Source organism: Halovibrio salipaludis (assembly GCF_002286965.1).
Taxonomy (GTDB): domain Bacteria; phylum Pseudomonadota; class Gammaproteobacteria; order Pseudomonadales; family Oleiphilaceae; genus Halospina; species Halospina salipaludis.
On sequence record NZ_NSKD01000003.1, the window covers coordinates 1 to 230,686 of the forward strand.

A 230,686-nucleotide genomic window follows, 5' to 3' on the forward strand; every position below is an offset into this window, starting at 1 on the left:
GGGGAGTGGGACCTGGTCTGTCTGGCGCTGAATCTCCGGCGTATGAGTTCCCGGATGAGCCTGGCGTAGGCCGGATGAGGGAACGCTGGTGTGGCCCCAGCTCAGGGGCCTATTAGCTGACAAGCTCAGCGCACCCGGCTAAAAATCGGTGTCTTAACCCAACCGACGTTGCTCGAAGCAATTCCGGCTGGACGCTGCCCCGTTCCGACAAAAACGGGGCTCAAAACCTTCTACCGCGCAGACTCCTAGCCCCAACCCCGTGAAAGAGAGGCCAATGGCAGCGATCATGGCCAGATTGGTCCATCCGCGCGGCCAAGGACGACCCAGCCAGGCAGCCAGCACGAGCACCAACGCGCCCGCCAGCGCCGCTCGGGATGCGGCGAAGACCAGCGGCGGAGCTCCCTCCAGTCCGACCTGAATGAGCGGGAAGCAGATCGCCCAGAGAAAGGCGACCAAGACCATCAACAGAGGGTCACGGACACCCATGGCTCAGACCACCCGACGCGCGCAAACCAGGCTTTCCTACGTCTGCCGGATGGCGGCCAGGCGTGGCACGAAACCCGGTACTTCAGCAGCATAGGTCCGCCAGGCAGTGCCAAACTCCTCCTCGGCCTCGCGCTCTTCATACCGTGCGAGCCGCACGTACATATAGCTCAGTACCGGAAACATGGCCAGGGTCAGAAGGGTCGGCCACTGCAGCAGAAACCCGAACATGACGAGTATGAAGCCGAGGTACTGAGGATGGCGCAGACGGGCGTATGGACCACTTGTGGCCAGCTCACCGCAGTGTTGGGCCGTGTAGAGTACCCGCCAGGCCGTCGCAATCAACGAAAAGCCGCCGAGGATAAAGACAAAGCTGAGCAGATGGAACGGCCCGAAGTGCGGGTTTGCTTCCCACCCCAGCAGCATCTCCAGCAGGTGGCCGGCATCGTGGGACAGCCAGTTGACGCCAGGATAGTTGCTCTGCAACCAACCGGAAGCCAGATAGATGGTCAGCGGAAAGCCATACATCTCGGTGAACAGCGCCACCAGAAACGCGGAAAACGCGCCGAAGCTGCGCCAGTCGCGCCTGGTCCTGGGCTTGAAGAAACTGAAGGCGAAGAATATGAAGATAAAGGAGTTCAGCAGTACCAACCCCCAGAGACCATAAGCCGTGCCAGCCTCATGCATGATCAATACTCCCTGTCTGAATCATTATGACGACCATGCCTACCATGGCCGCCATGCATGAAAAGGTGCATGAGCGGGCAGAGCACCAGAATCAGCACCCAGGGCAGAGCGCCTATAATGTGGGCTTGATGCTCTTCCCAGAGCAGGAATAAGGCAATTCCCAGAAACACTGCCAGCACTGGCCAGAAACGTGCCGCTGATGGTTTGACCTGGTCTTGCCCGTGCGGGCTCCCCTCGTGGTGGTGATGGTTCATGGCATCATTCCCATTCCAGTAAACTCGACACTTCCCCGATGACCATGGTGGGCCCTGAAGCTGGCGCCTGATTCCCCTGCCTCCGGCTTAATTGAAGGGGGACGGTCCGACATCCGCTTTAGCATCCCGTCTGGGGAACTCAGCGGCTGAACCAGCGATACAGCGGCACAAACAGGAGCGCCAGGTACCAGCCATACAGGTAGGCCTCAACCAAGCCGATGATAAAGCCGGACAGACTCAGCCATTCAAAGCCGGGTAACAACGGCGCCCACGCCTCGTACATGCGCATGGACTCCGGCGCTATCAGGCCGAAACCCACACAGAGCAGGTAACTGATGGCCAGCAGCAGTGATAGGCTGTTGCCCAGTGGACCAATCCGCAATCCAGTAGTTGCCTGTGGTTGGTTACTCATAATTAACCTCCTTTTCCGTGTTTGGTACGCTTAAACCTGAATAACCGGCGGCAGCCAAAGCCGCACCAGCAGACCGCCCGTGGAAGCTGTTTCGAAGCGCACGTCGCCGCCATAGCGACTCACGAGTTCGCGCACAATTGCCAGCCCCAGACCATGGCCCGGGGTCTGCTCGTCCAGCCGGAGACCACGGGTACCGAGTTCGGGCAGGTTTTCCGGCGCCACGCCCGGCCCATCATCAAGGACGGCCATTTCCAGCCAGTCGTTGGTCTCCGTGAGGCTGACCCGGACCGAGCGGTGCGCCCACTTGGCGGCATTGTCAAGCAGGTTGCCGAGGATCTCGTTGAAATCCTGCTCTTCAATCGGCCAACGCTGTTCCTCATTCAGGAGGGTATCCAGCTCGAACGCGCAGTCCGGATGCAGCCGGCCCAGCATCCAGATCAGGTCCCGCGCCTGCGGTACCGGAAGGGCGCTCTTGCCGGCCTGCGCGCCGGCATAGCGACTGCGCCTCAGCTCCGCCTCCAACTGATGAACCGTGCTTCCTAGCCTCTGGGCAAGCTGCTGGCGCGTTGGTGTATCCAGGGGGCGGTCCGAATCCTCAAGGATGTGCTGGACGGCGGTGATCGGTGTTCTCAGGCTGTGGGAGAGGTTCGCCAGGGCCTCGCGCGAGCGCTTGAGGCGCTGGTCCAGCGTCTCAAGCAACTGGTTGATCTGGGCCACCAGGGGCCGGAATTCTTCCGGTGGCGTGACATCGAGGCGTTCCCGTTGGCCCTGGTGGAGTTCCTCAAGGGCCTGACCGAGATGATCCACGGAGCGCAGCGACTGACGTATGGCAAACCAGATGGCCAGCACCAGCAGAAGCAGTAGAACCGCGAAGACGGCGGCGGTCCACCAATGTAAGGCCTGCCGACTCGCCTGCAGGGCGGACACATCCTCGGCAACCACGATAGTTGCCATACCCTGCTCCAGCGCAACCTGGCTCCGATAGCCCAGAAGCTGCCCCGACCGGCCATCCTGCGCCACGTCGTGGGTGATCAGGCCTGTCTCATCACGCTCAAGCATGGTGCGCAGCGCCGGGCGCCAGCGTTCCGGTTCCGCGGTTTCGCTGCCGCCCATCCGGATCGCAAAGGCATGGTGGAACACCTGCTCGAAGTAGGTCCCAGTGCTGATCACCGGTGATTCCCCATCGCCCTCACTGGCCCTGAGCTGGTGCTCCAGGAATCCCACCTCATCCCGCAGTCGCTGCCCAAGAAACTGATCCGTCATCCGCTGCAGCAACAGTTCGTGGACCACCCAAGCGGCCCCCATGAGCACCACCGCCGCCGGCAACAACAGACTGAGCAAACGGCCCCGGATCGAGCCGCGTGGATCAATCCGGCGCATGGAAGGCATAGCCCTGGCCCCGCCGGGTTACAATGGTGTCCTGCCCGACCCGCTTGCGCAGGCGGCGGATGTAGGCCTCGATGGCGTTTTCCGAGGGGCTGTGGTCCAGGCTGTAGACCTGCTCCAGCAGCTGGTCCTTGGAGAAGATCTGGCCCGGGCGACTCATCAGGCACCGCAGCAGGCGGAATTCCGTACCGGTCAGGGTATGGGTCTCGCCATCGGGGGCGGTCAGCGACTGGCGGTATTCATCCAGAGCGAAGCCACCCACAACCAGACGCGAGTCCACCCGCCCTTCGCTGCGGCGGATCAGGGCGTGCAGGCGCGCCACCAGCTCCTCCACCTGGAATGGCTTGGCAAGGTAATCGTCGGCACCGGCTTTCAGGCCGCTGACCTTGTCCTGCCATTCATCCCGTGCCGTCAGGATCATTACCGGCCAGGCAACGCCCTGCCGGCGCCAGTCCCGCAGCAGTTCCAGGCCATTGCCGTCCGGCAGCCCCAGGTCCAGGACCACCACGCGGTAATCCTCCCGGGCCGCCAGGTGCCGGGCGCCGCTGGCAGTACCAATGGCGTCCACGGAAAAGCCCGCCGCCTCGAGCTGGCGGCTCAGGCTGTCACACAGCAGTGCATCGTCCTCGACCAATAGCAGTCGCATGGGCTATCCCTCAGAACCACCAGCGGACCCCGGCCACAACCGCTGAATTTTCGGTGTCTTCCCCTTCAGCGCGGGTCAGGTCGGCGGTATCTCCATAATCCTTCTGCCAACGTACACCCACATAGGGTGCGATCTCACGCCGAAACTCGTAGCGTAGCCGCAGGCCGAGGGTCAGGCCGTTAATGCCCTCACCCACCCCGAATTCGGGCACCTCGGAAAACGCATAGCTGGTCTCGCCACGACCCTGAAGGATCAGCCGCTGGGTGAACAACCAGTCGTACTCGCCCTCGAATTCAGCGACCGTATCACCATCCTCGCTCACGCGCAGGTTGGCATCCACCTCAAACCAGTAGGGGGCCAGCCCCTGCACACCGACCAGCGCCGAGGCCCTGTCACGATCCGGGCCGGGACCGAAGGTGGTCTGGTAGCCCAGTCCCGCCTTGGCATCCCAGTAGGCACCGATACGATTGGCGTACTGGACGTCGAGGCTCTCCACCTCGCCGCCATCACCATCCCCGAGCTCGGCTTCGCCTTCAGACTGAACCAGCAGTCGGTGCCGATCCGTTCCGAACCAGGCGCTGCCTTCCCAGGCAAAGGCTTCCTCATCCTCATAATCCTGGTATTCAAACCGATCCATAAGAAGCTGGGCGTAAGGCTCATCGTCGTGCACGGGCAGGTCCCAGCCCGATTCGGCGAAGGGTCCCGTTCCCTGTGCCACAAGGCCGGAACTGGCCAACGCAGTACCCAATGCGACGCTCAGCCCAGCAACCTGTTTCGCAGTCATGCGCATCATTGTATTCCTCGCTGTTTCCCGACTCATTGCACCGATACCACGCGGAACATGCCCGCCTTCATGTGATAGAGCAGGTGGCAGTGAAACGCCCAGTCGCCCTGATGCTCGGGCGTGATCTGCGCGGAGATCATTTCCCCTGGCTTGACCAGCAGGGTGTGCTTGCGGGGCCGGTAGCCGTCGTTACCGGTTTCCAGTTCCATCCACATGCCATGGAGGTGGATCGGGTGATCCATCATGGTGTCGTTGACCAGGATCAGCCGCAGCCGCTCGCCATGACGGAACTCGACAGGGCCATCCACCTCCGAGAATTTCTGGCCGTCAAAGGACCACATGTAGCGCTCCATATTCCCGGTCAGATGCAGCTCTACATCACGTTGGGGTTCGCGTTCATCCGGCCATGCATGCAGGCCCCGAAGCTGAGCGTAGGTCAGGACCCGGTGATCCACGTGTTCGAGGCCCACGCCGGGGTCATCGAGTCTCGGCCTCGGGTTCATCGCCACCATGGCGGCGCCTGCGCCGTGATTGTCCGGACCGTGCGAGATCTGGCGGTTCGCCACCGGGGGGTTATCCCCATCTCCCTGCATCGCCCCGTCCATGCTGCCACCGCCATCGTGCATGCCGTTCATCCCCTCCATGGAACCATGGTCCATGCCACCATCACTGCCATGACCCGCCATGCCCATGGCTGCCATGCCGCGCTCGGTGCGCGGATAGAGTTCCGGCACGGACGCTTCCATACCTTCACGCACGGCCAGGGTGCCACGGGTGAAGCCGGAGCGGTCCTGGGACTGGGCAAACAGGGTGTAGGCCTCGTCCTGTGGCTCCACGATGACATCGTAGGTCTCGGCCACCCCGATGCGGAACTCATCGGTCTCAACCGGCTCAACCTTCTGACCGTCGGCCTCGACCACGGTCATCGCCAGCCCCGGAATGCGAACATCGAAGATGGACATGGCCGAAGCATTGATCACGCGCAGACGTACTTTTTCGCCCGGCTCAAAAAGACCAGTCCAGTTGTCATCGGGCGACATGCCATTCATCAGGTAGGTGTACTCGGCACCGGTCACATCAAGAATGTCCCTGGGGGTCATGCGCATGCGACCCCACATGCCGGCCTTCTCCCAGGCGGCACTCCAGCCCATGCTGGCAACATCCTCGAAAAAGTCAGAAACCGTGCGTTTGTTGTAGTTGTAATACCCCTCGGCCACCTTGAGGTTACGCATGACCTCGGCTGGATCATTGAAGGTCCAGTCGGAAAGAACGATCGCGTATTCACGGTCATACTCGAACGGCTCGGGCTCCGCCGGATCCACGATCAGCGGGCCGTAATGACCCAGCTGTTCCTGGAGACCGGAATGGCTGTGGTACCAGTAGGTCCCACTCTGGCGCACTGGATAGCGGTATTCGAAGGTTTCTCCCGGCGCAATCCCAGGGAAACTGACGCCCGGAACACCGTCCATTTCAAACGGCAGAAGGATGCCGTGCCAGTGAATGGATGTGGGCTCATCAAGCTTGTTGGTCACCCGAAGCACGGCTTCACGGCCCTCGCGAAGGCGGATCAACGGGGCGGGCAGTGAGCCATTGATCGTGATCGGCTGGTTACTCGCGCGCCCATCGATCGTCAGGGGCGTCCGGTCAATGGTCAGTTCGTAGATGTCCGAGTTGCCCTCGGTCCTGCGGGTGAGTTGCTGGTTACCGGTCATGCCGAAGGCATAGCCGGGCAGCAGGGTGCCGAGCCCGACCATCAGGCCCATGGAAGACCCGGCCCTGATTATGTCCCGGCGCGAAAGTGAGCGCCGGCCGCTATGATGATTGTTCATATTCAAACTTCCTCACTCGCCTTATTCTGATCCAGGCTGACGATACTCGAGTGGGGAGCATTGCACACAAAGCTGACACAGAACTGACGCAGCCGCTCGATTATTGTCAGTGTCAGTTCAGTTTCATCCATTAAAGTCTTTGACATACATGGGCCGCGACGGAAAACCCACAACGGCGGGTTCTTCCGTTTTCTAGTTTTCACATCGCAGACTGGACCAGGACAGAAGGTATGAGTTCGAATCACGCCGGACACGCAGGCCATATGCCTTCCAGTGGCTTCGGCATGGCTGTTTCAGCCTGGCTCACTGGCATCTATTTCGTCATTGAAATGGGCATTGGGCTATGGACCGGTTCCATTGCCGTCATTTCGGACGCCTTCCATACCTTTTCCGCTGTGGGTGGTGTACTGGTGGCTATTCTGGCCGCGCGCCTGGCGCGCCGTCCGGCTGACGAGGACCGGAGTTTCGGGTGGTACCGCGCGGAGATCATCGGAGCACTGGTCAACGGCGGCTTCCTGCTGGGCATGGCCCTGATCGTGATCGTCATGGGGGCGTTCCGCCTGGCCGAACCCATTGAGTTGCCGCCAGGCCCCATGCTCTGGGCAGCTGCGGGTGGTCTGGTCACCGAGTTCATCTCACTGGGCCTGATCTGGAAACAGAGCCGCACCGACCTGAACGTCAAGGGCGCACTCTGGCATATCATTCAGACTTTCGTGGGCAGCCTGATCATCATCGTTGCGGCTCTGGTCATTCACTTCACCGGTTTCCTGCTGATTGATCCCATTCTGGGCATGGGCTTCGGGTTTATCCTGCTCTGGGCCAGCTGGGGCATTCTCCGTGACGCCATGCACCTGCTCATGGAAGGTACCCCCACGGATATCAGCCTCACCGAAGTGGTTCGCGCACTGGAGGAGCTGGATGGCGTAGCCAACGCCCATCATGCGCATGCGTGGGCGCTGACCAGCGGGCGTTACGTATTTTCGAGCCACTTGCGAACCAGCAAGGAGGCAGATCCACAAGCAGTGCTCAAGGAAGCCCACGACATGCTTAAGACCCAGTTCGGATTCTTTTTCGTTACACTTCAAGTGGAAAACATATGCCTGGATGAGTCAGGCGCCGAGGCTATTGATGTAACCCGCACCAGCAATCATGGGCACCACTGATGCGGACTCTGCTCCTTCTCACCCTGATTACCTTTTCCGAGGCAACCATCGGGGTCTTCGTGAAACTCACCGATGGAAGGATTCCCATCCAGACGCTGAACTTCTATGCCCTGGCTTTTGCCGCCGTTTTCCTGATGCTCGCCATGCCCCTGGCGAGCAAAAACCGTCTGCGTTTTCCCAAAAACAACCTGAAAGACACGGCCATTATCGGACTGCTGATCGCGCTTCAGATCAGTGCCTTCAATTTCGCCATGACGGTTGCCCCCATCGCCAATGTGGTCATCTTCTGGAGCATAGCGCCGTTTTTCACCTTCATCTTCTCCTGGCTATTTATCGGCGAGAAGGCGCGCCTGAACTATGTTCTCATATTCGCGCTGGCGATCACGGCCATAGTGATCGCAAAACCCTTGGAAGGAGGATCCATGCTGGGTAACCTCGTGGCGCTGGCCGACGGTGCGGTCTACGCGGCCATGGTCACCTATATGCGCCATGAGGGGAAAACAGAGACGGGCAACGATATCGCCTGGTCCATGCTGGCCGCCGCGATCTTTCTCTCGCCCTTCCCCTTTGTCTTCGGCGCCGGTGATCCAACAGGCATGATCCATTACGAAGCGTTGGGCATGGAGCTGCCGGTCATGCTCTGGGCCCTGTGTCTGGGCGTGGTCTCCACCGGCTTCGCCTATTTCGGTATCTCAATCGTGCTGAAAACCCTGAATGCCAATGTGTACGCCCTGGTGGACATCATCGTCTCGCCCGTGGTGGCATCTACCCTGGGCTACCTGATCTTCGGTGAGATCCCTGCCGCGAGCATGATCTACGGCGGTGCTTTGCTATTGGGCTCAGGATTCTGGCTGACCCGGGAAATGTCCCGGGATACAGGCAAGCGAGCCGTGCATCCATGTCAGTGCGAGTAAGCAGCCGCTTTTATGGGCCCACTGGTTCAAACCGGAATACTGAGATTCCCGACAGTATGACCAATTCCCACGCAGATCGACTCAACCGTGAATGCCACTGCATCACTCTTGACCAGAAAGCCCTCGAACAAAGCTTTCAGGACCAATTCCGGGACACAGACGATGAATCGCCAGTGATCCCCGAGCTCCATCATCTATTTTCAAATACAGCCGTGTTCATCCCAGAAGCTGACGTTTCGACGATGGAGCGAACCGTTCAGGCAATCGAGTCGGCCACCCAACTTCCCGCGTATCAGGAACACGCCCTGTCCTGGGCACCGGCCATCGCACATTTCGACCCGGGCCCAATAGGGGCGTTAATGGGCTATGACTTTCACCTTGGCCCCAACGGCCCGCAGCTGATCGAGATCAATACCAATGCCGGCGGCGCTTTTCTGAACGCTGAACTTGCCCGGGCCCAGCATCAATGCTGCACCCCGGCTCAGCAGAACCCTTCGAGCCATCAACGGCTCGAAGGATTCCAGGACGCGGTGTTCGCCATGTTCGAACACGAATGGCAAAAGCAGCGCGGCGATTCGACAACACCCCGCCGCCTGGCCATTGTGGATGACGCCCCTCAGAACCAGTTTATGTTCCCCGAGTTCCGGATCGCTCAGAGACTACTGTCGGCTCGGGGACTTGAGACCCTGATCGTCGACCCCTCCGAACTTGAGTATGCCAATGGCAAACTGACGGGGGGCGGCAAATCCATTGACATGGTTTACAACCGGTTGGTGGATTTCGCACTGGAAACCCCACCCCATGCAACGTTGAGGCGTGCGTATCTCGACGGTGCGGCAGTAGTTACTCCCAATCCACGGGTGCACGCCCTACTCGCCAACAAACGAAACCTGACCCTGCTGTCAGCCTCGCAAACTCTGCGCGACTGGGGATTGAATGAGGCGGACGTGGAATATCTGGAGCGGGCGGTGCCAAAGACTCGAATGGTCTCGCGAGAAGATGCGACTGAGTTATGGGGTGCTCGACGCGAACTGTTCTTTAAACCCGTTGCCGGGCACGGCAGCAAAGGCGTCTACCGGGGTAGCAAAATCACTCGACGTGTTTTTGAAAGCATTCTTGAGGACGATTACATCGCGCAGCAGCTCGTTCCCGCCGGAGAACGAAGTATCAGAATTGACGATGCAGTAACGACCAGAAAGGTCGACATTCGCCTGTACACCTATGCTGGGAAACGGCTACTTACTGCCGCGCGCCTCTACAAAGGACAGACAACCAACTTTCGTACGCCAGGAGGTGGATTCGCACCCGTCTTTCCGGTGTGAGTACGAAGCAGAAATCCGCAGGGTAGTTGTTAACGAATCTGTCGAGACACCAACCAGACAATCAACGGCGGCAGAATGACCCACTGCAAAAGCGGCAGCAGTCCGGTTCCGATAACCGGAAGTACCGGCATTTGTTCTGCGTAGGCCCAACGCCCGGCAACTACTGTCGCGTGCCATTCAAGGATTATGGTGATCACCACTGCAAACGCCGAGAAGTTGACGACTTGCCAGGGCGAGGGGTGGGTAACCCAACGGCGGCTCCTCGACATGAGAGCGACCCACCAGAAGCTGGCCAGGGCGATCAGCGCATCCCCGACCGTAGCTCGGGAACAGAAAAGAATGGCATCCCAGTGAGCGGCCTGGGGCATAGCCCGGTAGAATGGAACCTGCAGAAATTCCCATGGGTAATTGAGCAGGAAGGCGAACAGGATAATATTTAACTCGGGAGAATAGAGCCACCCACGCCATTTCAGCATATATCGGAACTCCAGGATCCTGTTTCCGGGGATTCAGGGTCTAGTGAATCCCTGCTGTCAGTGACAACTCCATGGCGTGCGTTCCTTATTTTCCCGGATATTGTCATCACTGAAGCGATACCAGCTCTCCTTGAAGCGCGTCCACCTACCCTGGGCAATGTCGGCCCCATGCTTGCGTATAACCGCTTCAATGTCCTCTATGTTCACCTTTCCCGCATCATAGGCGACATTCAGGATGGACTTATCCTCATTCAGCGACACCATATCGACCCCTGTAATCTGGTCGATTGCCTGTCCGATAACCTCCGTTCTTTCATGATCCAGATTGTCCAGCTTGAGGTGTCGGGTAACAAAGCAGCATTCGTTGATGATAGCCCGGTGGGGTTTAGCCATATCACAGCCTCCTGTTGACCCGCCGAGCCACCATTAAGCAACTTGGCGATTTGGGGACTTCCCGTTTCCATCATAATTGCACACCAACCTGAATCAGGGCTGACAATTGCAACACTGGGAAATCAGCTCTGATTCAGTTTCCGGAGTTACAATAGACTGAGCACAAATCCGTTAAACCAGACAAAGACGGACAGACCATGACTGAACAGGACGATCGAACCCCCCAATACGCCTCAGGCAGCCTGACCCTGACCGGTGCCGTGATGCTCGGCACCGGCGTCATGATCGGTGCCGGCATCTTTGCCCTCACGGGCCAGATGGCGGAAATGACCGGCGCCCTTTTTCCCCTTGCTTTCCTGTCCGCCGCACTGATTGTCGCATTCAGTGCCTACTCGTATGTACGCATGTCCAATGCCTACCCTTCGGCGGGCGGTATCGGCATGTACCTGCACAAGGCCTACGGGAGCACCCTGCCAACGGCGTTCAACGCCCTGCTGATGTACTTCTCCATGGTGATCGCCCAGAGCTTCCTAGCCCGGACCTTCGGCAACTACACGCTGCAGCTTTTCGGGGTGGAGGATGGCGCCATCCTGGTCCCGGTTCTGGGTGTGGCGCTACTGCTCACCGCCTTTCTCATCAACCTGTCGGGCAACCAGTTGATTCAGGGCACAGCCTCGTTGATCGGCATCATCAAGCTGGGCGGGATCATCGTGTTCGGGTTCGTGGGGATCTGGGTGGCCGATTCGATCGCGGCCGACTTCACCCGTTCGGAGCCAGAGCCAACACTGGCCGGCTTCCTCGGCGCCACTGCCCTCGGCATCCTGGCGTTCAAGGGCTTCACCACCATCACCAACAGCGGCTCCGAGATCCGGGACCCCCACCGCAACGTGGGGCGAGCCATCGTGATCTCCATCGCCGCCTGCGTGGTGATCTACACCGTGGTCGGCTTTGCCGTGGCCAGCAATCTCTCCATCCCGGCCATCATCGAGACCCGCGACTACTCCCTGGCGGCCGCGGCCCGTCCGGCGCTGGGGGACTACGGCGTCTGGTTCACGGCCGTTCTCGCCATGACCGCCACTGCCGGCGGCATCATCGCCAGTATCTTCGCCGTGTCACGCATGCTGGCCATGCTCACGGAAATGAAGCTTGTACCGCACAGCCATTTCGGCATGCCGGGGGACATCCAGAAGCATACCCTGGTCTACACCGTGGTCCTGGGCCTGATCCTGACTGCCTTCTTTGACCTGAGCCGGATCGCGGCACTGGGCATCATCTTCTACCTGATCATGGACATTGCGATCCATTGGGGCGTGTTCCGTTACCTGCGCCATGAAGTTGCCGCAAGGCCCGGGATCCTGCTCACGGCCATTGTGCTGGATGGGCTGGTGCTGGCCGGTTTCCTCTGGGTCAAGCTGTTTTCGGACCCACTGGTCGTGGGTGTTGCGGGACTGGCGATGGCCGCGATACTGGTGTCGGAGAGCCTGTTCCTGGGCCATCAGTCACCGGATGCGCCAACGCACGGCGACCATGAGCATCATCACCACTGAGCCATTCACTCAAACAGAACAGAGGGATTATTCCATGAACCGATTCCGTTCCTTGAGCATTGCAGCTTTTTTTGTTGCTGCAACACCCATCGGGGCACCGGTGATTGCCGCTGAATCCGAAGCCAATGGGAGTAAGCCCGTGATAACGGTCTATAAAAGCCCCAGTTGCGGCTGCTGCGATGACTGGGTCGACCACATCGAGAACAACGGCTTCAAGGCCCGGGTCGAGGACACAAACCGCATCAATGCCATCAAGCAGGAAAACGGTCTGCCCCGGGAAATGGCCTCCTGTCACACCGCCCTCATCGATGGTTATGTGATTGAAGGGCATGTGCCGGCGGAAGACATCCATGCTTTCCTGGATGCGGAAGAGCGCGCTTTTGGTGAGGACACACTCGGTCTTGCCGTACCCCGGATGCCCCACGGCAGTCCCGGCATGGAAACCGGCCGGCAGGACGATTACAAGGTGTTCGCCTTCACGGCGGATGGCGAGACCGACGTCTTCCAGAGCTATTCCTTCTGAAGACAGAAAGGCATCTACCCCGGATGTGTGCCAATATGGCAACATATCTTGACGCCCTCCGCCGTGTGTGCCATTCTGGCACCATCCAACCACAAGCTGGGTAGACAAGGGTTGGCAACGAACGAATGAGGTGTCGCCATGACAGCGGCAACTGAACGAGAGCAGGAAAAACGGCTGGTTGCCCGTGCCAGCGCCGAGATCCATCAACGGATCGCGGAGGCGGCGGAGTTGCAGGGATCGACGGTTTCCCAGTTCCTTCTGGATGCTGCACTGGAACGTGCCAGTGAGGTCAATGAACGGGCCACACGAATCAGCACGAGCCGCGAAGCCTTCGAGAACATGATGGTGGCACTGGACCAGCCAGCACGCCCCCTGCCCCGTCTGAGGCAGGCGGCACGGCGCTACAGGGAACAGGTGGATGCCTCGAATCAGGAAAGAACAACTGAGCAGGAACCACGATCGCGCGGATTTTGACTGCGGGGTTGAGGAACTCAACACCTTCCTACAGAAGACAGCGCGGCGACAGGACGAACGCCATCTTGTGCGAACGATGGTACTTGTCGATGCCGAGCAGCCTGAACAAATTCTTGCTTACTATTCAACCGCCCCCTGTGAGATTACGCCGCCGACTGGGGTACGGGCCTGGAAAAACTACCCGCACCCCGTCCCTTTCCTGCGGATGACGCGGCTTGCCTCGCACCTGAGCGTCCGGGGCCTGGGCTTCGGTGAGCTGGCGCTGCTCGCCGCAATTGAGGACGCCGCAACCATCTCCCGGGAATTCACCGCCATTGGCGGCCTGGTGGTGGACGCCAAGGACCAGCGTGCCGCCGGCTTTTACGAAAAGTACGGCTTCATAAGAGTCGAGGAAGACGCCCTCCAATTGTTCCTGCCGATCCAGGATTGCGTCTCCCTCATGGACGAGCCACACGAGCGCTAAACCGAATCCCCTTCAGGCAGATCCCGCCGGTGCCAGAGCCAGTACAGCACCGGGATAAGCAGCAGTGACACCAGCGGTGCCGTGATCATGCCGCCCACCATGGGCGCGGCGATGCGCTGCATGGCCTCGGAGCCGGGTTCGCCGCCGAGCAGCAGCGGCGTCAGGCCGAGTACCACGGTGGCGGAGGTCATGGCCTTGGGCCGGACCCGCATAACCGCGCCTTCCATGATCGCCTCCCGCAGCTGGTCCCTGTTTCCGGGGCTGCGCTGATCCACCGCGTCGCCGATATACATCATCATCACCACCGCGAACTCCGCCGCGAGCCCGATCAGCAGTATGAAACCGGCACCGACGGCCACGGAGAGGTCATAGCCAAGGCCGTAGACCAGCCACATGCCCCCGACGGCAGCAAACGGCAATGCGCCCATCAGCATCAGGGTCTCCGGAATGCGCTTGAAGCACAGGTACAGCAGCAGGAAGATCACCACCAGGGTGAACGGCACCATGTAGCTGAGCCGTTCCTGGGCCCGCTCCATGTACTCGTACTGGCCGGACCAGCCGATGGAGTACCCGGCGGGCAGGTCCACCTGCTCACGCACGGCCTCGCGCGCGGCGGCCACGTAGGAGCCCAGGTCCTGGCCACGCACGTCCACGATCACCCAGCCATTACGGCGGGCATTCTCCGAGCGGATCATGGCAGGGCCGTCCTCGATGCGCACATCGGCGAGGGCGCCTATCGGCACCTGGTCCCCCGAGGGCGTGACCAGTGGCAGCGATTCAATGTGCTCGACCGAATCCCGCCACGCTTCAGGGAAGCGCACATTGATGGGATAGCGCTCCAGACCCTCGACCGTCTCCCCGATGGAGACGCCGCCAATCGCCATCCGCACCGTCTCCTGCAGGTCCGCCACGGACATGCCATGGCGCGCCGCCTGCCGGCGGTCGATATCGATCTCCAGGTAGCGGCCCGAGACCGTCCGGTCCGCGCGCGCCGAGGCGGTACCGGGCAACCCTTCCAGCACCGTTTCGATCTCACGCCCGATGGACTGGATGGTATCCAGGTCTTCCCCGGCAATCTTCACACCCACGGGTGAGCGGATGCCGGTGGAGAGCATGTCGATGCGCGTCTTGATGGGCTCGACCCAGACGTTCGAGACACCCGGCAGGTCAACGATTCGATCGAGCTCCTCGATCAGGTCATCACGGGTCATCCCCTCGCGCCATTCGTCTTCCGGCTTGAAACGGACCAGGGTCTCGAACATACCCAGCGGTGCCGGGTCCGTGGCAGTCTGAGCACGACCGGCCTTGCCGAAGACCTGCTCCACCTCGGGCACCTCCCGGATCAGCCGGTTGGTCTGCTGCAGTACCTGCCGTGCCTTGCCCACTGAAACCCCCGGATCCAGGGTGGGCATATACATGAGGTCGCCTTCGTCGATATCCGGCATGAACTCCGTACCCACCTGTGAGCTCGGCCACAACGCCGTCATGCCCAACGCCAGGGCCAGCGCGAGCGTCGCCCAGGGGTGGCGCAGCAGTCCCGTAAGGACCGGCCGGTAGATCGCGATCAACAGCCGGCTTATCGGGTGGGCCGATTCGGGACGGATGCGCCCCCGCACCAGGTACCCCATCAGCACCGGGATCAGGGTAATGCCCAACCCCGCCGACGCGGCCATTGCATAGGTGCCGGTAAACGCCAGCGGATGGAACAGCCGCCCCTCCTGTCCCTCCAGTGCAAACAGCGGAATGAAGCTGACGGTGATGATCAGCAACGCGAAGAACAGGGGGCGGCCGGTCTCACGGGCGGCAATCAGGACCGAGTGCCAGTGCCCTTCGCCGGGGTGGTTTTTCTCCAGCCGTTTGTGCAGGTTCTCCACCATGACGATGGCCGCATCCACCATGGCCCCGATGGTGACGGCAATGCCGCCGAGGGACATGATATTGGCCGTTATGCCCTGCCAGCGCATGATGATCAGCGCCGCCAGGATGCCAATGGGCAGAGCCACGATGGCAACCAGTGCCGAACGCAGGTGCAGCAGGAAGACGGCGCAGACCAGGGCAATGATGAGGAATTCCTGCACCAGCTTGCTGGAGAGGTTGTCCACCGAGTCCTGGATCAGGCCGGAGCGGTCATAGGTCTCGACCACCTCCACCCCTTCGGGCAGGCCGGCCTTGAGCTCCTCGAGCCGTTCCTTGACGTTGGCAATGGTCTGCATGGCGTTCTCGCCATGGCGCATCACGATGAAACCGCCCACAACCTCGCCTTCGCCGTTGAGCTCGGCAATACCACGGCGCGGCGCCGGGCCCAGGCGGATTTCCGCGATGTCCTTCAGCATCAATGGCGTGCCGTCCCCGGAGAGACCCACCGGCACCAGCTTGAGCGACTCCAGGCCGGTCAGGTAGCCCTTCGAGCGAACCATGTATTCGGCCTCGGCCATCTCCACCACGGAACCGCCCGCTTCATCGTTGGCCCGCTGGATGGCGGTGCGCAGCTCACCCATGGTGATGCCGTGGGCACGCAGCTGATCCGGGTCCGGAACGACCTGGTACTGGCGTTCCATGCCCCCCAGCGTGGCCACCTCCGAGACACCATCCACGGATTGCAGCTCGAAGCGCAGGAACCAGTCCTGGAGCGAACGCAGCTCGGAAAGGTCATGGTTGCCGGTCCGGTCCACCAGCGCATACTGGTAGACCCAGCCCACGCCGGTGGCATCCGGCCCGAGCTGGGGCGTGACGCCATCCGGCATCCGGTCCCCGGCCTGGCTGAGCTGCTCCAGCACGCGCGAACGTGCCCAGTAAGGGTCCGTGCCCTCCTCGAACAGCACGTAAAGGAAAGAGTTGCCATACATGGAGATGCCCCGCACATCCCGTGCCCCGGGGACCGACATCAACGTGGTCGATAGCGGAAAGGTGACCTGGTCCTCCACCACCTGCGGCGCCTGGCCCGGATAGGGGGTCTGCACGATCACCTGGATGTCGGAGAGATCCGGTATGGCATCGAGCGGCATCTGGCGGGTTGACCAGATCCCGTACGCCACGAGGACCGCCGTCAGGACCAGGACCATGAGGCGGTTCTCGAGGGACCAGTGGATTATGCGGTCAATCATGGTCGTGCTCCTCGTGGCTGCTCATCCGGTCCAGCTCGGCAACAGAGGAAGACTCCGAATCAATCAGGAACTGGCTGGAGACCACCACGGATTCATGGGGCTCCACGCCTTCCCGGATTACCATGCGATCCCCGACACGGTTGCCGAGGCGGACTTCCCGTACCTGGAACTGCCCCTCTTCCTGGAGAACAACGAGGCGGTCCTGCCTGCCCGTACGGATCACGCTCTCGGCGGGTACATGCACGGCATCGCGGATGGTCTCGGTGTCGAGGGTCACCTGGGCGTACATGCCGGGACGAAGCTCGCCTTCCGGATTATCCAGGGTCAGGCGCGCCCTCTGGACACGGCTACCGGTCTCCAGCTCCGGATAGACAAAGTCCAGCTCCGCCTGCCGCTCCCAGTCCGGCCTGAAAGGGAGTGAGACACGGGCCGAGCGCCCCTCACGGAGCACGCGCATCTGCGGTTCAAAAACGTCAAGCATGACCCAGACCGAGGACAGATCCGCGATTACCATCAGTGTCTGGGCCGAGGTGACATGCATGCCCTCGGAGAAATTCAGTTCCCGGACCACTCCGTCCTGGCGAGCCCGTACCGGAACCAGCCTCATGATCGCGCCTTCACGGGCCACCTGGTTGATATCCGCATCGGCCATGCCCAGTGAGCGCAACCGCTGGCGGGCCGAGCCAACCCCTGAATCGCGCCTCACAGCCTGCAGCAGCTCTTCCTGGGCATTCTGCAGCCGGGGTGAATCGACGCGGAACAGGACCTGGCCTTCCTCGACCGCCTCACCGGTGGTCCGAACCCGCAGGTCCTCCACCCAGCCCTCGGCCCGGACGTGAACGTGCTCAAGCGCGGACTCGTTGTAATCAACAAAGCCCAGGGCGTCGATGCGAGTGGTGAGGTCCCCCTGCTCCACCATGGCAGTGCGCACGCCCAGGTTCTGGGTGACCTGTGGCTTGATGCGAACAGTGCCGGGGCTTTCCTCCATCCCGCTCGTACCTTCCCCTTCCTCATCGGCGTAGACCGGAATGTAATCCATCCCCATGCTGTCCTTGTCCGGGGTATCCGAGGTGATCGAGGAGTCCATGGGATGGCGGTAGTAGAGGATTTCTCCCTTACCGTCACCGCCGTCAGCTCCGGTGGAACCATGCATCCAGAGATAGGTGCCTCCACCACCGGCCGTAACACCGATCAGGAGCGCCAGAATAAAGAGCGATACTTTCATGGGGTGTCCTCCCCGAGCAGATACAGTAATTGGGCCCTGGCCTGCTTGAGCTCGGCGGTGAGGCGCAGTGATTCCAGGCGGGTTTCCAGCGCCAGCAGGCGGGATTCCATCAGGGCGGTGAAGTCGGTGGTGCCGGCGCTGTAGGCCTTTTCGGCGGCCTCGGCATTGGCGCTGGCCACTTCCAGGAGTCGGTCACGGTAACGGGCGTCGCGCTCACGGAGCTGCTCGAGGTCGGCCATGGCGGCGTTGACCTCACGCTCCAGTGCCAGCCGTATTTCGTCCCGTTCCCTGACGGCCGCATCACGCTCGGACTGGCGTGCGGCGAGCCGCCGGTCCTGACGATTACCGGTGAACAGGGGCAGGTCTACCGAGATCATGGCGCCCAGGCGATGGCGATTGGCCACGGCCGTATTCGTGCGCACCCCATAGCCAAGCTGGACGCTCCACTCGGGCTTGTACGCCTCTTCCGCCAACGCAACCGATTGGTCGCCCGCCCGCATCCGCGCGCGGCTCGCCGCCAGGCGCGGGTGATCCGTCAGGTCCTGATCCTTCCAGTCCGGCAGCTCCGGAAAGCCTCCTTCCGGCAGGGGCCGGTAGGCGGCGTCCCCGATCCAGCGCGCCAGCGAGGCCCGGGCACGATCATGACGTTGCCGGGCTTCCAGGATCCGGTCCTCCAGGCGTTCCATTTCCAGCTCCGCCCGCATCACGTCCTGTCGCGAGACCAGACCCGATGCCGAGCTGCGCTCGGTCATGGCCACCAGGTTCTCAAACAGTTCACGGCTGTCCTTCAGAACCCCCAATCGCTGATGCTCCAGCAACAACTGCAGATAGGCACTGCGCGCCTCGCGGATGACTTCCTTCTCCCGATTGCCGGCAAGGGCCTGTTGAGCACTGGCAAGCGCCTGCTGCTTCTGGCTGCGGTAGTGGCGCGTGCTTCCCCGTGGAAACGTCTGGCGCAGGCCCAGCTGCAGCTGGGTCATTTCATCCTCCTGGAAGCCGGGGCGATCCAGGGGAAACTGCATGATTTCGGTCATCAGTTGTGGATCCGGCAACGTGCCCGCGGCCACGGCCTCTTCCTCATGGCCGCGGGCTTCAAGCCGGAATCGTTCAATGCCCGGATCCCGGGCGGCGCGTTGCTCAACCTCCGTAAGAGTGAGCGGTTCGGCCAGGACATGACTGGCCATACCGATCAGCCCGAACAGAAGCCAGGCGCGGCCGATAGATCGTTCTTTCATGGTGTGGTACTCCTCCGAGCGTCAGATCCCCCCGCGTTTCAGCAGGATTGCGGGAGCGACGACAGATAACGGTTAACGCCGACACAGGGGTCCATGCAGAGGCGTCGTTATCGATTACGAGGAGTGGTTTCTGGGAGGGCGAACTTCGGAGTCCAGATCGGGCCGGGAGTGGTAAAAGGGGCGTCCCTGGATTGCAAGGGATACGGGGCCCTCATGAAGGGGAAGCGAAAAAAGCAGGGCACAGCCAACGCAACTGGCACAGTGATCAGCAGCACTGTCCATACCGGAGCAGTCGTCATCAACAGTGTTACCACCGAGCTCTGTCGGAAGGCCTGCGAGATCGTCTTCCATAAGCTGATGCCCATGGGAACCGTCATCCCCCCAATCAGCTACCATAGCCGCACCGGCAACCAACGGGGAAAGGACAACCACGAGAATCAGCAATATGGGCACGACTGCTTTAAAGGAATAAAACATGCGTGTAATCTACACCTTTACATCCAGGCAGGGCAAGAATTCAGAAACATTACCGCAACATTCTCTGATAACAGCCCAATTGGATTTGACCATATACAGCCTTTTTCTTCGCCACTTGGCAACTTGATTCTGGTAAGAATTACATACCAACCTGACTCAGGGCTGACAAACGCAACTGCAATCAGTCAGCCCCGATTCAGCTTCCGGAGTTACGCTGATGGTTTACATGACGTCAGCGTTTATCGATGACACTTATCATGATCATCAGCACCGATCTTAAGGCATACTGGTATTATCAACGAACCACCGAAACAGGAGTTTCCCGGCAATGGAAATCAAAACGTTCAGAGACCTGATCGATTGGACGCGCAACCTGCACCACCAGACGTCAACCTGCCTGGCGCATTGCGCTACAGAACACGAAGAGGAACGGGCCCGCGCCCTGTTGGACTACCTTGCCACCCATGAAGCCGAGTTGGAGAAGACGGTCGAAGGATTCGAAACTGAGGGCGATGCCCGGGCCCTGAAAACCTGGATCTATGACTACCTTTCACACAACCCCATCAAAACCCATCGCACCTGTGATTCGCCCTACACGAAACTGGATTTCAACGGCATTGCCAAGGAAATCTTTGACTTCCACGACCAGATTATCGATCTCTACCAGAATCTCAAGGATCGCGCCGAGATCCCAGAGGCCCGGGACATGGTGGAGAATCTGCTGAACCTGGAGCGTCACGAAGCCATGCGCATCGCCCGGGAAATCGGACGCATGCAGGACGTGTGATAGGCGTGTTTCAGAAGATGGTCCGGGAGGTGGGACTCGAACCCACAAGGCACAAGGCCACTCGATTTTGAGTCGAGCGCGTCTACCAGTTCCGCCACTCCCGGTAAGGCTGGCTCACTGCGCTGGGCAGTGACCGACGGATTATACGCGCGGTCTGTGCCGCGTCAATCACAGTGCATCGAACAGCGACAGACGCGAAATCTGAGCGAATGACTGCTGGGCGGCCTGGAGGGTGAAGTTCTGCTGGGTGAGGCGGCTGATGGCCTCAGCGTAGTCCACGTCCTCGAGATCCGAGAGCGTTTCCTCCGCCAGCAGATCACTGTCCTTGAGGAACTCCTGTGTGGTTTCCACGGTGTTCAGCCGTGTGCCCACGCCGGACTGGATCTCCGTGGCGCGATCCTCCGCGTTCTGCAGGTTGGCCAGTCCCTGGTCAATGGTATCCTCAAGCGCTTCACGCCCTTCCGGGGTGTTGGGGTGAGTCTCCAGCCCCTCGATCATCTTCTCCATGGTGCCGAAGATGCTCTGCTGGTCACCGGTTTCGACCCTGAAGGAATCTCCACCCTCCGGCTCACCGCTCACTTCAAAACGCATACCGTTCACTTCAATGGGACTGCCGCTGGTGTAGTCCTCATCCGTAATGAACTCTTCCCCGGTCTTTTCAGACTTGACCGTGTATTGGGTATCCCCGCCGTTTTCCTCAAACGCCACCACCAGATCGTCCGGGTAGAACGACTCAAACGCCTCCCGGTCCGTCACAACCCCGGTACTGATTCGGCCACTGCCCCCGTTGCCGGAATCCGCCCGCGTATTGAATGTGGGCCGGTCGCTGTCAATCGCCTCAAATGTTTCGCGGCCGTTGTCGTTAACCTTGAGGGTAACGCCGTCATCGATCTGCACCGAGCGCTCACCGGAATCCCCCCGGTATTCAATATTACCGGAGACGTCTTCCCCGAACGGCTTCTCACCGCCCTGGAACCCAGCGAACAGGAACTCCCCCTCCGGACCCTGGGTGTTGGCAATGCTCACCATCTGGTCCTTAACCTGCCGAAGCTCCTGGGCAATGGACTCGCGATCCGACTCACTCAGAGAACCACTGCCAGCCTGGACCATCAACTCGCGGGTACGGGCCAGCGCATCCGTATAGCTGGAAAGCGCCCCGTCCTCCCGTTCCAGGCGGGTCTGCGTCATATCCAGAGTATCCTGGTACTGTTCACTGCGCGCCAGATCATCCTTGAGCTGGACGATCCGGGTGGACGCCACCGGATCATCCGAAGGGCGCAGCACTTCCTTGCCCGTCGCTACCTGCTCCTGGGTACGGGCCTGCTGGGCGTTGAGGTTCTGGAACTGCTGGATCCCCTGATTGAAGATCTGACTTGTGGAGACACGCATGATCACCCTCCCCTAGTTGAAGGTGCCGAGCAGGGTATTGAACAGGTCCCGGGCCACCGAGACCACCTGCGATGAGGCGCTGTAGGCGTTCTGGAACTCGATGAGCCTGCCGGCCTCCTCATCGAGATTGACGCCGGACTGCTCTTCCCACTGCTTCTGGGACTGCTCCTTGAGCGTTCCGGCCGCCTCCTGGTCCACCTGGGCCGTCTGGGTCCGGGATCCGACGTCCTCAACCACGGAACCATAGGCATCGGTGAAGCTGAAATTGCCGTTGTCCAGGTAATTCTTGGCGTTCAGGTCCCCCAGAGCCAGGCCGTTTCGGTTGTCGGAGGTGCCACCCTCATTGGTTTCAAGGCGAAAGCTGTCACCGGCTTCGGGGTTGCCGCTGAGTTCGAACTGAAAACCTTTGTAGGCAGGGTCGCTGCTGGGGGCCCGCTCAAAGAAATTTTCCCCAGATGCTGCTGCATCAGTCGCCGTAAGACGCACACCAGCAGCAAGCGTGGTATCCACATAGCCGCCAACAGTCCTCTGTTGACCATCATTGAGAGTTTGAGATCCAGCAGTCCCTCCACCCTCATAGGGAATCGGTTTCCCAACACCGAGCTGAGCGCCATTAGGCGCGTCGAGCGAGATACGAATATCTTCACCACGTTCCGAGCGCAGCTTCACACTGTTTCCGTCGTTTATGACTGAAAGCCCCAGTGACTGGAAGTCTGAATTTTCCTGCATAGCCTCGTTAAGGCTGTCCGCCGTCAGCGGCCCATCAACATCCAAGCTTACATTTCTTGTGACATCCGAACCATCTGCCAAAGCCACCTCAACTGTCGGGTTGTTCCCCGTATTCCCCGAATCAGAAGGATCTGGAGTCAGCGTTACTTCCGTGTAAGCCGTTGCCTCAACGCCTCTCTGGTTGTTGAGTTTGTCAGCAATTGACTGAGCTGATTCTTTATCACCGTCTTCATTGATAGTGATCGGTGACTGAGTTGATACCACCCCTGTTTCCGGATCGCGGGTCCTTATAGTGATGTCCTGCTCCCCATAAATAGAATCCGGATCAGCGCTAGGGCCATTGGCGGCTGGACCTGAAGCCGTCAAGCTCCGACTACCCGGATCCCCACTGAACACCGTGTTCGTCTTCCCCGGCTCAAACCGCACATTGTTCATAGGCGGATCCAGCGGCTTGGGGTTGGCAGGATCGGAAACGTCCACCACCTCATACCGGTTTTCGGAGAGGAACCGAATCTCCATGGGCGGATCCAGGTTGCCGTTTTCATCCAGCGCGTCCAGTCGCCGCCCCGTATCCGGATCGCGGACATCCAGCATGGTTCCCTGGCTTATCTGGCCGGTGCCCTGGTTGCCGCTGCCCGCCTCAGCCCGGATGGGCGCGGCCAGTGCTATCTCTTCGCCACTGGAAATTGCCCTTTCCATGTCCCGGCCACCGTTATAAGTGGGTCGGATGTTGAATTCGTCGCCCTGCTGGAAGTCACCAGACTCCAGTTCGATCTCGAATCCATCCATAGTGATGGTCGAAGGCTGTGTGCTGCTGATGCTGCCGCTTTTGACCTGCTCGCCAGTGGTCGCGTCACGAATGCGATACTGCTGGTCATCCGGGCCCGTGAATTCCAGCGTGTAGGAACGGGTATCCAGCTTGCTGCTGTCCGTGATGTCCACCCGGGCCTGACGGTTCCCGTTTTCAGCGGTTTCAGCGGACGGCGTGATCCGCCCCCGCGCCAGGGATTCCGAGTTGATGTCGCGGAAAAAGTTGCCGCCCAGGTTGCCGTTCAGGTCCTGACCCAGCTGGTGCTGCTCATTCATGCGCTCGGACAGGCCTATGGCGATCCGGCCGATGCCGTTGAGCGTTGGCTCAAGGATCTCGTCCCGGAACGTCAGGTTGCCGCCCAGGGCGCCCCCCGTAATCTCATGGGTAATGGCCCGATCCCGGCCGACGCCTTCCAACAGCACTTCCCGCCGGCCCGCCTGCTCGGTGCTGCCGGAGAGGCGCAGCGTGGCGCTGGTGCCCTTGCTGACCATGCCCTGCCCCTTGCCAATGCTCACATCGACGGTGCCGTCATTGTTCTCATTGGTCTGGACCTGCACCAGCTCCGAAAGCTGGCGCAGTTTCTCATCCCGCTTATCCAGAAGCTCGTTTGCATCACGCCCACTGGCACGGCCCGGCGACTCGGCAATTTTGACGTTGAGTTCCGCGATGCCATCGGCCAGTGAATTGATCTCGCTCAGATTCGCGGAGATGCGATCATCAACGGTCTGTTCCCGGGAGCGCAACTGACTGTCCACGGACTTGAATCGCGCCACCAGATTATCCGCTTGGTTGAGCGCCTGCTCGCGCAGTGAGCTGGAGGCCGGGCTCTCCGCTGCATCCTGGAGTGTGCCAAAGAACTGGGTCAGGGCCTGGTTGAGACCGGTATTTTCATTACCGAGCAGGTCATCCATACCATTCAGGTTCTCCACCAACGCCGTCTGCTCCGAATGCAGCGTGGTGTCCGAGCGCAGCTGCGTATTGACGAATTCATCGTTAAGGCGCTGGATGTCCGCAATATTCACGCCCTGGCCGATGTAGCCACTGCCAGTGGCCTGGGAAGGGTTGGACTGGAAATCCGCCCGCTGCCGGCTGTAGCCCGGGGTATTGGCGTTGGTGATGTTGTTACTGGTGGTCTCCAGCGCCTTCTGGTTGGACAGGATGCCGGTCAGGCCCGTATTCAGCAGACTCATGGCAGCTTACTCCCCTTCCGTCCCGTCATCGATCACGGCACCCAGCGTGGGGCGCTCCATGATGTTCTGGATCTTGTCGGCATAGCCCGGGTCGGTGGCGTAGCCGGCATCCTGAAGTGCCTGGGCGAAGGCCTGCGGATCATCCGCCTGCTGCAGTACCTTCTGGTAGCGCGGGTTCTCGTTCAGGAAGCTGGCGTAGTCCTCGAAGCTGCTGGCGTAATCCGGATAGGCGCGGAAATCCGCCTTTTCCTTCAGGGGCAGGCCGTCACGGTATTCAGTGGTGGTGATCTCGACCTTATCGCCGTTCCAGCGCTCATCCGCCTTGATGCCGAACAGGTTGCGGCTGGGCTCCTGCTCACCGCCGATCATGTTGCGCCCCCAGCCGGTTTCCAGAGCGGCCTGCGCGATCATCACCTGGGCCGGCACACCGGTTTTCTCACTGACATCACGGGCAATGGGGCTGAGCTCCTGAACGAACTGCTCCGGGCCGTTGAACTGTTCCGGCAGCTCTTTGCCGCCGCCATCAGCTGAGCCAGAGCCGGCATTACCCTCTTCCGGCATCATCTGGCGGACCTCGTCCACACGCTCCGCCAGTTTCGGGTCGGGCGCCGGCAGATCCCGGCTGTATTCCGTGATGCTGGTTCGGGCATCCGGGCGGTCAGCGCCCTGCTCACCCCCACCGAGCTGGCGCACCAGCTGATCCGCGATGCCGATGCTGCGCTCCCGGGTCAGGCTCAGGGTCAGCTGCTTGTCGAACATGTCCTGGTACTGCTCAGTCTCCTGGCTGTTCAGGTAGTTGCCCTCACTGAACACCTCGTTGGCCGAGCGCATGGACTTCATCATCTGCTGCAGGAACAGACTCTCGAACTGTTTGGCAACCTTCTCAAGCGCCTTGTCCCGGTCGGTATCAGCCAACCGCTTGAGATCGCTCATGGCGCTCATGTCGGTGTAGACGTGTGCGTCGCTGGTACCACCTGCAGATGACTGGATCATGGCTTCAACCTCAGATAACGATCAGTTCCGCGCGCAGCGCGCCAGCCTGTTTGAGCGCTTCCAGCACGGCCATGATGTCGCCCGGAGCCGCGCCCACCTGGTTCACGGACTGCACGATCTCGTTCAGCGTGACCGCCGGCCCGAACTTGAACATGCGGGCCTCCTCCTGCTCGATGGCCACATCCGTCTGCGGCACCACCAACGGGTCGCCGTCGCCGAAAAGACCAGGGGCCACGGCCTCCGGGTTCTCGGTAATGGTCACGCTCAGGTTGCCGTGCGTGACCGCCGCCGGGCTGACCTTGACGTTCTCCCCCACCACGATGGTGCCGGTGCGGGAGTTGATCACCACTTTCGCGGACTCTTCCGCCGGGGTGATCTCGATGTTCTCGAGAATCGACAGGAAACTGACGCGCTGCGATGCATCCCGCGGCGCCCGCACCCGAACCGACGAGGCATCCTTCGCGTACGCTGTCTCGGAGCCGAGTTTGTTGTTGATTGCCTCCACAACCCGGCGCGCCGTGGTGAAATCCGGATTGCGGAGATTCAGGGTGATGGTGTCGCCCTCCGAGAAGGCCGTGGGCACCTGACGCTCCACTGTCGCCCCCTGCGGAATACGCCCAACGCTGGGCACATTCACAGAGATGGAGGAACCATCCTGCCCCTCGGCACCAAAGCCACCAACCACCAGGCTGCCCTGGGCCATGGCATAGGTCTGGCCATCCGCGCCCTGGAGGGGGGTCATCAGCAGTGTGCCGCCGCGCAGGCTGTCAGCATCCCCCACGGACGAGACCGTGACATCGATCTCCTGGCCGGGGCTGGCGAAGGGCTGGAGATCCGCCGTGACCATGACGGCCGCCACGTTGTCCGCCCCGGGATCAACGCCCGGGGGAATGGTGATCCCGAACTGATCCATCATGTTGCGCAGGCTCTGGTTCGTGAAGGGCGCGCCATCCCCACTGCCATCAAGCCCGACCACCAGGCCGTAGCCGACCAGCTGGTTATCGCGCACGCCCTTGACCGAGGTCAGGTCCTTGAGCCGGTCGGCCTGCACCGGACCTGCCACCAGCGCAACCAGCACCAATACAGCAGCAATCCGATTCAACATGACACGTCCTCCTGACCGGCTGCTCACAGCGGCCACCATTCACTGTTGAAGAAGCGGGTCAGCCAGCCCATGCGGTTGGCCTGGTCAAAGTCCCCCGTGCCGCCATAGGAGATCCTCGCATCCGCGATCCGGCGGGAATTCACACGGTTATCCGAGCCGATGTCCTGCTGGCGTATCAGCCCGGAGACCCGCACGTATTCCTTGCCCTGGGTCAGCTCCAGCCATTTCTCGCCGCGCACCCGCAGCACACCGTTGGGCATCACCTCCACCACAGTGACCGTGATGCTGCCGCTGATCTGATTGCTCTGGTCCGCCTCGGCCTCACCGTCAAACTGGCGGTCCTGGCTCACATCGGTCCCTACATCAAGACCGTCCTGCCCGAGAACCGACGGGGCCTCGAGATCCGTCTCACTGTCCTTGGTGATACTGGTGTTGGAGGTCTTGGAGGCAGCCGTGCTTTCCTGGAGCTCCACGGTCACCACATCGCCCACATTCAGCGCCTTACTGTCGCTGAACAGGTTATGCCTGCGGGAATTCTGGTAGATGGAGCCGTTGACCGGCTGATCCGCCATCATGGCCTCCGGCTCCACCGGCGCGAACGCCGGGTCACCGGGCTTGGCCCGCTCCCGGGTCATCGCCTGGCAGCCCGCCAGCGTCACCATCAGAATCAGCAGCGCGGCCCTTTTGAGCAGTATGGACGGCTTGGTCATAACGGTTCTCCCCCTACCCGACGCGTTACAGGTTCTGGGTAATGAACTGGAGCATCTGATCCGAAGACGAGACGACCTTGGAGTTCATCTCATAGGCCCGCTGGGTGGTGATCATGTTCACCATTTCCTCAACCACCTCCACGTTGGAGCCCTCCAGCATGCCCTGCTCGATGGTGCCGATGCCGTCAATGCCGGCCTCCCCGATCAGCGGGTCCCCGCTGGCCGCGGTCTCCTGATAGAGGTTGCTGCCTATAGCCTGAAGACCCTGGGGGTTCACGAAGTCCGCCAGCTCGATCTGGCCCAGTTCCTGTGGCTCGGGTTCATTGGCGATCTTGGCACTGACGGTGCCGTCCCGGCCGATGGTGACCGAGGTTGCGTCTTCCGGCACGTTGATATTGGGCTCAAGCGGATTGCCGTTGGGCGTGACGATGTCGCCCTCGGAATTGAGCTGGAATTCACCATTGCGGGTGTAGGCGATCTCACCGTCGGGCCTGAGAACCTGGAAAAAACCCTTGCCATCAATGGCCATATCCAGGGACTGATCCGTGACTTTCATATCCCCCTGGGTATGCTCCTTGCTGGTTGCCGCAACGCGTACACCAGTACCCAGCTGCAGCCCGGAAGGCAATTCCGTGTTCTGGGAAGACAGGCCGCCGGGCTGGCGCTCCGTCTGGTACATCAGATCCTGGAAATTGGCCCGGTCACGCTTGAACCCCGTGGTGTTCACGTTCGAAAGGTTGTTGGAGATGGTGCTCAGCTGTTTGTCCTGAGCGGCGAGGCCGGTCTTGCTGACCCAAAGTGCTGGATGCATTGCTCTGTCCTCCGATCGCGTGGGTGAGGCGCCCTTCCGGGCGGGCGGCATCGGGTTGCCGCTTTTCCGTCACCCATGACGTTTCCATCAGAGGTCTTGCAACAGGCGTGCCACACTTTGGCTGTTTTCGTCCGCGGTCTGCATGGCCTTGACCTGCATCTCGTACTGGCGGGAAAGCTGGAGGTTCTGGATCATGGATTCCACGGGGGAGACGTTGGAGCCTTCAAGGAAGCCGCTGACCACCTGAACATCGCCATCCGGCTGCAGCGGGCCCTGCTGGTCGGCATCGGGTTTGAGACGGAACAGACCGTCATCCCCCTTCTGGATCTGGTCTTCCCCCGGGTCCACGAGCTTGAGCCGGTCCACCTCCACCAGCTGATCACTCGGTGCCCCGGCCGGCACCACTGAGAGGGTTCCGTCGGCACCGATTTCGATCTTGTCCGCCGGTGGCACGGCAACCGGGCCACCGTTGCCCATGACCGGCAGCCCCTCGCCGTTACGCAGGATGCCGTTGGCATCAACCTGAAGGCTTCCGGCACGGGTATAGGCCTCGTCGCCGGGTTCCGGCTCCACCGCCAGCCAGCCGTCGCCCTTGATCGCAACATCCAGGGAGCGGCCGGTCTGCTTCATCGGGCCGTGGCTCAGGTCCGCCCCCGGGTTCTCCGTCATGGCATAGGCCCGGGACGGGTGGTGCTCGCCGTATACCGGCATGCTGCGGGCATTGGCGAAGTCCTGCTTGAACCCGGTGGTATCCGCGTTCGCCAGATTGTTGGCGTTGACCTGCTGCGCGTACATGTTCTGCTTGGCGCCGGTCATGGATAGATAGAGCGAGCGGTCCATGGAACCCTCCTGTGCTCAATTAGCCCCTCAACCCGCGGCCTTACCGCAGGTTGATGATGGTCTGGGTGATCTGGTCCGAAGTCTCAATGGTCTTGGAGTTGGCCTGGAAGTTCCGCTGTGCGGTGATCAGGCCCACCAGCTGCTCGGAGAGATCCACGTTGGATTCCTCAACGGAGCTCGATTGGATTGCCCCCAGAGGACCGGTATTGGGTCGGCTGATCACAGCATCACCAGACTCGAAGGTCTCAACCCAAGCGGTATCACCTACCGGAGCCAACCCCTCATTGTTCCGGAAATTCGCAAGCGCCACCTGACCGATGGCTTCGGATTCACCGTTGCTGAAGCGGGCCTGGATCACACCGTCATCGGTCACATCCAGACCTGTCAGCCGACCAGTGGAAAAGCCATCCTGCTGCAGATCATTAACCGCAAACTCAGCGCCAACCTGGGTGGTATTGCCATAATCAATCACAAAATTGGAGCTTTGTGGCGGTTCTGGAATGGGGGCCTCACCACCCGGGTTAGGTCCCGCAGCACCATTCGGATTACCACCGGCATCCAGCGGCGTCCAGTTATCAATCAGAACCTCGTCCGAAAGGTTGCCGTTCAGACTTCCATCGTCATTGAACCTCAATTCGTATTCAGCCAGCGTTGGATTGCCATCAGAATCATCAGGTCCAACATTCTCACCATCGATCTGGACATAGCTTTTCCAGAGATTTTCAGGGTTGGTCCCTGTTGAGGGCTCTTTGACGAAATACTGTGTCAGTTCATGCCCATTACCGAGGCTGTCGTAGATCGTAGTGGACGTAGAGTGGTTGTAGGTATTCGGGTCGTCAGGGTTGAACGGATTCCTCGTGGTCAGATCGGTACCGTCGAATTCGTTTCCATCTAGGATCTTGGTATCACCAGCTGCGATCTCGTAACCGCGGTCAACCTGGAAGTTGAGCGTACCCCGTGCCGTTGCCTCGGTGTTGGCGCCTGTGGTATCGAGATTCACGGGACCGCTGTTATTTGGTGCATCCAGCTCAGCTTGGAAGTTAGTCCCCTGGATACTGACATTGATGTTGTTCCCCTCGCTCTCTTTGAGCAGAACCTCACCTGAGACGTCAGGATCGACACTGATTCCATCAGGCGCCCCTTCATCCAAGATTTTATCCCGCAAATCATCAAGGTTGTTAACACCATCCATGGTGTATGTCTGAGTCCCAATCGTAATCTCATCAGTCGCAGCAATGTTGGTCAGGTCCGTTATTCTCACCTGGTTTGTCGCATCCACCCTCAGCCCGTCTTCCTGAGTCAAGCGCTGGGCAATAGTCGCAGCTGAGGAGTTTTCCGGTATCTCCTCACCAAGCGTGTAAGTCGATTCATCCGGGCGTGTTATTTCCCAGTAATCGTCACCCTGCGCGTCAAAACTGTCGCTGCCAGCTACGACCTGACTGATATCATCGCCTGCTGCATCAAAATCCCTGAATTCTTCCCGGATAACTTCTTCCCTGGCATCCAGGTTAAGGTTGGCATCCACATCGGTCGTTCGTTTGGGGGCGAGGTTCTCGGTATTGACCTCCAGATCACCCCGCACGTCGCCTACTTCGCCATCCTCATTAGCCTGAAAGCCCTGAACACGTGCACCCTGGTTGTTGGTGATGAAGCCTTCCTGATTGACACCAAACTCACCAGCCCTGGTGAACTGCTGTTCCCCCCCGTTATTGACGACGAAAAAACCCTCACCATTGATCGCCATATCCAGACCATTACTGGTGGCAGTGACGTTGCCCTGCTGAAACAGCTGCCGGGTATTCTGGACCCTGACGCCTTCACCAGTATCCGTGCTGCCCAGATTCAGGAGCCCCGAGGAATAGAGATCCCCGAACTCCGCCCGCGAGCGCTTGAAGCCCGTGGTGCTTGCGTTGGCGATGTTGTTGCCTTTCACGTCCAGATCCGTCTGGGCCGCATTGAGTCCGCTGAGTGCGATATTGAACGCCATGTGACACCTCGCCCACTACTTGTTATCAGTTGATCTGTTTGACCTGGTCCAGCGGCACTGAGCCGCGCCCTGCCAGATTCAGCGTCACGCCCCCGTTCTCCAGGTTGACGCTGTCCACGTTCGCATTGAGCCGGGTGGCCAACTCCTGAGTCTCGCCGTCGTACTGGGCTTCCGCCTGAACCCGGTAATCCCCTGGCTCCATCAGGTCGCCGTTGCCGTTCTCACCGTCCCAGCTGAAATCCACCGTGCCGCTGCCCCGGGGGCCCATGTCCATCTGACGAACCAGTTCACCGGAGGGGTTGTACACGTTGACCCGCAGATTCGAGGTGGCATTGGGCACGTCCACCGCGCCCTTCACCTGGCCCTCAGGACCAAGGTTGGCGATGTTACCCTCCACCTGGACCTGCTGCCCCACCATGGCGGAAGCCTGCAGCGCCTGGGTTGAGCGGAACTGGCCCATGGCATCCTCTACGGAGGTATTGATGCTCTGCATTTCCTCGAGGGACGAGAACTGGGCCAGCTGGGCCACGAAATCCTCGTTCTTCTGCGGGTCAAGCGGGTTCTGGTTCTTCATCTGGGCCATCATGAGATCCATGAACTCATTGCGGCCCATATCCGAGGCTTTCTTGCCGCCCTCGCTCTGACCCTTCTGATTCTCGTTCCGATACTCCTTGAGGATGTCGGAAGCCGAGTTGTTTGAGCCGTTAACGCCGTCCATCATTGCTGCCCCCGCTCCCGTTTACTGACCCTGACCCAGCGTCATCACACGCTGCATCATGCTCTTGGCCGTGTTCATCACCTCAACATTGGTCTGGAAGGAGCGCGACGCCGACATCATGTCCGCCATTTCCTCCACCACGTTGACGTTCGGGTAATACACATAGCCGTTGTCATCCGCCTTGGGATGATCCGGCTGATAACGCTGTTCCAGCTCCACATCGCTTTCCACGATGGCATCCACCTGAACCCCGGCGGATTCCAGCTCATTGCGCGAGAAGCCAGCTTCCTGGGCACCACCGCCCTGGCCCATCATGTCTGCCTGGATGGCGGAGAAGATGGGTTTGCGCGCCCGGTAAACCTCGTCGGTACTGGAGCTGGCCGTCTCGGCGTTCGCCAGGTTGCTGGAGGTTGTGTTCAGCCGGATCGACTGGGCCGACATGGCAGAGCCGGCAATATCAAAGACCTGATTGAGTGACATGGTTTACTGCCCCGCGAGTGCGTCTTTGAGTCCCTTAATACTGCTGTTCAGGAACTGGAAACTGGACTGGAACTCCATGGAGTTGCGCATGTACTTCGACATCTCCGTCTGGGTATCCACGGTATTGCCATCGATCGACGGCTGGATCGGGTTGCGGTACATCAGCTCCGGGCTGCCGCCACCGCCACCCTCGCCGGTCATATGCCCGGAATCCGAGGCTGTCATCGCCATGCCTTCCTGCTGGCCCTGGGCCTCCTGCAAGGCGGCCTGGAAATCAATATCACGTGCCTTGTAGCCGGGCGTATCGGCATTGGCGAGGTTGTTGGCGAGCACTTCGGAGCGCTGGGAGCGCAACCGCATTGCGTCGTCGTGAATGCCGAATGCGTTGTCAAAGCTGATCGTGGTCATGACTGGCCCCTTTTTGCCGGGTAATCGGGCTTTGTCGGTATTAAGCAATAGCGGTGCCAAAGTGCTACACTCCTTTGTATTCAGGCATTAACGCCGCAACGGCAAAAATACGGGTGCAATAGCGGCAAACCTGTGCCAGTGCCGGAAACCGCTGTCTTCGGGGTCAATTGTGAGCCCGGGCGTTTGCTGGTAACGTTCCCTCAACATGGATGCGATCGTTGGACAATGATGAACGTACCCCTCATGCCTTCGAGCCTGACGGCCATGGACCCCAAGCAGAAGCCGAGCGCCATTCCGCCCATGCCGGATTACCATGCGCGGGTACTCGGCTACATGGCCGGTGCGGCCATTCTCGGCACAGGGGTGTTTCTCGATCACTTCCATGACTACCTGATCTGGTTCGTGCCACTGGCCCTGATCTGGCCACACGTTCTCTACTTCCTCTCCCGCGCGATATTCCCCAAACGCACACCACAGATCCGCGAGCGCATACTGCTGCTCGACGGCTTCCTCATCGGCTCCTTAACGGTCTATATCGAGTTCAGCGTCATGCCGTCAATGATGCTGCTGCTGATGATCAGCTTCAGCGGCATCATTGTCGGGGGGCTGAGGGCCTGGGCGCTGAACGTTGCCGCGCTGGCGGTTGGGGTGCTCTCATCACTGCCGGTTGCCGGTGCCAGCTTCGAACCATGGGCTCCGCCCACGCTCACCGTGGTGAGCGGCGTGGTGACCACCCTCTATGTGTGCGTCATGGCCTTCTACACCTATCTCCAGGCGCGCGCGCTGGTGGCGGCCAAGTCCCAGATCCAGTACCAGCGTGAACAGTCCATCGCCCTCTCGCACAAGCTGGCCAAGTACCTGTCGCCCCAGGTGTGGCAGTCCATCTTCACGGGTGAACGCGACGTGCGGCTGGAAACCCAGCGCAAGAAACTGGCGGTTTTCTTCTCCGACATCCAGGGGTTCACCGAGCTTTCCGAGGAGATGGAACCGGAAGGGCTGACGGAGCTGCTCAATACCTACTTCACCGAGATGTCCCAGATCGCGCTGAAGTATGGCGGCACCATCGACAAGTTCGTGGGCGACAGCATCATGATCTTCTTCGGTGACCCCACCAGCCAGGGCGCGAAGAAGGACACACAGGCCTGTGTGTCCATGGCCATCGAGATGCGCAAGCACATGACGGTGCTTCGCCAGAAATGGAAAAGCCAGGGCATCCGCACGCCCCTGGAGATCCGCATGGGCATCAGCACCGGTTTCTGCACCGTGGGCAACTTCGGCGCGGACAACCGCATGGACTACACCATCATTGGCAAGGAAGTGAACCTGGCCAGCCGGCTGGAGGAACTGGCGGATCCCGGCGAGATCCTGGTGTCCTATGAGACCTTCTCACTGATCAAGGACAGCATCCTGTGCCGTGACAAGGGCGAGATCACCGTGAAGGGCTTCGCACGCCCGGTACCCATCTACCAGGTCATCGACCTGCGCCAGGATGTGGGCGACCAGCGCAGCTTCCTCGAACACGAGGGTGACGGCTTCGCCATGTACCTGGACTCGGAAAAGGTCAGCGAGGGTGAGCGCGAGCACATCATCCAGGCGCTGGACCGGGCGGCCCGGCGCCTGCGCGACGAGTAGCGCCTACTGGCGCAGGAGCCTCGGGGCCGGCGCATCCCCCTGGTGGGTCGAGCGCCAGGGGTTGATGTCGAGCCCACCACGGCGGGTATAGAACGCCCCCACACTCAGCCGCTCCGGCGTCAGGGTATTCCTCAGATCCGTGAAGATCCGCTCCACACAGGCCTCGTGGAAGTCCCGTGCCTCGCGATAGCTGATGACATAGCCCAGCAGCGCTTCCGGGCGTATGCGGGCCCCGGTGTAGTGGACCACAAGCGTGGCCCAGTCCGGCTGGCCCGTCACCGGGCAGAGGCTGCGCAGCAGGTGCGAACACAGGGTCTCGGTGACCACATCGCCATCCAGCGAACGCAGTGAGGCCAGAGGCCCATCGTCGGGCATGATCACGCCTTCCACGTTATCAATCAGGTGCGCCCCTTCAGGCCGAGCCACCAGCCCGGCATCCGCGTCCACATCCCCCAGCACCACGGAGACCGCAGCGCCCGCGGCTTCGGACAGATCCCGCTCAATGGTGGTGCGCACCGACTCCACGCCCTCGAACACTGTGCTGTTGAAGGCATTGAGATACAGCTTGAGCGACTTGGATTCAATCAGGTTGGGCGAATCCGCGGGCACCCGGAACTCGGCCGTGGCCACCCGGGGCACCCCATCCGGGCGCAGCCAGCTCAGTTCCCAGGCCTGCCAGCGGTCCTCGCCCTGCCAGGGCCAGCCGTCAGCCAGCCCCAGGGGCTCCCGTGCCTGCGCCCGGGCCACGGGATACAGAAGCGCCGGATCATAGTGCTCCGGGTAGGCGCTGGTCCGGCCCAGTGGTGCATCATCCAGTTCCATGTCGCCTCCTCAGCTGCGGATGCCCTTGCCGCGGTCAAGCAGGCGCAGGCTCACCGTGAACAATACCACCGAGAACACCAACAGCATCCCAATGGCCCAGACCGGTCCAACGTCGGAAGCCCCCAGCACCCCGTAGCGGAAAGCGTTGACCATGTAGAGGATCGGATTGGCCATGGAGAGCCCCTGCCAGAACGGATCCAGCAGGTTGATGGAATAGAACACGCCCCCGAGATAGGTCAGTGGCGTCAGCACAAAGGTCGGCACAATCGAGATGTCATCGAACTTGGTGGCGAACATGGCGTTGATGAACCCGCCCAGAGAGAACACCAGCGACGTGAGCAGCGCCGTGGTAACCACCAGGACCGGGCTGTAGAACTCCAGGGTGGTGAACGCCAGTGACACCAGCATGACCACGAAACCCACGATCAGGCCGCGCGCCATGCCACCGGCCAGGTAGCCAGTCAGGATCACCCAGTTGGGCGTGGGCGAGACCAGCAGTTCCTCAATGCTGCGCTGGAACTTCATGCTGAAGAACGAGGACACCACATTGGCGTAGGAGCTGGTGATCACCGACATCATGATCAGCCCCGGCACAATGAACTCCATGTAGTCGTAGCCTTCCATGGGCCCGATGCGGCTTCCGATCAGGTTGCCGAAGATCACGAAGTACAGGGTCATGGTCACCGCTGGCGGCAGCAGGGTCTGCGGCCAGATGCGGGTGAAGCGCCGCACCTCGCGCACGACGATGGTCATGAAGGCGATCCAGATCTGGTACGGCGTCATGCGCTCTCCTCCTCTTCGGATTCCGGCAGCGAACGCCCCACCAGGCTCATGAACAGCTCCTCCAGCCGGTTGGAACGGTTGCGCATGCTGGTCACCTCCCAGCCCTGCTCACCGAGCTGGCGGAAGACGTCGTTCAGGCCGTCCTCCTTTTCAACCTCGACGACCAGTGCCCCCTCGTCATTGCGGAAGCAGTGATAGCCCTCAAGCTGCGGCAGGGTTCCGGGATCGTTGCGGATATCGAGTATGAAATGCTCCATGCTCAGCTGCTGCAGCAGGGCCTGTTTGGAGGTGTGCTGAAGGATGCGGCCACCGTCGATGATGGCGATGTTGCGGCACAGCGCTTCCGCCTCCTCCAGATAGTGGGTGGTCAGGATGATGGTGACCCCCTCGCGGTTGATGCGCTCAAGAAATCCCCACATGGAACGCCGCAGCTCAATGTCCACGCCCGCCGTGGGTTCGTCCAGGATCAGGACCCGGGGCTCATGCACCAGCGCCCGGGCAATGAGCAGCCGGCGCTTCATGCCCCCGGAGAGCATGCGTGCCGGAGAGTTGCGCTTGTCCCAAAGGCCCAGCTCGCGCAGGTAACGCTCGGCATTGAGCGCCGCCCGGGCCGGCGCCATCCCGTAATAGCCGGCCTGGGTGCGCACGATGTCACCCACTTTCTCGAACTGGTTGAAATTGAACTCCTGGGGGACAAAACCGAGCCATGTCTTGAGACGCGCGGGATCGGTATCCAGGTCAGCATCGAACACCCGCACCTGCCCGGACGTCTTGCGCACCAGAGAGGCAAGCACGCCGAGCGTGGTGGATTTGCCGGCCCCGTTCGGCCCCAGCAGGGCAAAGAAGTCACCGGCTTCGACCTGCATATCAATCCCCTTCAGGGCCTCAAGGCCGCCGGGAAAGGTCTTGCGCAATCCGCGAATATCCAGTGCGTATTCCATAGAGATCTCTTATCGAATCAACGTCGCTGATTATGGGGATCACGTGCCCTGATGCAAGGGCATTGCCCAATCTGCGACCTGTGTCAGATCAGAACCGGCTGCAGCTTCCTACAATGCCGAAACGCAACAGTTCAGGGCCTATGGACGAGCAATGACCACCCAGACCCCGCGATACGCAGCACGGATGATAACCACCCTTCTCACCACGGGATGCCTGCTGGCACTTGCCGGCTGCGGCGGCAGTGATAGCGACGGGAACGGCGACCTGCGCACGGGCACCCTTTTCACCCAGGGCGTCGAGAACCTCCATTATGAAACGCGCAGCCAGTCCGGGACCACCAATGAGGACGGCGAATTCCGCTACCGCCCCGGCGAGACACTGACCTTCCGGGTGGGCAACCTTGTCCTCGCCGAAAACGTGCCCGCCGCCCCCCTCCTCACGCCCGTCGACTTCACGGCGGAGGCCCGCAGGCAGCTGCACAGCGGCGGCACCGATAATGAAAACCTGGAAACCCATCGCGGCATTGAAGAGGATCTGGCGGAAAACAACGCGATCGCCATCAACATCACGCGCCTGCTTTCCGCACTCGCGGAGCAGGACAATCCGGGTTCCTCGGAGGAAACTCTCGAAATCACGCAACGGACCATCGATCAGCTCAACAGCTACCTGGCCGATGACAGCAATCCACGCATTGATTTCAGTGTTTCCACCGAATCGTTCTCAAGGCCGGATAACGTCTCGAATGACAACCGGGACCCCGAGACGGGTGACCTGATCGACCCGTCACCAGCCAACCGCCTGCTGGACAGCATCTGCTTCGAGCCGGAAGGCGACGAGCTCTGTGAAGCCCCGCCCACCCAGTCCGAGATCGACAATGCCAGCGGTGAGCAGCAGGAAGAGCTGTCGGATGAACGATCCAACATCCTCAATGCCCGCCGCACACTCGAGGGGGCCACCACCGGCAACGCCATTGAGTTTCTTTCCCAGGATACGCTGGATTTCAGGAACGACCTGGCGACCGCCTTCTACCTTGATCCCGGCACCCTGACCATCAGCCCCTCAGATGGCCGCATCAGAACAGTGGCCATCAAACGCACCGGTTCATCCGGCTTCTCACTGAAACGGCTGGAGGCGAAAGCGAAGGGTACGGGCTGGGCGGTCCACAGCGTGGACCGCCAGGAAGGCACCGTGGAATTCTACCGGAATACCAGCAGCCCCGCGGAAAGCGGCACGATACTCGTGAACTTCAAGGTGGATTACCCGGGGTTCGACAACTACCGCTGGTTCCGCAAGAACCTGCTGGTGGAAGTCAACTGAACAGCCCCTTGAGACTCCAGCGGGAGCGCTGGCGTGCCGCCGCGCCGGTCACCTCGTACTGCGAGGGATCAATGCCCCCGTAACCGAAGGGTTTGCAGTCCACGATGCGGGCGTTGGCGTCCGCCGCCTCCTCATTCTGTTTGGCCAGATCCACGATGTGGCCCTGCTGGAGGGGCTTCTTATCGGTATCGGTCAGCACCATCACGCTGGGCCAGAGGCGGCGCTTCGGCGTGTGTGACACCACCACGGCCACCTCGCGGGTCGCCAGTTCCACGATGGTGCCCGTCGGGTAGACCCCCACCGCCTGAATGAACTGCTCAACCAGATCTTCCTGGAACTGGCTGTTGCGGCACTCAAAGAGCCTGGAGACAGCCTGGGCCGGCGTCAGCTGGCTGCGCCTGTCCCTGGGCTCAATCAGGGTTTCATAGTAATCAACCAGCCCTACGAGCTTCGCCAGCAGGGGAATATGCTCACCGTTGACCTGCTGCGGGAACCCGGTGCCGTTATGGCGTTCCCGGTGGTAACGGATCACGTTCACCACCACGCGCGGCAGACCGGAAGCCGCCGCAAGGCGGGCCCCGACCTCCGGGTAGCGGCAGTAGGTCTGCCACTGCTCAGCGGTCAGCTCACGCTCGGGCACCTGCATGCCCTCGGGCAGACGCGCCTTACCGATGTGCGAGAGCAACGCGCCCAGCGAAAGCTTGTGCAGCACGTCCGGGTCCAGCCCGAGCTGACGCCCCAGAAGCAGGGCCCAGATGCTGATGTTGAGGGAATGGCGATAGGAGTAATCATCGCGGCTCTGGACGCGGCTGAGCCACAGCAGCGCATCGGGATTACGTGCCACGCTCTCTGCCATCGTGCGGGCAACAGAGGAAACCTCTGCCACGTCGACCTCACTTTCGCCGGCAGCCAGGGTTTCATTGACCTTGTCCAGGGCTTTCTCAACGCCGTCCAGAACCGGCTGAACGTCGCGGATTTCCTTGCGCAGAGGGCGTGTGGTCTCGTAATGATGGGGATTGCGGACCTTGATGGCCGGCAGCTTGATCACCTTGCCATCACTGCTGTCACGCCGGGCCGCGGCCCCCGAGGAGTCGGCGGCCTTACTCTCGCGCTTCTCCGCCACATCCACGTGAACATGGCGGCAGTGCCGGGTCAGCTCATCCAGTTCCTGCTGGTTGCGGATGTAGAACCCCTGGATGGGGAACGGCGTCTCATGCCACGGCCGATCAAGATCCGCAACGAACATGCCGATTTCGAGTTCCTTTACGGAGATCTTTCGCCGCTGTACACCCATGGATTCGTCCTCGACGCCCGGAATGACTTCTTTGTGTTGCTTCTTCTTTTTTGCATTGTTTCAAAATTGAAATAAGAAGCAACGCGCCGACTGTGACGATTCGTTCCGCAAATGCGGCGAAATGTTACAGGACTTTTCCGGGCGGGGATCACTCCTCGTCACAGACACGGTCATCGAGTTCCGGCGGGCGCTGGGTAAGGCTGCCGGTGGGCACAGTGCGCACCCGGAAGATATAGGGCACAGACGAGGCACGCGGATAGTCAACGTTGACCACCTCGTCGCCCATGTCCACACCCGTCTGGCGGGGGGAACAGCTGACGCTGAGTTCAACGCGGTTGCCAAGCTCGCGAACCCGCGTGCTGCCCCCGGCGTCGGTCAGCTGCATGCACACCTGCCCCGCGTCTACCGGGGAGCCGCCGTTCGCGGCATCCAGCCGAGGGTCACCACAGGCCGCAATTGCATCCTCCGAGCAGGTGCCTTCCATTCCGGGGTCGCGCAGTTTCCACTCGCGCCGGCTGCACTGGGTCGTCACGGTCACCGGTGTGGCGCTGTCCTGGCGCCAGTGCCAGGCGGGGTAGCGCGCGGTTTTCCATTTCAGCAGCACACGCCGCTCCTCTCCGGCGGAGTTCTCGGCGGTCATGGCGGAATAATGGGTCCGCTGTGTGGCACAGCCGGAAAGCCCCGTTGCCAGCAGCAGGACCAGCACGGCGCCAGTAGCAGTTCTCAAAGGCTTTCTCCCTGCTCGGTCTGCGTATCCATGAACGCCAGGCCATAGCCATCACTGGCCTCGCGCACCACCCGCATCCGGCGCACGGGCGCGGGTACGGGCAACCCCTGGACCTGGACCTCCACCTCACTGCCAATCCCGGGGAAAGGCTCATTATCCACAAGAACGAAGATACCGCCATCGGACAGATCACGCATTGTGAATACGTGCTCGCCGATATCGCGGTGGCGCACCATGATGCGCACACTCATGCTCGTCCGGATGTAACGCCGCTGCTCAGGCATACTCCCTGTTCCACCCTTGATGCTGTCCGGAGCAAGCATAGCAGCTTCCGCCACGCCTGCAGCCTGAAAGCTAGTAGTTGCGAATCATTTACATTACAATACTGATCCCATCGCCATCATCACTCCAGGGAGAAACGGATGCAAAACAAACTGATTGGTCTCATCGTGCTGGTATTGATCGCCGCCGGTGGTTATCTCGGCATCTCAGCCGTTAACGAGCCCAGCACGCTCACGCTCTATTCCGGTCGGGGTGAGTCCATGGTCCGCCCGATGATCGAGCGCTTTGAATCCCGGACAGGTATCAATGTGGACGTCCGCTATGGCGACACCGCCCAGCTGGCCGTACTGCTGCAGGAGGAAGGCGACCAGACACCGGCCGACGTTTTCTGGGGCCAGGACGCTGGCGCCATGGGCTCGCTGGCGAAGGCGGACCGCCTGGCGACGCTGCCCGAGTCCCTCTATTCGGACCTGCCGCCCATCTTCCGCAGCCGCACCGGTGAATGGGTTGCCGTGACCGGCCGCGCCCGCACCTTCGTGTATTCCCCGGAGCGCGTCAGCGAGAGCGAAAAGCCCGAAAGCGTCTTCGACCTGACCGAGCCACAGTACGAAGGCCGCGTTGGCTGGGCGCCGACCAATGGCTCCTTCCAGTCGTTCGTTACAGCCATGCGCCATGAGCACGGCGACGAGCGGACCCTCGAATGGCTCGAGGCCATGGATGACAATGGCGTGGAAGCCTTCCGCAACAACAGCTCCCAGGTGGAGGGAGTAGCCGACGGCGCGATCGACTTTGGCCTGGTCAACAACTATTATCTGCCGCGCTACAAGGCGAACGATGAGCAATACCCTGCGGAACAGGACTTTTTCGAGTCCGGCGACATCGGTAACCTCGTAAACGTCGCGGGCACCGGCATCATCAAGGGCACGGAGAACCGTGAGCAGGCGGTTGAGTTCATCCGCTTCCTGCTGTCCCCCGAAGCCCAGGAGTACTTCACACAGGAGGTGCACGAGTACCCGGTGCGCAGTGACGTGGAACGCAACCCGCAGCTCAAGCCCCTGGAAGAGCTGGTGAACGCAGCTCCAGAGATCAACCTGGACGAACTCGAGGACCTGGAAGGCACGCTGGACCTGCTCCGCGAAGCGGACCTGATCTGACTCCTCCCGCACCAACGCCGGAGACTCCATGGCCCAGCGCGCCCCACTGCACATTCTGGCTCCCGCACTGCTGGTGGCGGTGGCCATGGTGGTACCGCTGGGCTACCTGGGGTTGCGCGCCTTCCAGGCGGATCCCCAGACCGTCATGGACCTGGTTTTCCGGGAGCGCAACCTCCATCTCCTGATCAACACCCTGAAACTCAGCTTCGGGGTACTGGTGGTTACAACCATCATCGCCCTGCCGCTGGCATGGCTGGTCACACGCACGGACATGGGCCACCGGCGCCTGCTCACCATTCTGGGTGTGGTCCCACTGGCGGTGCCCGGGTATGTGATGGCCTATGCGCTCATCGGTATTGGCGGGCACTACGGCATCACCGCCCAGCTCTTCGACTGGCAGCTGCCACGCATCCAGGGGTACTGGGGGGCTGTGGCAGGCCTGAGTCTCTATACCTTCCCGTACCTGTTCCTGAACCTGCGATCAGCGCTGCTCGGACTGGATGCCAGCCTCGAGGAAAGCGCACGCAGCATGGGTCACTCGGAGACGGCCATCTTCCGGCGCATCATCCTGAGCCAGCTCATGCCGTCACTCATGGCAGGCTGGCTGGTCATTGGGCTCTACGCGCTGGGGGATTTCGGGGTGGTGGCGCTCATGCGCTACGAGGTCTTCAGCTATGCCATTTTCAACCAGTACTCCGGCGCCTTCGACCGCATCTATGCGGCCTGGCTCTCTCTGATGCTGCTGGCCATCGCCTTGGTGTTCGTGATGAGCGAGAGCGTCATCCTGCGCCGCCGGCGACTGGCCAGCACGGGTCGGGGTGTGGAACGCCATGCCCCACCCCACCAGCTGGGGAAATGGCGGATTCCAGCGTGGGTGTTCGTCAGCGTCGTGGTACTGGCCTCGCTGGGTCTGCCCGTGGTGATCCTGGCCTACTGGCTGCTCATGGCGCCGCCGCCGCTGTCCTTCTTCCTGGAAGTACCGCTGGTCTTCGCGCGCTCCGCCGTGGCAGCCATGCCCGCGGCACTGCTGGCCACCGCCATGGCCCTGCCGGTGGCCTATCTGGCCGTGCGCCATCCCTCAAGGATGGCCAACGCCGTGGAGCGTTCCGCCTACATCGGTTATGCCATTCCACCGCTGACGCTGGCCCTGGCACTGGTGTTCCTGGCATTGAACACGGTCACTGTTCTCTACCAGACGCTGGCCCTGCTGATCCTGGGCTGGGCGCTGGCGACAGTGGCGCTGGCCATGGGCCCACTGCGCAGCACCCTGATGCAGATGCGCCCCAGCATGGAAGAAGCCGCCCACTCACTCGGGCATGGCCCCTCCAGCACCTTTTTCAACGTGGTCTTTCCCCACCTCAGGAAAAGCATTCTGGCCGCCCTGGCCCTGGTGTTCCTGTTCTGTATGAAAGAGCTGCCCATCACCTTCCTGCTGGCGCCCACCGGCTACACCACGCTGGCCGTGACTGTATTCAGCCGCACCTCAGAAGGTATGATGGCGGAAGCCGCCCCCTTTGCCGCTGCCATCATGCTGTTCTCCGGGCTTTCCGTTGCCCTGATCCTGAACCGTGAAGGGGACCGACACTGATGCGGGAGTATTCACCCATTCACAGCACCGCCCCTGCCAGCACTCCCCTGCTGAGCACCCGTCACCTTGTCCGCCGTTTCCGCGATGCGGACCGTCCTGCCGTGGACAACGTCTGCTTCGAGCTCTACCGCGGCGAGATCCTGGCGCTGCTGGGGCCTTCCGGTTGCGGTAAGACCACTACCCTGCGCATGATTGCCGGCTTCGAGACCCCTGACAGCGGCAGCGTCCTGCTGGGTGAGCGCGACATCACCAATGTCCCCACCCAGAAGCGGCGCATCGGCATGGTATTCCAGGACTACGCGCTCTTCCCCCACATGACGCTTGCCGAAAACGTCGCCTTCGCCATGACCCACCTGCCCCGCAAACAGCGCCATGCCAGAGCACTGGAATGGCTGGCACTGGTGAACATGGCGGAGCTCGGGGAGCGCTTCCCGGAGGAACTCTCCGGCGGGCAGCAGCAGCGTGTAGCCCTGGTACGAACCCTGGCAGCGGAACCCGAGCTGGTCCTTCTGGACGAGCCCTTCTCCAACCTGGACGCGGGGCTGCGTGAGCGCACCCGCAAGGAAATGCGGGAACTGTTCAAGAAAACGGGCACCACCGTGATCCTGGTCACCCACGACCAGGCCGAGGCCATGACGATGGCGGACCGCATCGGCGTCATGCGCCAGGGGCGGCTGCTCCAGGTGGGCCCGCCCCAGGCGGTCTACCGTGAGCCCGCCGATGCCTTTGTGGCCGAGTTCCTTGGCCATACCAACCTCCTGGAAGGCGAAGCAGCGGGGCTTTCCGCTGCCACCGCCCTGGGCCCCATCTCACTCAACACCCAGGCCCACGGGCCCGTGACCCTCTCGCTCAGGCCCGAGGATCTCGCCCTGGTGCGCTCTGAGGATCCGGACAGCGCCATCATCGTGGACCGGGAATTCCGGGGGCATGACTATTTCTACCTGCTCGCCCGGGGTGACAGCCGATACTGCGCCATCGTCCCCAACCACGATCCGCTGGAAGTCGGTGCCAGGGTCAGACTGCAGACGGCCGGGGAAGCCTCCGTGCTGCCGGACGAGGGGCGCTCCCAGACGCAGCACTGATGCCGCCATCGGGGTTGTGCTGTGGCGCCTGACACGCTATACAGTCAGTCACTGACGCAATATGCCGGAGACCAAGCCGCATGCTGGTGTGCACGAACTGCCGACAGGGGCTTATGGATCCCATCCGGAGCGAGGATGAGCCGGAGTACACCGACCGCTACCAGTGCGGCCACTGTGGCCATACAGCGACCATTCCCTCACTGCTGATCGTCTTCAGCCAGTTCATCTCCGCGGTACTCGGGGGCGGAATCACGTTCTACCTGCTCCAGTACCATGGCGTTCGGGCGTTTGCGCTTCTGGTCTCGGAAGGGAACACCAACCTGCTGCTGCGGGAAGGCGGGCTGGCCCTGGGCGCCCTGACGCTGGTCATCGCCTTTATCTACCTGCTCTACCTTGCGTTCCGCGGCATCAGCAAGCGCATGCGCTACCGCCTGCCGCCGCAGAACGCCCAGTAGGCCGTCAAAGGCCCACGCCCTCGCCGCTCAACAGCCACCGCTTGCGCCGTTCACCTCCGCCGTAGTGTCCGGTTCCGCCGGAAGCCGGCAGTACACGGTGACACGGGACCAGAACGGAAACCGGGTTGGCGCCCACCGCCGCGCCCACTGCCCGGGCGGCCCCGGGCTGGCCAATGTGACGGGCCACTTCGCCATAGGTGAGGCACTGCCCCGGGTCGAGCCGCAACAGATAACGCCAGACCCGTTGCTGGAACGCGGACCCCACCATCTCAAGCGTCGGCATGGAGACCGCCACCCCATGGGGCCAGGCGTGGAGAATGGCGCTGAGGCCGATGAGCCGATCGTCGTCTTCCGGCATCGCGTCGGGTTCCCGGCGCCAGATCCTGACCGCCCGGTTGAAACGGCTTTCCAGATCCGAAGGGCTGTCCACGAACGCTAGCTGGGTCAGCGCATCCTCATGCCACAGTGACCAGACCCGCCCCCAGGGCGAGTCAAGCTCGCCATACTCCAGAGCCCCCACGGGCTCCGGGCGCTGCAGCCAGATGACGTTCATTGATTCCTCTCCCCCATGACCAGGGCGCCGGTGCGGTCCACGTCCTCGGGCCCGAATGTCAGTTCATCGCCTTCCCGCTGGTAACTCAGGCGCCGCAGCAATGCCCGGCCGGAGAAATGCTCAAGGTGAGCCACCACCATGTTGCTGCGGTCCCGGCTGTCGAGCAGCTCGCCCTCGCCGGTGGCATAGACCACCAGTGCCACAACATCATCCCCCCGGAGAATCGCCTCCAAGCTCTCAAAGATCAGCTCAATACGTTCGCTGTCATCCGCCCCGGAAGCGGGATCAATATGCACCCCACGGACCCCGCCGCGGCGGGACAGCACAAACGCCCGTGGGCGGAAACGCTCGCCTTCGGCGGCCAGCTCCGCCTTCACCACCGGCAGTGTCTCCCGCATCAGCCGATTCCAGCTCGGCAGGGGCCGATCATCGGTGACCGGTTCGGGAGCAGCCTGCTGCTCCATCGCCACGTCCGTGGTTGTGCAGCCGGTCGCCAGCAGTGCAGCAGCGACCACAGTGAGCAACAGCAGAATCCTGATCCGCATGAAGGCATCCATCGTCCGAAAACCGCAGGATAACCCATTGCTCCGGAGTCTTCACCCAATACTATATCTAGTACATCGCATGCTACGGTTTCCCGCCCTGAAACGAGCTTTCCGCCGAAATCCCTGCCATGGGCGGATTCTGCCGCACCCACCCCATCCGGGCGCCATGTTCACTTGACACCCGCGAGGCCAAAACCACAATATACGGGCATCAACAACAATAAAAAATCGATATATTGGGGGTTAATCAAAAATGACATCGCATGTCAACAGGCCGGAGGCATTGCCTCCGCCTGCTCTCCTGTTAGGCCCTGCAGCCGGGGCCATGCCCCGTTTCACCCTCTCCGCGGGGTCCGGCTGAGCCACGGGCTGATCAAAACGCAAACACAAGATATGGTGGTTGCATTGCGCAACCGGTATCCAAGTAACAACCAGGGACAACGCCACTCATGAACGCCAAGACTCAGGATCTGACCAACAACATTCCCTTCCAGGAAACCTCGGTCGACATCTGGGCCAGCAAGTACCAGCTCAAGACCAAGGCCGGTGAGCCCGTCGACCGGGAAATCGAGGACACCTATAAGCGCGTCGCGGAGTCCCTGGCCTCCGTGGAGACCGCCAAGAAGCGCAAGGCCGTGCACGAAGACTTCGTCTGGGCCCTGCGCAACGGCGCGATACCGGCCGGGCGCATCACCTCCAATGCGGGCGCGGAAGCGCACAAGCCGGCGACCTCCACCATCAACTGCACCGTCTCCGGCACCGTCTATGACTCCATGGACAACATCCTGGTGAAGAACCACGAAGCGGGCCTGACCCTCAAGGCCGGCTGTGGCATTGGCTATGAGTTCTCCACCCTGCGGCCCAAGGGCGCCTATGTGGCGGGCGCCGGCGCCACCACCTCCGGTCCCCTGTCCTTCATGGATATCTTCGACCGCATGTGCTTCACCGTCTCCTCAGCAGGCGGGCGCCGTGGCGCGCAGATGGCGACCTTCGACGTGCACCACCCGGACATCATCGACTTCATCGAAGCCAAGCGCGAAGACGCGCGCCTGCGCCAGTTCAACCTCTCGCTGCTGATCACCGAAGACTTCATCGAGGCGGTGAAGAACGACGCGGACTGGCAGCTCTCCTTCCCCGTCTCCGAGGAAGAAGCCGAGAAGGAAGGCCTGGACCTGAACGACCCGGAACAGTTCGTCTACCGTGATTTCCCGGTCAAGGACGGCTACGTGACCGACGGCAAGGGCAAGGTCGCCTGCCGCATCTACCGCACGCTCAAGGCGCGTGCGATCTGGGACAAGATCATGTCCTCCACCTACGACTACGCCGAGCCGGGCTTCATCCTGATCGACAAGGTCAACCGGATGAACAACAACTGGTTCTGCGAGAACATCCGCGCCACCAACCCCTGCGGCGAACAGCCCCTGCCGCCCTACGGCAGCTGCCTGCTGGGCTCGATCAACCTGACCCGCTTCGTGGAGTTCCCCTTCACCGAGAAGGCGCGCTTCAACTACGACAAGTACCGCAAGGTCGTGGGCATCTTCACCCGCATGCTGGACAACGTCGTCGAGCTCAACGGCCTGCCGCTGGACAAGCAGCGCCACGAGATCGAATACAAGCGCCGCCACGGCATGGGCATTCTGGGGCTGGGCTCCACGCTCGCCATGCTGCGCATGCCCTACGGCTCCGCGGACTCCGTCGCCTTCACCGAGGAAGTGACCAAGGAAATGGCGCTGGAAGGCTGGCGCGAAGGCCTCCGCCTGGCGGATGAAAAGGGCCCGGCCCCGATCATGAACGACGAGTTCGAAGTGACCGAGGAAATGCTCGAACTGCGCCCCGAGATGCGTGAAGACGGCTACACCGCCGGCGACAAGGTGCCCGGGCGCATCCTGCACGCGCGCTACAGCCGCTACATGCAGAAGATCGGCGAGGCGGAGCCGGAGCTTGTGAAGGAGATCGCCGAGAAAGGCGTGCGCTTCACGCACCACACCTCCATCGCGCCCACGGGCACCATCTCGCTGTCGCTGGCCAACAACGCCAGCAACGGCATCGAGCCCAGCTTCTCGCACCACTACTCGCGCAACGTGATCCGCGAGGGGCGCAAGTCCAAGGAAAAAGTGGACGTGTTCTCCTTCGAACTGCTCGCCTACCGCGAGCTGGTGAACGAGAAGGCCATGCCCGACTCCGAGAACCCGGAAGAGCAGCTGCCGAGCTACTTCACCGTGGCGGATGACGTGAGCCCGAAGCAGCACGTGGACATCCAGGGCGCGGCCCAGAAGTGGGTGGATTCGTCCATCTCCAAGACCGCGAACGTGCCCACGGACTTCGCCTACGAGGACTTCAAGGACATCTACATGTACGCCTACGAGCAGGGGCTGAAGGGCTGCACCACCTTCCGCTTCAACCCCGAGGCCTTCCAGGGCGTGCTGGTTAAGCAGAAGGACCTTGAAGGCACCCAATACGAGTTCACGCTGGAAGATGGCAGTACCGTCCAGGTCAGTGGCGACGAGGAAATCGAATACGACGGCGAATTCCACAACGCCGCCAACCTCTTCGATGCCCTCAAGGAAGGTACCTACGGCAAGTACTGAACCGAATCCAGACTACGGAGACCCGAGAAAATGACCGTCCGAATCGAGAAGAAAATCGTCGACCAGCGCGTTCTCAAGGAAGAGAACGCCGCCAATGAGGCGCAGCAGGCCAGCACCGAGAACCAGCCGCTGGTGATGAACGAGCACATCGAGCGGCCCGAGTTCCTGCTCGGCACCACCTACAAGATCAAGCCGCCGATTGATGATCACGCGATGTACATCACCATCAACGACATCATCCTCAACGAGGGCACGGACCACGAAACCCGCCGCCCCTACGAGGTGTTCATCAACTCCAAGAACATGGAGCACTTCCAGTGGGTGATCGCCCTCACCCGCGTACTCTCCGCCGTGTTCCGCAAGGGCGGCGACGTAACCTTCCTGGTGGAAGAGCTGCGCTCCGTGCATGATCCGAGCGGCGGCTACTTCAAGAAAGGCGGCGTCTTCATGCCCTCACTGGTGGCCGAGATCGGCTACGTGATCGAGAAGCACATGAAGGCGATCGGCCTGATCGAGACCGAGGAGATGAGTGAACTCACCCAGCGGATGATCGCCGAGAAGAAAGCCGCCTTTGAGAGCAACGGCGAACCGGCCACCAACGCCGAGGGCAGCTACCCATCCAACGCCACGGTCTGCGGCAAATGCCACACCAAGGCCATGGTGATGATGGACGGGTGCGAAACCTGCCTTGCCTGCGGCGAAAGTAAATGCGGCTGAGCCGATAAAAAGACCCCCTGCGGTGCGAGCCAGGGGGTCACTGCACATCTTCATTCACAATGAGCATTCCTTCACACTATGGTGAAACCATACTTGTCTCATAGTGACCTATCGCTTGTTTACTCTCCTATTCCCCTAAACATAAAAGCTCGAGGCGATAATCATGGAACAAAAACCGTGGGACCCATTATTTACAAGTAGCGACGCCGACGCTGAGCTAGTATCAGCCGCTCAAAAAAGAGAAATAAAAAACATCCTCAAGTCCTATGTGGGCATGTACGACTCTTTTTCAGAGTTGATTCAAAATTCAATGGACGCAGTAGACAAAAGAGAACTCGAAGAAAACAGTAATTACCAAAAAAAACTATGGCTAACGGTTGACTTACAAGAAAACTCTTTCGCCATCACTGATAACGGCATTGGCTTCAACGAACGGGAGTTCAAGGCATTTCTTGCTCCGAACATCAGCTTCAAAGACGGAGAAAATGCACGAGGCAACAAGGGGGTTGGGGCCACCTACATAGCATATGGATTTAATTTCTTACAATTTGGAACTAAAGGAAACGGCCACAATTTTGTAGGTGAACTAGAGAATGGCAGAGAATGGGTTGAAGACCTTCGAGGTGTAGTAACCCGGCCAGTAGTTAACTTATCTAAAAACTATGACGAATCTTTTTCAGAAATCGACCGTGGCTCGACATTTAAAATATGTTTTGGAGGTAAGTCAACCCGCCCTAAAGATCTTTCATGGTACTCCGCAACAACTCCAGAGCAATGGCTCTACCTCCTTCTAATAAAAACCCCTCTTGGATCAATAAACTCTCCCGATACATCAAGAAAAAACATCAAGTTTAACCTGACAGTTAAAGACAAATATGGCCAGAAAAGGACCCTTGACGACCAAGATGCAGAGTATCTTTTCCCTCACAAAAAAATAAAAGCCAGCTTAAATCTAAAAGACGTCTTCAAGTATCAAGACAGCGTCATAAGAAGCGGAGGAGACCCTTCAAACCTTCCTGCACGATTCAACAAATCTAACGGGATTTACGAGTTCTTCGACACATCCGAAGTTCAGTCCATAAGAGGCGATGAAGATCAGTCGCTAATAAACGAGTACTCCGTTGAAGCATATGGTTACTTTACATATTCAACCTCAGTTTGGGATCAATTCAACGATGATCTAGCAAACCTTAGAAAGGGATACCGAGTATTACGAGGTGGGTTGCAACTTGCAAATAACAACATGCCTCAAGGGGAACTAATTGCTATACCTCTAACGTCTAACATTGGACTACAAAATCAATGCCATATTATTGTTCACTTCAAAGGTGCTGATCTAGATTTAGGAAGAAAAGGCTTTCAACCTGAACTTAAGGAGCTAGGCGAAAAAATAGCAGTTTCGATAGTAAACAGATTTAAGAAATGGAAAAGATTATTAAAATCTGATAGCGGCGCAAAAGAAGAAATCTCAAAAGAAATAGAACTTCATGACTGGATTAAAGAACAAGAAAATCATGAGACCCAAAAACCACTACAAATAACCAACAAAAACTTTTTTCAGCCTATAAATGAAATTTCTATAATTTCAGAACCTCAATCTGAGCAAGATGTCATTGTACTTTTCAACCAATTAATTGCTGGCGGAGTAATAAGAGGCATCCATTTACTTGCTACGAGTCAATCAAAACAATATGATGGGGTTTTCAGGTTTATCGCAAAAGAACCTTTAGACAACCATGTTTTCGAAAAAGAAAAAAACCCTCTAGGCGTCCAAGAGCTTCATTTTGACACGGCATACGCTAGTGCACCCAAGATACTTGAATACAAGTACAACCTAGATGCACTAATACACGAGTTCGAAAGCGAATATAAAAATGAAAAAGATATTCATTTAGCTGTTGCCTGGAAGATGGGAACTGAGTGGCAACGCAACTATGATATTATTTCATTTTTAGATCTAAACAATCTACATCGAAGAGACTTTCACGGGCTTACCCACTCTTTGAATTCAGGAACTACCAAGTTTTATGTCATCATCCTTGAAGAGTTGATACAGTATCTAAACGATATCGAAGCGACTCAGGAGTATCAACGGCATTACTACGGAGATGACTTATTCTAATTCGTGAGGCAATCTCCGGCCCTTCGCGCTGGCGGTAAAAACGGCTGCGCCGTAATTTCCGCCAAGCTCGGGGGTTGGCTTTAGAGCTTATAGGATCATTGAGCTTTCATCGCCTCAAGAACGGCAACGCCATCAAACGGCTCCTGAAAATAAGCCTCACTCTCCAGTGCCTCCCGCATTGATTCAGGCAGAGACTCGTAGCGTTCCCTGAATCGCCAGGGCGACGGCGTATACAGCAAATCTTCCACTGCTTTCAGCCTCTCTGCGGTCTCTTCAGAAAGGTCCAGCCGTTTGAGCATCCCAATGGTATATGAGAGCTCCGTCAGTTCCGGTCGCTCACACTGGCTTTCAAGTTGCTGGGCACGAGCGATCAGGAATACCCTCACCTGCTTGAGTTCATGCTGCCTCAACTGTTCCAACAACTCATCGCCGGGAAAAGCACGTTCCCTGACCTGCTGTTCACACCGCTCGATCGCCTGTTCATAAGCCTCTACCCGCTTTTCAAGATAGGTCCGTGCCTCGGAGGCTGTCGCCGGTGATACTGAAACGGCAGCGCAAATCCATATCGCAGTACGTGTAAACCAACTCATTGCAGCGCTCCTTCGCAGCCGTTTTCGATGTTCTTCCAGAACTGGCGTTGTTTTGGGGACAGCTCGTGCCTGAGAAGCTGCATCCTCGCGACCTTGATGATGGTTTTCCTCACCATGGGCCCAATCGCCTGCATGGATTTGGCAAACCGAACCCAGTCAGTCGACTTGATGTTGAATGCGGCTTCCGCGCTGTTGTTGCCCAGGAAGATGCTCGCCATGACGCCGGCGGGCAGCACAACTTCCAACATCTTCCCGTTTCGCTGAGCCTTTCGGATGGTCTTAAGCGCTTCCCGATCTTTGCTGTCGAGCTTGAGGTTTCTGACGGGAGTACACTCCATGGCGTCTCTCTCCTTCCCTGAGTTGCCTGTCATTTCAGAAGGTTACTGGCTGAGTTTCAGGGGTTCAAGTGATCGATTTCACGTTGGTGTGCAATATCAGCGCGTTCATCAGGAGAAGCCTGGAGGATACCTGTTCCCCGCTGGCGTTCGGCCTCGCTGAGGGCATCGACTGGGTGAGTAGGATCTTGTCGCTGCACATGCCCAACCATCATAATGAATGCTCTGGTGGCCATTCAGCTGCACGAAGCGGGCTACCGGAACCAGCTTAAAATCAATAAGCCAGTAGAAAGGAGGCTACTTAATGGAATTGGATGTCACCTGGCAACGGGTCGTGAAAGTCTGGTGGGCCTATCTGTGGAGGAGTCTCCTCGCGTTGGTTGCCGCCATGGTACTGGGAGCGATCGTCGGGTTCGTGATCGGGCTTGTGTAATGACCCCACGGTTCCGGCGTGCCTTGCAGCCTTTCTACCCCTCCCGGTGCCGATCAATCAGCTCACAGAGCGCATCCAGCCCATCCGTGAGCGCCGCAGGCCCCGGTTGAAGAATCAACGGTGACTTCACTTCGTAAAGCGCGTTGCTGGCAACGGCGGGGATGGCATCCCAGCCCGGTCGCTCCGCCACCTGTTCCGGGCGGAATTTGCGGCCACACCAGGAGCCGATAATGAGGTCCGGCTGGCGCGCCACAACCTCGTTGGGATCTTCGATAATACGCTCCTTGGCACCGGGCTCTGCGGCCCGCTCGGGAAAGACGTCTTCGCCACCGGCGATATGGATGAGCTCCGAGACCCAGCCAATACCCGTAATCATCGGGTCGCCCCACTCTTCGAAGTAAACACGCGGTCGTGGCCCCTGAGCCTGCTTCGCCCGTATCGCCTCCACTCGTGACGCCAGTTCATGGGCGTAGGGTTCGGTCGCATCATGCAGGCCCAGCATGCCGCCGAGGGTGCGGATCATGGAGAGAATGCCGTCAACGGTGCGGTGGTTGAAGATGTGCACGGCGACCCCGGCGCGCACCAGTTCGGCGGCGATATCGGCCTGCATGTCCGAAAACCCCAGCACCAGATCCGGCTCCAGCTCAAGAATCCGCCCAATTTTGGCGGAAGTGAAAGCGGAGACTTTTGGTTTCTCCTGCCGCGCCCGTTCGGGGCGCACGGTAAAGCCGGATATACCGACAATTCGATCCTCGGCACCAATGGCGTAGAGCGTCTCAGTAGTTTCCTCGGTCAGGCAGACAATGCGCTGTGGGTAATCCATAGGCTCACGAACTCCGGGTGTTCACTCGTACTGAATGGTCCTCAACCTACGCTTATCGGGACTTTCTGAACACCCGGATGAGGACAAGGATGGCAAGAACCCAAAACTGGCAACCCCCCTTCAGCTATACGCTTGGAGGAGGTTCAGGTTTACGATAGGCTCATGCGAAGGAGGCTTCATGAAGAAAGGACTTGAACTGACAATCCCCCCACCCCTGATTGCTCTGACAGTCGCTGTGCTGATGTGGGGTATCGCGCAACTCGTTCCCGGCGCGGCCCTGCCATTCCCGCGTTCGGCGACGCTGGCCATTGTGGTGGCAGCGGTTGGTATCGGCATTGCCCTGACCGGTATCCTGCAGTTCTGGCGCGCCAGTACCACGATCAATCCGCATACGCCCCAGAAATCCGCCCAGCTGGTAGAGCACGGGATCTACCGCTTCAGTCGCAACCCGATGTACCTGGGGATTGCTGTCGTGCTGCTGGCCTGGGCCCTGTACCTGACCAATGCCCTGTCGCTGCTTCTTATCCCGGGATTCATCGTCTACATCAACCGGTTCCAGATCCTGCCCGAGGAACGTCACATGCGGGCTCTGTTCGGCCAACCCTTTAACGAGTACGCCGCCCGGGTAAGGCGCTGGATCTGATGTAAAACCTGGTTGCTCGAGAAGGGGCATCGAATGGTCCGCGTTTCCTGGCCGGTGTTCCTGGCCCACATGCTGTTTCTGCTCGCCGCCTGGACGGTATTCATCAAATACCTGTTCCCGCTGGCGTTCGCCCTCGCTGAGGGCACAGACTGGCACGCCTACATCTATTGGGACCTATGGCCCATCGCCCATGGTTGGCTGGGCTGGGCATTGCTGGCGCGCCCGGGCTATACCCGCGCGCTGGCGATTGGTATGGCGGTGGTGGAAATCGTCATCATCGTCACGCTGTTCGCAACCTTCCTGGCCGACCCGGAATGGTCGATCTGGCGGACCAACTGGTTCGTCAACAAGGTCTTTGTCCTGGCCTGCTTTATTCTTGTGCTGTATGCGGCACTGAAACACCCGGAGGGGTTCCGTACATCCCGTTGATGTGGCTGTGGGGGGCCAAAGGAGAACTGTTGTTATGAGGGTTATGTTGCTGGGTGCCACGGGGCTGACCGGTGGCTGGGTGCTGCAGGGCCTGCTGGCCCGGGAGGAAGTATCCCAGGTGGTGGCGCTGGTGCGCCACAAACTGCCGACTGTTTCCGAAAAACTGGTTCAGCACGAAGTCGATTTCGATCGATTGGAGAATCATACCGACCTGTTCGATGTCGACATCATCATCTGCTGCCTGGGCACCACCATCAAACAGGCCGGTTCAAAGGAGCAGTTCCGCAAGGTCGATCTGAGTTATCCCCTGAAAGCGGGGGAACTCGGCCGCGCTCAGGGCGTGAGGGCTTATATTCTGATGTCGGCCATCGGTGCCTCATCGTCGTCGACTATTTTTTACAGCCGGGTAAAGGGCGAACTCGGAGATGCCTTGGAAAACCTCGGCTACCCTCACCTCTCCATCTACCACCCCAGCCTTTTGCTCGGTGACCGCAAGGAGCACCGCACCGCCGAGGCGCTGGGAATACAGGCCATGCCGCTGGTCAACCGTCTACTTCTTGGGCCTCTCGATAAGTACCGGGGGATTGAGGCGAGCACGGTCGCCAGCGCGATGGTCAACGAGGCCTGCGGCCTGGCTTCGGAACCGGTTGGCGAGCATGGGGTCCAGACGCGGGAATACGATGACATTATCCGGCTGGCCGAGTAGCGCGGTCAGGTTCCTCGAACGTGGAGGAAAAAGGATGGCGAGAACCCGACTCCGCACTGCAGCACTTGCTGTGATCGTCCCTTCCGCCCTGGCCGGATGCGCCCCTGGAGCTGACAACGAGCCAGACCACTCGCCGCAGGCCCAGGCTGTGCAGAGCGCCCAGGCCCCGGCGTGGACAGCCGGCATCGTCGATCGGCCACAGCCCGATGCACCTGCCGCGACGCTGGTCGCGGTCCGTACCGGCTCCCACGATGGCTTCGACCGGACCGTTTTCGAGTTTGGTGAGCGGCTCCCGGGGTATCATGTGGAATATATCGACAGCCCGGTGCGGAAGTGCGGCTCCGGCCAGGTCACGCAGATGGCTGGCGACGGCTGGCTTGAGGTCCGGATGTCGCCAGCCAAGACGCATACCAGGGAGGGCCAGTCGACGATTGCGGAACGTGAGCGTACACCGGACCTGCCCGTGCTTTCCGAGCTGGAACTCACGTGCGACTTCGAGGGCGTCGTGACATGGGTCTTCGGCGTCGAATCGCCGAACCGCTATCAGGTCCGCGAGCTGAGTAGTCCACCACGGCTCGTCATCGATATTAAGCACTGAGGGAGAGCAGGCTTATCACTCAAGCATGTCCTCGAAGTGCCTTTGGTGAGGATTACCGATGGGCGATCTCGGCCTGGGTCGGGAAACTTCGACCCTTGAGACGTTCCGTCGTGCCTTCGATGTCATCGACGAGGAGCAGCAGGAAATCGCCCTCCTCCGCCTCGGCGATGGCCTTTGCCACTGCCTCCTGTTCACTCATGATCGTTTCCACCTGAACGGACGAATCGGCATCCGTGGCACCGCTGTGAATGAGCTTCGCCGTCTCGCCGGTCTCACGCCCACGGGCGTCCGTCTCATAGACATAGAGACGATCGCACATACTGGCGAGCTGCCCGCCCAGGGCCCGTAGATCGTCGTCCCGCCGGTTTCCTGGGGCCGTGGCGACACCGATCCGGCGCTTCGTGGCCAGCCCCCTGACCAGCGATTCAAGCGCTTCCAGCGCCGGAACGTTGTGGCCGTAGTCGATCAGGCATTTCACACCATCCGCCTCGAAATAGTTCGTGCGGCCCGGCATCTGCGCCGGTGTCGGATGGAAGGTCAGAAGCCCCGCCCGAACGTCGTCGATCTCGACCCCGTGGCCGATGGCGGCCCCGGCCGCGGCCATCGCGTTCTGTACGTTGAACAGCGCATGGCCCTCGAAGGCGATCGGCACATCGTTGACGTCGACGATGTCGACCGTGACCTGGCCTTTCAGCAGAACGATCTTCCCGTTCTTCACGGACAGCACCATGCGGTGGTCACTGAGGTGCTCGGTCAGCTCCGGATTATCGGGGTCCATGGTGAAGTATATGATTTCACCGCGTGCCCAGTAGGTGCCGTGCTCCATCACCAATGGATCGTCGGCGTTGAGAACGCAGTACCCGCCCTCCTTCTTCACCGAATCGACAACGACGGTCTTGCAGCGGGCGAGTTCATCCAGCGTATGGATATCGCGCTCGCCCAGGTGGTCTGAGGCGATATTCAACAGGACGCCGACATCGCTCTCGTCAAAACCAAGCCCACGACGCATGATGCCGCCACGCGCGACTTCGAGCACGGCATGCTCGACGGTCGGCTCCTGAAGCACGGCCTGCGCTGCCCCGGGACCGGAATAGTCACCACGCAGGATGACATGATTGTCGATCTCGACCGTACCGGTACAGCCCATGCCGACGGAATGCCCTGCCTGGCGGAGAATATGCGTGGTCAGGCGCGTCGTCGTTGTCTTGCCGTTGGTGCCGGTGATCGCGGTTATCGGAATCCGGCCGTTGCTGGTCGGATCCGGGAAGAGCATATCCACCACATGCTCACCCACGGGGCGTGGCGTGCCATGGGTCGGCGCCATGTGCATGCGGAAACCCGGTCCGGCATTGACTTCGACGACACCGGCCGACTGCTGGTCCAACGGCAAGACCAGGTTTTCGGCCAGAAGATCGATGCCGATGATGTCGAGCCCGACAAGCCGGGCAACCCGTTCCATCGTGAACCGCACTTCCGGGTGTACGTCATCGGTCAGATCCGTCGCGGTACCACCCGTTGAGAGATTGGCGGTCGATTTCAGATATGCGACCTCGCCTTCCGGCAGCACGGTATCCAGCGTATAGCCCACCTGCTCGAGCATCCGGTGGGTCTGTTCGTCCACATGGATCTGGGTCAGCAGGTTTTCATGACCCACGCCACGGCGCGGGTCCGAATTCTCGATATCAATGAGTTGCTGGATGGTGTTCGTTCCATCACCCGTCACATGAGCGGGCCGGCGCCGGGCCGCGGCCACAAGCTTGCCGCCGATCACCAGAATCCGGTGGTCCTCGCCCTTGATGTAGCGCTCCACAAGCACGGTTTCGTGCCGCGCATGGGCCGCTTCGTACCCGGACTTCAGGTCGTCGATTGAGGTGATGCCGGTCGTTACGCCGCGTCCATGATTACCGGACAGTGGTTTGGTGACGACCGGCCAGCCGATCCAGTCCGCCGCGCTTTTCGCTTCCTCGAAGGAATAACAGATCTGCCCGCGTGGCACCGGGACTCCGGCGTTGTCCAGTATCTGCTTGGTCCATTGCTTGTCATCCGCGATCGAGTGGCCGATGATCCCGGATGAATCCGTCACCGTCGCCTGGAACCGCCGCTGTTTGACGCCGTGGCCAAGCTGCGTGTAGCTGGTGCCTTCGGTGAGGTTATAGGCTGGAATGCTTCGAGCCTTGGCGGCATTGACGATCGACCCGGTGGAGGGGCCGAGGGCATTGGCGTCGCGAACCTCTTTCAGACGATCGATAGTGGGGCCGAGGTCCACGTCCTCGCCGTCGTAGAGCTTCTGGGCGATCTCGACCGCAGCTTCGCCCGCGGCGAGGCCCGTGGCTTCGTCCCGGTAGCGATAGACGACGTTGTAGATTCCGGGGTCATAGCTGTCGATGGCTTTTCCGTAGCCAACCGAAAAGCCGACCAGATTCTGCAACTCGATCGAAAGATGCTCGACCAGGTGCCCGGCCCAGGTACCAGCCCTGAGCCGCTTCAGGAAGCCCCCCGGTTCCCCGACCGAGCAACGATGATCGTGGATGCTGGGCATCAGCTTCTCAAGCTTGTCAGCTATCCCTGGAACCTTGTCGCTCGGCCGCTCTTCCAGTTCGTCGATAGCGAGCCGCATATAGATGGTTTTATAGCGGCTGTAGTAATTCGGCCCGCGCAGAGCCCGGTGTTCAAGAATTCGCAACCCAATGCTCCAGCCCTTCGGTCCTGAGCTCTTCGGGGCCCAGGACCCGCCGATCCTTCAGGTTAAACCCATAACCATCGACCAGCGCGTGCATGATGACGTTGTGTACGGTGACCGCTTCACCATCCGAAAGCTCGAACACATTCGAGCCTGATATCTGGGAACTGTCCACGATGATGACATGGCCGGGCCCGAAAGCCCGCATGACATCGCCCTCGAACAGGACCGCCGCATCCTCGCCCAGGCCGACGCCCAGGTATTCGGGGTTGGTGGCGCCGACTTCCATCAATCTCGAAAAGCGTCCACGCTCAAGGAAGTGGGTATCAATGATGATGCCATCAACCAGACCGAAGCCGGCGGCCATCTGTACCGCCCCCTTGCGCAGGGAATCGGTGGCCGGTCCGCCATAGACCATCGTCTGGGACTGACAGGCCGCCCCCGCGCTCGTCCCTGCGATCACGGTGCCCGATTGATGCCCCGCACGGATCGTCTCCATAGCGGGCGAAGCGCCGAGAATATTCGTCAGCCGCATCTGGTCGCCGCCGGAGATGAAAACAATGTCCGAGTTCCGGATCATTTCAACGAATTGTTCCGACGCCGCGTCGCTGCGCTCGCGGATCCGGATGTCCAGAACCTCCGACGCGCCCAGGCCCGAAAACACCTCGTGATACTCACCGAATACATCGTCGGGAACGCTGCTCGCCGTCGTGATGACGCCAACCACAGGCGCCTCCTTTTTCGACAACGACAGGACACGGCGCAGTATCTCCGCCTCGGAGGTCTTATCCTCCGCGCCGCCAATTGCGACAAGCGGCCCTCCAGGGGTACTCTTGGCGGGTGTACTCATTGACTGCACTCCAAACCCCAAAATGACGATGTCCGCCGAATTATACATCTATATGTATAGCACACTGGTTGCCGGCGGTGCTTGAATCTCATTGTCGCTGCAGCGCCGACACAGACTGGAAATCGCCCAGTGCCGGGGCTCCCCCCGTGTGTCGAATGCGTAACAGGTAACCTGAACCTTCTGGAGAAGGGACATGATGGGCGGCTTCAGTCTCGCAGTTCACGGCGGCGCAGGCGTTTTGCATCGCGATCAGATGACGCCGGAGCGTGAGGCCGACTATCACGCCGCCCTGGACCGGGTGTTGAGCACCGGTGAAGCCGTTCTCGACGCCGATGGTTCCGCGCTCGACGCCGTGACGCAGGCGGTGTGCGCCCTTGAAAACGAACCGCTTTTCAATGCGGGTCGCGGCGCCGTCTTCACGCGCAATGAGCAGCAGGAAATGGATGCCGCCCTGATGGACGGCCGCAATCGCCAGGCGGGCGCCGTCGCCGGCATTTTCGGGCCGAAGAACCCGGTACTGGCTGCCCGTAGCGTTCTCGAACACACCGATCACGTTCTGATGATTGGCGAGGGCGCGCTTGCCGTCGCGCGCGCCGCCGGGCTTGATTTCGAAGATAAGGATTATTTCTTCACACAGGAACGGTGGGACGCATTGCAGGAAACGCTGAAGATGGAGGCGGAAGGGACGCTCGACGATGATCCCTCCCGCCGTCACGGCACCGTCGGCGCTGTGGCGCGCGATCGGAACGGCCATCTTGCAGCGGCGACCTCCACCGGCGGCATGACGGCGAAGCGGTCCGGTCGCGTCGGCGACAGCCCGGTTATCGGCGCCGGAACCTATGCCGACGACGCCACCTGCGCGGTATCCGCAACCGGCGATGGCGAAGCCTTTTTACGCCTGTGTGCTGCCCATGAGATCGACGCCCGCATGCGGCTCACCGGCGTGTCACTGGAACTCGCCGCCGAGGACGTGATAATGACCGAGCTTACGGCCTTGAACGGGACCGGGGGCATCATCGCGGTGGACCGCAACGGTGCCATCACGACGCCCTTCAACTGCGAGGGCATGTATCGCGGCTGGAGCGTCGAAGGGGACGGTCGAAAAACAGCCATTTACTGAGGTTTCACACCCCGACCCGGCAACGGGAATCTCAGTCAGGCGGTATGCGTTGAAGAGGACCGCTGCAGCCCGTCCGACGTGCGGCCCATGGAGACCTGGTTGCGCCCCTGGACTTTGGCTGTGTAGAGCTTCTCGTCGGCCACGGCAATCGTGTGGTCCAGTGTGACATGCTCGGAGTGGCGGCTGGCGATACCGATGCTGATGGTGCACCGGATCGTCCTGTTCCGGTCGTTGATCCTCAGTCGCTCAATATTGTAGCGGAGACGCTCGGCGACCGTCCGGGCTTCCGCGTCGGTCGTTTCCGGCAACAACAGGATGAATTCCTCACCACCCCAGCGCGCCAGGAGATCGCCATGGCGCCGGGACCGGTCAAGCTCGCCGGCTATTTCCTTCAACACCCTGTCACCGGTGGCATGGCCATACTGGTCATTGATCTCCTTGAAATGATCAATGTCGATCATCGCCACGCAGACGTCCCTCTGTTTGCGGGTGACCAGACTCCAGAATGATTCAGCGACAGGCAGAAAACCCCGCCGGTTATCCAGGCCGGTCAGCAGATCAATCTGGGCTGTACGCTCGGCCGCCACGCGGCCCTTTTCGTTTTTACGAACCAGATCGGCCAGCGCCAGCATCAACAGCATGGCATCCACGACCATGCCGATATCCACGGCGTAGAAGCCAAGCCGGGTGTAGGTGATGGTGCCGGTCACCGTCAGGGCCGTGATCGAGGCGCCAATCGCGGAGGCCAATGTGCCCAGCATGAAATAGCGCGCGGACTCGTTGCCACTCATCCAGCTCGACACGCCCATGTAGAGCATCAGTACGGTGAATACCGGCACAAACAGGAATGCCAGACGCAGCGCCAGGCCCTGTTCGTCCAGCGCAAAACAGACACCAAGGAGCGCGAACGACGCCACACAGAGGATCTGGATGCTTCTGTGGAGCCATGGCCGGTGGCGCCTGGTCCTCAGGAAATTCGTTCCGAATGCCAACCCGGAGCTGGTGAAACACAGCATCAGCAGGGGTGGCGCCCACTGTTGCCACGCCACCGCTTGGGGCCACAGCAGGGCCATGCCGATACCGTTGTAGGAGACCGTCATGGCGATGAAGCTGGCCGTGTAGAGCGAGTAGAACAGATAACGCCGCTGCCGTAGGCTGGCGAACAGCATCAGGTTATAGGCTGAAAGCGCAAACATGACGCCGTAGACGAAGCTGTAGAAAGCCGTCTCTGACTGCTCCCGGCTATGGTTGGTAGCAATACTGGAAAAACCGAAGGGCACCACCATGGGGTCCGCGGTCTCAACCCGCAGCAACAGGCGTGTCTCCCCGGGCGGAAACGGGTAATCGGCACTGGGCAACCGTTCGGGGAGCGAGCGCTCATGCACCGGAACGCGATCACCGCCGACAAAGTGGATTGGTGGCTGGTCTGCTGTCAGGAGAAAGAAATCGACCTGCTCCAGCCAGCCTGTTCGAACAGAGAGACGCCGCATAATGGCGTCATCGGTCGGGTTGAGCACCGTGGCCACCAGCCAGACCGCACCGGAATCAATGCCATTGGCCAGAACGCTGGTTGCAGGGTGCTTCAGGACGGCGGGATCGTCCCCAATCAGGGACTGAACCTCGCTAACGGAGAGTTTGTCTCCTTGTTCAACGAGATAGGCCAGCCGATCAACCATCGCGCTCTGGTAGTCGGCTCGGGCATCAATGAGCGGTATACCCTCCCCGCCTTTCTGAGCTGATTCAGCCAGTGCCCACGCTGTCGGGCCCGGAAGGATCAGAAAGAAAAGGAAGAACCACTGCCATCGCACGTGACGGTCTACCCATTAATGTCTTAACGCTAGACTATAGGCAAACTTGATGCATGTCATGTCCTGCGTCAGCGCCATCGCTACCCCACCGTCAAGGGTCGACTTTGCCCCTCAGAGCCTTGGTTTTGCCTTTCCGCGTCTTACTGTCAACGCGGCGTCGCCGCGCTGACCTGGTCGGTCTGGTGGGCCGGCGGACCTTCTGTTGCTTCACGGCGCCCTGGATCAGCGTCTTCAGGCGCTCCAGCGCATCGTCTTTATTCAGCTCAAGGGTGCGGTGGGACTGTGCCTTGATGATCACCACGCCCTCCTTACTGATGCGCTGGTCGGAGAGCGCCATCAGCCGTTCCTTATAGAACGGCGGCAGGCTGGAGTTGGGGATGTCAAAACGCAGGTGCACCGCCGAGGCAACCTTGTTGACGTTCTGGCCACCCGCCCCCTGGGCACGGATCTGGGTAATTTCGATCTCCCAGTCAGCGATTTCAACGGTGTTCGATATTCTAAGCATAGGCCACCTACGAGGAAACCAAGGACCTTGTGGCATAATGCGTTGACTGGAAGCACAATCAACTCAGACAACCATCATCAGTGGTTGCCACAAAGCCGCTCATTGTAAGCAAAGATGCCCAGAACCAGTACCCATCACAGACATCTGCAGAAACAACTGGCCCGCGCTGAAACCTACGACCAATGGTTCGCCGCCGCGGAAGCCCTGGACGAAGCCGAGGGCCTGCTGGACTGGCGTGAGGGGCCCGGCTCGGATCTTCTGCATGAAAAGCTGATCCGCGAGCACCTCTACGCCATGCGCGTTCACCGCGAAAAAGGCGATGTGGCGGCGCTGAACCGGGTTCTTCAGGAAAGTCTTTACCGGCATCTGGGGGAACTGTCCAACCCCGAGCTCTATACCGTGGCCCGCACGGGCACCACAAAACTGGCCACGGAATTCCTGGATGAAGTGGAAAACGCCATGAACTTCATCTGCGACCACCCCATGCCGGGCGTTTCAGAGGCGCACAAGCTGCAGCTTTTCCAGGAGGCCGAGCGGGTATTCGGGCGGCCGGCACTGCTGCTCAGCGGCGGTGCTGCTTTCGGCATCTATCACATCGGCGTTGCACGTGCCCTCTGGGAACAGGGCCTACTCCCGGAGGTTATTGCCGGGTCGAGCATGGGCGCGATTGTTGCCGGTGGCGTGTGCTCCCGGAATGACCAGGAACTGGAACGGCTTTTCTATGAGCCCGGCTATATCCACCTGGAGGCCTTCCGGTGGCTGGACCCCGGCCAGATCTGGCGACACCGCCATCTCATGGACCCGCAGCAGCTGCTTCACCACATCCGGAGCAATGTCGGCGACATGAGTTTCCGGGAAGCGGCCGAACACAGCGGGCGCACTCTGAATATCTCCGTTTCACCCACCCGCACCCGTCAGAAGCCACGACTTCTCAATGCACTGGCGGCTCCGGACGTACTGGTTTCTTCCGCCGTTCTAGCCTCCTGCGCGGTGCCGGGGATCTATCCGCCGGTAACGCTCCGGGCGCGGGAACCCAACGGCGAGCGCGGCGCGGAAAAGCCCTACATGGGCACCGAGCGCTGGATTGATGGCAGTGTTCACGGGGACCTGCCGCTGATGCGCATGGCGCGTCTGAACAACGTCAATCGCACCATTGTCAGCCAGGCCAACCCCCATGTACTGCCTTTCATCAACCACCATGAGAGCAGTGGCGCCAGGGCCTCGCTCAAGCAGGCGACCACCTCCGTGCTGAAGGCTCAGGTTTCCACATCCCTCCAGGTCAGCCGCAATGTGTGGTCCCGTTCCCTGTTGCGGCCGCTGCTGGATCAGGCCCACTCGGTTGCCACCCAGCCCTACCTGGGCGACATCAATATCCAGTTCCCCGCTCACCCCGGCCTTTACCGCAAGGTGTTGTCCAACCCGGATGAACGGGATCTGGCCATGTACATCCGGATGGGCGAGCGCGCCACCTGGCCACGCATCCCGATGATCCGCGACCAGACCCGGATCAGCCGGATATTCACCGACTGCATAGCGCGGCTTCAGGCAAAGTTGCAGCAACAGTAGATCAGCACTCCCTGCCGGATGCTATGATCGCGCAACCATCCTTCGTTCCAACGGACACACCTTACCAGGACCCCCAATGGCTGATACTGAAAACCAGCGCCTCGCTGTCATGATCGACGCGGACAACGCCCAGGCCTCCCTTTGCGCCGAACTGCTCGCGGAAGTCGCGCGTTTCGGCGTTGCCAGCGTCAAGCGCGCCTACGGCGACTGGACCACGACCAACCTCAAGGGCTGGAAGGAACACCTCCACAAACACGCCATCCAGCCGGTCCAGCAGTTCAGCTACACCACCGGCAAGAATGCCACGGACTCCGCACTGATCATCGATGCCATGGACCTGCTGCACGAGGGCAAGCTGGATGGCTTCTGCCTGATCTCCTCGGACAGTGATTTCACCCGCCTGGCCACACGCATCCGCGAGTCCGGTCTGACGGTCTACGGGTTCGGGGAACGCAAGACGCCGGAGCCCTTCGTTTCCGCCTGCGACAAGTTCATATACACCGAGATCCTGAAGAACCGGACCGATGTGGATGAGCCTCAGCCCGTCGATACCGAGCAGACCAGTGACCTGCGGGATATCCTCATCCCCGCGGTGAACACCGTCTCCAAGGACGACGGCTGGGCGCCGCTTTCCGGAGTGGGCTCATACCTCAACAAGAAGTACCCCTCGTTCGACTCCCGCAACTACGGGTATGAAAAGCTGGGGCAGTTGATGAAATCGCTCGACTACATCACCGTGGATGAAAAGAAACCCCAGCCGGACTCCCCGATCACCCACCTTTTCGTGAAGGTCACCGCCTGAGTGAGCGGGAAGTCTTTGTTGAGCAATCGCTCAAGAGTGACCTTTGGATCAGGTGTGCGCGTCAGGCTACGTGCATCTGCTATTCTGCGCGAAGTGTCCATTAGGTAAGGTAACGCCATGTCCGAGGATCCTCTGAAAGTCCTGTCCGATCTGGCCAGCGAAGCCCATAACCGTATCCAACAGGCGCATGAGCACATCAACCCGGTCGTGGAGGTCCGCCAGGGTATGCGGAACAGTGGTATCCCCGCGGACGTGATGACCATTGACTGTCTGCGCACCCGCCGGCGCATTGTACTGATACTGCACGATGAGCAGCCCGGCACCCTGCTCTTTGAGTTCATAGGCCTTGACGAGGAACCCGGCGGCCCCTTCCGGAGCATCCCCCTGACCGAAGTGGGCGCGGATACATTATTTGACTGGATGCAGGACTACTTCTCTGATTAAGTATCCATTCCCTTCATAACCTTACCGTCTGTAGCGAATTGTATTTCGTAATCAACGCTCTCCGGGATATAGTTTATACTCCCTCTAACTTTTATGGCTTGATGCCAGCCCACTTCCCGGTCGCTGCGGGCAATTGATGATTTGGAAGACCTCAGCCACAACCCTGATTCTGCTCCTGATGGCGGCCACAGCATTTGCCTGGGCCGGGGAGTCCAGAGAGCTGAACCTCAATGCCTCCAACGGCGATCTGGGGCTGGGAGGCCTGAGGCAGTGGAACTTCCATTTAACGATGGATGGGGCACTCGACCCGGCGGATGCGCCGGAAAAGGGTCACGCCCGAGCAGATTCCAGAACCCAACTGAACCTGGATCGCTTCCTTTTCTCTGGCCGGATGGACAACGTCAGCATCCGCTTTGGCCACCACCAGGCGGCCCGGCAGGGCCTTCTCTTCGATGGGGATACGGACTGGGGGCTCTCCGCCACAAGTGACGTTGACCCTCTGAACAGCAACATCTCGGTTTTTGCGGTCAGTACCGGCGAAGCACCCGACACCGCCCGTGAGATCCGGCTCTCCGGCGATGCGCCCTGGTACACCGGGGGTGTCTGGGAATCGACCCTGCCCATTGCCGGCTCCGATACAACCGTCTGGGCCGGCTACGTCACCGGCTCCCGGAGCTCCCTGGCGTACCAGCAGGGCTACTCGGTCGGCATGCAGAGTAGCTGGAACGACGACCGGCTGCGACTGACACTGGAACGGGCAACCAGCCGACGTTCCACGCTTGAACAACGCCGGAACCAGAAAGTCTCCGATACGGCGCACACGGCGGCCCTCCGGTACCGCCCGGAAACGCGCCTGCCCTTTCTGGGCTGGGAATTCGGTGCGGAGGCAGAGCATGTGGGCGACGCCTTCCATACGCCTGGCAACCCGGCCATGACAGGGGCGCACTCCTCAGAGCGGCTATTCCTCAACCTGACCCCCTTTGACAACGGCTCCCTGGGCTACAGCTACCGCCAGCTTGAGGAGCGCTATGGCCCGCACCGGGTCACCAGCCATGGCAATGAACTCTTTGCGGGGCTGACCCTTTCCCCTTGGGGCTGGCTCAGCCTGCAGCCTTACGGTGAGTTCGAGCACCGGGAGTACGGAGATCTGGATATGACAGGCCAACAGAGTCTGTTCCGCCTCACTGCGGACGCCTGGCTGATCCCGGACAAACTTGTGTACCGCAACACCTTCAAGCTGAGCCGCACCCGGGAGCCAGGCGACTCCCTGAAAATCCGGGACAGGCGCCGCCAATACCTGGGCGGCGAACTGCAATGGCAGGCGCTCTCCCCCACCCACAACCGTACGGGCCTGGACGTTAACCTCAGCTTCAGCGCTGATCGCCACGAGTCCCGCTTCAACCGCGGCGACTCCCTGGACGATTATCAGGTATTGCTTTCCATCAGTTCCGGCGGTGAGGGCGGTAGCCGGATCTGGTAGCGGCGGTTATGTTTTGTGATCCATTTAACGGTTGATAGGGTGCCAGGGCATCTTTAAACCACAGGACACAAACACCGATGAAAAAAGCCATTGCCGGCATCATGCTGATGACAGCCGCCGGAGCCGTTACAGCTGACTCAGACCTGCCCGAAGAATATGCCTACCTGGGCATCCACGGAACCCAGTTCTTCCATGACACCAACGGCCAGCGCCAGGACAGCGCCGATCTCGACAGCGCCCTGCTGCCCGGTCTCCAGATCGGCTACCGCTTCCAGTCCGACTGGTCTGTGCAGGCGCTTTACGAAACCGGCGAGCTGGACTGGGAACAGGGTGGCGGCGACGTCGACCTGGACACCGCGCTGATCGAGGGCCGGCGTCACTTCGGCAGCTTTGACCTGGCCGGATTCGAGCCCTACGCCGGAGTTGCCGTGGGGCATCATGAGTTCGGCAGCGACGACACTGAAACCCTCACCGGCATTGGTGTGGGCGTTCAGCGTGCGGTCGCAAGCAATGTGTTCATCGATGTGGGCGCACGCCATGACTTCATCCTTGATAACAGCCGCCAGGATACGCAGGTCTATCTGGGTGTGAACTACGCCTTTGGCACCAGCGGTGACGATCCGGCGCCTGCGCCCCAGCAGGAGCCCGCCGAGCCGCAACAGCCGCAGGATTCAGACAATGATGGCGTCCCCGACAGCCGTGACGACTGCCCTGACACACCCGCCGGCACCCCGGTGAATGACGCGGGCTGCGCCATTGAGCGTGATTCGGACAATGACGGCGTAACCGACCGCAATGACCAGTGCCCGGATACGCAGGAAGGCGCGAAGGTCAATGATCAGGGCTGCCACGAGACCCTTGAGGAAAACGTGCGTAAAACCCTGAACGTGCGCTTCGAAACCGCCAGCGCCAACGTCACCGACGACTCACTGCCGGAGATCCGCGAAGTGGCCGAAACCATGCGTGAGTTCCCCGAAAGTACGCTGGTACTCGAAGGCCACACGGACAGCGTCGGTAACGCCGAGGCCAACCGGGCCCTTTCCCAGCGCCGCGCGGAAGCCGTCAAGCAGATCCTCGTGGAGGAAATGGGCATCGACGCGGAGCGGGTGAGCGCTGAAGGCTACGGTGAATCCCAGCCGGTTGCTGACAACGACACCGCTGAAGGCCGTGCCCGGAATCGCCGTGTGGAATCCGTTCTGGAAGCCAGCCGGGAAGTCCAGCAGTAAGCGGCGTTTCCACCGCATCCCTGGATGACCCCGGGAGCCGGCTCCCGTTCCTGCTCCCTCCTCCTCTTCCCTTCCTTCTGACCATTCTCTTCCACCAGCAGACAACGCCGGGATGACCTCTGGACGGCATGCGTTCGTACGCGTTACACAGAAGGTGCACGGAGCTGCCCTGAAACCCAGAGAAGAAGAGAGGATCACCATGACCCAACCCGTTGTTGCGGATAACAAGCCGATGAAGGTCAGCCTTACGGCTGGCGAGAGTTACATGTTCTGCGCCTGTGGCCGGTCTGACAGCCAGCCATTCTGCGATGGTTCCCACAAGGGCACAGGCATTACGCCCCAGAAGCTCACCCCTGAGGAAAGTGGTGACGCGGCGCTGTGCTGCTGCAAACACACCAGCAACGCGCCCTACTGCGATGGCACCCACAAGCGGTTTGGTGCGGAAGATATAGGCGCCGAAGCGCCCTGACCGGGGGCCCTGAAACAGAAAAGCCGGGTGCGGCTCACGCCACACCCGGCTTTTTCACGTCTCAGCTCAGGCTGGGATGATCATTCCAGATCGAAGCGATCCGCGTTCATCATCTTGTTCCAGGCCTTCACGAAGTCCTTAACGAACTTCTCCTGGTTGTCGTCCTGGGCATAGACCTCTGCGTAGGACCGCAGGATCGAATTGGAACCGAACACCAGGTCAACCCGTGTCGCGGTCCACTTCGCCTTGTCCGTCTTGCGGTCACGGATCTCGTAGAGGTTGTTGCCGGTCGGTACCCAGCTGTACGCCATGTCGGTCAGATTCACGAAGAAATCGTTGGTCAGCTGACCTTCACGATCCGTGAACACACCGTGCTTGGTTCCGCCATGGTTGGTACCCAGAACCCGCATGCCGCCAATCAGCGCGGTCATTTCGGGACCGGTCAGGCCCATGAGCTGGGTGCGATCCAGCATCAGCTCTTCCGGCTGGACGTTGTAATCCTTCTTGAGGAAGTTCCGATAGGCATCCGACAGCGGCTCGAGCCACTGGAAGGAGTCCGCATCGGTCATTTCCTCGGAGGCATCGCCACGACCCGGAGTGAACGGTACGACGATGTCGTGACCGGCCGCCTTCGCCGCTTTCTCGATGCCGACGTTACCGGCCAGGACGATCACGTCCGCGAGACTCGCGCCGCTTTCAGCCGCAATCGGCTCCAGAACCTTCAGTACACGGGAAAGGCGTTCCGGCTCGTTGGCCGCCCAGTCCTTCTGCGGTGCCAGCCGGATGCGTGCGCCGTTGGCGCCACCGCGCTTATCGGACTGGCGGAAGGTGCGGGCACTGTCCCAGGCGGTCGCAACCATGTCGCTGATGCTCAGACCACTGTCAGCGATCTTCTCTTTGACCGCTTCCACGTTGTAGTCCGTGCTGCCCTTGGGTACCGGGTCCTGCCAGATCAGGTCTTCGGTCGGTGCTTCCGGGCCGATGTAGCGCTCTTTCGGGCCCAGATCACGGTGGATCAGCTTGAACCAGGCACGGGCAAAGGCATCATCGAGCAGCTCGGGGTTCGCACGGAACTTATCCGCGATCTTGCGGAACTCCGGATCCACCTTCATCGCCATGTCCGCGTCGGTCATCATCGGCTTGCGGCGGATCGAGGGATCCTCCACATCCACCGGCATGTCCTCTTCCTTGATGTCCACCGGCTCCCACTGGTTGGCACCAGCCGGGCTCTTCACGTTCTGCCATTCGTGATCGAGCAGCATTTCGAGGTAGCCGTGGTCCCACTGGGTGGGATTCGCAGTCCAGGCCCCTTCAAGGCCACTGGTGACCGTATCGCGACCGATACCTCGGGTCACCTTGTTGTTGAAGCCAAGACCCTGCTCTTCGACATCGGCCCCTTCGGGCGCCTCGCCAACATTGTCGGGATTGCCGTTACCGTGACACTTGCCCACGGTATGGCCGCCAATGGTCAGCGCGGCTGTCTCTTCATCGTCCATCGCCATCCGACCGAAGGTCACACGCAGGTCCTTCGCGGTTTCCAGCGGGTTCGGGGTGCCATCCGGGCCTTCCGGGTTTACGTAGATCAGACCCATCATGACGGCCGCCAGCGGGTCCTCGAGGGACTCGGGATCGCGATTCTTGTCGTAGCGGCTGTTCTCGTTGTCACTGGTGGCGAGCCACTCTTTCTCGCTGCCCCAGTAAGTATCCTTCTCGGGGTGCCAGATGTCTTCGCGGCCAAAGGAGAAACCAAACGTCTTGAAGCCCATGGACTCATAGGCAACGTTACCGGCGAGCGCGAGCAGGTCGGCCCAGCTCAGTTTATTGCCGTACTTCTTCTTGATCGGCCACAGCAGACGGCGCGCCTTGTCCAGGTTGCCGTTGTCCGGCCAGCTGTTGATCGGGGCGAAGCGCTGGTTGCCGGTAGCGGCGCCACCACGGCCATCGGCCACGCGGTAGCTGCCGGCGGCGTGCCAGGTCATGCGGATCATCAGGCCCCCGTAGTGCCCCCAGTCAGCGGGCCACCACTCCTGGCTGTCGGTCATCAGGTCCTTGACGTCCTGCTTGAGTGCGTCAAAGTCCAGCTTGCGAACCTCTTCCCGATAGTTGAAATCGTCGCCCATCGGATCGGTCTTGCGATCGTGCTGGTGAAGGATGTCCAGGTTCAGGCTGTTGGGCCACCACTCCATGACGTCATTGCCAACCTCGGTGTTGGCCCCGTGAATCACCGGGCACTTCCCGGCACTGTCGTTTCCGCTCATAAAAACTCCGATCGTAACGCTGATGTTGATTGACGGGTCGCAAAGAACGAACGGCACCGTCCACTTCAGCAAGCGGATCCGGCGCCATCGCTATTTGCATCACTATACGACAAACAACGGGTGGATTGCCCCAGTCTATTCAGTTGCATTTGTTGACCATTCCAATAGTTTTCTTTTATGGCCTAACGCACGCTAGAGCAATAGCTCTACAGCATCAACCTGAACCACGGAAAACGTCAACACAACGGCCTTATTGACCGGTACTGGAAACCAGCCGGTAGTCCTCGAGCCGCACCTGCTTCATCTGCCGCGCATACTGGGTGGCGAAGCCCGGGTACATGGTGGCGTTGAAGCCATCCTCGGTGAGGTACCAACTGTTGCAGCCGGAATTCCAGGTGGTCCTCGCCAGACGTTTCTGCAGATGCTGGTTATGGCGTTTCTGGACATCCTCGCGCACATCCATGGCTTTCACCCCAAGGCTCCTCAGGGTGGTGACCGATTTCACGATGTACTCGATCTGGGCCTCGATATAGACCAGCGCGGAGTTGTGCCCCGGCCCGGAATTGGGCCCGAAGATCATGAACAGGTTCGGGTAGCCGGCCACGTTGATGCTCTTGTAGGCCTGGGCGCCCTTCTCCCATTCGCTGCCCAGCTCGCGCCCGTTTTCACCATAGACCGGGAACGGCGTCCCGGTTTTGGGCACGCTGAAGCCAGTGGCAAACACCAGGCAGTCGAACTGGTGCTCAATGCCCTCGGCGGTGCGGATGCCGTTCTCATTGATGGCGACAATGGGCCAGGTAATGAGCTCGCAGTTGTCTTGTTGCAGCGCCGGATAATAGTCACTGGACATGAGCACCCGCTTGCAGCCGAGCTTGAACTCGGGCGTGACCTGGCGGCGCAGCCAGCGGTCCTTCACCTGATGGCGGATATGCGCCCGGGCCAGGCGCTCCAGCGCATTGTTCACGGGGGTGTCCCAGATGATGCCGGTGGCCATGGATTCGTGCGCCAGGAACAGGCCCTTGCGGATCGCCGCCTGGGCCGAGGGGACCTTGTTGAACAGGGTCTTCTGCCACTCCGGCTTGCGGAAATCCAGACGCGGCATGATCCAGCAGGGGGTGCGCTGGAAAACGCGCAGCTTGCTGGCCTGTTTCGCCAGTTCCGGCACGATCTGCACCCCGCTGGCACCGGTACCGATCACGGCCACGCGTTTGCCATTGAAATCGTAGTCATGATCCCAGTCCGCGCTGTGCACAACCCTGCCCTGGAAGTCGTTCAGCCCGGGAATGTTGGGGTAGCTGGGATTGGACAGCGGCCCCTGGGCCATGACGGCCTGGCGGGCCCGCACGGTTTCACCCTGCTCGGTTGTCGCCGTCCAGATGCCCTCCTCGCTATCGTAGCTGAGCCCTTGCACGCGCTGGTTAAAACGGATGTAGCGGCGCAGGCCGTACGCGTCCGCCAGCCAGTGGATGTACTCCATGATCTCATTGCTGCCGGCGTAACTGCGTGACCACGCCGGGTTCTGGGCAAACGAGAAGGAGTACAGGTTGGAAGGGATGTCACAGGCCGCGCCGGGATAGGTGTTGTCCCGCCAGGTGCCGCCGATCTCCGAGGCACGCTCCAGGATCACGATGTCGTCAATGCCCTCCTGCTGCAGTCGCAGCGCGGTCCCCAGCCCGGAGAAGCCAGCGCCGACGATCAGGACGCGGTGGATCGGGGTCTCAGTATCAGTTACTGCCATAGCCGGAACCTCCTCAGGCCGTCGGGCGCCAGGTGAGTTTCTCCACCCAGGTGGGCACCGGGCCCAGCAGGCGGGTGGGAATGTAGTTGCTCGCCTTCACCAGCGCATCCACCGGCTTGTGGTAGATGTGATTCCGGTCCACCACCATCTTGCCGTGACGGCTGATGATCTGGAACCAGGGGTTACGTCGGCCTTCGTCAGTGCGCCCGCCAATGCGCTCGTACTTACCCATGGCCTCGTACAGGCGCTCTTCCTTAAGGCCCATGGCCACGATGTTGTCGCGCATGCGGTTGAGCAGCGGCGCGTACGCCAGCACGCCCAGGATCAGCTTGGGATTGGCCACGGTGCCCACGGTCTTGATGATGCGCTGGTGCATCCGGCCCTTGCCGAGCATTTCCATGACGTGGAAGTCCACGCCCAGGTGCCGGGCTTCATCGGCATTGATCTTTTCGAAGACCTCGTGGCAGAGCGGGTCGTCCACCTCTTCCAGCAGGAACTTGAGCAATGCCCCGTCCAGCGCGATTTCCAGCATGGGAATGACGGACCCAAGGACCTCCAGGGGCATGTCATCGCTGTAGCGGTCCAGCCACTCAATCGTCAGGCGCAGGTTGACGTTGGGTTGCGGCAGGTCGTCGCCATCGAGCATGCCCCAACGCCGCATCAGCGCCATCTCGGCATTAGCGTGGCGCTGTTCCTCCGCGTGGAAGTAGGCGTAGATTTCCTTGAGGGTCGGGTCTTCGGCGTTCTTTGAGAGCGCCGCAAAGCCACGCGCGCCCACGTGCTCGATCCACATCAGGTCGGACATGAAGTCCTTGAGCTTGGGCCATTGTTCAGCACTGATCCGGTCCGCACCGGGCTTATCCCAGTCGATGTCCGCCAGTGCCCACTGGCTGTTGCGGACCTTGTCCAGCATCTCGTTAAGGTCGATATTAGCCATGATGCGCTCCTTTCAGGAATTCAGTGTGTCGGGGTTCGCGCTCAGCCGCCGGCTCGCGTAGCGGCTGACCAGGGCGGTGCCGCGCGCGTAGACACGCGGGGTCCAGCGCTTGGCCACCCAGATGAGCTTGGCGTCGGCCTGAGGCATGACGTAGAGCTCGCCCCGGTCCAGCGCCGCCAGGGCATCGCGGATGACCCGTTCCGGTGCCATGCCGAAGCGGTCCATGAGCCGGTCCAGCAGCGAGGAGGACTCGCCGCGGATGCGGCCATTCGCATTGATGTTGGTTTTCACCAGCGTGGGGCAGAGCGCCGTTACGGACACGCCGGTACCAGCCATCTCCGCTGCCAGCGTTTCGCTCAGCGCCAGCGCCCCGGCCTTGCTGACGTTATAGGGGCCCATCAGCGGCGCGGCGGAAAAGCTGGCCGTGGAGGCCACGTTGATGATGCCGCCACGCCCGTTGGCCCTGAGGAGGGGCGCAAAGACGTGACAGCCGTGAATCACCCCCCAGAGGTTGATGCCGAGGGTCCACTTCCAGTCCTTGATCGGCGTCTCACCAATCACCTGGCCGCCGATGCCCACGCCGGCGTTATTGACGACCAGGTCCACCGGCCCGGGGAGTGCATTACCAGCCTCCCGCGCCAGTTGCTGGACCTGGCCAAGCTTGCTGACATCGCAGGTCATGCCAAAGGCTTCGCCGCCTTCCTGCACAATCGTGTTCACGGTCTCGTTGAGACTGGATTCGTTGATGTCCGAGCAGAGCACGGCACCGCCACGCCGGGCGATCTCGAGGGCAAAGGCTCGGCCGATGCCGGAGCCCGCGCCGGTGACAACGGCGTTGGCGCTCTGGCTCAGGCGCTTGGGTGAGGCAAGAAAATCAAACACAGCGTTCCGTCCTATTGATAACTGAATCACGTCAATGGACAATAAAGCGAACGCTTGTTCGGATTCAATTCGGATACCCCTATGCCCAGAAAGCCCCAGCAGCAACGCGCCCAGGCCACTGTTAACGCCATCGTGGAGGCAGGCTTCATCGCCATGGCCCAACACGGCCCCGCCGGCACCACAACCCGCCAGATTGCGGATATAGCCGGGGTTGGCGTCGGTTCACTCTATGAATATTTCGAGAACAAGGAGGCGATCTTCAGCGCCATGTCGGAGCGCTTCGTAGCGGACACGGTAACGCTGATCCGGTCACAGATGGGGACGCTTGCTCGGATGTCGATCAAGGATGCGGTCTACCACATGCTCAACAGCTTCCGTACCTTCCTGCAGGAAAACGACGGGCGCTATCTGAGCTGCATCCAGTACGCGATGACGCTGGATTTCGAGCGCTACATCGACCCACTCCAGCAGACGCTGTCGGAACTGGTCACGCAGTACCTGATGAACCACCCGGATACCCTGCGGGTGCGCGACATCTCGACCATGAGCTACATCATGATCCACGGCGGGATCTTTGCGGTGGTCCGTCATCTGTCGGACCCGAGCCCTCCCATCACCTTCGATCAACTGGTGGAAGGGCTGGCCCGCATGGTGGGACACTACACAGAGCGGGAAATCGAGCTGGCGCAGGGCGAAAATGGATGACCGTTGACCGCCCTACCCTTGGCACTGCGATGCACTCAGGGCAACCACACCCGGAACCCAGCCTTCGGGAAATGCAGGTGCAGCACACCCGTGTCCCCGTGTTCCAGCCTGAGGATGGTCTCATGCGCGCTGGACGCCACCAGGGTGCCCACTACCGGATCCCGGGCGTAGTCATCCGGGGCGATGGAGACCTGTTTGCCCAGCATTGGGTCGTCCCCTTCCGTCTCGATCGGCCGGGGTTCGGCTGCCCGGGCTTTCTCCAGGGCACCTTCCTGGCTGAGTTCACGTACCGTACCGTGGCCGAACGCCTGGATCCGGTCCATCCAGGCATTCACCTTCGGGTACCCCTTCATCACCGAGTGTTCAGCAAGATCGCGCACGTACCAGAGACCGTGGTAGGCGGAAAAATCGGCGATGCAGGGCGTGTCGCCGAACAGAAACGCCGTATCCAGCATGCCTTCCATACGGTCCAGGTGCTCGCGGATCCTCGCGCGGGCCTGCTTCGGTTTCATGGCTGATACCCTGGCGGTGCGCCCGATTGATATCCGGTCCTTCAGGAAGCGCAGTGCGTTGAGCGTGGATGTACTCTTCGCCAGCTTGACCATCATCCCCGGCCCACTCGCCCCGATGACACAGGCCAGAAAGATCTCCAGATCCGCTTCCCGGACGAATGCCTGCACCGCCTCGCTGCTGTTCTCCAGCACCAGTTCCGGCCGGTTGGCCCGGGCGGCGATCTCCCGGGCAATGGCGCGGGTATCGCAGAACACGTCCGCGCCGTCCTGGGCCACCGGAATCTTTCGATAACCGCCGGTCAGCGTTTCCAGGTTCGGGCGCGGCGGCATCTCGCGCACCGTTACGGATTCCCAGCCGAGGCCGGCATAGCCGAGCATGGCTCGAATCTTTTCCGAAAACGGCGACATGGGGTAGTGATGCAGTATCAGATCAGCCATGGAAATACCTTTTCTGTCCGTGAATGAAGACGCCAGACCCTAGCCAATCCACGCCCGCGAGGCCAGACCCGCGCGTCAGCACCGGGCCGTCACTGTGAACGTCGGACTGTTTCCCCTACCCACAACTGGCGTATTCTTGGACCCCATGGAAACAGCCACCGACCCCACACTCCTGACTCTCAGTACCCCCGTCACCCTGGCACTGGCGATCGTGGCCCTGTGGCTTGGTGTTCGCCTCAACCTCTGGACCGGGGTGCTGCACCGCTACAATGTGCCGCCGGGTGTCAGTGGCGGGCTCGCCATCAGCGGCCTGGTCGCGCTGGTAGAGGGCGTGACGCAGGTGGATATCCGCTTCGACCTGCAGCTGCACGACCTGCTGCTGATCGTGTTCTTCTCCACCATCGGGCTGTCCGCGCAGCTCCGGCAGTTGATCGAGGGGGGACGCGCGCTCGCGCTCCTGTTTGGCCTGGCCGTGGTCCTGCTGGTTTTCCAGAACCTGGCCGGTACGCTTGTGGCCTGGCTCAGCGGACAGAGCCCGCTTTACGGCCTCGTGGGCGGCAGCATCTCACTGGCGGGCGGCCATGGCACGGCGCTCACATGGGGGCAGCTCTTCGAGGATCATTTCGGGCTCTCCGACGCGCGCACACTGGGGATGACCTTCGCCACCTTCGGGCTGATACTGGGTGGCCTGGTGGGGGCTCCTGTGGGTGCCTGGCTGATCCGGCGCCACGGGCTCGTCCCTGGTGGAGCGGAACCGCGCGTCGCCAGCCTGGCACCGGGCAATGCACCGTCCTACCTGATCGACATGAACAGCCTGCTGCAGGCGGTCCTGCTGATTGCTCTGTGCTTCGCGCTGGGCTCCTGGATGTACGAGGGGCTCGGGGAAATGGGCATCCGCGTGCCGGCCTTCCTCACGGCCATGCTCCTGGGAATTGCGCTTTCCAACGGGCTGGCACTGCTGCGTCGCCCCATAGACCCGGCGCCCATCCAGCTCGCCAGCGACCTGAGCCTTCAGCTCTTCCTCGGCATGAGCCTGATCAGCCTGCCCCTGCTGTCGCTGCAGGACGCCATCGGCCTGATCGGCGTTGTGCTGGTTATCCAGGCCTGCGTCATCACGGCCCTGACGGTTTTCGTGGTCTATCCGCTGCTGGGCAGGGACTATGACGCCGCCTGTATCAGCGGGGGCTTCATCGGCATGGGCCTGGGCGCTACCCCTGTGGGCATCGCCAACATCAACACCCTGACCTCACGCTTCGGCGCCAGCCCCAAGGCCTATCTGGTTATTCCTCTCCTGGGCGCCTTCCTGATCGATATTGCCAATGCCACCCTTATACAGCTGCTACTGGGCTCAGGGTGGTTCTCATGACTATACTGGGGCGGCAATCCCAGTCCCTTTTTACGCCGTAAAGACACCAATACGACCGGCGGAGACAATGCCATGACCACATTGACCATCAACGGAACCACCCACGAGCTGGATGTCCCGGACGACATGCCACTGCTCTGGGCCATCCGCGATATCGTCCAGCTCACGGGCACCAAATTCGGCTGCGGCATGGCGCTGTGCGGCGCCTGCACCGTGCACCTGGATGGCGAGGCGATCCGTTCCTGCACTACCACGGTGGGCAACGCGGACGGCGGCAGCATCACCACCATTGAAGCCATGAGCGACGACCCCGTGGGCCGGGAGGTACAGAACGCCTGGCTCGATCTGGGCGTGGCCCAGTGCGGCTACTGCCAGGCGGGCCAGATCATGAGCGCCACCGCCCTGCTCAAGCAGAACACCAACCCGTCCGACGCTGAGATCCAGGACGCCATGAACGGCAACATCTGTCGCTGCGGCACCTACAACCGTATCCAGCACGCCATCCACTACGCCGCCGACGCGGTGCAGGAGGACACCTGATCATGACGGAATCAAATGACTCACTGATGATCGCGAACGTCAGCCGCCGGCGCTTTCTCGGCGGCATGGCCGGTGCCTCCGCACTGGTGCTGGCGGCCCGCTGGGACATGGCCCTGGCCAGCGACGACGAGAAAAAGTATGGCGCCGCGGGCATGCCCGGTGGCTGGGTGGATGATCCCAACGTCTTCATCCAGATCGACCCCGATGGCGCGGTGACCATCGTCAACCACCGTTCCGAGATGGGTCAGGGTATCCGCACCAGCCTTGTAATGGTGGCCGCGGACGAACTGGGCGCCGACTGGGACCGGGTGGCCGTGCAGCAGGCACGGGCCGACCAGGACCTCTACGGCAACCAGAACACCGACGGATCCCGCAGCATGCGCCACTGGTACGACCCGATGCGGCGTGCGGCCGCCTCAGCGCGCATGATGCTGGAGCAGGCCGCTGCCAATGAGTGGGGGGTTCCGGCTTCCGAGTGCGAGGCGGGCGTCCATGAAGTCAGCCACAAAGGCTCCAATCGCACCCTCGGCTTCGGCGAACTGGCGGAAGCAGCCCGGGAACTGGATGTGCCCGAGCGCAGCGCCATCCAGCTCAAGCCCATCGACGCCCACCGCTACATCGGCCAGGAGGCAGGACCGGTGCGCGGGCGCGACACCAACAGCATTGAGCGCCCCATGGCCATCGACGGCGAGGAGATAGTCGAAGGCAGCGCCACCTTTGGTGCGGATATCCAGTTCGATGACATGGTCCATGCCGTGATCGCCCGGCCGCCAGTACTGGGTGCCAGGGTTGCCAGTGTGGATGACAGCGAGGCGCTGAAGGTCTCCGGCGTGGAGAAAGTGGTCACCCTGGACACCAACAGCGAACCCGCCGGCTTCAAGCCGATGGGCGGCGTGGCGGTGATCGCCAGCAACACCTGGTCCGCCATGCAGGGCCGCGATGCCCTGAAGATTGACTGGGACACGGACGCGGCCGGCGACAACGCGCGCTACAACACCGACGAATACCGCAAGTCCCTCGAGGAAGCCGCCCAGTCCCCGGGCAAGGTCATCCGCAGCAGCGGCGACATTGGTAATGCACTGGGCGACGCGGAACAGACCCTGGAAGCCGTCTATTACATGCCACACATGGCCCAGGCACCCATGGAGCCGCCAGTAGCCGTGGTGCGAGCAAAAGACGGCAAGGCGGAAGCCTGGGCTCCGGTGCAGCACCCACGCGCCGCCCGTGAAGGCCTTGCCGGGGTTCTGGGTCTGGACAAAGAGAACGTGACCGTCAACGTGACCCTGCTGGGTGGCGGCTTCGGCCGCAAGTCCAAGCCGGACTACATCCTTGAGGCCGGTCTCCTGGCGAAGGAAGCCGACGGGCGCCCGGTCAAGGTTCAGTGGAGCCGTGAGGATGACGTCCACCACGCCTATTTCCACGCCCTTTCCGTGGACCGGCTGGAAGGCGCCCTGGACGCCGACGGCAAGGCCACCGGCTGGCGCCACCGGACGCTGTCCCCCAGTATCACTTCCCTGTTCCAGGAGGATCCGGAACACAAGGGCGGCTTCGAACTGGGGATGGGCTTCAACACCATGCCGTTCGACATCCCCGCCATCCAGCTGGAGAACCCGGAAGCCGCCTCCCATGCGCGGATCGGCTGGTTCCGTTCCGTCTACAACCTGCCCCACGCCTTCGCCATCCAGAGCTTCGCCGCCGAGATGGCAGAGGCGGCCGGCAAAGATCACCGGGACTACCTGCTGGAGCTGCTGGGCCCCGCACGCCAGATCAATCCGCGGGATTTTGGTGACAAGTGGAACTACGACGAGGACCCCTCGGTCTACACCATCGACATTGGGCGCATGCGCAATGTCATCGAGAAGGTCACGGCCGAGGCGGACTGGGGTCGCGACATGCCGGAAGGCCGTGGGCTGGGACTGGCGTTCCACCACAGCTTCCAGTCCTACACCGCCATCGTCATCGATGCGGAAGTGGGCGACGACGGCAGCGTGACCATCCACAACGCGGACATCGCCTTTGACTGCGGCTTCCAGGTGAATCCGGAACGCATCCGCTCCCAGCTGGAAGGCGCCTGCGTCATGGGCATCGGCATCGCGCTGCACAGCGAGATCACCTTCCGGGAAGGCCGTGTTCAGGAAAACAACTTCCACCAGTTCAATGTGCCGCGCATGGAGCATGCCCCGAAGCAGGTGCGCACCCATCTGGTGAACAATGATCCCGAGCTGCCCATGGGCGGCGTGGGTGAACCCGGTCTGCCCCCCGTGGCGCCAGCGGTGTGCAACGCCATCTACGCCGCGACTGGCAAGCGCATCCGCCAGCTTCCCGTGGCGGATCAACTGGCCGGCTGATGCCGGAGCCGCGCTCGCCCAGGGACGGGCCCGCAGGCACCGGCGTAATCGCCCTGGTGATGGCGGCGGGCGCCTCCCGGCGCTTTGGTGATGCGGACAAACGTGTCGCCGCCCTTCCCGATGGGCGTACTCTGCTTGCGGCCACCGTCGAGAGCCTTCGCAAGGGGTTCCATGATGTCCGAGTGGTGATCCGTTCCGGGGACGATCCGGAACTCCTCGGGTTGCCCCCGGATATACGAGTGATTCGGTCGGTCAATGCCGCCCACGGTATGGGAAGCAGCATCGCCGATGCCGCGCTGGCCCTGAACCGGGACCCGGAGCTGTCCGGGGTCGCAGCGGCAGCCATCTGCCTCGGAGACATGCCATGGATCCGGCACGATACGCTGGCACGGCTGACCGCCGCAGCCTCGGAAAGCAGGATCCTGCGCCCCACCAGCCACGGCACCCCCGGTCACCCCGTGATCTTCGGGCGTGCCTTCTGGGACGGACTCATGTCACTTGAGGGTGATACCGGCGGGCGTACTCTTCTGCGCCAATACGGCGAGCATCAGGTGCCCGTGGACGATGTCGGAATCGTCAGGGACGTGGACAACCCCGATGACCTTCTTTAAGCCGCATTACGTCTCGGGATCAAAAGGCTGCACCTGCCCAAGGAAACGGACCGGCGACAGCCCCGTCCAGCGCTTGAATGCGTGCGAAAAACTGGCCGTCTCGGAATAGCCGAGCTGCAAAGCAACTTCCTGCACGGAATAACGACCGGTCGCCAGCTTGTTACGGGCACGGTGCTCCAGCACTTCCTCCACCAGTTGCCGCCACCCCGTTCCAGCCTGGTTCAGGCGCCGCCTCAGATGGCGTTCCGAGATATTGAGGCGCCGTGCCAGAGCCTCGGGGCCGGGCAGCGGCAGGTCACTGTCCCTCAGAAGCATTTGTGCCTGCCTCACGGGGCACGCGGTCAGGGCTCGTCGGTCCAGCAACTGTTCACAATCATTCTCGCACTGACGGGCTGTGACCTCGTTACCCCACCGCAGGGCCTGCGTGAGGATCCGGGGATTGATAACGATCTCTGAATGGCTTTGGCCCGTCTCGATGGAGACCCCCAACTGCTCTTCCACCCATTCCATGCCGCTGCACCGGGGCAACTCGAGTGCAATCCGGGAAACGCCTAGGGGTTGGCCGGGAAGAAGATCGTTATGGATCGCAAGCATCGACCCCAGGTCCCGGGCGACAATGAACTCCCGCAGTCCCACTGGCAGATGGTTGACCGTCAGTTCCAGGCGCGGGCCCGCCGGGGAGAAGCGCAGCCGGCAGCGGATGAAGGTATAGGTAGCACCAAGGTACCGTACCGCCCGAATCATCGCATCGTTGGCGCTGGCGCTGCTCATGAGGCCCAGCCCCCAGGGACCGAATGCGGTCAGATGATAACGCAGTCCAAGGTTGAATCCATTCTGGAAGGGTACGCCCAGGTGATCCACCAGGCTCGCGATGACCGCCAGCTCCTGCTCGGGTTCAATGACCGCCTCCGGGTCTACAGCTATATCGCGGGTAAGCCCGGTTCCTGACAGGCAGGTAGCGGGTGAAATCCCGTACTCCTGCGCGTACGACAGCATAAGATGCAGGCTTCCGGCACCCAGTCGGTGATCCCGCCCGGCACGGGCTCCCTGGAGCAAGGTATCAAGCATCAGCTTTCAGTACTCCAACGGATGAACAGTTATTCCATGATTAACAAAAGCGGCTACACAGGGTGCGATCTCGGTCACAGCTCCAACAAGATGGCCGGGATAGTCAATCATCCGGTCATTTAAGACATGGGAGTGCTCCTGTAATCGGCCTAGCGTGTCCAGGTTACTGCCGCATGACGCCGGCGTAGCGCAACCAAAAACAAGCAGAACTGTATAAAAGGAGCCTGAACATGAATCCCGGATCCCTTTCAGGGCGACTCATACCCAAAGCCTTCCTTCTGGTGCTCTTACTGGCACTGGCCGGTCACGCCCAGTCGGCGACCACCGACTCCCCCCTGTTCCCCGCGCTCTCCCTGGTAGCGGGTGTTCTGAACGAGCCGCTTTTCCCGGAATCCCCCGCCTACACCACGAATGACGACATCGTCATCCACGCCGCCGACGGGGTGAACCTGGAGGCCAACATCTTCGTGCCCACCGAAGACAGCGCCCCCTACCCGGCCGTGATCTTCGTCAACAGCTGGGGCCTGAACGAATACGAGTACCTGACGGAAGCCGGCCGGCTGGCCGAACGTGGCTATGTGGTGCTGAGCTACTCAACCCGTGGCTGGGGCGAGTCCGGGGGCGAGATCAATACTGCCGGACCAAAGGATGTGAGCGATTTCAGCACGGTGGTGGACTGGCTGATCACCAATGCCCCAGTTGACCCCAACGGCATCGGCGCCAGCGGCATTTCCTACGGCGCCGGCATTGCCATGCTGGGGGCGGCCCACGATGAACGCATCAAGGCCGTCTCCGCCATGAGCGGCTGGGGCAGCCTGGTTGAGTCCCTGTACGCCCAGCGGACGCCACGCCTTGTATGGGGTGAACTTCTGACGTTCACCGGCGACCTCCTGGGGAACCCATCACAGGAAATCCAGGAAAACTGGGACAACGTCAAAAACCACCGCAACATTGAGGACGTTACCGAATGGGCGCTTGAACGCTCTCCAATCAACTACGTGGACCAGCTCAATGAGAATGGTACCGCCGTTTATCTCGCCAACAACTGGGGCGACAACCTCTTCCAGGCCAATTCGGTGCTCGACATGTACCAGCAACTTGATGGGCCCAAGGCCATCAACCTGCAGGCCGGGATGCATGCCAGCACGGAGCTGATCGGCATGATTGGCGGCGGCGACACCCGCATCTGGAACAACACCCGGCGCTGGTTCGACCAGCACCTCAAAGGCCAGTCCACGGCCATCGAGGACCAGGAGCCGGTCCAGATGAAGGTGCGCCTGACAGACCGTTTCGAGGGCTTCAGCACCTTCCCCGTTCCCCAGGCCGAAACCCGCCACTGGTTCCTGCACCCGCGCAGCTGGTTCAGCAACGGCAAGCTGGAAAACAGCGCCTGGGAAGGCTGGGGCAGCCGCACCAACTCCTTCAGCGACTGGGGAGACACCCTGGCCTCCACCGGCATTCCGCTGGGTTCACAGATCTTCGATCAGGTGAACCTTCCGGTCACCGCACCAGTGCCTCTCCTGGGCCGAAGCCGCAGCGCCTGGTACCGGACGGAGCGCCTTCAGGAGCCCCTGCGCATCCGCGGCATTCCCGAGGTTACCCTGAACGTCACACCCCGTGACGACGCCCTGCAGCTTGTTGCCTACCTCTATGACCTGTCACCGGACGGCAAGGGCCGGCTGATCACCCATGCACCCATCACCGTGCCGGATGCCGCACCGGGCGAACCGCTTGAGCTTGACCTGGACCTGGTAGCCACGGGCTATGACGTTCCAGCCGGCCACAGAGTGGCGCTGGTGGTGGATGGCAAGGACCTGCTGTACGCGGGTCCGGACGGAGTCCAGAGCCAGTCCATCAACTTCTCCGGCTCAGCTGTGAACCGACTCAGCATTCCGGCGCTCTGACCGTGGAATGAGCGTATAGCCAGAGCCCGGGATCAGGGGGTATCCTTTCCAGCTGACGCACCGAACCCAGGAACACAGAGGACAGAGACTCCGATGACCGAAACGAATCAGCCCTGGAATACCCCCATGCCCGATGACCAGTTCGAGCTGATGCGCGACATCCTGGCCGCGCCCAGCCCGATCGGCATTGAGGCGGCCATGACCTATGGCGTGCTCAAGCCCTACCTCGAGCGCGTGTCGCCCAAGGACTGGCACATCCACCAGTTCAAGGGCCATGCGGGCATTGTGCTGGACAGTCACCCGGGGCGGGACGACATGTTCAAGGTCATGATCATCGGCCACGCGGACAAGATCCGGATGCAGGTGCGCAGCATCGGCGACGACGGCAAGATCTGGATCAACAGCGACTCTTTCCTGCCCACCACGCTGATCGGCCACGAGGTGAAACTGTTCAGCGAGGACCCGGAAAACCCCGGCAGCTACCGCGTGATCGAGGGCGGCACCGTGGAGGCCCTGGGCGCCATCCACTTCGCGGATGCGAACGTGCGCAGCGGCGACAAGGGCATCAAGAAGGAACAGCTCTACCTCGAGCTGCAGATCCACGGCGAGAACAAGAAGCAGCAGGTCGAGAACCTGGGCGTGCGCCCGGGTGATTCCATCCTGCTCAACCGCCCCATCCGCAAGGGCTTCAGCCCCAACACCTTCTACGGCGCCTACCTGGACAACGGCCTGGGCTGCTTCACTACTGCGGAAGTAGCCCGGCTTATGGCGGAAGACGGCGGCACCGAGAAGATCCGGGTGCTCTACGCCATGGCGACCTACGAGGAGATCGGGCGCTTCGGCAGCCGGGTTCTGGCCGGCGAACTCAAGCCGGACGCGCTGATCGGCGTGGACGTGAACCACGACTACAAGGCCGCGCCCGGCATCGGCGACCGCCGTATGAACCCGCAGGAAATGGGTAAGGGCTTCACCATGTCCGTGGGGGCCATCGCCAGCGAGCAGCTGAACCGGTTCTTCGAGACCACGGCACGCGAGCGGGAAATCCCCTTCCAGCGTGACGTGGTCGGCCCGGACACCGGCACCGACGGCATGGCCGGCGTGCTGGCGAGCGTGGACTGCGCGGCCACCTCGATCGGCTTCCCGATCCGGAACATGCACACCATCTCCGAATCCGGGAACACCCAGGATGTTCTGGCAGCGATCCATGCCATCAAGGGCACGCTGCAGAAGCTGGATGCTCTGAAGGACCCACACCGCGAGTTCATGGATAACCACCCGCGGCTGGATACCGCCTCACCGTTGGGTCACCAGGGCTCCGAAAAGCCCGAGGGTGACGATAAGGACGCGTAAGCATTATCGCCGGAGGGCACGGATGCCCTCTTTCCCTGCGGAACTACATTCCCTTTCCAATTCCCTCCCCTGCGAGATTGGCTTTTACGCCGTCCTCCGGCATTATTGAACCCCGATTCACAATAACAAAAGTCAAGAAGGACCGGCCCCATGCAAGCCAGCCCGCTGATTTCCATCGGACTGCCCGTTTCGCTGTTCATTATCATGATCGGCATTGGCATGACGCTGACGCCCAGGGACTTCCGTCAGGTAGCGGTGTATCCCCGGGGCATCATCGTCGGCACCATTGCCCAGATCCTGGTCATGCCCGCCCTGGCTTTCCTGATCATCGCCGTGTTCAACCTCTCGCCGATGATTGCGGTCGGCCTGGTGGTGATCGCGGCCTGCCCAGGCGGCACCACCTCCAACCTGTTCGCGCTCATGGCCCGGGGCAACGTGGCCCTGTCCATCGTGCTCACGGTGCTCGCCAACCTGATTACCATCGTCTCGCTGCCGCTGTTCACCAACCTGGCCCTGGACCTGTACATGGGCGAGAACGAAGCCATCCGGCTGCCGGTGGAACGCACCATCATGACGCTGGGGCTCATCGTGCTGCTGCCGATCACCGTCGGCATGGTCCTGCGCAACTACTTCCCGGAAAAAGCACAGAAGGCGGAAGGCATTGTCAGCATCTTTGGCGGCGTGGTGCTTGCGGCCCTGGTGGTAGCGCTGGTCTACGGCGTGCGTGACCAATTGGGTGAACTGCTCAGTCAGGCCGGCCCGGCCGCCATTGCGCTGAATCTGGCCGGCATTGCTATTGGACTGGGCATCAGCCGCATGACCGGGCTTACCCAGCGCGAATCCATGGCGGTGGCCGTGGAACTGGGCATCAAGAACGGCACCATCGGGCTGCTGGTCACCCTCAACCTGCTGCAGTCAGAGACCATGTCCGTCCCCTCGGCGGTCTACGGCGTGCTGATGTTCTTCTTCGGCTTTCTGTTAACCTTGTATGGGCGCAAGTACATCCCGCAGCCCACTGCCTGAAACAGAGAGGGCCTGTGCGTTTCTGCTGCGGGACAGCCATCCTGAGCCGCAAGGAGATCCACCATGCCCGCCATTGAATTCCAGTCCCGCAACGGCCTTACGCTCAAGGGTACTATCGAGTTGCCACCGGGCGGGATCTGGCGGGCCACGGCCATCTTCGCCCACTGCTTCACCTGCGGCAGCCAGGTCCGCGCCGCGCGCACCATCACCTCGGCCCTGGCCGGCACCGGCTTCGCCGTGCTGCGCTTTGACTTCACCGGCCTGGGCGAAAGCGAAGGCGAATTCGCGGATACCAACTTCTCCAGCAACCTGGACGACCTGGAAGACGCCGCCGCCTGGCTCACCCAGCGCTACGCCGCGCCACAACTGCTGCTCGGCCACTCCCTCGGCGGCTCCGCGGCCCTCGCCGTTGCCGAGCGCCTGGACAGCGTGCGCGCCGTCGCCACCATAGGCGCCCCGGCGAGCCCGGACCATATCCTCAAGCAGTTCGGCACGGACCTGGAGCGGATCGAGGAAAGCGGCAGCGCCGAGGTCGACCTTGCCGGCCGCCCCTTCCGCATCCGCAAGGACTTCATCGACGACGCCCGCAGCCACGACCTGACCGAGCGCCTCCACAAGCTCCGGCGCGCCCTGCTGGTGATGCACGCGCCGCACGACCGCACCGTGGGCATCGAAAACGCCGAGCAGATCTACACCGCCGCCCTGCACCCCAAGAGCTTCATCAGCCTGGACGACGCCGACCACCTGCTCTCGCGCCGCTCCGACGCCCAATACGCCGCCCAGGTCGTCTCCGCCTGGGCCGCCCGCTTCCTCGAGCCCGAAACCACCCCGGCCCCGGAAGGCGCCCGCGTAACCGGCCGCACCGAAGACGGCTTCCTCTGCCGCGTCCAGGCCGGCCCGCACGAACTCGTCGCCGACGAACCCAAATCCAGCGGCGGCACCAACCGCGGCCCCGACCCCTACGGCCTGCTCGCCTCCTCACTCGGCGCCTGCACCGTCATGACCATCAACATGTACGCCCGCCACAAGGAACTCCCGGTGGAACGCGTCACCTGCGAAGTCTCCCACCGCAAGGTCCACGCGGAAGACTGCGAGGAATGCGAAACGAAATCTGGCAAGGTGGATGAACTCGTCCGCCATATCACCATCGAAGGCGACCTCACTGAGGACCAGCGCCAGCGCATGCTCCAGATCGCCGGCCGCTGCCCGGTACACCAGACCCTCAAGAACGAGATCCGGATGCACGACGAGTTGGTTGAGTGAGAAGCAAGGAGCGAGGAGGAAAAGGCAACGCTGTGATTGCGTGTTAGCGACATCATCAGGGTTTGATGAGGGGAGGCGGGGAACGCTCGGAGGGAAGCTCGGTGGCCATGGATGGCCACCGCGCAGCCTACATGGATGTACTTGTGGCGATTCCCGGAGAGCGTTCCCCGCCTCCCCTCCTGCAGAAGCACCTCAGTCTTGGGACAACCGCTAACGCCACTCCGCCAGCCGCACAGGCACACGCCGAGCCCCCCAACGCCCGGGATCCCCATCAAACACCCCGGCACACCGAGTCCCACAGCTGGTGCAGTGCCCATCGTGGGTCAGGTTCCAGTCACTGAGCACGAACCAGTCACGCCCGATCAGCTTCTGCCCACAGTGATGGCAGTAGGTGCTACCCCCGGCCTCATCGTGCACGTTACCGGTGTAGGCGTACCGAATCCCGTTCCTCATGGCCACGTCCCGCGCATTCGTCAGCGTCTCAGCCGGCGTGCGCGGATGATCCATCATCTTGAAATCCGGATGGAAAGCGGTGAAGTGCATGGGAATGTCCGGCCCCAGGTGCTCCACCACCCACTGGCTCATCTGCTCAATCTCCTCGCTGGAATCATTCTCGCCGGGAATCAGCAGGTTGGTCAGCTCGAACCAGACATCCGTCTCATTGTGCACGTACTCGATCGTGTCCAGCACCGGCTGCAGCGCACTGCCCGTGATCTTGCGGTAGAAACGCTCCGTGAATGCCTTGAGGTCGAAGTTGACCGCATCCATGTAACGGAAGAACTCCTTGCGCGGCTCCTCGCAGATATAGCCGGCGGTCACCGCCACCGCCTTGATGCCACGCTCGTGGCAGGCCTGGGCCACATCAATGGCGTACTCGTGGAAGATCACCGGATCGTTGTAGGTGAAGGCGATGCTGTGGCAGCCCAGGTCCTCGGCCGCGCGGGCAATGGTCTCGGGCTCGGCCTGGTCCGCCAGCGTGTCCATCTCCCGGGACTTGCTCATATCCCAGTTCTGGCAGAACTTGCAGAACAGGTTACAGCCGGCGGTACCGAAAGACAGCACCGACGTTCCGGGCAGGTAATGGTTCAGGGGTTTCTTCTCGATCGGGTCCACGCAGAACCCACTGGAGCGCCCGTAGGTGGTGAGCACGATCTGGTCGTCATGCCGGGCACGCACAAAGCACAGGCCCTGCTGGCCCTCCTTCAGCTTGCAGGCACGCGGGCACAGGTCGCACTGGATGCGGCCGTCGTCCAGCTGGTGCCAGTAGGCGGTCGGGAAACGATCACTGGAGATTGTCACGCCCATGGTCTCACCTCCCGGTGCTGGCGTTATACTCCGAGTATAGGGCGTCAATCGGGCCGTTGCCCAGCCTTGTTGAAGACGCCGATCGCCCCCATACAAAAGGCACAGAAAACAGACCTCTAGGGAGGTGCGCCATGGAACACACGATTCGGCCACCGGCGGTTTCAGGGCTCTTCTATCCCGCCGAGCGCGGTGTGCTGCAACAGCAGGTCGCCGGTTTCCTGGAGAAGGCGGGTACCGATGACGTCACGCCGCCCAAGGCAGTGATCGCCCCCCATGCCGGGTACCCGTTCTCGGGAGCGGTCGCCGGGGAAGCCTACGCCCCGGTGCGCGCCATCGCGGATCGCATCGAGCGTGTTGTGCTGCTTGGGCCCAGTCACCGCATCCCGTTCCGGGGCATCGCGGCCAGCAGAGCGGACTACTTCGCCACCCCCATGGGCAATGTGCGCGTCGACCAGGCCACCCAGGCGGAACTGGTAGCCCAGCGCCAGGACGTGGTCTACCGGGAAGACGCCCATGAACGCGAACACGGCCTTGAAGTGCATCTCCCCTTCCTTCAGGCCCTTCTGGAGGACTTCGGCGTTGTGCCGCTGGTCGTGGGCGACGCCTCCCCGGAGGAAGTCGGAACACTGCTGGATCAACTCTGGAGCGGCCCCGAGACGCTGATCGCCATCAGCTCGGACCTGAGCCACTTCATGGACTACGACAGCGCGGTGCGCCGGGACAGGGCCACGTCCGAGGCCATTGAGAACCTGGAATGGGAAAAGGTCCGGGATGGCGATGCCTGCGGCCGACACCCCATCAACGGGCTGCTGTGGCTGGCACGGCAGAAGGGCCTGGAAGGCCGCATCCTGGATCTGCGCAATTCGGGGGACGCCGGAGCCCCCAGGGACAGCGTTGTGGGGTATGGCGCCTATGTCTTCCACTGACAGCGCGATGACACCCGAGTACCGCAGCATGCTGCTCACGCTGGCCCGGGACAGCATCCGGCAGGGATTCGAGACGGGTCGCCCCCTGCCGGTTAATCCGGCGCAATGGCCGGAGGGCCTTCAGCGTGAGGGCGCCAGCTTTGTCACGCTCAAGCGCCCGGATGGCAGCCTGCGCGGCTGTATCGGCACCCTTGAGGCCCGCCAGCCACTGGTGACGGATGTGGCGGAGCATGCCCATGCCGCCGCCTTCCGCGACCCGCGCTTCCAGCCATTGGCGGCCCATGAACTGGAGGAGGTGCACCTGGAACTCTCGATCCTGTCCCGGCCCGAACCGCTGCCTGTGGCCTCGGAAGCGGAACTGCTCGCGGCTCTCCAACCCGGCGAGGATGGGCTCATTCTTGAGGACGGCGTCCACCGGGGAACCTTTCTCCCCGCAGTCTGGGAGTCGCTGCCGGAGCCCGTGGACTTTGTCCGCCAGCTCAAACGCAAGGCGGGCCTGCCATCGGATTACTGGTCCCCTTCACTGACCATCAAGCGCTACCGGACGGAGTCCTTCGGCGAGGATGAGCGCTGATGCGGCGGCAGCCACCACCAGGTGGCGGCCACCAACACCGCGAAAACGGTATAACCGAACACAAAAACCCAGCCAGGCAGGTCATGGAAGATGAGGGCGCTGACCCAGTATTCGATGAAGCCCTGATCGTGCACGGACTGACCAGCGGCACGGCGCAGTTCATGCTCCCAGATGGTAAGCGGACACAGGCGCCCCAGCCAGGCCTGGAGCACCACAAAACCGATGGTCACCAGATGCAGCCAGCGTACCCAGGGATTGCGGACCCAGCGCCAGCCGCGAACCCCGCCGATGATGAACAGCACCAGACCGACCACGACAAACGCCAAGATCAGGGCATGCAGCAACAGCACCAGGTCTGCCAGGAGACCCGGCGCGGGAAGTGTTTCATAGAGGTTGCGCGATCCATTCATGGGCCTACCCCAGCAGCGCCACGCTCTTGACCTGGGCGTGAACCTCCAGACCTGGTGCCAGAGACAGTTCTCGGGCGGAGCGGCGGCTCACACGCGCCAGCAGCACCGTGTCACCCACCCGCAGCCTCAGCATAACGTGCCCTGTCCCCTGTTCCGCCAGGTCCTCAATGCGGGCCGGCATCACGTTCAGGATGCTGCTGTCCTGCGGCGCCGTCAGGGCGACGCTCACGTCCCGTGCCTGGACCTGGAGTCTCACGGGCTGCCCGGTCTCCATCTGCCCCAGTACCGCATGGAGCGGTCCTGCGTCCGAGTTCACCCGCACCACGCCGTCGCGCGGGTCGTAGTCGTCAACCACACCCTCGAGAACCGTCTCCGCCCCCGGTTGGCCCGCGATGGCCAGATCCAGGCGCGCGAACACATCGGTCAGGGCGCCTTCCGCCTGTACCCGACCCGCGTCCATAAGCACCAGGTGGTCCGCCAGGCGCGCCACTTCCTCCCGGGAGTGGCTGACATAGACCATCGGCAACACCAGCTCGCGGTGCAGGCGCTCAAGGTACGGCAGGATCTCACCGCGCCTTTCCTGGTCCAGGCCCGCAAGGGGCTCGTCCAGGAGCAACAGCGCGGGCTCCATCGCCAGGGCCCGGGCAATGGCCACACGCTGCTGCTCGCCACCGGAGAGCTGGTGCGGGCGCCGTGCAAGCAGATGGCGGATCCCCAGCAGTTCAATGGACTGCTCCAGGCGGGCGCTGTCCCCGCTGCCCTGGCTTCGGCGCAGCCCGTAGCGCAGGTTGCCTTCCACGCTGCGGTGCGGGAACAGGCTGGGCTCCTGGAACACATAGCCCACGGCACGCTGGTGCGGCGGCACGAACTGGTTGACGTCCTGCCACGTCCGGCCTCCCACGCGCAGGTGACCCACAGCCAAGCGTTCCAGCCCCGCCATGATCCGCAGCAGCGTTGTCTTGCCGCAGCCGGAGGGCCCGAAAACCGCACTCACTCCTGCCCCAGGCAGCGCCAGTGACAGGTCCAGGCTGAAATCCCCCCGGTCGAGCCGGAACGCCAGCTCAATGCTCATAGCCGCACCACCAGGAAACGCCGGTTGAGCGCATAGACCGCCATCAGCATCAGCATGGACATCAGCAGCAGGCCACCGGAGAGCCAGTGCGCGCTGGTGTAATCCAGCGCCTCCACATGGTCATAGACCGCAATGGACACCACCTGGGTGCTGCCCGGAATGTTGCCGCCGATCATCAGCACCACGCCGAACTCCCCCAGGGTGTGGGCAAAGCCAAGCACGGCCGCCGTCAGGAAACCGGGCGCGGCCAGCGGTACCGCCACGGTGAAGAAGCGATCCAGGGGCGAGGCCCGCAGCGTGGCGGCCACCTCCATGGGCCTGCGGCCGACAGCGGAAAAGGCGTTCTGCAGGGGCTGGACCACAAACGGCAGCGAGTACACCACCGAACCGATCACCAGCCCGCTGAAAGTGAACGCCAGCGGCTGGCCGCCCAGGGCCTCCATCAGCCCCCCGATGGGCCCTTCCGGCCCGAGCGCGATCAGAAGATAGAACCCCAGGACCGTGGGCGGCAGGACAAGCGGCAGCGCCACCATCGCCTCCACCACGAACCGGAAGCGCCACTGGGTGCGTGCCAGCCACCAGGCCAGCGGCGTGCCCAGCACCAGCAGGATCAGGGTGCTCACGGCCGCCAGCTGAAGGGTGATCCAGAGTGCTGTAAGATCAGCAGAGCCCGGCATCAGGGCACCTCGTAGCCATGGTCACGCAGAATCACCTGCCCCTGATTCCCTGTCACGAACTCCAGGAAGGCACGGGGTGCCGGTTCATCCACCAACAGCACCGCCTGCTGCTCGATGGGCTCATGCAACGCCTCCGGAACCAGCCAGCGTGAACCACCCACGCTGCGCCCCGGCGCCTCCAGCTGGGACAGCGCCACGAACCCGAGGGGTGCATTCCCCGTACGCACGAACTGGAAGGTCTGGGCGATGTTCTCCCCCATCACACGCCTTCCCTCCAGGGCTTCCCAGAGCCCCCGGTTTTCAAGAACCTGTTTTGCCGCCTTGCCATAAGGCGCCAGACGCGGATTGGCCATCGCCAGATAGGTGAAATCCCGCGTTGCCAGTACTCGGCCTTCCGCATCCACGAGTGATTCGCTGGGGCTCCAGAGGACAAGCCGGCCACGGGCATAGCTCACCCTGCTTCCCTCAACGGCCCTGCCGGATTCATCCAGACGCCGGGGCCGGCGCTCATCCGCGGCAAGAAAGACCTGGAAAGGCGCACCATGCAGGATCTGGGCGTAGTGCTTGCCGGTTGAGCCGGAGGCGAGAACCACGCTGTGCTCAGTAGCTGCTTCGAACCGATCAGCCAGCACTCTGGCTGCTCCGACGAAATTACTGGCCACAGCAACCCGGATTTCATCCGCCCCGACAAGGGATGACCCTCCGGCAAGCAACAGAATACCCAGCCAAACCGGCACCTGAGCAGCACGACGCAACGCTAACTCTCCCAACAATGCTGATAGCAGGCCAGAGTCTACCAGACCCGACTCTTACGCAGGGTCTCAGAAATGCTACGCTGGTACACCATTTCAGAGGCCATCATTTCTCAAGGAACAAGGCTTTTTATGCGCGTCATTATCCGCTATTTCTTCCGCTCACTCCGCCTGATCCTTACCCCCATCGTCCTGATCAACGAAAAGTTGACCCGCCCCAGGGCGGTATCCCGAAGCTCTGAAGACCAGGCGCGCGTCGAACACGCCGCAGGCAAACTGGCGCTCTATCAGTTCAACGCCTGCCCTTTCTGCATCAAGGTCCGCAAGGAGATATCACGCCTGGGGCTGCCCATTGAAACCCGCGACGCCCAGAATGATCCGGATCACCGGGCCGCCCTCGAAGCCGGTGGCGGTCGGGTCAAGGTGCCCTGTCTGTTGATTGAACACGACGATGGCGAACAGCAGTGGCTGTACGAATCCGATGACATCAACGCCTGGCTGAGGAAGCAGTTCGAACCTGCATCAGACTGATGACGGATGCGCTAGTGGCGCGGGTGTCTTGCGTGTAACGGATGTACCCATCCAGCCGTTTCACTCCGCTTAACACTCTAACAGACCCGCGCCACGTATACCCTCGCGGTTTCAGCGCAACGCCACCCGCCGGGGCAAGCGCTCAAGTTCGTTGATCACCTGCCAGCGACCGCCGTCTTCCTCTACGCGCGCTTTCCAGCTAGCCAGCCGCTCGTGGTACGCGGCTGGGTCGTTGTTGTCACCGCGCTGGCGCAGCACGTTCAGGGCAACCACCCGGATACCCGCCAGGTCGAGCGCCATGTCCCGGTTCAGCTCCGGCGGCAGGTCCTCGTGCAGGTCGGATAGCACGAACAGGTGCTGTCGTTCCGCGTTCGTCCCATGCAGGTAGTCGCGCCCCAGCAGGATGCCGCCGGTTATGTCGCTGTGATAGCTCGGCGTCTCGAACCCCTCCATGAACGACTGCACCTTACCCAGTACGGCTCGCTTCTGTTGCCCGACGACACTCGGGCGCGCGTCGAAGGTGGTCTGGGCGATGATGTTGCGCTCGGTGAAGCTGGAGTTGTCGATGAAAGCCACCGCCAGCGAATCACCGGCGCCCAGCTCCGAGAGCAAGTAGGCGCTGAGCTGCTGGACCTTCTCCCGCTCCTGAGCATAGCCGTTGGAGATATCGAGCAGCACGAAGACCGCCCGGTTGTTGCTGGCCGCCTCGCTGCAGCCGATCAGGAACAGGCTCAGCAGCGCGGCGAGTGCGAGGCGCAGCCCCCGGGGGGCTGCGCGGTTACGGAATGTGGTTGCTGTACGGCTCATGGTTCAGGCCTCCTGTGTTGTGAGGGGCAGATCGTCGGCATCAGCCGGCGTTTCAGCGGCAGTTGGTTCCGCGCGCTTGCGGCTGCGCTTGCGAGGCGCCTGTTCCTGTATCTCGGGCGGCGGCTCTGAGGCTTCCGTCTGAACGGTTTCAGGCTCGCTCGGAGAGGCGGACTCCGGAGCTGCCTCCCGGTTCTCCATGCGGTAGCACACCATCCGCTCGATGCTCAGCGGCACCATGATCAGCAGGTCATACAGGTTGATGAGCATGGCGCAGAGGTGATTCGCTAGGCCGCCGGTCACCCGCAGTGTCACGCGCAGGGCCCTCAGCAGGCCGAGCGTGACCGCGCCCAGTACGGTGCGCAGTGAGTGCACGAAGGACTCCAGAGGAATACCCACGAACGCCAGAGCGAACGGCAGGATGAAGCCCAGCAGCATCTGGCCCATGGCAGGGATCCAGCCGAACTCGGTGCCACCGGTGGCCTCACCGGTCAGTTGCTGTGCCAGCGCCGCCTGGTCCGCGGCGAGCATGTCGCGCAGGTAGGCCAGCGAGGACTCGATGCCCGCGAAGATCACCAGGATCACCAGCGAGGCGATCATCAGGTACCGCCGCATGCGGTCATTCAGCCGCGAGATCACGGGGAACAGGTGCGTTACCCGCAGGGATTCCAGCAGGAACAGGCCCATGGTGATCTCAACCATGATGATGACCAGCGCCGCAACGTCGGAGGCTGCCATGGGGCCGATGGAGCTGGTGCCCCCGACCATCTCGGACATGGGCATGGCGATCAGGTGGAAGTTCACGATGGCGCCGAAGACCGCGATGGTCAGCACCAGGCTCGAGATGAAGAACTGCTTGAGCGACGAGGCCATGAGGGTATTCACCGCCTCGTCATCGCTGTTGCGCATGCGCTCGTACTCGGCCATCTGCCGGTCAATGGACTTCGAGCGCTCGTCCAGGCCCGTAATGGTCTCGTGCACCTTGCCCATGGTCTGGCCGAGGTTGCGCCAGTCCGGGCGCATGCCCTTGAGGATGCCGTGGCGTTCGTTGATGTCCGACTGGTAGGCCTCGAGGGTTTCATCGTGGGACTTCTGCACCACGTCCCGGATGTTCTCCAGGATGCTGTTCACGGCCGGGTCGCCGGAGGTGGGCAGTTTGCCGATGGTGTCCATCAGCTCCTGCCAGGCCCGCGGCATGGGCTTGTTCTCGATCGAGTTGTGGTAGTCCGTCTCGATCTTCTCCAGCGTCTCGTTCAGGCGCCGATGCAGGACCGGGTACTGACCCAGGTCGCGCTCGACGATCTCCGATACCCGCGCGAACTCGCGCTCGATGGCGTTCTCCGCCTCCTCGCGCCCGGCGGCCAGGAGTACGTCCCGGTTGCGATGGCTGACACGGTTTTCCAGCTGGCGCACCCCGGCGCCGGCCAGGCGCAGGCTGCGGTAGAAAGAGCGGCCGGTATTGCGCAGGAGCTGGTGCGCGTGCGGCCGGCCCGCGTAGAGAAGGGTAATGGCGATGACCAGCCAGATGGCCAGTGACAGCGCCGGCGAATCGGACCAGATGGTGAGTATTTCTGAGAACATGGTGTGTCTCCTCTTCCAGGTTGCTTGGTGAACCGGCGGACTGGGCCGCCGCCCCGACACCTGCAGTCTTTCCGACGCGCGTGAATAATCCGTGAGTCGCCAACCCGGAAAATGCGAACTTTGTATCAGTGTGTAGCCATCGTCTTTCCTGCGGGGCCGGCTGCTACACTCACAACAGATTTCCGTCGGAACCGCGCCCCATGGCCACGATTCTCTGGGTGGAGGACCAGTCACACTGGATTGACCGCTTCAAGCCGGTGCTTGAGGCCACGACCTTTGACAACCAGCCGACACGGGTCCAGGTCTTCCGCTTCGCCGAGGCCGCCTGCCAGCACATCAAGCTTGCCGATGCGGGCGACGCCCCGGACCTGGCCCTGCTGGACGCCAACATGAACGGCAACGAACAGGCCGGTTTCTCGGTCTCACGCACCCTGCTGCGCAAGTGGCCGGAGCTGCCCATCGTCTACCTCTCCGAGTACAGCGGCACGGGCGTGGAGCAGGAAGCCATCGAGAAGCAGAACGCCCAGGACTTCATCGCCAAGCACCAGCGCAACATCGAACAGGTGCTGTGCTGGCGCATCCGGGCCACCCTCCGCCAGCAGTCCATGACCCGGGAAAAGAACAGCAGCGGCCGGCTCCAGAGCGGCGGCCTGAGCCTGGACACCGTCACCTGGGAGGCCTACTGGCAGGGCGTAAAACTGATGAACCCGAACAACCCGAAGCGCCCCCTGCCCCCGACGCCGCGCAAGATCCTGCGCTACCTGGTGGAAGCCTCGCCGGCGCCGCTGTCCACGCTGCAGGTGGCGGAGAAGCTGGACGCGGACCCCGAGCGCTTTTCCCAGGCCAACTACCGCCAGCACATCCGCACCCTGCGCCGGGCCATCGACCAGGCCATGGGCGGCGATGAGCGCTTCTTTGAGTGGTGCCGCGAGGGCGAGGGACTGGTGGCGTTCGGGGATGACGGTGCCTACTGCTGGCGCACGCCGCGCACCACGGAGTCGAACTGACCATGGCCGATAACCGCGACGACCGCCCGAACGACCGCATCCAGCCAGTACGTTTCCCCTTCCTGGGCACCCTCGGTGGCCTGCTGGCCATCAGCTGGCTCCTGCTGCTGTTGGACCCCGCCGTGGCCTCCTTCTACAGCGTCCCATCAGTGCTGCTCCAACCCGAGTGGCGCTACGGTGCCCTGGCCCTGTTCGTGGCCCTGATCCTCGCGGACATGCGCCGCTACCACCGCGAGCGCCGCCAGCAGGACGCGGACCTGCAGGCATTGCGCGCGCAGGTCCACAGCCTCTGGCAGGACCGCAAGCAGCTCCAGCTCAAGGCCCACACCTATTCCGACCACGCGGACAAGCTCAAGCGCTTCATCAGCGACAAGCTGCTGGAATACATCGAGTACGACGAGAAGTTCCTGCACTTCAAGAGCATCGCGGCGGAGGTGCGCCACAACGGCGTAATCAGCTTCGACCGGGTGCGCACCGCGCTTGAGGGCGCGCTCACGGACGCCGAAGAAGCCGCGGACGAAGCGCGCGCACAACCGCTGCGTGCCGCCGAAGACGCCATGCGCTACCTGTGGGACCTGCTGGATCTCTCCACCGCCGACAACCTGGCCCTGCACATCGGCAACCGCCTGTGCGAGTGCGAGGAACACTACTACCAGCGCATGCTTGGCGAAGACGATGGCAATGCGGACGAGCTGCCCCCGCCCCCGGTCTACGACCCTGGCCGCGCCGCCTGGCGGGCGCTCGGACAGGTAAGCCAGAAACCGCTGGAGGAACCCGCCGAAGGAACCCCCTGGGCCCTGAACGACGGCCAGTGGTACGCGGACCTCCAGCCCACGGGCACGCTGCTGGGCACCGAGAACCACCTGGTGCTGCTGCTCGAGAACCTGCTGAAGAACGCCCAGTTCCACGCCCGCAAGCGCGGCTACAGCAGCCCCTTCGCCCCGGTCACCCTGCAGCTGAGGGAGGAACGGGGCAACGCCCTGATCCGAGTCTACAACCGGGGACCGCACATCCGTGACGAGGACCGTCCCAACCTTTTCCAGCTCGGCTTCTCCACCCGCCGCGCCAGGGAACACCAGGGTCGCGGCCTGGGCCTGTACTTCGTCAACGAGATCGTGAAGGGCTACGAGGGGCAGATCACGGTGCACAACATCGAGACACCGGCCACCCAGTACGCGGTGCGCGTAGCCCTGTCGGACGGCAACGTGGTCACGGAACTCGTGGATGTGGCGGTGGAATCCGGCAAGCCAAGCTGCCGCTCACCCGAGGGTGAATGGCAGGGGCAGATGGAATGGACATTCGAAGCGCCGGTTGAGAGCGTGGAGGTCACCACCACCGACGACCGCGAGCAGCCCACCCAGCGCCTCGCGGACTTCGAGGCCAAGGGCAAGCAGCAGCGGTTCGACCCCGGTCACCCGGAACGCCCCCGGTGGCGCCTGAGCCTCACCCCGAAACGCAACGCCCACCGGCTCAGCTTCGAGCCGCTGGCCATCGATGGCGTGGAGTTCGAGATCCGGCTGCCCACGGCCCAGCAGCGGCTGGACAATACCGAGCTCGGCCTGGACGACGACATTGACGCGGAAGTGGAACGGCTGGACGAACACTTCCAGCCCCCGGATTCTAGCGCCTCGCGATGATGTAGACCGCGTGGATGATGCCCGGCAGGTAGCCGAACAGCGTCAGCACGATGTTGATCCAGAACTGAAGCCCAATGCCCACCTGGAAGAACACTCCCAGTGGTGGCAGCAAAATGGAAAGAATAAGACGTAGCACGTCCATACCAGCTCACTCCTGTGAATGACTTCTGACTCATCTAAAGCAGTGGCGGCCCAGAATGGCCTGGCCGGCTCCCGCATGCTTCGGATTGTGCCATGTTTCCGCGTGCCCGAGCGAAAACAGCGTCGAACAGCTTTACACTTTCCAGGGTTCCCCCGCGCCACTCCCCGCGACAATCTGTCGCAAGGCTACGGATCCGAAGAGGTTTTGATGCAATGGACCCCCTTTGCTTGGATCTGCACGGTCTCACCGACGGACCGCCCCCATCCCACTACTGGCAAGGGAATCGAAGAAATGACCATCAAACAATCAGCCATCGCGTTGGGCATCCTGGCGGCAGGCGCGGCAACCGCGGCCTCGGGTGCTTCCATTTCAATTGAAGCTGCCGGGGTCTACAACACCCAGGTCAGCGGCGCTACCGAAATCGACTTTGAGAGCGGTGACTGTGGCTCCGCGACCTGCTCCGGCGACTATAACGTTGTTCAGGGAACCGTTGGCGGACAGCACGCCCAGCCCCACGATTTCCCGGAGAACAACCAGTACCTGACCGTGCCCTATGAGCAGAGCAATGGCTCGGCAGAGCTGTCACTGGGGACAACCGCCAACTACTTTGGCCTGTACTGGGGCTCCATTGACGATTACAACACCATCAGCTTCTTCCTGGATGGTTCACAGGTGGGGAGCAGTTATAGCGGTAACGACGTCCTGCCGCCATCAGGCGGTAACCAGGAATCGTTCGACGATAACCGTTATGTGAACTTCCACTTCGGCTCCGAGTTCTTCGACACGGTCAGTTTCAGCAGCACGCAGTACGCGTTCGAAAGCGACAACCACGCCTACGCTACGGTCCCCGAACCGGGCACACTGGCACTGCTCGGCGCTGGCCTGCTCGGCCTGGGCATGCGGCGCCGGCGAACCTGATGGATTCAGGCTGCCGCCACGGCCGCCCCGCAGGGGGCGGCCTTTTCTATGTTATAACCACCAGACCCCCTCTGGGTGATGGCGCTCAACCCGGATACCGGCGTTTTCCAGAAAGTCAACGAACGCCTCCAGATCCTCGGGGTTGAGAAAACGGGCAACAGGCACGCGCGTGTCGTGATAGGCCAGCATCAGCCTGGGCACCGCAAAACCATGACGGGGCATCTCCATGATCACCCGGACCCAGTGCCGCGGCAGGGTCCATTCGGAATCCTTCTGGTTGATCCCCTTTTCGAGTCTCACGGTGTCCGGCGTCAGTACCAGAACCTCCTGGCGGTAACACTGGCGCGAGGTGTAGTACAGCCCATAGGCCACCACTGCCAACTCCAGGCCGGCGAACGGAAGGATCATCCATGCCCCTGCCAGTGACCAGCCAACGGCCACCATCAGGGTGACAACGGCGATCAATCCAAAGAAGATGATGTTCCCTTTCCAGCTCAGGGAGCGGTTGGGGGTCAGGCGCAGGGCCCTGCCCTCCTCGTAATCCAGGTACTCCAGCATGATGCCACCGACTTGCCGAGGCCAGCCCGCCATTCCTCGATGCGGGGTCAGCCAATACTAGCGCCCCCGGAGGCGCCGGACATCCCCTGTTGCAATCCGGAATCGCGGGCCCGTCGTACTCAGCCAATAACTACAATGATGTCGATGCCATGATAAAGGAGTTCTGGATGCGTTTCCTTCCCGCCCTGATGCTGCCGGTTGCAGCCGCACTGCTGGCAGCCTGCGGCGACAGCCCCCACGAACCCGTTTCCATGGAATCCGTGGAGGAGGACGGTGTGCTCAGGGTGGCAACCCGTAACGGCGCCACCACCTATTACCTGAACCGCCACGAGCAGCCTGCTGGACCGGAATACGACCTGGTCAGTGAATTCGCAGAGGCACAGGGCTGGGACGTGGAGTGGACCATGCACGAATCAACCGCCGCCGTGATCGAGGCGCTGAAGGAAGGTACCGCCCACCTGGCAGCGTCCGGGCTGACCCACCGCCCCTCCCGCACGGAACGCTTTACGCAGGGTCCCGCTCACAGCGAAGTCACTGAACAGCTGGTATGCCACCGGGAGGGCCGCCCACTGCCCCGGCTGCCCGAGGACATCGCCGGCCTTGAGGTCCGCGTTACCGACAGCTCAAGCTATGTGGAGACCCTCAATGAGCTGGCGGATCAGCATGAGGGCATCACCTTCAGCACCAGCGACCAGACCACGGAGGTGTTGCTGTCACAGGTCGCCGAACAGAAGTTTGACTGCACTGTTGCGGACTCCAACATCGTCCAGCTCACCCGCAGGCACTGGCCCCACCTGGAAGTTGCCATGAACCTGACCCAGGGACAGAACCTGGGCTGGTACCTGCCTGCGGGCGCTGATGAGCTTGCCGGCACCGCGCGCGAATGGATGAACAGCCGCGCCGGCGATGAAGCCATCACCGCCATGGAAAACAAGTACTATTCCTACATCGGTGAATTCGACTTTGTGGACCTCCGGGCCCTGACCCGCCGCATCGAGGAACGGCTGCCGGAATTCAAGGACGAGTTCATCAAGGCCGAGGAGAAGACCGGCATGCCGGCGGAGCTGCTGGCTGCCCTCTCCTACCAGGAATCCCACTGGGACCCGGACGCGGTCTCGCCCACCGGAGTACGCGGTATCATGATGCTGACCCGGCGCACGGCCGGCTCGCTGGGCGTTGAAAACCGGCTGGATCCGCAGCAGGCCATCGACGGCGGTGCCCGCTACCTGGCGGACCGGCACGAGCGCCTGCCGGAGACCATCCCGGAGCCGGACCGGACCTTCCTGGCGCTGGCCAGTTACAACATCGGGCGCGGCCACCTCCTGGACGCCCGCCAGCTGGCCCGGGATCTCGACCGGAACCCGGACTCCTGGAAGGACATGAGCGAGGTACTGCCCCTGAAGGCGGACAAGCGCTATTACCCCAGCACCCGTTACGGTTATGCCCGGGGATACGAGCCCGTCCACTACGTCCAGCGGATCCGGAACTATCGGGATGTGATCAGTAAAGCATTTGAATGACCCTGATAGCCGGCGTTGTAATAGTCATGGCCGGAGCAGCCTGATAGTGTTGCCAAGGTCGCGATAACCCGGGAAACAAACGTAGGCACCCATGCCCAAACGCCTGACGGCACTGCTGCTCGCCGGCCTTGTAACCGGTTGCGCCTCCCAGCCGGAAGAGGAACCGGCTCCACCGGTGACGGTCCCCGAAACGTTCTCCGCCTCCGGTGAAGAGCCGGCGCCGGAGCGCTGGTGGCGCAGCTTTGGTGATGAACGACTGAACGAGTTGGTTCAGGATGGCCTGGATGCCAATCTGGATCTGCTCACGGCCTGGCAGCGCCTGCGTGAAGCCCGGTCCGCCGTGAACCAGCAGTCCGCCAACCTCTATCCCAACCTCGATGCCACGGCGAACGCCGAGGTCAGCAACAGCGACAGCAGTGACACCGAGGAAACCCTGACCCTGGGCCTGAGCTCCGAATACGAGGTGGACCTCTGGGGTCGTATCAATTCCCAGGTGGAAGCGGAACAGTACCGGGCCCTTGCCACCCGGGCGGACTACCGCACCACGGCCCTCACCCTGAGTGCCGAAGTAACACGGACCTGGTACCAGCTGCGGGCCCAGAGGGCACAGCTCGATCTTGCCGAATCCCAGATCGAGACCAACCGCAACGTGGTCAAGCTGCTGGAGACCCAGTTCGGCAGCGGCCAGGCCGGCAGCGCGGATGTGCTGCGCCAGCGCCAGTTGCTGGAATCCACCGAGGAACAGCGGCTGGGCACGGAATCGGAACTCCAGGTCCTCGAGAACCAGCTCGCCGTCCTGCTCGGTCGCACTCCCCGGAATACCGATCTCCCAGAAGCCCGGGGCCTGCCGGAACTGCCACCACTGCCGGAGACCGGTGTGCCGGCCGAACTGGTCCAGCGCCGCCCGGACGTGCGCCAGGCCTTCAACCAGCTCCAGGCCGCCGATGCGGACCTGGCCGCCGCCATCAGCAACCAGTTCCCACGCCTGACGCTCACGGCCTCCGCCTCAACCCAGGAGAACAGTGTTCAGGATCTCTTCGACAACTGGGCCACCGCCCTGGCCGGCAACCTGGTGGCACCACTGATCGACGCCGGCCAGCGCGATGCCCAGGTCAGCCAGGCCCGCGCGGTCCGGCGCCAGCGCCTGTACGAGTACGGCCAGACCGTGCTGACCGCCTTCCAGGAGGTGGAGGACGCGCTGGTCCAGGAGCGCAAGCAGCGCCAGGCCATTGAGCGCATCAAGCGCCAGCTGGAGCTCGCCGAGACCACCTATCAACAGCTCCGGCAACAGTATTTCAACGGGCAGGTTGGCTACATTGACGTGCTGACCGCCCTCACCGACCGCCAAGACCTGGAGCGCAGCCTGATCAGCGCCCGGCGCCAGCTGCTGGAGTTCCGGGTCGCCCTTTACCGGGCACTGGCCGGCGGTTTTGATCCCCGCAAAGACTTTGTGAGCGAAAACGGATGAACGAACCGATCGACGACAGCGCAGCACGCCCGGAGACCGGCCGCGCCGGCCGGATCAAGACCGCGTTTATCTCCCTTGCCATCCTGTTGGCGGGGGCGGTGCTGGTGTGGTTTGTCTTCCTTTCCGAACCCACAGCCACCCGTGGCCCGGATACCGCCCGGGAAACCGCCATGCTGGTGGATGTCATCACCGCCAAGAGACAGGACTACCGTCCGACCATCACCGCCATGGGGCGTGTGCGCGCCGCCCGGGAACTCACCCTCAGGCCCCGGGTGAGTGGCCAGATCATCGATCGGGCGTCCGAATTCACGCCCGGCGGGATGGTCGATGAAGGCGAGATGCTGGTAAAGATTGATCCGGCTGATTACGAAGCCACCCTACAGCAGCGCCGCAGCGAGCTGAGCCAGGCGCGCTCGGATCTGGATATTGAGCAGGGCCGCCAGAACGTGGCCGAGCAGGAATTCGAGCTGCTGGGCGAGGACCTGGAGGGCACCAACAAGGCCCTGGTTCTGCGCCAACCCCAGCTGGAACAGGCCCGCGCCTCGGTGGAATCCGCCGAAGCCGCCCTTAAACAGGCGCAACTGGACCTCGACCGCACGAGTGTCACCGCCCCCTTCAATGCCCGGGTGCTGAGCCGAGAGATCAGCGTGGGCACCCAGGTCAGCACCGGTGAAGCATTGGGACGCCTGGTGGGGGTGGAAGAATACTGGGTTGAAGCCACCATTCCCCAGAGCCACCTGCACTGGCTCCGGTTCGACGAACGCAGCGGGGAGAACGGAGCGCCGGCCACCATCCGCAACAACACCGCCTGGCCCGATGACCAGCATCGCGAAGGCCGTCTGCAACGCCTGGTAGGAGAACTGGACGAAACCTCGCGGCTCGCCCGTGTGCTGATCACGGTTGAGGACCCGCTCGCGCTCGAGTCCGAAACCAGCGACAAACCGCCGCTGCTGATCGGCTCCTTCCTGAACACGACCATCGAGGGACGGGAACTCGAGGACGTGGTTCGCCTTAACCGCAACCACATCCGCCGCGACGATACAGTCTGGGTCATGGAAGACAGCGAACTCTCCATACGGGACGTGGAGATTGCCTTCCAGGACGCTGAATACGCCTATGTGGCCAGCGGCGTTGAGGCCGGTGATTCCGTGATCACCAGCGATCTTGCCACCGTTGTGGAAGGCGCGGCCCTGCGCACCGAAGAGGACCGCGAATGAGTTCCGGCAACGAACAGGGCCCGAACAACCGCGGCTGGATGGGCCCCATCGAATGGATGGCGCGCAATTCCATCGCCGCCAACCTGCTGATGATCCTCCTTCTGGCCGGGGGTGCCTGGATGGCGTTCGAGGTCCAGAAGGAAGTCTTCCCGGAATTCGAGCCGGACATCGTCCAGGTCTCCGTCACCTACCCCGGCGCCGCCCCGGAGGAAGTGGAACAGGGCATCCTGCTGCCGGTTGAAGAGGCCGTCCAGGGGCTTGAGAACATCAAGGAGATGACCTCCACCGCCCGTGAGGGCACCGGCACCATCACTCTGGAACTGGTCAATGGCGCCAACCGGATGCAGGCGCTCCAGGACATTGAACAGGAAGTTGACCGCATCCGCACCTTCCCGGACGAGGCCGAGGAACCCCGGGTCAATCTGCAGAACCGTTCCCATGATGTACTGGAACTGGTGCTCTACGGCGACGTGGACATCTGGACCCTGCGCCAGCTGGGCGAGCAGGTCCGTGACCGGCTGCTGGCCGAGGACGACATCACCCAGGCCACGATCAGCGACGTACCGGACTACCTGACCCAGGTGGAAGTCCCCCAGGACCGGCTCCGGGAATACGACCTGACCCTGGGGGAGATCGCCCAGCGCATTGAGGCCTCCGCAAAGGACATCCCGGCAGGCTCCATCGCCACCGAGGGCGGCGATATCCTCCTGCGCATGGAGGAACGCCGCCTCTGGGCGGAGGCCTACCGGGACATCGTCATCACCAGCGATGACGCCGGCGGCACCGTCACCCTGGGCGACATTGCCTCGGTCCGGGATGGCTTCAACGAAACCGGCTTCCACTCGCGTTTCAATGGCGTGCCCTCGGTCGAGATCGAGCTGTTCCGCACCGGCACCCAGTCACCACTGACCGTTTCCGCCGCCGCCAAGGACGTCATGGCGGAGCTGGACAAGACCCTGCCGGACGGGGTCAGCCTGCGTATCGACAGCAACCGGGCCCAACACTTCGAGGACCGCATGACCATGCTCCTCGAGAACGGCATCCTGGCAATGGTGATCGTGCTGGTCATCCTCAGCCTCTTCCTCGAGTACCGCCTGGCGTTCTGGATCATGATGGGCATGACCATCTCCTTCGTCGGCGGCATGCTGTTCCTGCCCGTGATCGGCGTCAGCATCAACATGATCTCGATGTTCGGCTTCCTGGTGGTACTCGGCATCGTGGTGGACGACGCCATCGTGGTGGGCGAGAACGTCTATGAGTACCGGGAACAGGGCATGGACTTCATGACCGCCGCCATCCAGGGCGCCAAGGACATCGCCGGTCCGGTCACCTTCAGCATCCTCACCAACATCGTCGCCTTCCTGCCGTTGCTGTTCATACCCGGGGTCATGGGCAGCTTCTGGTGGCCCATGGGCGCGGTGGTGATCGTCGTCCTCGCCATCTCCCTGTTCGAGGCCCTGTTCGTGCTACCCGCCCACCTCGGGCACAGCGGCCAGGGCACGGTCACCGTCTATGGCCACTGGCTGCACGGCGTCCAGCGCGTGTTCTCCCGTGGGTTCCAGGGGGTGATCGAGCGGTTCTACCGTCCGCTTCTCGACCTCAGTCTGCGTTTCCGCTACGTCACACTCTGTATTGCCGTTGCGGTAATGTCGGTGGTGGGGGCCTACGCCATCAGCGATCACATGGGCATGATCATGATGCCCGAGGTGCCCGCCGACGAGATCGAGGCCGGGGTGGAGCTGCCCGTGGGCACGACCACGCGCCGTGCCGGCGAGATCGCCCTGCAGATCACCGAATCCACCCAGCGCCTTTTCGATGAGCATAACCTGAATGAGCACGCCGAAGGCATCAAGACCAACGTGCGCGGCGAACGCGCCATCGACGTGGAGATTGTCCTGAAACCCGAGGACGAACGCGGCATGACCGTTAAGGAGATTGTGGATCTGTGGCGCAGCGAAATCGGGGACTTCCAGGGCATCGACCAGATCACCTTCGAAGCCGAACAGGGGCCGGGCTCCTGGCGGGATGATATTGCCGTGGACCTCAGCCACTCGGACATTGATGTCCTGGCTCAGGCCAGCGAGACCTTCAAGGAACGCATGAAGGAATTCAGCGCCACTCGTGATGTCTCGGACAGCCACGCCGCCGGCAAGCCGCAACTGGATATGACGCTCAACGCCCAGGGCCGGGCACTGGGGCTCAGCCCGGCGGAGGTGGGTGACCAGGTGCGGGATGCCTTCTACGGCGCGGTGGCCCTGCGCCAGCTTCGGGGCACCAACGAGAACGAGATCCGCGTACGCCTGCCAGAGGAACAGCGCCAGGACCTGCGCTATCTACAGGAGTTCGTGATCCAGATGCCGGAAGGCGGTGAGGTGCCCCTTCTGGATGTGACGGACAGCTCCATGGGTGAGGCCTTCCGCTCCATTGACCGGCGTGACGGGCGGCGTGTCATCACCGTGGGCATGGATGTGGAACCCAAGAGTGACATTGCCCGCGTGCTGGCCTCCATTGAGTCCGAGATCCTGCCCCAGTTGCGGGCGGACTTCCCCGGCATCACCTGGAGCTTCGAGGGCAGCCAGGCGGACCTCCGTGAGTCCACCAGCACGCTCTACGGCGCCTTCATGCTCGCCATGGGCGTGATCTACGCCCTGCTGGCCGTGGCCTTCCGCAGCTACATCCAGCCCGTCATCGTGATGCTGGCCATTCCCTTTGGGGCCGTGGGCGCCATCATCGGGCACATGATTCTGGGGCTGGATATCTCGCTGGTCAGCATGATGGGCATTGTGGCCCTCTCGGGCGTGGTGGTGAACGACTCGCTGATCATGGTGGACTACGCCAACCGCCGGCGTGGCGACCATACCGCCTTCGAGGCCATCTATGAGGCCGGCGTGCGCCGCTTCCGCCCCATCATGCTGACCACCATCACCACCTTCGGCGGCCTGACGCCCATCATTCTGGAGACCTCCCTTCAGGCCACCTACCTGATCCCGATGGCGGTCTCACTGGGCTTCGGCATCATCTTCGCCACGGCCCTGATCCTCTTCCTGGTGCCCTGTTTCTACATGGTGCTGGAGGACCTGATGGGCACCATACGGCGATACACCGGAACCGCCTGAGCGCCCCGCTCAGGCCTTGAGTTCCAGGTGCAGGTTCACGGTCCTGAGCAGACGCTCCCGGTCTATCCAGCCCACAACACGATCGCCTTCCATGACCGGCAGCTGGTTCAGGTTGTGTTCGGTCATGGTGGCCAGTACCTCGGTTGCTTCCGTCTCCGGGGCAACACGCACGACTTTTTCGATGGGCGTCATGAGATCCGCGATCCGCAGTTCGGACCAGCGTTCACGGTCCGTGGCGCTGGTGTCACTGAGGCTGACCAGCCCCAGCACACGGTGCCCGTCATCCACCATGTAGGAACGCTGGCCTTCGGGCAGAACGCGGTTGTGGACCCACTCCTCAACCGTGGTTGAGGGCGCCACACGCGGCACATCCGGAGTCGCTAACGCCCCTGCCCGGATCCCGCGGAGCTGCTTCTGAAGGCTGAACTGCTGGCCATGGCCTTCCGCCATGTTGAGCAGGAACCAGGCCAGCAGCATGAGCCAGAAACCACCGAGCAGATTGCCCTCAACCAGAATGCGCCAGAGCCCCCAGGCGAACAGGCCATAGGCCACCAGTCGGCCGCCGGCCACGGCGGCACGCATGCCCTTGCCGGCATCACCTGTGAATTTCCACACCAGCGCCCGCAGGACACGGCCGCCGTCCAGCGGGAAACCGGGAACGAGGTTGAACACCGCCACCATAAAGTTGATCACGGCAAGCCAACCAAGTCCCACGGCCCAGGATTCGGACACGGCCAGCCCTGAAAGAATCCCGAACGCCAGCGCCAGCACAAAACTCACGGCCGGACCGGCGATCGCGATCCAGAACTCATCCTCGGCGTTCTCGCTGTCCTTATCCAGCTGGGCAACGCCGCCGAATATGAACAGTGTGATCGCCCTGACCGGTACCCCCCGCCGGATGGCCACCAGGCTGTGGCCCAATTCATGAGCAACGATGGAGGCAAAGAACGCAAGCGAGGTGAACAGAGCCGTGACCACGGCCTGGCTGAACGACCAGGCCGCGAACTGATCCCTCAGCCCCGTGGTCATGGTAAAGAGCAGAAGCGCGAAGATGACGAGCCAGCTCGCGTGAAGCTCAATACGGATGCCCCGGATGTGGCCCAGGGACATTACGGAGCGGAACATGCCCCGTGGCTCTGACTCCGGTCGAGTCATACAACACCTCCATTCAAAGATCAGCAACCATTATGCTGACTCAAAGGCCTTACGAATACGATCAGGTGTCAGCAGCACTGCAGGCGCCACAGTTTCCCTTCCCGCAACCGAACCGTTGCCCCTGGGGCCAAAGTCATTCCGCAGAACCTGCAGAAGCGGGGTTGAACCGTGCCGCAGCAGTTACCGTACACTGCCCTATATTTCCACTAAAGGCTGCATCATGAGCAAACGCGAACTTCACGACGGCATTGTCGGCCTGATCATCACGTTGACCGTAGGCCTTGGCCACTACGGCGACCCACTCTGGCTCATGGTCCCGGCGCTGCTGGGCCTGACACTCCTGCAGAGCGCATTCACCGGGTTCTGCCCGCTCTACTACACCCTGGACAGGGTCTTTCCCAAAGGCTGACACAACGCAGCGCTAATTCCGGTGATCAGCCACTGAACATCAATGCAACACCCAGAATATAGAGCACCATGATCGCCAGGCTTTCCGCGCCGATGCGGCCCAGCCCGTAGCGCTCCCGGCGGATCAGCCCCATGATCAGGATGGCGGCCATCAGCAGGGTCAGCGTGACCCAGCGCTCCGTGTCAGCGTCCATGGTGTGGTAGATGGAGCCATCCCGGTAGGCAATGTCCGAGGCGGCCATGAACAGCGTATCGAAGGCGTTGCCCCCGATAATGCCGCCCACAGCCAGCGTCAACGCCCCGCGCCTGACCGCGGCCACTGAGGTGACGAGTTCTGGGATGGAAGTGCTGATCGCGGTAAGCAGCACACCGACCACCGTCTGGCTCAGCCCGGCCTCGGTACTGATGGTCGTAGCCGCTGGCTCCAGTACCAGGCCAGCCGCGCCCAGTGTTGCCATCAACACCACGAACTCCGTCCAGAGGCGGGCAAGCGGTGGTATCCGGTTCAGGGCCTCGGGCTTGTCCTCACGGGTATCCCGGGTGATGGACGGCCGCCACATGGGCGACTCCCAGGCGCCCTGGATCAGCCGGGTGCCGTAGAGGTAGAAACCGATCAGGATCGGGGTCACCGGGTGGACCTGCCAGAGCGAGACATCCGGCAGGGTGGGTGCCAGCAGGATCAGGGCCAGCAGCGCGATCAGCAGCCCGTTCTGCATCATGTTCGGGGCGGAGGCGGCCGCGTGTTCCAGGTTGGCGCGGCGATAGACCATATCCGCAATGGCCAGGAAGAAGGTCTGGACCGCGATGCCACCCAGGGCGTTGCTCACCGCCAGTTCCGGGTGCCCCCGATAGGCGGCTGTCACCGAGAGTACCGAGCCGGCCAGTGAGGTGGCGGCGCCCAGCAACACCGCACCGGCGGTCGCCTCGCCCAAGCCGGTGCGGTCGGCCAGCTGGTCCACCACCCGCGTAATGCGCGTGCCCGCAATGGCAATCACCAGGGCACAGAGACTGAAGACAATAATGCTCTGAAGCAGCGTCCAGCTTTCAGGGCTGAGGATCGACACCGGCATTCTCCAGTTCCGGTAGCGCGTGCGCTTCCAGCAGGCGGTCCAGTTTCTGAGTGAACCCAGGACTTGAGGGGGGCGTCGGGTCGGCGGTTACAACGACGGTCAGATCCAGCCCGGGAACCACGTACAGCATCTGCCCACCATAGCCGCGACCGTAGTGGGCCTGAAAGCCGTTGAGGGTGGTGGTGAACCAACCGTAACCGTAGCGGTCGTCGGTATACCGTGATCGGCCCCGTTCTTTCCAGGAACGCTCGATCCAGTTGGCCGACAGCACCCGCTCGCCCTCATGCAGGCCGCCATTGCGGTAGAGCTCACCGATCTGCAGTAACGCCAACGGGGAGAGCCGCATGTCATTACCGCCGAAATGGATGCCCTGGGGGTCGGTGGGCCAATCCGGAATGCGGATGTTGAGGGGGTTGCCAAGCCAGCGGCGGGTGAGTGTCAGCAGGCTGTCCCCGGTAGCCCGAACCAGCGCTGCAGCCAGGATGTGATAGCTGCCGGTGGAATACAGCATGGGCCCACCGGGCTCCGCCACGAACTCCCGGCTGAGGGCGTAGTCCACCCAGTTGTCGCTGCTCACCCAGGCGCCGTAATACTGCCCCGAGGTCCGCTGGAGACCGGCCTGCATGGAGAGCAGATTGCCGACCGTCACCTCGCTGAGCCTGGAGCTGGCGCCTTCAGGGGCGGGCAGAAGGTCCGTGATGGGCTGATCGGTGCCCTCAAAGACGCCCCGATCAATGGCGATGCCCACCACGGCGGAGTGCACGGTCTTGCTCAGGGACTTGATGTTCACGGGCTGGTCGAGGGCCGGACCCCGGAAGGTGCGCCCGTCGACCACTTCCCCTTGCCTGGCGATCACCAGGCTGCGGATACGGTCCAGCCCGGATGCTGCCCGGGTGAGCTCCGTGAGGCCGAGTTGGTCAATCGGTGCCTGTGGCGTCTGTGCCGGCGCGATACCAACCAGCAGGAACACCAATAACCCTGTCCAGACAACCTGTTTTCGATACACCATACCGCGCCCGGGCCTACTGAACCTACTCAACCCTATCAGCATCAACAACTAGGCGGACTCACACCGGTTCCGGCCATTCTCCTTGGCGGCATACAGCGCAAGATCCGCACGTCTAGCCACCATGCTCGGCATCTCCTCGCCGTTGAATACGGCAATACCGAGGCTGGTGGTAATCGACAGTGGCCCGGCACTGGTGTGGAAAGGCGTGTCCGCCACGGCCAGTCGCAGCTTCTCCGCCACCGGCTCGGCCTCATGCTGCCCGCCGTCACGCAGAAGCACCATGAACTCCTCACCGCCCCAGCGTCCCAGTTCATCCTCGGTGCGCAGAGCGCCCTGCAGCCGCCGCGCCAGCTCGGTGAGTACCTCATCCCCAACATCATGGCCATGGGTGTCGTTAACATGCTTAAAATGATCCAGATCCGCCATGATCAGTGCGTAGGAGGCGCCCTGCCTCAGGCAGCGCGCATGCTCCGCTTCGAGCCTGGCATCAAAGGCGCGCCGGTTGGCCAGACCGGTGAGCACATCCGTACTGGCGCTCTGTTCGAGTTGCTGACGCGCCATAAAAGCCTCAAGCCGAACCCGATACAGAACCTCCGAGATCACCAGACCAATCACCATCATGATCAGTGGGTGCACAAGAAGAAGAAACACCCCGATCAGCGGCACTGATGCCTGAATCACGACGACTGACATGAGCACGAGCGGAACGCCATAGACCAGAATGAGATCCCGCGCGCCTGCTGTTGCCAGTACCGCAACCAGTGCGATAACAACGACCAAACCCTTGCTCAGGAAGTCATGGGGTCCTCCCGGTTCCGTCATATGCTCGGCGACCATGCCGCTCATCATGATCATGCCCGATAGCGCATACAGGACCAGCATGCCCCGTGGCCATACCCCATCCGGAACGCGCCAGCGCAGAATCAGGATGCCAATGGCCGTTACCACGGGCAGCATCCGCCAGCCAAGATGGCTCCACCAGTGACCCAGCAAACCCAGCTGCGGCCACAGCTCCACTACCTGAAAGAAAGGAAAGATGATCAAACCCATCAGGGCGGAAACAACCGCGAAGCGCCGCGCCAGCACCCGCTGATACTCATGGAACGCCTCCTGCCACTCGACAGGCAGCTCCCCATAGCGGTAACGCACTGTACGACCACTGATTGCCAGATAGGAAAGCATTGACCTGACTGACCTCCCGGTTTCCGATCCCTGGGGCCAGCATGCGCCGCGCCCCACTGAAGCGTCTCTCTGAATGATTACCCCGGCATCGAGACAGATTAGCCTGATTGTCCCGTTAATGCCTCTGCGCCTTATACCTGCCCCTGAACGGCGTCTCAAATCAGAACTGACAATGAGTTCGGTCACAGCGGTCTATGCAGCTGGGTCTGCGGGCGCCCGGGATTTCAAACACAACGATGGTCCGCCTGTTATAGTCTGTTCACAGACTGACAAGCCGGAGCCAGACATGTCGCAGAGTATGAATCTGAACGAGCGGGTTGAGCATATCCGTGAGCAGACCCCGCTGGACGCCGCCGAGGAACTGGTTCGGCTGCCGGCGGACGATATCCAGTTCATCCTCTCGGGTCTGCCTCCAGAACAGGCTGTAACCATAGCCTCGCATATGGGCGAAGCGGCCGCGCCGGGCGAGGCGGCCACCCGCGCCGTTCTCTCCGGCATGGAGGAGACCGTTGGAGAGCTGATGACACCGCCGACGGCAACGCTGCCGGCTGACTACACCGTCGCCGAGGCGCTGACCTTCATGGTGAAAAGCTCCGACGTCGCCGGGATCAGCTACATGTTCGTGACCGAGGCGGACCGCCTTGTGGGTGTTGTGGGCATGCGCGACCTGATCCTCTCCAAACCCTCCGAGACCCTGGCCAGCATCATGGTCGGCGACCCCTTCGCCTTCCGACAGGACACACCACTCGATGAGGCGATCGACGAAGTGCAGCAGCGCCACTACCGCATTTACCCTGTGGTGGACGAGCAGCAGCGCGTGGTGGGCGAGGTGCGTGGCTGGAAGCTGTATGAGCGCCTCGCCTCGGAACTCAGCGCCCAGGCCGGCTCTCAGTATGGTGTGGCGAAGGAAGAGCAGATCAATACACCGGTGCTCGCCGCCTTCCGCATGCGCCACCCCTGGCTGCAGGTGAACCTGATCACCGCCTTTGCCGCAGCTTTCGTGGTCGGGATGTTTGAGAGCACCATCGCACAGATCGTCGCTCTGGCCGCCTTCCTGCCCGTGCTCGCGGGCCAGAGCGGCAACACCGGCTGCCAGGCGCTGGCGATAACCCTGCGCGGCATCACCCTCGGCAAGATACAGGACTACCCCATCAGCCGATTGTTGCGTAAGGAGATCCTCCTGGGCGCGCTCAACGGTGCCGCCGTGGGCTTGATCGCCGGCGTTGCCATGTTTGCCTATGCGGTTTCCACCGATTCCGCCAACCCGGCCATGCTCGGTTTCGTCATCTTCATCGCCATGATCGGCGCCTGTATGGGCAGCGGTATCTTCGGCGTTGCCGTGCCATTGCTGCTGCAGCGCTTCGGCGCGGATCCCGCCACCGCCAGCAGCATTTTCCTGACCACCTTCACCGACATCATCGGCATGGGCCTGATGCTGTTCCTGGCTTCCACGCTGGTGCTGTAACCGGCCCAAGCACAGTCACCGCCGCTCTGGGTGGTTCACCTGAATGGTGTTACGCGCCCGGACCGGGGGCATCAATTTGGGGAGGGTGTTGCTCATTCAGGGATTCCGCAGCGATACGTTACTCGTAATGGCTCCAGAGCCTGAGAACTTTCACCACGCCCTCGTCCTCGAGCACCTGGTAGACAAGACGATGCTGAATATTGATGCGGCGCGAATAGGCCCCTGAAAGATCATCGATGAGTTTCTCAAACGGAGGGGGCTTGCGGTAGGGATCTTCCGCTATCAGCGCGAACAGTTCCTGGGCTTTTGGTTTAAGGCCGCTGGAGGCCAACTTCTTTGCGTCTTTCTGGGCTTGCCTGGTGTAAACCAACTTCCATGTCACCAATCCAGCTCCTCATCGCATTCATCCACGGGGGCTTCCATCCCCTCACGAATAGACTCCCGCATACCGGGTACGGAGAGCAGATAGAGTGTTTCCTGAATGGCCGACCAGTCTTCCTCGGATACCAGAACGGCACTGTTCCGCTTACCCGTAATAATGATGGGTTGGTGGGACTCGGCTGTTTCATCAATCAACCGGTAAAGGTTGCTGCGCGCCTCAGTTGCTGTGATTCCGGTCATGACGCACCCCTTGCGCATTCATCTTTTAAACCAGTGTACGCCCAGTGGTACGTACGTCAAGACGAACGTTATGAATGGCGCGCGCTTTTGCGGCGTGCTCTCCAGCCTCACTCCCCAGGCTGTAGAGTCCCCCTACCCCGGAAACCGTTCATACTGCGGCCAGGCATCCGACAGCTCGTACCAGGAGGCTTTTTCTGAAACAAACCCCTGGTACTGGTGTGACGGCTTCAGCGCCGCATCCAGAGTGCCTACCCGCAGACGCTTGGTCTCCGGCGCATCATCGCGGGCACTGTACAGTGGCGAACCGCAGGCACTGCAGAACACCCTGACTTTCTGGGGCGTAGCCCTGAATTCCTTCAGGAACTCCTCGCCCTTCAGGATCTCGAAGTATTGACTCTCGATCGGAGCCACGGCGACGAAGGCTGAGCCCGAGGACTTCTGGCACTCCGTGCAGTGGCAACGGGACACCTCATCAATGGTCCCGGAGTACCGGTACTGAACATTGCCGCAAAGGCAGCTTCCATAATGCATAAATGCCTCCCTGGTTGGCACAAATAACACCTTCTGGGGCGTCACGGGTCACGCTGTGCTTAGAACAAAACGCGCAGCAACACGCCGGCAAAGCCGTGAACGGACCTGGACAAACTGATCACGAGGCGATGACGCTGAATACAGCACTGGCTCTCGCGATCCGCTTTGAGCCGACATGGAAATAGCAGTTCGCGAACGCCATGCTGCCGCCGACTTTCTGGACGTCCGTATGGACCTCAACCCAATCGCCCTTCTCCGCCTTACCCACATAATCCATGGTCTGGCTTGCCGTCACAATCGGCGTCGGCGGTTCCGTCGAGAATGCAGCGCTGTAGCCCATCGCAATGTCTGCCAACGTGCCCAGTACGCCCCCATGAGCGATGCCGCGGGCATTGCAGTGTTTTTCCTCAACCCTGAGGCCAATGATCAGACCGGAGGGATCCTTTTTCTGATAAATCGGGCCAAGCAGATCCGTGAACGGGCTTGTACGTGAAAGAGGCTCAAATCCCTGAGGTTCGTTACTCATGCTGGACTCCTTTCTGATCCATAACGTCCTTAAATGCCATAGGCGTCCAGGTGCCTTTAGCCCATAGACGCCATGGAGAGAACTCGCCACTGCCTAAAACTACCATCCCAGTGCGAGCAGACTCCATGCCGAGTGGTCAGTCATCCTCTGGTGCCGGCACATGGAGGCGATCGTTGCGCACCAGAAAGCGACCATTGATGGTCAGCGCCATCGGCTCGGCGGCCCGCTGGCGCTTTCTTTCCTGTTTACGAGCCAATGCTAGACTGAGAATAATCATCCCTGTAGCACTCGGGCTTTTCCGCCCATCAACGCCAAAAAGCCCGAGGGCGTGGAGAATAATCATTATGAGCAACACCTTCTCCAAACAGCAGGAATTGTTCGAAGGGCTCAAAGCCCTGTCTGACAGTTCTTTTCCAAAGGAATGCGCCACTTGCGGCCGCGTTTACCGGTCACCGCAGGATTTTGTGCAACAGTCAGATGACATTGCTGGCCGATCCGGTCTCAAGCTCGGTTACGACGATGACGAACGCCCCATGGTTGAACTGTTTCGCAACTGTGTATGTGGTTCAACCCTGATGGACTTTTTCTCAGACCGGCGAGATACATCCCGGTCGGGACTGAAACGACGCCAGGTATTCGGTAAATTGCTGGCCCACCTGGAAAGCCGTGGAATGGACAATAAAACTGCCAGGGCCCAATTGCTGAAACTCATGCAGGGAGACGCCAGCGAAAAGATCGAGAGTCTAGGCATTCAGCTCAAAGCACGCACTTATAAAGGTAGCAACAGTGACTAAAACGACCCTTTGTAACGGTGTACTCAGCAGCTTTTATGCGCTTATTGACCTGCTCCCCTCTAGCTAAACACCTCGACCGAAAAGTGCGCGAGCTGGAACATGAAGTCGTTGGTTTTTAGACTACTGGTAGGCTTTCTTGAGACCCTATACATGGTGGTTGGGGGCGTAGCGACGCTTTTCGTGTTTATGGCCCTCAACAGCGGCGCTTTGGGACTCCCTGCTTCTCCCTGGCTTGGAGGGCTGGGAGCCCTGATTACGATGGCTTTTTCCATGATGCCGGGCTATTTCATTTTACGTCGTCAGAGTTCTCCCTAACCCGGGGAACGCCCCCTGAAACGGCAAACGTTAGCGAGTCCGGTGTAGGCCACACTTCATCGCTGGAATAGATTTGAGTAGCTTGTTAACCATTTAGATTGTTGTCCACAGAATGATAGCTCCTAAAGGCAATGAAACAGCGGCTAACCGAACCGGCCACACTATAAAGCTTTTCCTATAAACTGGCGTTACATTAGGGGTAGGAACCTCTCTCCAAAGCCCACATAGATAAAAGTTGAGCGCAATCTCAAAAACAAGAAATACAGACGCCACCCAAACTCCAATAAGATTAAAAATATGCACGTTTCCAATTAACCACAAGCATACCTCAACATCATGCCCGCTAAAATCCGTACTGTATTTTGCGTTTAAGAGACCGCCAGTTATGAAGGCGAATACCGATAGCATTGCAAATCGCAGTGCACTATAGTGGCGAATTGCAGCATAAGTATTTGTAAAGTCTCTCACTATTTCCCTCCGGACGGTTAACGATTAGCGTAACCGGGCGGCTTTGGAGCGCCGGCGAACAAGTCGTCCGCGTTGACGCTTTTGTTAGCCGTCATACGCTGGTTTGGCCACTAAGGTAAGAACAGCAAATTCATCGGTCTCAGAAACTGCAATAGGAAACGACTTGATAACTTCCGAGAGCCTCGATTTTGAGGCGAAGGCTTCCTGCCAAAGTTCTTGTATTCTCTCCAATGGTAGAGCAGCGCAAAGGGACTTATGACACAGCACAATCTGCGAAATCATCTGAGTGGCACCATCAATGCCATTCCCAAAGCGATTCCATTCGTCTAATCGCCCACGATCCATGGAGTGTGGCATAGGATTTAACCAGAGTTCCTTTGTTTTTTTGGGATCAATAGCCCAGAGCGCAGCTAGGTCATGCCCGAGACCCTTCGCGTTGTTTTCTGCTGTACCTTGACTACGGCCGATATCTTTAAGCTCGCACCAAACCACTCTCCTTGGGGATTCAGGATTGGGCTCCGCAAACAATAAATCAATCCATTTGGTGTTAGTTTTAGACCCGGAACGGGGCAAATTGGTATGATACGGATGCTCAAAATCACCTATATGTTGCCAGGCTCCCGCTTTTCCAGATTGCGCAGCGCGAAAGAGTTCAACTTGGAACCAATACTCCACCATGCGCCACCTAGCAATTTCATCAATCCTACCGGCTCGCAAAATAGTGGCTGTCCAATCGGCAAGTGCTTGTGAATCAGCGAACGGGTCCATGGTTTCCCTTTGACGGCTAACGCTAAGCTGAGGTGCGCGAGCTTTGCGAGCGTCGCTTCGAGCGCCAGGTTATGCAATTACTGGGAGGCTACTGGCCGCATCTCGTAAATTCGCCCATACCGCGCGGCTGCATCGAGATCGCCTTCGCGAAGGGCATCACGCACATCATCCAGCTTGTATGCGTCATCGACGCTGAGGTAGGGAGACCACTGGGTATTGTCCTCAATCAGCGCTACTTCTACCTCAGCAACATACTTGCCCTCGTGCACATACTTTGTCTTAACGCGCTGTGCCATGGCTACTTCCTCCTCATGAACTCTTCATCCCACCGAGCCGGATCCGGCCTATATGCGGTAACCAAAACGGCAGGTTTATCATATCCTTTGGGGATTCCCCATACGACATGGATCGGAGCACCGCCTCTATCCTTCTGTAACAGTAGCACGCTTGGCCCCTTCGGATAGTTCGGATAATCCTCTACTACTATTGCCTCGAATACCCCAGTGACCGCCTCACGAGCCGTGACCCCATCATCTGCCAGCTCATCGTATCCGTGCTCCGATACCCGAACCTCCCCCCCTTCAACCAGTACCTGCAACCGCTCCAGCAAATCACTCACGCTGAATTCTCCGAACCACTCTCAGTTTCATTTCTGCATAACGCCGCGCACACCAGTGCGAGCTTGCGAGCGTCCGACAGGCGAGGGCTGTGTAATGCTTCGCTTGGTTATGAGTCTTTGGTAGATTCATGCTGCCTCCTTTCAATCACGCTCCAGCCGTAATACCTGTGGGCTGTGATCAAGAACATTATGGTCGTGAAGCCGATAAAACGAGGCCAAAGCATCTTTATCAATAGTGACCGGCAAATCATCGTGGCGCAGCTCATAGTCTGTGAAGGAATCACCAGAGTGATACACCCTGAAGAAATAATTCCCTTCCGAGTCCTTGCACAGAACCCCTGATACTCCTGAGGCGGACTCTTCCTCGGCTCGATCTTTTGCGTACCTATAAGTACCTGTCATCCTTCTAAACCTTTGTACTCATAACGCTGAAATAAGCGGCGGCCCGACAGGGGCGTCCGGTGGAGGCCGCAGGCCGGAACGTACTTAATTGACTGGTTATGTGGTTTGCCCCCGTTTGACCTGATCTCAGGCCAACCGCAACGGAAGCAAACCATGTAAGAATCAGTTTTTGCAGCCGTTTTTGCCGCACGTGATTCTTTCATGCGATGAAACCCAGTGGCTGGGGTTGTCACGGGTATCGAAACCGCAACCAGTTTTACCGCCTTTGTTACCGCTGTGAACCTCACCTGTTGGTGTGTGCTTGACAGCCATCTTGAACCCTCCTCAAGGGTGCGAGTATTCCAGGATTACCCTGACCGATTGGTGTACGATTTCTGTACACTAAGTCAGCGTACACTCTGGCTGAAAACTGTTCAAGCATACAGCCTGTATAAATACACATAACGCCAGCAGCAGGGGCGCGACGACAGGGGCGTCCCTTGCCTGCATTTGTTAAAAGTTTGCTCGGGCGTAAACCTATTCCTCACTGCGGCCACCCACACATCTGTTGGCTTCATAGTTAAACCTTCCGCCCTGGTCTAGGCACCGGTCAATTTCTACCTGACGGGCCACCCAAGGTCCGGATACTAAGGCCAGAGCACCGGCCGCGACCAACATCACCAAAAGTAGCCAAAGCTTGGCTTTCCGATTTTGGTGATTGGGCTGCTCAGGCATATCTTCCATACCTTCTGGATACTTTTAACGACTTGCTCAGCGGCGCGCTTTAGCGCGTCCGGTGGAGGCCCGCCAGGGCCGGAACGTACTGGAGCTACTTGTTAACTGGCACAGGAAAGCGCTGGAGTATTACTCCAAGGAAGAGACCTATAACCAAGCCCACCACATTCCACGGATAAACATCCGAAAAGAAGTAATCGCCAAGCACACTACCAACGATGAAACCTATAAGAGCTACTTGGAATTTTTGAAAACAAGCCCACCATCTACGCTTTCTTCGTTGCTTCTTGGCAAGCCGCTCACGCTCAGGCTCCAGAATAACTTCCGAGGCTTCGTCTGCTTCGTCCCGAGTAAGCAACTACCCCTCCATGTCCTTATCTTGCCTGTTAACAGATAATATCTAGAACGCAGCGATATCAATATCCCTGAATTCGGTATAGCGCCAATAATGCAGAACGCAAAATCCCATCATTTTCAAATTGTTGCGAAAGCACACCCGCTTCGTGCCGCAATATCCTGAATTCTCAATATCACTCACCACCCTATCAGGGTCTGCTCCGGCATGCTCTGCAGATTACCGCTTATCAACCTCATTCTGCGACCCCGCTCACGGTCTTTCCATCACCCGCACCACCTTCCCCCACACCCCCGAACCAAGTACCCTTTCCCCGTCCAATCCCACTGAATGGAGTCGCCTCTTCATGCCCGATCACAGCGCCGCCCCGGAAACGGATTTCGAGCAGGCCGCGCACCGTACCCTGCGGGATGTCTTTGGTTACGAGCAATTCCGGGGTCGCCAGCTGGAGATCATCCAGTCGCTGGTTGAGGGGCGTAATGCGCTGGTGCTGATGCCCACCGGCGGCGGCAAGTCGCTGTGTTACCAGATTCCGGCGCTGCTGCGGCCGGGGCTGGCGGTGGTGGTGTCGCCGTTGATTGCGCTGATGCGGGACCAGGTGGAGGCGTTGCAGCACAACGGGGTGCGGGCGGCCTGCCTGAATTCCAGCCTGGACCCGGTCATGCAGCGGGATATTGAGCAGTCCGCGCTGGAAGGCGAGCTGGATCTGCTGTACGTGGCACCGGAGCGGCTGCTCACCGAGAGCATGCTGGGGCTGCTGGAACGGGCGCAGATCGGCCTTTTCGCCATCGACGAGGCGCACTGCGTCTCCCAGTGGGGGCATGACTTCCGGCCGGAGTACATGAAGCTGGATGTTCTGCGCCAGCGTTTCCCGCAGGTGCCGCGCATCGCCCTCACCGCCACGGCGGACCAGCGCACGCGCGAGGAGATCGGACGTCAGTTGCTGCCGGATGGCGGCGAGACTTACATCGCCAGCTTCGACCGGCCCAACATCCATTACCGGGTCGGCCTCAAGGGCAACGCCCGCCAGCAGCTTCTGGCCTTCATCCAGGAGCGCCATGCGGGGCATTCCGGCATTGTCTACTGCATGAGCCGCAAGCGCACCGAGTCCACCGCCGAGTACCTGAGCAGCCAGGGGGTGCCGGCGGTGGCCTATCACGCGGGGCTGGACAATGAGACCCGCCAGCACCACCAGGAGCGCTTCCTGCACGAGGATGGGCTCGTGGTGGTGGCAACCGTGGCTTTCGGCATGGGCATCGACAAGCCGGACGTACGCTTTGTGGCGCACCTGGACCTGCCCAAGAGCATCGAGGCGTACTATCAGGAGACGGGCCGCGCCGGGCGTGACGGGGAGCCCGCCGAGGCCTGGATGGTCTACGGCCTGCAGGACGTCTACCAGGTGCGCCAGATGCTGGCGGAGTCCAGCGCCGGTGAGCTCCAGCAGAAGGCGGAGCGCGAACGGCTGGAGGCCCTGCTCTCCTTCTGCGAGGCCACGGGCTGCCGCCGGCAGGTGCTGCTGCAATACTTTGGCGAGCCCCACGAGGGCCACTGCGGGAACTGCGACAACTGCCTGCAGCCCCCGAAGACCTGGGACGCCACCGACCCGGCCCGTAAGGCGCTTTCCTGCGTCTACCGCACCGGCCAGCGCTTCGGGGCGGCCCATGTCACGTACGTGCTCATGGGCAAGACCAACGACCGCCTCAGCCGTCTGGGCCACGACCAGCTCAGCACCTTCGGCATCGGCACGGATCTCTCCAAGCAGGCCTGGCACTCGATCCTCCGCCAGCTCCTGGCCCACGGCCACCTGCAGAGCGACCCCGAGGGCCACGGCGGCCTCCAGCTCGCCCCACGCTGCCGGGAACTACTGCGCGGCGAGGCGTCACTGGAACTGCGCGAAGACATCCTGCCCTCATCCAGCAAACGCAAAGCCGCCGGCTCGGGCCGCAAGGCGCCGCCGGATGTACCGGACGGCCCGCAGTGGGAACGCCTGCGCCAGTTCCGCAAGGAGCTTGCGGACGCAGAGGGCGTGCCGCCCTACATCATCTTCCACGACGCCACCCTCAAGGAGATGCTCCACGCCAAACCGAAGACGCTGGATGACATGGCCACGGTGCCGGGCATCGGGCAGGCGAAGCTGGAGCGTTACGGGGAGCAGTTCCTGATGTTGCTGAGCGAACTGGAAAACGGCTCCTAAGAAGGAGCCTTAATCCTTATTGATGATCCGGGCCAGACTTAGCAGATCGGAACTGATTAACAGGCCGTTTTCAATCGCCTGAGACAGGTTGATCTCGAATTTGCGCTCATCACGGGTACGGTAAATGTTGATAACACCGCCCCGTCGCGCGAACCCTTCGGTATTGCCCACACTCAGAACATACATATGGTTGATATCAGAGAAAAATTCTTCGAGTTTATCGAGCTGGTCGATGCCCACAAACAGAATGTGGCAACCCTGCTCGATGTCGCTCCTATCGGTAGTGCGGATAACATCCAGGGTCCTGTCGCGGACACGGACGCCATTGACTGAGTCCAGGAAACTGCCGAAAGGCACGGCTCCATAAAGACACATGCGCAGTGACGCCTCGGGTCCGTCAAAGGCTCTTTCCGGCCATTCCACGAAGTTGGCGAAGTTATAAAGGAACAGAGCCTTGACCTGGAACTCCTTGACGCCATCCGGATCCTCGATCCGCGCCTGAGCCGGCACGCTGACCAACACCATGATCAGGGCGCCAATAACCAACAGGCGGCCTGCTGCAGCTCTCATGTTCATTGGTGCTCCTCCCCTATCAGAATGAGAAGCTCAGTGATCCATGAATCAGGCTATTGTTTTCCGGCCTGTTCATTGTCGGACTCTTCTGATCGATCGGTATAGCCCAGTTGATATCCGCCTGAAGGCTCTCCCCGTAACTCAGATCCAATCCAGCACCACCACCCCAGAAGCGAGCCTGGCTGTTTCCCGCATTCTCCTGCCAGCCACGCGCAACATCCGTGAAGATCATGGGGCGCACTTGCCAGCCACCGCCCCACCTGAATTCATACAGCTGCTGTTCAAAAGTAGCCCGGAGCGCAGTCTCCGCGTTGAACCGGCCCGGTTCATACCCACGTACCGCGCCTGCGCCGGTGAGGTTGATGCGCTCGGAGGATGGCAGCGGATCGGGGCTGTATTGCCCTTTAAGGATGAACCTGCTGGGATAGAGTGATGCACCCTGCCAGTCGTAACGCAGGGAATAGCCGGTTTTCAGGGTGAAGAAAGCACCATCCAGGTTGGTGTTCTCCGTCTCAACGGTCTGGCCCACGAGCGGAGTCACATCGAAATACTGAACCAGGTGCGGGAGCTGTGTCTGAAAACCCTTGTCAAAACGCAGGAGGGCGGTCACATAGTCCGAGGTCTGTCCCAGCAGGCCAGGGAAACTGTCGCTGTCGACGCGGGCCCGCTTGTAGGCCAATGCAGTGTACCATCGGGTTGGCGCGTCCGTTTCAGGCTCCATGGACCAGTGCCCGGAAACCGTATCCAGCTCACCACTGAGCCCAAGTGCGGCAAACTGTCCATCCACCTCGAACTGACTGCGACTGACACCAAGACCCCACCGCTGGGAGTAAGCCAGGGGCCGTGAATAATCGAAGCTGCCCATCAGGGTCCCTGATTGCTCCGTCGCGGTGGCTGTAACCCGCAGCGTCTCGCCCATGCCCCAGAGGTTGTTTTCCTGATGCTGAACCTGAAGCCGGTGCCGCCCGGTCTCCTCCAGGCCATGGTTGTCCAATACCACGCGGGTCTGACGGGCTTTCTCCTCGGTCACCCGGAGATTGAGGCGGGTTTCCCCCCTTTCACGCCCGGCGGAAAAGACACCGTAAACTTCCAGTCCGGGCAACCGATTGATGCGGTCAATGCCTCTTTCGACCTCCGGAACATAGACCGGAACACTGAACTGGGATTCAAAAGGTTCGATGAGCTGCTCGGCGGTATAGTGGGATGCCCCCAGAACCCGAACCTCCGACAGGTTGCCCACCAGCACCCGCAGTACCACCTCGCCTGCCACTACCTCCTGGGGTGTGACATAGACTTCGACAAATGCCAGTCCCTTATCCCGGTAAGCCCGGGTCAGCGCGTAGGCCAGGTTATGGATCTCGCTGACAGAGAGCAGGGGACCGCGCTGGATGTATTCGTTGACAACCACTTCCTGCAGATAAGGGCGTGTGATGTCCCGTTCCGGAAACAGTAACCGCTTTCCCTTTAAATGAACCCGCCTGACAACGAGCTTACCATCTTCGATAACCCCACGTTCCTCCTCCAGCTCCTCGATCTGCTCTGGCGGAATCAGCTCAAACGTCAGCCCATTCCCTGCTACCGCATCAGTAGCCACCGTACAGACGGTAACCACCAGCAGCAGGAAGAGACCCCGAAAGCAGCATGTAATGGAATCAGACAACAACAATCGCCCGGGCAGTCTTCAAATGGATTCAGGGCAAATCCCACGTAACAACCAAGGAGTATAGACGGTCTCCTACAAACCGATAGCCGAACAGACAACTCATGACTCGATAAACCGGCCATACTGTTTCCATTTAAGGCCACCAGGGCCGCGACTGGCTGATTGCGTTTCTATAACATAGGCTTATTCGGCACGATCTGGCAGCCTTCAGGCCTAGCGGCGTGGTAATCCGGTCGACATTTGGGGAAGCGATGGTCCGTTTTCAGAAGCTGAGTATCAAACACAAGTTGATGTTGGCGGTCATCCTGACTACCAGCCTGGGCCTTCTGGTCTCTGTAGTCGGCATGATCACCTACGATTATTTCAAGCAGCGTGAGATCCTCGCCCAGGAGATGAGCATCCTGACGCGCGTTATCGCTTCACGCAGTGCGGCTGCCCTCAGCTTCAACGACGAACCCCGGGCAAAGGAAAACGTTTCATCCCTGATGCTTCGCCGCTCGGTGACCGCGGGCTGCATATATGATGGTTCTGGCAATGTGTTCGTGAAGGCCAGTGGTGGTTCAGGCGCATCGGATCCATGCCCTGAATCACCTCGCCCATTGGGAGAGCACTTCAACGACGGGTACCTGGATGTGGCGAAGCCTGTTGAACTCAATGACCAACAGATCGGCACGGTACTGGTGCGCACCGATCTTTCGGATCTCAACACCCGGCTGGGCGGGCAGTTGCTGGCGAACATCACAATCATGGTCGTTTCCCTGCTGACCGCCCTGCTGCTGACCCTGCGGCTCCAGCGGGCGATCTACCAGCCCATCGTACAGCTGGGAGAGGTTGCCCACCACATAACCCATGAAGGCAACTACTCCTTCCGCGCGTCCACAAGCAACGAGGATGAGCTGGGCGAAACCGTCACGGCCTTCAATACCATGCTGAACCGCATTGAACAGGACAAGAAAACGCTGACCAACCTGGCTTACTTCGATCCCCTGACCGAGCTTCCCAACCGGAGGCTGTTCAGTGAACACCTGGACAGTGCCCTGAAACAGGCGCAACGGGGCAACCATCGTGTCGGGGTCATGCTGATCGACCTGGATCGCTTCAAGGAAGTCAATGACACCCTCGGCCACGATATCGGCGACCAGTATCTGCAGGACTGTGCCCAGCGTCTTACGGCCGCCATGCCAAGGTCCGGCAAGGCTTACAGGCTCGCCGGTGATGAATTTACCGTGATTATCCGCGAACTCAGGGACCGGGAAGAGGCCGAGGAGGTGGCTGAACGGATCTTTGAAGCGTTCCAGCCCTCCTTCAGCTGGTCCGGGGGCCAGCGGCCTATACTGGCCAGTATCGGCGTTGCACTGTCACAGCCGGGCGACGACAGCAGCAACCTGCTGAAAAAGGCGGACCTGGCGGTATACAGGGCCAAGGGGGCAGGCCGCAATAATTACCAGATTACTGCGGGGGGAGACGCCCATTGATGAGAAGACGCCCGAGATAATGCTTGATGGCGTCTTCCCGCCGACAGTCCTGAACACTCTGATCTTCCGGATTACAGTCCGCCACCAGATCATCGAGACGTGGTACCCGGCCCATGGCCGAGGCTTCCCCGGCCTGGGTTCCGTCCACTTCCTCATCCAGGTCCGCTAGCACATTCTCACCGAGCTGTTCGCGCTCTCTCGGGATATTCACGGGGCGATCCGTGAGAAAAATGCGGCCGCCATTACCGTTAACAGCAATCGCGTTGACCAACCCGTCGTTATTGATCGCCGAGACGTCCAGATTGGCGAGATAGGACGCCGTCAGGTGGACATCACTCCCACTCGCCACGATGTCCCCTGTGTTATTGATCAGTGCGGAAAGCGTTTCCGGTTCCCGGCTCAGGGGGGCCCTTACCTTCACCCCAAGACGCCCTGAACTGCCCAGGGAAACCACCGCTTCGTCACCAACGGTCAGGCCGATATCGCCCCCGGAGCTGCGTATGCCGCCCTGATTGTCCACGGAAGCGGCAATCACTTGGAGACCGCCCTGACCGGTCCGGATATCGCCCCGGTTAACCACACCACCACGCCTACTCGCCGACAGCGTGAAAGCGTCATCCCTGAAATCCTCCAGCGACACGGTCATGTCCGACAGCAACAGCCCCCCGGTATCAACCATTCCGGTATTGCCGACAACCACTCCGGCCGGGTTGAGAAGGAAAACCTGCCCATTCGCAACCAGATCACCCATAATCTGACTGACACTGCCGGAAAAGTCGCGATTCATGACCACGGACATGGCCTCCGGCTGGGAGAACTCAACGCGCTCCCCATCGGCGATACTGAAGCTGTCCCAGTCCACGGCCAGTTTGTCCGAAGACTGGGTAATCTGCGTATTGCCACCCTGGGAGTCGATGGATCCCCTACCCAGGACCACGTCACCGCCCTCAGGCGCTGCTACTGCCCCGCCCCCTGCCATCAATAGAGCGAAAGCGTAAGAGATGTGGCGCAAAAATGTGAAACGCATCACGCAAATTCCCTGATTATACAATCTTTACAATTCACAGGCGGTGTTGAATACCAAGATAGCCTACATTCCATGACAGTGTGTTAATTCACGACTACATGGCTGTGCCCTGCCGCTAGATAAGGAAGTTCATGACTCTCAGCCCCCGCGATAAGCTCCTCAGCATCTCGTCCACACGCAAAGCATCCCGAACCATCGCGGCCCTGGTCGTATTCCTGCTGATGAGTGCCTGTGGTGGGGGCGACGATTCAGGAACCACACAGACCGCCTCCGAGCATCAGAGCCAATCCTCGGAAACGGACGGCGAATCCGCCACGGAAACGGATACCCAGGATGAAGTCTCGGCCCGTAAACAGCAAGACCCGGAAACGCCCCACCCTCCAGCAGTTCAGGGTGTTATGACGGACAGCGGCATGGTGCCATCGGGCGTTATCAAGGACGGCACCATCGGGTTCACGGGCCAGGCTACGGCAGGGCATTCCGTGGAACTGTATATGAATGACCTGTTTATCGGCTCCGCCCTTACCAGTGGCGATGGCGAATGGACCTTTGATTACCAGAGCGTCCCTATTGAAACCGGACAGCATCAGGTAACGCTCGCTTCCGTGGGATCGGATGGGCTACGCATGGAATCCGAATCCGAGTTTGAATTCACTTACCTCCCCGCCGCCGTCGAGGCGCCGGAAATCCTGGCCATCTCTCCGGATACCGGGGCAAGCGCAGATGACGGCATTACCCGTTCCGGCGAACTCACGGTGAGCGGTACAGCCACGCCTACGGTGCCCGTGGAGGTCTTCATCAACGACAGCCGCATCGGGACGGTCGAGGCCGATGACAACGGTAACTGGGCGTTGGACTATTCCGACAATGCGCTGGGGGATGGCATCTATGATTTCCATGCCAAGACCCTCCTGGAGGACGATAGCAGTGCCACCTCCGTGATCTACCCGGTCATCGTGGATTCGAGCATCGCATCACCCACCATGCAGTTGGTGAACGACACGGGCACCCAACCGGATGACGGTACCACCAATGACCCCAGCGTTACCCTGAGCGGTAACACAGAGCCCGACACGACGATCGACATCTACCGCGACGGAACCCTTGAAGGAACAGTCACTGCTGATGCGAACGGGGACTGGGTCTTCGATGGCGGCGGGCGCACCCTGCCCGAAGGCAACTACAGCTATACCGCCGGGGTAACGGATCTGGCCGGTAACACAGCCGAGTCGGACGCCCCCCTCAACGTGACCGTGGACACGACGCCACCTTCTGTTTCAACCAACCTTGAGCTTTCGCCGGATACAGGCACCGACGGCGACTGGCTCACTAATTCAGGCGAACTGACGTTCTCTGGCGAAACGGAAGCCAACGCCCAGGTGGAACTTTTCATTGACGGAAACTCCATCGGAACCACGCTGGCCGACGGTTCCGGCCAGTGGCAGCAGGACCATAGCAACACCCCGTTGGGCGAGGGCACCTATCAACTGACTCACGAGGTCATGGATCCAGCGGGCAACCCGTCCGGCCTGTCCGGTGGGCAGAGCTTTACGATTGATCAACAGGCTCCAGCGGAACCGGTGGTTTCCGGTATCGAGATGGATACCGGCCTCAGCGCCAGTGACCGGATTACCGCCGACAACACCCTCGAATTTACCGGCACCAGTGACGCCAACGTCGCCATAGAGGTTTTCATGGACGGCAGCTCCATTGGCACCACCACTGCCGATGGCAGCGGTATCTGGCGTTTCGATTACACCGGCACCGACCTGAGGGACGGCGACTACAATATTACAGCCCAGGCCGAGGATGACGCCGGCAACACGTCCAGCGTCTCCCCCGGGTTGACGATCATCGTCGACACCACCACTCCGGAGCCCACCGTCACCGGCATCACCGATGACACCGGCACTGTCGGCAACGACGGCATCACCAACGACACAACCCTGATATTCGACGGCACCAGTGAGGCCAATGCCAGCGTCGAGGTCTTCATCGATGGCACCTCCATCGGCACCACCACCGCCAATGGCAGCGGCAACTGGAGCTTCGATCACACCGGCACCCCCCTGGCTGACGGCGACTACACCGTCACGGCACAAGCCACCGACACCGCTGGCAACACCTCCAGCGTTTCCGCCGCTCAGACGGTCACCATCGACACCACCATCGCTGATCCAACCGTCGACAGCATCACCGAAGACACCGCCACGGACGGGGACCAGATCACCAGCGACGACACTCTGATCTTCAACGGCACCAGTGAAGCGAACGCCAGCGTCGAGCTCTTCATCGATGGCACTTCCATCGGCACCACCACCGCCGATGGCAGCGGCAACTGGAGCTTCGATCACACCGGCACCGCCCTGCCGGACGGCGACCACACCGTCACAGCTCAGGCAACAGATAACGCCGGCAACACCTCCAGCGTCTCCGCCGGCCTTGTGATCACCGTCGACACTGCCATCGCCGCCCCCACTGTCACCGGCATCACCGATGACACCGGCTCCGATGGCAACGACGGCATCACCAGCGACAACACCCTGACCTTCAACGGCACCAGCAAAGCCGATGCCAGCGTCGAGGTCTTCATCGATGGCACCTCCATCGGCACCACCACCGCCGATGGCAGCGGCAACTGGTCCTTCAGCCACACCAGCCTGAGTGACGGCGACTACACCGTTACGGCAGAAGCCACCGACACCGCCGGCAACACATCCGATCCCTCCGGGGATTTCAACCTGACCGTGGACACCTCGACTCCGGCAGCGCCGGCCGTGACCGGCATCACCGACGATACCGGCTCCGACGGCAACGACGGCATCACCAGCGATGACACCCTGACCTTCAATGGCACCAGCGAGGCCAACATCAGCATCGAGGTCTTCATCGATGGCACCCCCATCGGCACGACCACTGCCGACGGCAGCGGCAACTGGTCCCTGGACCACACCAGCACCACCCTGGCTGACGCAAACTACACCGTCACGGCACAGGCCATTGACACGGCAGGCAATACCTCTGCCCTTTCCGGTGATTTCAACCTGACCGTGGACACGTCGACACCGGTAACCCCGGCTGTCACCGGCATCACCGAGGACAGGGGCCCCGACGGCAGCGATGGCATCACCAGTGACAACACCCTGGTCTTCACGGGGACCAGCGAGGCCGATACCAGCATCGAGGTCTTCCTCGGTGGCAGTACCATCGGCACAACTACCGCTGACAGCAGTGGTAACTGGAGCCTCGACCATACAGGCACCAACCTGGCCGAAGGGGATCACACCGTTACCGCGGAAGCCACCAACACCGCCGGCAACAGCTCGGGGGTATCGGGCGGTTTCACGATAACCGTGGATACCACCGCCCCGTCCGCGGACAGCCTGGTGCCCGCCAACGGGGCAACCGGCGTCACCCTGGGCCAGAACCTGGTGTTCAATGCCAGTGAAACGGTCCATGTGGAATCGGGCGACGTGATCATCCGGGAGCTCGCCGATGACTCGGTGTTTGAAAGCATTCCTGTCGGCGATGCCCGGGTTACCGGCGATGGGACAACCACACTGACGGTTGACCCGGCTTCCGACCTGGTCGGCGGCACCCAGTATTATGTCGAGATCAGCACAAATGCATTCCAGGACCTGGCAGGTAACGGATTTGCCGGCTACCCCGACAACAGCCACTGGTCGTTCACCACCGAGGATTTTGTGTTGACCGGCACCACACCGGCGGATGAAGACACTGGTGTGGCGCTGGATACCCCCCTGACCTTTGTTTTCAATGAGCCGGGTTTCACGGATGCCGGGAACATTGAGGTTCGCAGGGGCAGCGATGACAGCCTGTTTGAGACCATCGATGTGGCGACGGCGAGTCTTACCGGGGACGGAACCAACACCCTTGAAGCCTCCCTGGCCGATACACTGGAGCCCAACACCTCCTATTACATCGAAACGGACGCCGGTGCCTTTGTAAATGCCAATGGCGCGGCTTTCGGGGGCATCACAGGTTCAACCGAACTCAACTTCTCGACCGCGGACGTGCCAACACCAACGGTCACCAATGTAACCTCCTCTGCCACCGATGGCACATACCGGGGCGGAGACACCATACCGCTCCAGGTTACTTTCAGCGAGACAGTCAATGTGACCGGGACACCGCGCCTGCAGGTCGATCTCGATGGAACGGACAAGAACGTCTCCTACACCAGTGGCTCCGGCACTGACACCCTTCAGTTTGACTACGACGTGAGAACCGGCGACAGCACTCCAGAGCTCGCCTATACCTCCACTTCCGCCCTTGAACGCAACGGGGGCAGTATCCGCAGCGTCAACCAGGCCAACGCGGACCTGACCCTGCCCGGACCCGGAAACGCCGGCTCCCTCAGTGATAACAAGAACCTGGAGATTATCGCGGCCGACCTCGATATGAGCAACTTCACTGAAGACGATGGCTTCAGGGTTCAGGGCTACGAGGCAGATGACTACTTTGGCCGCTCCCTGGGCAGCGGCGGGGATATCAACGGCGACGGTTACGAGGATTTCGTAGTTGGTGTCAGCGGGAGTGACATGGATGCCACAGATGCCGGGGCAGCCTACGTGATCTTTGGCAGACCCGGTGCGACCCGGGCGGATCTCCTTGCGGACGGACTGGCCGGTGAGGATGGGTTCCTGATTAGGGGAGCCGCCGGTGGCGATCATCTGGGTATGCCGGTGGACCTCTCCGGGGACCTGAATGGCGATGGCTACGATGACGCCGTCGTCATAGCTTCCAGTAGCGATGATTCCGTGTCCAATGGCGGGATGGTCTACGTGATCTGGGGCCAGTCCGGGTCCACCAGGGCCGATGTGGATGTCTCCGCCCTGGCGGCGTCGGATGGTTTCCGGATATTGCCCCATGAATCCGGCGATTTGCTTGGCAATGCCATGAATATTGATCCCCAGAATGCCCAGTTCCTTGATACGGACGGCGACTTCAATGGCGATGGCATTGATGATCTGGTTATCGGGCACTCCGGTAGCGACAACGATGGCACCAATAGCGGTCAGGCCTACGTCATCTTCGGTCAGACCGGTTCCACACGTAGTGATGTCGACCTGTCGGCTATTGGTGGTAATGGTTTTAGGGTTACCACGGGTGGTACCGGTGGTGATTACATGGGGCACAGTGTCCAGTTCATGGGCGACTTTAATGGCGATGGTTTAAACGACCTGACCATTGGCGCTCCCCGCTCCGGAGGTACGGGAGAGGTCTATGTGGTCTTTGGGCACGAGGGACCGACTTACAGTGATGTGAACCTGGCGGCCATGTCGGATACCGAAGGATTCGCTGTTACAACGACCGAATCGACAAGCTGGCTTGGTGGATCAGTCGGCTCCTCGGATATCAATGGTGACGGGCTCACTGACCTGTTGATTGGGAATGTGGCGGCCGATGAATCGGCGGGTGACAGCGGCTCCGCGGTTGCGGTGTACGGACATGCTGCCGCGAACTACCCGGATCTCAGCGTTGACAGCATTCCCACTGGAAGCGGCTTCACGATTGCCGGAGAAGGCGTCTCCAACTTTGCCTCCCATGCCGTAGAGGGTGCTGGCGATGTAAACGGTGACGGTATTGACGACATTCTGATCTCCACCTGGGTCGACGATGAAGGCGGCACCGACGCCGGCGCCGCCTGGCTGATCTACGGCAGGACCGGCACCTCCCGCTCGGATATCCAGCTCAACACCCTGACCTCTTCAGATGGTTTCAAGATCATCGGCGCCCAGGCGACGGATTATTTCGGAAGAACCAATGCTGCCGGCGACCTGAATGGTGATGGTTTCCAGGACATGATCGTGTCTTCTCCCCTCGGCGACCAGAATGGCACGAACACGGGAGAGACCAACGTTATCTGGGGCAAGGATTTCCTGTCCGTGGTGGACACGGACCTCAACGGCACCTCCGGTGCGGATACGCTGGTAGGGACCAGTAACGGTGAAACCCTGACTGGCGGCGGCGGCGCAGACCGTATCACCGCGGGCGCGGGCGACGACATTATCCAGGTCGCGAACCTGGACTTCCTGCGCGTTGACGGCAGTCGCGGAACGGATGTTCTGGAACTGACCGGCTCGTCACTGTCACTCGACCTGCGCACACTTGCCTATGACATGACTCGGGGGCTGGAGGTGATTGACCTGGGCGGCCTGGGCAACAGCCTTACCGTCTCGAAATCATCCCTCCTGGCTCTGTCCGACGAAGTCCGCACGCTCTATGTCCGGGGCGATGGAAGCGACTGGGTGGTCACCGACAGCGGAGAAAGCTGGACAGCCAACGGCACAGTGACCCGGGACACTATTACCTACAACCGCTATGACCTGGATGAGGTCTCGCTGTTTGTCGAGCAAAGCCTGTCCCAGCCAGAGGCCCCGGCCGCACCCTCCGTGGACGATTTCAGTGAAGATACCGGCACGACAGGGGATGGTCTCACCAGCGACACGGGCCTGATGTTCTCGGGAACCACCGGCGCCTACTTCGATGTGGAAGTATTCCAGGACGACGCTTCCGTTGGCACCACCACGGCGGATGGCGCGGGCAATTGGACGTTTGACCATTCCGGCACAACCCTGGCGGACGGCTCTTACAACTTCACCGCCCAGGCGACCAATCTGGGAGGTTATACCTCTGCCGTTTCGACAGCCCTGAGCGTCACCGTCGATGCGAGCATTGCCACTCCGAGCGTGACTGGCATTACCACGGATACCGGCGTAAGCGGGGACGGGATCACCAGTGATCCAACCCTGGTCATTCATGGTACCAGTGACCCGGAAGACGCCGTGGAGGTATTCCTGGAGGGCAGCTCCATCGGCACCACCACCGCCGACGGCAGCGGTAACTGGAGCTTCGATTACACCGGCACCACCCTGGGTGACGGCAACTACACCATCACGGCCCAGGCGACGGATGACGCCGGTAACACGTCCAACGAATCCCCAGCCTTTGCGGTCACCGTCGATACCGGCATCGCCGATCCGGCCGTCACCGGCATCACCAGTGACACCGGTGCCAGTGCCAATGATGGCATCACCAACGACAATACTCTGATCTTCGAGGGGACCAGCGAAGCAAGTACCAGCGTCGACATCCTCCTCGATGGCAGCACCATCGGCACCACCACCGCCGATGACAGCGGTAACTGGAGCTTCGATTACACCGGCACCACCCTGGGCGACGGCAACTACACCATCACGGCCCAGGCGACGGATGACGCCGGTAACACGTCCAACGAATCCGCAGCCTTTACAGTCACCGTTGACACCAGCATCGCTGATCCGACCGTCACCAGCATCACTGAGGACACCGGCACTGACGGGGACCAGATCACCGGTGATACCACCCTGTTCTTCGATGGCACCAGCGAGGCCAACGCCAGTGTCGAGGTCTTCATCGACAGCACTTCCATCGGAACCACCACCGCCGGCGGCAGCGGTAACTGGAGCTTTAATCACACCGGTACCAACCTGGCAGAGGGCGACTACACCATCACGGCCCGGGCCACGGACGATGCCGGCAACACCTCGAACCTTTCCTCCGCCCTGGCGATTACCATCGATGCGACAGCGCCCACGGTCTCCAGCCTGACGCCGGCCAACGACGCCACGGACATTGCATTAGGCTCGAATCTGGAGATGGTATTCAGCGAGGACGTTATCGCCCAGAGCGGTGATATCACCATCCTGCGTTCGGCGGATGACTCGGTATTCGAAGAGTTTCCGGTCACGGACGGCAATGTGAGCGGCAGCGGGACAGACACCATCACGATCACCCCGTCGTCCGACCTGGAGATCGGCACCGGGTATTACGTCAACTTGGACAACGGCGCCCTGGCAGACGCTGTCGGCAATGCCTATAGCGGCATCAACAACTCCACCGCCTGGAGTTTCTCTACCGAGACCCCCCTCCTTCTGGACAACGCCACCCCCACGGATGACGCAACGGGCGTGATGCTAAACACTGACCTGAGCCTGACCTTCAACCTGAATGTTGTTGCTGAAACGGGTGACATCCGGCTCTACAGGTCGAGTGACGATAGTCTTTTTGAAACCGTTGCCGCCACTTCCGGTCAGGTCTCGGGGAAGGGAACCGACACGATAACCGTCAGTTTCAGCGATACTCTTGAGCCTGACACGGACTATTACGTGGAAATCGACGGTAATGCCTTCTCCGATGGTAATGGCGAGTTCTACGAGGGCATCTCCGATCCAACCTCCCTGAACTTCCGTACCACCAATGCCTCCACACCGGAGGTGACTGATGTCAGTTCGTCCACCGCTGATGGCACCTATGCTTCTGGTGACGAGATCGCAATCACTGTCACCTTCAGTGAAGCCGTCAATGTCACCGGTTTCCCCCAGGTCCAGATTGGCCTGGATGACCGGAGCAAGACCATCAACTACACCGCCGGAAGCGGCACCGACACCCTCACCTTCGCCTATGAAGTAACGCCCGGCGACACCCGCAACGACCTGGGTTATGTGGACACCGATTCCCTCAGACGCAACGGCGGTGCCATCCGCAGCACGGACTTCGCCAACGCCGACCTAAACCTGCCAGCACCGGGAGCAGCCGGCTCACTCAGTGATAACAAGAGCCTCGTAGTGGATGCCCCATATCTGGATATTACGGGGCTGAGCCTCGCTAATGGGTTCTTCGTGCGGGGTTGGGACAGTAACGCAGAGTTCGGCCAATCCATCAGCGGGGGCGCCGATATCAACGGTGACGGATATGAGGACTTCATCGTCGGCCTGACCGACGACGATCAGTTCGATACCGATGCCGGCGCTGCTTACGTGATATTTGGAAAACCCGGCGAAACCCGTTCTGATATCGAGTTACAGACAGTCCAGAGCACGGTCGAGAGCTCCAACGGCTTCGCGATCTTCGGGGAAGACAGCAATAACCGCCTCGGTTCAGCGTCCACACTCACTGGCGACCTTAATGGAGACGGCTATGACGACATCGTCGTCGCTGCGGGCCAGAATGACAGCGGGGCGACGCACTCCGGCACCGTCTATGTGATCTGGGGTCAGTCAGGCGCCACCCGGTCTGATATCAACGTATCAAACATCGACAGCAACGATGGCTTCCGCATCACCGGCTATGAACACAACAATCATCTGGGTGACTCCGAAGAAACGGATCTCGAAAACGACCAGCCGTTCAACTTCCTGGATGCTAGCGGCGATTTCAATGGCGACGGCATCAATGACCTGCTGATCGGCCATTCCCTGAGCGACCACAGTGGCACCGAAAGCGGTGTGGTTTACCTGGTTTTCGGGCAAAGCGGCGACACCCGTCTTGACGTAGACCTGGGCAATCTCGGGTCAGACGGCTTCAAGCTAACCAACAACACAGATCATAACTTTCTCGGCAACAGCGTTCAGTTCATTGGCGATTATAATGCTGACGGCTACAACGACATTTTCCTTGGCGAAGTGGGCTCCGACACCGAAGTATCACACGCGGGGCGTGCCTACGTGGTCTTCGGCCATGGCGGCTCCACCTTCAACGACGTGGATGTAACCGGTCTTGACGGAAACGACGGGTTCGCCATTACCACGAGTGTTTCCGACAGTCGCTTGGGCTCCAGGGTTCACGGCGGTGATGTAAACGGGGATGGCCGTACCGATCTGGTCGTCGGCCAGTCATGGGCCAGCCCCAACGGACGCACCGAGGCGGGCCGGACCGCCGTGATTTACGGAGCCGGAAGTGCCCCCTACCCGGACATCGATGTGGACAGCCTGTCCAGCCCACAGGGGTTTGTTATCCAGGGCGAAACGGCGGGTGACTTCTTTGGCCATAATGCCTGTGTCGGGGACATGGACGCTGACGGCATCGACGACCTGCTGGTCACCGGCTGGGAAGATGCCCAGGGGGGTACTACGGCTGGTGCCGCCTGGGTCATTTACGGGGAAGAAGGGACTTCCCGGACCATGATCGATCTGGCCTCGCTCAGTGGCGCGGAAGGATTCAAGATTATTGGCGACAAGGACCACGACGAATTCGGAAAAAACTGCGCCCTGGCCGATATCAACGGAAATGGCTACCAGGACCTGATCCTGACCTCCGAGGAAGGCGAAGATAACGGCACGGATACAGGCGAAGTCAACGTCATCTGGGGGCGCGATTTCCAGGCGAAGAGCTATGGAGGGCTGACCGGTAACAACGCCGTTAACCATATTGTGGGGACGGATGGCGATGACAATATCGCCACCCTCGAGGGTGCCGATACAGTCGCATCGGGTGCTGGCGCGGATGCAATCTCTATCTCCGACCTCAACTTCAGACGGATCGACGCGGGCCGGCAAACTGATGCTCTGGTACTGGACATGAGTTCCACTACCCTGAATCTGACCAACTTTGGCTATCACCAGTTCCGGGACGTGGAAGTGATCGACCTTTCGAACAAAGGGAACACCCTGGCAGTGACCGCCAGGGAGGTACTCGCCATTACCCGTGAAAGTTCCGAGCTCTTCGTATGGGGTGGTGCCAATGACACGGTAACCGACGCAGACAGCGGCGGCTGGACGAATAACGGCTCCACAACCATCGGTGGCGTGAACTATATCGAGTACACCCGCGATGGGGCCACCCTGTTCGTGGAGGATACAATCACTAACGGCGGACTGTGACCCTGGAACCGATTGACTACAACGGCACACCAACCCTGAGCTTCCGCCAGGCGGATGAGATGAACGGCTTCACCAAGGGCACCACCTTCCGGCTGTTCAAGCATTCGGGGGATGCCCTGCAGGAGGGGCGGGACTTTTTCTACTTTCCCGCTTCGGAATACGGGGAATGGATCGAGACGCTCCGGGCCGCCGGCAAAGTCTACCGGACTTCCCGGCACCTGGTGCTGCTGACCCGCGAGGGGTACGAGCGCCTGCAGAGCCTCTAGCCAGCCGCGTTCCGGGCGTTACGGCGCTCGTTCAACTGCCACGCAAGCCACACCACCACCAGCAGGACGCCGATCGGCAGCGCGAAGGCCAGGTGCACCTGGACGGTACCCAGGATCAGGCCCAGGCAGCCCCCCAGGAGCTGGATCACGGTCAGGTTGCCCCCGGTGTTATCCAGGACCATCTTCTCCAGCTCGTCCGTGTCCAGCCGGCGCACCTGCTGCTCCACCACGTTGGTCACATCCAGGCGCTTGACCGCCAGCTCGATCCCCTGGCTGACCCAGGCACGCCCCTTGTCGGACTGGAGCAGTTGCAGACCCTGCTTCTTGAACCACTGCAGGGCGCTCATCAGGGATTGCTCAATGCGCTCCCAGTTGGATTCGTCGTTCAGGTACTGGTCGGTCTGGCGGATCAGGACCGGCAGGATGCGGTCGCGCGTCGTAGTCCCCACCGCCTCGATCCAGTCGCCCACGCGCGCCTGGATCAGTGACTGCACCTCGGGCTTTTCCATTTCCTGCTGGATCCCGTCCACTACGGCATCCAGCATCTCCATGAAATCGTCAGTCACATCCGGATCCCGGATGAAACGATCCAGTACCTGACTGATGGCGTCCTGATCGAAGGAGAAGATGTTCTTGATGCCAAGCCCCAGCGACCCCATGCGGCGCTTCTGCCTGAGGTAATCCTCCAGCGCGTTATTGAGCCACTCCGAGATCCGGGGAATTTCCTGCTGCAGCCAGTGGCGTGTCTTGTCCGCCAGCCATTCCCGGTTTTCCTTGGACTGCAGGAAGCTGTGCAGGGTTGATCGGATCTGCGCCCACCACTGGTCGATGTTCTCAGGGTCGCGGGCCAGGTCCTTGAGGGCGGCTTCCACGAAGTCCAGTGAACGGGTCAGCGCCTCCGGGCCACGCTCGCGCATCAGGTCCACCACCACTTCCGTGATGCGCTTGCGCACGTCGGGGTCCTGAAGGTGGTCATCGATCCACCCGGCCATCGTCTCGGTACCGGTCTCAATCAACTGCCGCTCGCGGATGTAGTCCAGGATGATTTCCGGCGAAAGCAGCTGCTCCTGGACGCTCTCGGCCAGGCTGCGCGCGATCTGGTCCTTGTTCTTGGGCACCAGCCCCTGCCAGCCCAGAACCTGCCCCTGCTTGGGCTGGAACAGCATCTTGATGGCGAGGAAGTTGGTGAAGTACCCGACCAGGCCCGCAACCGTGATCACGAAGCCGGCACGCACCCAGATGTTGCCGCCCCCAAACCAATAATCGAGAAGACCGAATATCAATGCCGCGGCCAGTAACCCGCTCCGAAAACTGCGATCCCACTTGGTGAGGTCCACATCCATAGCGATTCCCCTCATTTACTGCAGGAGCAGGGTACACCTGCGTACGAATACCTGAGGATACAGACCAGCCCGGCACTTTGCATGACCCTGGCGATTTGAACTCACCAGGCTCCCCGGTCATCATTCAGCCATGACAGCCATCCGCAGCAATACCCTGTGAAAAACCCGCGAACACTCAACCGCCTGCTGTTACTGGTGATACTGGGTATCACGCTGACGGGCCTGTGGCTCCTGCTCCGGGAGCTCGGCATGCCCGGAAATCTTTCCACTGGCGGAATGGCAGCGTGGCTGAACGCCCAGGGTGCCGCCGGGCCCCTGCTGCTGATGCTCGTTATGGTCATGGCCGTGGTCATCGGCCCCATACCGACTCTGCCAGTCAGTGCAGCCGCCGGTATGGCCTTCGGTGTGGTGGGTGGCACGCTGGTGGCCTCGGCAGGCGCCCTGGCCGGCGCCCTGACTTCATTTGGCATCAGCCGTTTTATCGCGCGCGATCTGGTGCGCCGCAAACTGGGCGAAAACCCGCTTTTCCAGGAACAGGCACCCCAGAAAGTGCTTTTCTGGGGCGTTTTCATAACCCGGCTGGTACCACTGTTCTCGTTCGCACTGGTGAGCTATGCAGCGGGGCTGACGGTGATCAGCACCTGGCGCTACGCCCTCGCCACCTATCTGGGCATGCTCCCGATGACGGTCGTCTTCGTCACCCTGGGCCAGAGCTTTCAGGTTCACCCGGTGGCCGCCGCCATTGCGAGCGCCATCCTGCTGGTGGTCATGTTCATCGCCCCGTACTACCTGCAGCGGTTTCACGGGGAAAGGCTGAAGCGGTTCTTCAAATAGGCTCAAGGCTCGACAAAGGAAGTCGTGCGATATCTCGCGCTGGTGGCGCACCGAACAGGCGCCGGTATTCACGGCTGAACTGAGAGGGACTCTCATAGCCCACCGAGTACCCAGCGGTGGCGGCGTTCATCTCCCCGCCTAACATGAGCCTCCTTGCTTCTTGCAGACGGAGATGTTTCTGGTACTGAAGCGGACTCAATCCTGTCACCGCTCTGAAGTGGTGGTACAGCGCAGACGTACTCATGCGCGCTTCCGATGCCAGTGCCTCAACGCTAAGTGGCTCCCGGTAGTTCTCCCGGATACAGCCGATTGAACGCTTGATGTCATGAAGCCTGCTTTCCGTGGTCGCCAGCTGGCTGAGGCGCTGGGATTGCCCACCACGCAGCAATCGATAGAGAATTTCCCGCTCCACAAGTGGAGCCAGAACGGGCACATCTTCCGGAGAATCAAGCAACCGAAGCAACCGGGCACAGGCGTCGAGCAAATCCGGCTCCACCGTGCTGACCGCCAAGGCCGACCCGGTGATGCCGTGGTTGGGTTCTTCAACGTCAGTCTCGAGCATTAATTCCGCAAGGGTAGCGGCATCCAGATGCATCAGCATAGCAAGGAAGGGGTGATCCCGGCTGGCTTCCAGAACCTGCCCCACTACCGGCACATCAGCGGATACGAGGAGATAATTCTCAACATCATAAGTGCATAGGTGCTCACCGGCGATGACCCGCTTACGCCCCTGGACCACAATGCAGACCGATGGCTCGTAAACCCCGTGCAGCGCTTCCAACATCCGGGAGAAACGATACAGCGAAAGACGCGGAATGGCTGTTGTACACACACCCTCCACGTTCGTGTGTCGTTCAACCAAATCTTTCACTTCGGCTATACCGGCCATGCGGTTTCCTCCAGAACAGATCCCAGGCACCAGTTTTCCGTTTCAGGCACTCAATGTACAGAGGATTCTGGAGAATCAGGCAATCACCCAAGAGATTTAAGATAACGTCCAGCCCGCCCTTCCCAGCATCCTTGTCTCGCAATATCAGGAAACCGGACAGAACGAGGTGAACCATGAGCAGAATGCCGCCGGAACGAATGGACAAAGCCCGGGCGCAACTCAAACAGATTGCCCCGAAGGATCACGAGAAGGTCATGAACCTGGCCAGTATCGTGAAACCGTTGCGCAGCGTCTTGCACAAGACCCCGGACGACCATGGCATGACCGATTGGGAGGACATCTACTTCCAGTCGGACGACGGAACGCCGCTTGAGGGCTGGTACATCCCCGCCAAAGGCGGCGAGACCAATCAGCTCATCATCTTCAACCACGCCCTGCCAATGTCCCGTGCCGGCTTTCCGGGTCACCTGGGTGAACCCTGGAGCAACTTCGATGCCGTCGAGATTGATTTCGTGTTGCAGATGAAGCATCTCACGGATGCCGGCTACAACGTTCTGGCCTACGACCTGCGGAACCACGGCACCAGCAGCGCCGCCAATGGTGGGATCTGCGGCATCGGTCGCTACGAGTGGCGCGACTGCGTGGGCGTTAAGAAGTACGTGGATAACCACCCGAGGCTGAGCCAGATGAAGGTGGGTCTGTACAGTCAGTGCACGGGTGGCAACGCGCAATACGAGGCCATCTACCGGCGGCCGGAGCTTTTCGGAGACGTCCGATGCATGGCCAGCCCTATGGTTGTCTCCATGGAAGCGATCTTCTCAGCCTTCTCCGAGCTGATGGGCGTGAGCGAGTACCAGGAACTGATCGACCTGGAACTGCTGAAAATGGGTGCATTCACCACGGCCGAGATGACACCCCGTCACTTCGCACCGGCGGTAACCATGCCCGTGTTCATGCACCAGGTTCTGGACGATGCCTGGACCCGGAATCCCGAAGACGCGCAGAGGATCTTTGATCGTCTCGGCAGCGAGGACAAGAGGCTGTACTGGATCGAGAACACGACCAAGCGATTCCAGGACGGTTACAACCACTTTGGGAAACACCCTGAACAGATCCTCGACTTCTTCAACAAGCACATGGCCTGAGCCAGCGTGCGAGCAAAATAGATACGGGAGAACAAAATGACGAAAACAGATATGAAAATCGTGCTGATCACTGGTGCCAGTTCAGGAATTGGTAAAGCACTGAGTTACCAGTTTGCTTCCAATGGCCACAACCTTGTCATCTCCGCCAGACGACAGAGTGAACTGGATAAGATGAAGCAGGATATCGAATCCCGTTATTCGGTTCAGGTTATCGTAAAACCCTTTGATCTGGCAGCCGAAAACGCCGCTGACCGTCTTTACGACGAGCTGGAAGCGTTTGACATTGAAGCAATGATCAACAATGCCGGTTTCGGGGACTTTGCAAAGCCTTGGGAAACGGATTTGGTCAAAGCTCAGACGATGGTGGACCTGAACGTTAAGGCCCTGACCACTCTATCCTTACGTTACGCCAGGGACTACTCAGACACCAACGCGACACTGCTCAATGTTGCATCAATCGGAGGGTACACTCAGTTTGATGTTGCGGTTACTTACTGTGCGACCAAATTCTACGTCGCTTCATTTACGGAAGGGATCGCGCAGAGCCTGCAGGATCAAGGCAAGCAAATGCGAGCCAAGGTCCTGGCGCCAGGCCCGACCGAAAGCGAGTTTATAGCGCATTCTTCCGAGCAGGGAGCTATTGACGGCGAGGGCCTATTCCCAGATAGCGCCTTCATAACCGCCGATCAACTAGCTCAATACGCCTCTCAGCTGTTTGAAAGTGACAAGGTGGTAGGCCTTGTAAACGCCGAAAATCAATTGGAACTGAAAGATCCCATCTTTCCCTACAGACAGGTTCCCCATTAAACCATCAGGGCCACTCTCTCGAGTGGCCGCTACCGTTTCAGGTGCCATTCTGCTGGTAGCCATGTTCCTCGCCCCGTACTACCTGCAACCATTCCATGGGGACAGACTGAAGCGGCTTTTCAGGTAGCCTTCGGCCAGTCATTACTTCTGTCATCACGCCTGCGCCACATTTGATGCATCCTTTTTACATCCATCAAATAACATGTATTATATGTACTGCTTTATCAGGCGCTGACCCCTCACGCGCCGAATCGCTCACCTTCAAGGAGTACCAATGCTGAGTTCGAAGCAGGAACAGATCATCGAAGAGACCGCCCCTGTCGTGGCGCAACACCTGGAAACCATTACCGCCCGCTTCTACCCGCTGATGTTTGACCGCTATCCAGAGGTCAACGCGCTGTTCAACGCCAGCCACCAGGCCAACGGCAATCAGGCACGCGCCCTCGCCGGAGCGGTTCTGCAGTACGTGCAGCTGCGCAATAACCCGGCAGAAGCACGTGCCGCGCTCTCCACCGCCATTGGCAAGCACATCTCGCTTGGCATCCAGCGGGACCACTACCCGATTGTCGGCGAATGCCTGATGGCGGCCATTGGTGAGGTCCTGGGCGATGCCGTTACACCCGATGTGGCGGATGCCTGGCAGGCTCTCTACGATGAACTGGCCGGCCTGTTGATCGATGTTGAACAGAGCCATTACCACGAATTCGCAAACCGCCCGGGTGGCTGGCAGGGCCGGCGCGCGTTCCGCATCCGCAACCGCCGCCAGGAAAGCGCCGTCATCACGTCCTTTGAGCTGGAGCCCATGGACGGTGAGCCGGTCGCGGACTTCCAGCCGGGCCAGTACATCGGTGTGCGGCTTGAGATAAACGGCGAGCCGGTCTACCGCCATTACAGCCTTTCCGATGGGCCCAACGGGCGCACCTATCGGATTTCCGTGAAGCGCGAGCCGGAGGGCCATGTCAGCCGATTCCTTCACGACGAAGCAGCAAACGGCTTTGAGCTGGAACTGCTACCACCGTCCGGCGATCTGACGCTGACCGGCCAGGAGCCACTGCTTCTGGTCAGTGGCGGTGTTGGCCAGACGCCCATGCTCCCCCTGGCGAAGCAGGCGCTGGGACAGGGGCGGCCGGTAGCCTACCTGCACGCGGCACGCAGCCGTCAGCACCATGCCTTCTCGGAGGAGATAAAGGCTCTCAGGGAGCAGTACCAGGATTACTTCAATCCGGTCGTGATCTACGAGGAAGGCGGGGAAGCCGACGGCGCGGACGCGATCGGCATGGTGGACCAGACCCTGCTGGCGCAGCACCTGCCGGATCCAGCCGCACGCTGCTACTTCGTGGGTCCCGAAGCCTTCATGCAGACAGTGGATGCCGCACTCGAAGCACTGGGGGTCAGCGAGAGCCGGCGCCACTACGAGCACTTCGGCCCGGCTCGCCCGCTGAGGGCTGCCTGAAAGAGACTCGACGCTCCCGCCATTCATACCTGGCAAGTTGAAACAGTGGTACCGTTAAGGCAGGGTTCCGGCCCTGCCGTGCCACCAGTCCGGAGGAGCGCTCATGTCCGCCACCGAATGGATCATTTTCATTCTTGTTATCGGCTCCATGCTCGGAGGACTGTTCTGGCTGCGCGACAGTGCCCGCAATCTCAATATGTCCAGTGAGCAGATGGAAAGGATCCGCAAGCGCAAGGCGGAGCTCGAGGAAGAAGAGAGGCAACAGGAAGAGGAGCGTTGACGCCTCTTCCTTTCGTCATGGGTCACGGGCGCCGCCGTGGCCACACAAAGCAGCTACCAGGTATCCACGAACCCGCCCGGCCCAGGATCCCCATGACTGCCCATGGATGCAGCGTTCAACCCGCGTAGCAGCCAGGCCCGCGTATCCTGCGGGTCGATGACGGCGTCGATTTCCAGGTAGCTGGCTACGTTGAGGGCCTTGCCCTGCTCGTAGGCCTTTGCGACGAGGGTATCGAACATCGCCTTTTGGGATGCCTCATCGGGCTGGGCCGCGAGTTCCTTGGCAAAGCCCAGCCGGACGGCGCCTTCCCAGCCCATGGGCCCGAACTCCCCGCTCGGCCAGGCGGCGGTAAAGAACGGCGCATGCAGGCTGCCGGCGGCCATCGCCTGGGCACCCAACCCATAGGCCTTGCGCAGCACCACCGTGAAAAAGGGAACCGAAAGGTTGGCCGCCGCCACAAACATGCGTGACACATGGCGGATGGTGGCCTGTTTTTCCGCTTCCGGGCCCACCATGAAACCGGGTGTGTCGCACAGTGACACCATGGGCAAACCATGGGCGTTGCACAGCTGCATGAAGCGCGCGGCCTTGTCGCCGGCGGCGGCATCCACAGCACCGCCGAGGTGCGCCGGGTTGTTGGCGATCAGCCCGAAGGGCCGCCCCTGGATGCGCACCAGTGCGGTAACCAGCCCGGGCGCGAACTCCCGGCGCAGTTCCAGCACGCTGCCCTCGTCTGCAAGGGTCCCGAGCACGTCCCGGATGTCGTAGACGCGCATGCGGTTTTCCGGGATCAGATGGCGGAGCCGGCGCTGGTCCGGTTCCTGCCAGTCATCAATCGGCCCCTGAAAATAGGCCAGGTACTGCTTGGCGGTTTGGACCGCTTCCGCTTCATCCTCGACCAGTACGTCGATCACGCCATTCGGCCCCATAACCGAGGTCGGCCCGACTTCCTCGGGGCTGTAGCTGCCCAGTCCGCCCCCTTCGATCATGGCCGGCCCGGCCATGCCCAGGGTCGTGCCGCGGGTCGCGATGATGACATCGCAGCAGCCCAGCATGGCGGCATTACCGGCATAACACCGGCCCGAGGCAATGCCGATGGTCGGCACCTTTCCGGAAAGTGCAGCCATTGCCGCGAAACTATGACAATCCAGGAAGGACACACCGTTGGCATCGGTATCGTTGGGCCGCCCTCCCCCGCCTTCCGCGAAAAGCACTAGGGGAATCCGCCACTGCTCCGCCAGCGCCAGCATCCGATCCGCCTTCCTGTGCCCGGCCATGCCCTGGGTGCCCGCGAAGACGGTGTAATCGTAGGCCAGCGTAACGCAGCCTGAATCCGGAGCGCCGAACACATCCGCGTTCACCGTGCCGATGGCGGTAACCAGGCCATCCGCCGGGCTCAGCTCCGCCAGTTGCTCCACGGACTTGCGGCGGCGTTGCGCGGCCACCGCCAGGGCACCGTATTCGTTGGTACTGCCCTCATCGAGCAGATCCTCAACGTTCTCACGGGCAGTGCGTTGCCCGGCTTTGTGGCGTTTCTCCACCGCCGCCGGGCGGCGCTCGTCCGTGAGCTGTGCGTGACGTTCGAACACCTCCTCAAGGTCCGCCCGGATGTGATCAAGATCCACGGCCTCTTCGGTCTGGAGCTGCTGATCATCCACCTCCGCTGGCTCAATGAACAGCAGCGCCTGCCCTTCCGCCACCATGGCCTCGAGCTGCACGGCGAGCGCACGCACGATGCCGGACTGGCTCGCCCTGACCACGAACTCCATCTTCATGGCCTCCAGTACCGCAATCACCTGGCCAGCGGCCACGGCATCCCCTTCCGCCACGTCAACGCTGACCACCTGGCCCGCGCTGGGCGACTCGATGCCGACGGTGCCAGCCGGCGCCTCAACACTGGCCACGGGATCCACGGACGCCGGCGCGGCGGCGTCTACATGCAGGTGCGGGTGAGCCTGATCGTCGGCCGCGATCAGCGCCTCCAGGTGAGCCTCGAAAAAGCGCGTCGTGACGTCATAGCCTTCCACTTCCGGCCGCTGCAGAAGGTTCCGGAGCAGGCCCATATTGGTCGCCACGCCCTCAAGCCGGAATTCACAGAGGGCACGATAAAGGCGCTTGAGGGCTGCCCTGTAGCTGTTGCCATGAGCGATCAGCTTGGCCAGCAGTGAGTCGTAGGACGGACTGATGGGCAGGCCCACGTAGCCGTGGCCATCCACACGGAGGCCAGGACCGCTGGGTGGCTCGTAGGCGGTGAGCGTGCCAGCGGCCGGCATAGCGCTACCGTCCGCCTGCAGGGTTTCGGCGCAGACGCGCGCCTGGATGGCAAAGCCTCGTGGTGTCGGCGCCGTTTCAAGCGCCAGGTCCGCCAGGGTCTGGCCCGCCAGAAGCTCCAGCTGGGTCTGAAGCAGGTCAACGCCGGTCACCTCCTCGGTCACCGTGTGTTCCACCTGAACCCTTGGATTGGCTTCCATAAAGACGAACCGCTCCGGCTGATCCGCATCGACCAGAAACTCGAATGTGCCCAGGCCGTGATAGTTCACGGACTGCGCCATGGCCAGTGCGCACTCGATCATGGCATCACGGGTTCCGGCCTCCAGGCTCGGACTGGGCGCCATCTCGAGCAGTTTCTGGTTGCGGCGCTGGAGGCTGCAGTCGCGCTCCCAAAGGTGGCTGACCGCGCCGGTGCCATCCCCCAGCACCTGGATCTCGATGTGGCGCGCCCGCTCGATGAGCCGCTCCACGTAGAGCGCGCCATCACCGAAGGCGGACTGCGCCTCGGACTGGCAACGGGTGAACGCTTCCTCGAGCTCGCTTTCACAGGCAACCGCACGGATGCCACGGCCACCGCCGCCCGCGGCTGCTTTGAGCATCAGCGGGCCATGCTCGCTGAAGAAGGTTCTGGCCTCGTCCAGCGTTATGGCCCGGTTGATCCCCGCAACCAGCGGCACATGATTCTGCTCCGCAAGCGCCCGCGCCGCTGACTTGTCGCCAAAACGTTCCAGCACCTCCGGCGCCGGCCCGATGAATACGATGCCGGCTTCCGCACACCTGCGGGCAAACATCGCGTTCTCCGCCAGGAACCCATAGCCGGGATGGATGGCATCGCACCCCCGGTCCCGGGCAATGGCAATCAGTTGATCCATGTCCAGATAGGCCTTGGAGCCCCGCCCCCGGAGTGCAACGGCCTCATCGGACTTACGGGTATGCAGGCACGCCTCATCATCTTCCGCGAACACGCTCACGGACCGGATACCCAGCTCATTGCAGGCCCGCGCGATACGGATGGCGATCTCACCGCGGTTGGCGATGAGGACAGAAGAAAACGGCATCGGACGGCTCCCTGGTTTTCAGCCTGATCGACGGCCAAATGGCCGGATCCTGCGTTCAGCCTAAGAGCCTTTACGGAATGAAACCAATGAATCCATTTCAGACACCGGAATAAGCATCCCTTATAGGGGGCATGCTCTCAGTTCCCGGTATTCAGACGCCGATCTATATAGGACTGGTCGATCAGCGTGCGATGAACACCCTCCACGTTCATCGGCAGCCACTCTTCGTACATGGAAAGATGGCTGTACTCGGACAGACGGATCTCCTGCTTCAGGGTCTTCAGGTCCCTGCCAGCCAGCATGCCGTCCAGCACGGCGTTGTAGAGGGCCTTGGTGTAGGCCAGATAGTCTTCCACATCCTCTCGGGTGCCCATCTCACCGTGACCGCCCACAAACCGGTCGAAGGGCTCACCACTCAGCAGGTCCCGCGTGGAAGCAATCACGCCGTGGATGTCGTAACCCGGCAGGTCCCTGTACATCATGCGGCCGAGCACGACCCAGTCGACCACGTACATCACGTTTGCCGGCAGGAACCGCATGCTGACCGAGCCCCGACCGTTATTCGGGCCGTGATAACGCAGCTGCACGCGGCTTTCCCCCAACCGGAGTGTCAGTTCATCCGGAAAGGTCAGCTCCGGCATTGCCGTGGGCGCCCGGGTCCACTCCAGATCCTGCGCCGCGTACTCGTGGGCCACCACCGTGACCTCGTCACTATCGAGCACGTCGCCGCCCATCACATGGTCAATGTGATTGTGGCTGTACACCATGTAGCGAATGGGCACATCAAACCGCTCCGCAAGCTCCGTTTTCAGCCAGCCCGCCGCTTCCTCGTTAATGGGATCGGTTACCACAATGCCTTCTTCGGTCACCATGAAGGCCGAATGGTAATGCTCATAGGAAAAGCGATAGACGTTGTCTTTGACCCGCTCAATACCGGGCTTAGGCTCCGCCATGGCCAACACCGGGCTGAGCGCAAACGCGGCGACGGCCAGAAAACCCCATTTGAGCGGCTTGCTGTTTTTCTGAGCCATGATCGTTCTCCCTGCAACCCCATCAATATTGATCGTGTACGCTCCCGGGCTCGCAAGGGATCGCCGGGAAGACCTCCAGCCGTCCCTAATCCAGCACCTGCGGAAACGATGATGCTGTCCTGGAACAACTCAAGAGGGCCTGCTAGTTCTCTGTAGGCCCTTTAAGCCCTAGGCAGGCCCTCGTCTGGCGAATCGCTACGAACGTACTTATACACCGTATTACGACTAACGCCCGCGAGTCGTGCGGTTCGGCTGACGTTACCACCCACCTGCCGATAGAGTTCCTGAATCCGGTTCTCCAGCGCTCCCGCGGTTTCCCGGGACACAGCCGGCTCGGGCAGCTCACTCTCCCCGGCACCCTCCGCGGGCGATGACTCCATCACCCTGTTCAGGTCATCGTAGAAATCCGCTGGCAGGTGTTCGCGCTTCATGATTCCATCATCAGCCATGGCATGCGCTATTTTCAGTACATTCGCCAGTTGCCGCATATTCCCCGGCCAAGGGTGTCTGACCAGCAGATCTTCCACCTCTGGGCTCATTAGAACCCGCCCCTCATCCACCTGCAGTCGGTCGTACATGTATTTGATGAGCGCCGCTTTATCTTCACGATGCCGCAATGCCGGCACTTCGATGTTCAGGCCGGAAATACGGTAATAGAGATCCTGACGGAAAGATCCTTCATCCGCTGCCGCCTTGAGATTCCGGTTCGAAGCGGAAACAAGACGGATATCCACCGGGAAGACCTCACTTGAGCCCAGAGGCACAACCACGCGCTCCTGAAGCACTCGCAGCAACCGTGCCTGCACGTGCAACGGCATTTCACCGATTTCGTCAAGGAACAGGGTGCCACCATGGGCACGGCGGATCAGGCCCACCGACCCTTTACTGCTGGCACCGGTGAATGCGCCTTTTTCATAACCGAACAGCTCTGACTCAACCAGCTCGGTAGGGATCGACGCGCAGTTGACTGCCACCAGTGTCTGTTCCCGCCGACTGCTGTGAAAATGCAGTGAGCGCACCATGATTTCCTTGCCAGCACCCGTCTCACCATGAATAAGGATGGGGATGTCCTTCTCGATGATCTTCCTGGCTTGACTGAGGACCTGGCGTACTTTCCGGTCACCATGCTCCAGTTCATCGAAAGGCACTACATCCTCCGGTAATTCACTGTTACCGGCGGCCGGTTCCGGCTTGGGCTCCGGAGCGCCCTGCCCGGACGCCTGGCCTTTCACGCGAAAATCCGCGACTTTCAGCGATGGCGCCAATGGCGGCTGAACACGAACCCACATGCGGTAGCGTCCAAATACCCATAGTGTGAGCGGAGCATTCGGGGGCTGCTGACGCAGTTCATGGAACTTAAAACCGAATATCTGTTCAATATCCATCAGCGCAATGTCCTGCGCCAGCAACGCCCAGGCCCGTCGGTTCGCCGAGATCACAATACCCTGGTCGTCCAGAACCAGCAGCCCGGCCCAATGGCTGTCCAGACCACTGATATCGGTACTGAAGGTAATGATGTGATGGTCCTGTTGAAAAGCCGCGTGAATCAATTGGTTTTCCACGCTCAACGACATCAGCTTGACCATGCCCAGGGTATGGTCCTGCGGCAGATAGGCGTCGGATGAAATATCCAGAACCCCTATCATTTCCTTCCTGATGTCGTAGATTGGCGATGCCGAGCCCACCATGTACCGGTTGGCGCGCAGAAAATGTTCATCACGGCTGACCTGTACCGCGTGCCCCGCAGCCAAGGCGGTTCCGATCGCGTTGGTGCCCACCCCCCTCTCATGCCACTGATGGCCGGGGACGAGGCCATGCTCTCCAAGGCCCTGGAACCGGGGCGAACCCCAGGTATTGAGTACATGACCCTGATTATCCGCCAGAACAATCAGGCAGGACGAGTTCGACAGGATATTCTCGTAATAGGGCAACACCTCGTTTTCCGTGGTGTGCATCAGATCATGATGCTGGTCCACAAGCGCGCTGACATCACCTCTCCGCACATCACCAAAGTCTGGCGGGGCGCCATGGGCCAAGCCATACCTCTCACATCGATACCACGAGTTTTCAATGACTTCCTTGTGCGTCTGGTCCGCATCAGCGACTGGATCCGCCCCCGGGTCGCCGGGGTTATTGTTGTTGTCCTGCACCAATGAATTGCACCTCTTGTTGATCGCCGCACTGCGATATGCACTTCAGCCGATTATCTGATTACCCCTAAGGGAGCACCAGCGCCGGAACCGTCTCTGACTACCTAGTGAACACTCATCTGAACACTTCGTGAACACTTTGTGAACACTTACCTTGCACTATTTTGAACATTTACGAACATTCGGAATGGGCCAAAACAATCACAGAAAATCGTATTTGGTACTTTTTTTTATTAAAATCAAAAATATAGGGAATTATACGCGAATTCGAAAAATCCTGGCATCAGACTTGTATGGTTACCGAATGCGTTTTGCCTTGCGCTCAGCAAGTCCGCATAACAATAACAAGTCAGGGAACCAACAATGTCTCTAACTCTTGAAAAAGTCAGCAAAGCTGTTGACGGTCAGGACTGGATAACTGATATCGACCTGAATTTGGAGCCGGGCTCCTTTAACGTCCTTCTGGGCCGGACGCTGGCTGGGAAAACGACGTTGATGCGTCTTATGGCCGGTCTCGACCAGCCAACCAGCGGCCGTGTGCTCATGAATGGCGTTGATGTCACGGGCGTTTCCGTGAGGAAACGCAACCTGTCCATGGTCTATCAGCAATTCATCAACTACCCCGCTCATACCGTCTACGACAACATCGCCTCTCCGCTGCGACTCGCAAAGATGCCCCGAGAGGTCATCGATAAAAGGGTGCGGGAGACGGCGAACATGTTGCATCTCGAAAGCATGCTGGATCGCTACCCACTGGAATTGTCCGGTGGCCAGCAGCAACGCACCGCGATGGCTCGCGCTCTGGTCAAGGACGCCGATCTGATTCTGTTTGACGAGCCTCTGGTCAATCTCGATTACAAGCTGCGTGAAGAATTCCGTGAGGAACTGCGCGAACTGTTCAAGACCCGGAACTGCATTGCCGTCTACGCAACCACTGAGCCAAACGAAGCTTTGGCGCTGGGCGGTAATACGGCGGTCCTGCACGAAGGGCAACTTCTCCAGTACGGCCGCACGCCCGAGGTGTATCACAAGCCCAAGGATATCCTGAGCGCTGAAATGTTCTCAGAACCTCCCATCAACGTGGTCCCTGCCCTGGTTACAGAGTCTGAGGTAACCTTTGATGAGACGGTGCATTTCAAGCTCAACTCCGATCTCCAGTCCTTGACCCCCGGGCGTTACCAGTTCGGCGTAAGAGCGTCCCACATCGGCCTTGTGCCCCATGCTGACGATGATCTCGAGCTCCCCATGAACGTCGATCTTGCCGAGATCAGTGGTTCGGAAACGTTCCTGCATGTGCACAACGGTGAACTTAACCTTGTGCTCCATCTATCCGGTGTCCACGAATACGACGTGGATGAGCAGATCAAGGTGTATTTCCCCACCCACAAGATATACGGCTTTGATATGGCCGGATCGACAGTCCACGTACCAACACGTCTGGGAGGGGTTTGACATGGCTGAGATCACACTGAGCTCACTGGCTCATACCTATGAAACCAATCCATCCTCCCCCGAGGATTACGCCATCCGTAAGATGGATCACGTCTGGCACCAGGGCGGCGCCTACGCGTTATTGGGCCCGTCGGGTTGCGGCAAGTCCACCATGCTCAACATCATCTCCGGCCTGCTACAGCCCTCCGAAGGGGATGTCATTTTCGACTCCCGCATCGTTAACGATCTCTCACCCGAAGAGCGCAACATTGCTCAGGTTTTTCAGTTCCCAGTGGTTTACGACACAATGACAGTGTTTGAGAACCTCGCCTTCCCGCTGCGCAACATCAAAACGCCGGCACACAAAATTGCGCCGCGCGTCCATGAGGTCGCAGAGATTCTTGAGCTGACTTCCGTACTCAAGCGCAAAGCCAAGAACCTTAATGCCGACGAAAAACAGAAGGTATCCATGGGGCGGGGACTGGTCCGGGATGACGTCTCCGCCATTCTGTTCGATGAACCACTGACCGTGATTGACCCGCAACTCAAATGGAAGCTGCGGCGGAAACTCAAGCAGATTCACGAGCAGTTCAACATCACAATGATCTATGTCACTCACGATCAGCTTGAGGCCTCGACCTTCGCTGAAAAGATCGCAGTGATGTACGAGGGCAAGATGGTGCAGTTCGGGTCCCCGCGTGAATTGTTCGAACGCCCTGCCCACACCTTCGTTGGCTTTTTCATTGGCAGTCCAGGTATGAATTTCCTGGAAGTCGCCATTACCGACAGCGGCGCTCAATATGGCGATATCGCCATCCCGATCAATCCCCATCAGCACGCCATCGCCAAGGCCTCGGACTCCGGCAACATCAAACTGGGTATCCGCCCGGAATTCGTTCACGTTTGGGACGACAGGAACGATGAGGCCTTCGAGGTTAACGTTAAGGATGTGGAAGATCTGGGCACCTACCGCATCATGTCGTTCTATTTCGGCGATTCCCTGCTTCGAGCCCGTCTGCACGAGGATCAACGTGTCCCCCAGAAGAAAGCGTACGTGAGCTTTCCCGAGCAATGGCTGACACTGTACATCGACGAGTACCGCGTGGAGGTGGGCAATGAATAAGGTTGAAAACAATAAAGCATGGTTTCTCGTCCTGCCCATGCTCGTCCTTGTGTCGTTCTCGGCCGTCATTCCCCTGATGACCGTAGTGAATTACTCGATCCAAGATATTCTGGGCAACTCAGCGTTTTTCGTTGGGACGGAATGGTTTGAGAAAACGCTGAATGATCCGGACCTGCAGGGGGCCCTGCTTCGTCAGTTCGCATTCTCTTTTACCATTCTGGCAATTGAGGTGCCTTTGGGCATTGCCATTGCACTGCTGATGCCCAAGAAAGGCTGGCAAGCGTCCGCCGTATTGATCTTGGTCATCCTGCCACTGCTGGTGCCCTGGAACGTGGTTGGCAGCATGTGGCAGATTTTCACCCGGGGCGACATTGGGCTCATGGGCTATGGCATTAACGCGCTGGGTTACGACTACAGCATTACCAGCAATGCCACTGATGCGTGGGTGACGATCATTCTGATGGATGTCTGGCATTGGACGCCCCTGATCGCGCTACTGTGCTACAGCGGATTGCGTGCCATCCCTGAAGCCTATTACCAGGCAGCTCGGATTGACCGAGCGTCAAACTGGGCTGTCTTCCGCTACATCCAGCTGCCAAAGCTCACCAATGTGCTGGTCATTGGCGTTCTGTTGCGCTTCATGCATTCGTTCATGATCTACGCCGAGCCCTTCGTATTGACTGGTGGCGGGCCGGGCAGTTCCACCACCTTCCTGAGTCAGTCACTAACGTCAATGGCCATAGGCCAGCAGGACCTGGGGCCGTCCGCCGCCTTCTCCATCATCTACTTCCTTATCATCCTGGCGGTGAGCTACGTGTTCTACATCGCGATCATGAATATGCAGAAAGATAAAGTTAACACCCAAGGAGGCGCCTGAGATGACCATTGCAACCACCTACAATGAGGACCAGGCGCAGGAACGCGCGGACAGTGCCTCACTGACCCGTCCAGTAAGCGCTCAGAAAGGGACTGCCTCGGGTCGTAACCGAGTCCTGCTGGGGTTGTATCTGCTCTTTACCCTGCTGCCGATCTACTGGCTGATCAACATGTCGCTACAGTCCAACCAGGAAATCCTGGGGACGTTTTCAATGTGGCCACAGGATTTTGATTTCGGTAGCTACATCAAGATCTTCACGGATCCATCCTGGTACATGGGGTATGTTAACTCCATCACCTACGTTGCCATGAACATGGCGATCAGTATCTGCGTGGCACTGCCCGCAGCCTATGCTTTCAGCCGCTACAAGTTCATTGGCGACAAGCATCTGTTTTTCTGGCTGCTCACCAACCTGATGGCGCCGCCCGCAGTATTCCTTCTGCCCTATTTCCAGCTCTATTACACCGTGGGCATGTTCGACACCCACATCGCAGTCGCGCTGGCACACTGCCTGTTCAATGTGCCCCTGGCGATATGGATTCTGGAGGGCTTCATGAGCGGTGTTCCCAAGGAAGTGGATGAAACCGCCTACATCGACGGTTATACCTTCCCCGGGTTCTTCATCAAGATTTTCATTCCGATGATCCGCTCCGGTGTGGGCGTGACGCTGTTCTTTCTGTTCATGTTTTCCTGGGTGGAGTTACTACTCGCCCAGACCCTGACTGCCACGAACGCACAACCCATTGGCGCCATCATGACGCGGACCTCCACCGCCTCCGGCATCGATTGGTCCACGCTCTCCGCCGCCGGTGTACTGACCATACTGCCGGGCGTTCTGGTGGTCTACTTCGTGCGTAATCACATCGCCAAGGGCTTTGCCCTCGGCCGCACCTAACTAAGGGGAGATTGATCATGAGTTGGATGGTCTGGACAGTACCGACAGCGGTCTTCTTCGCCACCATAGCCGCACTGCTTGCCGGCATGACGGTATGGCAGATCGTGTCACCAACGGTTGAACGCCAAGGCTTTCTTCCTGTTCCCACGACCCGCGGGGACCGCTTCTTTATTGGCCTTCTGACGTCCGCCTATATCCACCTGGGCGTCATTGGCTTCACGACTATCAGTATTTGGTTGGCATTGGTGGCAAGCATCGCCTGGATGGTGGTGCTGATGCGCTGGGGCTGAGCAAATAAATTCAGGGACGACGTAAACACCAGGGACGATAAAATGAGCGACGAGGTAAGCATGAAAAACAACAAGACGTTGTACCTATCGGTACTGGCGAGTGGCGTCATGCTCGCGTCCGGCACACTGAACGCCAACACGCACGACGCAGAGGCGGCAATTGAGCGCTGGGTGGACAAATTCGAGCATTCAACGCTGTCACGTGAAGAACAGATCAAGGAGTTGAAATGGTTTGCCGAAGCGGCCGAGCCGTTCCGGGGCATGGAAATCAAAACAGTAGCTGAAGGCCTTACCACTCACCAATATGAGAGTGACGTACTGGCTGAGGCTTTTGAGGACATTACTGGCATCGAGATTACCCATAACATTATCGGTGAAGGCGATGTAGTCAATACCATGCAAACCCAGATGCAGACTGGCCGGAATATCTACGATGGCTACGTCAACGATTCTGATGCCATCGGTACCCACATCCGCTACGGCACCACCATCAACCTGTCTGAGGCGATGGACAACGAATGGGCTGACTTTACCAACCCCATGCTGGATCTGGACGACTTCATTGGTATCCAGTACACCACGGGCCCGGGTGGCGACATCTATCAGTTGCCGACCCAGCAGTTCGCCAATCTCTACTGGTTCCGGTACGACTGGTTTACAGATCCGGAGCTGAAGAAGCAGTTCAAAGAGATCTACGGCTATGAGCTGGGTGTGCCGACCAACTGGACCGCCTATGAAGAGATCGCCGAGTTCTTCACGGAACACGTCGGAGAAATTGATGGTGAAAAGATCTACGGGCATATGGACTATGGCCGCCGGGATCCATCACTGGGCTGGCGCTTCCATGACTCATGGTTTTCCATGGCCGGCATGGGCAGCAAAGGCCTTCCTTTCGGCAACCCCGTGGATGACTGGGGTATCCGCGTTGACGAAAATGCGAATCCGGTTGGAGCAAGCGTGAGCCGCGGGGGTGGCACCAACTCACCTGCATCCGTGTTTGCAATGACCAAAGCGGTTGACTGGCTGCACGCCTATGCCCCGCCGGAAGCCTCGGGAATGACGTTCGGGGAAGCCGGCCCCGTTCCGGCTGAAGGCAACATCGCACAGCAGATCTTCTGGTACACCGCGTTCACCGCCGATATGGTCGACCCTGAGGTAGCAGTAACAGACGACGAAGGCAACCCCAAGTGGCGCATGGCGCCCTCCCCGAGTGGGCCGTACTGGGAAGAGGGCATGAAAGTTGGTTATCAGGACGTTGGCTCCTGGACCTTCTTTGATTCCACGCCCGAGGATCGTCGCACCGCAGCCTGGCTCTTCGCGCAGTTCACGACCGCTAAGTCAGTGTCTCTCGAGAAGCTGATTGAAGGTCTGACGCCCATCCGTCGTTCTGACATTGAGTCGGAAAAGATGACGGAAATGGCACCGCAACTCGGCGGTCTTGTGGAGTTCTACCGCAGCGAGAACGAAAGCTGGTGGACCCCCTCAAGCACCAACGTACCAGACTATCCTCGCATGGCACCGCTGTGGTGGCAGAATCTGGCGCCGGTAATGAGTCGCGAGGTGACACCTAAAGAAGGCCTGGATGACCTGGCCGAAGCCTTGGATAACATCATGAGCCGTCTGGCCCGTGCTGACGTATTCGATAAATACGCGCCAGTTATGAACGAGAAGCGTGATCCCGAATACTGGCTGAAAAAGGACGGTGCGCCGAAGCAGCGTCTGGACAATGAGATGCCGCAAGGCAAGACCATGCCATACGACGAAATGATGGAGGAATGGCAGGAAGCGGGTAGCAGCTAAAGCCGCTTGAATCGGGATCATGCAAAGTCTCCGTTCCTGCACGATCCCATCAGAAACGATGTGACGTGTTAGTAATGTTACAAGCCACCCCCAGGGGGTGGCTTTTTTACGTCTAATCAAATCCGAAAGCTGCCGACTACAGGGCGCATTTCCTCAGCCAGTTGCCCCAACCCTTCACTGTTACGCTCCGCTGCTCCGGCGCTTTGTTCAAGACGGAACACCGTGCAGCCAGACCAGACCCGCGCGATCGATCCGGGTTATAATGTTTGTTCTTTCAATTACTCACCTCTGCTCCGGGAGTACAGATGTCACTGGTATCCGAGACCCCTACCCTATCGCCATTCCAGGTGGCTGCCCTGCCGGAAATCCAGTTTGGCCAGGGGCAGATCCGACAGCTGCCGCAGATCATTCAGCAAAGGGGTCAACACGCGCTCATAGTGACCGGCCAGAACGCGTTCATAAGCACCTCGTCCTGGTCGGTATTGAAGACAGGGCTTGAGGCACTGGGCATCACCTGGGACTGGATACAGGTCGATGGTGAGCCTTCACCCCAGCTTGTGGACGCGTCGGTGGCGCAACACCGACAATCCGGCATTGATGTCGTTGCAGGCATTGGCGGTGGCAGTGTCCTGGATGCCGCCAAGGCCATTGCCGGCTTATTGCGCACCGGCACATCCGTCATGGACCACCTGGAGGGTGTTGGCAACAACCTGCCTTACACTGGCCCGAGCGTCCCCCTGATCGCCGTACCTACAACCGCCGGCACCGGCAGCGAAGCCACGCGAAACGCGGTCTTGAGCGTGCAGGGCGAGGATGGGTTCAAAAAGTCATTCCGCGACAACCAGCTTATCGCCCGGATTGCCCTTGTCGACCCGGATCTGCTGGCCTCATGCCCCAGATCCCAGATCGCCGCTAACGGTATGGATGCGTTGACGCAGCTGCTCGAATCCTATGTCTCAACCCGAGCCAACCCGGTAACCGACGCCCTGGCCTGGTCTGGAATGGAGGCTTTCAAAGCAGGCTTCTGGGCCGCGTGGGAAGGCGACCACACAAACGCGTCATCGGGCTATACGCAACTCGCCTACGCCTCCCTGATGTCCGGCGTCACGCTGGCCCAGGCGGGACTCGGCTCGGTCCACGGCTTTGCTTCACCCCTGGGCGCTTTTTTCCCAATGCCCCACGGCGTTGTGTGCGGAACCCTGCTGGCCGAAGCCACCGCCACCAATATCCATGCCCTCAGAGCGCGGAGTCCGGATTCCACGGCGCTCCCCAAATACGCCCGTGTCGGACGTCTGATGACAGGCCAGTCGACCCTGAGCGATACGGAGGCGGGGGACGCCCTGATTGAATGCCTGCGGGTCTGGGTACGGGAACTGGATCTGCCCCGACTCGGCGCCTATGGCATGGCGGGAGAAGACATCCCCAGAGTCTGTGCTGGGGCCCGGGGCAGCAGTATGAAAACCAATCCGCTGGAATTGACCGATGCCGAGCTGGCGGGCGTTCTGGAGTGCCGGCTTTAACGGTTGCAGGCTTCAGAATCTGAAACCAGCTACCTGCGGGGCACTTACATCACCAGTTCCCGGAGATCCCCCAGCGTCTTCGACAGAAGTGTTGTGAAACGCGCCGCATCCGCACCATTGATGGCCCGGTGGTCGTAGGACAGCGACAGCGGCAGCATCAGCCGTGGCTGGAACTGCGCACCATCCCAGACAGGCTCCATGGCCGCCTTGGAGGCGCCCAGTATCGCCACTTCCGGCGAGTTCACGATGGGTGTGAACGCGGTGCCACCGATACCGCCCAGACTGGTTATGGTGAAGCAGGCACCACTCATGTCGTTGTTCGTGAGCTTCCTGTCCCGCGCCTTGCCCGCCAGTTCCTGGGCCTCTTCCGCGAGCTGCCAGATGCTCTTGCGGTCCACATCCCGTATCACGGGCACCACCAGACCGTTGGGCGTGTCCACAGCGATGCCGATGTGGCAGTAGTGCTTCTGGATGATCTGCTGATTCGCCATATCCAGCGAGACGTTGAACTGCGGGTAGGTGGCGAGCGCATGGGCGCAGGCCTTCATCAGGAACGGCAGCAGCGTCATCTTCACGCCCCGCTTCTCGCCCTCAGCCTTGTGGTCCTTGCGAAAGGCTTCCAGGTCGGTGATGTCCGCCTTCTCGAACTGGGTCACATGCGGCACGTTGAGCCAGCTGCGGTGCATGCCCTGGGCCGTCAGCCGCTGGATCTTGGTCATGGACTGGCGTTCGACCTCACCGAACTGACTGAAGTCAGGCAGCGGCACCTCGGGGATACCAGCACCACCACCGGCAGGCGCACTGGAGCCGGACTGGAGCTGTTTGCGCACCCAGGCCTGGACGTCGTCCTTGAGGATACGCCCCTTGGGCCCGCTGCCCTGGACCTGTTGTAGGTCAGCGCCGAATTCCCGGGCGATGCGCCGGACGGCGGGGCCGGCGTGGACGCGCTTGCCGGAGGGAGTCTCGGGTGTTTCAGGTTTGGCGGCGGTGCTGGAGGTGGTGCCCTGGGTCTGCTGGGCATCATCGCGAGCAGGGCTCGCTCCTACAGAATCAGCCTGCTCCTTTTTCCCTGTCGACGTCTGTTCGCTTGATGCCTGAGCACCTCCGCCAGAGACTTCCAGCATCCCGACGACATCGCCTTCCTTGAGGGTATCGCCTTCCTTAACGTCGAGGCGGGTGATCTTTCCCGTGGCGGGAGATGGCATTTCGACCGTCGCCTTGTCGGATTCCAGCTCGAGGAGTGGGTCCTCGGCGTTCACCGAGTCGCCGACGCTGACAAGGACTCCGACGATCTCCACCGATTCGGCGCCACCGAGTTCGGGGACCTGGATGGCCTGTTCGCCGCCGGAAGTTCCGGGTGCCTCGGAAGCCGTATCCCCGGACTGCGAGTCGGTTGCGGCATCCGCTTCCTGTGTCTCATCGCGAGCGGGGCTCGCTCCTACCGATTCCTCGTCGCCTTCGGACTGATCGCTGTCACCGGAGGCGCCGGCCTCGGCGGTCTCCATCATGCCGACCAGATCCCCTTCCTTGAGGGAATCGCCTTCGTTCACATCCAGACGGGTGATCTTGCCAGCTGCCGGTGCCGGCATTTCCACGGTGGCCTTGTCGGATTCCAGCTCCAGAAGCGGGTCTTCGGCCTCGACCGAGTCACCCACGCTCACCAGAACCCCCACAATCTCAACCGATTCCGCACCGCCCAGCTCTGGAACCCGGATCTCCTGTTCACTCATAGTGCCGTGTCTCCTTCTGCCGCCGGATCAGCTGGACGCCGGATTGGGTTTGTCGCCATCAATGCCGTACTGGTTCATGGCCTCAATGACCGTGGCGTGCTCCACGGTGCCTTCTTCGGCCAGCGCGTTAAGCGCGGCTGCGACCACATGATAGCGATCCACCTCGAAGAAGGCCCTCAGGTTCCAGCGGGTATCGGAACGCCCGAAGCCATCGGTGCCCAGCACATGGTAGGGCGCCGGCACAAAGGCGCGGATCTGTTCGGACTGCAGCCGGATGTAGTCCGTGGAGGCGATCACCGGCCCCTTCTGGTCCTTGAGCTGGTCGTGCACCCAGGAGGTGCGGGGGTTCTTATCCGGGTGGAGGCGGTTCCAGCGCGCCACGTGCTGGCCGTCACGGGCCAGTTCGCCGAAGCTGGTCACGCTCCACACATCCGAGCCCACCTTGAACTCCTCCTTCAGCATCTGCGCGGCCGCCCTCACCTCGTTGAGGATGGCGCCGCTGCCCAGCAGCTGGACCCTCGGGGCCTTGTCTTTCGCCTTGCCCGCGACGTTCACGGTTTCCAGCTGATAGAGCCCCCGCAGGATGCCTTCCTCGGCGCCCTTGGGCATGGGCGGGTGCTGGTAGTTCTCGTTGAGCAGCGTGATGTAGTAGTGGATGCTCTCGTTTTCGGCATACATCCGCCGCATGCCTTCCTGAATGATCACCGCCACCTCGTAGGCATAGGTGGGATCGTAGGTCAGGCAGTTGGGCACCACGTTGTGCAGGATCAGACCGTGGCCATCCTGGTGCTGGAGGCCTTCACCGTTGAGGGTGGTCCGCCCGGACGTACCGCCCAGCAGGAAGCCGCGGGCGCGCATGTCGCCGGCGGCCCAGCACAGGTCGCCCACCCGCTGGTAGCCGAACATGGAGTAGAAAATGTAGAAGGGCAGCAGCGGATAGTTGTGGTTGCTGTAGGCGGTGGCTGCGCCGATCCAGGCGGACATGGCCCCCGCCTCGTTGATGCCTTCCTGGAGGATCTGGCCCTTCTTGTCCTCCCGGTAGTACATGATCTGGTCCCGGTCCTCGGGCGTGTACTTCTGGCCCTCGGAGGTGTAGATGCCGGTCTGGCGGAACAGGCCCTCGATCCCGAAGGTGCGGGCCTCGTCCGGCACAATGGGCACGACGCGCTGACCCACCTGCTTATCCTTGAGCAGCGTGGTGAGCATGCGCACGAACGCCATGGTGGTGGACATCTCCTTTTCCCCGGTGCCTTCAAGCAGCTTGCTGAAGGTCTTGAGTTCCGGAATCTTGAGCGGGTTCGAATCCCGGCGCCGGCGTGGCAGGTACCCGCCGAGCCCGCGCCGGCGTTTCTGCATGTACTGCATTTCCGGGCTGTCGGCGGCCGGGCGGTAGTAGGGCAGGTTTTCCAGCTCGTCGTCGTTGACCGGTACGCCAAAACGGTCCCGGAAGGCCTTGAGCCCCTCCTTGTCCAGCTTCTTCACCTGGTGGGCGATGTTCTGCGCCTCGGCCCCCTTGCCGAAGCCATAGCCCTTGATGGTGTGCGCCAGGATGACCGTGGGCTGGCCCTTGTTGTTCACCGCCTCGTTGTAGGCGGCGTAGACCTTGTAGGGGTCGTGGCCGCCGCGGTTGAGTGCCAGGATGTCGTCATCGGTCAGCTCCTTGGCGAACTCCGCCAGCTCCGGGCTCTGCCCGAAGAAATGCTTGCGGGTATAGGCCGGCCCCTGGCTCAGGTAATTCTGGAGTTCGCCGTCGCAGGTGCGATCCAGCGCCTCCTGGAGTACACCTTCGGTGTCCTTCTCGAACAAGGTGTCCCAGTGGCGACCCCAGACCACCTTGAGCACGTTCCAGCCGGCGCCCCGGAAGATGCCTTCCAGCTCCTGGATGATCTTGCCGTTGCCGCGCACCGGCCCGTCCAGACGCTGGAGATTGCAGTTGACCACGAAGATGAGGTTATCCAGGTTCTCGCGCCCGGCCAGGCCGATGGCGCCCAGGGTCTCGGGCTCGTCGCATTCGCCATCGCCCACGAAGCACCAGACCTTGCGGTCGCCGCTTTCCACCAGCTCCCGGTTATGCAGGTATTTCATGATGTGGGCCTGGTAGATGGCCTGGATCGGCCCCAGCCCCATGGACACGGTCGGGAACTGCCAGTAGTCCGGCATCAGCCAGGGGTGGGGATAGGAGGAGATGCCGTTTTTCAGGGTGTCCTGGCGGTAGTGGTCGAGCTGCTCCTCGCTCAGCCGCCCTTCCAGGAAGGAGCGGGCGTAGATGCCCGGCGCGGCGTGGCCCTGGAAATAGATCAGGTCCGGTTCGCGGCTTTCGTCGCCGCCGTGGAAGAAGTAGTTGAACCCGACATCGTAGAGGGTGGCGGCAGAGGAGAATGTGGAGATGTGACCACCGAGATCGCCCGGCTTCATGTTCGCGCGCATCACCATGACCAGCGCGTTCCAGCGGATCAGCGAGCGGATGCGGCGCTCCATGAACATGTCGCCCGGCATGCGGGCCTCGTCCGTGGGCTGGATGCTGTTGCGGAAGGGGGTGGTGATGGCGTAGGGCATGGGCGTGCCCGCGCGGGTGGCCCTGTCGGAGAGCTTGGACAGCAGGTACTCCGCCCTCTCAACCCCCTCGTACTCGATAACCGATTCCAGTGCCTCCAGCCATTCCCGGGTTTCGACCGGATCATCGTCCTGACTCATGGGGCGTGCACTCCTGTGTTGTTGGCAGGGATTGGGTATTCAGGGATGCGGGTCGATGTGGAGGCTGAGCTCACTGGATTTCAGCCCCCACACGGACAACCTTCATGGTATTGGTGCCACCCTGGGCATTAACATAGTCTCCCTTGGTCATCACAACCAGATCCCCTTCCTGAACCATTCCGCGACTCACCAGCTCAGAGACAGCAAGCGCATTGGTCTGATCATTGGGAATTTTCAGGCTGTCAAAGGGGACCGTATGGACGCCCCGAAACAGGACAACACGGTGTTGGGTGGAGTGGTGACGCGAGAAAGCGAAAATCGGGAGGCTTGACTTGATCCGGGACATCAGTAGTGGCGTCGCTCCGGATTCGGTCATACAGATGATTGCCGTGACACCACTGAGGTGATTGGCCGCGTACATCGCGGACAACGCAATAGCGTCATCGATGTGTTCCATACTCTCATGGATACGGTGTTGGGACTGGTGCATTGACGGGTGCTTTTCGGCGCCCAGACAGATTCGCACCATCGCCCGCACGGCCTCCACAGGGTAGTCACCTACAGCCGTCTCGGCCGAGAGCATAACGGCATCGGTGTAGTCCATTACCGCATTGGCCACATCGGAGACCTCGGCACGGGTCGGCATCGGCTCCGTGATCATGGATTCCATCATCTGGGTGGCAGTAATGACGCTGCGGTCCAGCACCCGGGCACGCTCGATGATGTGCTTCTGAACGCCAACGAGTTCAGCATCGCCGATCTCTACCGCCAGGTCACCACGCGCCACCATGACCACATCAGCCGCTTCAATGACGGCATCCAGGGCGGCATTGTCGTGAGCCAGCTCGGCGCGCTCGATCTTGGCAACCAGGCCCGCCCCGGAACCCGCATCCCTGAGCAGCCGGCGGGCCTTGTGCAGGTCTTCGGCGGTGCGGACAAACGACACCGCAACGTAGTCTGCACCGAGCCGGGCCGCGGTGATGATGTCTTCCCTGTCCTTGTCGGTGAGCGCCTCTGCAGACAGGCCGCCACCGCGTTTGTTCAGCCCCTTGTTGTCCGACAGGATGCCACCGATGAGTACCCTGGAGGTGATGCTCCGCTCACCAACGGATGTCACCTCCATCTCAATGCGCCCGTCATCCAGAACCAGCACGTCCCCGACTGAAACATCATCAATCAACTGCTCATAGTCGATACCTACGCATTCGGCAGTGCCGGCATCCTTATCCATTGCAGCATCCAGGACGAATTCCTGGCCCGCCACAAGGGTCACCTTATGTTCAATGAATCTCGAAACCCGCAGCTTGGGGCCCTGAAGGTCCGCAAGCAGCGCAACAAACCGACCCTGCTGACGCGCAATCTCACGAACGCTGTTTGCCCGGTCAATGTGCTCCTGCGCGCTGCCGTGGGAGAAATTGAGCCGCGTCGCATCAACGCCGGCTTCCACAATCGCAGCAAGCGACTCCGGCGTGTCCGTGGACGGGCCGAGCGTCGCGACTATCTTGGTTCGTCTTAGCATAGGGCTGCTCCCTTTGTTATTCGATGAAATGCAAGACTGCGTTGGCTTGCTTGATTGCCCGACCTGCAGTTACGCCCTGAGTTTCTTCAGACAACGGTATCCTTAAGCAAAATGTTCGTCAACGAAAACCAAACAACAACTATACAACTATTTAAAATCATGAATTTATGTGCATAAATGTTTTTATGCGCAACCCACACCGAAAATTAGGAAAATATTTTCCATTTTAAGGCTTTTCATTTGTTCGTTTCAGAGCTACGATTTTCTTACACGAACTGCTTCAAAGCCTATGATTCGAATGGTTGGCTCAGCATTTCGTCTGAAACGCTGCTCCACTCCACCCCGCAGGATCAAACCGAAAGGGTAGAGGGCGCGGCCGGCATCAAGTACTAACAAAAACAGGAAACAATCATGTTCGAAAACAACAACACTTCCAGTAACGGCACGTTTCGCAAAACGTCTCTGGCTGCCGCACTGTCGCTGATCGCCGGCGGCATGGCGTCCCCGGCGATGGCCGACCTGTCTTACGAAACCGACAGCGGCTGGACATTCGGCGCTGGCGGTTACATCCCGGTATTCCTCGTTGCTGAGGACGAAGACGGCGGAGACAAGAATATTGGCGTCGGGTCCGGCTTTAACCCAGCGAGCCTGAACCTTTCGTTCTCCGCACCAACGCAGAACGGCCTCGACGTTTCCGGTCACCTTCAGATCAACAATCATGTGGGTATAGGCGGCAACAACACCAGTGGGTTTGGCAGCCGTGTTGCCAAAATTGACGTCGCAGGTGATTTCGGTACGGCCAGCATAGGTCAGGGCTTCGGCCTGGTCGGCACCCCTGCTATCGGTGACGCGGGCAGCGCCATGGGTGTGGGTATCATGCCGGACCAGGGTGTCGACTCTCTCGCCACGAACGGTCGTATCGGCGTCGGCTACAAGTATGCGGACTTCCGGCCTCGGGTTGCCTATTTCTCGCCACGTTCTGGCGGCGTTCAGTTCGCTGTCGCAGTAGTTGACCCGGATAGTGGCACTGGCGCCTTCGCCGGAACGACAAATAACCTCGAAGAGGGCACCAAAGAGACCCCCCGCATCGAATATCGACTGGATTATGCCAGCGACAACTTCGGTATCTGGACCAGCGGCGGCTTCCAGGATGTCGATGACACCGGTTTGAGCGGCAATGACAGCGAGACCATGTCGACCATCGACGTCGGGGGCTCGCTCAGCGCGGGTAACTTCAATGCCCGCGCCAACTACTCCGTCAGCGAGAATACGAGCCCGGTGATCTTCACTACCGCGCCGGGTGAAGAGTATGAGCAGTGGTACGCCGAGGGTACTTTTGATGCCGGCATCCACACCTTTGGTGTCAGTTATGGTGAGGGTGAAGAAGACAACGCCGCCGGCACCAACGAGCTGACAATGCTGTTCTCCCGTCATCGCGTTACTGACCAGCTGACCCTGATGGTCGAGGTGCAGGATTACGTTGGCGAGGGTGGTGGTGCACTCATGCCTCAGCGTGAGTACCAGGCGCTGATCGTTGGCTCGCAGTTTAACTTTTAAATGGCCTGAATGATCTGCCCCTTCAGGCAAGGGGCAGCCTGTTAAGCCCGCAACCAAGGTCGCGGGTTTTTTGTGCGCGTGCCGGGCATGCCTCGCCAGATATTAGCCACGGCTGTTCCGGTACAGGGGGGGGGTGATGATTGTCAGACTGGGACCACGAATTACCCACAATGAATTCAGACGATGCGGTGAGGGGCCGCAACGCCCTTCATAGCGCCATTTTGGCGATCACTCAGGTACCATTCAAGGCCAACAACATCCTGCTCTGAGGCAAAGAGCCCCTGCTTGGTGCGGCGCCAGAGGATATCCTCTGCGGTCATCGCCCACTCGTGCTCGACCAGGTAATCCACTTCAGCGGCATACAGATTCCCCCCGAAACAGCGTCCCAGATCGCCCATCTGTTCGCAGCCTTTCAGTATCGAGTAGGAAAGGGTGCCGTACGTTCGCACGAAACGACGGACCAGCCCTTCATTCAGCCACGGGAAATCCGCCTTGAGCTCTCGCTCAAGCGCTTCATGCCCACTGAATTCCCCTCCGGGAAGGCTGGCAATCTTGGTCCAGGCCGTCCCTGCATGAGGGAAGAATTCGCAAAGCTTGTTGGTTGCGGCCTCCGCTAGCTTTCTGTAGGTCGTCAGCTTGCCGCCGAAGACCGAAATCAGTGGGGCCAGGCCTTCTTCCTGGCTGACTTCAAAACTGTAGTCCCGGGACGCCGATTTAGCATCGCCTCCCTCGTCGTCCATCAACGGCCGAACGCCTGAGTAGGACCAGATGACTTCTTCAGGCTTCAGTTGGCGCTTGAAATGGTCGTTAACGATCGCCAGCAGGTACTCAATTTCTTCGTTCGAGATCCTGGCCTTATTCGGATCACCCTCGTACTCAACGTCGGTTGTGCCGACCAGCGAAAATTCATCTTCGTAGGGGATGACGAATACAATGCGCTCATCTTCATTCTGGAGAATATAGGCTTCCTGATCCTTGTTAAGTCGGGGCACCACGATATGGCTGCCTTTAACCATCCGGATCGTTTTCGGCGCCCTCATACCCAGTGAATCCCCGAAAAGACTGCTCACCCAGGGCCCCGCGGCGTTGATGATCACCTTGCTTGAGATCACCCATTCGTCGTCACTGCACCTGTCACGCAGCGTGACCTGCCACTCGCGCTCGCCACGGTCCGCCTGGACGCATTTGGTGCGGGTCATGATCTTGGCGCCATGCTGCTCGGCTTTCTTGGCGGCCAGTACCACGAGGCGTGCGTCGTCGGCCCAACCATCAGAATATTCGAAGCCCTTCACAATGTCGGGCTTAAGGGGATCTGAGCTCCCGAACCTGATCGAACGCGACCCCGGCAACATTTCGCGTTTGGCCAGATGATCGTAAAGGAACAACCCAGACCGGATCAGCCATGCCGGACGCAGATGGGAGCGGTGCGGAAGGTGAAAGCGCAATGGCCACATGATGTGCGGCGCATTGCGAAGCAGTGACTCCCGCTCTCCCAGCGCCTCCCTGACAAGCCGGAATTCATAGTGCTCAAGATACCGAAGCCCACCATGGATCAGCTTGCTGCTGTTCGATGACGTCGCAGATGCCAGGTCATTCATTTCACATAACAACACACGCAGGCCCCTGCCGGCTGCGTCCATGGCAATGCCAGCACCATTGACGCCACCGCCGACGACAACAACGTCAAACTTCTCATGGCCTGTGATCATTATCGCTTTCTCCTGACGCAGTTCAAAGGGACACTGAGGGTCATGATCCCTTTCCGATTCTCGGGTACGGTATACGGCAGTATGCGAAAGCTTTTTTTATTCGTAAAGGAAAATTTCGAAAAAACACGAAACCGTGAGCTACAACCCAACTTTCAGAATTCGACAGAACAGGATGTCACACCACGCGCAGGTCAACGTCGTTCTCGCTAAGAAGCTGTCGAAGCTCGACAGGTGGCTCCTGATCCGTAAAGAGGTAGTCGGCCTGCGTTACGTTCCCGAGTCGGACCATCGCGTTCCGACCGAACTTTGAATGGTCCGCTGCCAGCAGCACCTGCGCCGAGTTCGCGATGATTGCCTGTGCCACGCGGACCTCACGGTAATCGAAATCAAGCAGCGAACCGTCACCGTCGATGCCGCTGATGCCAATGATCCCGAAATCCATCTTGAACTGGTTTATAAAGTCCCGCGTGGCCTCACCGACGATCCCGCCGTCGCGATTACGAACCTCGCCACCTGCGATGATGACATGGCAATCCTCTCTCGCTGAGAGAATCGAGGCGACATGCAGGTTGTTGGTGACGATCTGAAGGTTATTTTTTCTGAGAAGCGCCTTGGCGATGGTCTCAGTGGTGGTTCCGATGTTGATGAAGATCGACGAATTATCAGGAATGAGCTCGACAAGCGCCTCCGCAATGCGCTCCTTGGCTTCCAGGTCCAGAATTTTACGCGTCTGATAGGACGTATTGACGGTGCTTGAGTCGATACCCGCACCACCATGATGCCGTCTCAGGGTATTCTTTTTCGCGAGCTCATTAAGATCCCTGCGGATGGTTTGCGGTGTCACATTGAACTGCTCCACAAGCTGCTCCGTGGTTACAAACCCATTCTTACGGATCAGCTCCATGATCAATTCCTGACGGCGACGTTGAGCCATTCAGACCACCTCTGTCATTGATGTTCGATTCTGTCGTAGCGGAGTCTATGCTCGGCATTCAGATGACGCCAGTCTACCGGTGGTGGCGATCTTTTTCAGCCACCTGCGGCGCTCCAGGGTAATTAGAGTGTACGTTTTCGAAAAAATGATTGGCATTTTTACTGAAAAACGCAAAAATGCGAACAAACAACAAAGCAAATGGAGCGCCTACATCATGAGCCAGTATCTACTCTCCATAGACCAGGGCACCACCAGCTCCCGGGCCATCCTGTTCAACCTCAAGGGCGAAATCGTCGCAACACGTCAGCAGGAATTTCCCCAGCATTATCCGGCAAGCGGTTGGGTCGAGCACGATCCCGAGGCCATCTGGAAAACGGTGATAAGCACCCTTGACGACCTGATGACCGGCGAGAAGGTCCACCCCAATGACGTCGTTGCGGCCGGCATTACCAACCAGCGTGAAACCACCGTAGTCTGGGATCGCGAGACCGGCGAGTGCCTCTATAACGCGATTGTCTGGCAGGATCGTAGGACGGCCTCCTACTGCGAATCATTGAAGGCCGACAACCTGGAACCCTGGGTGGCCAACAGGACCGGGCTTCTCCTCGACCCCTATTTCTCAGCATCCAAGATCTCCTGGATCCTCGATAACGTGAGCGGCGCCCGCGAGCGGGCGGAGCGTGGCGAACTCGCTTTCGGCACGATTGATACCTTCCTGCTATGGCGCCTGACTGGCGGCCGGGAGCATCGCACGGATGCCTCCAATGCCAGCAGGACCATGCTGTTCAATATCCATACCCAGCAATGGGACCCGGAATTGCTCAAGCTGTTCGAGATCCCCGAATCCCTGTTGCCCGAAGTCATGGATTCCGCGGATCATTTCGGGGTCATCACCGGCCTTGAATCGTTAAACGGCACTCACATCATGGGCGTTGCAGGTGATCAACAGGCAGCAATGGTCGGGCAGACATGCTTCGAGTCAGGGATGGCCAAAAGCACCTATGGCACCGGATGCTTCCTGATGCTCAACACCGGGGATGAGGCCCTGCAGTCCCAGAACCGCCTGCTCACCACAGTGGCGTACCGCATCAATGGTGAGCCAACCTACGCGCTTGAAGGCAGCATCTTCATTGCGGGCGCAACCATTCAGTGGCTGAGAGATGGTTTAAGACTGATCCGGGACGCCTGCGAAACGGAACCACTGGCCGAAGGCACACCGGTGGATCATGGCGTCTACTTGGTGCCAGCGTTTACCGGTCTTGGTGCACCTCACTGGGATCCGAACGCACGCGGCGCGATTCTGGGCCTGACTCGGGATACCGGCATCAAGGAAATTGTGACGGCCGGCCTGCAGTCGGTGTGCTATCAAACCAAAGACCTCCAGAAGACGATGGAAAAGGACGGCATCCGGCCCGTCACTCTGCGCGTTGATGGCGGCATGGTGGTCAACAACTGGGTGCTACAGTTCCTGGCAGATATTCTTGGTGCACGGGTCGATCGCCCCGACATGATCGAAACCACGGCTCTTGGCGCCGCCTATCTCGCCGGACTGCAAGCGGGCGTGTACAGCTCGCTGGACGAACTCTCGAAACTGTGGCATTGCGATCGCACCTTCGAACCGGTGATGACCAAAGACAAAAGAGACCGCCTTTATGGCGGTTGGCTCCGCGCCGTCCAAAAGCTCTGACACGTTCCGGCAACCCCTTCCCGGGGAGCGGCGTTCTGTCGCTCCGCCGCTTCGATCCTCTCTCGCCACTTTTGCGCCAGCACGCGATACGTGCAGGGGGCGAGATTTCGTTTTCAAATCATAAAATGTTCTAAGACGCTCCTTTTTTTTCTTTTATTTTCGTTATAGACTACTAAAACGAAAATTTAGGTGATATAGCGATTGATGTCACCTTGCCACCCGCTCGAATTACCCCAGCGTGCGAGCAGTGCCTTGCGCGTTGTGCACCTGAACGAGCAGAGCCAGGAGAACGACAATGACAAAACCACTCCTTATCGGCAATTGGAAAATGAACGGCAGTCTGCAACTCAATCAGGAGTTGCTTCACCGGCTCATTCCAAAGCTGCAACAGCTTCAGAAACATATCGATATCGCCGTCTGTCCACCATCCCCCTACCTGTTTCAGGTCTGCGATGCGCTCGCCTGCACAGGCATTGTTACGGGGGCCCAGACTGTGTCGGAGCATGCATCAGGCGCGCACACCGGAGAGGTCAGTGCGTCCATGCTCAGTGAACTGAAATGCCGCTTTGTACTGGTCGGCCATTCTGAACGGCGCCTTAAGTACGCAGAGTCCAGCGCGGCTGTCGCCGCCAAGTTTGAAGCGGTGCAGAACGCGGGGATGACCCCGGTTCTCTGCGTTGGCGAAACCCTCGAGGAGCGTGAGTCTGGACAGGCCGCAATGGTCATTGAACAACAGCTGCAAGCCGTTATTGACCAGGTCGGTCTTGCCGGATTCGAACAAGCGGTTGTTGCTTACGAGCCAGTGTGGGCCATTGGCACGGGGGAGGTCGCGCAGGCCTCGCAGATCGAAAGCGTCCACCAGTCGATCCGTGCCTTCCTGTCCTCCAGCGCACCCTCTAGAAAAGAGGATCCCAGTCAGCGACTGCGCATTGTTTACGGGGGCAGCGTCAACTCAAGCAATGCGGCAGAGATCTTCAACCTCGCCGATGTTAATGGGGGCCTGATTGGGGGCGCCTCATTAAAGGCAGACGAATTCATTCAAATTTCTGAATCACTGGCAGAGACGGCAGATGCCCTCGTCAGCGAATAAAACAATCGAAGGAGTAAACTATGTCAGCCAGCTATAAGCTCGATAACCATTTCTTTCCGGATGAAGCGAGTATTCCCGCTAAGTTCAAGAACGAACAGAGCGCTTCCATCACGCACACCCTGATCAACGGTAAGCTGGAGAAATGGGAGGGCGCTTACGCCGATGTATTAAGCCCGATATGCGTTGAGAAAGGTCAAGCGTCCCATCCGGAGCCTCTGTGCATGGGCAGGACCCCCCTTATGGATCACGAAGCGTCGCTCAAGGCGTTGTCCGCGGCGAAGGAGGCCTACGCCCAGGGCAGCGGCGTCTGGCCGACTCTGTCAGTCAGTGAGCGGATCGAGCATGTTGAACGCTTCCTTCATGAGATGCAGGTGCACCGGGACGAAGTAGTTGAACTTCTGATGTGGGAGATTGGAAAAACCGAAACGGATTCCTGTAAGGAGTTTGACCGGACCTGCGATTACATCAGCAATACCATTGAAGAACTCAAGGCCCTGGACCGCCGCTCCTCCAGGTTCGAACTGGTTGGCGGCGTCATAGCGCAGACGCGCCGGCTTCCGGTCGGTGTTGCCCTGTGCATGGGCCCCTACAATTACCCGCTGAACGAAACCTTCACCACGCTGATCCCGGCCCTCATCATGGGTAACACAGTGATCTTCAAGCCGGCCAAGTACGGCGTACTTCTGGTTGGTCCGTTGCTTGAGGCTTTCCAGAACTGTTTCCCACCCGGCGTGATCAACATCATTTTCGGGAATGGACGGGATACCATTCCGCCCCTGATGGAGAGCGGCGATATTGATATGTTCGCCTTCATCGGTACGCACCAGGGCGCGGCGGCACTGAAACAGATGCACCCGAAGCCCAACCGCCTGAAGGCCGCCCTGGGGCTTGACGCCAAGAACCCCGGCATTGTCCTGGCGGACGCGGACCTGGATCTCGCGGCACAGGAATGCGTGGCAGGCGCGTTATCGTTCAACGGCCAGCGCTGCACCGCCCTCAAGCTCCTGCACGTTCATGAGTCCGTGGCCGAGGCGTTTGCCGGAAAAGTGGTGGACGAGGTCAATAAGCTCATGCCGGGCATGCCCTGGGAGCCAACAACCAAGCTGACACCACTCCCCGAGCCTGGTAAAACCGACTACCTTACTGCACTCGTTGAGGACGCCCAGGCAAAAGGCGCGCGCGTGGTGAACGATGGCGGCGCACAGGTTTACGGTACCTATTTCCACCCTGCCGTTCTGTATCCTGCAACGTCGGATATGAGAGCCTGTTCAGAGGAACAGTTCGGCCCCGTCATTCCGATCAGTGTCTTTCGCAATGAAAACGAGGTGATCGAACAGGTTCGCGAGTCCAACTTTGGTCAGCAGTTGAGCCTGTTTGGCCAGAATGCGGACACCATGGGTCCGTTGATCGATGTGCTGGCAAACCAGGTTGGCAGGATCAACATCAACGGCCAATGCCAGAGAGGGCCGGACACTCTGCCGTTCAACGGACGCAAGGATTCAGCCGAAGGCACCCTGTCTGTGTCGGACGCGCTCCGCGTTTTTTCCATCCGGACGACGGTCGCAACCAAGTCAACCGAAGGCAACCGCAACCTGGTCAACAGCATCGTGAGGGAACGTCGTTCTGGCGTGCTGACGACGGATTACATTTTCTAGCAGCCAGTCCTGAAGCGCTCATTGCGGGGGCCGGAGATTTCCCGGGAATTCTCCGGCTCTGCTAACTGCCTTCTGCCAATGGCCGCGCCAACGCCTGGGAGTCTAGTGGTTTGACAGTCTCCACTCCCGCCCTGCTTTTCCCCGCCATCTCGCTACTCCTGCTGGCATACACCAATCGGTTCCTGATACTGGCACAACTGATCCGCCAGCTCAAGCACATGGAAACGCAGGACGACTACCCGCTGATTGCCCGTCAGCTGGGCATGCTGCGCCAGCGCATCCTTCTCACCAAGCGCATGCAGGCTACAGGGGTCCTGAGCTTCCTGATCTGCACACTATCCATGTTCGCACTGTTTCTGGGCTGGGAGACGGTCGGGACGGTCAGCTTCGGCAGCAGCCTGATTCTGCTGTCACTGTCGCTTCTTTTTTCGTTCTGGGAAATCGTGATTTCCAACAATGCTATCAACGTGGAACTGGAAGATTTCGAGCGAAAACACAAATCGAGACTGATCTGAAAGACGGGGAGCACTGGCTAGGTTTCCAGCTCTACCCGGTTGCGTCCAAGTTCCTTGCCACGATAGAGCGCGCGATCCGCCCTGCTGATGGCCGAATTCCGGTCGTCGTCCCGGGAGAATGCGCTGACGCCAGCACTGGTGGTAACAGCGATTGGTTGCCCATTGGATCCCTGCCATTCACGCGCCATCAGCGCCTCCCGGACCCTCTCCGCAATCGCCCGGGCACTCTGTAACTCGCTGTCCGGAAGTACAACCAGGAATTCTTCCCCACCCCACCGGGCAATCAGGTCCTGGGTACGCAATTGATCCTTGATAATTGCGGCGACATCTTCCAGAACCCTATCACCGGTTTCGTGACCGTGCTCGTAATTAATCTCCTTAAAATAATCAATATCGAACAGGAGAAAAGACACCGGGTGACCTTGTCGTCGAAAGCGGGCCAGCTCCCTCTCCAAAAGATGGGTCATATGTCGACGGTTAAGGAGGCCAGTTAACGAATCCGTGGTCGCGATTCGACGCAGCTTCCTGCTCGCCTCGGTTACTATGTTGAGATAGAAGAAAGATAGGTAACCGAACATGGCGAACACGACGCTCAGGTTGAATAGATAAACCCCAAGAAGGGCGTCAGGCGCGATGGGTTGGAGTGGCTCTGTAGACCACATCCAAATGTACAGCGCAACGTAATAGCTCCACAGCCCAACCAACGCCACGACGGCTTCGCGCAACCTCATACTGACGAACACGGCCGGAATAAACATCAGCACGTAATAGTGAAAGCCGCTGTCCCACCCGATGAGAACGGTGCCGAGGCCTGCGTGGATAATGACTTCCAGCCAGATCAGCCAGATGGCCAGACCATTCTGCTTCCTGCCAATCGCCCGGTAAGCCACTGCGTACATGGCAACACTGACCACATTGACCCAGGCCAGGATAGGAGAGCCCAGGAGGTGGAAAATAAAGAAGAACCCAACGTCAACCGATCCCGCAATCTGACAGCTTCGTTTTAGAACCTGCCAGAATTGCGGACGCGCTTCCCTGACAGACATAGGCGTGACCTTCTCTGCAAAGTGGTCGTTGAGTAATTGATGATCAGGTTAGTTCGCAATCGAAAACGATTCCAGCCAATTCCGTAAATAAATAAAAACCTTTGAAAACAAAGAATGCGTTTGCAGGGAAGCACGTTAAAGCGGAGATGGGGATTGCGGGAATCTGGTGGAGCAAAGCTGTTCGGTTTACACCATTCCGGACTGTGGATCCCTCGACTCCAGGGGGGGCATTTTTACCCGGAATCGGTGTTAAACGACGGGTAGCAGACAATCCGATTTCGAGCGGATTCTTTGCCTTGATACGGGGCCTAATCGGCGCGCCGAAGGACCGGTCCATAGTGACTGTCATAATTCCGAAAATTCACTGACACCGATGGTGATAGTCATATTGAACCCATCAGCGTCCTCATCCCCATGTAGGCAGGACTCACTTCCATATCGAAGCCTTTCCACCATAGAGACGATACAGATCATGACTGGAAACACTTTGAAAAATGTTGCAATTGACATTTATTCAGCAGCTCATGGTAACGTCCAGACGCTTGATCAGGTTATCCGTTCAGCAGTGTATTACTGAACAGAAAAGGTCTCCACGGGACGGAGGAGGTACCCAACTTACTCGCAGGGACAATTAGAATAATAAATAGAAGTGGACGTTATGACCGATTCCGGGCTATCCGCTGACCAGAAAAAAGAGATCACCGCCCGCTTTGCCAGAAAGAATAACGCCATTGCATGCCGCCAGATTGCTACGACACTGATTCCCTTCGCACTGGTCTGGTACCTGGCGATTGAAAGCGCCTCGCTGGAGAATGCTCTGGCCGCATGGGGCCTGACAGCCGTCTGCATTGCGGTGTTGTGCCTGTTCCTCTTGAGAATTTTCGTGCTGATGCACGACTGCGGGCACAACTCCCTGTTCGCCAAGACCTCCTATAATCGCGCAGCCGGCTTTTTCCTGGGCGTGCTTTGCGGTATGCCGCAGTACGTCTGGTCGAAGAACCACGCGTTCCACCATGCCACCAACGGCAACTGGGACCGCTACCGGGGGCCGCTGGCGACGCTTTCCATTGAGGAGTTCAACGAGCTGACCCCGGCACAGCAGATCCGCTACCGGGTGCTGCGTCACATCACCATGGCGCCGATCGGCGGCTTCCTCTACCTGATCTTCAATCCGCGTTTTACCTGGATCAAGGGCAGTCTGGCACTGCTGGCATTTGTGGCCAGGCATAAGTGGCATGCGCCTTCACGGTCGCTGCGTTCAATCGCGAATGACTTTCAGCCGCGCTACTGGCAAACCTGGAAGGACTACCAGCACATGACGGCCAACAACCTGGTGCTGCTAACGATCTGGGTGCTCATGAGTCTGGCCATCGGCCCGGCGCTGTTCTTCACGATCTACCTGATCAGCCTCTCCTTCGCCGGTGCGGGAGGCATCATCCTGTTCACGGTGCAGCATAATTTCGAGGATTCCTGGGCAGCCGACGAGGAGCACTGGGATTACAACCGCGCCGCGATCGAAGGCACCAGTTTCCTGGTTCTGCCTGCGTGGCTGAACTGGTTTAGCGCGGATATCGCCTATCACCACGTTCACCACCTGTCCGCCTCAATTCCCAACTATCGGCTGGCTGAATGCCACAGGACCTACGCGCACCTTTTTGAGGACGTCACCCGGATTTCACTGCGCGATGTCCCGAAGGCACTTCGCAACAACCTCTGGGACCGGCATCACCAGCGGATCACCTCGGTAGAGCGGGTCACACAGGGGGTGGACGGGAATATGACCGTTTCGGAGCCATATACCTGACGAAGTGGCATAACCCACCCAGTATAATCACTGTGCAATCCCCGATTGAGGATCAGCCCTATTCCGGTACGGGCTGCTTTTTGGCCCAGGGCAGTATCCTGAATGCCTCCTGACTGGCGCCCTGAGTCATGTGACGCTCAGACCGCAGCGCCTTGTAAAGGCTCAGACAGATCGCCAACAGAAGGAAGGACATGAAAAAACCAAGGGAAATGGAAGCATCCTGAATCGCCCGCAACCCACCAACGATCAACAGGATGGCCGCAACCGAGCCCTCGGACACAGCCCAGAAAACGCGCTGCGCGCGCGGCGGATTCGGGTGGCCTCCTGAGGTGACCATGTCATCGACCAGCGATCCTGAATCCGAAGAGGTGATGAAGAAAATCACGATCACCAGGGTGGCCCACATCATGGTCACACCTGCCAGCGGCAGCGCTTCCAGCAATGCGTGCAGAGACAGCGACACATCGTCCTGAACGATCGCGCTCAGCCCCCCGCTGCCGAAAAGCTCGATGTGCAGCGCCGAACCACCGAAAACCGACAGCCAGACGAACGTAACCAGCGTAGGGACCAGCATCACTGAAAGAACAAACTCACGCAGGGTGCGCCCCCGGGAAATACGGGCCACAAAAACCCCCACAAACGGTGACCAGGAAATCCACCACCCCCAATAGAACATGGTCCAGGTCGCCTGCCAGTCGGTGTGGCTGGTGTACTCGACCCAGAGACTCATTTCAGGCAACTGCTGAATGTAGATGCCCAGGGTCCCCACCAGGGTTTCGAGAATATAGACCGTCTGCCCGGCAACGAAAACAAACGTCATGAGACCGAACGCCAGCGCCAGGTTGATGAGGCTCAGTCGCCGGATACCCGACTTGATGCCGGATACTACCGAGATGGTGGCGACCAGCGTGATCAGGGCAATGATTCCCACCTGGACGTTGGTCTGGAGCGGAATGTCCATGTACTGGGCAAGGCCACTGTTGATCTGCATCGCGCCCAACCCCAGTGATGTGGAAACCCCCAGCAGGGTCCCCACCGTGCAGAGAATGTCCACACCGTGGCCAATCGGCCCCCAGATATGACGACCGATCAGCGGATGCAGAATGGATCTGGGCGCGAGCGGAAGATCATGGCGGAAATGGAAATAGGCAATGGAGGCGCCGAACAGGATGTAGATGGCCCAAGGGTGCAACCCCCAGTGAAAGAAGGTGTAACGCATGGCCTCCTTCGCTGCCTCAGGTGAGCCGCCCTCGGCAAACAGCGGGTCCGCATGGTGATAGAGGGGCTCGGCAACCCCCCAGAACACCAGACCTGTTCCCATGCCGGCACTGAACAGCATGGCGAACCAGGCGTGATAGCGGAACTCAGGCCGTGAATCCGGAGGTCCCAGCCGTAACCGGCCGTAGGGACTGACCATCAGCCAGAAGGCAAAGATAACGAATAAGGTCACAATCAGCGCGTAATACCAGCCAAAAGTCCGGGAAATCGCCTGTTGCGCGCTTGAGAATGCGTCACTCGCCGTAGCGGTAAAAAGGCCGCCAAAAATACAGAAGCCAATGACGCAGAGCGCCGAGCCGATGAAGACCGGCGGTGACATCTTCTGAGTGAAACGATGCCACGCCTGTGTCAGGCCTGCCCTGAGTGCGCCCATACCCTGAACCCCATCCGGTATCCCGATAGCGGTAACGACTCCCCCCGTTACCCTGCGCGATCATCATGTCGCGCATATGATAGAGATTCAGAGCACTTCAGGCCATCTGCTGCAGAAGGCGCGCCGTCTCATCCCATCCCAGGCAGGGGTCCGTAATGGACTGGCCGTAGGTGAGCTCGCCTTCGTCCTTCTGCTTACCGTCCACCAGGAAGCTCTCAATCATGATACCGACGATCCGGTGGTTACCCGCCCGGCGCTGGCGCAGCAGCTCCCGTGCAATCCCGGTCTGGCGCTGATGCTCCTTGCAGGCATTGTCGTGGCTGCAATCGACCATCACCGAAGGGGTCAGCCCGTTCTCCCTCAGCTGTTGCTGGGCCGCCGTGACGCTGGCCTCGTCATAATTGGTAACGCCGCGACCACCGCGCAGCACCAGATGTGTATCCGGATTGCCAGGTGTCTGCATCATGGCCGGCCGACCGTGAACGTCCGTGCCCAATCTGTAATGGGAAGAAGCCGCCGACCGCATGGCATTGAGTGCCATTCCATGGCTGCCATCGGTACCGTTCTTGAAGCCCACCGGCATGGGCAGCTGGCTTGCCATCTCACGATGGAGCTGAGATTCCGTGGTCCGCGCCCCGACCGCCGTCCAGCTCACCAGATCGGACAGGTAATCCACGGCCGTCGGGTTGAGAGCTTCGGTCGCCAGCGGCAGTCCCAGCTGCGCCAGATTCAGAAGCAGGCGCCGGCTTCGGACCAGCCCCTGGGCCAGGTCCCCTTCTCCCGTGCGCTCAGGGTCGTACAGAAGTCCTTTCCAGCCCACGGTCGTCCGGGGCTTCTCGAGGTAAGCCCGCATGACGATGAGGCAGCGGTCCTGAAGGGTCGCGGCGAGTTCCGCGAGTCGTTCGCCATACTCAAGTGCCGCTACCTCGTCATGCGCGGAGCAGGGCCCCACAACCACCAGCAGGCGCTCGTCTTCGCCCCTGAGAATGGCGCGGACCGCCTCCCGGTGCTGTTCCACCTGCTTATGCAGTTCGTCCGGACAGGGTAACTGCTGCTTGAGTTCCGCTGGTGTTGGCAGGCTCTGGAGCGCTGCGGAATCTTGCACGGGCTGTGGTTGTTCACTGGTCGTCTGTGAGTCCGTCATTGCTGTAGCCATAATCGATCTCCCATAAAAAAACCCCGACGGCGGCTGCCAGTCGGGGTTCTTCATCCGGTGGCAGCCTGGCTTTCTGCCGGGCCGCCTCCTGGGGTGTGAGGTGTCAGACGTGGCCCGGCGTATGGCTATAGAAATAGCCAAAGCCAAACCACTGGAAATACACAGCAGCCACCGAGCCAGCCGGAACACCGGCAGGCATTGGGGTCATTGAGGTGGATGCTGCGGTTAATGTCTTCATAACCGGGATCATAACGCACCCAGCCAGCGTTGCAACACCAGGCCTTTTCGAAAAGCCGGGAAGATGGGAATATCTCAGCTCAGCCCCAAACGCCAGACTGTCAGAGAGGCCAATGCCAGCCGAATACGATCTTGAAGTACTCAGCAATAACCGCCTGACACCGAACATGCGCCGGATCGTGCTGCAGGGGCCGGAACTGGCCGGGTTCCCGGCAGACCAGAAAGGCGGCTACGTGAAGCTGGTTTTTGACCCGGCGGAGGAAGGCGGCAAACCGACCCTGCGCTCCTACACCATCCGTGCCTTCGATGCGGCACGGCAGGAACTGACGCTGGATTTCGTGGACCACGGCGACGGCGGCCCGGCCTCGGCCTGGGCGAGCCGAGCGCGCCCCGGCGACCCCATCACCATCCGGGGCCCGGGTGAACCAAAACTGGCCGCCCCTGACGCCGACTGGTTCCTCCTGGCTGGTGACTTGAGCGCCCTACCGGCGCTGGCCGTGAACCTCGAGAACCTGCCTCCCGACGCGCGCGGTTACGCCCTGATCGAAGTGCTCTCAGAGGACGACAGGCAGACCATCGAACACCCCGAGGGCATTGAGCTGACATGGCTCGTGAACCCGGACACCGGGCGACCCAACGCCCTTCTGGACGAACGGGTGCGCGCCCTGCCCTGGCTGCCGGGCACGCCCTACCCCTGGTTCGCGGGCGAGTTCAGTACCATGCGCAGCATGCGCCGCTACTTCCGGGACGAAAGCGGCATCGACAAGCATGCCATGTACTGCAGTTGCTACTGGAAGATGGGTGATACTGACGAAGGGATGAAGCGGGCCAAGAAGCTTGACCCGGAAGCCTGATTAATCGGCCTGCTCTCCATCTCCTGCGCCCTCAGGCTCTGGCAGCGCCGCCGCCGGGGGTCCGGAAAAGACACTCAACGCCGTCACTGTAGCCAGGATCAGCGCCATCCCTACAATCTGCAGCGCAACCAGCGTTTCCTCCAGGACAACCACGCCGAACAGTGAGGCCGTGACCGGCTCAACCATGGCTACAATGGAGGCGACGGCGGGGGCCGTGTGATTCAGGCCGATGATGTAGAAGATAAACGACAGCCCCGCGCCCAGTATTCCCAGCGTGACGAACAGGGGCCAGTCCGGCGTGCTCAGGGCAATGGCGATTTCGCTGGAATCCCCGAAGGCACCAAGGATGATCACCAGGGCCGTAAAGGCGATGGTGAGAATGGCCTGCGGGGTGCCATGGGGCGCGGCGTATTTGAAGCCGAATATGAAGATGGCATAGGAGAGCCCGGCCAGAAGCCCCGCGCCAACGCCAAGCGCCGTAACACCGCCCGCGTTGACGTCATAGATGCGGGTGAGCAGCACAATCCCCACCATCACCATCACGATGGCCGCCCATTTGAGCGGCGTTGGGCTTTCCAGCTTAAGCGCGAAAGACAGCAGGTAGACGAACACCGGCGCGCAGTACATCAGCGTCGCGGCCACCGCGACACTGCCCTCGGAGATGCTCAGGAAGTAGAACGAGAAGTTGCCGGCCACGCCCAGCCCGGCAATGGCTGACCAGAACCACAGCTTGCGATTGGCCAGTCCGCTGTTGCCAGGGCGGATCGCCAGCCAGCCCAGGACGAACACAAGACCAATCGCCCCCCGGTAGAACGAGACCACGAACGCATCCCAGCCATCCGCCATGAGGATGCCGCCAATACCGCCGGAGAGCCCCCAGCAGAGGGACGCGAGCATCACGAGAGCCGTTGCACCTGCCATTGGAACTCCTCACGGGCCGGATGTGGAAAAGGGTGAGCAGCCTAGGCCAGAAGCAGCAGCCCCGTCCAGTTTCGGGTTTCCTCAATGTCTGCCGTATATCTATCATGACCGCTCCCAATCTGCTATCTCTCTCCTCGTGCCCAATGTTCTATCATTCCCCTGCACACGGGGCTCCGGGCACAACGGATGCCTTGGAACCGGAGCAGTTCACGAAAAACAGGTGGCCTAATCCATGCTTATTTACCTGCTCTGCGTCCTGGTGCTTATTGGCGCCCTCATCTTCTACCTGTTCTTCTATCGCAGCTGGTGGCGCAACAGGCAGCTCCAGCACCCCTTCCCGGAACACTGGCGGAAAATGCTCAAAAAACGGGTGCCGCTCTACAGCCGGTTGCCCGCCCATCTCAAACGACAGCTTGAACAACACGTACAGCTGTTCCTGGCGGAAAAACCCTTCTATGGCTGCGACGGATTGGAGGTGGACGACACCGTGCGCCTCACCATTACCGGGCACGCCTGCCTGCTTATCGTAGGCCGTAACTTCTCCGATTTCGACGGGGTCAACAGTATCCTGGTCTATCCCGACCGGTATCGCGTCCGGGACCTGGAAAGCGACGGGCTGGTGGTCAGCGAGAGCAACGAGATCCGCGCCGGGGAAGCTTCCAGCCTGGGTCAGGTTGTACTGGCGTGGACCGAATGCGAGCAAGGCGCCCTCCATCCACACGGCGCGCACAATGTGATCCTTCACGAGTTCGCCCACCAGCTGGATTATCTGGACGGCACAGCCGACGGCGCGCCAACGCTCAGCGGCGAACAGGCCCGGCACTGGCAGGAGACCATGACCCGCGCCTACGAGCACCTGCGCGACTCACTCCGCCACCACGAGAAGCCATGGCTTGACCCTTACGGGGCGACGGAGCCGGCGGAGTTCTTTGCCGTGCTGACGGAAACCTTCTTCCAGCAACCGAGACACCTCAAGGCAGAACAGCCAGAGGTCTATGAGACGCTGAGCGGGTACTTCCGATTCGACCCACTCAAGCTGACTGAATACCCAGCCGGTTCAGGTAATCGTGAAGTTCCGCCTCGGTGAGATTGACGTATTCCACCACCCTGCCGTAGAGCATGGCGGTTGGCACATTGCGACCGTCCAGCTCACGCTGGGTCTCATGCAGCACATAAAGGATGATCCGCTCGGTGCGGGTGAGGCCATCACGCGCATCCGGGAAGACGTCCAGCGGATTCTCAGGGCCCGGGCCGTTCAATCCAATCCTCGCCTATGCCATCTCTGCCCGCACCTCAGTCCGGCGTTCGTCCCAGCAGCGCCGGCCAGAACTTGCCGGCGCTCCTGGGATAGCGTTCGGGCTGCTCCTTGAACCAGGGGAAGGACCCGCTCAGAACTCCAGGCAGATCTTCCCGAAGTGCTTCCCGGCTTCCTCATGCCGGAACGCGTCCGCGATCTCGTCCAGCTTAAAGCTGCGGTCGATCACGGGCTTGAGGCCAGTGCTGTTGATGGCCTGCACCATCTCGATCTGGTGGCGGCGGCTGCCGACGAGCAGGCCCTGGAGCCGTGCCTGCTTGGCCATGAGCTTGGCAGTGGGCACTTCGCCGCCGCTGCCGGTGAGTACGCCGATCAGTGAGATGAGCCCGCCCACGCGGATGGCCTCGATGGACTGGGCCACGGTACCGGGGCCACCCACCTCAATCACCTGGTCCACGCCCTGGCCGTTGGTGAGCTTCTTAACTGTCTTGCCCCACTTGGGGTCTTCCTTGTAGTTGATGGTGTGCTGGGCACCCATCTGTTTGAGCCGTTCCAGCTTCTCGTTGGAGGAGGAAGTGGCGATGACGTTCACGCCCATGCTGCGCGCGAACTGCAGGGCGAAGATGGAGACGCCGCCGGTACCGAGGATGAGGATGGTATCGCCGGCCTTGATATGGTTGTCCACAGTCAGCGCACGCCAGGCGGTGAGGCCGGCGGTGGTCAGCGTAGCGGCCTCAGCGTGGCTGTGGCCTTCCGGGGCGTGCGTGAAGCTGGTAGCGGCGCGCACGACCTGCTCACGGGCATAACCGTCCAGGCCATCGCCGGGAACGTTGGTGAAGTTGCCCTCCTGGGGAGCACCGTCGAGCCAGGGCGGGAAGAAAGTGGAGACGACGTTATCGCCCACCGCGAATTCCTCAACGCCCTCGCCTACCGCCTCGACGACACCGGCGCCGTCAGACATGGGGATACGGCCGTCCTCGGTCGGAATACCCCCGTTGGCAACGAGGAAATCATGGAAGTTGAGGGAGTTGGCGTGCAACCGCACGCGGATCTCGCCGGGGCCGGGGTTGCCGGGTTCGGCCTGGTCGGTGACCCTGAGGTTGTCGAGCCCGCCGGGGCTGGTGACAGTGACCGTTTTCATCAGGGATGCTCCTGTTCCGTTGTGGGTTACGGGATGACGAGGCTCATCATTGGGCGTCACTGCATTGGCGTCAAGGCGCGCCGGAAATTCCACACTGCGGTTGGCCTCACAGGCCATTGTGTTCCCGATTCCGGTTAGCTTTGCGAACTTCCTTGAAAAACGGAACTGCTCCACGGAAACTTACCATTTGCTCATGTTACACCAGACACTGGATGACAAAAGTCCGCAAAATGCAGTGCGGATATAAAGGAGGCTGAGCATGAAGACAGGGCTGATCGTCGACTCCGCGTGCGACATACCCCATGAGTTCAGCAAGGAGCACGGGCTCTTCGTGTTGCCGGTGACGGCACACATCGATGACCAGACTTACACCGACACCCACGATCCCAAACTCACCCAGGAGTTCTACGAGCAGGGTCTGCTCGAGAAGGGGCACCACGCGGAGACAGAACCGTTCTCCGCGGAGCAGATCCATAACTTGTTCATGGAGCAGATCGTGGATCACTACGACGTCGCGATCTGCGAGACGGTCACCCGCGCCCGAAGCAAGATCTACGAAAACGCCAGCGTCGCCATGAATACCGTGCTTGCCGAATACCGCCGCAAGCGCGACGCTGCCGGTGAAACAGGCAACTTCTCGATGCGGGTGGTCGACAGCAAACAGATCTTTGCGGGCCAGGGTCTGCTGGCTGCCCACACCATCCGCCTCATGCAGCAGAACCTGGACAAGAACGCGCTGCGTCACGAGATTGAGACCTTCGCGGACAAGATCTACGGCGTGGTGATTCCGAGGGACCTCCACTACATCCGTGAACGGGCCCGCCGCAGGGGCGATAACAGCGTCTCCGGGCTGGTCGCCTTCCTCGGCAAGGCACTGAACATCACGCCGGTAATCTTCGGCAAGGGCGCCGAGGGCAAACCGGTCACCAAAACGCGCGGTTTTGAGCCGGCCGTCGAGAAGGTGATGAACTACGCCGTAGCCCGCGTGGAGGCGGGACTGTTGACCCCCTATGTCTCGCTCTCCTGCGGCATGAGCTGGGATGAGATAGAAGCCCTGCCCGGCCTGCAGCGGCTGCGCGATGCCTGCAGAGCCCATGGCGTGGAGCTTCTGCTCTCCCAGATGGGCATCACCAGTACCATCTACATCGGCCCCGGCAGCCTGTGCCTGGCACTGGCGGCGGAACCACACGAGTTCAGCGACTTCCAGTAAACAGGGCCTGCGGATGGGCGGCTGCGCTGTGTTACGATTCGCACACTAACGAACACAGCGGAGCCGTCATGACAGCGGAGATCGTCATTGTTGGCGGCGGTGCCGGGGGGCTGGAACTGGCCACCAAGCTGGGCCGCCGCATGGGGCGCCGGGGTGAGGCGCGCATCACTCTGGTCGACCGCAGCCCGACCCACATCTGGAAGCCGCTTCTCCACGAGGTGGCCTCCGGCGCTATGGATTCCTCGGTGGACCAGATCAGCTACCGGGCTGTAGCCCGCCACCGGGGATTCCACTTCGTTCTGGGTGAATTCACCGGCCTGGACCGCGAGGCTCAGACCATCACTCTGAACGCCATTATCGATGGGAACGGGCAAACGATTCTGCCCGAGCGCCAACTCTCTTATGACTACCTGGTACTGGCAATCGGCAGCATCACCAATGACTTCGGTATTCCCGGCGTACGCCGCCAATGCCAGTTCCTCGACTCGCCCGAGCAGGCACAGCATTTCCACCAGAACTTCCTGAATACGCTGATGCGGGTGAACAGCCAGCGCCGGACCGACCCTGATGCCTGCGCCCGCATTCCTATTGTAGGCGGCGGCGCCACCGGGGTGGAGCTGGCGGCCGAGCTGGTGCATGCCTCGGAAACAGTACACGAGTACGGGTTCTCCCAGGCGGACCGCAGCATGCTGAAAATCACCCTGCTGGAGGCCGGACCACGCCTGCTGCCCGCCCTGCCCGAGCGCATCTCCCGGGACACGCTGCGCGAACTGAAGGAGCTTGGCGTGGATGTACGCCTTGAGGCCCGGATCACCGAAGCACGGGCCGACGCCCTGGTGGATCAGGATGGGCACGAGATCCCTGGTGACATCATGGTCTGGGCCGCCGGCGTCCAGGGCCCAACGCTGATGGAACACCTGGACGGCCTGAGCCTGCAACCCAACCGCATGCTCAAAGTGGCGGCCACGCTGCAATCGGTGGACGACCCGCACATTTTCGCGCTGGGTGACTGCGCAGCCTGCCCCCAGGAACAGGGCTTCGTGCCACCCCGGGCCCAGAGCGCCCACCAGATGGCGGACCACCTTGCAGGCAACCTGCGCCGGGCCATGCAGGGGCGCGAACTCAAGGCCTTCCAGTACCAGGATTACGGGTCATTGGTGAACCTGAGCCAGTACTCAGCGGTGGGCACCCTGATGGGTGGCACCTCCAGGGGCAGCCTGCGCGTGGAAGGCAGGCTGGCAAGGCTGGTCTACATCTCACTGTACCGGATGCACCAGATCGCGGTCTTCGGCTGGTTCCGGGGGCTGCTAATGGCGCTGACGGACCGCCTGCACCGGGCTTTCAAGCCCAAGATGAAGCTGCACTGACGCCTCAGTCTTCCGGCACCAGGCGGTTGTTCTCGCGCCGCACCCGGCGCGGGATACGCATGTTCATGGCTTCACGACCGCCGACTTCATCCAGCAATTCATCCACGGGCCCGCGCTGGTCCTCCGGCAGCCCCTGGTAGAAATCCAGGGGCCGCTGCAGCTTCCATTGGGGGAAGCTCATCAGGGCCCGGGTTTCATCCACCCCACTCAGGCGGTACTGGTGTTCGCCGAGCCTGCGGGGCACCTTCTTCCCGGGGTGCTCATCAATCCACTTCGCCACGGCATCCACGGTCTCGCTCAGAACAGGGAACTGGCTCTCGAACTGATGCTTGAGCAGCGGGTAGAGGGTCTCGGGCACCTGGTCATCCGCCAGCCAGTCGCCCACACGGGGTTTGCGGGTGTTCATGCGCTCGATCCACTCCACCAGGTGCGGCGCTCGACGCCTCATGATGCGACCGGGGGCCGGGTCCCGGTAGAGATGGGCGTAGAGCGGCGCCATCAGGCCGAAATCCCCGATGCTGGCGCGCTCGCCCAACAGGTAGGGATGCTGGCTGAAGTGCGCCTCGAGCTGATCCAGCAGCATGTAGTACCAGTTCTCAATGGCGGAGGCGGTGCTCTCCGTGATGCCCAGCATCGGCAGCATGCCCGAGAAACGCTTCGCCAGGCGGCTGCCGGCTAACCGGCGCAGCGGCCCCGGAAGCCAGGGAGAAACGACCTTGCCGAACTCACTGTAAAGAAAACGCCGGTTCTCCTCCGGAAAACTCCAGCGGAAGTGCATGGCCGGCAGCAGCAGCCATTCATCCGCGTACAGTTCCATCAGCAGGGATACCAGCCGCTGCTTCGGTGTGCTCGGGTAGATGCCACGTTCGGGAAAGCGCTGCTCCAGGGTGTCGATGATCTCGACGGTATCCTGAATGAACTCGTGCTCAGAGGTTTCCAGAACGGGAATCATCGCCACGCCCGTCTTCGGGATCAGCACCCGGCGGTAGACACTGCGCGTAGCCATGCGCTCCTCAAACGGAATGCCCTTGTAGCGCAGGTAGGAACGGGTCTTGCCACTGTACAGGGAAAACTCGGTCCCATAGTGGGTGAAGGCGTAGGTTGTGGTCATCGGAACTCCATTTCTCCGGCGGCTCAGCTCAGCCAGCGGTACATGACATGAGCATCCACGAATCCGTACTCGGGATGTTCAAACGCGCCTGGGAGGGTGCCGGTAACCTCGAAGCCGTTGCGCTCCCAGACCTTGATGGCTCCCAGGTTGGTGGATACCACCAGATTGTACTGCATCGCACGGTAACCCATCCGTTTCGCCTCTTCCATGGAATGACGGCACATCTCACTGGCCAGCCCCCGGCCACGGGCGTGTTCTCCCACGATGTAGCCGCAGTTACAGACATGGCTGCCCGGCCCGGGTGCATTGGTCTTGAGAAAGTAGGTCCCCAGGTAGGTCTCGTCGTCATCCAGCATGACATAGGTGCAGTCCGGCTTTTCCACCCAGAAGGTGAAGGCGTCGTCCTCGCTGATGTCCATGGGGACGGCATAGGTCTCCCCAGCGCGGAATACCGGTTCCAGCATGGCCCAGAGCTCGGACCAGTCGTCCGGCAGGAAGTGGCGGATCTCTGGCATGGGGTCTCCTCAGTCGTCCCAGCGGAAGATGGTGGCGCCGGCCTCGGCGTGGGTAACCTGTTCCCGGAACCCGGAAAAAAGTTCGCGCCCGAGCCCTTCGTTGCCCCGGCCCCAGTGCACCGGCTGGCCATGGTCACGCCCTGCCTCCCAGTGTAGCGCACCGGCAGTCGCATCAATAAGGACGCGATCGCCATCACGGATGCGCCCAATGGCACCACCCCGGGCAGCTTCCGGATAAACGTGGATGGCGCTGGGCACCTTGCCCGAGGCGCCGGAAAGGCGCCCGTCCGTGAGCAGCGCCACGCGCAGGCCGTCGCTCTGCAGGTTCGCGAGCACCGGCATCAGCTTGTGCAGTTCGGGCATGCCATTGGCGCCAGGGCCCTGGCCCGGCAGTACGGCCACGAAATCCTGCGTCAGCTCCCCGGCATACCAGGCATCCATCACCGCCTGCTGATCCGCAAAGACCCGGGCTGGCGCCTCGATGCACCAGCGGTCCTCTGGCACCGAGGAGGTCTTGATGATGGCCCTGCCGAGGTTGCCCTCAAGGCGATGGAATCCACTGTCCGCCACGAAGGGATCGTCCACGGCCCGCAGGCAGCGTGTATCACCGGAGGCTTCCCGCGGCGGATCCCACACCAGGCGCCCGGCCCCATCAAGGCTTGCAGCTCGGGTGTAGTCGTGAATGGACTCGCCGAACATGACGCTCACATCCTCGTGCATCAGGCCCGCACCCAGCAGCTCACGCACCAGGAAGGGTACGCCGCCGGCACGGTCGAAGTCGTTGATGTCCGACTCGCCATTGGGATAGAGACGGCACAACAGCGGCACCACCCGCGAAAGCTCGTGGAAGTCTTCCCAGTCGATGCGGATGCCGGCAGCACGGCCGATGGCCACCAGGTGGATGCTGTGGTTGGTGGAGCCGCCGGTGGCCAGAAGCGCGACCATGGCGTTGACCAGCGTTTTTTCGGAAACCACCTGGGACAGGGGCCGATAGTCATCCCCCAGATCCGTGACCTCCGTAATCCGGCGGCTCGCGGCCTGGGTGAAGGCCTCGCGCAGGTCCGTTCCGGGATTCACAAAGGAAGAGCCCGGAAGCTGCAGGCCCATGACCTCCATCAGCACCTGGTTGGAGTTGGCGGTGCCATAGAAGGTGCAGGTGCCCGGTGAATGGTAGGAGCGGGATTCGGCCTCCAGCAGTTCATCACGGCCGATCTCACCACGTGCGTGCTGCTCCCGGATGCGGGATTTCTCGGCGTTGGACATGCCCGAGGGCATGGGGCCCGCCGGCACGAAGAGTGTCGGCAGATGCCCGAAACGCAGAGCACCGGTCAGCAGCCCGGGCACAATCTTGTCGCAGATGCCGAGGCAGAGTACACCGTCAAAAACATTGTGGCTGAGCCCGATGGCGGTGGCCTGGGCGATCAGGTCCCGGGAGAAGAGAGAGAGCTCCATGCCCGGCTGGCCCTGGGTGATGCCGTCGCACATGGCCGGAACGCCGGCGGCGAACTGGGCTACGTGACCGGTGCGCGCCACGGTGCGCCGGATCTGGTCCGGAAAGTCGCCGTAGGGCTGATGCGCGGAGAGCATTTCGTTGTAGGCAGAAATGATGCCGACGTTGGCGCTGCGTTCCGTCTGGCGCAGGATCAGCTTGTCGGGATCGGGCTTGGACGCCATCACATGCGCCAGGTTGGTGCAGCTCATGGTCTCGCGCTGGGGCCCGTCACCCCGGGCGCCGGCCATCAGCGCCAGGTAGCGGTCCCGGCTGGTGGCGCTGCGTTCGCGTATGCGCCTGGTGACTGCCTCAACCGTCGGGTGCATCATCTGTCTCCCTTTCATCCCAGAGCCGGCCGTCACGGGCCAGCAGCATGGTTGCCGCCGAAGGTCCCCAGGTTCCCGCCCTGTAGGGCTCCGGACGGACACCGGAATCCCGCCAGTTCTGCAGGATCGGATCCACCCAATCCCAGGCGGCCATGAGTTCATCATGGCGCACGAACAGCGTCTGGTTGTCCTGGATCACGTCACTGAGCAGCCGTTCATAGGCATCCGGTGCCCGCTCCCGCCTCAGGGTCTGAGGGTTCAGGCTGAGCTCGGACATGCGAATGTCCATGGCCGCCCCGGGGCGTTTCTCGCTGAACGAGAGCTGGATGCCCTCATCCGGCTGCAGGCGGAAAACCAGACGGTTGGCCATGCTCGCGCGCTGCTGCGGGAAGATCGAATGCGGCACGGGTCGGAAGTGGACCACGATCTCGCAGGTGCGCTCCGGCAGGCGCTTGCCCGTGCGCAGGTAGAACGGCACTCCCGCCCAGCGCCAGTTGTCGATGGCCACACGCATCGCCACAAAGGTTTCCGTGGCGCTATCACGGACACCGGCGTCCTCAGTATAGCCAGCCTCGCCGTTCGCTCCGGCGGTATACTGCCCCCGCACCACCTCTTCGGCTATAGTGGTGATCTCCATGGGCCTCAGCGCACGCAGCACCTTCACTTTCTCATCGCGCACCGCATCCGCATCCAGGGTGTTCGGGGGTTCCATGGCCGTCATACACAGCAGCTGGAGCAGATGGTTCTGGACCATGTCCCTCAGGGCCCCGACCTCGTCATAGAAGGCACCCCGGCCTGCCACGCTTCCCGATTCCGCAATGGTGATCTGAATGTGGTCGATGTAGCGGTGGTTCCACTGGCTCTCGAAGATGGAGTTGGCAAAGCGCAGTACCAGCAGGTTCTGGACGGTCTCCTTGCCCAGATAATGGTCGATGCGGAAAATCTGGCGCTCATCGAAGCACCCCCGAACGCTGGTCTCGATTGCTTCCGCCGAGGCGTAATCCAGCCCAATGGGCTTCTCCAGCACCATCCTGGACTGCCCGCTGATCAGGCCAGCCTCCTCCAGCGCACGGGTGATGCCGGCGTACAGATCGGCGCGGGTGGCGAGATAGAAGATACAGCGCTGCCCTTCCAGGCGCTCACGAAGGCTCCCCAGCGCTTGCGGGTCTGTGGCATCCGCGGAGACATACCCCACCCGGGCCAGAAAGTCATCGGCGACCTCACCTTCCAGCGCATCGGCCAGCTCCGCGCGCCATTCATCGCTGGTAAGGGCGCTGCGGCTCACACCCAGAAGCTGCCAGTGCTCCGGCAGGGCTCCGTCACACCAGAGCGCATACAGGGACGGCACCAGACGCCGCCGAGCCAGGTCGCCGGCGGCACCGAACAGAACCAGGGTGAAGGGCGTGGTATCGTTTGGGTTCATGATTACAGCATGAGCAATCGCCGCGGGCAGCGCAAATCACGGAACCACTACGCGCGCCCTCTTTTTCAGGCAACGGATTGTTTACACTGGCGGCTTCTGGAATCATCCGTGCATCAGCGAACACACAACAGGGAATGCCAGTCATGATCAGCAAATGCCTTTTCCCGGTCGCCGGCTACGGCACCCGCTTTCTGCCGGCCACCAAGGCCATGCCCAAGGAGATCCTGCCCATCGTCAACAAACCGCTGGTGCAGTACGCGGTGGAGGAGGCCTCCGAGGCGGGCATCCATGACATCGGCTTTGTCACAGGCCGTGGCAAGCGTGCCATTGAGGACCACTTCGACATCAGCTATGAACTCGAGCACCAGATCGCGGGCACCGGGAAGGAGGATAACCTCAAGGGCATCCGCAACCTGATCGAAAACCACCGCTTTGCCTTCACACGACAGAACGAGATGAAAGGGCTTGGCCACGCCATCCTCACCGGCCGCAACCTGATCGGTGACAACCCCTTCGCGGTGATCCTGGCGGACGACTTCTGCGTTGCCGGAGACGATGACGACGGCGTCATGGCGCAGATGGTGAAGCTCTACAACCAGTTCCGGTGCAGCATCGTGGCCATCGAGGAAGTGCCAGTGGATGAGACCCACAAATACGGGGTCATCGAGGGTGAAACCATGAAGGAGGGCCTTTACCGGATCACCGACATGGTGGAAAAGCCGCCAAAGGATCAGGCCCCCTCCAATCTGGCCATCATCGGACGCTACATCCTGACACCGGACATCTTCGACATCCTGGAGCGGACCAAGCCCGGCAAGGGTGGCGAGATCCAGATCACGGACGCCCTGCTGGAACAGGCAAAGAACGGCTGTGTTCTTGCCTACCAGTTCCGGGGCCGGCGTTTTGACTGTGGCAGCATTGACGGTTTTGTCGAGGCGACCAACCACGTCTACGAAAACGTCTATCGCCGCGGCGAACGCAACCTCTGAGCGGGAACACAGGCTGGCGCATGGCGGAACACACGGCAGGCAGAGAATACAGGCCAGGGACGGTCATCCTTCCGGAGGCCAGCTGGCCCAACGACAGCCCTCTCCCGGCCCGGAGCATCGCCGAGGCCCGACAGCACGCGGTACTGGTGCTGCAGCGGTTCCTTGCCGATGAACAGCTCCCTCAGGGGTGGATGAGTGTTTTCCCGCGCCTGGTCATTCCCATGGCCGCGTGGCTGCTCACTGAACAGCGCCAGCTCGGCCGCCCTCTGGTCATGGCCATTGGCGGCAGCCAGGGCAGCGGCAAGACCACCCTGTCCCGGGCGCTGAGACTGGTTCTGCATCACTGCTTTGCCGTCTCCGCCTGTGTACTCAGCCTGGACGATTTCTACCTGAGCCGGCATTCACGCCGTGAACTGGCGGACTCCGTCCACCCACTGCTGGCGACCCGGGGTGTTCCCGGAACCCATGACATTGAGGCGCTGCTGGGATGCGTGGAAGGGCTGCGCGATGCCAGCCCTGATACCCGCACGCCCCTGCCCCGCTTCGATAAAAGCGCGGATGACCAAAGGCCCGCGTCCGAGGGGCATACCTTCCAGGGCCGGCCCGGCGTTATCCTGCTGGAAGGCTGGTGCCTGGGCGCCCGGGCCGTGGATGAGCGTGAACTGGACGAACCGATCAACAGCCTGGAGGCTGAACAGGATCCGGATGGACTTTGGCGGCGTTATGTGAACGAACAGCTGGCCGGGCGCTACCAGGACCTGTTCCAGCGCTTCGACCGTTCACTGTTCCTGCAGCCGCCTTCCTGGGATGCCGTACAGCGCTGGCGGCTGCTCCAGGAGGCGAAGCTGATCCGCAACCGCAGCGACAGCTACCGCGCCCACCTGGACGAAGGCGATGCCTTCGCCACCTTCATGGCGCATTACGAACGCATCACCCGGCGGCTGCTTGAATCGCCGCCCGCATCCGATATCCATCTGGCCCTGGATGAGCAGCAACGCTTCACGGCCCTCACGTTCAACCCATCAGAGAGGTAGAGCCTTGGGTAACCGCCTTTTCCATCTTTACGATCGAACCGTTCTGTCCCATCCGGTGCTTACCCTGCTCCTGGTGCTCGTCGCCGCTGTTATAGCCGGGCTGCGCCTGGATCAATTCCAGCTGGACGCCTCTCCGGACACCCTGGTGATGGAAGGCGATGAGTCTTTCGAGTATTACCAGCAGACCTATGAGCGGTTCGAAACCACCGATGACTTCCTGGTGGTGAGTTACCAGCCGGAAGACGAGCTGTTCAGCGACAGCGTCATCAATCGGCTGACGGAACTGCGTGATGACCTGATAGACGTTGACGGCATCGACGAGAGCAACAGCATCCTCAACGTGCCCCTTCTGCACAGCCCCGACATCACCCTGATGACGGTGAGCAAGCACATGAAGACCCTGGAAGGGAATGACGTGCCGCTGGACACCGCCCGCAAGGCGCTGATGGAGAACCCGCTGTACCAGAACATGCTGATCAGCAACGACGGCACCACGACTGCCATACAGCTGCTGCTGCCCTCGAACGAACGCTATTACGAACTGCGGGACCGGCGGGACGAGCTCGAGCAGAAACAGCGCGAGGAAGGCCTTTCCGGGGCCGAGGAAGGCGAACTGGCCCAGGTGCGGGCCGAATACCGCGAGCGCAAGGAAGCGGTGAGCGCGCAACAGGACCGGATCATACGGGATGTGCGCGGCGTGCTCGCCAATTACGGGGACCAGGCCCGGATCCACCTGGGCGGCGTGCCCATGATCGTCGCCGACATGATGGCCTTTGTTGAAAGCGATCTGGTGACCTTCGGCCTGGGCGTACTGGCGTTCATCATCCTGATGCTGGGGATCATATTCCGCCAGCCCCGATGGGTTCTGCTGCCGCTCGCGTGCTGCGCGCTGACTGTCTGGATCACGCTCGGGTTCCTCGGCTGGGTGCACTGGCCGGTGACCGTCATCTCCTCCAACTTCGTCTCACTGCTGCTGATCATCACCATGTCGCTGACGATCCACCTGATCGTCCGGCACCGCGAATACCAGCAGCTGCAGCCCGATGCCGACCGCTACCAGCTGGTCTCGGAGACGGTCAGCGCCATGGGGCGGCCCTGTTTCTACATGGTACTGACCACGGTGGTGGCCTTCGGGTCGCTGTTCTTCAGTGATATCCGGCCGGTCATCGACTTCGGGCTGATGATGACCGTGGGCATCCTGATCGGCTACGCCGTGGTCTTCCTGGTGCTGCCGGCCGTGCTCATGCTGATGCCGCGTGCGGCCCAGCCCAGCGGCGCACTGCACCGCACTCCGATTACCGAGTACCTTGCCCGCATCACGGACAACTATCGAGGCACCATTGTCACCGTGAGCGCCGCGCTGGCGGTGGTCTGTGCCGTGGGCGTGTCCTGGCTCTCGGTGGAGAACCGCTTCATTGACTACTTCAAGTCCGACACCGAGATCCACCAGGGCATGACGGTGATCGACCAGAAACTCGGGGGCACGACCCCGCTGGACGTGATCATCAGCCTTGAAGAGGACGACGGTGAACTGAGCAAAGACTGCGACCCCTTCGTGGACCCGGACTGCGAGCCGCAGGAACAGATCGACAGCTTCTTCAGTACCGACGGGGCGCAGCTGGTCAAGAACATCCACGACTATCTGGATGAACAGCCGCAGACCGGCAAGGTCATTTCCCTGGCCACCACCATCCGGCTGGCGGAGCGCGTCAATCAGGGCGAGCTGAACCCGCTGCAGCTCGGGCTGATGGGCCGTGCCTTCCCGGAGGATCTCCAGGGCCTGCTGCTGGATCCCTATGTGAACGAGGAGACCCGGCAGGCGCGCTTCAGCATCCGCCTTCTGGAAACCTCTCCCAAGCTGGACCGGGACGCCCTGTTTGAGCGGATCCGCGCCGACCTGACCAGAGAAATGGGCCTCAAGGACGACCAGGTCAATCTCACCGGCATGGCGGTCCTCTACAATAATATGCTGCAGAGCCTGTTCAGCTCCCAGATCAAGACGCTGGGTGCCGTGTTCGTGGCCATCATGGCCATGTTCCTGGTCCTGTTCCGGTCCCTGCGGGTGGCGGTTGTGGCGATCGTGCCCAATCTGCTGGCAGCAGGCACCGTGCTCGGCATCATGGGGCTGATGGGCGTTCCGCTGGACATGATGACCATAACGATCGCAGCCATAACGGTGGGCATTGCCGTGGACGACACCATTCACTACATCTACCGCTTCCGCGAAGAGATCCGGCGCGATGGTGACTACCAGGCCGCCATGCACCGCAGCCACCAGACCATCGGCCGTGCCATGCTCTACACCTCGCTGACCATCATCGTCGGCTTCTCGATACTGGCGCTGTCGAACTTCATTCCGACCATCTATTTCGGGGTGTTCACCGCCCTGGCCATGGCCATTGCCCTGCTCGGCGCGCTGACCCTGCTGCCGAGGCTGATCCTGATGGCGAAGCCTTTCGGCCCGGATCGTGGCACTACTACCCCCGGGGAGGACCATTAATGGCGATTCTGACCGCCCTTGCCCTGCTGATCCTGATCGCGCTGAGTGCCTGGACGCTTATCCGCCTGCGCGCCCAGCACCAGCGGGTGCAACACGCGCTGGCACGCGTGGCGGACCCGGAGATGCCGCCACCCGAGATGCTGATGACAGTGCGGGTGCTCAACCCGATTGAGGTGGCGCGCCGGGAATCCGCCGGCGCTCGACTGGTGGGGGACTACATGCCGGAGACGGTCCGCCGCATCGTCTTCCGGCAACTTACCACGGAACTCGACGAGGCCCTGTCCGAACGGGGGATCGAGTCCGAGATCAGTGTTGAATACCGGTAGGAGCTGCAATGACCATTCTCAACCTGCTGCTTGGCGGCATCCTGCTCGTTCTTCTCGGCGCCGTGGCCTGGGAACTCCACCGGCAGGAGCAACTCGTACAACGCCTGGAGCAGTACGCCGCCCACGAACGCCGGCCCAAGCACGGGCGCGTAATCCACAGTAATTACGAGGAACCCATCATGCCGGCGTTCGAGACGCTGCCGAGGAAGATCTTCGAGCAGATCACCGGCCGCCGCGACAACCATTGATGCGTTACGCCTGCAGAGCAATCAACGTACTGCTCCTGCTTGCGCTGGCCTTCCGCATCGCGGTGCCGGCGGGCTTCATGCCAGCCCCGGTCAGCGGGCACGGTGCCGCCTGGCTGGTTCCCTGCCCGAGCGACGCAACCAGTGCGGAATGGCTTGCGGGGCTTTCCGGGAAGCAGGCCCACCACGAGCATGGTGATCACAGTGCCCACGCCGCCTTCGAGGCATGCGAGTTCGGTTCCTTCAGCACTCTGAATGCCCCGACCGAGGCCGTGGCTTCCTCCCTCGGCGCGCCGGCGCTCCCCACGGACACCCGAGCGCTCACCCAGCCCCTCTACAAGGCACCTTACCCCCGCGCGGGCCGCACGCGCGCCCCTCCGGTCTGATCCCTCCGTTCAATAACCCGGACCAGATCATGAATCGTTGGTTCCAACCGACCCTCACTACCGGAGGCCACGATGTTTCATCGTTCCCTTATTGCCGGCGCCTGCGCGCTCGGCCTGAGTTCACTCGTTCCCGCGTTTGCCCACGGTCCCTACACCGACGGCGAATGGGCGGGACCACGCCCGGACAGCCACGCGCCCATGGGCGTCATGGGCGACCACCGCCACAGCGCGGGCGAATGGATGATCTCCTATCGCTACATGCCCATGAGCATGTCCGACAACCAGCAGGGCACCAGCTCGATCAGCGATGACACCATCGCCACAGCGATCCCCAACCGGTTTGCGGGCAACCCCATGCAGCCGCCAACACTGCGGGTCGTACCCCGGGACATGCGCACGGACATGCACATGGTCGGTGCCATGGTTGCGCCCACGGACCGCGTTACGCTCATGGCGATGGCCAATTATCTGAAAAAGGAAATGACCCTGACCACCTACCAGGGCCCGACGGGCACGGATACCCTCGGCACCTTCAAAACCCGGAATGAAGGCTGGGGCGACATCAAGCTGAGCGCCCTGGTCGGGCTTGCCAGCTGGACCGGCCATGAGCTGCACCTGAACGCGGGCATCAGCCTACCCACCGGGAGCACGGACGAATCGGACCAGGTGCTGACCCCCATGAACACCCGGCAGAAGATGCGCCTTCCCTACGGCATGCAGCTGGGCTCCGGTACCTACGACCTTCTGCCGGGCCTGACGTATAACGGCCACTACGGCTGGATCAGCTGGGGTGCCCAGTACTCGGGTGTAATCCGCACCGGCGAGAACGACGAGGGCTACACCCTGGGGGATGAGCACGAGGTGACCGGTTGGGGGGCCTTGCGGGTTACGCCCTGGCTGAGCACGTCATTGAGGTTGAGCGCCCTTAGCCGGGAAGACATCGACGGGCGTGATGAGCGGATCATGGCGCCGGTTCAGACCGCGGACCCCAACAACTACGGGGGTGAGCGCGTTGATCTTGGAATCGGCGCCAACCTGGCCGGCCAGTCTCCGGCGCTCCGGGGTCATCGCCTCGGCGCGGAGCTGGTCTCTCCCATCCATCAGGATGTAAACGGCGTCCAGCTCGGCATGGACTGGATGGCCACCCTCGCCTACCAGTACAGCTGGTAACACGCCCCTTACCCCTCATGGCCCCGGCTTCCGGGTCGGCGGCCATCCCCTGCGCTCCATTCCATGGCATTCGTAATCCGATAACGTTTGAAAACGCCCTTGGTTGAGAAAAATTCGTATTGTCTTTAATATTCCGTTCATTCTGGATCCGACCGAAGGCGCAAACCATGAGCAGTCATCCTTTCCGGCATTCGCCTCTCGCCGCCGCCATCCTCACTCTCAGCCTCGCAGGCGGGGCCTATGCCCAGAGCGGCGATGGCGATGAGACCACCTTCTCGGCGCCGACCCTGGAGGTCCAGTCCAGTGCGGACGCCTCGGAAGAAGGCCTGAGCCCGGCCTTTGCCGGTGGCCAGGTAGCCGAAGGAGGCCGTTTGGGGCTGCTTGGCAACCAGGACGTCATGGAGACGCCTTACAACTTCACCAACTACACCGAACTCCTGATCGAGGACCAGCAGGCAGCCAGTGTCGGCGAGGTGCTGATCAACGACCCGGCCGTCCGCGTGGCCCGGGGCTTCGGGAACTTCCAGCAGGTCTACCTGGTGCGCGGCCTTCCGGTGTTCTCGGATGACATGACTTACAACGGCCTATACGGGCTGCTCCCCCGGCAGTACCTGGCTTCCGAGTTTATCCAGCGGGTGCAGGTCTTCCGTGGCGCCAATACCTTCCTCAAGGGCGCTGCCCCTGGCGGCAGTGGCCTTGGTGGCGCGGTCAATGTGGTTCCCAAGCGTGCACCGAATTATCCGCTCACCCAGGTCACCACGGGTGTAGAAAGCGGTGGCCACGCCTACGCAGCCGCGGATGTGGCACGGCGCTCTGAGGACGGACGTTACGGTGTACGCGTCAACGCCGCTCGCCGTGACGGGGACACGGCCGTTGACGGTGAATCCCGTGAACTGTCGATGAGCCATATCGGGCTAGATTACCGGGGGGATGACCTGCGCCTCTCGGCGGATCTGGGGTATCAGGACCACCTGATGGACGCGAGCCAGCCGAACATCACGCTTGCTGATGGAGTCGCTGTTCCGGATGCACCCGATGCCTCTGAAAGCGTTGCCCAACCCTGGACCTTTTCGGAATCCGAGGATGTTTTTGGCACCATCCGAGGCGAGTACGACCTCAACGACGCCATAACGACTTGGCTGGCTTTCGGCATGCGCCGTGGCGAGGAGGAAGCGACTTTCGCCAACCCGGAATTTACCCAGAGCAATGGTGACTTCTCTGCAAGTCGCTTCGACAACACACGGGAAGACGATATACAGACCGGAGAGCTTGGTATCAGAAGCAGTTTCCAGACCGGGACTATCGGACACGAGCTGACGCTTTCAGGCTCGACCTACGAGCTTGAATCTAAGAATGCGTTTGTTTTTGGCACCTCGATTAACAGCAACCTCTACGACCCGCAGGACAGGCCTGCGCCTGCTCTGGCATCGGGCACATCTTTTGGAGACCTAGACAATCCAATCGTTACGGAACGCACAGAGCTCTCAAGCGTTGCGCTGGCCGATAAGCTCTCCTTCCTCGACGAAACGGTTCTTCTGACGCTTGGGGCACGTTACCAGCGGATCCAAACTGAAAGCTTCAGTTCACAAACAGGTGCGAAAAATGGCGACTATGACGAGAGTGATATTACGCCATCCCTCGGTGTCGTTTACCGTTATACGCCACAGATTTCCGCCTACGCCAGTTACATTGAGGGGCTGCAGAAAGGAGACACGGTCAGCGCTCAGAACGCGGTCAACTTTGGTGAAACGCTCGAACCCTATGCCACCGAACAGAGTGAGCTCGGGTTCAAGTACAAAGGGAATAACCTTGGCGGCAGTGCCTCTGTCTACTACAGCCGTAAGCCAAGCGCCGAACTGGACAGCAACAACGTCTTTCGTATCTCGGATTATTAGCGAAACCGGGGCGTCGAACTGAACGCTTACGGCAAGGCCACCAGCCACTTGACGGTCCTCGGCGGCGTCAGTTTTCTGGATTCGAAAGTGGACGGTAACGAGGCCATCGGCGCCCCGGATACCCAGGCCAATCTCAACCTGAAATACGACGTCCCTGCCCTACCCGACTTGGCCTTGGACAGCCGTGTGATCTACACCAGCTCCCAGTACGCTGATTCGGCCAACCAGCAGAAGGTCCCTTCCTGGACCCGCCTCGACATCGGCGCCCGCTACCTGGTGCCCATGGGCGAGGATCGTTTGCTCACACTGCGTGCCCGGGTGGAGAATGTGGCGGACAGTGACTACTGGGCTTCTGCAGGTGGAGTCGCGAACTATGAATACCTAACCGTGGGCGCCCCGCGGACCCTGATGGTGTCAGCCACCGTCGATTTCTAGGAGATCCAGCCGCTCATGCAGCAACGGACCATCCGCGTCTGGTCAGGCATCCACAAGTGGACCAGCCTGATCTGCACCGCCTTCATCCTGATGCTCTGCATCACGGGGCTTCCACTGATCTTTCATGATGAGATCGACGAGGCACTGGACACCCAGCAGTGGCAGCCCGCCAACCCCGACGGCGAGCTGCTCCCACTGGACCGGATCCTGTCGATCGCGTTGGAGAACCAGCCCGGCGGCACACCCCTTTTCATGAGCTTCGACAAGGACAGGCCTGTGGTGAACGTCACCACCGGTCCAGCCCCGGATGCGGCTGCCGGTGATATGCATTTCGCCTCCTATGACCGTACCAGCGGGGAAACCGTCCCTGCCCATGAAAACGGTGTTATGGACTTCATCCTCCAGCTGCACACCGACATGTTCCTGGGGCTGCCAGGCATGCTCTTTCTGGGCGCAATGGGCATTCTGCTGTTTCTGGCCATCGTTTCAGGCGTCGTACTCTATGCGCCGTTCATGCGGAAACTGGATTTCGGCACCGTCCGAAAGAGCAAAACGCGCCGCATCAAATGGCTGGATTACCACAACCTGCTTGGGGTGATCACCATCGCCTGGCTGGCCGTCGTGACCCTGACCGGTGTGGTCAATACCCTGTCAACGCCGATACTGGATACCTGGCGGGACCAGTCGCTCGCGGACCTGGCGCAGGGCTACGACGACCAGAGCGTGCCGGAGCCCGGGGAGATGGCCTCTCTGGACTCAGCAGTAAACGAGGCCGTTAAGGCCGCGCCGGACAGAACGCTGCAGTTCGTGGCCTTCCCGGGCGGCATGTGGTCCACGGACTTCCATTACGCGGTCTTCCTGCACGGCAACACCTCCCTGACCCAGCACCTGATCACGCCAGCGCTGATCAACGCCCGCACGGGTGAGTTCGCCGCCATGCGGGAGATGCCCTGGTACGTGAAGACACTGGCCCTGTCCGGCCCCCTGCATTTCGGTGATTACGGCGGGCTGCCGCTGAAAATCCTGTGGGCGGTACTCGATGTACTCACCATCGTAGTGCTCGGCAGCGGGCTCTACCTCTGGGCCTCCCGGCGGCGCCCCGTGACGAGTGAGGTCCGGGCGTCACAGGAAGCGAATTCACCCTCAGTTACCGCAACGCCATGAGCCCGTCAGGCGCAAACCGCAACCGCCGATCCCTCTGGACGATCTTCGCGGCCCCCACCTGGATCGCGCTGGCCAGCCTCATCGGGCTGGCGTCAGCCCTGATGGGGGAAGGTGCGTGGAACCTGATCGCCTGGGCAGGGGTAGGCGTTCCAGTACTCGCCGCAGTCTTTGCACTGCGCTACCGAACCCACTGAACCCGGCTGGTTTCACCTGCCCTTACGCGCCACAACTGAACCCAACACCACCAGCAGTGCCGCAACAGGCAGCTCCCAGCTCGGCGTTGCAAAACCCGCCACTACCAGGAAAAACGCAGCCAGAACGGGCACGCCGTAGGCCAGGCTGCCAACCAGCCCTGTGGGCCCATTGCGGATGGCCACATCCCAGGCAACCATGGCGACGCCGTAAGGCCCCAGCCCCAGGGCCGCGCCGGCGGCAATGCCACTGTAGGGAAAGGCCACGGGTTCCGGTTCAAGGACCACACCCATGACGGCAGCCACCATGGCGGCGATCATGAAGATGGTGGGCATGAACGGGGTCAGCGTTACCGGCGTGTTCTGGCACAGCCAGGAATACAGCGCCCAGCAGCAGCCGGCGGTCAACGCGAAGGCATAGCCGGCGAGATTGCCGGAAAGCCCACCACTCAGCGCCTCTGGCGCCAGCAGCAGGGCCGCGCCACCAAAGGCGATAACCGCCCCTCCAACCACCGGCCCCGACAGCCGGCCCTGAGTGAACCACTGGCTGATCAGCACGAACATGACCGGCCAGGTGTAGGTGATCAGCGCGCCTTCCGCGGTCGGCGCCATTCCCAGCCCGACCAGGTAGGAGCCAACCGCACCCAGAACCAGCAGAGGAATAACCCCATAGATGACCGCCTCAAACCCGGGTGGGATTTCGGCGTTGAAGTTCTTCCCCAGGCTCAGCGGGAGGGCGGCCAGTGCGCCAGCCAGCAGTGTGATGGCCGTCAGCCGCAGTGGCGGGATGGTCGTCGCCAGATCAATCAACAGCGGTGCTGATGCCCAGAGTACAACAGCGAACAGGCCCGCAAGCGGGCCCACGGGCAACGGCATTCTCTGACTGCTCACTACCTGCACGGGCTACCTCCTTTGTCTTTTAAACCCCTCTCAATGACAGGTGCAGTCTATAACCAGCATAATGATCACAAAATCGATTTTAATTGAATGATCCCATCACGGTTTGTGATATATGCGAACGCCCGTACTTGATCTCAACCTGCTCCAGACATTCCTGGCCGTGGCCGACACCGGTACTGTGACAGCCGCGGCCGAACGGCTCAGCTATACCCAGTCAACAGTGAGCATGCAGCTCCACCGCCTGGAGGCCATGCTCGGTGTAACGCTGCATGAAAAGGAGGGTCGGGGGATCCGGTTCACGCCCGAGGGCGAGCGGCTCCTGGGCCATGCCCGCCGACTCCTGACCCTGAACAATGAAGCGATGAACGACATGAAGGCGCGCCAGGTCGCCGGCAGCCTGACCCTCGGCATTCCCGAGGACTATGCCTTTCTACTCACGCCCGCCCTGGCCTATTTCCATCAGATGTACCCCGCCATGCAGCTGAAGGTCATCTGTGGTGCCAGCACGGATCTGGTCCAACAGGTACAGGCCTCCGAGCTGGACCTTGCCGTTGTCACCCGCCAGACTCACTCACCCGGGGGCGAAGTAATCCGCCGGGACCCCCTGGTCTGGGCAGTGGGCGCCAACCAGCAGCCGTCGCTGGTGGATCCCCTTCCCCTGGCCCTGTACAGCCCCGGTGCAGATGTTTTCCGGGAAGTGGCCGAACACGCACTGGGCTCCGCCGGACGGCACTGGCGCCTCGCCTACTCGAGCCAGTCCATGACGGGGTTGATGCCCGTAGTCGTGGCAGGGCTGGCGGTGGTTCTGATCACCCGCGACATGCTCAATCCACAACTCAGAGCCCTTGACGAGAAAAGCGGGCTCCCAGCGCTTCCCTCGGTGGAGATTGCACTGCACCGCGCCCCTGGGCGTCCGTCGGAACCGGCCAGGCAGCTGGCGGAGCTGATACGCGAGCACGTGGGCTCAGAAAAACAGTAGAAATGTGCGTTGACTGCCCCGAGATCCTGCATCGACTCGCGGGGCTGTGTTCCAATGGCACTATTGAATTGGAATCACAAACCAAGATCGGCGTGAACAGGACCCCGATATGCACGAAAGCGCTTCCATCAGCATCGATAACGGCGATGCGGTCATTGATGCGGCCACGCTTGCGGAATGGCTGAATATCGATCTGGAGACACTGACCCACGGCATTGAGTCCGGTGCAGTGCGGACGCTCGTGGAGAAAGGCGAAGGAGAGGACGCTGGTCGGATGCGGCTGACCGCCCGTTACGGCGAGCGACAGGCCTGCATGATCCTGGAGGCGGACGGCCGCCTGACGCCGGCGACGCCCCCTCCGGAGTCCCAGCGCCCCGTGAAACCCTCTCTGATGCAGCTTCTGGACGACTGAGCGCGATTGACCGATCCAGGCGCATTCTTTAGAGATGGGTATGAAGCATCCTGAATGAGGAAAAGGCATGGTTCATGACGATCATCTCCCCGGCACCATGAATGCCATGGTGCTGGAACAGCAGGGTCAGCCGCTACAGCACCGCCAGGTGCCCCTTCCGGAAATTGAAGAGACGGACCAGGTACTTCTGAGGGTGGAGGCCTGTGGTGTCTGCCGGACGGATCTCCACATCCTGGACGGCGAACTCACCGACCCTTCCCTGCCGTTGATTCCGGGCCACCAGATCGTGGGTACCGTGGTGGTGGCCGGTGACCAGGTCAGCGGCCTCCAGGTGGGCGATCGCGTGGGTGTTCCCTGGCTCGGTCATACCGACGGCACCTGCCGTTACTGCTGCCGGGGCCAGGAAAACCTCTGCGAACAGGCCCGGTTCACCGGCTACACCCTGGATGGCGGCTATGCCGAATACGCCCTTGCCTACGCACCCTACTGCTACCCCCTGCCGCCGGAAGCCGAAGCGCTGGATATTGCGCCCCTGCTCTGTGCCGGTTTGATCGGCTTCCGCACATGGCGCCTTGCAGGTGGCGAGACCATCCAGCGTCTCGGTATCTATGGCTTTGGCGCCGCTGCCCATATTCTGTGCCAGATCGCCTGCTGGTACGGCCAGTCCGTGTACGCATTCACCCGACCCGGCGATGAACAGGCGCAGAAGCTGGCGCGGGACCTGGGTGCCGTCTGGGCGGGCGCGAGCACGGAGGATCCACCGGACGTTCTGGACGCCGCACTTGTCTTTGCCCCCGTGGGAGAGCTGATGGTCAGTGCCCTGAAGCACGTGGATCGTGGCGCCAGCGTGGTCAGCGGCGGCATTCACATGAGTGATATTCCCTCATTTCCCTATGGCCTGCTGTGGGAAGAACGCAGCCTGAAATCAACCGCCAACCTCACGCGCGAGGATGGCCGTGCCTTCCTTGAGGTTGCACCCAGAGTCCCGGTGCGGACCGAGGTGCACGCCTACCCGCTCAGCGAAGCCAACCAGGCCCTCGAGGACCTGAGGGAGGGACGGTTCGCCGGTGCGGCGGTACTGACCCCATAGGAGGCTCAGTGTCCATGCCTATACGGTCAGGTGTTGTGACACAATGTCGTCCCCGAGCTCATCCATGGGACCACTTGCAACACTCTGGCCGTTGTTCATGATGGAAAAGCAGTCGGCGGTGCTGCGGGCGAACGCCAGTTTCTGCTCGACCAGCAGCACCGTCATGCCTTCTTCCTCGTTGATGCGGCGGATCACATCACTGATTTCGCGCACAATATTGGGCTGGATACCCTCGGTGGGCTCATCCAGCAGGAGGATCTCGGGTTCCAGCACCAGTGCCCGGGCAATCGCCAGCTGCTGTTGCTGACCGCCTGAAAGATCCCCGCCCCGGCGGCGCCCCATATCCCGAAGCACGGGAAACAGCCGGTAGACCCGCTCCGGAATGCCCTTTGAACGCTTGCCCGCCAGCGGCACCCTGAGATTCTCCTCAACAGTCAACTGCGGGAAGATGTCACGGCCCTGGGGCACATAGCCAACTCCCAGGCGCGCCCGCTGCTGCGCACGCAGGCCGTTGAGTTCCCGCCCCTGCAGGCGGATGCTTCCGGAAGCTACCGGGAGGAGCCCCATGATGCACCGGAGCAGGGTTGTCTTGCCCATGCCATTACGGCCCATCAGGCAGGTGCGGGACCCCGTCTCCACCCGGAGATCAACGGACTTCAGTGTGTGTGAATCGCCGTAGTACTGGTTAAGACCGGTAATCTCAAGCATGTCATTCCCCCAGATAGACTTCACGGACGCGGGCATCGGACTGGATCTCGTCCATACTGCCCTCGGCAAGCACCGATCCCTGGTGCAGCACACTCACGGTCCGCGCGATGGAGCGCACGAAGTCCATATCGTGCTCGACCACCACCACGGAATGCTTTCCCGCCAATGACGTCAGCAGTTCCGCGGTCTTCTCGCTCTCCTGGCCAGTCATCCCGGCCACCGGCTCATCCACCAGCAACAGGCGTGGGTTCTGCATCAGCAGCGACCCGATCTCCAGCCACTGTTTCTGGCCGTGGGACAGGACGCCCGCCGGCGCATGGGCCTGCTCCGTGAGGGAGATCAGTGCCAGCACCTCATCGATGCGGTCCTGCTGTTCACCGTCAAGACGCCAGCGCAGACTCGTCCACAGCCCCCTGGAGGCATGCATCGCCAGCTCCAGGTTCTCGAAAACGGTCAGTTGCTCAAAAACCGTGGGTTTCTGGAACTTGCGGCCGATCCCGGACTGGGCGATCACGTGCTCTGGGAGCTCCAGCAGGTTGAGCCGCTGACCGAACCAGGCTTGGCCCGTGTCCGGGCGGGTCTTGCCGGTGAGCACATCCATCAGGGTCGTCTTGCCGGCGCCGTTAGGCCCGATCAGACAGCGGAGTTCACCGTCATCGATATAAAGGGTCAGGTCATCGAGCGCCCTGAAGCCATCAAAGGACTTGGTCACGCCCTCCACGTACAGGATGGGGCCATGCCGGGTATCCAACGCCGGGCTGGGCGCGGCGTGCTGCAGGAAGGAAAAGACCTCCTCGCGTTTGCCCAGCTCCCTGAGGGTATCCATCATGCTCATTGCTTCGACCTCCCTGCCATCTGTTGACGCAGCCCCATCAGCCCTTTGGGGAGAAAGAGAGTTACCGCGATGAAAAGGCCACCCAGGACAAACAGCCACAGATCCGGGTAGGCTGCCGTGATCCAGGTCTTGAGCCCGTTGACCGTACCGGCACCGACCAGTGCTCCGACCAGGGTCCCTCGCCCACCCAGGGCAACCCAGACGGCCATTTCAATGGAATTGGCCGGAGCCATTTCTCCCGGGTTGATGACCCCGGTCTGGGGCACATAGAGCGCCCCGGCCAGCCCGCAGAGCATGGCGGAAACCGTCCACACAAAAAGCTTGTAGCGCAGCGGATTGTAGCCGGTGAACCGGACACGGCTCTCGGCATCACGGATGGCGACCAGTACCCGCCCCAGCTTGGAGGTAACGATATAGCGGCACAGCAGGTAGGACAGCATCACCGCCACGGCGCTCAGCATGAACAGCACCAGCCGGGTATCGGCCTCACGTACCGAGAACCCGAGCAGCTCACGGAAATCCGTCAGGCCAGTGTTGCCCCCGAAGCCGGTCTCGGTCCGATAGAAGAACAGCATGGAGGCGAAGGTCAGCGCCTGGGTGATGATGGCGAAATAGACGCCACGCACCCGGGAGCGGAATGCGAAGAATCCGAAAACGAGAGCCAGTGCCCCGGGCACCAGAAACACCATCACGGCCGTGAACCAGAAGGACTGGAACGGCACCCAGAACCAGGGCCAGTCATCCCGGCCGAGGAACTGGATGAAGTTGGGAATGGTGCCCGTTTCCATGCGGTTATGGGTCAGGTGCATGCCCATGACGTAACCGCCAAGGGCAAAGAAAGCCCCGTGCCCCAGTGACAGGATCCCGGTATACCCCCAGATCAGATCCAGCGCCAGAGCGACCAGCGCCAAGCACAGAAAGCGCCCGGTCAGGGTCACCAGCCAGTCGGGGATGTACAGGGCGGAGTCCGGCGTCACGAACTGGTTGAGCAGCGGTACCACCACCAGCGCAAGCGCGGTCAGTAACAGCAGAACCGCCCACCCGAACCCGGAGTGCAGACGGGCAAGACGCATTACGAAAGGCTGTCGCATCAACATCACTTCCTCTGTCAGTCGTCGTCGCCAGCCCGGCCCTTAAGGGCAAAAATGCCCTGTGGCCGCCACTGAATGAACACGATGATGGCAACGAAAAGCAGAATCTTGGCGAGAACCGCGCCGGCCACCGGCTCCAGGAATTTCGAGAACACCCCTAGCCCCAGCGCTGAGAACACGGATCCGAGAATGTTTCCGACACCCCCAAGCACCACCACCATGAAACTGTCCACGATGTAGTTCTGGCCGAGCTCGGGGCCCACATTCACGATCTGGGAGAGCGCCACACCCCCGAGGCCGGCCACACCCGCCCCGGCCCCGAAGGTCCACATGTCCACCCGGTTGGCGGAGACACCCAGTGCCGCTGCCATCTCACGGTTCTGCATCACGGCGCGCACCTCCAGTCCCAGCCGTGTCCGGTTCATCACGAACCAGACCAGTGCAACCACAAAGAACGCGAAAGCGATGACACCCACACGCGAGGTGGACAGTGATACCCCCTGCATGAGCTGAACGCTGCCGGAGAACCACTCAGGACTGGCCATCCGTACGTTCTGGGCGCCAAAGATCACCCGTGTTGTCTGCATCAGGATCAGGCTGATGCCCCAGGTCGCCAGCAGGGTCTCCAGAGGGCGGGCGTAGAGAAAGCGGATCACGCCCCGCTCCATCAGGATGCCCACCAGGGCGGTTACCACGAAGGCAGCGGGGATGGCCGCCAGAAGGTAGAAGCTGAACCACTGGGGCGCCATGAGCGCAAACAGGTTCTGGACAATGAAGGTGGTGTAGGCGCCGATCATCAGCAGCTCTCCGTGCGCCATATTGATCACGCGCATCAGGCCGAAGATGATCGCCAGGCCAAGAGCGGCAAGCAGCAGAACACTGCCCATGGAAAGTCCGTAAACCAGGTCACTGAGAAAGCGCGCCGTACTCTGGCGTTCCTCGATAGCCTCAATGGCGTCACGGGCCGCCTCACGGACCGCCGCATCCGGCTCAACCGGATCGCCCTGGGCATCGGTTTCCAGCAGGGACTCGAGCTCGGATTTCATCCGGGCCGATCGAACGTCCGCGATCACCTCAACCGCTTCCAGCCGCTCCTCAGAATCGGAGGCATCCAGCTGCAGACGTGCAATGGCAATGTTGAGCAGGCGCAGCACCTCAGGATTCGACTCCTCAGCACGCAGCTCCTTCAGTCGGCCAAGCATTTCCGGCCTGGGGCGGTCGGCCAGCTCCTCCGCACCCGCCCGCCGGGTGGCCACGTCGTCGGAAAACAGCTGAAGCTGCCCGATCAGCGGGCGTATGCCTCGGCGTATGGCATTGGTCAGGGTAGGCTGGGAAAGATTCTCCGAGGCCACCTCCACGGTCTCCCCCGTAATGGCATCCGAATACTCGCCGGTAGCCGGATCCTCAATCAGAACCCGTCCCTGCTCATCAAAATACAGGCGACGGTCACTCAGCGCCTGCAGTACCGGGAGGGTCTCGGGCGCTGCGAGCGCCTCCAGCTCCTCCACCACATCATTGATCGCCTGCCAGTCATCCGTGGCCAGGCGCTCAACGATGGATGCCGCTTCGCCGGATAATCCTTCCGTACGGGTTTGAGTCTGCTTCTTCTGCTGTTCGGCCAGCTTTTCCGCCCTTTCATCGGCGGACATCCCGTCCGTGTCGGCGACGACAACCGCTGGAACCATCAACAATCCCAACAGGATTGCACCCTTCCAACTCAGTCCACGCATTGAACACTCCTGATCCAGCTGGCCCGGCCAGAGGCCGGGCCAATCCGTCATTCCCTTCAGAGTTCCAGGTCGTATCTGGGTTCCTCGCAGTCACCGCAGACCCAGGGGTAGGTCCAGTCAGCCTTCTTGTCCTCGCTGCCTTCCAGATACTTGCTCCAGGGTTCGGCACGAATCGGGCCGTCGGTCTCCCAGACAGTGGCGAACTGGCCGTCCGGCTGGATCTCGCCAATCAGCACGGGCTTATGCAGGTGATGGTTCTCTTCATCCATGCAGATCTCGTAGCCCGAAGGCGCGTCCACGCACTGCCCCGGTACCGCCTGGCGCACCGCATCCGGGTCGCTGGTGCCGGCCTCCAGAACGGCCTGGGCCCACATGCGGATCCCGATATGGGTGGCCTCCATGGGATCGTTGGTGACCCGGTCACTGCCGCCGGAAAGGTCGTTCTCTTCCACGTATTCGGCCCACCGTTCGGTGAACGCCTCATTTTCGGGAGAGTCCACTGACATGAAGTAGTTCCAGGCGGCGAGATGGCCTACAAGCGGTCCCGCGTCCATACCCCGGAGCTCCTCCTCGCCCACGGAGGTTGCCATTACCGGCACATCCACCGAGTCAACGCCCTGGTTAGCGAGTTCCTGATAGAACGCGACATTGGAATCACCGTTGATCGTATTGATCACAGCGGTCTGGCCGCTCTGGGAGAACCGCTTGATGTCCGAGACCAGGCTCTGGAAATCCGAGTGCTCGAAGGGAAAGTACTCCTCGCGGATGGCGTCGTCTTCAATGCCATTGGCATTGAGGTAAGCGCGCACAATGCGGTTGGTAGTACGCGGAAAGACGTAATCCGTACCCACCAGATAGAACTGCTCGGCACCGCCACCGCGTTCACTCATCAGATAGTCCACCGCCGGCAGTGTCTGCTGGTTGGGAGCAGCGCCGGTGTAGAAGATATGCCGTGAGGACTCCTCGCCCTCGTACTGGACCGGATAGAACATCAGCCCGTTAAGCTCTTCCAGTACGGGCAGAACGGATTCACGCGAGACGGAGGTCCAGGCCCCGAAAATCACATCCACCTCGTCCCGTTCGATCAGTTCACGCGCCTGCTCGGCATAGCGGGGCCAGTCCGAGGCCGGGTCCTTGACCACTGGCTCCAGCTCACGACCAAGAAGCCCTCCCTGTTCGTTGATGTCCTCAATGGTCATCAGGGCAACATCCCTGAGTGACGTCTCGCTGATCGCCATGGTCCCGGAAAGGGAATGGAGGATGCCCACCTTGATGGGGTTGTCCTCGGACTGGGCGACACCGGAGGCGAGCAGGCCACCGAGGGCCAGGCACGCAAGGCCGGTCTTTCTGATTGATCCACGCGTCTTCATTGCAGTCTCCTTGTGGTCCGGCTGAAAGCCTACGCATCGTTGTGCACCCGACCCAATGCAGACGCCATTCCAGCCAACCCGGAATTCCTTCTATTACAGCAACCTGTCTTGTATACAAGAAAAACTGAAAAAGAACGTTATAGATCCGGTGCACCATCCTCAGGCATGCACTGGAAGCTTCCTGCAGCTTCGACAACAACAGAGATAGTCCGCAGATAACTGTATTAGCTGACATTTAATAGCCACACGCAGACACCAAAGCCCCTTCGCCCCACAACTGCACCGTTCTGTCGCACAGCTCCCCATATCAGGGCAGCGTCCGGCCCAAAGCCAATCCGATCAACGCCGAAAATTTATTTCATCTCATTGTTATTACCGCTTTTTATGGCGTTTTACAGGGATGGCACACCGGTTGCTAACACATTCTTGTATACAAGATTGCAACCAAGAGACTCGTCATGGCTTCAACAACCGGATGGACCATCAGGGACTGGCAGGAGGCGTACCGTAATGGCCAGTCACCCCAGGCGCTTCTGGAAGCGCTGCTGGAGGCCGAGGACCCACGCGACCCCGCCTGGATCAGCCTGGCGAGCCGGGAACAGCTGGCCGCCCAGATCGCGACCCTTTCCCCGGAGCAACCACTCTACGGGGTGCCGTTTGCGATCAAGGACAACATTGACGCGTTCGGTTTCGAGACCACTGCGGCCTGTCCGGAATACGGCTATCGGCCCGAGTGCGATGCGGAAGCGGTCAAGGCATTGAAAGAAGCGGGCGCCGTACTGATCGGCAAGACCAACCTCGACCAGTTCGCTACCGGGCTTGTCGGGACACGCTCTCCCTGGGGCGCCGTCCCCAACACCTTCGATGACGCCGTCATAGCGGGAGGGTCGAGCTCCGGGTCCGCCGCGGTCGTGGCCCGCGGCACCGTCCCCTTCTCCCTGGGTACGGACACTGCCGGCTCCGGACGTGTACCGGCAGGACTGAACAATATCGTGGGCCTCAAGCCAACCCGGGGGGCCATCAGCACCCGCGGCGTGGTACCGGCGTGCCGGAGTCTGGACTGTGTCTCGGTTTTCGCCCTGACCACGGCTGATGCCGGCGTAATCCAGAGCTGCCTGGAAGCGGGCGAGAGCACTGACCCCTTTGGCCGCTCCCGCCTGGAATACGGATCCAACCCTGACTGTGCACTGAGGGCACCGGGCCCGATACGACGCCTGGCCATTCCCAGGGATCCGGAATGGTACAGCGACGAGCAGCAACGCGATGCATGGGAGCAGGCCCTGGGCCAGTGGCGGTCCCTGGGCGCTGAGGTGGTGGAGCGGGACTTCACAACGCTCTACGCCATGGCCGCACTCCTGTATGAAGGCCCCTGGATCGCGGAGCGTCACGCCGCAATCAGCACCTTCATGGAGGCGAATGCGGCGGCCATGAACCCGGTAGTCCGGGACATCATCCGCCAGGCGGAGGGGTTCACAGCTACCAATGCGTTCAACGGCCTCTACCAGCAGCATGAGCTGCGCCATGCCCTGGACCAGGAGCTGGCGGCCATCGATGCCCTGCTGGTGCCGACCGCGCCCATCACCCCTTCCCTCAGGGCGGTCGAGGCCGACCCTGTGCACCTGAACGCCCGCCTTGGCCGCTACACCAACTTCGTCAACCTGGCTGACCTTTGCGCGCTGGCGTTACCGGCCGGGTTCCGCGGAGACGGCCTGCCTTTCGGCATCACCCTGATCAGTGGCGCCTGGCGTGACCGGGATCTTCAGGAACTGGGCGCGCAATGGCTCAACCACGCCCCGACACCACTAGGCGCCACCGGACGGGAGCGGCCACCGGAGACGCCACCAGAACCCTCTGCCGGCACGGTCCAGGTAACCGTGGCGGGCGCCCATCTCAGCGGCATGCCACTGAATGACCAGCTGACCGGGCGCGGTGCACGGCTGCTGAAAAGCACAGCAACCGCCCCCTGTTACCGGCTGTATGCCCTGGCCGGCACCACCCCGCCCAAACCCGGCCTGCGACGGGACCCCACCGGCGGCGCCCTGGACGTCGAGGTATGGGCGATGCCCACGGAGCACTTCGGATCCTTCGTCGACCTGATTCCCCACCCACTGGGCATCGGCACCGTCGAACTGGCGGACGGCACCTGGGCCAAGGGCTTCATCTGTGAGGAAGCGGGGCTCGAGGGAGCCACGGACATCACGCATCTGGGGGGCTGGCGCGCCTATATCCAGTCCCTCCGGGAACAACAGGGATAAGGAAAGGAGTAACGCCATGTTTTCAAAGGTTCTTGTGGCCAACCGGGGCGAGATTGCGGTGCGCATCATCCAAAGCCTCAAGCGGCTGGGCATCACCAGCATTGCGGTCTACTCCCATCCGGACCGCCACAGCCAGCACGCCACACTCGCCGATGAGGCCTATCCGCTGAGCGGTGAGAGCGCCGCCGAGACCTATCTCGACACAGAGCGCATTCTGTCCATTGCGCGCGAATCGGGCGCTGACGCCATTATCCCTGGTTACGGGTTCCTCTCGGAGAACGCCGACTTTGCCGAGGCCTGCGCGGATGCTGGCATCCACTTCGCCGGCCCTACCCCGGATCAGATCCGTGAGTTCGGTCTCAAGCACCGCGCGCGGGCTCTGGCCGAAGATGCCGGCGTCCCCCTCGCACCGGGTACGGGCCTGCTGAGCGGCCCCGAAGAGGCGCTGGCGCACGCCAACCAGCTGGGCTATCCGGTGATGCTCAAGTCAACGGCCGGAGGCGGCGGTATCGGCCTCAACCGCTGCGACACCGCGGATGAACTGCGCCTGGCCTTTGAGAGCGTGCAGCGTCTTGGCGAAAGCTTCTTCAATGACAGCGGCGTTTTTCTGGAGCGTTACATCGCCCGCGCCCGCCATGTGGAGGTCCAGATTGTCGGCGACGGGCAGGGGCGTGTGATCGCGCTGGGCGAACGCGACTGCTCACTGCAGCGTCGCAACCAGAAGGTGGTCGAGGAAACACCGGCCCCGAACCTGCCTGCCGGAACCCGCCGCGCCATGCTGGACGCCGCCGTGGCCCTGGGCGAATCGGTGAACTACCAGTCGGTTGGCACGGTTGAGTACATCTACGACGCGGACCGTGACGCCTTCTATTTTCTGGAGGTCAACACACGGCTGCAGGTGGAGCATCCCGTAACCGAATGCGTTACCGGCATCGACCTGGTGGAATGGATGCTGCGCATCGGTGCGGGTGAGTCCCCGGATCTGGATGCGTTCGAGCCACGGTTCGAGGGCGCGGCAATGGAAGTCCGGCTTTACGCCGAAGACCCCCTCAAGGACTTCCAGCCAGCGCCCGGCGAACTCAATGATGTCCACTGGCCGGAAAACGGTGTGCGCATCGACGGCTGGGTTGAGACCGGCACCGAGGTCTCGCCGCACTACGACCCCATGCTGGCCAAGATGATCGTACACGGGCGTGACCGCGCCGACGCACTGACACGCCTGCGCACCGCACTGGACGAAACCCGCCTGCTGGGCATTGCCACCAACCTGGATTACCTGCGCCAGGTTCTGGCGGACCCGGCCTTCAGTGCCGGCGAGGTCGCCACATCATCACTGGATACCTTCGAATACAGACCCAACGTGGTCGAGGTGGTCAAACCTGGGACCTATACCACCGTCCAGGACTGCCCCGGGCGTGTCGGCTACTGGCACATCGGCGTACCGCCTTCCGGTCCCATGGACGACTACGCGTTCCGCCTGGCCAACCGGATCGTGGGCAATGCTCCGGAAGCAGCCGGTCTGGAGTGCACCATCATAGGTCCCACCCTGACCTTTCACCGTGACAGCGTCATTGCCCTGACCGGCGCCAGCACGGACGCGGAGATCGACGGCACCCCCTGTCCCTTCTGGGAACCGGTAACCGTGTCGGCGGGCCAGACCCTGACCGTGGGCCGGGCGACCACGGGCTGCCGCACCTACCTGGCCGTGCGTGCCGGCTTCGACGTGCCCGAATACCTGGGCAGCCGGGCCACCTTTGCCCTCGCCCAGTTCGGCGGTCACGGGGGCCGGCCACTGCGCACCGGGGATACCGTCCCGCTCAACCAGCCGGAACTGCCTGCCTGCACCACCGCCGCGCCCGAAACCGCGCCCGCCCCGGCGGATCCCGCGCTGATTCCAGAGTACCCCGACCACTGGCAGATCGGCGTGCTCTACGGCCCGCATGGCGCACCGGACTTCTTTACCCGGGACTCCATCACCCGCTTCTTCGATACCGCCTGGGAAGTCCATTACAACTCCAACCGGCTGGGCATCCGGCTGAACGGACCTCGCCCGGAGTTCACCCGGACCGACGGCGGCGAAGCAGGCCTCCACCCCTCCAACATCCACGACTGCGAATACGCCATCGGCAGCATCAACTTCACCGGCGACATGCCTGTGATCCTGACGCGGGACGGGCCCAGCCTGGGCGGCTTTGTCTGCCCGGTCACCATCGCCAGCGCGGAACTGTGGAAGGTGGGTCAGGTCAAACCAGGCGACACCATCCAGTTCGTCGCCATGGACATGGATACCGCCATGGCCCTGACCCAGCAGCGGGAAGACACCATAGCGACTCTACAGCACCAGCCAGAGCCGGCGTGGCAGCCCCCGAGGCTGGAGCCCGAAAAGGAAGCCTCCGCCACCATCCTGGCCTCCCTGCCGGAGTCCGATACCGGGCCCGCCGTGTGCTACCGCCAGGCCGGCGACAACTACATACTGATGGAGTACGGGCCCAACGTTATGGACCTGGGCTTCCGCCTGCGCATTCACGGCCTTATGGAAGCGCTGGAGGATCGGGCCCTGGAAGGCCTCCTGGAACTGTCACCGGGGGTGCGTTCCCTGCAGCTGCGCTACGACCCGCACCGTCTGCCGCAGTCATCCCTGATCCAGACACTGCTGGACATTGAGCAGACACTGCCGGCAACGGATGAACTTACGGTCCGCAGCCGGGTGCTGCACCTGCCCATGGCGTTCGAGGATACCGCTACCCTGGAGGCCGTGGACAAGTACCGCCAGTCCGTACGTGATACCGCGCCCTGGCTGCCCAACAACGTGGACTTCATCCAGCGCCTCAATGGCCTGGAACACCGGGATGAAGTCCGGGAGGTGCTCTACAGCGCACGCTACCTGGTGCTGGGCCTGGGAGACGTCTATCTGGGCGCCCCCTGCGCCGTGCCACTGGATCCCCGCCACCGGCTCATGACCTCCAAGTACAACCCGGCCCGGACCTGGACAGCAGAGGGAACCGTGGGCATCGGCGGTGTCTACATGTGCATCTACGGAATGGATTCACCCGGGGGCTACCAGCTGGTTGGGCGCACCCTGCCCATCTGGAACAAGCACCTCAAAAATCCCCAGTTCGAAGCCGGCAAGCCCTGGCTGCTGCGGTTCTTCGACCAGGTTTCCTTCTACCCGGTCAGCGAGGAGGAGCTGCATGAACTGAGGGATCAGTTCCGCGCCGGCGAGCTAACCATCCCCATCGAGGAGGAAACCTTCGAGCTCGTCTCGCACAAGGCGTTCCTGGAAGAGTACGCGGATTCAATCGCTCAGTTCCGGGAACACCAGCGGGCCGCGTACCATGAGGAGGTCGCCCGCTGGAAGGAAAGCGAGGACCGGGCCGTGGAAGCGCTCCATGACGCCAACAACCGCCCGGCAACGGATGAGCTGGAGGCGCTTGGCGAACTGGTGAGCGCCGAGATCGCGGGTAACATCTGGAAGTGCCTGGTGCAGCCCGGGGATACCGTTGCCTTGGGGGATCCCGTGGTCATTGTGGAAGCCATGAAAATGGAGTTCGAGATGACGGCGCCCGACAGTGGCCGCATCAGTGCGATACACTGTGAGCCGGGTAAAGCTGTCTCACCGGGCGCCCCTCTGGTGAGCATTAAAACCGATTCCTGAGCAGGCGATGACCCCCAATGGCGGAATCCGGCGCCCCCACACAGCGCGAAAGCATGGCCGACCGGATCTATCAGGCGCTCAAGGAGGATATCTTTGAGTTCCGCCTGATCCCTGGCGACAAGTTCAGTGAATCCGACATCGCGCAGCGGCTTTCGGCCAGCCGCACGCCGGTTCGCGAGGCGCTGTACCGGCTGGAGCGCGAAGGCTATGTGGACGTGCTTTTCCGCAGTGGCTGGCAGATACGGCAGCTGGATTTCAAGCAGATCGAGGAGCTCTACGACCTGCGCATTACCCTTGAACGGGCCGCGATGCACAAGATCTGCCGCCTGGATAAGCCGCCGCCCGCGCTGCGGCTGCTCAACGACATCTGGAACCCGGATGCCCCTTCTGAGAGGGCTTTCGGCAGCACGGTGCGCGCCCTGGATGAGAGCTTCCACTGTGAGCTGGTGGCGGCAGCCGGCAACGACGAAATGACCCAGGTCCACCAGCGGATAACGGACCGGCTGCGCATCGTCCGGCGGCTTGATTTCACCCGGCCCGACCGGATCGATGCCACTTACCGGGAACACGCCGAAATCCTGCAGGCACTGATCGCCAACAATCCCGGTGAGGCCGCGGAGAAAATGACCGCCCATATCCGTACCAGCCAGGAGGCCGTCAAGGGCATCTCACTGGAGCGCATCCGGGAGGTCTCGCAACAGCATCGGCGCCGGGAACCAGGTTGCCCTTAGGTTTCAGGCCCAATCTGCCCCCAACCGGGGCACACCCCTCTAAGCTGCACCAAGATGGCGCGCCCGATTCCCGACCACGACAGCATCAGATCCCCCAGGCTACTGTCATTAAAGGTTTTTCCATAGGTGGCACTGTGGTTGCAATCTAACATACAGGAATCAGATGACTGAGCGGCGCTGTGCTGCCCGGTCCGTTCCAAGACAATCTCAAATGGACAGCTAGGGTTCCGGCCACACCGACGTGGCGTCTGGTCCGAGAGCGGTCGACCTTCTGAAGGTTACACGGCGGGACAAAAGCCCGGGAGGATACAGGCTGAACAGCCATCTGATTCCTCCCAGTCCACCGTCAGGAGGCTCGACATGCGATCCAAGCTGCTTACCGCACTCCCCTTCATTGCCGCCGCCGGCATGCTGCCCGGCACCGCCCTTGCAAAAGACGAATTCAGTGTCTGCTGGTCCATCTATGTGGGCTGGATGCCCTGGGATTACGGCGATGCCGAAGGCATCGTTGATAAATGGGCTGACAGGTACGACATCGAAATCGACGTGGTCCAGATCAACGACTACATCGAGTCCATCAACCAGTACACCTCCGGCCGCTTCGACGGCTGCACCATGACCAACATGGACGCGCTCACCATCCCGGCCTCGGGCAATGTCGACTCCACTGCACTGCTGGTGGGCGACTTCTCCGACGGCAATGATGGCATCGTCATGAAGAACGAGGATGACCTGGCCGAGATCGAGGGCAAGCGCGTCAACCTGGTGGAACTCTCTGTCTCCCACTACCTGCTGGCGCGGGGCCTGGAGTCCGTAGGGCTGTCCGAGCGTGATATCGAGGTCGTCAACACCGCCGACGCGGATATTGTCTCAGCCTTCGCCACGCCCGACGTCAGTTCCGTGGTTACCTGGAACCCGCAGCTCAGCTCCGTGCTGGAACAGCCCAATGCCAACCTGGTTTTCGACTCCTCCCAGATCCCGGGCGAGATCATGGACCTGATGGTGGTCAACACGGAAACCCTGGAAGCCAACCCGGAGTTCGGCAAGGCCCTGACCGGCGCCTGGTACGAGATCATGGCCCGCATGCAGGGCGATGACGAAACGGCCATTGAGGCCCGTACCCATATGGCGAATGCCGCGGGCACCGATCTTGAGGGCTACGAGGCCCAGCTGGAGGCGACCAACATGTTCCATGACCCCTCCGAAGCGGTGGATTTCACCCGTAGTGACCAGCTGCTGGAAACCATGCAGAACGTGGCCGAGTTCTCCTTCCGTCATGGTCTGCTCGGCCAGGGTGCGCCCAGCGCGGAAGCCGTGGGCATCGAGACACCGTCCGGGACCTACGGTAACGAAGGCAACGTGAACCTGCGCTTTACGGACAAGTACATGCAGCAGGCCGCGGACGGGGAACTCTGACCCCACCGCCTCCAACGCATGCCGGCTCTCCGGAGCCGGCCCGTTTTCCCGCTGACGGGCTGATCCCATGAAGAAACTGATCAACCGGCAACCCAATCGCTATGCCCGCTGGTTCCTGGGGCTGCTGCCGTTTGCGCTGCTTCTGGCCATCTACATCGGCGCCTCCTCGGCGCGCCTGGCGGAAAACCCGGATGACCCCCTGCTGCCCTCACTGACCCAGATGGCTGAGGCGGTCGAACGCATGGCGTTTGAACCCAGCAAGCGCTCCGGCGACTACCTGCTGCTCCAGGACACCCTGGCGAGCCTTCAGAGGCTTGGTATCGGCATTGGTTTTTCCGCCGCGCTGGCCCTGATATTCGGTATCGCCAACGGCGCCATTCCCTATGTGCGAGCAACGCTCTCGCCTTTGGTCGTGGGCGTCTCCCTGGTACCCCCCATGGCCATACTGCCGATACTGTTCATCGTGTTCGGGCTGGAGGAACTGGCCAAGGTCATGCTGATCATCATTGGCGTGACACCCTTCATGATCCGGGACATGCAACAGCGGACCCTTGAGATCCCCGAGGAGCAGATCATCAAGATGCAGACGCTCGGGGCCAACACCTGGCAGACCATCACCCGCCTGATGCTACCCCAGATCATGCCACGGCTGCTGGCCACCACGCGCCTGGCCCTGGGCACCGCCTGGCTGTTCCTGATCGCCGCCGAGGCCATCGCCGCCACCGAGGGGCTGGGCTACCGCATCTTCCTGGTGCGGCGCTACCTCTCCATGGACGTGATCCTGCCCTACGTCCTCTGGATCACGCTGCTGGCGCTGGTGATCGACTTCCTGCTCAACCGCTGGTCCAGGTGGCGTTACCCCTGGTTCCACGCAACCGGCCAATAGGGGGCGCAACCATGGCCATGATCGAGATCCGCAACCTGTGGAAGGAATTCGGCGAGGACGTAGTGCTGGAGCGGCTCAACGCCTCCATCGAGGCACGCGAGTTCGTCACCGTGGTGGGCGCCTCCGGCTGCGGCAAGACCACTTTCCTGAAAATGCTGCTCGGCACCGAGACGCCCACGCGCGGCGAGCTGCTTCTGGATGGCAAGCCGATCCCGGAAGAGCCGGACGCCACACGCGGCATCGTCTTCCAGCGCTACTCCGTGATGCCGCACCTGGATGCCACCGGCAACGTCATGCTCGCCGGCGAGCTGGAAGCCAGCCGCTGGCTCGGGCGTGTCTTCGGCGCCCACCGGCGCCGGCTCCGGGATGACGCCATCGCCATGCTGAAAGAGGTGGGCCTGGAACACGCCCTCGACAAGTACCCCCACGAACTCTCCGGCGGCATGCAGCAGCGCCTGGCCCTCGCCCAGGCACTGATCAAGAAACCCCGGATCCTGCTTCTGGACGAGCCCTTCGGCGCCCTGGACCCCGGCATCCGCCGGGACATGCACGAACTGGTCAGCCGTCTGTGGCGCGAGCAACAGCTCACGGTCTTCATGATCACTCACGACATTGAGGAAGGCTTCGCGCTCGGCACCCGCCTCTGGGTCTTCGACAAGGAACGCCTGGACCCGCAGGCGCCGGAAGCCTACGGCGCCCGCATCACCTACGACCTCGCCGTGGGCCGCGACGACACCGGCGTGCTGGACGACATCAATGCCGACGTGGATGCCACCGCCCGAACCATCGACACCCAAACCCCGCAACCGACAGGAGAACACTCATGAGTCGACTCCTCTACGACTACACCCTGCCCGGAGGCCACCACTGGTCCTTCCGCATGCGCCGCAACACCGGCCTGCGCCTGACGGACGTGGAAGGCGGCGGCAACCTGGCCCTGCTCGTGTTCAACCCGGAAATGCTCATGGAGCGCTACAACGCGCCCGATACCATGAAGGCCCAGGAGACCTTCCGCCTGACCCAGGGCCACTGCCTCTATTCCGACATGGGGCGTTGTATCGCCTCCATCGTCGAGGACGACTTCGGCGGCCACGACTCCGCCTGCGGCACCCTGGCACGGGGTGCCTGTTACGAGCGCTTTGGCCGCTGGTCCTTCCAGGAATACATGAATGAATGGTGTTTGAGCGGCGAGGAAAGCTTCCTCACCGAACTGACCAAGTACGGTCTGGGCGAACGCGACCTGCATGCCAACCTCAACCTGTTCAGCCGGGTGGAAACCGATGACGCCGGCAACATGCGCTACGTGGACAGCCACAACCGCCCCGGCGCCAGCGTGACCCTGCGCTTCGACATGGATGCCCTGGTGATTGCGGCGACCAGCCCGCATCCGCTGAACCCGGCCACCAAGTACCCGAAGAAGCCCATCCAGGTGGAATTCCTGAAGACCGACCCGGTCACGCCCGATGACGAATGCGTGAACGCCCACGCCACCAGCCGCCGGGCCATGGAAAACACCCGACTCTATTACCTGGACGACCCCGTCCGCCTGACCGATGCAGGAGGTGCCTGATGCTGACCGAAAGCTTCCGCCAGACCCATGATGCCCGCTACAGCCAGCGCATCGGCGCCGGCGACTACTTCATGCGCACCGTCAAGGCGGGCTCGACCGTCCGCATCACCGACGTGGACGGCAACGAAGCCGCCGACACCCTTTTCTACAGCGCTCTGGACCCGGCCGAACGCTACAGCGCCAATGACACCGTGCGTGAACAGGGCAATGTCTACCTGGGCACCGGCAGCGTGCTGCGCTCCAACCGCAACAACCCGATGCTGGAGATCATCGCCGACACCTGCGGCCGCCACGACACCCTGGGCGGTGCCTGCTCCTCCGAGAGCAACACCGTGCGCTACGCCCACGACCGCCGTTGCATGCATTCATGCCGGGACAACTGGATGAACGCGATCCAGGAGAACGAGCACTTGGGCGTCACCAAGCGCGACATCGCGCACAACATCAACTTTTTCATGAACGTGCCCATCACCCCCGAGGGTGGACTGAGCTTTGCCGATGGGATTTCTGGTCCGGGCAAGTACGTGGAGATGAAGGCGCTGATGGATGTGATCGTCCTGATCTCCAACTGCCCGCAGCTCAACAATCCCTGCAGTGGCTTTGATCCCACGCCGTTGGAGATTGCGGTCTGGGACAGCTGAAGAACCGTTGAACGCCACCCGGGGACGACCTCGAAGGGGCCGGAACAACCAGGCGGGACGACCCGCAAAAGCGAGAACAGGATCATGTTCAACAAGGTACTGATCGCCAACCGCGGCGCCATCGCCCGCCGCATCACCCGCACACTGCGCGAAATGGGCATTACCAGCGTCGCCGTCTACGCCGAAGCCGACGCCGGCTCCCTGCACGTCCGCGAGGCCGACGAAGCCTGGCCCCTGGGCGATGGCAGCGCCACCGAAACCTACCTCAACCAGGACAAGCTCTTCCGCATCATCGAAGACGCTAACATCGACGCCGTCCACCCCGGCTACGGCTTCCTCAGCGAAAACCCCGACTTTGTCGAACGCTGCGAAGCCGCAGGCGTCGCCTTTATCGGCCCGCGCCCGCACCAGATGACCGAGTTCGGGCTCAAGCACACCGCCCGCGAAATCGCCGAAAAAGCCGAAGTGCCCCTGCTCCCGGGAACCGGCCTCTTGGACGACAAGCCCAACGCCCTGAAGGCCGCCGAGGAGATCGGCTACCCGGTCATGCTCAAGAGCTCCGCCGGCGGTGGCGGCATCGGCATGCAGATCTGCCATGACAGGGAAACTCTGGACAAGGCCTGGGACAGCGTACGCCGTCTGAGCGCCAACAACTTCGCCAACGACAGCGTCTTCCTTGAGAAATACATAGAGAATGCCCGACACATCGAAGTGCAGGTGTTCGGTGACGGCAACGGAAAAGCCGTGGCCCTGGGCGAGCGGGACTGTTCCGCCCAACGTCGTCACCAGAAAGTCCTGGAAGAGGCACCCGCCCCCAACCTGCCCGACGACGTACGTGCCACTCTCCACGGGACGGCCCCGCGCCTGGTCTCGGCCGTGGATTATCGCAATGCCGGCACGGTCGAGTTCATCATGGACCAGGACACCCACCGCTTCTATTTCCTGGAGATGAATACCCGGCTGCAGGTGGAGCACGGCGTAACGGAGCAGGTCTATGGAGTGGATCTGGTCGAGTGGATGGTGAAGCTGGCCGCCGGTGAACTGGGTGACATCGAACAGCTTGCCGCTAACCTGAAACCCACCGGCCACGCCATCCAGGCCCGCCTTTACGCGGAAGACCCGAACAAGGACTTCCAGCCCTGTGCCGGGCTGCTGACCCATGTGGAATTCCCGGAGGCGGACGGCGACCGGCGGCGCATTGACCACTGGATCGAGGCCGGGCTGGAGGTCTCCGCGCTCTATGATCCCATGCTGGCCAAAATCATCGTACACGAGGCCGGCCGTGATCAGGCTCTGGCAGCGCTGCAGCAGACACTCGCGCAGACCATCGTCGAAGGTATTGAGACCAACAGGGAGTATGTATCCGCGATCCTCGCGGACGAGGTCTTCGCCCGGGGCCGCATGACCACCCGCTACCTGAACGATTTCAGCTACCAGCCCGCAACCATCGACGTGCTGGCCAGTGGCACCATGACCACGGTGCAGGACTACCCCGGCCGCATCGGTTACTGGCCGGTGGGCATCCCGCCCTCCGGGCCCATGGACAACCTCAGCTTCCGACTCGCCAACCGCCTGCTGGGCAATGACGAGGGCGCCGCCGGGCTGGAGCTGACGCTGAACGGCCCCACCCTGCGCTTCAACAGCGCCACCACCATCGCCCTTACCGGCGCGGACCTGAATGCCACCCTGGACGGCGACACCTTGCCACTGAACCGCACCGTCCCGGTCACGGCGGGCCAGACCCTGAAGCTGGGCAAGGTCACCGGCGACGGCGCCCGCGCCTACCTGGCGATTGCCGGGGGCATCCAGTGCCAGCCCCACCTGGGCTCACGCAGCACCTTTACGCTCGGCCAGTTCGGTGGCCATGGCGGGCGGGCGCTGCGCACCGGCGATGTGCTGCACCTGGATGCGGAGGCTTCCGCACCCGAGGCGATGAGCCTGCCGGACGCCATGACGCCCGGGCTCACCACCCACTGGACCCTGCGCTGCACCTACGGGCCCCATGGCGCGCCAGAATTCTTCACCGAAGCGGACATGGAGACCTTCTTCAGCGCGGATTGGCAGATCCACTACAACTCCAACCGCACCGGCATCCGCCTGGTTGGTCCCAAGCCGGAATGGGCCCGTCGGGATGGCGGCGAGGCGGGCATGCATCCCTCCAACATCCACGACAACGCCTACGCCATCGGCACCGTGGACTTCACCGGCGACATGCCGGTGATCCTGGGGCCGGATGGCCCCTCTCTGGGCGGCTTCGTCTGCCCGGCAACCGTCATCCAGACGGACCTCTGGAAACTCGGGCAGCTCAAGGCCGGCGACACCGTGCGTTTCGAGCCTGTGAGCCTGGACGATGCCGACCGCCTTACCGAGGCCCGTAACCAGAGCATCGAGGCGCTTGAGGATCGGGCACCGGCGGTCACTTCATGGCGCCCTGCCTCCCCCATCCTCCAGTCCCTGAGCGCTGAAGAAGCGGGGTTGGCCGTCACCTACCGGCCCTGCGGCGACCGCTACCTGCTGGTGGAATACGGGCCCATTGAGCTGGACCTGCGCCTGCGCTTCCGCGCCCATGCGCTGATGCTCTGGCTCCAGGAGCAGGATTTCGAGGGTGTTCTGGAATTGACTCCAGGCATCCGCTCGCTTCAGATCCACTTTGATCCGCTGGTCATGGACCGCCAGCGACTGCTGCAGGTTCTGAAGGAGGCGGAAGAACACCTCCAGCAACAGAAGGAACAGAAGGTGGCCTCGCGCATTGTCTGGCTGCCCCTGTCCTGGGATGACGAGGCCTGCCACGAGGCCATCCGCAAATACATGCAGTCGGTGCGCAGCGACGCGCCCTGGTGCCCCAGCAACCTGGAGTTCATCCGGCGCATCAACGGGCTCGACAGCATCGATGACGTCAAGGAGATCCTGTTCTCCGCCAGCTATGTGGTCATGGGCCTGGGCGACGTCTACCTGGGCGCGCCGGTAGCCACCCCTTACGACCCCCGCCAGCGCCTGGTCACCACCAAGTACAACCCGGCCCGTACCTGGACGGCGGAGAACTCCGTGGGCATTGGTGGCTCCTACCTGTGCGTCTACGGCATGGAAGGCCCCGGCGGTTACCAGTTCGTGGGCCGTACCCTGCAGGTCTGGAACCGTTACCGCCGCACGCGCCACTTCACCGAACCGCACCTGCTGCGCTTCTTCGATCAGATCCGTTTCTACGAGGTCAGTTCGGAAGAGCTGCAGCAGATCCGGCGGGATCACCCCAAGGGCGACTTTCCGCTGCAGATCGAGGAAACCACCTTCGACCTGGACGAGTACCAGCAGTTCCTGGAGGCCAACGCCGAAAGCATCCGGAGCTTCACCCAAGCCCGCAACCAGGCCTTCGAAGAGGAACTGGAGCGCTGGGTCGCCAGCGGCGCCATCAACTACGAATCCCAGCAGGACCTGGGCGAGCACGAGGCGGATGAGCTGCCCGAGGGCACACCGGTGGAGTCACCCACGGCGGGCAATATCTGGCAGCTGCTGGTCAGCGAAGGCGACACCGTGACGGAGGGCCAGGTGGTAGCAATCCTGGAGTCCATGAAAATGGAGATCGAGGTCACAGCCACTGAATCCGGCAAGGTGGTCCATATTGCCCGGGACGAAGGACAACAGATTGATGCCGGCCAGGCGGTGATGGTGCTGGGGCACTGAACACAACGGGGCTGTCCTCCGGATGGAGATGCTTGATGTAGTCCTGGTCGCCAGCCGCTTCGCCGCCGGCCAGGATCACCCTCGCTTGCGGGCCCCGAAGAACACAAAGCATACCGGGTCATTCAGTACCGGCGGCAACGCCCGGTAGATACTCAATCGCGTCGTGAACGATCTCCAGGTGACGGTGACACTCGGTACGACTGCTGGCACCGCCCAGACAGATCCGTAGCGCCTCCGGGGCCGGGCCGCGCATGGTAAAGGTATCGGAAACCACCGCTGCCACACCGCAGGACCGCAGCCGGTTGCCCAGCTCAACCCGGGTCCAGGGCGCAGGCACCTGGAGCCACAGATGGAAGCCCTCGGGCTGTGCTCGATAATCCATCCCTTCCAGCACTTCCCGGGCCAGCATCTGCCGGCCTCGGGACTCCTCCCTGATGGCCCGGGTCATAGCACGTACTGTTCCATCCTCGATCCAGCGTGTGGCGAGCCGGATCATGGCCGGGTTCGCCATGACCACCAGTCCCGAGAGGGTTGAGTTGAGGCGTGCTGTATAGCGGACGTTGGGAAGAACCAGGAAACCGATACGCATCCCTGGGCCCAGTACCTTGGCGAGCCCCGCCACGTAGAACGTCAGCTGCGGCGCCATGGTAGCAATCGGTGCCGGACGCTCTTCGGGCAGGCACCCATAGGGATCATCCTCGATGATCGGGATGCCATAGCGCTGGGCGACCTCGGCAATTGCCCGGCGCCGCTCCATAGGCATGGTCACCGTCGTCGGATTGTTCAGCGTGGGGTTGATGTAAAGCGCCTTCGGGGGATCCGAGGCGCAGAGCGCGGCAAATGCCTCCGGATCCATGCCTTCGGTGTCTGTCGGCAGGCCCACCAGGCGCACCCCCAGATGTGCCGCGATTCCCTTGATGCCGGGATAGGTGACGGCTTCACAGGCAATGCTGTCACCAGAGCGGGCCAGCGCTGCGAACAACCCCAACAGTGCACCGTGCGCGCCCGGACAGATCAGCACATTGGCCGGATCGACGCCTGTCAGTCGATTGGACAGCCAGCTCGCCGCCGCCTCGCGATCCGCCATGGTTCCACCGAATTCCTGGTAACGGAGCAACCCATACAGATCCTCCTCCCGGGCCAGGCTGGCAAACCCCGACCGTAACCGGTTGATCAGATCGGGATCATGGGGTTCCGGCGGCATGTTCATGGACATGTCAATGACACCGATGGGGCTGCTGCGCTTCACCGGCGTGGCCGCGACTTCCCCTCTGACATAACTGCCACTGCCGGGGCGGCCACGGATCAGCCCCCGCTCCGCAGCTTCCGCATAGCCACGAGCCGCCGTGGTGAAATTGATGTCCAGGGCCCTCGCCACTGTCCTCAGGGCGGGAAGTTTCTGTTCCGATCGCAGGTGGCCCGATTGTATGTCCTCATCGATCGCATCAGCGATCGCATGGTAGGTGGGCCGTTCACTGCGGTGAATCCGGTTCGCCCACCGGCTGAGATCATTACCCATCCCTGTGCTCCACTCTGGTTCAACGCTGACAACTCCTGCTTCCAAGGGGTGCACTACAACCCCGCGCCCGTTTACGGCAGGACACTGGCGAGGCTATCTGCACACAACTCCTTGTTTCCGACGCAGCCTATACTTACAGCAATTGATGGGTCAATGATCGCATATCGATCGCAATGATTGGCACGAGGATTGAATCCCTAAAGATGAAGCCGGTCGGCGCCATGCCATTCCGGACTTCCCATTAAGCCATGACCGCTATCAGGAGTATCCATCATGCCCGAAGTCAGTGCTCCCAATTATCAGAAGGGTGATTTCTACGTCGACTACGAAGAGAAAGTCTTCGAGGACGTCCAGGCCGAACCCGGCGAGAAAGCCCTGGTCACCTTTCATACGGTGGCTTTTGAAGGCTCCATTGGCCTCGTGAACCTGCTGCAGGCCAAACGCCTCCAGCGCAAGGGCTTCGAGACCAGCATCCTGCTCTACGGCCCCGGCGTCACCCTGGGCGTACAGCGCGGCTTTCCCACCATCGGTGACGAGGCGTTTCCCGGGCACCAGAACTACGAGGAACAGCTCAAGTCCTTCATGTCCGAAGGGGGCAAGGTCTATGCCTGCCGGTTTGCGCTGCAGGCCCTCTACGGCCACGGGGAACCTGCACTGGTCGAGGGAATCCGTCCCATCAATCCCCTGGATGTGCTCGATCTCCAGCTGATTCACCGTAACGAAAACGCCTACGTCGTCCACACCTGGACCATGTAGGCGCAAAGGAGCAAGACGATGGCCGAACCGCAGACCGTGCGCGTCGCCGCCGTCCAGCTGCAGCCGGTGCTCGATTCACCGGACGGGACAGTGGAACGCGTGCTCGGAGAGATTGCCGAAGCCGCCAGAGATGGGGTGGAACTGATCGTGTTTCCCGAAACAGCGGTCCCATACTACCCCTACTGGTCCTTCGTGATGCCTCCCATGGCCATGGGACCAGCGCACCTGGCCCTCTATGAGCACGCACCCACGGTCCCCGGCCCGGTCACCGATGCGGTGGCCGGCGCTGCCCGCAAAAACGGCATCGTAGTCGTTCTGGGCGTCAATGAGCGCGACCACGGCACCCTCTACAACTGCCAGCTTGTGTTTGATGCCGATGGGCGTATCGCACTCAAGCGCCGCAAGATCACCCCGACCTACCACGAACGTATGGTCTGGGGTCAGGGTGATGGCAGCGGGCTTCACGCAGTGGACACAACCGTCGGGCGTGTTGGGGCACTGGCCTGCTGGGAACACTACAATCCGCTCGCCCGCTATGCCCTGATGGCGGATCACGAGCAGATCCACTGCAGCCAGTTTCCGGGGTCGCTTGTCGGCCCCATCTTCGCCGAACAACAGGAAGTGACCCTGCGCCACCACGCCCTTGAAAGCGGATGCTTCGTAGTTAATGCCACAGCCTGGCTGGACGCGGACCAGATCGCCAGCGTCACCGAGGACGCCAAACTCCAGAAAGGCATTTCCGGTGGCTGTTACACCGCCATCATCCAGCCCGACGGCTCTCATGCCACCGAGCCACTGCGCGACGGACCCGGCCGGGTAACGGCAACAATCAACCTGGACCTGATCACCAAGCGCAAGCGCATGATGGACTCCGTTGGCCACTACGCACGCCCCGAGCTGCTGCAGCTCTGGATGAATGACTGCTGCCAGGACACCGTGACCCGTGGAGTAACCGGGGCGTCACACCACCATCCGATTCCGGAGGAAACACGCCATGAGCAATCCGAACCAGAAGCTCCTGACGGAACTACAGTCACAGGGCCTGCGCCTGGTTGAAACGGAGACCGGGGCGCCCAGCCGCCGTGGTGGTGCCGGCCCATCGGACCACAAGGCGGTAACGGTGGACGGCCAGACCGTAATGGTTCCCATACACACGGAGCTGGCCCGGGAATCCCCCTTCGCTACGGACAGGGACGGTAACCTGACGCGCGACGGCGAATCCCTGAAGACCATTGAGTTCGCCCACGAACCTCTCTTCTACCAGCGACAGACTGAGGACGGTATTCCCTACTGGAAAATCGCCCAGCTCCACGGCAGTGATGTCCTGGCGACGACGGTTCTACAGACCTGTGTGCGTTACAACCAGCGCAGCACCTCCTGCCAGTTCTGCGCCATTGGCCAATCCCTCGAAGAGGGCCGCACCATAAAGCGCAAGTCCCCGGAGCAGCTGGCGGAAGTGGCCAGGACAGCAGTGGACCTGGACGGCGTTCAACACATGGTGATGACGACCGGCACACCCAACTTCACCGACAGGGGCGCGAGCGTACTCTGCGAGAGCGCCTTTGCAGTGCGGTCCGCCGTGGACATTCCCATCCAGGCCCAATGCGAGCCCCCGGATGACCCCGCTTGGTTCCGCCGCCTTAAGGCCGCAGGCGTCGACTCGCTGGGCATGCACCTGGAAGCCGTTACACCCGAGGTCCGCGAACGCATCATGCCAGGCAAGGCCCAGGTCACACCGGACCAGTACCTGGAGGCCTTCCGGGAAGCCGTAGCGGTATTCGGGCACGGCCAGGTGAGCACCTACATCCTTGCGGGCCTGGGTGACAGCCGCGAGGCCATTCTCGAAATGAGTCAGAAACTGATCGAGATCGGCGTCTACCCCTTCGTGGTGCCATTTGTTCCGATCACGGGCACACCACTTGAGGATCACCCGTCACCGGACCCGACCTTCATGCACGAACTACTGCAGCCCCTGGGCCGGATGCTCTCTGAGGCTGGTCTCCATTCAAGCGAGATCAAGGCCGGCTGCGGCCGGTGTGGGGCCTG

General features: G+C 61.0%; 198 protein-coding genes, 1 tRNA gene, 1 pseudogene and 1 riboswitch (1 of these 201 cut by a window edge). Of the genes and pseudogenes, 102 read left to right on the forward strand and 98 right to left on the reverse strand.

The genetic code is table 11. The features are described from left to right. Positions 1 to 153: 153 nt before the first annotated feature. The 8 genes from CK501_RS17245 to CK501_RS07775 form a co-directional block, all read right to left on the reverse strand. On the reverse strand, positions 154 to 486 hold the full coding sequence (locus CK501_RS17245; RefSeq protein ID WP_095617178.1) for an EamA family transporter: 333 nt from the start codon (positions 484 to 486) through the stop codon (positions 154 to 156). A gap of 36 nt (positions 487 to 522) precedes the next feature. Beyond that, positions 523 to 1,170 carry a methyltransferase family protein gene (locus CK501_RS07745; protein WP_095617179.1) on the reverse strand — a complete coding sequence of 216 codons (648 nt, stop codon included), beginning with the start codon at positions 1,168 to 1,170 and terminating at the stop codon, positions 523 to 525. Positions 1,171 to 1,172: 2 nt separating this feature from the next. Continuing rightward, entirely contained in the window at positions 1,173 to 1,424 is a 252-nt protein-coding gene (locus CK501_RS07750; RefSeq protein ID WP_095617180.1) for a DUF2933 domain-containing protein, read from the reverse strand. Between the two features lie 139 nt (positions 1,425 to 1,563). After that, on the reverse strand, positions 1,564 to 1,836 hold the full coding sequence (locus CK501_RS07755; protein ID WP_095617181.1) for a DUF5676 family membrane protein: 273 nt from the start codon (positions 1,834 to 1,836) through the stop codon (positions 1,564 to 1,566). A 30-nt stretch (positions 1,837 to 1,866) separates the two neighbouring features. Then, positions 1,867 to 3,216, reverse strand: a complete 1,350-nt coding sequence (locus CK501_RS07760; RefSeq protein WP_198949435.1) for a sensor histidine kinase — start codon at positions 3,214 to 3,216, stop codon at positions 1,867 to 1,869. Next, positions 3,203 to 3,868: a response regulator gene (locus tag CK501_RS07765; RefSeq protein WP_095617183.1), complete on the reverse strand. Its 666-nt coding sequence runs from the start codon at positions 3,866 to 3,868 to the stop codon at positions 3,203 to 3,205. Before CK501_RS07765 ends, CK501_RS07760 begins: the two co-directional genes overlap by 14 nt. Before the next feature lie 10 nt (positions 3,869 to 3,878). Next, on the reverse strand, positions 3,879 to 4,652 hold the full coding sequence (locus tag CK501_RS07770; RefSeq protein ID WP_095617591.1) for a copper resistance protein B: 774 nt from the start codon (positions 4,650 to 4,652) through the stop codon (positions 3,879 to 3,881). Between the two features lie 32 nt (positions 4,653 to 4,684). Further along, positions 4,685 to 6,481 (reverse strand): copper resistance system multicopper oxidase, encoded by a 1,797-nt coding sequence (locus tag CK501_RS07775; protein ID WP_095617184.1) that lies wholly within the window; start codon positions 6,479 to 6,481, stop codon positions 4,685 to 4,687. 230 nt (positions 6,482 to 6,711) lie between these two features. On the opposite strand from CK501_RS07775, the gene CK501_RS07780 reads away from it, so the two are divergent. The 3 genes from CK501_RS07780 to CK501_RS07790 are packed head-to-tail and all read left to right on the forward strand — an operon-like array spanning position 6,712 to position 9,880. Then, positions 6,712 to 7,644 carry a cation diffusion facilitator family transporter gene (locus CK501_RS07780; RefSeq protein ID WP_095617185.1) on the forward strand — a complete coding sequence of 311 codons (933 nt, stop codon included), beginning with the start codon at positions 6,712 to 6,714 and terminating at the stop codon, positions 7,642 to 7,644. Next, on the forward strand, positions 7,644 to 8,558 hold the full coding sequence (locus tag CK501_RS07785; protein WP_095617186.1) for a DMT family transporter: 915 nt from the start codon (positions 7,644 to 7,646) through the stop codon (positions 8,556 to 8,558). The genes CK501_RS07780 and CK501_RS07785 overlap by 1 nt, the downstream gene beginning before the upstream one ends. Before the next feature lie 56 nt (positions 8,559 to 8,614). Next, positions 8,615 to 9,880, forward strand: coding sequence for an ATP-grasp domain-containing protein (locus tag CK501_RS07790; protein ID WP_095617187.1), 1,266 nt, complete (start codon positions 8,615 to 8,617; stop codon positions 9,878 to 9,880). A gap of 29 nt (positions 9,881 to 9,909) precedes the next feature. Here CK501_RS07790 and CK501_RS07795 read toward each other — a convergent pair whose 3' ends face one another. Further along, positions 9,910 to 10,356 carry a hypothetical protein gene (locus tag CK501_RS07795; RefSeq protein WP_095617188.1) on the reverse strand — a complete coding sequence of 149 codons (447 nt, stop codon included), beginning with the start codon at positions 10,354 to 10,356 and terminating at the stop codon, positions 9,910 to 9,912. 57 nt (positions 10,357 to 10,413) lie between these two features. Beyond that, positions 10,414 to 10,749, reverse strand: a complete 336-nt coding sequence (locus CK501_RS07800) for a hypothetical protein (RefSeq protein WP_095617189.1) — start codon at positions 10,747 to 10,749, stop codon at positions 10,414 to 10,416. A gap of 197 nt (positions 10,750 to 10,946) precedes the next feature. Between CK501_RS07800 and CK501_RS07805 the strand changes: the two genes are divergently transcribed. The 4 genes from CK501_RS07805 to CK501_RS07820 all read left to right on the forward strand — a co-directional run bounded on the left by CK501_RS07805 (position 10,947) and on the right by CK501_RS07820 (position 13,756). After that, positions 10,947 to 12,296, forward strand: a complete 1,350-nt coding sequence (locus CK501_RS07805) for an APC family permease (protein WP_095617190.1) — start codon at positions 10,947 to 10,949, stop codon at positions 12,294 to 12,296. A gap of 34 nt (positions 12,297 to 12,330) precedes the next feature. Next, the gene (locus tag CK501_RS07810) at positions 12,331 to 12,819 is read left to right on the forward strand and encodes a DUF411 domain-containing protein (RefSeq protein ID WP_095617191.1); all 489 of its coding nucleotides are present in this window, start codon (positions 12,331 to 12,333) and stop codon (positions 12,817 to 12,819) included. Positions 12,820 to 12,957: 138 nt separating this feature from the next. Further along, positions 12,958 to 13,293, forward strand: coding sequence for a type II toxin-antitoxin system TacA family antitoxin (locus tag CK501_RS07815; RefSeq protein WP_095617192.1), 336 nt, complete (start codon positions 12,958 to 12,960; stop codon positions 13,291 to 13,293). A gap of 76 nt (positions 13,294 to 13,369) precedes the next feature. Continuing rightward, positions 13,370 to 13,756, forward strand: coding sequence for a GNAT family N-acetyltransferase (locus CK501_RS07820; RefSeq protein WP_233128884.1), 387 nt, complete (start codon positions 13,370 to 13,372; stop codon positions 13,754 to 13,756). Here the strand turns inward: CK501_RS07820 and CK501_RS07825 are convergent. The 3 genes from CK501_RS07825 to CK501_RS07835 are packed head-to-tail and all read right to left on the reverse strand — an operon-like array spanning position 13,753 to position 19,320. Further along, complete coding sequence (locus CK501_RS07825; RefSeq protein WP_095617194.1) at positions 13,753 to 16,860, reverse strand: efflux RND transporter permease subunit; 3,108 nt, start codon at positions 16,858 to 16,860, stop codon at positions 13,753 to 13,755. The genes CK501_RS07820 and CK501_RS07825 overlap by 4 nt on opposite strands. Beyond that, positions 16,853 to 18,085, reverse strand: a complete 1,233-nt coding sequence (locus CK501_RS07830; protein WP_095617195.1) for an efflux RND transporter periplasmic adaptor subunit — start codon at positions 18,083 to 18,085, stop codon at positions 16,853 to 16,855. Before CK501_RS07830 ends, CK501_RS07825 begins: the two co-directional genes overlap by 8 nt. After that, positions 18,082 to 19,320 (reverse strand): TolC family protein, encoded by a 1,239-nt coding sequence (locus CK501_RS07835; protein ID WP_095617196.1) that lies wholly within the window; start codon positions 19,318 to 19,320, stop codon positions 18,082 to 18,084. The genes CK501_RS07830 and CK501_RS07835 overlap by 4 nt, the downstream gene beginning before the upstream one ends. An 805-nt stretch (positions 19,321 to 20,125) precedes the next feature. Between CK501_RS07835 and CK501_RS07845 the strand changes: the two genes are divergently transcribed. Beyond that, positions 20,126 to 20,584 (forward strand): ATPase, encoded by a 459-nt coding sequence (locus CK501_RS07845; protein WP_095617198.1) that lies wholly within the window; start codon positions 20,126 to 20,128, stop codon positions 20,582 to 20,584. A gap of 18 nt (positions 20,585 to 20,602) precedes the next feature. Here CK501_RS07845 and CK501_RS07850 read toward each other — a convergent pair. From CK501_RS07850 to flgB, 12 genes are all read right to left on the reverse strand, one after another. Continuing rightward, positions 20,603 to 20,688 (reverse strand) — tRNA-Leu (locus CK501_RS07850). Between the two features lie 64 nt (positions 20,689 to 20,752). Then, entirely contained in the window at positions 20,753 to 21,973 is a 1,221-nt protein-coding gene (gene flgL / locus CK501_RS07855; RefSeq protein WP_095617199.1) for a flagellar hook-associated protein FlgL, read from the reverse strand. A gap of 12 nt (positions 21,974 to 21,985) precedes the next feature. Further along, positions 21,986 to 24,703 carry a flagellar hook-associated protein FlgK gene (flgK, locus tag CK501_RS07860; protein WP_095617200.1) on the reverse strand — a complete coding sequence of 906 codons (2,718 nt, stop codon included), beginning with the start codon at positions 24,701 to 24,703 and terminating at the stop codon, positions 21,986 to 21,988. Between the two features lie 6 nt (positions 24,704 to 24,709). Beyond that, entirely contained in the window at positions 24,710 to 25,696 is a 987-nt protein-coding gene (gene flgJ, locus CK501_RS07865; RefSeq protein WP_095617201.1) for a flagellar assembly peptidoglycan hydrolase FlgJ, read from the reverse strand. Positions 25,697 to 25,706: 10 nt separating this feature from the next. Next, positions 25,707 to 26,801: a flagellar basal body P-ring protein FlgI gene (locus CK501_RS07870; RefSeq protein ID WP_095617202.1), complete on the reverse strand. Its 1,095-nt coding sequence runs from the start codon at positions 26,799 to 26,801 to the stop codon at positions 25,707 to 25,709. A 23-nt stretch (positions 26,802 to 26,824) separates the two neighbouring features. Beyond that, positions 26,825 to 27,511, reverse strand: coding sequence for a flagellar basal body L-ring protein FlgH (gene flgH, locus CK501_RS07875; protein WP_095617203.1), 687 nt, complete (start codon positions 27,509 to 27,511; stop codon positions 26,825 to 26,827). A gap of 25 nt (positions 27,512 to 27,536) precedes the next feature. After that, on the reverse strand, positions 27,537 to 28,322 hold the full coding sequence (flgG, locus tag CK501_RS07880; protein ID WP_095617204.1) for a flagellar basal-body rod protein FlgG: 786 nt from the start codon (positions 28,320 to 28,322) through the stop codon (positions 27,537 to 27,539). Positions 28,323 to 28,409: 87 nt separating this feature from the next. After that, entirely contained in the window at positions 28,410 to 29,162 is a 753-nt protein-coding gene (gene flgF, locus CK501_RS07885) for a flagellar basal-body rod protein FlgF (RefSeq protein WP_095617205.1), read from the reverse strand. 40 nt (positions 29,163 to 29,202) lie between these two features. Continuing rightward, positions 29,203 to 31,149, reverse strand: coding sequence for a flagellar hook protein FlgE (locus tag CK501_RS17075; RefSeq protein WP_095617206.1), 1,947 nt, complete (start codon positions 31,147 to 31,149; stop codon positions 29,203 to 29,205). Between the two features lie 25 nt (positions 31,150 to 31,174). After that, entirely contained in the window at positions 31,175 to 31,870 is a 696-nt protein-coding gene (locus CK501_RS07895) for a flagellar hook assembly protein FlgD (RefSeq protein WP_233128869.1), read from the reverse strand. Positions 31,871 to 31,888: 18 nt separating this feature from the next. Then, positions 31,889 to 32,347, reverse strand: coding sequence for a flagellar basal body rod protein FlgC (gene flgC / locus CK501_RS07900; RefSeq protein ID WP_095617207.1), 459 nt, complete (start codon positions 32,345 to 32,347; stop codon positions 31,889 to 31,891). A 3-nt stretch (positions 32,348 to 32,350) separates the two neighbouring features. Continuing rightward, entirely contained in the window at positions 32,351 to 32,755 is a 405-nt protein-coding gene (gene flgB, locus CK501_RS07905; RefSeq protein WP_095617208.1) for a flagellar basal body rod protein FlgB, read from the reverse strand. A gap of 225 nt (positions 32,756 to 32,980) precedes the next feature. Between flgB and CK501_RS07910 the strand changes: the two genes are divergently transcribed. Then, positions 32,981 to 34,387, forward strand: coding sequence for an adenylate/guanylate cyclase domain-containing protein (locus CK501_RS07910; RefSeq protein WP_233128870.1), 1,407 nt, complete (start codon positions 32,981 to 32,983; stop codon positions 34,385 to 34,387). A gap of 3 nt (positions 34,388 to 34,390) precedes the next feature. Here the strand turns inward: CK501_RS07910 and queF are convergent, their stop codons facing one another. Genes queF through CK501_RS07925 form a run of 3 tightly spaced genes read right to left on the reverse strand, consistent with a single transcriptional unit; the run spans position 34,391 to position 36,933 of the window. Further along, positions 34,391 to 35,209: an NADPH-dependent 7-cyano-7-deazaguanine reductase QueF gene (gene queF, locus CK501_RS07915; RefSeq protein WP_095617209.1), complete on the reverse strand. Its 819-nt coding sequence runs from the start codon at positions 35,207 to 35,209 to the stop codon at positions 34,391 to 34,393. Positions 35,210 to 35,218: 9 nt separating this feature from the next. Continuing rightward, the gene (locus CK501_RS07920; RefSeq protein WP_095617210.1) at positions 35,219 to 35,992 is read right to left on the reverse strand and encodes an ABC transporter permease; all 774 of its coding nucleotides are present in this window, start codon (positions 35,990 to 35,992) and stop codon (positions 35,219 to 35,221) included. Continuing rightward, entirely contained in the window at positions 35,989 to 36,933 is a 945-nt protein-coding gene (locus CK501_RS07925; RefSeq protein WP_095617211.1) for an ABC transporter ATP-binding protein, read from the reverse strand. The genes CK501_RS07920 and CK501_RS07925 overlap by 4 nt, the downstream gene beginning before the upstream one ends. Before the next feature lie 151 nt (positions 36,934 to 37,084). On the opposite strand from CK501_RS07925, the gene CK501_RS07930 reads away from it, so the two are divergent. After that, complete coding sequence (locus CK501_RS07930; RefSeq protein WP_095617212.1) at positions 37,085 to 38,251, forward strand: hypothetical protein; 1,167 nt, start codon at positions 37,085 to 37,087, stop codon at positions 38,249 to 38,251. On the opposite strand, the gene CK501_RS07935 is transcribed toward CK501_RS07930, so the two are convergent. The 3 genes from CK501_RS07935 to CK501_RS07945 all read right to left on the reverse strand — a co-directional run bounded on the left by CK501_RS07935 (position 38,244) and on the right by CK501_RS07945 (position 40,595). Beyond that, positions 38,244 to 39,545, reverse strand: a complete 1,302-nt coding sequence (locus CK501_RS07935; protein WP_095617213.1) for an HD-GYP domain-containing protein — start codon at positions 39,543 to 39,545, stop codon at positions 38,244 to 38,246. The two genes, CK501_RS07930 and CK501_RS07935, sit on opposite strands and share 8 nt — an antisense overlap. A 148-nt stretch (positions 39,546 to 39,693) precedes the next feature. Then, a complete protein-coding gene (locus tag CK501_RS07940) occupies positions 39,694 to 40,272 on the reverse strand; it encodes a hypothetical protein (RefSeq protein ID WP_143421407.1) in 579 nt (192 codons plus the stop codon). Next, positions 40,269 to 40,595 carry a PilZ domain-containing protein gene (locus CK501_RS07945; RefSeq protein WP_233128871.1) on the reverse strand — a complete coding sequence of 109 codons (327 nt, stop codon included), beginning with the start codon at positions 40,593 to 40,595 and terminating at the stop codon, positions 40,269 to 40,271. Before CK501_RS07945 ends, CK501_RS07940 begins: the two co-directional genes overlap by 4 nt. Before the next feature lie 99 nt (positions 40,596 to 40,694). Here CK501_RS07945 and CK501_RS07950 point away from each other — a divergent pair, with 99 nt between their 5' ends. The 4 genes from CK501_RS07950 (at position 40,695) to CK501_RS07965 (ending at position 44,833) form a co-directional block, all read left to right on the forward strand. After that, on the forward strand, positions 40,695 to 41,708 hold the full coding sequence (locus CK501_RS07950) for an iron ABC transporter substrate-binding protein (protein ID WP_095617215.1): 1,014 nt from the start codon (positions 40,695 to 40,697) through the stop codon (positions 41,706 to 41,708). 28 nt (positions 41,709 to 41,736) lie between these two features. Further along, positions 41,737 to 43,296, forward strand: coding sequence for an ABC transporter permease (locus CK501_RS07955; protein WP_198949437.1), 1,560 nt, complete (start codon positions 41,737 to 41,739; stop codon positions 43,294 to 43,296). Next, positions 43,296 to 44,378 carry an ABC transporter ATP-binding protein gene (locus CK501_RS07960; protein ID WP_095617216.1) on the forward strand — a complete coding sequence of 361 codons (1,083 nt, stop codon included), beginning with the start codon at positions 43,296 to 43,298 and terminating at the stop codon, positions 44,376 to 44,378. The genes CK501_RS07955 and CK501_RS07960 overlap by 1 nt, the downstream gene beginning before the upstream one ends. An 80-nt stretch (positions 44,379 to 44,458) precedes the next feature. Then, positions 44,459 to 44,833 (forward strand): zinc ribbon domain-containing protein, encoded by a 375-nt coding sequence (locus CK501_RS07965; protein WP_095617217.1) that lies wholly within the window; start codon positions 44,459 to 44,461, stop codon positions 44,831 to 44,833. Positions 44,834 to 44,837: 4 nt separating this feature from the next. Here CK501_RS07965 and CK501_RS07970 read toward each other — a convergent pair whose 3' ends face one another. Together CK501_RS07970 and CK501_RS07975 are read right to left on the reverse strand one after the other, a co-directional pair. Continuing rightward, entirely contained in the window at positions 44,838 to 45,386 is a 549-nt protein-coding gene (locus CK501_RS07970) for a methylated-DNA--[protein]-cysteine S-methyltransferase (protein WP_095617218.1), read from the reverse strand. Then, positions 45,383 to 45,931 (reverse strand): hypothetical protein, encoded by a 549-nt coding sequence (locus CK501_RS07975; protein WP_143421408.1) that lies wholly within the window; start codon positions 45,929 to 45,931, stop codon positions 45,383 to 45,385. Before CK501_RS07975 ends, CK501_RS07970 begins: the two co-directional genes overlap by 4 nt. Before the next feature lie 449 nt (positions 45,932 to 46,380). On the opposite strand from CK501_RS07975, the gene CK501_RS07980 reads away from it, so the two are divergent. From CK501_RS07980 to CK501_RS07990, 3 genes are all read left to right on the forward strand, one after another. Continuing rightward, positions 46,381 to 48,519, forward strand: coding sequence for an adenosylcobalamin-dependent ribonucleoside-diphosphate reductase (locus tag CK501_RS07980; protein WP_095617220.1), 2,139 nt, complete (start codon positions 46,381 to 46,383; stop codon positions 48,517 to 48,519). 30 nt (positions 48,520 to 48,549) lie between these two features. Beyond that, positions 48,550 to 49,236 (forward strand): TSCPD domain-containing protein, encoded by a 687-nt coding sequence (locus CK501_RS07985; RefSeq protein ID WP_095617221.1) that lies wholly within the window; start codon positions 48,550 to 48,552, stop codon positions 49,234 to 49,236. A 163-nt stretch (positions 49,237 to 49,399) separates the two neighbouring features. Then, complete coding sequence (locus CK501_RS07990) at positions 49,400 to 51,358, forward strand: ATP-binding protein (protein WP_095617222.1); 1,959 nt, start codon at positions 49,400 to 49,402, stop codon at positions 51,356 to 51,358. 95 nt (positions 51,359 to 51,453) lie between these two features. On the opposite strand, the gene CK501_RS07995 is transcribed toward CK501_RS07990, so the two are convergent. Both CK501_RS07995 and CK501_RS08000 read right to left on the reverse strand, forming a co-directional pair. Beyond that, positions 51,454 to 51,948 carry a hypothetical protein gene (locus tag CK501_RS07995; RefSeq protein WP_095617223.1) on the reverse strand — a complete coding sequence of 165 codons (495 nt, stop codon included), beginning with the start codon at positions 51,946 to 51,948 and terminating at the stop codon, positions 51,454 to 51,456. Further along, positions 51,945 to 52,286: a hypothetical protein gene (locus CK501_RS08000; protein WP_095617224.1), complete on the reverse strand. Its 342-nt coding sequence runs from the start codon at positions 52,284 to 52,286 to the stop codon at positions 51,945 to 51,947. The genes CK501_RS07995 and CK501_RS08000 overlap by 4 nt, the downstream gene beginning before the upstream one ends. A 301-nt stretch (positions 52,287 to 52,587) precedes the next feature. Here CK501_RS08000 and CK501_RS17080 point away from each other — a divergent pair, with 301 nt between their 5' ends. Continuing rightward, the gene (locus CK501_RS17080; protein WP_269844187.1) at positions 52,588 to 52,716 is read left to right on the forward strand and encodes a hypothetical protein; all 129 of its coding nucleotides are present in this window, start codon (positions 52,588 to 52,590) and stop codon (positions 52,714 to 52,716) included. Positions 52,717 to 52,750: 34 nt separating this feature from the next. On the opposite strand, the gene CK501_RS08005 is transcribed toward CK501_RS17080, so the two are convergent. Next, complete coding sequence (locus tag CK501_RS08005) at positions 52,751 to 53,539, reverse strand: cobalamin-binding protein (RefSeq protein ID WP_095617225.1); 789 nt, start codon at positions 53,537 to 53,539, stop codon at positions 52,751 to 52,753. A 178-nt stretch (positions 53,540 to 53,717) separates the two neighbouring features. Here CK501_RS08005 and CK501_RS08010 point away from each other — a divergent pair, with 178 nt between their 5' ends. Genes CK501_RS08010 through CK501_RS08025 form a run of 4 tightly spaced genes read left to right on the forward strand, consistent with a single transcriptional unit; the run spans position 53,718 to position 55,915 of the window. Beyond that, positions 53,718 to 54,182, forward strand: a complete 465-nt coding sequence (locus tag CK501_RS08010) for a methyltransferase family protein (protein WP_095617226.1) — start codon at positions 53,718 to 53,720, stop codon at positions 54,180 to 54,182. Between the two features lie 33 nt (positions 54,183 to 54,215). Beyond that, positions 54,216 to 54,611, forward strand: coding sequence for a hypothetical protein (locus CK501_RS08015; protein ID WP_095617227.1), 396 nt, complete (start codon positions 54,216 to 54,218; stop codon positions 54,609 to 54,611). Positions 54,612 to 54,645: 34 nt separating this feature from the next. Beyond that, entirely contained in the window at positions 54,646 to 55,317 is a 672-nt protein-coding gene (locus CK501_RS08020; protein ID WP_095617228.1) for an NAD-dependent epimerase/dehydratase family protein, read from the forward strand. Between the two features lie 34 nt (positions 55,318 to 55,351). Beyond that, positions 55,352 to 55,915, forward strand: a complete 564-nt coding sequence (locus CK501_RS08025) for an AMIN-like domain-containing (lipo)protein (RefSeq protein ID WP_095617229.1) — start codon at positions 55,352 to 55,354, stop codon at positions 55,913 to 55,915. A gap of 52 nt (positions 55,916 to 55,967) precedes the next feature. Here CK501_RS08025 and cphA read toward each other — a convergent pair whose 3' ends face one another. Both cphA and CK501_RS08035 read right to left on the reverse strand, forming a co-directional pair. Further along, positions 55,968 to 58,598, reverse strand: coding sequence for a cyanophycin synthetase (gene cphA / locus CK501_RS08030; RefSeq protein ID WP_095617230.1), 2,631 nt, complete (start codon positions 58,596 to 58,598; stop codon positions 55,968 to 55,970). Beyond that, a complete protein-coding gene (locus tag CK501_RS08035) occupies positions 58,585 to 59,445 on the reverse strand; it encodes a cyanophycinase (protein ID WP_095617231.1) in 861 nt (286 codons plus the stop codon). The genes cphA and CK501_RS08035 overlap by 14 nt, the downstream gene beginning before the upstream one ends. Positions 59,446 to 59,638: 193 nt before the next feature. Between CK501_RS08035 and CK501_RS08040 the strand changes: the two genes are divergently transcribed. Then, positions 59,639 to 60,565 carry an isoaspartyl peptidase/L-asparaginase family protein gene (locus tag CK501_RS08040; protein ID WP_095617232.1) on the forward strand — a complete coding sequence of 309 codons (927 nt, stop codon included), beginning with the start codon at positions 59,639 to 59,641 and terminating at the stop codon, positions 60,563 to 60,565. 35 nt (positions 60,566 to 60,600) lie between these two features. Here CK501_RS08040 and CK501_RS08045 read toward each other — a convergent pair whose 3' ends face one another. Continuing rightward, positions 60,601 to 62,373, reverse strand: coding sequence for a diguanylate cyclase (locus CK501_RS08045; protein WP_198949438.1), 1,773 nt, complete (start codon positions 62,371 to 62,373; stop codon positions 60,601 to 60,603). A 91-nt stretch (positions 62,374 to 62,464) separates the two neighbouring features. Next, a complete protein-coding gene (arfB, locus tag CK501_RS08050; protein ID WP_095617233.1) occupies positions 62,465 to 62,878 on the reverse strand; it encodes an alternative ribosome rescue aminoacyl-tRNA hydrolase ArfB in 414 nt (137 codons plus the stop codon). Between the two features lie 114 nt (positions 62,879 to 62,992). Here arfB and CK501_RS08055 point away from each other — a divergent pair, with 114 nt between their 5' ends. The 6 genes from CK501_RS08055 (at position 62,993) to CK501_RS08080 (ending at position 68,865) form a co-directional block, all read left to right on the forward strand. Beyond that, entirely contained in the window at positions 62,993 to 64,444 is a 1,452-nt protein-coding gene (locus CK501_RS08055) for a DUF3336 domain-containing protein (RefSeq protein WP_095617234.1), read from the forward strand. 76 nt (positions 64,445 to 64,520) lie between these two features. Beyond that, entirely contained in the window at positions 64,521 to 65,246 is a 726-nt protein-coding gene (locus CK501_RS08060) for an NYN domain-containing protein (RefSeq protein ID WP_095617235.1), read from the forward strand. 117 nt (positions 65,247 to 65,363) lie between these two features. Continuing rightward, positions 65,364 to 65,690, forward strand: a complete 327-nt coding sequence (locus CK501_RS08065; protein WP_095617236.1) for a hypothetical protein — start codon at positions 65,364 to 65,366, stop codon at positions 65,688 to 65,690. 136 nt (positions 65,691 to 65,826) lie between these two features. Continuing rightward, entirely contained in the window at positions 65,827 to 67,170 is a 1,344-nt protein-coding gene (locus CK501_RS08070) for a hypothetical protein (RefSeq protein WP_095617237.1), read from the forward strand. A gap of 77 nt (positions 67,171 to 67,247) precedes the next feature. Beyond that, the gene (locus tag CK501_RS08075; RefSeq protein WP_095617238.1) at positions 67,248 to 68,396 is read left to right on the forward strand and encodes an OmpA family protein; all 1,149 of its coding nucleotides are present in this window, start codon (positions 67,248 to 67,250) and stop codon (positions 68,394 to 68,396) included. Between the two features lie 199 nt (positions 68,397 to 68,595). After that, complete coding sequence (locus tag CK501_RS08080) at positions 68,596 to 68,865, forward strand: CDGSH iron-sulfur domain-containing protein (protein WP_095617239.1); 270 nt, start codon at positions 68,596 to 68,598, stop codon at positions 68,863 to 68,865. A gap of 80 nt (positions 68,866 to 68,945) precedes the next feature. On the opposite strand, the gene katG is transcribed toward CK501_RS08080, so the two are convergent. The 4 genes from katG to CK501_RS08100 form a co-directional block, all read right to left on the reverse strand. Beyond that, entirely contained in the window at positions 68,946 to 71,123 is a 2,178-nt protein-coding gene (gene katG / locus CK501_RS08085; protein WP_095617240.1) for a catalase/peroxidase HPI, read from the reverse strand. 250 nt (positions 71,124 to 71,373) lie between these two features. Then, positions 71,374 to 72,861 carry a flavin-containing monooxygenase gene (locus CK501_RS08090; protein ID WP_095617241.1) on the reverse strand — a complete coding sequence of 496 codons (1,488 nt, stop codon included), beginning with the start codon at positions 72,859 to 72,861 and terminating at the stop codon, positions 71,374 to 71,376. Between the two features lie 13 nt (positions 72,862 to 72,874). Then, positions 72,875 to 73,798: a ferritin-like domain-containing protein gene (locus tag CK501_RS08095; protein ID WP_095617242.1), complete on the reverse strand. Its 924-nt coding sequence runs from the start codon at positions 73,796 to 73,798 to the stop codon at positions 72,875 to 72,877. Positions 73,799 to 73,810: 12 nt separating this feature from the next. After that, complete coding sequence (locus CK501_RS08100; protein WP_095617243.1) at positions 73,811 to 74,680, reverse strand: SDR family NAD(P)-dependent oxidoreductase; 870 nt, start codon at positions 74,678 to 74,680, stop codon at positions 73,811 to 73,813. Positions 74,681 to 74,761: 81 nt separating this feature from the next. On the opposite strand from CK501_RS08100, the gene CK501_RS08105 reads away from it, so the two are divergent. After that, entirely contained in the window at positions 74,762 to 75,385 is a 624-nt protein-coding gene (locus CK501_RS08105; RefSeq protein WP_095617244.1) for a TetR/AcrR family transcriptional regulator, read from the forward strand. Between the two features lie 35 nt (positions 75,386 to 75,420). Here CK501_RS08105 and CK501_RS08110 read toward each other — a convergent pair whose 3' ends face one another. Beyond that, positions 75,421 to 76,335 carry a glutathione S-transferase family protein gene (locus CK501_RS08110; RefSeq protein WP_095617245.1) on the reverse strand — a complete coding sequence of 305 codons (915 nt, stop codon included), beginning with the start codon at positions 76,333 to 76,335 and terminating at the stop codon, positions 75,421 to 75,423. Between the two features lie 145 nt (positions 76,336 to 76,480). Here CK501_RS08110 and gltS point away from each other — a divergent pair, with 145 nt between their 5' ends. From gltS to CK501_RS08130, 4 genes are all read left to right on the forward strand, one after another. Further along, positions 76,481 to 77,701, forward strand: a complete 1,221-nt coding sequence (gltS, locus tag CK501_RS08115; RefSeq protein ID WP_095617246.1) for a sodium/glutamate symporter — start codon at positions 76,481 to 76,483, stop codon at positions 77,699 to 77,701. Positions 77,702 to 77,773: 72 nt separating this feature from the next. Then, positions 77,774 to 78,241 carry a (2Fe-2S)-binding protein gene (locus tag CK501_RS08120; protein ID WP_095617247.1) on the forward strand — a complete coding sequence of 156 codons (468 nt, stop codon included), beginning with the start codon at positions 77,774 to 77,776 and terminating at the stop codon, positions 78,239 to 78,241. A 2-nt stretch (positions 78,242 to 78,243) separates the two neighbouring features. Next, on the forward strand, positions 78,244 to 80,589 hold the full coding sequence (locus tag CK501_RS08125; protein ID WP_095617248.1) for a xanthine dehydrogenase family protein molybdopterin-binding subunit: 2,346 nt from the start codon (positions 78,244 to 78,246) through the stop codon (positions 80,587 to 80,589). Beyond that, positions 80,589 to 81,200 carry a nucleotidyltransferase family protein gene (locus tag CK501_RS08130; protein ID WP_095617249.1) on the forward strand — a complete coding sequence of 204 codons (612 nt, stop codon included), beginning with the start codon at positions 80,589 to 80,591 and terminating at the stop codon, positions 81,198 to 81,200. Before CK501_RS08125 ends, CK501_RS08130 begins: the two co-directional genes overlap by 1 nt. Positions 81,201 to 81,206: 6 nt before the next feature. On the opposite strand, the gene CK501_RS08135 is transcribed toward CK501_RS08130, so the two are convergent. Next, complete coding sequence (locus tag CK501_RS08135) at positions 81,207 to 82,268, reverse strand: AraC family transcriptional regulator (protein WP_095617250.1); 1,062 nt, start codon at positions 82,266 to 82,268, stop codon at positions 81,207 to 81,209. A gap of 230 nt (positions 82,269 to 82,498) precedes the next feature. Here CK501_RS08135 and CK501_RS08140 point away from each other — a divergent pair, with 230 nt between their 5' ends. The 4 genes from CK501_RS08140 to CK501_RS08155 all read left to right on the forward strand — a co-directional run bounded on the left by CK501_RS08140 (position 82,499) and on the right by CK501_RS08155 (position 87,808). Continuing rightward, a complete protein-coding gene (locus CK501_RS08140; protein ID WP_095617251.1) occupies positions 82,499 to 84,172 on the forward strand; it encodes a CocE/NonD family hydrolase in 1,674 nt (557 codons plus the stop codon). Between the two features lie 93 nt (positions 84,173 to 84,265). Continuing rightward, positions 84,266 to 85,522, forward strand: a complete 1,257-nt coding sequence (locus CK501_RS08145; protein WP_095617252.1) for a M20/M25/M40 family metallo-hydrolase — start codon at positions 84,266 to 84,268, stop codon at positions 85,520 to 85,522. 150 nt (positions 85,523 to 85,672) lie between these two features. Next, a complete protein-coding gene (locus CK501_RS08150) occupies positions 85,673 to 86,545 on the forward strand; it encodes a bile acid:sodium symporter family protein (RefSeq protein WP_077531087.1) in 873 nt (290 codons plus the stop codon). A gap of 63 nt (positions 86,546 to 86,608) precedes the next feature. Next, positions 86,609 to 87,808, forward strand: a complete 1,200-nt coding sequence (locus CK501_RS08155; protein ID WP_095617253.1) for a bifunctional alpha/beta hydrolase/OsmC family protein — start codon at positions 86,609 to 86,611, stop codon at positions 87,806 to 87,808. A gap of 210 nt (positions 87,809 to 88,018) precedes the next feature. Here the strand turns inward: CK501_RS08155 and amrS are convergent, their stop codons facing one another. Next, on the reverse strand, positions 88,019 to 89,113 hold the full coding sequence (gene amrS / locus CK501_RS08160; protein ID WP_095617254.1) for an AmmeMemoRadiSam system radical SAM enzyme: 1,095 nt from the start codon (positions 89,111 to 89,113) through the stop codon (positions 88,019 to 88,021). 131 nt (positions 89,114 to 89,244) lie between these two features. On the opposite strand from amrS, the gene amrB reads away from it, so the two are divergent. Then, positions 89,245 to 90,039 carry an AmmeMemoRadiSam system protein B gene (gene amrB, locus CK501_RS08165; protein WP_095617255.1) on the forward strand — a complete coding sequence of 265 codons (795 nt, stop codon included), beginning with the start codon at positions 89,245 to 89,247 and terminating at the stop codon, positions 90,037 to 90,039. After that, complete coding sequence (gene amrA, locus CK501_RS08170) at positions 90,026 to 90,613, forward strand: AmmeMemoRadiSam system protein A (protein ID WP_095617256.1); 588 nt, start codon at positions 90,026 to 90,028, stop codon at positions 90,611 to 90,613. The genes amrB and amrA overlap by 14 nt, the downstream gene beginning before the upstream one ends. Here amrA and CK501_RS08175 read toward each other — a convergent pair. From CK501_RS08175 to modA, 4 genes are read right to left on the reverse strand one after another with little or no spacing between them, the layout of a single operon-like run. Further along, positions 90,577 to 91,023 carry a DUF2784 domain-containing protein gene (locus CK501_RS08175; protein WP_095617257.1) on the reverse strand — a complete coding sequence of 149 codons (447 nt, stop codon included), beginning with the start codon at positions 91,021 to 91,023 and terminating at the stop codon, positions 90,577 to 90,579. The two genes, amrA and CK501_RS08175, sit on opposite strands and share 37 nt — an antisense overlap. A 4-nt stretch (positions 91,024 to 91,027) precedes the next feature. Next, complete coding sequence (modC, locus tag CK501_RS08180; protein WP_095617258.1) at positions 91,028 to 92,095, reverse strand: molybdenum ABC transporter ATP-binding protein; 1,068 nt, start codon at positions 92,093 to 92,095, stop codon at positions 91,028 to 91,030. Continuing rightward, positions 92,092 to 92,772 (reverse strand): molybdate ABC transporter permease subunit, encoded by a 681-nt coding sequence (gene modB / locus CK501_RS08185; protein WP_095617259.1) that lies wholly within the window; start codon positions 92,770 to 92,772, stop codon positions 92,092 to 92,094. The genes modC and modB overlap by 4 nt, the downstream gene beginning before the upstream one ends. After that, positions 92,772 to 93,509 (reverse strand): molybdate ABC transporter substrate-binding protein, encoded by a 738-nt coding sequence (modA, locus tag CK501_RS08190; RefSeq protein WP_095617260.1) that lies wholly within the window; start codon positions 93,507 to 93,509, stop codon positions 92,772 to 92,774. The genes modB and modA overlap by 1 nt, the downstream gene beginning before the upstream one ends. A 147-nt stretch (positions 93,510 to 93,656) precedes the next feature. Between modA and CK501_RS08195 the strand changes: the two genes are divergently transcribed. Further along, a complete protein-coding gene (locus CK501_RS08195; protein ID WP_095617261.1) occupies positions 93,657 to 94,055 on the forward strand; it encodes a glutaredoxin family protein in 399 nt (132 codons plus the stop codon). Positions 94,056 to 94,166: 111 nt separating this feature from the next. On the opposite strand, the gene CK501_RS08200 is transcribed toward CK501_RS08195, so the two are convergent. Beyond that, entirely contained in the window at positions 94,167 to 94,862 is a 696-nt protein-coding gene (locus CK501_RS08200) for a VWA domain-containing protein (RefSeq protein WP_198949440.1), read from the reverse strand. A gap of 3 nt (positions 94,863 to 94,865) precedes the next feature. Continuing rightward, positions 94,866 to 96,440, reverse strand: a complete 1,575-nt coding sequence (locus tag CK501_RS08205; protein WP_095617262.1) for a hypothetical protein — start codon at positions 96,438 to 96,440, stop codon at positions 94,866 to 94,868. A 200-nt stretch (positions 96,441 to 96,640) separates the two neighbouring features. Here CK501_RS08205 and CK501_RS08210 point away from each other — a divergent pair, with 200 nt between their 5' ends. Both CK501_RS08210 and CK501_RS08215 read left to right on the forward strand, forming a co-directional pair. Next, positions 96,641 to 97,447, forward strand: a complete 807-nt coding sequence (locus CK501_RS08210) for a response regulator transcription factor (protein WP_095617263.1) — start codon at positions 96,641 to 96,643, stop codon at positions 97,445 to 97,447. A 2-nt stretch (positions 97,448 to 97,449) separates the two neighbouring features. After that, complete coding sequence (locus tag CK501_RS08215) at positions 97,450 to 99,084, forward strand: sensor histidine kinase (protein WP_095617264.1); 1,635 nt, start codon at positions 97,450 to 97,452, stop codon at positions 99,082 to 99,084. Here CK501_RS08215 and CK501_RS08220 read toward each other — a convergent pair. Beyond that, positions 99,068 to 99,226 (reverse strand): YqaE/Pmp3 family membrane protein, encoded by a 159-nt coding sequence (locus CK501_RS08220; protein WP_095617265.1) that lies wholly within the window; start codon positions 99,224 to 99,226, stop codon positions 99,068 to 99,070. The two genes, CK501_RS08215 and CK501_RS08220, sit on opposite strands and share 17 nt — an antisense overlap. Positions 99,227 to 99,517: 291 nt before the next feature. Between CK501_RS08220 and CK501_RS08225 the strand changes: the two genes are divergently transcribed. Next, a complete protein-coding gene (locus tag CK501_RS08225) occupies positions 99,518 to 100,144 on the forward strand; it encodes an Npun_F0296 family exosortase-dependent surface protein (protein WP_158223077.1) in 627 nt (208 codons plus the stop codon). A 51-nt stretch (positions 100,145 to 100,195) separates the two neighbouring features. Here CK501_RS08225 and CK501_RS08230 read toward each other — a convergent pair whose 3' ends face one another. Then, positions 100,196 to 100,735: a DUF2244 domain-containing protein gene (locus CK501_RS08230; RefSeq protein ID WP_095617267.1), complete on the reverse strand. Its 540-nt coding sequence runs from the start codon at positions 100,733 to 100,735 to the stop codon at positions 100,196 to 100,198. Between the two features lie 134 nt (positions 100,736 to 100,869). Here CK501_RS08230 and mltF point away from each other — a divergent pair, with 134 nt between their 5' ends. From mltF to CK501_RS08250, 4 genes are all read left to right on the forward strand, one after another. Next, positions 100,870 to 102,222, forward strand: coding sequence for a membrane-bound lytic murein transglycosylase MltF (mltF, locus tag CK501_RS08235; protein ID WP_095617268.1), 1,353 nt, complete (start codon positions 100,870 to 100,872; stop codon positions 102,220 to 102,222). 91 nt (positions 102,223 to 102,313) lie between these two features. Next, on the forward strand, positions 102,314 to 103,690 hold the full coding sequence (locus CK501_RS08240; protein WP_095617269.1) for an efflux transporter outer membrane subunit: 1,377 nt from the start codon (positions 102,314 to 102,316) through the stop codon (positions 103,688 to 103,690). After that, positions 103,687 to 104,907 carry an efflux RND transporter periplasmic adaptor subunit gene (locus tag CK501_RS08245; protein WP_095617270.1) on the forward strand — a complete coding sequence of 407 codons (1,221 nt, stop codon included), beginning with the start codon at positions 103,687 to 103,689 and terminating at the stop codon, positions 104,905 to 104,907. The genes CK501_RS08240 and CK501_RS08245 overlap by 4 nt, the downstream gene beginning before the upstream one ends. Beyond that, positions 104,904 to 108,023 (forward strand): efflux RND transporter permease subunit, encoded by a 3,120-nt coding sequence (locus tag CK501_RS08250; protein WP_095617271.1) that lies wholly within the window; start codon positions 104,904 to 104,906, stop codon positions 108,021 to 108,023. Before CK501_RS08245 ends, CK501_RS08250 begins: the two co-directional genes overlap by 4 nt. A 9-nt stretch (positions 108,024 to 108,032) precedes the next feature. Here CK501_RS08250 and CK501_RS08255 read toward each other — a convergent pair whose 3' ends face one another. Continuing rightward, entirely contained in the window at positions 108,033 to 109,178 is a 1,146-nt protein-coding gene (locus tag CK501_RS08255; RefSeq protein WP_233128873.1) for a site-2 protease family protein, read from the reverse strand. 220 nt (positions 109,179 to 109,398) lie between these two features. Here CK501_RS08255 and CK501_RS08260 point away from each other — a divergent pair, with 220 nt between their 5' ends. Next, complete coding sequence (locus tag CK501_RS08260) at positions 109,399 to 109,587, forward strand: YgaP family membrane protein (RefSeq protein ID WP_077531071.1); 189 nt, start codon at positions 109,399 to 109,401, stop codon at positions 109,585 to 109,587. Between the two features lie 25 nt (positions 109,588 to 109,612). On the opposite strand, the gene CK501_RS08265 is transcribed toward CK501_RS08260, so the two are convergent. The 3 genes from CK501_RS08265 to CK501_RS08275 are packed head-to-tail and all read right to left on the reverse strand — an operon-like array spanning position 109,613 to position 112,847. Continuing rightward, on the reverse strand, positions 109,613 to 110,656 hold the full coding sequence (locus CK501_RS08265; protein WP_095617273.1) for a sodium:calcium antiporter: 1,044 nt from the start codon (positions 110,654 to 110,656) through the stop codon (positions 109,613 to 109,615). Then, positions 110,631 to 111,665 carry a serine hydrolase domain-containing protein gene (locus CK501_RS08270; protein WP_095617274.1) on the reverse strand — a complete coding sequence of 345 codons (1,035 nt, stop codon included), beginning with the start codon at positions 111,663 to 111,665 and terminating at the stop codon, positions 110,631 to 110,633. Before CK501_RS08270 ends, CK501_RS08265 begins: the two co-directional genes overlap by 26 nt. Positions 111,666 to 111,713: 48 nt before the next feature. Continuing rightward, positions 111,714 to 112,847 (reverse strand): GGDEF domain-containing protein, encoded by a 1,134-nt coding sequence (locus CK501_RS08275; RefSeq protein WP_095617275.1) that lies wholly within the window; start codon positions 112,845 to 112,847, stop codon positions 111,714 to 111,716. Positions 112,848 to 113,133: 286 nt separating this feature from the next. Here CK501_RS08275 and CK501_RS08280 point away from each other — a divergent pair, with 286 nt between their 5' ends. Continuing rightward, a complete protein-coding gene (locus CK501_RS08280; RefSeq protein WP_095617276.1) occupies positions 113,134 to 114,312 on the forward strand; it encodes a magnesium transporter in 1,179 nt (392 codons plus the stop codon). A gap of 118 nt (positions 114,313 to 114,430) precedes the next feature. Here CK501_RS08280 and CK501_RS08285 read toward each other — a convergent pair whose 3' ends face one another. From CK501_RS08285 to CK501_RS08305, 5 genes are all read right to left on the reverse strand, one after another. After that, positions 114,431 to 114,694 carry a Txe/YoeB family addiction module toxin gene (locus CK501_RS08285; protein ID WP_095617277.1) on the reverse strand — a complete coding sequence of 88 codons (264 nt, stop codon included), beginning with the start codon at positions 114,692 to 114,694 and terminating at the stop codon, positions 114,431 to 114,433. Beyond that, positions 114,691 to 114,933: a type II toxin-antitoxin system Phd/YefM family antitoxin gene (locus CK501_RS08290; protein ID WP_095617278.1), complete on the reverse strand. Its 243-nt coding sequence runs from the start codon at positions 114,931 to 114,933 to the stop codon at positions 114,691 to 114,693. Before CK501_RS08290 ends, CK501_RS08285 begins: the two co-directional genes overlap by 4 nt. Positions 114,934 to 115,065: 132 nt before the next feature. Then, on the reverse strand, positions 115,066 to 115,464 hold the full coding sequence (locus CK501_RS08295) for a GFA family protein (protein ID WP_095617279.1): 399 nt from the start codon (positions 115,462 to 115,464) through the stop codon (positions 115,066 to 115,068). A gap of 118 nt (positions 115,465 to 115,582) precedes the next feature. Continuing rightward, positions 115,583 to 115,990, reverse strand: a complete 408-nt coding sequence (locus CK501_RS08300) for a PaaI family thioesterase (RefSeq protein ID WP_095617280.1) — start codon at positions 115,988 to 115,990, stop codon at positions 115,583 to 115,585. A 136-nt stretch (positions 115,991 to 116,126) separates the two neighbouring features. Further along, the gene (locus tag CK501_RS08305; RefSeq protein WP_095617281.1) at positions 116,127 to 116,333 is read right to left on the reverse strand and encodes a hypothetical protein; all 207 of its coding nucleotides are present in this window, start codon (positions 116,331 to 116,333) and stop codon (positions 116,127 to 116,129) included. A 1-nt stretch (position 116,334) separates the two neighbouring features. Between CK501_RS08305 and CK501_RS08310 the strand changes: the two genes are divergently transcribed. After that, entirely contained in the window at positions 116,335 to 116,784 is a 450-nt protein-coding gene (locus tag CK501_RS08310; RefSeq protein ID WP_198949441.1) for an oxidoreductase, read from the forward strand. Positions 116,785 to 117,651: 867 nt separating this feature from the next. On the opposite strand, the gene CK501_RS16715 is transcribed toward CK501_RS08310, so the two are convergent. The 4 genes from CK501_RS16715 to CK501_RS16720 all read right to left on the reverse strand — a co-directional run bounded on the left by CK501_RS16715 (position 117,652) and on the right by CK501_RS16720 (position 120,428). Next, positions 117,652 to 118,335 (reverse strand): hypothetical protein, encoded by a 684-nt coding sequence (locus CK501_RS16715; RefSeq protein WP_143421409.1) that lies wholly within the window; start codon positions 118,333 to 118,335, stop codon positions 117,652 to 117,654. Between the two features lie 77 nt (positions 118,336 to 118,412). After that, the gene (locus CK501_RS08325) at positions 118,413 to 118,631 is read right to left on the reverse strand and encodes a hypothetical protein (protein ID WP_095617284.1); all 219 of its coding nucleotides are present in this window, start codon (positions 118,629 to 118,631) and stop codon (positions 118,413 to 118,415) included. A gap of 2 nt (positions 118,632 to 118,633) precedes the next feature. Further along, positions 118,634 to 118,954: a DUF4258 domain-containing protein gene (locus CK501_RS08330; protein ID WP_095617285.1), complete on the reverse strand. Its 321-nt coding sequence runs from the start codon at positions 118,952 to 118,954 to the stop codon at positions 118,634 to 118,636. A gap of 1,210 nt (positions 118,955 to 120,164) precedes the next feature. Continuing rightward, entirely contained in the window at positions 120,165 to 120,428 is a 264-nt protein-coding gene (locus CK501_RS16720) for a hypothetical protein (RefSeq protein WP_143421410.1), read from the reverse strand. 343 nt (positions 120,429 to 120,771) lie between these two features. On the opposite strand from CK501_RS16720, the gene recQ reads away from it, so the two are divergent. Next, the gene (recQ, locus tag CK501_RS08340) at positions 120,772 to 122,619 is read left to right on the forward strand and encodes a DNA helicase RecQ (RefSeq protein ID WP_095617287.1); all 1,848 of its coding nucleotides are present in this window, start codon (positions 120,772 to 120,774) and stop codon (positions 122,617 to 122,619) included. Positions 122,620 to 122,628: 9 nt separating this feature from the next. On the opposite strand, the gene CK501_RS08345 is transcribed toward recQ, so the two are convergent. Together CK501_RS08345 and CK501_RS08350 are read right to left on the reverse strand one after the other, a co-directional pair. Continuing rightward, entirely contained in the window at positions 122,629 to 123,195 is a 567-nt protein-coding gene (locus tag CK501_RS08345) for a YfiR family protein (protein ID WP_198949442.1), read from the reverse strand. A gap of 16 nt (positions 123,196 to 123,211) precedes the next feature. Next, entirely contained in the window at positions 123,212 to 124,852 is a 1,641-nt protein-coding gene (locus CK501_RS08350) for a ShlB/FhaC/HecB family hemolysin secretion/activation protein (RefSeq protein WP_158223078.1), read from the reverse strand. A 347-nt stretch (positions 124,853 to 125,199) separates the two neighbouring features. Here CK501_RS08350 and CK501_RS08355 point away from each other — a divergent pair, with 347 nt between their 5' ends. Continuing rightward, complete coding sequence (locus CK501_RS08355; protein WP_158223079.1) at positions 125,200 to 126,330, forward strand: diguanylate cyclase domain-containing protein; 1,131 nt, start codon at positions 125,200 to 125,202, stop codon at positions 126,328 to 126,330. Here CK501_RS08355 and CK501_RS08360 read toward each other — a convergent pair. Continuing rightward, positions 126,305 to 127,357 carry a two-partner secretion domain-containing protein gene (locus tag CK501_RS08360; protein ID WP_095617290.1) on the reverse strand — a complete coding sequence of 351 codons (1,053 nt, stop codon included), beginning with the start codon at positions 127,355 to 127,357 and terminating at the stop codon, positions 126,305 to 126,307. The genes CK501_RS08355 and CK501_RS08360 overlap by 26 nt on opposite strands. 131 nt (positions 127,358 to 127,488) lie before the next feature. On the opposite strand from CK501_RS08360, the gene CK501_RS08365 reads away from it, so the two are divergent. Beyond that, positions 127,489 to 138,021 (forward strand): Ig-like domain-containing protein, encoded by a 10,533-nt coding sequence (locus CK501_RS08365; protein ID WP_095617291.1) that lies wholly within the window; start codon positions 127,489 to 127,491, stop codon positions 138,019 to 138,021. Then, positions 138,018 to 138,287: a hypothetical protein gene (locus CK501_RS08370; RefSeq protein ID WP_095617292.1), complete on the forward strand. Its 270-nt coding sequence runs from the start codon at positions 138,018 to 138,020 to the stop codon at positions 138,285 to 138,287. Before CK501_RS08365 ends, CK501_RS08370 begins: the two co-directional genes overlap by 4 nt. Here CK501_RS08370 and CK501_RS08375 read toward each other — a convergent pair. Next, entirely contained in the window at positions 138,284 to 139,630 is a 1,347-nt protein-coding gene (locus CK501_RS08375; protein WP_158223080.1) for a DUF445 family protein, read from the reverse strand. The two genes, CK501_RS08370 and CK501_RS08375, sit on opposite strands and share 4 nt — an antisense overlap. 156 nt (positions 139,631 to 139,786) lie before the next feature. Here CK501_RS08375 and CK501_RS08380 point away from each other — a divergent pair, with 156 nt between their 5' ends. Then, a complete protein-coding gene (locus CK501_RS08380; RefSeq protein ID WP_095617294.1) occupies positions 139,787 to 140,464 on the forward strand; it encodes a TVP38/TMEM64 family protein in 678 nt (225 codons plus the stop codon). Here CK501_RS08380 and CK501_RS08385 read toward each other — a convergent pair. Beyond that, entirely contained in the window at positions 140,457 to 141,353 is an 897-nt protein-coding gene (locus tag CK501_RS08385) for an AraC family transcriptional regulator (RefSeq protein ID WP_095617295.1), read from the reverse strand. The two genes, CK501_RS08380 and CK501_RS08385, sit on opposite strands and share 8 nt — an antisense overlap. A 173-nt stretch (positions 141,354 to 141,526) precedes the next feature. Here CK501_RS08385 and CK501_RS08390 point away from each other — a divergent pair, with 173 nt between their 5' ends. The 4 genes from CK501_RS08390 (at position 141,527) to CK501_RS08405 (ending at position 145,038) form a co-directional block, all read left to right on the forward strand. Continuing rightward, on the forward strand, positions 141,527 to 142,498 hold the full coding sequence (locus tag CK501_RS08390; RefSeq protein WP_233128874.1) for an alpha/beta hydrolase family protein: 972 nt from the start codon (positions 141,527 to 141,529) through the stop codon (positions 142,496 to 142,498). 36 nt (positions 142,499 to 142,534) lie between these two features. After that, positions 142,535 to 143,305 carry an SDR family NAD(P)-dependent oxidoreductase gene (locus CK501_RS08395; RefSeq protein ID WP_198949443.1) on the forward strand — a complete coding sequence of 257 codons (771 nt, stop codon included), beginning with the start codon at positions 142,535 to 142,537 and terminating at the stop codon, positions 143,303 to 143,305. Positions 143,306 to 143,579: 274 nt separating this feature from the next. After that, positions 143,580 to 144,758, forward strand: coding sequence for an NO-inducible flavohemoprotein (gene hmpA, locus CK501_RS08400; RefSeq protein WP_095617297.1), 1,179 nt, complete (start codon positions 143,580 to 143,582; stop codon positions 144,756 to 144,758). Between the two features lie 103 nt (positions 144,759 to 144,861). Further along, entirely contained in the window at positions 144,862 to 145,038 is a 177-nt protein-coding gene (locus CK501_RS08405) for a DUF2897 family protein (protein WP_095617298.1), read from the forward strand. 53 nt (positions 145,039 to 145,091) lie between these two features. Here CK501_RS08405 and CK501_RS08410 read toward each other — a convergent pair whose 3' ends face one another. The 3 genes from CK501_RS08410 to CK501_RS08420 form a co-directional block, all read right to left on the reverse strand. After that, positions 145,092 to 148,367: a carboxyl transferase domain-containing protein gene (locus CK501_RS08410; RefSeq protein ID WP_095617299.1), complete on the reverse strand. Its 3,276-nt coding sequence runs from the start codon at positions 148,365 to 148,367 to the stop codon at positions 145,092 to 145,094. A gap of 137 nt (positions 148,368 to 148,504) precedes the next feature. Continuing rightward, positions 148,505 to 149,398, reverse strand: a complete 894-nt coding sequence (locus CK501_RS08415; RefSeq protein ID WP_198949444.1) for an MBL fold metallo-hydrolase — start codon at positions 149,396 to 149,398, stop codon at positions 148,505 to 148,507. Between the two features lie 161 nt (positions 149,399 to 149,559). Continuing rightward, positions 149,560 to 151,548 carry a sigma-54-dependent Fis family transcriptional regulator gene (locus tag CK501_RS08420; RefSeq protein ID WP_095617601.1) on the reverse strand — a complete coding sequence of 663 codons (1,989 nt, stop codon included), beginning with the start codon at positions 151,546 to 151,548 and terminating at the stop codon, positions 149,560 to 149,562. Positions 151,549 to 151,911: 363 nt separating this feature from the next. Here CK501_RS08420 and CK501_RS08425 point away from each other — a divergent pair, with 363 nt between their 5' ends. The 7 genes from CK501_RS08425 (at position 151,912) to CK501_RS08455 (ending at position 159,484) form a co-directional block, all read left to right on the forward strand. Next, positions 151,912 to 153,000 carry an ABC transporter ATP-binding protein gene (locus CK501_RS08425; RefSeq protein WP_095617300.1) on the forward strand — a complete coding sequence of 363 codons (1,089 nt, stop codon included), beginning with the start codon at positions 151,912 to 151,914 and terminating at the stop codon, positions 152,998 to 153,000. A 1-nt stretch (position 153,001) separates the two neighbouring features. Beyond that, positions 153,002 to 154,102, forward strand: a complete 1,101-nt coding sequence (locus CK501_RS08430; protein ID WP_095617301.1) for an ABC transporter ATP-binding protein — start codon at positions 153,002 to 153,004, stop codon at positions 154,100 to 154,102. Continuing rightward, positions 154,095 to 154,979 carry a carbohydrate ABC transporter permease gene (locus CK501_RS08435; protein ID WP_095617302.1) on the forward strand — a complete coding sequence of 295 codons (885 nt, stop codon included), beginning with the start codon at positions 154,095 to 154,097 and terminating at the stop codon, positions 154,977 to 154,979. Before CK501_RS08430 ends, CK501_RS08435 begins: the two co-directional genes overlap by 8 nt. Position 154,980: 1 nt before the next feature. Further along, on the forward strand, positions 154,981 to 155,874 hold the full coding sequence (locus tag CK501_RS08440) for a carbohydrate ABC transporter permease (RefSeq protein ID WP_095617303.1): 894 nt from the start codon (positions 154,981 to 154,983) through the stop codon (positions 155,872 to 155,874). 17 nt (positions 155,875 to 155,891) lie between these two features. Continuing rightward, a complete protein-coding gene (locus CK501_RS08445; RefSeq protein ID WP_095617304.1) occupies positions 155,892 to 156,164 on the forward strand; it encodes a DUF2160 domain-containing protein in 273 nt (90 codons plus the stop codon). A gap of 60 nt (positions 156,165 to 156,224) precedes the next feature. After that, on the forward strand, positions 156,225 to 157,964 hold the full coding sequence (locus CK501_RS08450; protein ID WP_095617602.1) for an ABC transporter substrate-binding protein: 1,740 nt from the start codon (positions 156,225 to 156,227) through the stop codon (positions 157,962 to 157,964). Positions 157,965 to 158,269: 305 nt separating this feature from the next. Further along, positions 158,270 to 159,484: an iron-containing alcohol dehydrogenase gene (locus CK501_RS08455; RefSeq protein WP_095617305.1), complete on the forward strand. Its 1,215-nt coding sequence runs from the start codon at positions 158,270 to 158,272 to the stop codon at positions 159,482 to 159,484. 44 nt (positions 159,485 to 159,528) lie between these two features. Here CK501_RS08455 and aceF read toward each other — a convergent pair whose 3' ends face one another. From aceF to pyk, 3 genes are all read right to left on the reverse strand, one after another. After that, the gene (gene aceF / locus CK501_RS08460) at positions 159,529 to 161,214 is read right to left on the reverse strand and encodes a dihydrolipoyllysine-residue acetyltransferase (RefSeq protein ID WP_095617306.1); all 1,686 of its coding nucleotides are present in this window, start codon (positions 161,212 to 161,214) and stop codon (positions 159,529 to 159,531) included. Between the two features lie 27 nt (positions 161,215 to 161,241). Next, positions 161,242 to 163,908: a pyruvate dehydrogenase (acetyl-transferring), homodimeric type gene (aceE, locus tag CK501_RS08465; protein WP_095617307.1), complete on the reverse strand. Its 2,667-nt coding sequence runs from the start codon at positions 163,906 to 163,908 to the stop codon at positions 161,242 to 161,244. A gap of 70 nt (positions 163,909 to 163,978) precedes the next feature. Continuing rightward, positions 163,979 to 165,427, reverse strand: a complete 1,449-nt coding sequence (gene pyk / locus CK501_RS08470; protein WP_095617308.1) for a pyruvate kinase — start codon at positions 165,425 to 165,427, stop codon at positions 163,979 to 163,981. Positions 165,428 to 165,838: 411 nt separating this feature from the next. Between pyk and CK501_RS08475 the strand changes: the two genes are divergently transcribed. Continuing rightward, positions 165,839 to 166,984, forward strand: a complete 1,146-nt coding sequence (locus CK501_RS08475; protein ID WP_095617309.1) for a porin — start codon at positions 165,839 to 165,841, stop codon at positions 166,982 to 166,984. Positions 166,985 to 167,160: 176 nt separating this feature from the next. Here CK501_RS08475 and glpD read toward each other — a convergent pair whose 3' ends face one another. Both glpD and CK501_RS08485 read right to left on the reverse strand, forming a co-directional pair. Beyond that, positions 167,161 to 168,693: a glycerol-3-phosphate dehydrogenase gene (gene glpD / locus CK501_RS08480; protein ID WP_095617310.1), complete on the reverse strand. Its 1,533-nt coding sequence runs from the start codon at positions 168,691 to 168,693 to the stop codon at positions 167,161 to 167,163. A 175-nt stretch (positions 168,694 to 168,868) separates the two neighbouring features. Continuing rightward, a complete protein-coding gene (locus CK501_RS08485) occupies positions 168,869 to 169,627 on the reverse strand; it encodes a DeoR/GlpR family transcriptional regulator (RefSeq protein WP_095617311.1) in 759 nt (252 codons plus the stop codon). Positions 169,628 to 169,841: 214 nt separating this feature from the next. On the opposite strand from CK501_RS08485, the gene glpK reads away from it, so the two are divergent. From glpK to CK501_RS08505, 4 genes are all read left to right on the forward strand, one after another. Beyond that, complete coding sequence (glpK, locus tag CK501_RS08490) at positions 169,842 to 171,314, forward strand: glycerol kinase GlpK (RefSeq protein WP_095617312.1); 1,473 nt, start codon at positions 169,842 to 169,844, stop codon at positions 171,312 to 171,314. A 295-nt stretch (positions 171,315 to 171,609) separates the two neighbouring features. Further along, the gene (tpiA, locus tag CK501_RS08495; protein WP_095617313.1) at positions 171,610 to 172,404 is read left to right on the forward strand and encodes a triose-phosphate isomerase; all 795 of its coding nucleotides are present in this window, start codon (positions 171,610 to 171,612) and stop codon (positions 172,402 to 172,404) included. 20 nt (positions 172,405 to 172,424) lie between these two features. Continuing rightward, the gene (locus CK501_RS08500; RefSeq protein ID WP_095617314.1) at positions 172,425 to 174,059 is read left to right on the forward strand and encodes an NADP-dependent glyceraldehyde-3-phosphate dehydrogenase; all 1,635 of its coding nucleotides are present in this window, start codon (positions 172,425 to 172,427) and stop codon (positions 174,057 to 174,059) included. A gap of 110 nt (positions 174,060 to 174,169) precedes the next feature. After that, positions 174,170 to 174,574: a DUF2721 domain-containing protein gene (locus CK501_RS08505; protein WP_095617315.1), complete on the forward strand. Its 405-nt coding sequence runs from the start codon at positions 174,170 to 174,172 to the stop codon at positions 174,572 to 174,574. Between the two features lie 17 nt (positions 174,575 to 174,591). Here CK501_RS08505 and CK501_RS08510 read toward each other — a convergent pair whose 3' ends face one another. Beyond that, positions 174,592 to 175,620 carry a GGDEF domain-containing protein gene (locus CK501_RS08510; protein ID WP_095617316.1) on the reverse strand — a complete coding sequence of 343 codons (1,029 nt, stop codon included), beginning with the start codon at positions 175,618 to 175,620 and terminating at the stop codon, positions 174,592 to 174,594. A 658-nt stretch (positions 175,621 to 176,278) separates the two neighbouring features. On the opposite strand from CK501_RS08510, the gene CK501_RS08515 reads away from it, so the two are divergent. Next, entirely contained in the window at positions 176,279 to 177,424 is a 1,146-nt protein-coding gene (locus CK501_RS08515; protein ID WP_095617317.1) for a fatty acid desaturase, read from the forward strand. 58 nt (positions 177,425 to 177,482) lie between these two features. On the opposite strand, the gene CK501_RS08520 is transcribed toward CK501_RS08515, so the two are convergent. Next, positions 177,483 to 179,075 (reverse strand): BCCT family transporter, encoded by a 1,593-nt coding sequence (locus CK501_RS08520; RefSeq protein ID WP_095617318.1) that lies wholly within the window; start codon positions 179,073 to 179,075, stop codon positions 177,483 to 177,485. A 97-nt stretch (positions 179,076 to 179,172) separates the two neighbouring features. Beyond that, entirely contained in the window at positions 179,173 to 180,231 is a 1,059-nt protein-coding gene (locus CK501_RS08525) for a 3-deoxy-7-phosphoheptulonate synthase (RefSeq protein ID WP_198949446.1), read from the reverse strand. Positions 180,232 to 180,581: 350 nt separating this feature from the next. Between CK501_RS08525 and CK501_RS08530 the strand changes: the two genes are divergently transcribed. Continuing rightward, entirely contained in the window at positions 180,582 to 181,322 is a 741-nt protein-coding gene (locus CK501_RS08530; protein ID WP_095617320.1) for a siderophore-interacting protein, read from the forward strand. Here CK501_RS08530 and CK501_RS08535 read toward each other — a convergent pair whose 3' ends face one another. Further along, positions 181,323 to 182,243 carry a DMT family transporter gene (locus CK501_RS08535; RefSeq protein WP_095617321.1) on the reverse strand — a complete coding sequence of 307 codons (921 nt, stop codon included), beginning with the start codon at positions 182,241 to 182,243 and terminating at the stop codon, positions 181,323 to 181,325. A 232-nt stretch (positions 182,244 to 182,475) separates the two neighbouring features. Between CK501_RS08535 and CK501_RS08540 the strand changes: the two genes are divergently transcribed. Beyond that, the gene (locus CK501_RS08540; RefSeq protein WP_095617322.1) at positions 182,476 to 183,330 is read left to right on the forward strand and encodes a M90 family metallopeptidase; all 855 of its coding nucleotides are present in this window, start codon (positions 182,476 to 182,478) and stop codon (positions 183,328 to 183,330) included. Here CK501_RS08540 and CK501_RS08545 read toward each other — a convergent pair. Further along, entirely contained in the window at positions 183,275 to 183,502 is a 228-nt protein-coding gene (locus tag CK501_RS08545) for a hypothetical protein (RefSeq protein ID WP_095617323.1), read from the reverse strand. The genes CK501_RS08540 and CK501_RS08545 overlap by 56 nt on opposite strands. A gap of 129 nt (positions 183,503 to 183,631) precedes the next feature. Continuing rightward, positions 183,632 to 184,639 (reverse strand): zinc-dependent alcohol dehydrogenase family protein, encoded by a 1,008-nt coding sequence (locus CK501_RS08550; protein ID WP_095617603.1) that lies wholly within the window; start codon positions 184,637 to 184,639, stop codon positions 183,632 to 183,634. 259 nt (positions 184,640 to 184,898) lie between these two features. Between CK501_RS08550 and CK501_RS08555 the strand changes: the two genes are divergently transcribed. Together CK501_RS08555 and CK501_RS08560 are read left to right on the forward strand one after the other, a co-directional pair. Continuing rightward, entirely contained in the window at positions 184,899 to 185,849 is a 951-nt protein-coding gene (locus CK501_RS08555) for a DegV family protein (protein ID WP_095617324.1), read from the forward strand. Between the two features lie 68 nt (positions 185,850 to 185,917). After that, on the forward strand, positions 185,918 to 187,216 hold the full coding sequence (locus tag CK501_RS08560) for an NAD(P)/FAD-dependent oxidoreductase (protein WP_095617325.1): 1,299 nt from the start codon (positions 185,918 to 185,920) through the stop codon (positions 187,214 to 187,216). Between the two features lie 4 nt (positions 187,217 to 187,220). Here the strand turns inward: CK501_RS08560 and CK501_RS08565 are convergent, their stop codons facing one another. From CK501_RS08565 to zwf, 4 genes are read right to left on the reverse strand one after another with little or no spacing between them, the layout of a single operon-like run. After that, positions 187,221 to 188,327 carry a glutathione S-transferase family protein gene (locus tag CK501_RS08565; protein ID WP_095617326.1) on the reverse strand — a complete coding sequence of 369 codons (1,107 nt, stop codon included), beginning with the start codon at positions 188,325 to 188,327 and terminating at the stop codon, positions 187,221 to 187,223. A 23-nt stretch (positions 188,328 to 188,350) separates the two neighbouring features. Continuing rightward, on the reverse strand, positions 188,351 to 188,842 hold the full coding sequence (locus CK501_RS08570; protein WP_077531034.1) for a GNAT family N-acetyltransferase: 492 nt from the start codon (positions 188,840 to 188,842) through the stop codon (positions 188,351 to 188,353). Between the two features lie 9 nt (positions 188,843 to 188,851). Next, a complete protein-coding gene (edd, locus tag CK501_RS08575) occupies positions 188,852 to 190,663 on the reverse strand; it encodes a phosphogluconate dehydratase (RefSeq protein ID WP_233128875.1) in 1,812 nt (603 codons plus the stop codon). Next, positions 190,644 to 192,083 carry a glucose-6-phosphate dehydrogenase gene (gene zwf / locus CK501_RS08580; RefSeq protein ID WP_095617328.1) on the reverse strand — a complete coding sequence of 480 codons (1,440 nt, stop codon included), beginning with the start codon at positions 192,081 to 192,083 and terminating at the stop codon, positions 190,644 to 190,646. The genes edd and zwf overlap by 20 nt, the downstream gene beginning before the upstream one ends. 143 nt (positions 192,084 to 192,226) lie before the next feature. Here zwf and galU point away from each other — a divergent pair, with 143 nt between their 5' ends. The 10 genes and pseudogenes from galU (at position 192,227) to CK501_RS08630 (ending at position 202,421) form a co-directional block, all read left to right on the forward strand. Continuing rightward, positions 192,227 to 193,072 carry a UTP--glucose-1-phosphate uridylyltransferase GalU gene (gene galU, locus CK501_RS08585; RefSeq protein ID WP_095617329.1) on the forward strand — a complete coding sequence of 282 codons (846 nt, stop codon included), beginning with the start codon at positions 192,227 to 192,229 and terminating at the stop codon, positions 193,070 to 193,072. A gap of 20 nt (positions 193,073 to 193,092) precedes the next feature. Then, the gene (locus tag CK501_RS08590; protein WP_095617330.1) at positions 193,093 to 194,106 is read left to right on the forward strand and encodes a hypothetical protein; all 1,014 of its coding nucleotides are present in this window, start codon (positions 193,093 to 193,095) and stop codon (positions 194,104 to 194,106) included. A gap of 4 nt (positions 194,107 to 194,110) precedes the next feature. Next, on the forward strand, positions 194,111 to 196,606 hold the full coding sequence (locus CK501_RS08595; protein ID WP_198949447.1) for an efflux RND transporter permease subunit: 2,496 nt from the start codon (positions 194,111 to 194,113) through the stop codon (positions 196,604 to 196,606). Further along, complete coding sequence (locus tag CK501_RS08600) at positions 196,606 to 196,932, forward strand: hypothetical protein (RefSeq protein ID WP_095617332.1); 327 nt, start codon at positions 196,606 to 196,608, stop codon at positions 196,930 to 196,932. The genes CK501_RS08595 and CK501_RS08600 overlap by 1 nt, the downstream gene beginning before the upstream one ends. 8 nt (positions 196,933 to 196,940) lie before the next feature. Beyond that, a complete protein-coding gene (locus tag CK501_RS08605; protein WP_095617333.1) occupies positions 196,941 to 197,180 on the forward strand; it encodes a hypothetical protein in 240 nt (79 codons plus the stop codon). Beyond that, positions 197,180 to 197,563 (forward strand): DUF2946 family protein, encoded by a 384-nt coding sequence (locus CK501_RS08610; RefSeq protein WP_095617334.1) that lies wholly within the window; start codon positions 197,180 to 197,182, stop codon positions 197,561 to 197,563. The genes CK501_RS08605 and CK501_RS08610 overlap by 1 nt, the downstream gene beginning before the upstream one ends. 72 nt (positions 197,564 to 197,635) lie before the next feature. Next, on the forward strand, positions 197,636 to 198,733 hold the full coding sequence (locus CK501_RS08615; protein ID WP_095617335.1) for a transporter family protein: 1,098 nt from the start codon (positions 197,636 to 197,638) through the stop codon (positions 198,731 to 198,733). Positions 198,734 to 199,131: 398 nt separating this feature from the next. After that, positions 199,132 to 201,063 (forward strand): annotated as a pseudogene (locus CK501_RS08620) (TonB-dependent receptor). Between the two features lie 15 nt (positions 201,064 to 201,078). Beyond that, complete coding sequence (locus tag CK501_RS08625) at positions 201,079 to 202,227, forward strand: PepSY-associated TM helix domain-containing protein (protein WP_095617336.1); 1,149 nt, start codon at positions 201,079 to 201,081, stop codon at positions 202,225 to 202,227. Further along, positions 202,224 to 202,421 carry a hypothetical protein gene (locus CK501_RS08630; protein WP_095617337.1) on the forward strand — a complete coding sequence of 66 codons (198 nt, stop codon included), beginning with the start codon at positions 202,224 to 202,226 and terminating at the stop codon, positions 202,419 to 202,421. The genes CK501_RS08625 and CK501_RS08630 overlap by 4 nt, the downstream gene beginning before the upstream one ends. A 12-nt stretch (positions 202,422 to 202,433) precedes the next feature. Here the strand turns inward: CK501_RS08630 and CK501_RS08635 are convergent, their stop codons facing one another. Further along, positions 202,434 to 203,318 (reverse strand): DMT family transporter, encoded by an 885-nt coding sequence (locus CK501_RS08635; protein WP_095617338.1) that lies wholly within the window; start codon positions 203,316 to 203,318, stop codon positions 202,434 to 202,436. Positions 203,319 to 203,430: 112 nt separating this feature from the next. Here CK501_RS08635 and CK501_RS08640 point away from each other — a divergent pair, with 112 nt between their 5' ends. The 3 genes from CK501_RS08640 (at position 203,431) to CK501_RS08650 (ending at position 205,799) form a co-directional block, all read left to right on the forward strand. Beyond that, positions 203,431 to 204,297: a LysR substrate-binding domain-containing protein gene (locus CK501_RS08640; protein ID WP_095617339.1), complete on the forward strand. Its 867-nt coding sequence runs from the start codon at positions 203,431 to 203,433 to the stop codon at positions 204,295 to 204,297. A gap of 109 nt (positions 204,298 to 204,406) precedes the next feature. After that, positions 204,407 to 204,709: a DUF6522 family protein gene (locus tag CK501_RS08645; protein ID WP_095617340.1), complete on the forward strand. Its 303-nt coding sequence runs from the start codon at positions 204,407 to 204,409 to the stop codon at positions 204,707 to 204,709. 67 nt (positions 204,710 to 204,776) lie between these two features. After that, positions 204,777 to 205,799 (forward strand): zinc-dependent alcohol dehydrogenase family protein, encoded by a 1,023-nt coding sequence (locus CK501_RS08650; RefSeq protein ID WP_233128876.1) that lies wholly within the window; start codon positions 204,777 to 204,779, stop codon positions 205,797 to 205,799. Between the two features lie 18 nt (positions 205,800 to 205,817). Here the strand turns inward: CK501_RS08650 and urtE are convergent, their stop codons facing one another. The 5 genes from urtE to urtA are packed head-to-tail and all read right to left on the reverse strand — an operon-like array spanning position 205,818 to position 211,533. Continuing rightward, the gene (gene urtE / locus CK501_RS08655; RefSeq protein WP_095617341.1) at positions 205,818 to 206,507 is read right to left on the reverse strand and encodes an urea ABC transporter ATP-binding subunit UrtE; all 690 of its coding nucleotides are present in this window, start codon (positions 206,505 to 206,507) and stop codon (positions 205,818 to 205,820) included. A gap of 1 nt (position 206,508) precedes the next feature. Further along, complete coding sequence (gene urtD, locus CK501_RS08660; protein WP_095617605.1) at positions 206,509 to 207,333, reverse strand: urea ABC transporter ATP-binding protein UrtD; 825 nt, start codon at positions 207,331 to 207,333, stop codon at positions 206,509 to 206,511. A 5-nt stretch (positions 207,334 to 207,338) separates the two neighbouring features. Continuing rightward, positions 207,339 to 208,439: an urea ABC transporter permease subunit UrtC gene (urtC, locus tag CK501_RS08665; protein WP_408607571.1), complete on the reverse strand. Its 1,101-nt coding sequence runs from the start codon at positions 208,437 to 208,439 to the stop codon at positions 207,339 to 207,341. Positions 208,440 to 208,450: 11 nt separating this feature from the next. Next, positions 208,451 to 210,163 carry an urea ABC transporter permease subunit UrtB gene (urtB, locus tag CK501_RS08670; protein WP_095617606.1) on the reverse strand — a complete coding sequence of 571 codons (1,713 nt, stop codon included), beginning with the start codon at positions 210,161 to 210,163 and terminating at the stop codon, positions 208,451 to 208,453. Between the two features lie 56 nt (positions 210,164 to 210,219). Beyond that, the gene (gene urtA / locus CK501_RS08675) at positions 210,220 to 211,533 is read right to left on the reverse strand and encodes an urea ABC transporter substrate-binding protein (protein ID WP_095617343.1); all 1,314 of its coding nucleotides are present in this window, start codon (positions 211,531 to 211,533) and stop codon (positions 210,220 to 210,222) included. A 458-nt stretch (positions 211,534 to 211,991) separates the two neighbouring features. On the opposite strand from urtA, the gene atzF reads away from it, so the two are divergent. From atzF to uca (CK501_RS08720), 9 genes are all read left to right on the forward strand, one after another. Then, positions 211,992 to 213,788, forward strand: coding sequence for an allophanate hydrolase (gene atzF, locus CK501_RS08680; RefSeq protein ID WP_095617344.1), 1,797 nt, complete (start codon positions 211,992 to 211,994; stop codon positions 213,786 to 213,788). 16 nt (positions 213,789 to 213,804) lie between these two features. Next, entirely contained in the window at positions 213,805 to 217,443 is a 3,639-nt protein-coding gene (gene uca, locus CK501_RS08685; protein WP_095617345.1) for an urea carboxylase, read from the forward strand. Between the two features lie 17 nt (positions 217,444 to 217,460). Beyond that, entirely contained in the window at positions 217,461 to 218,174 is a 714-nt protein-coding gene (locus tag CK501_RS08690) for a GntR family transcriptional regulator (protein ID WP_095617346.1), read from the forward strand. 208 nt (positions 218,175 to 218,382) lie between these two features. Further along, a riboswitch (guanidine-I (ykkC/yxkD leader) is annotated at positions 218,383 to 218,481 on the forward strand. Between the two features lie 53 nt (positions 218,482 to 218,534). Further along, on the forward strand, positions 218,535 to 219,590 hold the full coding sequence (locus tag CK501_RS08695) for a putative urea ABC transporter substrate-binding protein (protein WP_095617347.1): 1,056 nt from the start codon (positions 218,535 to 218,537) through the stop codon (positions 219,588 to 219,590). Between the two features lie 67 nt (positions 219,591 to 219,657). Then, positions 219,658 to 220,476, forward strand: coding sequence for an ABC transporter permease (locus CK501_RS08700; RefSeq protein ID WP_095617348.1), 819 nt, complete (start codon positions 219,658 to 219,660; stop codon positions 220,474 to 220,476). Positions 220,477 to 220,487: 11 nt separating this feature from the next. Next, positions 220,488 to 221,303, forward strand: a complete 816-nt coding sequence (locus tag CK501_RS08705; RefSeq protein ID WP_077531012.1) for an ABC transporter ATP-binding protein — start codon at positions 220,488 to 220,490, stop codon at positions 221,301 to 221,303. Further along, positions 221,300 to 222,046 carry an urea amidolyase associated protein UAAP1 gene (locus CK501_RS08710; RefSeq protein ID WP_095617349.1) on the forward strand — a complete coding sequence of 249 codons (747 nt, stop codon included), beginning with the start codon at positions 221,300 to 221,302 and terminating at the stop codon, positions 222,044 to 222,046. The genes CK501_RS08705 and CK501_RS08710 overlap by 4 nt, the downstream gene beginning before the upstream one ends. After that, positions 222,046 to 222,687, forward strand: a complete 642-nt coding sequence (locus CK501_RS08715) for an urea amidolyase associated protein UAAP2 (RefSeq protein ID WP_095617350.1) — start codon at positions 222,046 to 222,048, stop codon at positions 222,685 to 222,687. The genes CK501_RS08710 and CK501_RS08715 overlap by 1 nt, the downstream gene beginning before the upstream one ends. An 84-nt stretch (positions 222,688 to 222,771) precedes the next feature. Continuing rightward, on the forward strand, positions 222,772 to 226,365 hold the full coding sequence (gene uca, locus CK501_RS08720; RefSeq protein WP_095617351.1) for an urea carboxylase: 3,594 nt from the start codon (positions 222,772 to 222,774) through the stop codon (positions 226,363 to 226,365). Positions 226,366 to 226,483: 118 nt separating this feature from the next. Here the strand turns inward: uca (CK501_RS08720) and CK501_RS08725 are convergent, their stop codons facing one another. Then, on the reverse strand, positions 226,484 to 227,884 hold the full coding sequence (locus CK501_RS08725) for an aminotransferase-like domain-containing protein (RefSeq protein ID WP_095617352.1): 1,401 nt from the start codon (positions 227,882 to 227,884) through the stop codon (positions 226,484 to 226,486). Between the two features lie 273 nt (positions 227,885 to 228,157). On the opposite strand from CK501_RS08725, the gene CK501_RS08730 reads away from it, so the two are divergent. The 3 genes in view from CK501_RS08730 to CK501_RS08740 are tightly spaced (at most 18 nt apart) and all read left to right on the forward strand, a layout consistent with a single transcriptional unit that may run on beyond the window. After that, positions 228,158 to 228,640, forward strand: coding sequence for an MSMEG_0572/Sll0783 family nitrogen starvation response protein (locus CK501_RS08730; protein ID WP_077531005.1), 483 nt, complete (start codon positions 228,158 to 228,160; stop codon positions 228,638 to 228,640). 18 nt (positions 228,641 to 228,658) lie between these two features. Beyond that, on the forward strand, positions 228,659 to 229,696 hold the full coding sequence (locus tag CK501_RS08735; RefSeq protein WP_095617353.1) for a Nit6803 family nitrilase: 1,038 nt from the start codon (positions 228,659 to 228,661) through the stop codon (positions 229,694 to 229,696). Then, positions 229,635 to 230,686, forward strand: the 5' portion of a protein-coding gene (locus tag CK501_RS08740) for an MSMEG_0568 family radical SAM protein (protein WP_198949448.1). 49 nt of this gene lie beyond the right edge of the window; only the first 1,052 of its 1,101 coding nucleotides appear in the window; its start codon is at positions 229,635 to 229,637; its stop codon lies beyond the right edge, outside the window. Before CK501_RS08735 ends, CK501_RS08740 begins: the two co-directional genes overlap by 62 nt.

What these genes read in the sequence shown, in the direction of transcription:
- urtB (WP_095617606.1), bottom strand. Translation starts at nt 210,163, where the DNA reads ATGCGTGGACTGAGTTGGAAGGGTGCAATCCTGTTGGGATTGTTGATG.
- CK501_RS08215 (WP_095617264.1), top strand. Translation starts at nt 97,450, where the DNA reads ATGGCCGATAACCGCGACGACCGCCCGAACGACCGCATCCAGCCAGTA.
- CK501_RS08535 (WP_095617321.1), bottom strand. Translation starts at nt 182,243, where the DNA reads ATGGCAGGTGCAACGGCTCTCGTGATGCTCGCGTCCCTCTGCTGGGGG.
- CK501_RS08425 (WP_095617300.1), top strand. Translation starts at nt 151,912, where the DNA reads ATGTCTCTAACTCTTGAAAAAGTCAGCAAAGCTGTTGACGGTCAGGAC.
- CK501_RS08355 (WP_158223079.1), top strand. Translation starts at nt 125,200, where the DNA reads ATGATCACCTACGATTATTTCAAGCAGCGTGAGATCCTCGCCCAGGAG.
- CK501_RS08695 (WP_095617347.1), top strand. Translation starts at nt 218,535, where the DNA reads ATGCGATCCAAGCTGCTTACCGCACTCCCCTTCATTGCCGCCGCCGGC.
- CK501_RS08540 (WP_095617322.1), top strand. Translation starts at nt 182,476, where the DNA reads ATGCTTATTTACCTGCTCTGCGTCCTGGTGCTTATTGGCGCCCTCATC.
- CK501_RS07980 (WP_095617220.1), top strand. Translation starts at nt 46,381, where the DNA reads ATGAACGCCAAGACTCAGGATCTGACCAACAACATTCCCTTCCAGGAA.
- CK501_RS08445 (WP_095617304.1), top strand. Translation starts at nt 155,892, where the DNA reads ATGAGTTGGATGGTCTGGACAGTACCGACAGCGGTCTTCTTCGCCACC.
- CK501_RS08105 (WP_095617244.1), top strand. Translation starts at nt 74,762, where the DNA reads ATGCCCAGAAAGCCCCAGCAGCAACGCGCCCAGGCCACTGTTAACGCC.
- CK501_RS08120 (WP_095617247.1), top strand. Translation starts at nt 77,774, where the DNA reads ATGACCACATTGACCATCAACGGAACCACCCACGAGCTGGATGTCCCG.
- urtC (WP_408607571.1), bottom strand. Translation starts at nt 208,439, where the DNA reads ATGTTGATGCGACAGCCTTTCGTAATGCGTCTTGCCCGTCTGCACTCC.
- uca (WP_095617345.1), top strand. Translation starts at nt 213,805, where the DNA reads ATGTTTTCAAAGGTTCTTGTGGCCAACCGGGGCGAGATTGCGGTGCGC.
- CK501_RS07970 (WP_095617218.1), bottom strand. Translation starts at nt 45,386, where the DNA reads ATGAACGTCATCTGGCTGCAGCGCCCGGAGCCCGTGGGGGCTCTGGAG.
- CK501_RS08200 (WP_198949440.1), bottom strand. Translation starts at nt 94,862, where the DNA reads ATGAGCCGTACAGCAACCACATTCCGTAACCGCGCAGCCCCCCGGGGG.
- CK501_RS08730 (WP_077531005.1), top strand. Translation starts at nt 228,158, where the DNA reads ATGCCCGAAGTCAGTGCTCCCAATTATCAGAAGGGTGATTTCTACGTC.
- CK501_RS16715 (WP_143421409.1), bottom strand. Translation starts at nt 118,335, where the DNA reads ATGGACCCGTTCGCTGATTCACAAGCACTTGCCGATTGGACAGCCACT.
- CK501_RS08125 (WP_095617248.1), top strand. Translation starts at nt 78,244, where the DNA reads ATGACGGAATCAAATGACTCACTGATGATCGCGAACGTCAGCCGCCGG.
- CK501_RS08405 (WP_095617298.1), top strand. Translation starts at nt 144,862, where the DNA reads ATGTCCGCCACCGAATGGATCATTTTCATTCTTGTTATCGGCTCCATG.
- CK501_RS17075 (WP_095617206.1), bottom strand. Translation starts at nt 31,149, where the DNA reads ATGGCGTTCAATATCGCACTCAGCGGACTCAATGCGGCCCAGACGGAT.
- CK501_RS08710 (WP_095617349.1), top strand. Translation starts at nt 221,300, where the DNA reads ATGAGTCGACTCCTCTACGACTACACCCTGCCCGGAGGCCACCACTGG.
- CK501_RS08610 (WP_095617334.1), top strand. Translation starts at nt 197,180, where the DNA reads ATGCGTTACGCCTGCAGAGCAATCAACGTACTGCTCCTGCTTGCGCTG.
- arfB (WP_095617233.1), bottom strand. Translation starts at nt 62,878, where the DNA reads ATGCTTAGAATATCGAACACCGTTGAAATCGCTGACTGGGAGATCGAA.
- CK501_RS07805 (WP_095617190.1), top strand. Translation starts at nt 10,947, where the DNA reads ATGACTGAACAGGACGATCGAACCCCCCAATACGCCTCAGGCAGCCTG.
- CK501_RS07760 (WP_198949435.1), bottom strand. Translation starts at nt 3,216, where the DNA reads ATGCGCCGGATTGATCCACGCGGCTCGATCCGGGGCCGTTTGCTCAGT.
- amrB (WP_095617255.1), top strand. Translation starts at nt 89,245, where the DNA reads ATGGAACACACGATTCGGCCACCGGCGGTTTCAGGGCTCTTCTATCCC.
- aceF (WP_095617306.1), bottom strand. Translation starts at nt 161,214, where the DNA reads ATGAGTGAACAGGAGATCCGGGTTCCAGAGCTGGGCGGTGCGGAATCG.
- CK501_RS08550 (WP_095617603.1), bottom strand. Translation starts at nt 184,639, where the DNA reads ATGAAAACGGTCACTGTCACCAGCCCCGGCGGGCTCGACAACCTCAGG.
- mltF (WP_095617268.1), top strand. Translation starts at nt 100,870, where the DNA reads ATGCGTTTCCTTCCCGCCCTGATGCTGCCGGTTGCAGCCGCACTGCTG.
- urtA (WP_095617343.1), bottom strand. Translation starts at nt 211,533, where the DNA reads ATGAAGACGCGTGGATCAATCAGAAAGACCGGCCTTGCGTGCCTGGCC.
- CK501_RS08155 (WP_095617253.1), top strand. Translation starts at nt 86,609, where the DNA reads ATGCCCGCCATTGAATTCCAGTCCCGCAACGGCCTTACGCTCAAGGGT.
- pyk (WP_095617308.1), bottom strand. Translation starts at nt 165,427, where the DNA reads ATGCTAAGACGAACCAAGATAGTCGCGACGCTCGGCCCGTCCACGGAC.
- amrS (WP_095617254.1), bottom strand. Translation starts at nt 89,113, where the DNA reads ATGGGCGTGACAATCTCCAGTGATCGTTTCCCGACCGCCTACTGGCAC.
- modC (WP_095617258.1), bottom strand. Translation starts at nt 92,095, where the DNA reads ATGAGCATTGAGCTGGCGTTCCGGCTCGACCGGGGGGATTTCAGCCTG.
- CK501_RS07800 (WP_095617189.1), bottom strand. Translation starts at nt 10,749, where the DNA reads ATGGCTAAACCCCACCGGGCTATCATCAACGAATGCTGCTTTGTTACC.
- CK501_RS08625 (WP_095617336.1), top strand. Translation starts at nt 201,079, where the DNA reads ATGCAGCAACGGACCATCCGCGTCTGGTCAGGCATCCACAAGTGGACC.
- flgK (WP_095617200.1), bottom strand. Translation starts at nt 24,703, where the DNA reads ATGAGTCTGCTGAATACGGGCCTGACCGGCATCCTGTCCAACCAGAAG.
- flgC (WP_095617207.1), bottom strand. Translation starts at nt 32,347, where the DNA reads ATGTCACTCAATCAGGTCTTTGATATTGCCGGCTCTGCCATGTCGGCC.
- CK501_RS08530 (WP_095617320.1), top strand. Translation starts at nt 180,582, where the DNA reads ATGCCAGCCGAATACGATCTTGAAGTACTCAGCAATAACCGCCTGACA.
- CK501_RS08280 (WP_095617276.1), top strand. Translation starts at nt 113,134, where the DNA reads ATGTCGCAGAGTATGAATCTGAACGAGCGGGTTGAGCATATCCGTGAG.
- CK501_RS08715 (WP_095617350.1), top strand. Translation starts at nt 222,046, where the DNA reads ATGCTGACCGAAAGCTTCCGCCAGACCCATGATGCCCGCTACAGCCAG.
- CK501_RS08500 (WP_095617314.1), top strand. Translation starts at nt 172,425, where the DNA reads ATGTCAGCCAGCTATAAGCTCGATAACCATTTCTTTCCGGATGAAGCG.
- CK501_RS08195 (WP_095617261.1), top strand. Translation starts at nt 93,657, where the DNA reads ATGCGCGTCATTATCCGCTATTTCTTCCGCTCACTCCGCCTGATCCTT.
- flgL (WP_095617199.1), bottom strand. Translation starts at nt 21,973, where the DNA reads ATGCGTGTCTCCACAAGTCAGATCTTCAATCAGGGGATCCAGCAGTTC.
- CK501_RS08390 (WP_233128874.1), top strand. Translation starts at nt 141,527, where the DNA reads ATGAGCAGAATGCCGCCGGAACGAATGGACAAAGCCCGGGCGCAACTC.
- CK501_RS07845 (WP_095617198.1), top strand. Translation starts at nt 20,126, where the DNA reads ATGGAAATCAAAACGTTCAGAGACCTGATCGATTGGACGCGCAACCTG.
- CK501_RS08385 (WP_095617295.1), bottom strand. Translation starts at nt 141,353, where the DNA reads ATGGCCGGTATAGCCGAAGTGAAAGATTTGGTTGAACGACACACGAAC.
- CK501_RS07765 (WP_095617183.1), bottom strand. Translation starts at nt 3,868, where the DNA reads ATGCGACTGCTATTGGTCGAGGACGATGCACTGCTGTGTGACAGCCTG.
- CK501_RS08485 (WP_095617311.1), bottom strand. Translation starts at nt 169,627, where the DNA reads ATGGCTCAACGTCGCCGTCAGGAATTGATCATGGAGCTGATCCGTAAG.
- CK501_RS08220 (WP_095617265.1), bottom strand. Translation starts at nt 99,226, where the DNA reads ATGGACGTGCTACGTCTTATTCTTTCCATTTTGCTGCCACCACTGGGA.
- CK501_RS08525 (WP_198949446.1), bottom strand. Translation starts at nt 180,231, where the DNA reads ATGGCTACAGCAATGACGGACTCACAGACGACCAGTGAACAACCACAG.
- CK501_RS08360 (WP_095617290.1), bottom strand. Translation starts at nt 127,357, where the DNA reads ATGCGTTTCACATTTTTGCGCCACATCTCTTACGCTTTCGCTCTATTG.
- CK501_RS07825 (WP_095617194.1), bottom strand. Translation starts at nt 16,860, where the DNA reads ATGATTGACCGCATAATCCACTGGTCCCTCGAGAACCGCCTCATGGTC.
- CK501_RS08520 (WP_095617318.1), bottom strand. Translation starts at nt 179,075, where the DNA reads ATGGGCGCACTCAGGGCAGGCCTGACACAGGCGTGGCATCGTTTCACT.
- CK501_RS08075 (WP_095617238.1), top strand. Translation starts at nt 67,248, where the DNA reads ATGAAAAAAGCCATTGCCGGCATCATGCTGATGACAGCCGCCGGAGCC.
- CK501_RS07965 (WP_095617217.1), top strand. Translation starts at nt 44,459, where the DNA reads ATGCTGGTGTGCACGAACTGCCGACAGGGGCTTATGGATCCCATCCGG.
- CK501_RS08725 (WP_095617352.1), bottom strand. Translation starts at nt 227,884, where the DNA reads ATGGGTAATGATCTCAGCCGGTGGGCGAACCGGATTCACCGCAGTGAA.
- CK501_RS08140 (WP_095617251.1), top strand. Translation starts at nt 82,499, where the DNA reads ATGAATCCCGGATCCCTTTCAGGGCGACTCATACCCAAAGCCTTCCTT.
- uca (WP_095617351.1), top strand. Translation starts at nt 222,772, where the DNA reads ATGTTCAACAAGGTACTGATCGCCAACCGCGGCGCCATCGCCCGCCGC.
- tpiA (WP_095617313.1), top strand. Translation starts at nt 171,610, where the DNA reads ATGACAAAACCACTCCTTATCGGCAATTGGAAAATGAACGGCAGTCTG.
- CK501_RS08095 (WP_095617242.1), bottom strand. Translation starts at nt 73,798, where the DNA reads ATGGCTAATATCGACCTTAACGAGATGCTGGACAAGGTCCGCAACAGC.
- CK501_RS08175 (WP_095617257.1), bottom strand. Translation starts at nt 91,023, where the DNA reads ATGAATGGATCGCGCAACCTCTATGAAACACTTCCCGCGCCGGGTCTC.
- CK501_RS07975 (WP_143421408.1), bottom strand. Translation starts at nt 45,931, where the DNA reads ATGCGGATCAGGATTCTGCTGTTGCTCACTGTGGTCGCTGCTGCACTG.
- CK501_RS08070 (WP_095617237.1), top strand. Translation starts at nt 65,827, where the DNA reads ATGATTTGGAAGACCTCAGCCACAACCCTGATTCTGCTCCTGATGGCG.
- CK501_RS08435 (WP_095617302.1), top strand. Translation starts at nt 154,095, where the DNA reads ATGAATAAGGTTGAAAACAATAAAGCATGGTTTCTCGTCCTGCCCATG.
- CK501_RS08430 (WP_095617301.1), top strand. Translation starts at nt 153,002, where the DNA reads ATGGCTGAGATCACACTGAGCTCACTGGCTCATACCTATGAAACCAAT.
- urtD (WP_095617605.1), bottom strand. Translation starts at nt 207,333, where the DNA reads ATGGATACCCTCAGGGAGCTGGGCAAACGCGAGGAGGTCTTTTCCTTC.
- CK501_RS08590 (WP_095617330.1), top strand. Translation starts at nt 193,093, where the DNA reads ATGGCGGAACACACGGCAGGCAGAGAATACAGGCCAGGGACGGTCATC.
- galU (WP_095617329.1), top strand. Translation starts at nt 192,227, where the DNA reads ATGATCAGCAAATGCCTTTTCCCGGTCGCCGGCTACGGCACCCGCTTT.
- CK501_RS08515 (WP_095617317.1), top strand. Translation starts at nt 176,279, where the DNA reads ATGACCGATTCCGGGCTATCCGCTGACCAGAAAAAAGAGATCACCGCC.
- CK501_RS07795 (WP_095617188.1), bottom strand. Translation starts at nt 10,356, where the DNA reads ATGCTGAAATGGCGTGGGTGGCTCTATTCTCCCGAGTTAAATATTATC.
- CK501_RS08240 (WP_095617269.1), top strand. Translation starts at nt 102,314, where the DNA reads ATGCCCAAACGCCTGACGGCACTGCTGCTCGCCGGCCTTGTAACCGGT.
- CK501_RS07925 (WP_095617211.1), bottom strand. Translation starts at nt 36,933, where the DNA reads ATGGAATACGCACTGGATATTCGCGGATTGCGCAAGACCTTTCCCGGC.
- edd (WP_233128875.1), bottom strand. Translation starts at nt 190,663, where the DNA reads ATGATGCACCCGACGGTTGAGGCAGTCACCAGGCGCATACGCGAACGC.
- CK501_RS08560 (WP_095617325.1), top strand. Translation starts at nt 185,918, where the DNA reads ATGACAGCGGAGATCGTCATTGTTGGCGGCGGTGCCGGGGGGCTGGAA.
- CK501_RS08040 (WP_095617232.1), top strand. Translation starts at nt 59,639, where the DNA reads ATGATGGGCGGCTTCAGTCTCGCAGTTCACGGCGGCGCAGGCGTTTTG.
- CK501_RS07935 (WP_095617213.1), bottom strand. Translation starts at nt 39,545, where the DNA reads ATGGGTGTACAGCGGCGAAAGATCTCCGTAAAGGAACTCGAAATCGGC.
- CK501_RS08250 (WP_095617271.1), top strand. Translation starts at nt 104,904, where the DNA reads ATGAGTTCCGGCAACGAACAGGGCCCGAACAACCGCGGCTGGATGGGC.
- CK501_RS08000 (WP_095617224.1), bottom strand. Translation starts at nt 52,286, where the DNA reads ATGGAGTGTACTCCCGTCAGAAACCTCAAGCTCGACAGCAAAGATCGG.
- flgJ (WP_095617201.1), bottom strand. Translation starts at nt 25,696, where the DNA reads ATGATCCAGTCATCTGCAGGTGGTACCAGCGACGCACACGTCTACACC.
- CK501_RS08735 (WP_095617353.1), top strand. Translation starts at nt 228,659, where the DNA reads ATGGCCGAACCGCAGACCGTGCGCGTCGCCGCCGTCCAGCTGCAGCCG.
- CK501_RS08310 (WP_198949441.1), top strand. Translation starts at nt 116,335, where the DNA reads ATGAGCAACACCTTCTCCAAACAGCAGGAATTGTTCGAAGGGCTCAAA.
- CK501_RS08230 (WP_095617267.1), bottom strand. Translation starts at nt 100,735, where the DNA reads ATGGCGGGCTGGCCTCGGCAAGTCGGTGGCATCATGCTGGAGTACCTG.
- CK501_RS08135 (WP_095617250.1), bottom strand. Translation starts at nt 82,268, where the DNA reads ATGCTTGATACCTTGCTCCAGGGAGCCCGTGCCGGGCGGGATCACCGA.
- CK501_RS08270 (WP_095617274.1), bottom strand. Translation starts at nt 111,665, where the DNA reads ATGGTGTATCGAAAACAGGTTGTCTGGACAGGGTTATTGGTGTTCCTG.
- CK501_RS08650 (WP_233128876.1), top strand. Translation starts at nt 204,777, where the DNA reads ATGGTTCATGACGATCATCTCCCCGGCACCATGAATGCCATGGTGCTG.
- CK501_RS08020 (WP_095617228.1), top strand. Translation starts at nt 54,646, where the DNA reads ATGAGGGTTATGTTGCTGGGTGCCACGGGGCTGACCGGTGGCTGGGTG.
- CK501_RS08210 (WP_095617263.1), top strand. Translation starts at nt 96,641, where the DNA reads ATGGCCACGATTCTCTGGGTGGAGGACCAGTCACACTGGATTGACCGC.
- CK501_RS08015 (WP_095617227.1), top strand. Translation starts at nt 54,216, where the DNA reads ATGGTCCGCGTTTCCTGGCCGGTGTTCCTGGCCCACATGCTGTTTCTG.
- CK501_RS07930 (WP_095617212.1), top strand. Translation starts at nt 37,085, where the DNA reads ATGACCACCCAGACCCCGCGATACGCAGCACGGATGATAACCACCCTT.
- CK501_RS07780 (WP_095617185.1), top strand. Translation starts at nt 6,712, where the DNA reads ATGAGTTCGAATCACGCCGGACACGCAGGCCATATGCCTTCCAGTGGC.
- CK501_RS08375 (WP_158223080.1), bottom strand. Translation starts at nt 139,630, where the DNA reads ATGGATGTGGACCTCACCAAGTGGGATCGCAGTTTTCGGAGCGGGTTA.
- CK501_RS07745 (WP_095617179.1), bottom strand. Translation starts at nt 1,170, where the DNA reads ATGCATGAGGCTGGCACGGCTTATGGTCTCTGGGGGTTGGTACTGCTG.
- CK501_RS08035 (WP_095617231.1), bottom strand. Translation starts at nt 59,445, where the DNA reads ATGAGTACACCCGCCAAGAGTACCCCTGGAGGGCCGCTTGTCGCAATT.
- CK501_RS08640 (WP_095617339.1), top strand. Translation starts at nt 203,431, where the DNA reads ATGCGAACGCCCGTACTTGATCTCAACCTGCTCCAGACATTCCTGGCC.
- CK501_RS08255 (WP_233128873.1), bottom strand. Translation starts at nt 109,178, where the DNA reads ATGACTCGACCGGAGTCAGAGCCACGGGGCATGTTCCGCTCCGTAATG.
- CK501_RS08365 (WP_095617291.1), top strand. Translation starts at nt 127,489, where the DNA reads ATGACTCTCAGCCCCCGCGATAAGCTCCTCAGCATCTCGTCCACACGC.
- CK501_RS17245 (WP_095617178.1), bottom strand. Translation starts at nt 486, where the DNA reads ATGGGTGTCCGTGACCCTCTGTTGATGGTCTTGGTCGCCTTTCTCTGG.
- CK501_RS08395 (WP_198949443.1), top strand. Translation starts at nt 142,535, where the DNA reads ATGACGAAAACAGATATGAAAATCGTGCTGATCACTGGTGCCAGTTCA.
- CK501_RS08225 (WP_158223077.1), top strand. Translation starts at nt 99,518, where the DNA reads ATGACCATCAAACAATCAGCCATCGCGTTGGGCATCCTGGCGGCAGGC.
- CK501_RS08645 (WP_095617340.1), top strand. Translation starts at nt 204,407, where the DNA reads ATGCACGAAAGCGCTTCCATCAGCATCGATAACGGCGATGCGGTCATT.
- CK501_RS07995 (WP_095617223.1), bottom strand. Translation starts at nt 51,948, where the DNA reads ATGAGTTGGTTTACACGTACTGCGATATGGATTTGCGCTGCCGTTTCA.
- flgH (WP_095617203.1), bottom strand. Translation starts at nt 27,511, where the DNA reads ATGACCAAGCCGTCCATACTGCTCAAAAGGGCCGCGCTGCTGATTCTG.
- urtE (WP_095617341.1), bottom strand. Translation starts at nt 206,507, where the DNA reads ATGCTTGAGATTACCGGTCTTAACCAGTACTACGGCGATTCACACACA.
- CK501_RS08510 (WP_095617316.1), bottom strand. Translation starts at nt 175,620, where the DNA reads ATGTCTGTCAGGGAAGCGCGTCCGCAATTCTGGCAGGTTCTAAAACGA.
- CK501_RS07990 (WP_095617222.1), top strand. Translation starts at nt 49,400, where the DNA reads ATGGAACAAAAACCGTGGGACCCATTATTTACAAGTAGCGACGCCGAC.
- CK501_RS08565 (WP_095617326.1), bottom strand. Translation starts at nt 188,327, where the DNA reads ATGACCACAACCTACGCCTTCACCCACTATGGGACCGAGTTTTCCCTG.
- CK501_RS08245 (WP_095617270.1), top strand. Translation starts at nt 103,687, where the DNA reads ATGAACGAACCGATCGACGACAGCGCAGCACGCCCGGAGACCGGCCGC.
- CK501_RS08415 (WP_198949444.1), bottom strand. Translation starts at nt 149,398, where the DNA reads ATGGCTCAGAAAAACAGCAAGCCGCTCAAATGGGGTTTTCTGGCCGTC.
- CK501_RS08055 (WP_095617234.1), top strand. Translation starts at nt 62,993, where the DNA reads ATGCCCAGAACCAGTACCCATCACAGACATCTGCAGAAACAACTGGCC.
- CK501_RS07775 (WP_095617184.1), bottom strand. Translation starts at nt 6,481, where the DNA reads ATGAACAATCATCATAGCGGCCGGCGCTCACTTTCGCGCCGGGACATA.
- CK501_RS07945 (WP_233128871.1), bottom strand. Translation starts at nt 40,595, where the DNA reads ATGCTTGCTCCGGACAGCATCAAGGGTGGAACAGGGAGTATGCCTGAG.
- CK501_RS07785 (WP_095617186.1), top strand. Translation starts at nt 7,644, where the DNA reads ATGCGGACTCTGCTCCTTCTCACCCTGATTACCTTTTCCGAGGCAACC.
- zwf (WP_095617328.1), bottom strand. Translation starts at nt 192,083, where the DNA reads ATGAACCCAAACGATACCACGCCCTTCACCCTGGTTCTGTTCGGTGCC.
- CK501_RS08570 (WP_077531034.1), bottom strand. Translation starts at nt 188,842, where the DNA reads ATGCCAGAGATCCGCCACTTCCTGCCGGACGACTGGTCCGAGCTCTGG.
- CK501_RS08690 (WP_095617346.1), top strand. Translation starts at nt 217,461, where the DNA reads ATGGCGGAATCCGGCGCCCCCACACAGCGCGAAAGCATGGCCGACCGG.
- CK501_RS07985 (WP_095617221.1), top strand. Translation starts at nt 48,550, where the DNA reads ATGACCGTCCGAATCGAGAAGAAAATCGTCGACCAGCGCGTTCTCAAG.
- CK501_RS08080 (WP_095617239.1), top strand. Translation starts at nt 68,596, where the DNA reads ATGACCCAACCCGTTGTTGCGGATAACAAGCCGATGAAGGTCAGCCTT.
- amrA (WP_095617256.1), top strand. Translation starts at nt 90,026, where the DNA reads ATGTCTTCCACTGACAGCGCGATGACACCCGAGTACCGCAGCATGCTG.
- hmpA (WP_095617297.1), top strand. Translation starts at nt 143,580, where the DNA reads ATGCTGAGTTCGAAGCAGGAACAGATCATCGAAGAGACCGCCCCTGTC.
- CK501_RS08300 (WP_095617280.1), bottom strand. Translation starts at nt 115,990, where the DNA reads ATGAGTAACGAACCTCAGGGATTTGAGCCTCTTTCACGTACAAGCCCG.
- CK501_RS07830 (WP_095617195.1), bottom strand. Translation starts at nt 18,085, where the DNA reads ATGAAAGTATCGCTCTTTATTCTGGCGCTCCTGATCGGTGTTACGGCC.
- CK501_RS08150 (WP_077531087.1), top strand. Translation starts at nt 85,673, where the DNA reads ATGCAAGCCAGCCCGCTGATTTCCATCGGACTGCCCGTTTCGCTGTTC.
- CK501_RS08005 (WP_095617225.1), bottom strand. Translation starts at nt 53,539, where the DNA reads ATGGATTACCCACAGCGCATTGTCTGCCTGACCGAGGAAACTACTGAG.
- CK501_RS07955 (WP_198949437.1), top strand. Translation starts at nt 41,737, where the DNA reads ATGGCCCAGCGCGCCCCACTGCACATTCTGGCTCCCGCACTGCTGGTG.
- gltS (WP_095617246.1), top strand. Translation starts at nt 76,481, where the DNA reads ATGGAAACAGCCACCGACCCCACACTCCTGACTCTCAGTACCCCCGTC.
- CK501_RS08410 (WP_095617299.1), bottom strand. Translation starts at nt 148,367, where the DNA reads ATGCCGTTTTCTTCTGTCCTCATCGCCAACCGCGGTGAGATCGCCATC.
- recQ (WP_095617287.1), top strand. Translation starts at nt 120,772, where the DNA reads ATGCCCGATCACAGCGCCGCCCCGGAAACGGATTTCGAGCAGGCCGCG.
- CK501_RS08305 (WP_095617281.1), bottom strand. Translation starts at nt 116,333, where the DNA reads ATGATTATTCTCCACGCCCTCGGGCTTTTTGGCGTTGATGGGCGGAAA.
- CK501_RS07870 (WP_095617202.1), bottom strand. Translation starts at nt 26,801, where the DNA reads ATGTTGAATCGGATTGCTGCTGTATTGGTGCTGGTTGCGCTGGTGGCA.
- CK501_RS08295 (WP_095617279.1), bottom strand. Translation starts at nt 115,464, where the DNA reads ATGCATTATGGAAGCTGCCTTTGCGGCAATGTTCAGTACCGGTACTCC.
- CK501_RS08205 (WP_095617262.1), bottom strand. Translation starts at nt 96,440, where the DNA reads ATGTTCTCAGAAATACTCACCATCTGGTCCGATTCGCCGGCGCTGTCA.
- CK501_RS07750 (WP_095617180.1), bottom strand. Translation starts at nt 1,424, where the DNA reads ATGAACCATCACCACCACGAGGGGAGCCCGCACGGGCAAGACCAGGTC.
- CK501_RS08630 (WP_095617337.1), top strand. Translation starts at nt 202,224, where the DNA reads ATGAGCCCGTCAGGCGCAAACCGCAACCGCCGATCCCTCTGGACGATC.
- CK501_RS07895 (WP_233128869.1), bottom strand. Translation starts at nt 31,870, where the DNA reads ATGATGGACGGCGTTAACGGCTCAAACAACTCGGCTTCCGACATCCTC.
- flgB (WP_095617208.1), bottom strand. Translation starts at nt 32,755, where the DNA reads ATGACCACGATCAGCTTTGACAACGCATTCGGCATTCACGACGACGCA.
- CK501_RS07960 (WP_095617216.1), top strand. Translation starts at nt 43,296, where the DNA reads ATGCGGGAGTATTCACCCATTCACAGCACCGCCCCTGCCAGCACTCCC.
- CK501_RS07815 (WP_095617192.1), top strand. Translation starts at nt 12,958, where the DNA reads ATGACAGCGGCAACTGAACGAGAGCAGGAAAAACGGCTGGTTGCCCGT.
- CK501_RS08605 (WP_095617333.1), top strand. Translation starts at nt 196,941, where the DNA reads ATGACCATTCTCAACCTGCTGCTTGGCGGCATCCTGCTCGTTCTTCTC.
- CK501_RS08265 (WP_095617273.1), bottom strand. Translation starts at nt 110,656, where the DNA reads ATGCCGGTGTCGATCCTCAGCCCTGAAAGCTGGACGCTGCTTCAGAGC.
- CK501_RS08065 (WP_095617236.1), top strand. Translation starts at nt 65,364, where the DNA reads ATGTCCGAGGATCCTCTGAAAGTCCTGTCCGATCTGGCCAGCGAAGCC.
- CK501_RS08440 (WP_095617303.1), top strand. Translation starts at nt 154,981, where the DNA reads ATGACCATTGCAACCACCTACAATGAGGACCAGGCGCAGGAACGCGCG.
- CK501_RS08090 (WP_095617241.1), bottom strand. Translation starts at nt 72,861, where the DNA reads ATGGCAGTAACTGATACTGAGACCCCGATCCACCGCGTCCTGATCGTC.
- CK501_RS08345 (WP_198949442.1), bottom strand. Translation starts at nt 123,195, where the DNA reads ATGAACATGAGAGCTGCAGCAGGCCGCCTGTTGGTTATTGGCGCCCTG.
- CK501_RS08455 (WP_095617305.1), top strand. Translation starts at nt 158,270, where the DNA reads ATGTCACTGGTATCCGAGACCCCTACCCTATCGCCATTCCAGGTGGCT.
- glpD (WP_095617310.1), bottom strand. Translation starts at nt 168,693, where the DNA reads ATGATCACAGGCCATGAGAAGTTTGACGTTGTTGTCGTCGGCGGTGGC.
- CK501_RS17080 (WP_269844187.1), top strand. Translation starts at nt 52,588, where the DNA reads ATGGAATTGGATGTCACCTGGCAACGGGTCGTGAAAGTCTGGTGGGCC.
- CK501_RS07810 (WP_095617191.1), top strand. Translation starts at nt 12,331, where the DNA reads ATGAACCGATTCCGTTCCTTGAGCATTGCAGCTTTTTTTGTTGCTGCA.
- CK501_RS08260 (WP_077531071.1), top strand. Translation starts at nt 109,399, where the DNA reads ATGAGCAAACGCGAACTTCACGACGGCATTGTCGGCCTGATCATCACG.
- flgF (WP_095617205.1), bottom strand. Translation starts at nt 29,162, where the DNA reads ATGGACCGCTCGCTCTATCTATCCATGACCGGCGCCAAGCAGAACATG.
- CK501_RS08450 (WP_095617602.1), top strand. Translation starts at nt 156,225, where the DNA reads ATGAAAAACAACAAGACGTTGTACCTATCGGTACTGGCGAGTGGCGTC.
- CK501_RS07950 (WP_095617215.1), top strand. Translation starts at nt 40,695, where the DNA reads ATGCAAAACAAACTGATTGGTCTCATCGTGCTGGTATTGATCGCCGCC.
- glpK (WP_095617312.1), top strand. Translation starts at nt 169,842, where the DNA reads ATGAGCCAGTATCTACTCTCCATAGACCAGGGCACCACCAGCTCCCGG.
- CK501_RS08555 (WP_095617324.1), top strand. Translation starts at nt 184,899, where the DNA reads ATGAAGACAGGGCTGATCGTCGACTCCGCGTGCGACATACCCCATGAG.
- flgG (WP_095617204.1), bottom strand. Translation starts at nt 28,322, where the DNA reads ATGCATCCAGCACTTTGGGTCAGCAAGACCGGCCTCGCCGCTCAGGAC.
- CK501_RS08060 (WP_095617235.1), top strand. Translation starts at nt 64,521, where the DNA reads ATGGCTGATACTGAAAACCAGCGCCTCGCTGTCATGATCGACGCGGAC.
- CK501_RS08025 (WP_095617229.1), top strand. Translation starts at nt 55,352, where the DNA reads ATGGCGAGAACCCGACTCCGCACTGCAGCACTTGCTGTGATCGTCCCT.
- CK501_RS08130 (WP_095617249.1), top strand. Translation starts at nt 80,589, where the DNA reads ATGCCGGAGCCGCGCTCGCCCAGGGACGGGCCCGCAGGCACCGGCGTA.
- CK501_RS07770 (WP_095617591.1), bottom strand. Translation starts at nt 4,652, where the DNA reads ATGACTGCGAAACAGGTTGCTGGGCTGAGCGTCGCATTGGGTACTGCG.
- CK501_RS07820 (WP_233128884.1), top strand. Translation starts at nt 13,370, where the DNA reads ATGGTACTTGTCGATGCCGAGCAGCCTGAACAAATTCTTGCTTACTAT.
- CK501_RS08705 (WP_077531012.1), top strand. Translation starts at nt 220,488, where the DNA reads ATGGCCATGATCGAGATCCGCAACCTGTGGAAGGAATTCGGCGAGGAC.
- CK501_RS07910 (WP_233128870.1), top strand. Translation starts at nt 32,981, where the DNA reads ATGATGAACGTACCCCTCATGCCTTCGAGCCTGACGGCCATGGACCCC.
- CK501_RS08475 (WP_095617309.1), top strand. Translation starts at nt 165,839, where the DNA reads ATGTTCGAAAACAACAACACTTCCAGTAACGGCACGTTTCGCAAAACG.
- queF (WP_095617209.1), bottom strand. Translation starts at nt 35,209, where the DNA reads ATGGAACTGGATGATGCACCACTGGGCCGGACCAGCGCCTACCCGGAG.
- CK501_RS08145 (WP_095617252.1), top strand. Translation starts at nt 84,266, where the DNA reads ATGACCGAAACGAATCAGCCCTGGAATACCCCCATGCCCGATGACCAG.
- CK501_RS08275 (WP_095617275.1), bottom strand. Translation starts at nt 112,847, where the DNA reads ATGCTTTCCTATCTGGCAATCAGTGGTCGTACAGTGCGTTACCGCTAT.
- CK501_RS07835 (WP_095617196.1), bottom strand. Translation starts at nt 19,320, where the DNA reads ATGAAAGAACGATCTATCGGCCGCGCCTGGCTTCTGTTCGGGCTGATC.
- CK501_RS08600 (WP_095617332.1), top strand. Translation starts at nt 196,606, where the DNA reads ATGGCGATTCTGACCGCCCTTGCCCTGCTGATCCTGATCGCGCTGAGT.
- CK501_RS07920 (WP_095617210.1), bottom strand. Translation starts at nt 35,992, where the DNA reads ATGACGCCGTACCAGATCTGGATCGCCTTCATGACCATCGTCGTGCGC.
- CK501_RS08290 (WP_095617278.1), bottom strand. Translation starts at nt 114,933, where the DNA reads ATGACCGGAATCACAGCAACTGAGGCGCGCAGCAACCTTTACCGGTTG.
- CK501_RS08325 (WP_095617284.1), bottom strand. Translation starts at nt 118,631, where the DNA reads ATGGCACAGCGCGTTAAGACAAAGTATGTGCACGAGGGCAAGTATGTT.
- CK501_RS08615 (WP_095617335.1), top strand. Translation starts at nt 197,636, where the DNA reads ATGTTTCATCGTTCCCTTATTGCCGGCGCCTGCGCGCTCGGCCTGAGT.
- atzF (WP_095617344.1), top strand. Translation starts at nt 211,992, where the DNA reads ATGGCTTCAACAACCGGATGGACCATCAGGGACTGGCAGGAGGCGTAC.
- CK501_RS08110 (WP_095617245.1), bottom strand. Translation starts at nt 76,335, where the DNA reads ATGGCTGATCTGATACTGCATCACTACCCCATGTCGCCGTTTTCGGAA.
- CK501_RS08010 (WP_095617226.1), top strand. Translation starts at nt 53,718, where the DNA reads ATGAAGAAAGGACTTGAACTGACAATCCCCCCACCCCTGATTGCTCTG.
- CK501_RS08700 (WP_095617348.1), top strand. Translation starts at nt 219,658, where the DNA reads ATGAAGAAACTGATCAACCGGCAACCCAATCGCTATGCCCGCTGGTTC.
- CK501_RS07790 (WP_095617187.1), top strand. Translation starts at nt 8,615, where the DNA reads ATGACCAATTCCCACGCAGATCGACTCAACCGTGAATGCCACTGCATC.
- aceE (WP_095617307.1), bottom strand. Translation starts at nt 163,908, where the DNA reads ATGAGTCAGGACGATGATCCGGTCGAAACCCGGGAATGGCTGGAGGCA.
- modB (WP_095617259.1), bottom strand. Translation starts at nt 92,772, where the DNA reads ATGCCGGGCTCTGCTGATCTTACAGCACTCTGGATCACCCTTCAGCTG.
- CK501_RS07755 (WP_095617181.1), bottom strand. Translation starts at nt 1,836, where the DNA reads ATGAGTAACCAACCACAGGCAACTACTGGATTGCGGATTGGTCCACTG.
- katG (WP_095617240.1), bottom strand. Translation starts at nt 71,123, where the DNA reads ATGAGCGGAAACGACAGTGCCGGGAAGTGCCCGGTGATTCACGGGGCC.